The 218,823-nt window shown below is 45.9% G+C and carries 244 protein-coding genes, 3 tRNA genes, 3 pseudogenes and 2 CRISPR repeat arrays (2 of these 252 cut by a window edge); of the genes and pseudogenes, 121 read left to right on the forward strand and 129 right to left on the reverse strand.

Features of this window, described 5'->3' with window-relative positions:
* Positions 1-1,116 carry the 3' portion of a transglycosylase SLT domain-containing protein gene (locus tag BCF55_RS04480; RefSeq protein WP_245960397.1) on the forward strand. The gene continues 60 nt to the left of window position 1, outside the view, so the window shows 1,116 of its 1,176 coding nt (coding positions 61-1,176); its start codon lies beyond the left edge, outside the window; its stop codon occupies positions 1,114-1,116.
* A 16-nt stretch (positions 1,117-1,132) separates the two neighbouring features.
* Entirely contained in the window at positions 1,133-1,885 is a 753-nt protein-coding gene (locus tag BCF55_RS04485; protein ID WP_121010590.1) for a TIGR04219 family outer membrane beta-barrel protein, read from the forward strand.
* Here BCF55_RS04485 and hisH read toward each other — a convergent pair.
* The 5 genes from hisH to dapA are packed head-to-tail and all read right to left on the reverse strand — an operon-like array spanning position 1,882 to position 5,706.
* Complete coding sequence (hisH, locus tag BCF55_RS04490) at positions 1,882-2,502, reverse strand: imidazole glycerol phosphate synthase subunit HisH (protein WP_121010593.1); 621 nt, start codon at positions 2,500-2,502, stop codon at positions 1,882-1,884. The genes BCF55_RS04485 and hisH overlap by 4 nt on opposite strands.
* Positions 2,499-3,341, reverse strand: a complete 843-nt coding sequence (locus tag BCF55_RS04495) for a cytochrome c biogenesis CcdA family protein (RefSeq protein WP_121010596.1) — start codon at positions 3,339-3,341, stop codon at positions 2,499-2,501. Before BCF55_RS04495 ends, hisH begins: the two co-directional genes overlap by 4 nt.
* A 19-nt stretch (positions 3,342-3,360) precedes the next feature.
* Positions 3,361-3,993, reverse strand: coding sequence for a PP2C family protein-serine/threonine phosphatase (locus tag BCF55_RS04500; RefSeq protein ID WP_121010599.1), 633 nt, complete (start codon positions 3,991-3,993; stop codon positions 3,361-3,363).
* On the reverse strand, positions 3,990-4,817 hold the full coding sequence (locus BCF55_RS04505) for a serine/threonine protein kinase (RefSeq protein WP_121010602.1): 828 nt from the start codon (positions 4,815-4,817) through the stop codon (positions 3,990-3,992). The genes BCF55_RS04500 and BCF55_RS04505 overlap by 4 nt, the downstream gene beginning before the upstream one ends.
* A 4-nt stretch (positions 4,818-4,821) precedes the next feature.
* Positions 4,822-5,706: a 4-hydroxy-tetrahydrodipicolinate synthase gene (gene dapA, locus BCF55_RS04510; RefSeq protein WP_121010605.1), complete on the reverse strand. Its 885-nt coding sequence runs from the start codon at positions 5,704-5,706 to the stop codon at positions 4,822-4,824.
* Between the two features lie 40 nt (positions 5,707-5,746).
* Here dapA and hpt point away from each other — a divergent pair, with 40 nt between their 5' ends.
* Entirely contained in the window at positions 5,747-6,283 is a 537-nt protein-coding gene (hpt, locus tag BCF55_RS04515; RefSeq protein WP_121010608.1) for a hypoxanthine phosphoribosyltransferase, read from the forward strand.
* On the opposite strand, the gene BCF55_RS04520 is transcribed toward hpt, so the two are convergent.
* Positions 6,280-7,995 carry a sensor domain-containing diguanylate cyclase gene (locus BCF55_RS04520; RefSeq protein ID WP_121010611.1) on the reverse strand — a complete coding sequence of 572 codons (1,716 nt, stop codon included), beginning with the start codon at positions 7,993-7,995 and terminating at the stop codon, positions 6,280-6,282. The two genes, hpt and BCF55_RS04520, sit on opposite strands and share 4 nt — an antisense overlap.
* 28 nt (positions 7,996-8,023) lie before the next feature.
* On the opposite strand from BCF55_RS04520, the gene BCF55_RS04525 reads away from it, so the two are divergent.
* The gene (locus BCF55_RS04525) at positions 8,024-9,055 is read left to right on the forward strand and encodes a zinc-binding dehydrogenase (protein ID WP_121010614.1); all 1,032 of its coding nucleotides are present in this window, start codon (positions 8,024-8,026) and stop codon (positions 9,053-9,055) included.
* On the opposite strand, the gene BCF55_RS04530 is transcribed toward BCF55_RS04525, so the two are convergent.
* Together BCF55_RS04530 and rimI are read right to left on the reverse strand one after the other, a co-directional pair.
* The gene (locus BCF55_RS04530; RefSeq protein ID WP_121010617.1) at positions 9,052-9,384 is read right to left on the reverse strand and encodes a nicotinate phosphoribosyltransferase; all 333 of its coding nucleotides are present in this window, start codon (positions 9,382-9,384) and stop codon (positions 9,052-9,054) included. The two genes, BCF55_RS04525 and BCF55_RS04530, sit on opposite strands and share 4 nt — an antisense overlap.
* Positions 9,385-9,393: 9 nt before the next feature.
* A complete protein-coding gene (rimI, locus tag BCF55_RS04535; protein ID WP_121010620.1) occupies positions 9,394-9,831 on the reverse strand; it encodes a ribosomal protein S18-alanine N-acetyltransferase in 438 nt (145 codons plus the stop codon).
* A gap of 22 nt (positions 9,832-9,853) precedes the next feature.
* Here rimI and BCF55_RS04540 point away from each other — a divergent pair, with 22 nt between their 5' ends.
* On the forward strand, positions 9,854-11,182 hold the full coding sequence (locus BCF55_RS04540; protein ID WP_121010623.1) for an NfeD family protein: 1,329 nt from the start codon (positions 9,854-9,856) through the stop codon (positions 11,180-11,182).
* Here BCF55_RS04540 and BCF55_RS04545 read toward each other — a convergent pair.
* The 11 genes from BCF55_RS04545 to BCF55_RS04595 all read right to left on the reverse strand — a co-directional run bounded on the left by BCF55_RS04545 (position 11,130) and on the right by BCF55_RS04595 (position 18,140).
* On the reverse strand, positions 11,130-11,399 hold the full coding sequence (locus BCF55_RS04545) for an EscU/YscU/HrcU family type III secretion system export apparatus switch protein (RefSeq protein ID WP_121010626.1): 270 nt from the start codon (positions 11,397-11,399) through the stop codon (positions 11,130-11,132). The two genes, BCF55_RS04540 and BCF55_RS04545, sit on opposite strands and share 53 nt — an antisense overlap.
* A gap of 2 nt (positions 11,400-11,401) precedes the next feature.
* On the reverse strand, positions 11,402-12,958 hold the full coding sequence (locus BCF55_RS04550) for a hypothetical protein (RefSeq protein ID WP_121010629.1): 1,557 nt from the start codon (positions 12,956-12,958) through the stop codon (positions 11,402-11,404).
* Positions 12,958-13,833, reverse strand: coding sequence for an ROK family protein (locus tag BCF55_RS04555; RefSeq protein WP_121010632.1), 876 nt, complete (start codon positions 13,831-13,833; stop codon positions 12,958-12,960). The genes BCF55_RS04550 and BCF55_RS04555 overlap by 1 nt, the downstream gene beginning before the upstream one ends.
* Positions 13,817-14,269, reverse strand: a complete 453-nt coding sequence (locus tag BCF55_RS04560) for a hypothetical protein (protein WP_121010635.1) — start codon at positions 14,267-14,269, stop codon at positions 13,817-13,819. Before BCF55_RS04560 ends, BCF55_RS04555 begins: the two co-directional genes overlap by 17 nt.
* Positions 14,260-15,201 carry a magnesium/cobalt transporter CorA gene (gene corA, locus BCF55_RS04565; protein ID WP_121010638.1) on the reverse strand — a complete coding sequence of 314 codons (942 nt, stop codon included), beginning with the start codon at positions 15,199-15,201 and terminating at the stop codon, positions 14,260-14,262. Before corA ends, BCF55_RS04560 begins: the two co-directional genes overlap by 10 nt.
* Positions 15,202-15,228: 27 nt before the next feature.
* Entirely contained in the window at positions 15,229-15,657 is a 429-nt protein-coding gene (locus BCF55_RS04570; protein WP_121010641.1) for a DUF2267 domain-containing protein, read from the reverse strand.
* 21 nt (positions 15,658-15,678) lie between these two features.
* Positions 15,679-16,653 carry an endolytic transglycosylase MltG gene (mltG, locus tag BCF55_RS04575; RefSeq protein ID WP_121010644.1) on the reverse strand — a complete coding sequence of 325 codons (975 nt, stop codon included), beginning with the start codon at positions 16,651-16,653 and terminating at the stop codon, positions 15,679-15,681.
* Positions 16,650-17,048: a Holliday junction resolvase RuvX gene (gene ruvX / locus BCF55_RS04580; protein WP_121010647.1), complete on the reverse strand. Its 399-nt coding sequence runs from the start codon at positions 17,046-17,048 to the stop codon at positions 16,650-16,652. Before ruvX ends, mltG begins: the two co-directional genes overlap by 4 nt.
* Entirely contained in the window at positions 17,045-17,239 is a 195-nt protein-coding gene (locus tag BCF55_RS04585) for a YgaP family membrane protein (protein ID WP_121010650.1), read from the reverse strand. The genes ruvX and BCF55_RS04585 overlap by 4 nt, the downstream gene beginning before the upstream one ends.
* 59 nt (positions 17,240-17,298) lie before the next feature.
* Positions 17,299-17,390, reverse strand: a tRNA-Ser gene (locus BCF55_RS04590).
* Between the two features lie 36 nt (positions 17,391-17,426).
* Entirely contained in the window at positions 17,427-18,140 is a 714-nt protein-coding gene (locus tag BCF55_RS04595) for a ribonuclease H-like domain-containing protein (RefSeq protein WP_121010654.1), read from the reverse strand.
* A gap of 33 nt (positions 18,141-18,173) precedes the next feature.
* On the opposite strand from BCF55_RS04595, the gene BCF55_RS04600 reads away from it, so the two are divergent.
* A complete protein-coding gene (locus tag BCF55_RS04600; RefSeq protein WP_245960398.1) occupies positions 18,174-19,511 on the forward strand; it encodes a TrkH family potassium uptake protein in 1,338 nt (445 codons plus the stop codon).
* Positions 19,508-20,155 carry a potassium channel family protein gene (locus tag BCF55_RS04605; RefSeq protein ID WP_121010657.1) on the forward strand — a complete coding sequence of 216 codons (648 nt, stop codon included), beginning with the start codon at positions 19,508-19,510 and terminating at the stop codon, positions 20,153-20,155. Before BCF55_RS04600 ends, BCF55_RS04605 begins: the two co-directional genes overlap by 4 nt.
* A 12-nt stretch (positions 20,156-20,167) precedes the next feature.
* Here the strand turns inward: BCF55_RS04605 and BCF55_RS04610 are convergent, their stop codons facing one another.
* From BCF55_RS04610 to BCF55_RS04655, 11 genes are all read right to left on the reverse strand, one after another.
* Positions 20,168-20,488: a tetratricopeptide repeat protein gene (locus tag BCF55_RS04610; RefSeq protein WP_121010660.1), complete on the reverse strand. Its 321-nt coding sequence runs from the start codon at positions 20,486-20,488 to the stop codon at positions 20,168-20,170.
* Positions 20,466-21,209 carry a DUF3108 domain-containing protein gene (locus BCF55_RS04615; protein WP_121010663.1) on the reverse strand — a complete coding sequence of 248 codons (744 nt, stop codon included), beginning with the start codon at positions 21,207-21,209 and terminating at the stop codon, positions 20,466-20,468. Before BCF55_RS04615 ends, BCF55_RS04610 begins: the two co-directional genes overlap by 23 nt.
* Positions 21,206-22,429 (reverse strand): GspE/PulE family protein, encoded by a 1,224-nt coding sequence (locus BCF55_RS04620; RefSeq protein ID WP_484496818.1) that lies wholly within the window; start codon positions 22,427-22,429, stop codon positions 21,206-21,208. Before BCF55_RS04620 ends, BCF55_RS04615 begins: the two co-directional genes overlap by 4 nt.
* Positions 22,430-22,903, reverse strand: coding sequence for a GspE/PulE/PilB domain-containing protein (locus BCF55_RS09775; RefSeq protein ID WP_245960400.1), 474 nt, complete (start codon positions 22,901-22,903; stop codon positions 22,430-22,432).
* On the reverse strand, positions 22,893-23,696 hold the full coding sequence (gene panB / locus BCF55_RS04625) for a 3-methyl-2-oxobutanoate hydroxymethyltransferase (protein WP_121010666.1): 804 nt from the start codon (positions 23,694-23,696) through the stop codon (positions 22,893-22,895). Before panB ends, BCF55_RS09775 begins: the two co-directional genes overlap by 11 nt.
* Before the next feature lie 5 nt (positions 23,697-23,701).
* On the reverse strand, positions 23,702-23,938 hold the full coding sequence (locus BCF55_RS04630; protein WP_121010669.1) for a YbaN family protein: 237 nt from the start codon (positions 23,936-23,938) through the stop codon (positions 23,702-23,704).
* On the reverse strand, positions 23,935-24,354 hold the full coding sequence (locus BCF55_RS04635; protein ID WP_121010672.1) for an EamA family transporter: 420 nt from the start codon (positions 24,352-24,354) through the stop codon (positions 23,935-23,937). The genes BCF55_RS04630 and BCF55_RS04635 overlap by 4 nt, the downstream gene beginning before the upstream one ends.
* On the reverse strand, positions 24,351-25,127 hold the full coding sequence (gene xth, locus BCF55_RS04640) for an exodeoxyribonuclease III (protein ID WP_121010675.1): 777 nt from the start codon (positions 25,125-25,127) through the stop codon (positions 24,351-24,353). The genes BCF55_RS04635 and xth overlap by 4 nt, the downstream gene beginning before the upstream one ends.
* Before the next feature lie 9 nt (positions 25,128-25,136).
* Positions 25,137-25,227, reverse strand: a tRNA-Ser gene (locus BCF55_RS04645).
* Positions 25,228-25,239: 12 nt separating this feature from the next.
* Positions 25,240-25,545, reverse strand: coding sequence for a dephospho-CoA kinase (locus BCF55_RS04650; protein ID WP_121010678.1), 306 nt, complete (start codon positions 25,543-25,545; stop codon positions 25,240-25,242).
* 12 nt (positions 25,546-25,557) lie between these two features.
* On the reverse strand, positions 25,558-26,343 hold the full coding sequence (locus BCF55_RS04655; RefSeq protein WP_121010681.1) for an LpxI family protein: 786 nt from the start codon (positions 26,341-26,343) through the stop codon (positions 25,558-25,560).
* 28 nt (positions 26,344-26,371) lie between these two features.
* Here BCF55_RS04655 and BCF55_RS04660 point away from each other — a divergent pair, with 28 nt between their 5' ends.
* From BCF55_RS04660 to BCF55_RS04690, 7 genes are read left to right on the forward strand one after another with little or no spacing between them, the layout of a single operon-like run.
* The gene (locus tag BCF55_RS04660) at positions 26,372-27,769 is read left to right on the forward strand and encodes an Rne/Rng family ribonuclease (protein WP_121010686.1); all 1,398 of its coding nucleotides are present in this window, start codon (positions 26,372-26,374) and stop codon (positions 27,767-27,769) included.
* 5 nt (positions 27,770-27,774) lie between these two features.
* Positions 27,775-28,692: an outer membrane protein assembly factor BamD gene (gene bamD / locus BCF55_RS04665; RefSeq protein ID WP_170144745.1), complete on the forward strand. Its 918-nt coding sequence runs from the start codon at positions 27,775-27,777 to the stop codon at positions 28,690-28,692.
* Positions 28,680-29,009: a ribosome silencing factor gene (gene rsfS / locus BCF55_RS04670; RefSeq protein ID WP_121010692.1), complete on the forward strand. Its 330-nt coding sequence runs from the start codon at positions 28,680-28,682 to the stop codon at positions 29,007-29,009. Before bamD ends, rsfS begins: the two co-directional genes overlap by 13 nt.
* Entirely contained in the window at positions 28,979-30,103 is a 1,125-nt protein-coding gene (locus BCF55_RS04675; protein WP_170144746.1) for a lipopolysaccharide assembly protein LapA domain-containing protein, read from the forward strand. The genes rsfS and BCF55_RS04675 overlap by 31 nt, the downstream gene beginning before the upstream one ends.
* 2 nt (positions 30,104-30,105) lie before the next feature.
* Complete coding sequence (locus tag BCF55_RS04680) at positions 30,106-30,678, forward strand: GTP-binding protein (protein WP_121010698.1); 573 nt, start codon at positions 30,106-30,108, stop codon at positions 30,676-30,678.
* A gap of 9 nt (positions 30,679-30,687) precedes the next feature.
* Positions 30,688-32,112, forward strand: coding sequence for a hypothetical protein (locus BCF55_RS04685; protein WP_121010701.1), 1,425 nt, complete (start codon positions 30,688-30,690; stop codon positions 32,110-32,112).
* Positions 32,112-32,852, forward strand: coding sequence for a tRNA (adenine-N1)-methyltransferase (locus BCF55_RS04690; RefSeq protein WP_121010704.1), 741 nt, complete (start codon positions 32,112-32,114; stop codon positions 32,850-32,852). Before BCF55_RS04685 ends, BCF55_RS04690 begins: the two co-directional genes overlap by 1 nt.
* On the opposite strand, the gene BCF55_RS04695 is transcribed toward BCF55_RS04690, so the two are convergent.
* Entirely contained in the window at positions 32,842-33,282 is a 441-nt protein-coding gene (locus BCF55_RS04695) for a DUF501 domain-containing protein (RefSeq protein ID WP_121010707.1), read from the reverse strand. The two genes, BCF55_RS04690 and BCF55_RS04695, sit on opposite strands and share 11 nt — an antisense overlap.
* Before the next feature lie 11 nt (positions 33,283-33,293).
* Between BCF55_RS04695 and mnmH the strand changes: the two genes are divergently transcribed.
* The 7 genes from mnmH (at position 33,294) to BCF55_RS04730 (ending at position 37,338) form a co-directional block, all read left to right on the forward strand.
* Positions 33,294-34,355 (forward strand): tRNA 2-selenouridine(34) synthase MnmH, encoded by a 1,062-nt coding sequence (gene mnmH / locus BCF55_RS04700; protein ID WP_121010710.1) that lies wholly within the window; start codon positions 33,294-33,296, stop codon positions 34,353-34,355.
* A 40-nt stretch (positions 34,356-34,395) separates the two neighbouring features.
* On the forward strand, positions 34,396-34,752 hold the full coding sequence (locus tag BCF55_RS04705) for a hypothetical protein (RefSeq protein WP_121010713.1): 357 nt from the start codon (positions 34,396-34,398) through the stop codon (positions 34,750-34,752).
* Positions 34,753-34,808: 56 nt separating this feature from the next.
* Entirely contained in the window at positions 34,809-35,294 is a 486-nt protein-coding gene (gene rplS, locus BCF55_RS04710; protein ID WP_121010716.1) for a 50S ribosomal protein L19, read from the forward strand.
* Positions 35,291-35,863 carry a ribonuclease HII gene (locus tag BCF55_RS04715; protein ID WP_121010719.1) on the forward strand — a complete coding sequence of 191 codons (573 nt, stop codon included), beginning with the start codon at positions 35,291-35,293 and terminating at the stop codon, positions 35,861-35,863. Before rplS ends, BCF55_RS04715 begins: the two co-directional genes overlap by 4 nt.
* A complete protein-coding gene (locus BCF55_RS04720; protein WP_121010722.1) occupies positions 35,860-36,069 on the forward strand; it encodes a hypothetical protein in 210 nt (69 codons plus the stop codon). Before BCF55_RS04715 ends, BCF55_RS04720 begins: the two co-directional genes overlap by 4 nt.
* Before the next feature lie 109 nt (positions 36,070-36,178).
* Positions 36,179-37,048 carry a 16S rRNA (cytosine(1402)-N(4))-methyltransferase RsmH gene (gene rsmH / locus BCF55_RS04725; protein WP_121010725.1) on the forward strand — a complete coding sequence of 290 codons (870 nt, stop codon included), beginning with the start codon at positions 36,179-36,181 and terminating at the stop codon, positions 37,046-37,048.
* Positions 37,045-37,338, forward strand: a complete 294-nt coding sequence (locus BCF55_RS04730; RefSeq protein ID WP_121010728.1) for a hypothetical protein — start codon at positions 37,045-37,047, stop codon at positions 37,336-37,338. Before rsmH ends, BCF55_RS04730 begins: the two co-directional genes overlap by 4 nt.
* Here BCF55_RS04730 and nadC read toward each other — a convergent pair.
* Positions 37,292-38,116 carry a carboxylating nicotinate-nucleotide diphosphorylase gene (gene nadC, locus BCF55_RS04735; protein ID WP_121010731.1) on the reverse strand — a complete coding sequence of 275 codons (825 nt, stop codon included), beginning with the start codon at positions 38,114-38,116 and terminating at the stop codon, positions 37,292-37,294. The two genes, BCF55_RS04730 and nadC, sit on opposite strands and share 47 nt — an antisense overlap.
* Here nadC and BCF55_RS04740 point away from each other — a divergent pair.
* Positions 38,115-38,843, forward strand: coding sequence for a glycerophosphodiester phosphodiesterase (locus BCF55_RS04740; RefSeq protein ID WP_170144747.1), 729 nt, complete (start codon positions 38,115-38,117; stop codon positions 38,841-38,843). The genes nadC and BCF55_RS04740 overlap by 2 nt on opposite strands.
* An 8-nt stretch (positions 38,844-38,851) precedes the next feature.
* Here the strand turns inward: BCF55_RS04740 and BCF55_RS04745 are convergent, their stop codons facing one another.
* Positions 38,852-40,135 (reverse strand): bifunctional L-myo-inositol-1-phosphate cytidylyltransferase/CDP-L-myo-inositol myo-inositolphosphotransferase, encoded by a 1,284-nt coding sequence (locus BCF55_RS04745; RefSeq protein WP_121010737.1) that lies wholly within the window; start codon positions 40,133-40,135, stop codon positions 38,852-38,854.
* Complete coding sequence (locus tag BCF55_RS04750) at positions 40,136-40,825, reverse strand: uracil-DNA glycosylase (protein WP_121010740.1); 690 nt, start codon at positions 40,823-40,825, stop codon at positions 40,136-40,138. It abuts the gene before it with no gap.
* Positions 40,826-40,865: 40 nt separating this feature from the next.
* On the opposite strand from BCF55_RS04750, the gene BCF55_RS04755 reads away from it, so the two are divergent.
* The 15 genes from BCF55_RS04755 (at position 40,866) to BCF55_RS04835 (ending at position 57,178) form a co-directional block, all read left to right on the forward strand.
* Positions 40,866-41,084 carry a type II toxin-antitoxin system HicB family antitoxin gene (locus BCF55_RS04755; protein ID WP_121010743.1) on the forward strand — a complete coding sequence of 73 codons (219 nt, stop codon included), beginning with the start codon at positions 40,866-40,868 and terminating at the stop codon, positions 41,082-41,084.
* Positions 41,085-41,145: 61 nt separating this feature from the next.
* On the forward strand, positions 41,146-41,640 hold the full coding sequence (rimM, locus tag BCF55_RS04760; RefSeq protein ID WP_121010745.1) for a ribosome maturation factor RimM: 495 nt from the start codon (positions 41,146-41,148) through the stop codon (positions 41,638-41,640).
* Positions 41,641-42,254: 614 nt separating this feature from the next.
* Positions 42,255-43,630: a CRISPR direct-repeat array (repeat unit 29 nt; unit sequence GTTTCAACTCCACACGGATAATTAAGAAC).
* Positions 43,631-43,964: 334 nt separating this feature from the next.
* Positions 43,965-44,393, forward strand: a complete 429-nt coding sequence (locus BCF55_RS09780) for a hypothetical protein (RefSeq protein WP_245960401.1) — start codon at positions 43,965-43,967, stop codon at positions 44,391-44,393.
* Positions 44,390-45,058 (forward strand): hypothetical protein, encoded by a 669-nt coding sequence (locus tag BCF55_RS04780; RefSeq protein ID WP_121010754.1) that lies wholly within the window; start codon positions 44,390-44,392, stop codon positions 45,056-45,058. The genes BCF55_RS09780 and BCF55_RS04780 overlap by 4 nt, the downstream gene beginning before the upstream one ends.
* On the forward strand, positions 45,051-45,839 hold the full coding sequence (locus BCF55_RS09785) for a hypothetical protein (RefSeq protein WP_245960402.1): 789 nt from the start codon (positions 45,051-45,053) through the stop codon (positions 45,837-45,839). The genes BCF55_RS04780 and BCF55_RS09785 overlap by 8 nt, the downstream gene beginning before the upstream one ends.
* Positions 45,817-47,250 (forward strand): SAVED domain-containing protein, encoded by a 1,434-nt coding sequence (locus BCF55_RS04790; protein WP_121010757.1) that lies wholly within the window; start codon positions 45,817-45,819, stop codon positions 47,248-47,250. Before BCF55_RS09785 ends, BCF55_RS04790 begins: the two co-directional genes overlap by 23 nt.
* Entirely contained in the window at positions 47,247-47,981 is a 735-nt protein-coding gene (cas6, locus tag BCF55_RS04795; RefSeq protein WP_121010760.1) for a CRISPR-associated endoribonuclease Cas6, read from the forward strand. Before BCF55_RS04790 ends, cas6 (BCF55_RS04795) begins: the two co-directional genes overlap by 4 nt.
* Positions 47,956-49,077, forward strand: a complete 1,122-nt coding sequence (gene cmr1, locus BCF55_RS04800) for a type III-B CRISPR module RAMP protein Cmr1 (protein WP_170144748.1) — start codon at positions 47,956-47,958, stop codon at positions 49,075-49,077. The genes cas6 (BCF55_RS04795) and cmr1 overlap by 26 nt, the downstream gene beginning before the upstream one ends.
* Positions 49,074-50,876, forward strand: a complete 1,803-nt coding sequence (cas10, locus tag BCF55_RS04805; protein ID WP_121010766.1) for a type III-B CRISPR-associated protein Cas10/Cmr2 — start codon at positions 49,074-49,076, stop codon at positions 50,874-50,876. The genes cmr1 and cas10 overlap by 4 nt, the downstream gene beginning before the upstream one ends.
* A 3-nt stretch (positions 50,877-50,879) precedes the next feature.
* Positions 50,880-51,908, forward strand: coding sequence for a type III-B CRISPR module-associated protein Cmr3 (cmr3, locus tag BCF55_RS04810; RefSeq protein ID WP_170144749.1), 1,029 nt, complete (start codon positions 50,880-50,882; stop codon positions 51,906-51,908).
* A complete protein-coding gene (gene cmr4 / locus BCF55_RS04815) occupies positions 51,905-52,786 on the forward strand; it encodes a type III-B CRISPR module RAMP protein Cmr4 (protein WP_121010769.1) in 882 nt (293 codons plus the stop codon). The genes cmr3 and cmr4 overlap by 4 nt, the downstream gene beginning before the upstream one ends.
* On the forward strand, positions 52,776-53,153 hold the full coding sequence (cmr5, locus tag BCF55_RS04820) for a type III-B CRISPR module-associated protein Cmr5 (RefSeq protein WP_121010772.1): 378 nt from the start codon (positions 52,776-52,778) through the stop codon (positions 53,151-53,153). Before cmr4 ends, cmr5 begins: the two co-directional genes overlap by 11 nt.
* The gene (gene cmr6, locus BCF55_RS04825; RefSeq protein WP_121010775.1) at positions 53,150-54,049 is read left to right on the forward strand and encodes a type III-B CRISPR module RAMP protein Cmr6; all 900 of its coding nucleotides are present in this window, start codon (positions 53,150-53,152) and stop codon (positions 54,047-54,049) included. Before cmr5 ends, cmr6 begins: the two co-directional genes overlap by 4 nt.
* Before the next feature lie 17 nt (positions 54,050-54,066).
* Positions 54,067-55,065, forward strand: a complete 999-nt coding sequence (locus BCF55_RS04830) for a hypothetical protein (protein WP_147425004.1) — start codon at positions 54,067-54,069, stop codon at positions 55,063-55,065.
* Positions 55,066-55,155: 90 nt separating this feature from the next.
* A CRISPR array of direct repeats spans positions 55,156-56,645; the repeat unit is 29 nt; unit sequence GTTTCAACTCCACACGGATAATTAAGAAC.
* Between the two features lie 341 nt (positions 56,646-56,986).
* Positions 56,987-57,178 (forward strand): chromosome segregation protein SMC, encoded by a 192-nt coding sequence (locus tag BCF55_RS04835; RefSeq protein ID WP_121010782.1) that lies wholly within the window; start codon positions 56,987-56,989, stop codon positions 57,176-57,178.
* Here BCF55_RS04835 and cas2 read toward each other — a convergent pair.
* Genes cas2 through cas7i form a run of 7 tightly spaced genes read right to left on the reverse strand, consistent with a single transcriptional unit; the run spans position 57,175 to position 64,086 of the window.
* Positions 57,175-57,456, reverse strand: coding sequence for a CRISPR-associated endonuclease Cas2 (gene cas2, locus BCF55_RS04840; protein WP_121010785.1), 282 nt, complete (start codon positions 57,454-57,456; stop codon positions 57,175-57,177). The genes BCF55_RS04835 and cas2 overlap by 4 nt on opposite strands.
* Entirely contained in the window at positions 57,453-58,400 is a 948-nt protein-coding gene (cas1b, locus tag BCF55_RS04845; protein ID WP_121010788.1) for a type I-B CRISPR-associated endonuclease Cas1b, read from the reverse strand. The genes cas2 and cas1b overlap by 4 nt, the downstream gene beginning before the upstream one ends.
* Complete coding sequence (gene cas4 / locus BCF55_RS04850) at positions 58,393-58,914, reverse strand: CRISPR-associated protein Cas4 (RefSeq protein ID WP_121010791.1); 522 nt, start codon at positions 58,912-58,914, stop codon at positions 58,393-58,395. Before cas4 ends, cas1b begins: the two co-directional genes overlap by 8 nt.
* On the reverse strand, positions 58,895-61,036 hold the full coding sequence (gene cas3 / locus BCF55_RS04855) for a CRISPR-associated helicase Cas3' (RefSeq protein ID WP_121010794.1): 2,142 nt from the start codon (positions 61,034-61,036) through the stop codon (positions 58,895-58,897). The genes cas4 and cas3 overlap by 20 nt, the downstream gene beginning before the upstream one ends.
* On the reverse strand, positions 61,033-62,496 hold the full coding sequence (gene cas8a1 / locus BCF55_RS04860; RefSeq protein WP_121010797.1) for a type I-B CRISPR-associated protein Cas8b1/Cst1: 1,464 nt from the start codon (positions 62,494-62,496) through the stop codon (positions 61,033-61,035). Before cas8a1 ends, cas3 begins: the two co-directional genes overlap by 4 nt.
* Positions 62,487-63,128 carry a type I-B CRISPR-associated protein Cas5b gene (cas5b, locus tag BCF55_RS04865; RefSeq protein ID WP_121010800.1) on the reverse strand — a complete coding sequence of 214 codons (642 nt, stop codon included), beginning with the start codon at positions 63,126-63,128 and terminating at the stop codon, positions 62,487-62,489. Before cas5b ends, cas8a1 begins: the two co-directional genes overlap by 10 nt.
* Positions 63,109-64,086, reverse strand: a complete 978-nt coding sequence (gene cas7i, locus BCF55_RS04870) for a type I-B CRISPR-associated protein Cas7/Cst2/DevR (protein ID WP_121010803.1) — start codon at positions 64,084-64,086, stop codon at positions 63,109-63,111. The genes cas5b and cas7i overlap by 20 nt, the downstream gene beginning before the upstream one ends.
* 306 nt (positions 64,087-64,392) lie before the next feature.
* Here cas7i and BCF55_RS04875 point away from each other — a divergent pair, with 306 nt between their 5' ends.
* The 4 genes from BCF55_RS04875 (at position 64,393) to BCF55_RS04890 (ending at position 66,345) form a co-directional block, all read left to right on the forward strand.
* On the forward strand, positions 64,393-65,151 hold the full coding sequence (locus BCF55_RS04875; RefSeq protein ID WP_147425005.1) for a hypothetical protein: 759 nt from the start codon (positions 64,393-64,395) through the stop codon (positions 65,149-65,151).
* 43 nt (positions 65,152-65,194) lie between these two features.
* Positions 65,195-65,425: a hypothetical protein gene (locus BCF55_RS04880; protein ID WP_121010808.1), complete on the forward strand. Its 231-nt coding sequence runs from the start codon at positions 65,195-65,197 to the stop codon at positions 65,423-65,425.
* Between the two features lie 87 nt (positions 65,426-65,512).
* Entirely contained in the window at positions 65,513-65,779 is a 267-nt protein-coding gene (locus BCF55_RS04885; protein WP_121010811.1) for a hypothetical protein, read from the forward strand.
* Positions 65,780-65,796: 17 nt separating this feature from the next.
* A complete protein-coding gene (locus BCF55_RS04890; protein ID WP_121010814.1) occupies positions 65,797-66,345 on the forward strand; it encodes a hypothetical protein in 549 nt (182 codons plus the stop codon).
* Between the two features lie 429 nt (positions 66,346-66,774).
* Here the strand turns inward: BCF55_RS04890 and BCF55_RS04895 are convergent, their stop codons facing one another.
* On the reverse strand, positions 66,775-67,098 hold the full coding sequence (locus BCF55_RS04895; protein WP_121010818.1) for a hypothetical protein: 324 nt from the start codon (positions 67,096-67,098) through the stop codon (positions 66,775-66,777).
* A 52-nt stretch (positions 67,099-67,150) separates the two neighbouring features.
* Here BCF55_RS04895 and BCF55_RS04900 point away from each other — a divergent pair, with 52 nt between their 5' ends.
* A complete protein-coding gene (locus BCF55_RS04900) occupies positions 67,151-67,453 on the forward strand; it encodes a hypothetical protein (RefSeq protein WP_147425006.1) in 303 nt (100 codons plus the stop codon).
* A 176-nt stretch (positions 67,454-67,629) separates the two neighbouring features.
* Here the strand turns inward: BCF55_RS04900 and BCF55_RS09685 are convergent, their stop codons facing one another.
* The 4 genes from BCF55_RS09685 to BCF55_RS04915 form a co-directional block, all read right to left on the reverse strand.
* Complete coding sequence (locus BCF55_RS09685; RefSeq protein ID WP_170144750.1) at positions 67,630-67,800, reverse strand: hypothetical protein; 171 nt, start codon at positions 67,798-67,800, stop codon at positions 67,630-67,632.
* Positions 67,801-67,810: 10 nt separating this feature from the next.
* Positions 67,811-68,020, reverse strand: coding sequence for a DUF2283 domain-containing protein (locus BCF55_RS04905; protein WP_121010824.1), 210 nt, complete (start codon positions 68,018-68,020; stop codon positions 67,811-67,813).
* Positions 68,021-68,117: 97 nt separating this feature from the next.
* Positions 68,118-69,122 (reverse strand): Fic family protein, encoded by a 1,005-nt coding sequence (locus tag BCF55_RS04910; protein ID WP_245960403.1) that lies wholly within the window; start codon positions 69,120-69,122, stop codon positions 68,118-68,120.
* Between the two features lie 223 nt (positions 69,123-69,345).
* A complete protein-coding gene (locus BCF55_RS04915; RefSeq protein ID WP_121010830.1) occupies positions 69,346-69,684 on the reverse strand; it encodes a hypothetical protein in 339 nt (112 codons plus the stop codon).
* Positions 69,685-69,761: 77 nt separating this feature from the next.
* Here BCF55_RS04915 and BCF55_RS04920 point away from each other — a divergent pair, with 77 nt between their 5' ends.
* Positions 69,762-69,956: a helix-turn-helix domain-containing protein gene (locus BCF55_RS04920; RefSeq protein ID WP_121010833.1), complete on the forward strand. Its 195-nt coding sequence runs from the start codon at positions 69,762-69,764 to the stop codon at positions 69,954-69,956.
* Between the two features lie 4 nt (positions 69,957-69,960).
* Positions 69,961-71,028, forward strand: a complete 1,068-nt coding sequence (locus tag BCF55_RS04925; protein WP_121010836.1) for a tyrosine-type recombinase/integrase — start codon at positions 69,961-69,963, stop codon at positions 71,026-71,028.
* A gap of 18 nt (positions 71,029-71,046) precedes the next feature.
* On the opposite strand, the gene BCF55_RS04930 is transcribed toward BCF55_RS04925, so the two are convergent.
* The 5 genes from BCF55_RS04930 to BCF55_RS04950 form a co-directional block, all read right to left on the reverse strand.
* Positions 71,047-71,119 (reverse strand) — tRNA-Pro (locus BCF55_RS04930).
* Positions 71,120-71,162: 43 nt separating this feature from the next.
* The gene (locus BCF55_RS04935) at positions 71,163-74,177 is read right to left on the reverse strand and encodes an AAA family ATPase (RefSeq protein WP_121010839.1); all 3,015 of its coding nucleotides are present in this window, start codon (positions 74,175-74,177) and stop codon (positions 71,163-71,165) included.
* Positions 74,178-74,288: 111 nt separating this feature from the next.
* A complete protein-coding gene (locus BCF55_RS04940) occupies positions 74,289-76,139 on the reverse strand; it encodes a GGDEF domain-containing protein (protein ID WP_245960404.1) in 1,851 nt (616 codons plus the stop codon).
* Between the two features lie 29 nt (positions 76,140-76,168).
* On the reverse strand, positions 76,169-77,833 hold the full coding sequence (gene resB / locus BCF55_RS04945) for a cytochrome c biogenesis protein ResB (protein ID WP_245960405.1): 1,665 nt from the start codon (positions 77,831-77,833) through the stop codon (positions 76,169-76,171).
* Positions 77,830-78,102 (reverse strand): septation protein SpoVG family protein, encoded by a 273-nt coding sequence (locus BCF55_RS04950; protein WP_121010845.1) that lies wholly within the window; start codon positions 78,100-78,102, stop codon positions 77,830-77,832. Before BCF55_RS04950 ends, resB begins: the two co-directional genes overlap by 4 nt.
* 204 nt (positions 78,103-78,306) lie before the next feature.
* On the opposite strand from BCF55_RS04950, the pseudogene BCF55_RS09890 reads away from it, so the two are divergent.
* Together BCF55_RS09890 and ftsY are read left to right on the forward strand one after the other, a co-directional pair.
* Positions 78,307-78,516, forward strand: a pseudogene (locus tag BCF55_RS09890) (signal recognition particle-docking protein FtsY); the annotation flags it as partial.
* A gap of 207 nt (positions 78,517-78,723) precedes the next feature.
* Positions 78,724-79,509, forward strand: a complete 786-nt coding sequence (gene ftsY / locus BCF55_RS09895; protein ID WP_425480288.1) for a signal recognition particle-docking protein FtsY — start codon at positions 78,724-78,726, stop codon at positions 79,507-79,509.
* On the opposite strand, the gene BCF55_RS04960 is transcribed toward ftsY, so the two are convergent.
* Positions 79,498-80,481 carry a tetratricopeptide repeat protein gene (locus tag BCF55_RS04960; protein WP_121010851.1) on the reverse strand — a complete coding sequence of 328 codons (984 nt, stop codon included), beginning with the start codon at positions 80,479-80,481 and terminating at the stop codon, positions 79,498-79,500. The two genes, ftsY and BCF55_RS04960, sit on opposite strands and share 12 nt — an antisense overlap.
* 36 nt (positions 80,482-80,517) lie before the next feature.
* On the opposite strand from BCF55_RS04960, the gene BCF55_RS04965 reads away from it, so the two are divergent.
* Complete coding sequence (locus BCF55_RS04965) at positions 80,518-81,387, forward strand: SDH family Clp fold serine proteinase (protein WP_121010854.1); 870 nt, start codon at positions 80,518-80,520, stop codon at positions 81,385-81,387.
* Here BCF55_RS04965 and BCF55_RS04970 read toward each other — a convergent pair.
* Entirely contained in the window at positions 81,374-82,114 is a 741-nt protein-coding gene (locus tag BCF55_RS04970) for an ABC transporter permease (protein ID WP_121010857.1), read from the reverse strand. The genes BCF55_RS04965 and BCF55_RS04970 overlap by 14 nt on opposite strands.
* A gap of 48 nt (positions 82,115-82,162) precedes the next feature.
* Here BCF55_RS04970 and thrC point away from each other — a divergent pair, with 48 nt between their 5' ends.
* Genes thrC through gcvH form a run of 3 tightly spaced genes read left to right on the forward strand, consistent with a single transcriptional unit; the run spans position 82,163 to position 84,270 of the window.
* On the forward strand, positions 82,163-83,221 hold the full coding sequence (gene thrC / locus BCF55_RS04975) for a threonine synthase (RefSeq protein WP_121010860.1): 1,059 nt from the start codon (positions 82,163-82,165) through the stop codon (positions 83,219-83,221).
* Complete coding sequence (locus BCF55_RS04980) at positions 83,221-83,772, forward strand: class II aldolase/adducin family protein (RefSeq protein WP_121010863.1); 552 nt, start codon at positions 83,221-83,223, stop codon at positions 83,770-83,772. Before thrC ends, BCF55_RS04980 begins: the two co-directional genes overlap by 1 nt.
* Positions 83,773-83,787: 15 nt before the next feature.
* On the forward strand, positions 83,788-84,270 hold the full coding sequence (gcvH, locus tag BCF55_RS04985; RefSeq protein ID WP_121010866.1) for a glycine cleavage system protein H: 483 nt from the start codon (positions 83,788-83,790) through the stop codon (positions 84,268-84,270).
* 4 nt (positions 84,271-84,274) lie between these two features.
* Here the strand turns inward: gcvH and BCF55_RS04990 are convergent, their stop codons facing one another.
* Genes BCF55_RS04990 through lpxK form a run of 3 tightly spaced genes read right to left on the reverse strand, consistent with a single transcriptional unit; the run spans position 84,275 to position 89,903 of the window.
* Entirely contained in the window at positions 84,275-87,106 is a 2,832-nt protein-coding gene (locus BCF55_RS04990) for an EAL domain-containing protein (RefSeq protein ID WP_245960432.1), read from the reverse strand.
* A complete protein-coding gene (locus tag BCF55_RS04995; RefSeq protein WP_121010872.1) occupies positions 87,093-88,934 on the reverse strand; it encodes a PAS domain-containing sensor histidine kinase in 1,842 nt (613 codons plus the stop codon). The genes BCF55_RS04990 and BCF55_RS04995 overlap by 14 nt, the downstream gene beginning before the upstream one ends.
* Before the next feature lie 6 nt (positions 88,935-88,940).
* A complete protein-coding gene (gene lpxK, locus BCF55_RS05000; RefSeq protein ID WP_121010875.1) occupies positions 88,941-89,903 on the reverse strand; it encodes a tetraacyldisaccharide 4'-kinase in 963 nt (320 codons plus the stop codon).
* Between the two features lie 17 nt (positions 89,904-89,920).
* Between lpxK and pyrE the strand changes: the two genes are divergently transcribed.
* Positions 89,921-90,463, forward strand: a complete 543-nt coding sequence (gene pyrE, locus BCF55_RS05005) for an orotate phosphoribosyltransferase (RefSeq protein WP_170144751.1) — start codon at positions 89,921-89,923, stop codon at positions 90,461-90,463.
* A 1-nt stretch (position 90,464) separates the two neighbouring features.
* On the opposite strand, the gene BCF55_RS05010 is transcribed toward pyrE, so the two are convergent.
* Complete coding sequence (locus BCF55_RS05010) at positions 90,465-90,863, reverse strand: type II toxin-antitoxin system VapC family toxin (RefSeq protein WP_121010883.1); 399 nt, start codon at positions 90,861-90,863, stop codon at positions 90,465-90,467.
* Positions 90,848-91,102 carry a hypothetical protein gene (locus BCF55_RS05015; protein WP_147425007.1) on the reverse strand — a complete coding sequence of 85 codons (255 nt, stop codon included), beginning with the start codon at positions 91,100-91,102 and terminating at the stop codon, positions 90,848-90,850. The genes BCF55_RS05010 and BCF55_RS05015 overlap by 16 nt, the downstream gene beginning before the upstream one ends.
* Before the next feature lie 64 nt (positions 91,103-91,166).
* Here BCF55_RS05015 and BCF55_RS05020 point away from each other — a divergent pair, with 64 nt between their 5' ends.
* The gene (locus tag BCF55_RS05020; RefSeq protein WP_121010889.1) at positions 91,167-91,994 is read left to right on the forward strand and encodes a DMT family transporter; all 828 of its coding nucleotides are present in this window, start codon (positions 91,167-91,169) and stop codon (positions 91,992-91,994) included.
* Here BCF55_RS05020 and BCF55_RS05025 read toward each other — a convergent pair.
* The 5 genes from BCF55_RS05025 to BCF55_RS05045 all read right to left on the reverse strand — a co-directional run bounded on the left by BCF55_RS05025 (position 91,968) and on the right by BCF55_RS05045 (position 96,599).
* Positions 91,968-92,498: a gamma carbonic anhydrase family protein gene (locus BCF55_RS05025; protein ID WP_121010892.1), complete on the reverse strand. Its 531-nt coding sequence runs from the start codon at positions 92,496-92,498 to the stop codon at positions 91,968-91,970. The genes BCF55_RS05020 and BCF55_RS05025 overlap by 27 nt on opposite strands.
* A gap of 126 nt (positions 92,499-92,624) precedes the next feature.
* Positions 92,625-92,840 carry a hypothetical protein gene (locus tag BCF55_RS05030; protein ID WP_121010895.1) on the reverse strand — a complete coding sequence of 72 codons (216 nt, stop codon included), beginning with the start codon at positions 92,838-92,840 and terminating at the stop codon, positions 92,625-92,627.
* A gap of 58 nt (positions 92,841-92,898) precedes the next feature.
* A complete protein-coding gene (locus BCF55_RS05035; RefSeq protein ID WP_121010898.1) occupies positions 92,899-94,125 on the reverse strand; it encodes a cation:proton antiporter in 1,227 nt (408 codons plus the stop codon).
* A gap of 13 nt (positions 94,126-94,138) precedes the next feature.
* Entirely contained in the window at positions 94,139-96,013 is a 1,875-nt protein-coding gene (locus BCF55_RS05040) for a VWA domain-containing protein (protein ID WP_121010901.1), read from the reverse strand.
* Between the two features lie 37 nt (positions 96,014-96,050).
* A complete protein-coding gene (locus BCF55_RS05045) occupies positions 96,051-96,599 on the reverse strand; it encodes a phosphate-starvation-inducible PsiE family protein (RefSeq protein ID WP_121010904.1) in 549 nt (182 codons plus the stop codon).
* Positions 96,600-96,621: 22 nt separating this feature from the next.
* Between BCF55_RS05045 and BCF55_RS05050 the strand changes: the two genes are divergently transcribed.
* On the forward strand, positions 96,622-97,122 hold the full coding sequence (locus tag BCF55_RS05050) for a hypothetical protein (protein ID WP_121010907.1): 501 nt from the start codon (positions 96,622-96,624) through the stop codon (positions 97,120-97,122).
* Here the strand turns inward: BCF55_RS05050 and BCF55_RS05055 are convergent.
* The 6 genes from BCF55_RS05055 to BCF55_RS05080 all read right to left on the reverse strand — a co-directional run bounded on the left by BCF55_RS05055 (position 97,100) and on the right by BCF55_RS05080 (position 101,511).
* The gene (locus tag BCF55_RS05055; RefSeq protein WP_170144752.1) at positions 97,100-98,200 is read right to left on the reverse strand and encodes a glycoside hydrolase family 15 protein; all 1,101 of its coding nucleotides are present in this window, start codon (positions 98,198-98,200) and stop codon (positions 97,100-97,102) included. The genes BCF55_RS05050 and BCF55_RS05055 overlap by 23 nt on opposite strands.
* A 124-nt stretch (positions 98,201-98,324) precedes the next feature.
* A complete protein-coding gene (locus BCF55_RS05060) occupies positions 98,325-98,879 on the reverse strand; it encodes a trehalase-like domain-containing protein (RefSeq protein WP_121010913.1) in 555 nt (184 codons plus the stop codon).
* A 43-nt stretch (positions 98,880-98,922) separates the two neighbouring features.
* Entirely contained in the window at positions 98,923-100,554 is a 1,632-nt protein-coding gene (gene merA / locus BCF55_RS05065) for a mercury(II) reductase (protein ID WP_121010916.1), read from the reverse strand.
* A gap of 11 nt (positions 100,555-100,565) precedes the next feature.
* Positions 100,566-100,844 carry a heavy-metal-associated domain-containing protein gene (locus BCF55_RS05070; RefSeq protein WP_121010919.1) on the reverse strand — a complete coding sequence of 93 codons (279 nt, stop codon included), beginning with the start codon at positions 100,842-100,844 and terminating at the stop codon, positions 100,566-100,568.
* Between the two features lie 3 nt (positions 100,845-100,847).
* Positions 100,848-101,216 carry a mercuric transporter MerT family protein gene (locus tag BCF55_RS05075; RefSeq protein ID WP_121010922.1) on the reverse strand — a complete coding sequence of 123 codons (369 nt, stop codon included), beginning with the start codon at positions 101,214-101,216 and terminating at the stop codon, positions 100,848-100,850.
* Between the two features lies 1 nt (position 101,217).
* The gene (locus BCF55_RS05080; RefSeq protein WP_121010925.1) at positions 101,218-101,511 is read right to left on the reverse strand and encodes a metal-sensitive transcriptional regulator; all 294 of its coding nucleotides are present in this window, start codon (positions 101,509-101,511) and stop codon (positions 101,218-101,220) included.
* An 89-nt stretch (positions 101,512-101,600) separates the two neighbouring features.
* On the opposite strand from BCF55_RS05080, the gene lepA reads away from it, so the two are divergent.
* From lepA to BCF55_RS05095, 3 genes are read left to right on the forward strand one after another with little or no spacing between them, the layout of a single operon-like run.
* Positions 101,601-103,403: a translation elongation factor 4 gene (lepA, locus tag BCF55_RS05085; protein ID WP_121010928.1), complete on the forward strand. Its 1,803-nt coding sequence runs from the start codon at positions 101,601-101,603 to the stop codon at positions 103,401-103,403.
* A gap of 7 nt (positions 103,404-103,410) precedes the next feature.
* On the forward strand, positions 103,411-104,253 hold the full coding sequence (locus BCF55_RS05090; protein ID WP_121010931.1) for a M23 family metallopeptidase: 843 nt from the start codon (positions 103,411-103,413) through the stop codon (positions 104,251-104,253).
* A gap of 1 nt (position 104,254) precedes the next feature.
* Complete coding sequence (locus tag BCF55_RS05095) at positions 104,255-104,650, forward strand: bactofilin family protein (protein WP_121010934.1); 396 nt, start codon at positions 104,255-104,257, stop codon at positions 104,648-104,650.
* Here BCF55_RS05095 and BCF55_RS05100 read toward each other — a convergent pair.
* Genes BCF55_RS05100 through BCF55_RS05110 form a run of 3 tightly spaced genes read right to left on the reverse strand, consistent with a single transcriptional unit; the run spans position 104,634 to position 107,368 of the window.
* A complete protein-coding gene (locus BCF55_RS05100; RefSeq protein ID WP_121010937.1) occupies positions 104,634-105,560 on the reverse strand; it encodes a ketopantoate reductase family protein in 927 nt (308 codons plus the stop codon). The two genes, BCF55_RS05095 and BCF55_RS05100, sit on opposite strands and share 17 nt — an antisense overlap.
* A gap of 4 nt (positions 105,561-105,564) precedes the next feature.
* Complete coding sequence (locus BCF55_RS05105; protein WP_245960406.1) at positions 105,565-106,533, reverse strand: polysaccharide deacetylase family protein; 969 nt, start codon at positions 106,531-106,533, stop codon at positions 105,565-105,567.
* Positions 106,511-107,368 (reverse strand): glucosaminidase domain-containing protein, encoded by an 858-nt coding sequence (locus BCF55_RS05110; protein ID WP_121010939.1) that lies wholly within the window; start codon positions 107,366-107,368, stop codon positions 106,511-106,513. Before BCF55_RS05110 ends, BCF55_RS05105 begins: the two co-directional genes overlap by 23 nt.
* 22 nt (positions 107,369-107,390) lie before the next feature.
* Between BCF55_RS05110 and dcd the strand changes: the two genes are divergently transcribed.
* From dcd to BCF55_RS05140, 6 genes are read left to right on the forward strand one after another with little or no spacing between them, the layout of a single operon-like run.
* Positions 107,391-107,924: a dCTP deaminase gene (dcd, locus tag BCF55_RS05115; RefSeq protein WP_121010942.1), complete on the forward strand. Its 534-nt coding sequence runs from the start codon at positions 107,391-107,393 to the stop codon at positions 107,922-107,924.
* Positions 107,921-108,343: a murein hydrolase activator EnvC family protein gene (locus BCF55_RS05120; protein ID WP_121010945.1), complete on the forward strand. Its 423-nt coding sequence runs from the start codon at positions 107,921-107,923 to the stop codon at positions 108,341-108,343. The genes dcd and BCF55_RS05120 overlap by 4 nt, the downstream gene beginning before the upstream one ends.
* Positions 108,344-108,347: 4 nt before the next feature.
* Complete coding sequence (locus BCF55_RS05125) at positions 108,348-108,596, forward strand: hypothetical protein (RefSeq protein ID WP_121010948.1); 249 nt, start codon at positions 108,348-108,350, stop codon at positions 108,594-108,596.
* Positions 108,593-110,212 (forward strand): S8 family serine peptidase, encoded by a 1,620-nt coding sequence (locus tag BCF55_RS05130; RefSeq protein WP_170144753.1) that lies wholly within the window; start codon positions 108,593-108,595, stop codon positions 110,210-110,212. Before BCF55_RS05125 ends, BCF55_RS05130 begins: the two co-directional genes overlap by 4 nt.
* 32 nt (positions 110,213-110,244) lie before the next feature.
* Positions 110,245-111,813: a DNA repair protein RecN gene (gene recN / locus BCF55_RS05135; RefSeq protein WP_121010954.1), complete on the forward strand. Its 1,569-nt coding sequence runs from the start codon at positions 110,245-110,247 to the stop codon at positions 111,811-111,813.
* Positions 111,810-112,205, forward strand: a complete 396-nt coding sequence (locus tag BCF55_RS05140; protein ID WP_121010957.1) for an NUDIX hydrolase — start codon at positions 111,810-111,812, stop codon at positions 112,203-112,205. The genes recN and BCF55_RS05140 overlap by 4 nt, the downstream gene beginning before the upstream one ends.
* Here the strand turns inward: BCF55_RS05140 and tsaD are convergent.
* The 9 genes from tsaD to BCF55_RS05185 form a co-directional block, all read right to left on the reverse strand.
* Positions 112,194-113,201, reverse strand: a complete 1,008-nt coding sequence (gene tsaD, locus BCF55_RS05145) for a tRNA (adenosine(37)-N6)-threonylcarbamoyltransferase complex transferase subunit TsaD (RefSeq protein ID WP_121010960.1) — start codon at positions 113,199-113,201, stop codon at positions 112,194-112,196. The genes BCF55_RS05140 and tsaD overlap by 12 nt on opposite strands.
* Positions 113,198-114,421, reverse strand: a complete 1,224-nt coding sequence (locus BCF55_RS05150; protein ID WP_121010963.1) for a S41 family peptidase — start codon at positions 114,419-114,421, stop codon at positions 113,198-113,200. The genes tsaD and BCF55_RS05150 overlap by 4 nt, the downstream gene beginning before the upstream one ends.
* Positions 114,418-114,825: a hypothetical protein gene (locus BCF55_RS05155; RefSeq protein ID WP_121010966.1), complete on the reverse strand. Its 408-nt coding sequence runs from the start codon at positions 114,823-114,825 to the stop codon at positions 114,418-114,420. The genes BCF55_RS05150 and BCF55_RS05155 overlap by 4 nt, the downstream gene beginning before the upstream one ends.
* Before the next feature lie 12 nt (positions 114,826-114,837).
* On the reverse strand, positions 114,838-115,560 hold the full coding sequence (locus tag BCF55_RS05160; RefSeq protein WP_121010969.1) for a Crp/Fnr family transcriptional regulator: 723 nt from the start codon (positions 115,558-115,560) through the stop codon (positions 114,838-114,840).
* Complete coding sequence (locus BCF55_RS05165) at positions 115,515-116,597, reverse strand: aminopeptidase (protein ID WP_121010972.1); 1,083 nt, start codon at positions 116,595-116,597, stop codon at positions 115,515-115,517. Before BCF55_RS05165 ends, BCF55_RS05160 begins: the two co-directional genes overlap by 46 nt.
* Positions 116,598-116,626: 29 nt before the next feature.
* Positions 116,627-118,198 (reverse strand): MlaD family protein, encoded by a 1,572-nt coding sequence (locus BCF55_RS05170; protein ID WP_121010975.1) that lies wholly within the window; start codon positions 118,196-118,198, stop codon positions 116,627-116,629.
* Positions 118,199-118,270: 72 nt separating this feature from the next.
* On the reverse strand, positions 118,271-121,060 hold the full coding sequence (locus BCF55_RS05175) for a DUF7948 domain-containing protein (RefSeq protein WP_121010978.1): 2,790 nt from the start codon (positions 121,058-121,060) through the stop codon (positions 118,271-118,273).
* A gap of 221 nt (positions 121,061-121,281) precedes the next feature.
* Positions 121,282-121,728 (reverse strand): DUF488 domain-containing protein, encoded by a 447-nt coding sequence (locus BCF55_RS05180; protein WP_121010981.1) that lies wholly within the window; start codon positions 121,726-121,728, stop codon positions 121,282-121,284.
* Positions 121,725-122,435: an SIR2 family NAD-dependent protein deacylase gene (locus BCF55_RS05185; RefSeq protein WP_274542103.1), complete on the reverse strand. Its 711-nt coding sequence runs from the start codon at positions 122,433-122,435 to the stop codon at positions 121,725-121,727. Before BCF55_RS05185 ends, BCF55_RS05180 begins: the two co-directional genes overlap by 4 nt.
* 51 nt (positions 122,436-122,486) lie before the next feature.
* Here BCF55_RS05185 and BCF55_RS05190 point away from each other — a divergent pair, with 51 nt between their 5' ends.
* Positions 122,487-122,981 carry an FKBP-type peptidyl-prolyl cis-trans isomerase gene (locus tag BCF55_RS05190; protein ID WP_121010983.1) on the forward strand — a complete coding sequence of 165 codons (495 nt, stop codon included), beginning with the start codon at positions 122,487-122,489 and terminating at the stop codon, positions 122,979-122,981.
* Here BCF55_RS05190 and BCF55_RS05195 read toward each other — a convergent pair.
* From BCF55_RS05195 to BCF55_RS05210, 4 genes are read right to left on the reverse strand one after another with little or no spacing between them, the layout of a single operon-like run.
* Entirely contained in the window at positions 122,978-123,778 is an 801-nt protein-coding gene (locus BCF55_RS05195) for a metal ABC transporter permease (RefSeq protein ID WP_121010986.1), read from the reverse strand. The genes BCF55_RS05190 and BCF55_RS05195 overlap by 4 nt on opposite strands.
* A complete protein-coding gene (locus BCF55_RS05200; protein WP_121010989.1) occupies positions 123,765-124,463 on the reverse strand; it encodes a metal ABC transporter ATP-binding protein in 699 nt (232 codons plus the stop codon). The genes BCF55_RS05195 and BCF55_RS05200 overlap by 14 nt, the downstream gene beginning before the upstream one ends.
* The gene (locus BCF55_RS05205; RefSeq protein WP_121010992.1) at positions 124,454-125,299 is read right to left on the reverse strand and encodes a metal ABC transporter substrate-binding protein; all 846 of its coding nucleotides are present in this window, start codon (positions 125,297-125,299) and stop codon (positions 124,454-124,456) included. Before BCF55_RS05205 ends, BCF55_RS05200 begins: the two co-directional genes overlap by 10 nt.
* Positions 125,296-125,820 (reverse strand): type 1 glutamine amidotransferase domain-containing protein, encoded by a 525-nt coding sequence (locus BCF55_RS05210; protein ID WP_121010994.1) that lies wholly within the window; start codon positions 125,818-125,820, stop codon positions 125,296-125,298. The genes BCF55_RS05205 and BCF55_RS05210 overlap by 4 nt, the downstream gene beginning before the upstream one ends.
* Before the next feature lie 18 nt (positions 125,821-125,838).
* Here BCF55_RS05210 and BCF55_RS05215 point away from each other — a divergent pair, with 18 nt between their 5' ends.
* The 6 genes from BCF55_RS05215 to BCF55_RS05240 are packed head-to-tail and all read left to right on the forward strand — an operon-like array spanning position 125,839 to position 131,879.
* Positions 125,839-126,990 carry a coiled-coil domain-containing protein gene (locus tag BCF55_RS05215; protein WP_121010997.1) on the forward strand — a complete coding sequence of 384 codons (1,152 nt, stop codon included), beginning with the start codon at positions 125,839-125,841 and terminating at the stop codon, positions 126,988-126,990.
* 28 nt (positions 126,991-127,018) lie between these two features.
* On the forward strand, positions 127,019-128,242 hold the full coding sequence (locus BCF55_RS05220; protein WP_121011000.1) for a baeRF12 domain-containing protein: 1,224 nt from the start codon (positions 127,019-127,021) through the stop codon (positions 128,240-128,242).
* Positions 128,239-128,835: a LabA-like NYN domain-containing protein gene (locus BCF55_RS05225; protein ID WP_121011003.1), complete on the forward strand. Its 597-nt coding sequence runs from the start codon at positions 128,239-128,241 to the stop codon at positions 128,833-128,835. The genes BCF55_RS05220 and BCF55_RS05225 overlap by 4 nt, the downstream gene beginning before the upstream one ends.
* Positions 128,832-129,434: an RdgB/HAM1 family non-canonical purine NTP pyrophosphatase gene (gene rdgB, locus BCF55_RS05230; protein WP_121013152.1), complete on the forward strand. Its 603-nt coding sequence runs from the start codon at positions 128,832-128,834 to the stop codon at positions 129,432-129,434. Before BCF55_RS05225 ends, rdgB begins: the two co-directional genes overlap by 4 nt.
* Before the next feature lie 5 nt (positions 129,435-129,439).
* The gene (locus tag BCF55_RS05235; protein WP_170144754.1) at positions 129,440-130,648 is read left to right on the forward strand and encodes a F0F1 ATP synthase subunit gamma; all 1,209 of its coding nucleotides are present in this window, start codon (positions 129,440-129,442) and stop codon (positions 130,646-130,648) included.
* A 49-nt stretch (positions 130,649-130,697) separates the two neighbouring features.
* A complete protein-coding gene (locus BCF55_RS05240) occupies positions 130,698-131,879 on the forward strand; it encodes an MFS transporter (protein WP_170144755.1) in 1,182 nt (393 codons plus the stop codon).
* Between the two features lies 1 nt (position 131,880).
* Here BCF55_RS05240 and BCF55_RS05245 read toward each other — a convergent pair whose 3' ends face one another.
* The 14 genes from BCF55_RS05245 to hypA form a co-directional block, all read right to left on the reverse strand.
* Positions 131,881-132,135, reverse strand: coding sequence for a hypothetical protein (locus BCF55_RS05245; protein WP_121011012.1), 255 nt, complete (start codon positions 132,133-132,135; stop codon positions 131,881-131,883).
* Positions 132,136-132,239: 104 nt separating this feature from the next.
* Positions 132,240-132,521: a 2Fe-2S iron-sulfur cluster-binding protein gene (locus BCF55_RS05250; protein ID WP_121011018.1), complete on the reverse strand. Its 282-nt coding sequence runs from the start codon at positions 132,519-132,521 to the stop codon at positions 132,240-132,242.
* Positions 132,487-132,897 carry a hydrogenase expression/formation protein gene (locus tag BCF55_RS05255; RefSeq protein ID WP_121011021.1) on the reverse strand — a complete coding sequence of 137 codons (411 nt, stop codon included), beginning with the start codon at positions 132,895-132,897 and terminating at the stop codon, positions 132,487-132,489. Before BCF55_RS05255 ends, BCF55_RS05250 begins: the two co-directional genes overlap by 35 nt.
* The gene (locus tag BCF55_RS05260; RefSeq protein WP_121011024.1) at positions 132,891-133,229 is read right to left on the reverse strand and encodes a thioredoxin domain-containing protein; all 339 of its coding nucleotides are present in this window, start codon (positions 133,227-133,229) and stop codon (positions 132,891-132,893) included. Before BCF55_RS05260 ends, BCF55_RS05255 begins: the two co-directional genes overlap by 7 nt.
* Positions 133,219-133,710 (reverse strand): HyaD/HybD family hydrogenase maturation endopeptidase, encoded by a 492-nt coding sequence (locus BCF55_RS05265; RefSeq protein ID WP_121011027.1) that lies wholly within the window; start codon positions 133,708-133,710, stop codon positions 133,219-133,221. The genes BCF55_RS05260 and BCF55_RS05265 overlap by 11 nt, the downstream gene beginning before the upstream one ends.
* Positions 133,707-134,258, reverse strand: coding sequence for a HupE/UreJ family protein (locus BCF55_RS05270; protein ID WP_121011030.1), 552 nt, complete (start codon positions 134,256-134,258; stop codon positions 133,707-133,709). Before BCF55_RS05270 ends, BCF55_RS05265 begins: the two co-directional genes overlap by 4 nt.
* Positions 134,259-134,271: 13 nt before the next feature.
* A complete protein-coding gene (cybH, locus tag BCF55_RS05275) occupies positions 134,272-134,979 on the reverse strand; it encodes a Ni/Fe-hydrogenase, b-type cytochrome subunit (RefSeq protein ID WP_121011033.1) in 708 nt (235 codons plus the stop codon).
* A gap of 13 nt (positions 134,980-134,992) precedes the next feature.
* Complete coding sequence (locus tag BCF55_RS05280) at positions 134,993-136,894, reverse strand: nickel-dependent hydrogenase large subunit (RefSeq protein ID WP_121011036.1); 1,902 nt, start codon at positions 136,892-136,894, stop codon at positions 134,993-134,995.
* Between the two features lie 13 nt (positions 136,895-136,907).
* Positions 136,908-137,966, reverse strand: a complete 1,059-nt coding sequence (locus tag BCF55_RS05285; RefSeq protein ID WP_121011039.1) for a hydrogenase small subunit — start codon at positions 137,964-137,966, stop codon at positions 136,908-136,910.
* A 97-nt stretch (positions 137,967-138,063) separates the two neighbouring features.
* The gene (locus tag BCF55_RS05290; RefSeq protein WP_121011042.1) at positions 138,064-138,915 is read right to left on the reverse strand and encodes a GGDEF domain-containing protein; all 852 of its coding nucleotides are present in this window, start codon (positions 138,913-138,915) and stop codon (positions 138,064-138,066) included.
* An 82-nt stretch (positions 138,916-138,997) separates the two neighbouring features.
* A complete protein-coding gene (locus BCF55_RS05295; protein ID WP_121011045.1) occupies positions 138,998-139,576 on the reverse strand; it encodes a TetR/AcrR family transcriptional regulator in 579 nt (192 codons plus the stop codon).
* Positions 139,576-140,325 (reverse strand): hydrogenase nickel incorporation protein HypB, encoded by a 750-nt coding sequence (gene hypB, locus BCF55_RS05300; protein WP_121011048.1) that lies wholly within the window; start codon positions 140,323-140,325, stop codon positions 139,576-139,578. The genes BCF55_RS05295 and hypB overlap by 1 nt, the downstream gene beginning before the upstream one ends.
* A 41-nt stretch (positions 140,326-140,366) precedes the next feature.
* Positions 140,367-142,601 (reverse strand): carbamoyltransferase HypF, encoded by a 2,235-nt coding sequence (hypF, locus tag BCF55_RS05305; RefSeq protein WP_121011051.1) that lies wholly within the window; start codon positions 142,599-142,601, stop codon positions 140,367-140,369.
* The gene (gene hypA, locus BCF55_RS05310; protein WP_121011054.1) at positions 142,576-142,944 is read right to left on the reverse strand and encodes a hydrogenase maturation nickel metallochaperone HypA; all 369 of its coding nucleotides are present in this window, start codon (positions 142,942-142,944) and stop codon (positions 142,576-142,578) included. The genes hypF and hypA overlap by 26 nt, the downstream gene beginning before the upstream one ends.
* A gap of 72 nt (positions 142,945-143,016) precedes the next feature.
* Here hypA and BCF55_RS05315 point away from each other — a divergent pair, with 72 nt between their 5' ends.
* Positions 143,017-143,676, forward strand: coding sequence for a class I SAM-dependent methyltransferase (locus BCF55_RS05315; RefSeq protein ID WP_121011057.1), 660 nt, complete (start codon positions 143,017-143,019; stop codon positions 143,674-143,676).
* Here BCF55_RS05315 and pheS read toward each other — a convergent pair.
* Together pheS and rplT are read right to left on the reverse strand one after the other, a co-directional pair.
* Positions 143,663-144,676 (reverse strand): phenylalanine--tRNA ligase subunit alpha, encoded by a 1,014-nt coding sequence (gene pheS, locus BCF55_RS05320; protein ID WP_121011060.1) that lies wholly within the window; start codon positions 144,674-144,676, stop codon positions 143,663-143,665. The genes BCF55_RS05315 and pheS overlap by 14 nt on opposite strands.
* 2 nt (positions 144,677-144,678) lie before the next feature.
* Positions 144,679-145,029, reverse strand: coding sequence for a 50S ribosomal protein L20 (gene rplT / locus BCF55_RS05325; RefSeq protein ID WP_121011063.1), 351 nt, complete (start codon positions 145,027-145,029; stop codon positions 144,679-144,681).
* A gap of 74 nt (positions 145,030-145,103) precedes the next feature.
* On the opposite strand from rplT, the gene BCF55_RS05330 reads away from it, so the two are divergent.
* The 6 genes from BCF55_RS05330 to BCF55_RS05355 all read left to right on the forward strand — a co-directional run bounded on the left by BCF55_RS05330 (position 145,104) and on the right by BCF55_RS05355 (position 150,668).
* On the forward strand, positions 145,104-146,429 hold the full coding sequence (locus BCF55_RS05330) for a glutamate-5-semialdehyde dehydrogenase (RefSeq protein ID WP_121011066.1): 1,326 nt from the start codon (positions 145,104-145,106) through the stop codon (positions 146,427-146,429).
* Positions 146,426-147,625: an RNA polymerase factor sigma-54 gene (locus BCF55_RS05335; RefSeq protein ID WP_121011069.1), complete on the forward strand. Its 1,200-nt coding sequence runs from the start codon at positions 146,426-146,428 to the stop codon at positions 147,623-147,625. Before BCF55_RS05330 ends, BCF55_RS05335 begins: the two co-directional genes overlap by 4 nt.
* Positions 147,622-148,686: a M24 family metallopeptidase gene (locus BCF55_RS05340; RefSeq protein WP_121011072.1), complete on the forward strand. Its 1,065-nt coding sequence runs from the start codon at positions 147,622-147,624 to the stop codon at positions 148,684-148,686. The genes BCF55_RS05335 and BCF55_RS05340 overlap by 4 nt, the downstream gene beginning before the upstream one ends.
* A gap of 44 nt (positions 148,687-148,730) precedes the next feature.
* Complete coding sequence (locus BCF55_RS05345) at positions 148,731-149,333, forward strand: sulfite oxidase-like oxidoreductase (RefSeq protein WP_121011075.1); 603 nt, start codon at positions 148,731-148,733, stop codon at positions 149,331-149,333.
* A 12-nt stretch (positions 149,334-149,345) separates the two neighbouring features.
* Positions 149,346-149,936 carry a dTMP kinase gene (gene tmk / locus BCF55_RS05350; protein WP_121011078.1) on the forward strand — a complete coding sequence of 197 codons (591 nt, stop codon included), beginning with the start codon at positions 149,346-149,348 and terminating at the stop codon, positions 149,934-149,936.
* Between the two features lie 207 nt (positions 149,937-150,143).
* Complete coding sequence (locus BCF55_RS05355; RefSeq protein ID WP_121011081.1) at positions 150,144-150,668, forward strand: YbhB/YbcL family Raf kinase inhibitor-like protein; 525 nt, start codon at positions 150,144-150,146, stop codon at positions 150,666-150,668.
* Here BCF55_RS05355 and BCF55_RS05360 read toward each other — a convergent pair.
* The 4 genes from BCF55_RS05360 to BCF55_RS05375 are packed head-to-tail and all read right to left on the reverse strand — an operon-like array spanning position 150,639 to position 152,869.
* Entirely contained in the window at positions 150,639-151,085 is a 447-nt protein-coding gene (locus BCF55_RS05360) for a peroxiredoxin family protein (protein ID WP_121011084.1), read from the reverse strand. The two genes, BCF55_RS05355 and BCF55_RS05360, sit on opposite strands and share 30 nt — an antisense overlap.
* Positions 151,082-151,516, reverse strand: a complete 435-nt coding sequence (locus BCF55_RS05365) for a copper chaperone PCu(A)C (protein ID WP_121011087.1) — start codon at positions 151,514-151,516, stop codon at positions 151,082-151,084. The genes BCF55_RS05360 and BCF55_RS05365 overlap by 4 nt, the downstream gene beginning before the upstream one ends.
* A gap of 10 nt (positions 151,517-151,526) precedes the next feature.
* Positions 151,527-152,111: an SCO family protein gene (locus BCF55_RS05370; RefSeq protein ID WP_121011091.1), complete on the reverse strand. Its 585-nt coding sequence runs from the start codon at positions 152,109-152,111 to the stop codon at positions 151,527-151,529.
* Complete coding sequence (locus BCF55_RS05375) at positions 152,108-152,869, reverse strand: oxygen-binding di-iron domain-containing protein (RefSeq protein WP_121011094.1); 762 nt, start codon at positions 152,867-152,869, stop codon at positions 152,108-152,110. Before BCF55_RS05375 ends, BCF55_RS05370 begins: the two co-directional genes overlap by 4 nt.
* Before the next feature lie 81 nt (positions 152,870-152,950).
* Here BCF55_RS05375 and BCF55_RS05380 point away from each other — a divergent pair, with 81 nt between their 5' ends.
* Genes BCF55_RS05380 through BCF55_RS05390 form a run of 3 tightly spaced genes read left to right on the forward strand, consistent with a single transcriptional unit; the run spans position 152,951 to position 155,150 of the window.
* Complete coding sequence (locus tag BCF55_RS05380; RefSeq protein WP_121011097.1) at positions 152,951-154,111, forward strand: cell division protein FtsA; 1,161 nt, start codon at positions 152,951-152,953, stop codon at positions 154,109-154,111.
* On the forward strand, positions 154,108-154,506 hold the full coding sequence (locus BCF55_RS05385; protein WP_121011100.1) for a hypothetical protein: 399 nt from the start codon (positions 154,108-154,110) through the stop codon (positions 154,504-154,506). Before BCF55_RS05380 ends, BCF55_RS05385 begins: the two co-directional genes overlap by 4 nt.
* Positions 154,503-155,150: a class I SAM-dependent methyltransferase gene (locus BCF55_RS05390; protein WP_121011103.1), complete on the forward strand. Its 648-nt coding sequence runs from the start codon at positions 154,503-154,505 to the stop codon at positions 155,148-155,150. The genes BCF55_RS05385 and BCF55_RS05390 overlap by 4 nt, the downstream gene beginning before the upstream one ends.
* Here the strand turns inward: BCF55_RS05390 and BCF55_RS05395 are convergent.
* Complete coding sequence (locus tag BCF55_RS05395) at positions 155,131-155,997, reverse strand: alpha/beta hydrolase (RefSeq protein ID WP_121011106.1); 867 nt, start codon at positions 155,995-155,997, stop codon at positions 155,131-155,133. The genes BCF55_RS05390 and BCF55_RS05395 overlap by 20 nt on opposite strands.
* A 29-nt stretch (positions 155,998-156,026) precedes the next feature.
* Here BCF55_RS05395 and BCF55_RS05400 point away from each other — a divergent pair, with 29 nt between their 5' ends.
* The 3 genes from BCF55_RS05400 to BCF55_RS05410 are packed head-to-tail and all read left to right on the forward strand — an operon-like array spanning position 156,027 to position 158,427.
* Complete coding sequence (locus BCF55_RS05400) at positions 156,027-156,722, forward strand: YqiA/YcfP family alpha/beta fold hydrolase (RefSeq protein ID WP_121011109.1); 696 nt, start codon at positions 156,027-156,029, stop codon at positions 156,720-156,722.
* 36 nt (positions 156,723-156,758) lie between these two features.
* Complete coding sequence (locus tag BCF55_RS05405) at positions 156,759-157,658, forward strand: TIGR00269 family protein (RefSeq protein WP_121011112.1); 900 nt, start codon at positions 156,759-156,761, stop codon at positions 157,656-157,658.
* Positions 157,659-157,665: 7 nt separating this feature from the next.
* Positions 157,666-158,427, forward strand: coding sequence for a menaquinone biosynthesis protein (locus tag BCF55_RS05410; protein WP_245960407.1), 762 nt, complete (start codon positions 157,666-157,668; stop codon positions 158,425-158,427).
* On the opposite strand, the gene BCF55_RS05415 is transcribed toward BCF55_RS05410, so the two are convergent.
* On the reverse strand, positions 158,402-159,508 hold the full coding sequence (locus BCF55_RS05415; RefSeq protein ID WP_121011115.1) for an inositol-3-phosphate synthase: 1,107 nt from the start codon (positions 159,506-159,508) through the stop codon (positions 158,402-158,404). The genes BCF55_RS05410 and BCF55_RS05415 overlap by 26 nt on opposite strands.
* Before the next feature lie 134 nt (positions 159,509-159,642).
* On the opposite strand from BCF55_RS05415, the gene BCF55_RS05420 reads away from it, so the two are divergent.
* From BCF55_RS05420 to murJ, 3 genes are read left to right on the forward strand one after another with little or no spacing between them, the layout of a single operon-like run.
* Positions 159,643-160,083, forward strand: coding sequence for a pyridoxamine 5'-phosphate oxidase family protein (locus BCF55_RS05420; RefSeq protein WP_121011118.1), 441 nt, complete (start codon positions 159,643-159,645; stop codon positions 160,081-160,083).
* A gap of 2 nt (positions 160,084-160,085) precedes the next feature.
* On the forward strand, positions 160,086-162,140 hold the full coding sequence (locus BCF55_RS05425; RefSeq protein ID WP_147425009.1) for a primosomal protein N': 2,055 nt from the start codon (positions 160,086-160,088) through the stop codon (positions 162,138-162,140).
* 1 nt (position 162,141) lies between these two features.
* Positions 162,142-163,635: a murein biosynthesis integral membrane protein MurJ gene (gene murJ, locus BCF55_RS05430; protein WP_121011124.1), complete on the forward strand. Its 1,494-nt coding sequence runs from the start codon at positions 162,142-162,144 to the stop codon at positions 163,633-163,635.
* Here murJ and rpsT read toward each other — a convergent pair.
* A complete protein-coding gene (gene rpsT / locus BCF55_RS05435) occupies positions 163,585-163,863 on the reverse strand; it encodes a 30S ribosomal protein S20 (RefSeq protein ID WP_121011127.1) in 279 nt (92 codons plus the stop codon). The two genes, murJ and rpsT, sit on opposite strands and share 51 nt — an antisense overlap.
* Before the next feature lie 108 nt (positions 163,864-163,971).
* Here rpsT and BCF55_RS05440 point away from each other — a divergent pair, with 108 nt between their 5' ends.
* The 4 genes from BCF55_RS05440 to BCF55_RS05455 all read left to right on the forward strand — a co-directional run bounded on the left by BCF55_RS05440 (position 163,972) and on the right by BCF55_RS05455 (position 168,843).
* Complete coding sequence (locus tag BCF55_RS05440) at positions 163,972-165,273, forward strand: succinate--CoA ligase subunit beta (RefSeq protein ID WP_121011130.1); 1,302 nt, start codon at positions 163,972-163,974, stop codon at positions 165,271-165,273.
* A gap of 71 nt (positions 165,274-165,344) precedes the next feature.
* Positions 165,345-167,624, forward strand: coding sequence for a 5-methyltetrahydropteroyltriglutamate--homocysteine S-methyltransferase (gene metE, locus BCF55_RS05445; RefSeq protein ID WP_121011133.1), 2,280 nt, complete (start codon positions 165,345-165,347; stop codon positions 167,622-167,624).
* 15 nt (positions 167,625-167,639) lie between these two features.
* A complete protein-coding gene (gene cas6 / locus BCF55_RS05450; protein WP_121011136.1) occupies positions 167,640-168,338 on the forward strand; it encodes a CRISPR system precrRNA processing endoribonuclease RAMP protein Cas6 in 699 nt (232 codons plus the stop codon).
* Positions 168,325-168,843, forward strand: a complete 519-nt coding sequence (locus BCF55_RS05455; RefSeq protein ID WP_147425010.1) for a hypothetical protein — start codon at positions 168,325-168,327, stop codon at positions 168,841-168,843. The genes cas6 (BCF55_RS05450) and BCF55_RS05455 overlap by 14 nt, the downstream gene beginning before the upstream one ends.
* A gap of 60 nt (positions 168,844-168,903) precedes the next feature.
* Here the strand turns inward: BCF55_RS05455 and BCF55_RS05460 are convergent, their stop codons facing one another.
* From BCF55_RS05460 to napA, 9 genes are read right to left on the reverse strand one after another with little or no spacing between them, the layout of a single operon-like run.
* Positions 168,904-169,896: a hypothetical protein gene (locus tag BCF55_RS05460; RefSeq protein WP_121011141.1), complete on the reverse strand. Its 993-nt coding sequence runs from the start codon at positions 169,894-169,896 to the stop codon at positions 168,904-168,906.
* A gap of 56 nt (positions 169,897-169,952) precedes the next feature.
* Entirely contained in the window at positions 169,953-170,147 is a 195-nt protein-coding gene (locus tag BCF55_RS05465) for a hypothetical protein (RefSeq protein ID WP_121011144.1), read from the reverse strand.
* Positions 170,119-170,469, reverse strand: coding sequence for a chaperone NapD (locus BCF55_RS05470; protein WP_121011145.1), 351 nt, complete (start codon positions 170,467-170,469; stop codon positions 170,119-170,121). Before BCF55_RS05470 ends, BCF55_RS05465 begins: the two co-directional genes overlap by 29 nt.
* A gap of 1 nt (position 170,470) precedes the next feature.
* A complete protein-coding gene (locus BCF55_RS05475; RefSeq protein ID WP_121011148.1) occupies positions 170,471-171,424 on the reverse strand; it encodes a WD40 repeat domain-containing protein in 954 nt (317 codons plus the stop codon).
* A complete protein-coding gene (locus BCF55_RS05480) occupies positions 171,414-171,890 on the reverse strand; it encodes a 4Fe-4S binding protein (protein ID WP_121011151.1) in 477 nt (158 codons plus the stop codon). The genes BCF55_RS05475 and BCF55_RS05480 overlap by 11 nt, the downstream gene beginning before the upstream one ends.
* Positions 171,887-172,426 carry a nitrate reductase cytochrome c-type subunit gene (locus BCF55_RS05485; protein ID WP_121011154.1) on the reverse strand — a complete coding sequence of 180 codons (540 nt, stop codon included), beginning with the start codon at positions 172,424-172,426 and terminating at the stop codon, positions 171,887-171,889. Before BCF55_RS05485 ends, BCF55_RS05480 begins: the two co-directional genes overlap by 4 nt.
* Positions 172,413-173,264, reverse strand: coding sequence for a quinol dehydrogenase ferredoxin subunit NapH (gene napH, locus BCF55_RS05490; RefSeq protein ID WP_121011157.1), 852 nt, complete (start codon positions 173,262-173,264; stop codon positions 172,413-172,415). Before napH ends, BCF55_RS05485 begins: the two co-directional genes overlap by 14 nt.
* Entirely contained in the window at positions 173,257-174,096 is an 840-nt protein-coding gene (napG, locus tag BCF55_RS05495) for a ferredoxin-type protein NapG (RefSeq protein ID WP_121011160.1), read from the reverse strand. The genes napH and napG overlap by 8 nt, the downstream gene beginning before the upstream one ends.
* A gap of 11 nt (positions 174,097-174,107) precedes the next feature.
* Entirely contained in the window at positions 174,108-176,960 is a 2,853-nt protein-coding gene (gene napA / locus BCF55_RS05500; protein WP_121013154.1) for a nitrate reductase catalytic subunit NapA, read from the reverse strand.
* Between the two features lie 212 nt (positions 176,961-177,172).
* On the opposite strand from napA, the gene nrdD reads away from it, so the two are divergent.
* Together nrdD and BCF55_RS05510 are read left to right on the forward strand one after the other, a co-directional pair.
* On the forward strand, positions 177,173-179,179 hold the full coding sequence (gene nrdD / locus BCF55_RS05505) for an anaerobic ribonucleoside-triphosphate reductase (RefSeq protein ID WP_121011163.1): 2,007 nt from the start codon (positions 177,173-177,175) through the stop codon (positions 179,177-179,179).
* Positions 179,170-179,784, forward strand: a complete 615-nt coding sequence (locus BCF55_RS05510; RefSeq protein ID WP_121011166.1) for a radical SAM protein — start codon at positions 179,170-179,172, stop codon at positions 179,782-179,784. Before nrdD ends, BCF55_RS05510 begins: the two co-directional genes overlap by 10 nt.
* Here BCF55_RS05510 and mnmL read toward each other — a convergent pair.
* Entirely contained in the window at positions 179,740-180,699 is a 960-nt protein-coding gene (gene mnmL, locus BCF55_RS05515) for a tRNA modification radical SAM protein MnmL/YtqA (protein ID WP_121011169.1), read from the reverse strand. The genes BCF55_RS05510 and mnmL overlap by 45 nt on opposite strands.
* Before the next feature lie 147 nt (positions 180,700-180,846).
* Here mnmL and BCF55_RS09910 point away from each other — a divergent pair.
* Together BCF55_RS09910 and BCF55_RS05520 are read left to right on the forward strand one after the other, a co-directional pair.
* Positions 180,847-180,996 (forward strand): annotated as a pseudogene (locus BCF55_RS09910) (c-type cytochrome); the annotation flags it as partial.
* 35 nt (positions 180,997-181,031) lie between these two features.
* Positions 181,032-181,478, forward strand: coding sequence for an RrF2 family transcriptional regulator (locus tag BCF55_RS05520; protein WP_245960408.1), 447 nt, complete (start codon positions 181,032-181,034; stop codon positions 181,476-181,478).
* On the opposite strand, the gene BCF55_RS05525 is transcribed toward BCF55_RS05520, so the two are convergent.
* Together BCF55_RS05525 and BCF55_RS05530 are read right to left on the reverse strand one after the other, a co-directional pair.
* Positions 181,429-182,670 (reverse strand): hypothetical protein, encoded by a 1,242-nt coding sequence (locus BCF55_RS05525; RefSeq protein WP_121011172.1) that lies wholly within the window; start codon positions 182,668-182,670, stop codon positions 181,429-181,431. The genes BCF55_RS05520 and BCF55_RS05525 overlap by 50 nt on opposite strands.
* On the reverse strand, positions 182,667-183,101 hold the full coding sequence (locus BCF55_RS05530) for a hemerythrin domain-containing protein (RefSeq protein WP_121011175.1): 435 nt from the start codon (positions 183,099-183,101) through the stop codon (positions 182,667-182,669). The genes BCF55_RS05525 and BCF55_RS05530 overlap by 4 nt, the downstream gene beginning before the upstream one ends.
* A 45-nt stretch (positions 183,102-183,146) precedes the next feature.
* On the opposite strand from BCF55_RS05530, the gene BCF55_RS05535 reads away from it, so the two are divergent.
* Positions 183,147-183,509 carry a hypothetical protein gene (locus BCF55_RS05535; protein ID WP_121011177.1) on the forward strand — a complete coding sequence of 121 codons (363 nt, stop codon included), beginning with the start codon at positions 183,147-183,149 and terminating at the stop codon, positions 183,507-183,509.
* On the opposite strand, the gene BCF55_RS05540 is transcribed toward BCF55_RS05535, so the two are convergent.
* Positions 183,490-185,445 (reverse strand): cytochrome b N-terminal domain-containing protein, encoded by a 1,956-nt coding sequence (locus BCF55_RS05540; protein ID WP_211322882.1) that lies wholly within the window; start codon positions 185,443-185,445, stop codon positions 183,490-183,492. The two genes, BCF55_RS05535 and BCF55_RS05540, sit on opposite strands and share 20 nt — an antisense overlap.
* A 185-nt stretch (positions 185,446-185,630) precedes the next feature.
* On the opposite strand from BCF55_RS05540, the gene BCF55_RS09690 reads away from it, so the two are divergent.
* The 11 genes from BCF55_RS09690 (at position 185,631) to BCF55_RS05590 (ending at position 196,687) form a co-directional block, all read left to right on the forward strand.
* Positions 185,631-185,804: a hypothetical protein gene (locus BCF55_RS09690; protein WP_170144757.1), complete on the forward strand. Its 174-nt coding sequence runs from the start codon at positions 185,631-185,633 to the stop codon at positions 185,802-185,804.
* A gap of 5 nt (positions 185,805-185,809) precedes the next feature.
* A complete protein-coding gene (locus BCF55_RS05545; protein WP_121011180.1) occupies positions 185,810-186,340 on the forward strand; it encodes a cupredoxin domain-containing protein in 531 nt (176 codons plus the stop codon).
* 14 nt (positions 186,341-186,354) lie between these two features.
* Complete coding sequence (locus tag BCF55_RS05550) at positions 186,355-188,052, forward strand: cbb3-type cytochrome c oxidase subunit I (protein WP_121011183.1); 1,698 nt, start codon at positions 186,355-186,357, stop codon at positions 188,050-188,052.
* A 3-nt stretch (positions 188,053-188,055) separates the two neighbouring features.
* Complete coding sequence (locus tag BCF55_RS05555) at positions 188,056-188,808, forward strand: SCO family protein (protein WP_121011186.1); 753 nt, start codon at positions 188,056-188,058, stop codon at positions 188,806-188,808.
* Between the two features lie 114 nt (positions 188,809-188,922).
* The gene (locus tag BCF55_RS05560; RefSeq protein WP_121011189.1) at positions 188,923-190,572 is read left to right on the forward strand and encodes a nitrite reductase; all 1,650 of its coding nucleotides are present in this window, start codon (positions 188,923-188,925) and stop codon (positions 190,570-190,572) included.
* Positions 190,573-190,583: 11 nt separating this feature from the next.
* Positions 190,584-192,269 (forward strand): cytochrome D1 domain-containing protein, encoded by a 1,686-nt coding sequence (locus BCF55_RS05565; protein WP_121011192.1) that lies wholly within the window; start codon positions 190,584-190,586, stop codon positions 192,267-192,269.
* Positions 192,253-193,341, forward strand: coding sequence for a radical SAM/SPASM domain-containing protein (locus BCF55_RS05570; RefSeq protein WP_121013157.1), 1,089 nt, complete (start codon positions 192,253-192,255; stop codon positions 193,339-193,341). The genes BCF55_RS05565 and BCF55_RS05570 overlap by 17 nt, the downstream gene beginning before the upstream one ends.
* On the forward strand, positions 193,329-194,378 hold the full coding sequence (locus tag BCF55_RS05575; protein ID WP_121011195.1) for a cytochrome D1 domain-containing protein: 1,050 nt from the start codon (positions 193,329-193,331) through the stop codon (positions 194,376-194,378). The genes BCF55_RS05570 and BCF55_RS05575 overlap by 13 nt, the downstream gene beginning before the upstream one ends.
* 3 nt (positions 194,379-194,381) lie before the next feature.
* Positions 194,382-195,146 carry a uroporphyrinogen-III C-methyltransferase gene (gene cobA, locus BCF55_RS05580; protein WP_121011198.1) on the forward strand — a complete coding sequence of 255 codons (765 nt, stop codon included), beginning with the start codon at positions 194,382-194,384 and terminating at the stop codon, positions 195,144-195,146.
* Positions 195,139-196,149, forward strand: coding sequence for a siroheme decarboxylase subunit alpha (gene ahbA, locus BCF55_RS05585; protein WP_121011201.1), 1,011 nt, complete (start codon positions 195,139-195,141; stop codon positions 196,147-196,149). Before cobA ends, ahbA begins: the two co-directional genes overlap by 8 nt.
* Positions 196,109-196,687, forward strand: a complete 579-nt coding sequence (locus BCF55_RS05590) for a TetR/AcrR family transcriptional regulator (RefSeq protein WP_170144758.1) — start codon at positions 196,109-196,111, stop codon at positions 196,685-196,687. The genes ahbA and BCF55_RS05590 overlap by 41 nt, the downstream gene beginning before the upstream one ends.
* Here BCF55_RS05590 and BCF55_RS05595 read toward each other — a convergent pair.
* Genes BCF55_RS05595 through BCF55_RS05605 form a run of 3 tightly spaced genes read right to left on the reverse strand, consistent with a single transcriptional unit; the run spans position 196,676 to position 199,129 of the window.
* Entirely contained in the window at positions 196,676-196,969 is a 294-nt protein-coding gene (locus tag BCF55_RS05595; RefSeq protein WP_121011207.1) for a DUF503 domain-containing protein, read from the reverse strand. The two genes, BCF55_RS05590 and BCF55_RS05595, sit on opposite strands and share 12 nt — an antisense overlap.
* A complete protein-coding gene (locus BCF55_RS05600; RefSeq protein WP_245960409.1) occupies positions 196,963-197,391 on the reverse strand; it encodes a nucleoside deaminase in 429 nt (142 codons plus the stop codon). The genes BCF55_RS05595 and BCF55_RS05600 overlap by 7 nt, the downstream gene beginning before the upstream one ends.
* The gene (locus tag BCF55_RS05605; RefSeq protein WP_121011213.1) at positions 197,366-199,129 is read right to left on the reverse strand and encodes a mechanosensitive ion channel family protein; all 1,764 of its coding nucleotides are present in this window, start codon (positions 199,127-199,129) and stop codon (positions 197,366-197,368) included. The genes BCF55_RS05600 and BCF55_RS05605 overlap by 26 nt, the downstream gene beginning before the upstream one ends.
* A 40-nt stretch (positions 199,130-199,169) precedes the next feature.
* Between BCF55_RS05605 and BCF55_RS05610 the strand changes: the two genes are divergently transcribed.
* Together BCF55_RS05610 and BCF55_RS09900 are read left to right on the forward strand one after the other, a co-directional pair.
* Positions 199,170-199,844: a hypothetical protein gene (locus BCF55_RS05610; RefSeq protein ID WP_121011216.1), complete on the forward strand. Its 675-nt coding sequence runs from the start codon at positions 199,170-199,172 to the stop codon at positions 199,842-199,844.
* A gap of 1 nt (position 199,845) precedes the next feature.
* Positions 199,846-200,394, forward strand: a complete 549-nt coding sequence (locus BCF55_RS09900) for a septal ring lytic transglycosylase RlpA family protein (protein WP_274542104.1) — start codon at positions 199,846-199,848, stop codon at positions 200,392-200,394.
* A 1-nt stretch (position 200,395) separates the two neighbouring features.
* On the opposite strand, the gene BCF55_RS05620 is transcribed toward BCF55_RS09900, so the two are convergent.
* Complete coding sequence (locus tag BCF55_RS05620) at positions 200,396-200,902, reverse strand: hypothetical protein (RefSeq protein WP_121011219.1); 507 nt, start codon at positions 200,900-200,902, stop codon at positions 200,396-200,398.
* A gap of 41 nt (positions 200,903-200,943) precedes the next feature.
* On the opposite strand from BCF55_RS05620, the gene metG reads away from it, so the two are divergent.
* The 3 genes from metG to BCF55_RS05635 all read left to right on the forward strand — a co-directional run bounded on the left by metG (position 200,944) and on the right by BCF55_RS05635 (position 203,692).
* A complete protein-coding gene (gene metG, locus BCF55_RS05625; RefSeq protein WP_121011222.1) occupies positions 200,944-202,425 on the forward strand; it encodes a methionine--tRNA ligase in 1,482 nt (493 codons plus the stop codon).
* Positions 202,426-202,541: 116 nt separating this feature from the next.
* Complete coding sequence (locus BCF55_RS05630) at positions 202,542-203,129, forward strand: thermonuclease family protein (RefSeq protein WP_121011225.1); 588 nt, start codon at positions 202,542-202,544, stop codon at positions 203,127-203,129.
* Positions 203,129-203,692, forward strand: a complete 564-nt coding sequence (locus tag BCF55_RS05635; RefSeq protein ID WP_121011228.1) for a precorrin-2 dehydrogenase/sirohydrochlorin ferrochelatase family protein — start codon at positions 203,129-203,131, stop codon at positions 203,690-203,692. Before BCF55_RS05630 ends, BCF55_RS05635 begins: the two co-directional genes overlap by 1 nt.
* Before the next feature lie 7 nt (positions 203,693-203,699).
* On the opposite strand, the gene BCF55_RS05640 is transcribed toward BCF55_RS05635, so the two are convergent.
* A complete protein-coding gene (locus BCF55_RS05640) occupies positions 203,700-204,044 on the reverse strand; it encodes a hypothetical protein (RefSeq protein WP_121011231.1) in 345 nt (114 codons plus the stop codon).
* Positions 204,045-204,131: 87 nt separating this feature from the next.
* Between BCF55_RS05640 and BCF55_RS05645 the strand changes: the two genes are divergently transcribed.
* The gene (locus BCF55_RS05645; RefSeq protein ID WP_121011234.1) at positions 204,132-204,674 is read left to right on the forward strand and encodes a winged helix-turn-helix transcriptional regulator; all 543 of its coding nucleotides are present in this window, start codon (positions 204,132-204,134) and stop codon (positions 204,672-204,674) included.
* On the opposite strand, the gene BCF55_RS05650 is transcribed toward BCF55_RS05645, so the two are convergent.
* On the reverse strand, positions 204,675-205,166 hold the full coding sequence (locus tag BCF55_RS05650) for a cytochrome P460 family protein (RefSeq protein WP_121011237.1): 492 nt from the start codon (positions 205,164-205,166) through the stop codon (positions 204,675-204,677).
* 99 nt (positions 205,167-205,265) lie between these two features.
* On the opposite strand from BCF55_RS05650, the gene lipA reads away from it, so the two are divergent.
* Complete coding sequence (lipA, locus tag BCF55_RS05655; protein WP_121011240.1) at positions 205,266-206,102, forward strand: lipoyl synthase; 837 nt, start codon at positions 205,266-205,268, stop codon at positions 206,100-206,102.
* Here the strand turns inward: lipA and carB are convergent.
* Positions 206,090-207,694 carry a carbamoyl-phosphate synthase large subunit gene (carB, locus tag BCF55_RS05660; protein WP_121011243.1) on the reverse strand — a complete coding sequence of 535 codons (1,605 nt, stop codon included), beginning with the start codon at positions 207,692-207,694 and terminating at the stop codon, positions 206,090-206,092. The two genes, lipA and carB, sit on opposite strands and share 13 nt — an antisense overlap.
* 51 nt (positions 207,695-207,745) lie before the next feature.
* Here carB and BCF55_RS05665 point away from each other — a divergent pair, with 51 nt between their 5' ends.
* From BCF55_RS05665 to BCF55_RS05675, 4 genes are read left to right on the forward strand one after another with little or no spacing between them, the layout of a single operon-like run.
* Positions 207,746-208,369 (forward strand): ComF family protein, encoded by a 624-nt coding sequence (locus BCF55_RS05665; RefSeq protein WP_147425011.1) that lies wholly within the window; start codon positions 207,746-207,748, stop codon positions 208,367-208,369.
* A gap of 21 nt (positions 208,370-208,390) precedes the next feature.
* Positions 208,391-208,534: a hypothetical protein gene (locus tag BCF55_RS09695; RefSeq protein ID WP_170144759.1), complete on the forward strand. Its 144-nt coding sequence runs from the start codon at positions 208,391-208,393 to the stop codon at positions 208,532-208,534.
* Positions 208,531-210,189, forward strand: a complete 1,659-nt coding sequence (locus BCF55_RS05670) for an ABC1 kinase family protein (RefSeq protein ID WP_121011248.1) — start codon at positions 208,531-208,533, stop codon at positions 210,187-210,189. The genes BCF55_RS09695 and BCF55_RS05670 overlap by 4 nt, the downstream gene beginning before the upstream one ends.
* Before the next feature lie 4 nt (positions 210,190-210,193).
* Positions 210,194-212,521 carry a Lon protease family protein gene (locus BCF55_RS05675; protein WP_121011251.1) on the forward strand — a complete coding sequence of 776 codons (2,328 nt, stop codon included), beginning with the start codon at positions 210,194-210,196 and terminating at the stop codon, positions 212,519-212,521.
* Here BCF55_RS05675 and murC read toward each other — a convergent pair.
* Positions 212,505-213,878, reverse strand: a complete 1,374-nt coding sequence (gene murC / locus BCF55_RS05680) for a UDP-N-acetylmuramate--L-alanine ligase (protein ID WP_121011254.1) — start codon at positions 213,876-213,878, stop codon at positions 212,505-212,507. The genes BCF55_RS05675 and murC overlap by 17 nt on opposite strands.
* Before the next feature lie 39 nt (positions 213,879-213,917).
* Between murC and BCF55_RS05685 the strand changes: the two genes are divergently transcribed.
* The 5 genes and pseudogenes from BCF55_RS05685 to BCF55_RS05705 all read left to right on the forward strand — a co-directional run.
* Complete coding sequence (locus tag BCF55_RS05685) at positions 213,918-215,831, forward strand: TonB-dependent receptor plug domain-containing protein (protein WP_121011257.1); 1,914 nt, start codon at positions 213,918-213,920, stop codon at positions 215,829-215,831.
* Positions 215,828-216,325: a hypothetical protein gene (locus BCF55_RS05690; RefSeq protein ID WP_121011260.1), complete on the forward strand. Its 498-nt coding sequence runs from the start codon at positions 215,828-215,830 to the stop codon at positions 216,323-216,325. Before BCF55_RS05685 ends, BCF55_RS05690 begins: the two co-directional genes overlap by 4 nt.
* 596 nt (positions 216,326-216,921) lie before the next feature.
* Positions 216,922-217,400 (forward strand): annotated as a pseudogene (locus BCF55_RS09795) (GGDEF domain-containing protein); the annotation flags it as partial.
* A 102-nt stretch (positions 217,401-217,502) separates the two neighbouring features.
* Positions 217,503-218,198 (forward strand): EAL domain-containing protein, encoded by a 696-nt coding sequence (locus BCF55_RS05700; RefSeq protein WP_338033029.1) that lies wholly within the window; start codon positions 217,503-217,505, stop codon positions 218,196-218,198.
* A gap of 25 nt (positions 218,199-218,223) precedes the next feature.
* Positions 218,224-218,823 carry the start of a cation:proton antiporter gene (locus BCF55_RS05705; protein WP_121011269.1) on the forward strand. The gene runs 624 nt beyond the window's last position, so the window shows 600 of its 1,224 coding nt (coding positions 1-600); it begins with the start codon at positions 218,224-218,226; the stop codon falls past the right edge of the window.

A 218,823-nucleotide genomic window follows, 5' to 3' on the forward strand; every position in this document is an offset into this window, starting at 1 on the left:
TTCAAAGAATTCCTGAAAGAGGAGCTTGAAGGTTTTAGGGAGGAAAAGAGGGGGTTCAACAGATACCTTGAAGAGGTAAACAGAGAGTTTGAAGAGTACAAGAGTATAGTCCGTAAGGAGTTTGAGAGCTTTAAGAGAGAGATTTTGAGGCACTGGGACACCTTTGAAGGAACCGACAAGAAGAAACTGGTTCAGTATTCTCCGGACTTCAGGACTAAAAGGGTCTTTGACTTTGAAAAGGGTGAGTTAAGGGTAGAAGTCAGTGGTGAGGTGAAAAACCTGCGGGAATTTGTGAAGGGGGAAATTGAAGAATTCGTTAAACAGGACAAAAGGGAAGTCTTTGAGTCTGACCAGTTCTTGAGGAAAACCGAGGAAAGGGTCAGAAAGCTGAAGTATATAAGGACAGGAGTTATAGAGAGAGAACCGGTCCTTACCCCCGTTATTTTTGGTAAGGAAAGCGTTAACCCCTCAGAGCTGAAGGAAGGAGTCAGGAAACTGATAGAGGAGGGCAGCTTTGTAGAAAAACCAACCGGTATGGGAAAGGTGGGCACGTTCACCGTGAGCATACCCCCTGAAAAGGTTTTGAGGAAAGCCCGCCGGTATAAATCCATAGTGTCAAGAGAGTCTGAGAGATGGAAGCTTGAACCGTCCCTAGTATTCGCTATAATTCACACTGAAAGCTACTTTAACCCCCTTGCGACTTCACCAGTTCCGGCTTATGGTCTCATGCAGATAGTTCCCCACTCCGCGGGTAAAGACGTCACCGAGTTTCTCAACGGGCGACCGGTTATACTCTCTCCCTCCTACCTTTACAACGCTGAAAACAATATAAAAGTAGGAACCACTTACGTTTATATGCTCTACTACAGGTACTTCAGCGAAGTAAGGGACCCTGAAAGCAGACTATACTGTACCATAGCAGCCTACAACACAGGACCAGGAAACGTAGCGAGAACATTCACCGGAACAACGAACCTCGGCAAAGCCGTTAAAGTTATAAACTCATTGACACCAAAGGACACTTACGGTGTGCTCTTGAGAAACCTTCCCTATCAGGAGACGAAAGATTACTTACGTAAAGTTTCTAAAAGAATAGCCGTATATAAAAACCTGTAAGGTAAGGAGGTAAAAGATGAGAAAGGTTGTTTTTGGTGGAGCTTTGCTTTTTACAGGAAGTACCTTTGCCCTTCCACTGGTAAACATAGACCTTTCCATAGGAGCTATGAGCCACGACCCTTCGGGATACGTTCAGTATCAGGGAGATAAAGTAGACCTAAAAGATGACTTCGGACTAGATAAAAAAACAAAACCATTTGCAAGAGCGAAGATAGAAATTCCTATAGTTCCTAACCTTTACCTTCAGTATATTCCTATGGAGTTTAAAGGTAGAAAGAATAAAAGTTTTACTTATGGAGGTTATACCTTTACAGGAACAGTTGACACCAAAGTAAAGGTTGACCACTACGATGTGGGACTGTATTACAACCTTCCCTTTATAGGTGCTGCAACGGGCGGATTGTTCGATCCTGAGATAGGTATAAACGTAAGGATTTTAGACTTTGAAGGAACTGTCAAGGAATTAACAACATCACATACCGAATCTAAGTCCGCAACCATCCCCGTCCCTATGGGCTACGCCGGGCTTTCACTTAACCTGCCCTACGTTTCCCTGATAGGTGAGCTCAGAGGAATAACTTACGCTGGCAACAGGTATTACGACGTAACGGGAGAGGTGAGGCTAAAACCTATCTCTGTACCCGGTATGGCTTCGCTGTTTATCGGGGTTGGATACAGATATGAGCAGCTTAAGCTTGATGACGTGAGCGATATAAACGCTGATTTGAAGATAAAGAGTCTCTTTGCCAACGTGGGTGTTTCCTTCTAAAGGACCGCTTCGCAGTAGTTCTTGAAGTTTTCAAGGAGCCGGAGCCCTTTGCTCTGGCTCTTCTCCGGATGGAACTGGACAGCCCAGACGTTTTCTTTCTCAACGGCAGACACGAAATAAACCTCATAGTCTGTAGTTGAGGCGATTACGCTCTCATCCTTTGGAACTACATGGTAAGAGTGAACAAAGTAAAAGAAATCTCCGTCCTTTATACCCGAATATAATCCTCTCTCCTTCTTTATCCAGACCTGATTCCAGCCTATGTGGGGTATCTTAACCCTTGGCGGAAGAAGGATAACTTCCCCTTCAAAAACTCCAAGCCCTTCCGTTTCCCCGTGCTCGTAGCTCCTCTCAAAGAGGAGCTGGAGACCGAGACATATACCCAGGAAGGGTTTACCTCTATCTATGTGAGATAGGATAGGTGAGATCAAAGAAAGCTTCTTCAGGTTTTCCATAGCCTTTTTAAAGGCACCTTGCCCAGGAAACACCAATACCTCTGACCTTCTTACAGTTTCTGGGTCAGAAGTTACAGAGACCTCTTTAAAACCAACGTACTCAATGGCTTTTGCTACGCTCCTCAGATTACCCATACCGTAGTCAACAACGGCTACCTTCATATACCCACACCGAGAGAAGCAAACCAGCTGAGTTTGTCAAGGACTAAAAGGATGCCTAGGGTTATCAATAGGAGCCCACCTACGAACTCAACCACCCCAAAGAACCTTCCGAACCTCTTTACAAAGTTCAGAAACACTGAGAATAGCAAGCCGGCTATCAAAAAGGGGATTCCTAAACCGAAGGAGAAGACCATAAGCATAACTGCCCCTTCTCTGACAGTTTCCTGCTGAGAGGCTAAGAAGAGTATTGAACCAAGTATCGGACCTATACAGGGAGTCCATCCGAAAGCAAAGACGATACCTATTATAAAGGCTCCTATGTAAGAGGCTTTTGTCTTCGCTTCGGTCTTTAGCTGTCTGTATAGGTATTCGTGAACACCGAAGAGGTATAGGGTAAGTACCACAGCCATGGCACCGGTAAGGCTAAAGAATACCTCCTGGTTTATAACCTTGAAAAGGTAGAGAGCCGTTATGAAAGCTTGCACACCTATAAGCTCTTTGAGGAAGTTTTGTCTTAGAAAAGCCCCGGCAAAATGCAGACCAAAGAATATCACTATGCCTCCACCAACCTTTGCGATCTCAGTCTGATAAGCTCTTAGAAACTGACCGATAAAAGAGGCTCCTGCTCCGAGTAACGTAAACACAAGAGAGAAGCCTACAACAAAGAAGAGGGTTGCAAGAAATATCTTTGTATTGAAGAGCCTTCTGTCCTTTTGAACTTCCTCAATACCCACTCCGGATATGTAGGAAAGGTAAGCAGGTATTATAGGAAGAACACAGGGGGAGAGAAAGGCTAATACGCCGGCTACGAATGCTCCTAAGAATGTAACCTCAAACATGACTTTAAATTATATAGCCTTAATCTACCCTGACTATGATGAAGGATAAATCTTCCTGGGGAGAAACTTCCCTGTAAAGATTGAGCAGTTTCTGTGCACTCTCCTCTATATTATGACTCAATAGCTTCTCAAGCTCCTCCTCCTTTAGAACTTCCACCGCCCCGTCAGATATAATCAGGAAAAGGTCTCCTTTGGCAGCATTCCCTTCTACGAGAAAGGTTTCAGGTTTCCAGTCTATACCCAAAGCGGAAACATACTTCCTTCCCTCTTTAACCCTTATCTGGTCTTGGGTCAAAACTTCAAGGGTCCCTTCTCTCCACAGATATATCCTTGAATCACCTATATGCCCTATAAAGTACTTCTTCTCTTGAAAGGATATCAGGCTTAAGGTTGTACCGGCTACGTGTCTATCACCGAGCTTTGCCGTCTCCTCCATTATAGACAGATTGGCTCTCTGGAAGAAGTCTTCTATTTCCTTTAAAGAGGTAAAAGGTCTGTGCAGGCTCACCAGCTCTATCGCCTTTTCGGCTGCAACCCTTGCTCCGTAACCAATGCCCATACCATCCGCAATAGCAAAGGTGTCCTCAGAGTAGAAGGCTCTGTCGGCAAATGTTTCCCTGTCTCTATAAAACTCTCCTGTCACGTATTTCACACGAGCCCCTCCACAACCAGGTAATCTTTAAGCTCGGCAGCCGTTCTGAAACGCTTTTTGTAGTCCCTCTCAAGCATCCTTTCCAAGAGCCCCCTCACCTTATCGGAGACACCCTCCGGTGGCAGGTAAAGACCCTCTTTATTTCGCTTAAGCTTCTCCTTTCTGTCCTCGGAGTGGAAAGGGTCCCTTTGGAAGAGGGTGAAGTAAAGGAGACAACCTAAGGAGTATATGTCGCTGCTCCTGTGTATCTCGCCCCTGAAAACTTCAGGAGCTATGTACCCCAATGTCCCCTTTATATCCAGCACCGACACAGAGCCTCTTATCTTGAGAAGACCGAAGTCTCCCAGTTTCCAGACTATGCTCTTTAAAACCTTTTTGCCAAAAACGTTCTCTGGCTTTATATCGCTGTGGATATACCCCCTGCTGTGCAAAAAGGCAAGTCCGTTTGTTATGTTCCAGAGAACCTTTAGAGCCTCCTTCTCCGATAGTCCTCCTTTTGATAGAACGTATTCCTTCAAGTCCCCCACATCCATCAGCTCGTACAGGACGTACAACTCACCCCTGTCCTTTTTGTAAAGATAACTCTGCAGGGATATTATGTTAGGATGGTTAAAAAGTATCAGTGTCTGGGCTTCCTTCCAGAGATACTCAACCCCGTAAGGGTTGGAGGCAACCTTTAGGGCGAGTATTTTACCTCTGTACCTTCCCCTTACGCCTCTCACCCTGTAAACGATACCAAAATCACCCCTTCCAATCACACTCAGCACTTCATAGTAGCCAAGTATGATGTCTCCTTCTTTAAACTGGTGGGACAGGTCTTCCATACTATTAATTTACGAGGGGTAGGTTGTACTTCTTTAAGACCTCTCTAAGCTTCTCCTCGTTTTCGGGTTTCATTTCACACATAGGAAGTCTGAACTCCTTTTCACACATGCCAAGCATCCAGCAAGCAGTTTTTACCGGGATAGGGTTCGTTTCAATAAAAAGAGCCTTAAAGAGTTCGTGAAGTTGATAATGAAGCTCTTTAGCTTTACTAAACTTACCTTCTCTTGCGAAAGTTGTTAGTGCCTTTATCTCCCTCGGAACTATATTGTTAGCCACCGATATGACACCTTTAGCACCGAGAGCCATCATGGGCAGAGTGAGACTGTCATCTCCTGAAAGTATCGTGAAGTTCTCCCCAAGTCTCTTGTATATCTCGGATATCCTGTCCATATTTGGGGTTGATTCCTTAGAACCAACTATGTTCGGATAGTCCGATACAAGTCTGTACATTGTATCAACAGCTATCTCAACCCCTGTCCTTGAGGGAATGTTGTACAGGATTATAGGTATATCTACCTCCTCAGCGACGGCTGCAAAGTGTTTGTAAAGCCCTTCCTGTGTAGGCTTATTGTAGTAGGGAACCACAAGCAGGGCTGCATCGGCACCTACTTCTTTAGCATGGGCTGTAAGATGCACAGCCTCATGGGTTGCGTTGGCACCGGTCCCAGCTATTATCTTTATCCTCCCCGCCGCATGCTTCACCGCAAACTCAACTACCCTGTCATGCTCTTCAAAGGTAAGGGTTGGGGATTCACCGGTAGTTCCGCACACGAGAATAGCATCGGTGCCATTATCCACGTGAAAATCTATCAGCTTTCCTAAAGCCTCGTAATCAACCTCACCATCCTTGAAGGGAGTTATAAGAGCAACTATTGAACCTTCAAACATGAGAATAATTTTAACCTACTCCTTGATAAAATAGGGAACTATGGAGACCATAAGAGGGAAAAGGCTTTCATTGCTTATAAAGGAAGAGGATATAAAGAAAAGGGTTAAGGAGTTGGGCAGGGAGGTTGAGAGGGATTTTGCAACATCAAAGGAGTTGATAGTGGTTGGACTCCTGAAGGGTGCTTTCATATTTATGGCTGATCTTGTAAGGGAGATAAAGTTACCTCTGAAGATAGACTTCCTTTGGGTTTCAAGTTACGGGCAGAGTATGGAAAGTTCCGGAAACATAAAGATAGTTAAAGACATAGACGTTGATATTGAGGGGAGAGAGGTCCTTCTTGTGGACGACATACTGGACACGGGTCTGACCTTAAAAGAGATATACGAATTCCTGAGGATAAGGAATCCTTCAAAGCTCAAAACCTGTGTACTCTTGGACAAAAAAGAGAGGAGGAAAGTGGACTTTAACGCAGACTACGTAGGTTTTGAAGTTCCGAACTTATTCTTGGTTGGTTACGGGCTTGATTGGGGGGAGCTTGGAAGGAACCTACCTGGCGTATACGCTGTTGAAGATTAAGACACAACTACCAGGTTTTTACCCTTTTTCTTGGCTCTGTACATAGCTCTATCGGCTCTACTTAGGAGACCTTCTATACAATCTCCATCTCGGTAAGCTGTTAAGCCTACACTTACACTTATGTCCATACCGAGCTTTCTGTTAAAGAAGCCTCTAACTCCCACCCTTAACTTCTCAGCAACCGCCGTTCCCCCCTCAATTTCCGTCTCAGGCATAACAACTAGGAACTCTTCCCCGCCCCAACGTGAGTAAAGGTCTGTACTTCTCAGCAGCTCTCTTAAAGCCTGAGCCATACCTTTTAGCACCTCGTCCCCCTTCTGGTGCCCATAGGTGTCGTTTATAAGCTTAAAGTTATCAATGTCCACCATGAGAACGCAGAAAGATTTACCGTACCTTTCCGTTCTCCTTATCTGCTCTTCCAAGAGAGCTATCATCTTCCGTCTGTTGTACAAGCCCGTTAAAGGGTCCCTCTCTGCGAGTCTCTCCAGTTTATCGTTAGCGTCCTTTAATTCACCAGTTATAGTGTTTACCAGAGATACCAGTGCCCTGAACCTTATAAGGTCCCTACCAGGCTCTTCTTCCAGTTCCTGACCTTCAGAGTTCTGGGTAAATTCCCTTTCCGATAGGGAAACCGCCGTGAAGGTGTAGTTCATGAATCTATTTTTACCGTCAAGGTTATAGAACTCTCCGTAAGTCATAAACCCGGACGTAGGAGACACGCTCTGGAGATGCTTGCTTTCAACCTCAGCCTCCCCGCCAATAAGGTACTTCCTTGCAAGGCATGTATATACGAACACACTCTCTGACGGGTTGGACCTAAACTTCTTCAAGTTTTCAGCAGCGGAGTCTAACATAACCCCTGTATCCCATATGCTAAACCTTACCTTCTCACCCTCCTTTATAACACCTGTGTACAACATAGAGCCGTCCTCTGCGATACCCAAACAGGCTCTTGCCAGCATTACACCGTCTCTCTCCAGAACCAGAGGAAACTCAATTGCAACGTAAGGGAGTAGCTCTTCAGCTTCAGCCCCAAGATAACTCTTGTAAACCTCAACGACCGGTTTTCCCTCTATCTCATATATCCTGTTGCCTGCGGTCCTGGTCACTACCATCCCTTTACCGACGGGTACCCAAGCAAGGTTGTAGTGGGTGCTGATTTGGAGTTTATCTGTATTCACGGAAGCCCCAACAACACCTCTATCGGTTACATCCCTGGAGGTGAATACGTAGGTTCCTTTGAAGGTAAAGTTATCCCCTGCAAGACCACCAACTACTGGTACACTCTGCGCTTCTTCATTAATAGCATCTATAAGGTCGTCCCCGTTAGTGTTGAGTCCGTCCGCAAAGATTATCATGAGCTTTGTGTCCTCATCCAGAATCCTTCCTACCAGTTCCCTTCCAGTCCTTAAAGCATCTGCGCCTTCAACCAGAGCTGTTTTTACCCATGCCCGCTCAAAAACTGTGAAGGACAGCACTGTTGAGTTTTCGTATACCTCGCCGTTGAATATCTCACCTCCCGTAGAGGTTCCTATTACGCCAGCTTTGTTGAAGAGTTTTTCCAGCTCCCTCTGAAGGTTCTCAATGTACCGACGTTCGGGTACTCCTGTGAAAACCTGGACAAGAAGCCTAGGTGTATCTTCAATACCTTTTTCCTCAACAAATCTGGTTACATCTCCCTCCTGTTTATACAATAAGTTATATGTCTTCATTACTTAAATTTATCCTCCGGAGGAGAATATGAAAGCGGTAATATTGGAAGGTTTCGGTGGAATAGAGAACTTGAAACTTGTTGAAAACTTTCCAGAACCAGCGCTCAAGGAGGACCACGTTCTGGTTAGGGTAAGGGCTGTTGCTCTAAACCATCTTGATATATGGGTAAGGATGGGAGCCCTTGCCGTAAAGCCTGAACTTCCCCACATACTTGGTTCTGATGTTAGCGGTGTGGTTGAAAAAGTTGGGAGCCTTGTTAACAACGTAAAGGAAGGGGATGAGGTGATAATAGCTCCTGGATTATCATGCGGAGTTTGTTACGACTGCCAGAACGGACGTGACAATCTCTGTAAGAGCTACGACATACTGGGTCTGATGAGCAAGGGAGGCTACGCTGAGTACGTTTCCGTCCCTGCAAGAAATGTGATAAGGAAGCCGAGGAATCTAAGCTTTGAGGAGGCTGCAAGTTATCCACTCACCTTCCTTACCGTGTGGAACGCCCTGGTTGAAAAGGGGAGTCTGAAGCCTCATTCAAGGGTTCTAATATGGGGCGGTTCTTCAGGTGTTGGTGTTGCAGGCATACAGGTTGCAAAACTCTTCGGAGCATTCGTTATAGCTACCGCCGGGAATGAAGAGAAAGCAAGAAGGGTAAAAGAGCTTGGTGCGGACGTGGTTATAGACCACTACAAAGAGGATGTTGTTAAAAGGGTCCGGGGACTTTTTAAGGAGGGGGTGGATATAGTTATGGACCACGTAGGGAGCGCAACCTTTGAAAAGAGCATAGCCTGCCTTAGAAAGGGAGGTGTGCTAACCTTCTTTGGGACAACAACAGGTAGCCAGGCGAACATAGATATAAGGTACCTATTCGTCAGAGAGATATCCCTTAGGGGAACCTATATGGGTAGGCGGGCGTCCCTGTTCAAGATCACTGAGCTCTTTGAAAGGGGATTGCTTAAGCCTGCCGTTGACAAAACTTTTCCCCTTGAAGCGGCACAAGAAGCCCATAATTATCTTGAAGACTCAAAGCATTTTGGAAAGGTTGTACTTAAAGTAGATTAGGAGAGAGCATTCTTGAGGGCGTTCAGGGCGATCTTCGCCCTGTTTTCCATCTTCTCTTTCTCCTTCTCCTCCGGAAACTTAGAGAGTAACTCCTCAACGGTAGGTGGGTTCCCTGTTTCTTTCAAGAGCTCACACATATAGTCGGTTATAGCCAGGAGTTTCTTACACCTCTTGGTAGAATTAAACTTGCAGTCAACGACCTTTCCATCCTTAAACTTGACGAATACCGTTACCTTGTGGACACCCTCGGAATAGGCTCCCTGTTTGCCTTCCGCTTCACCCTCAACGAAGTTTTTAAGCCCTTCTTTTATATAATCGGACACCTTCATGGTGCTCTATTATAGCTCAAGCTCCATCACGAGGGCAGATTCCCCGTCTGAGTAAAACTTGGGTCTTTCCCTGACTATCTTGAAACCCAAGGACCTGTAAAGTTTTATAGCAGGAAGGTTTGATTTTCTCACATCAAGCTGGATAACCTTCGCACTTTCTCTGAGTCGGTCTATAAGTTCACTCAGAAACAGCTTACCTATCCCCTTTCCTCTGTACTTGGGAGCTATAGCAAAGGTCATTATAAAGGCTTCCTCCTTTATAAGCCACAGGATAGCGTAGCCTACTATCTCACCACCAACCTCAAGGACAAACTTCAACGAGTAGGAAAGGTTGAACTCCCTTTTCAGGGAGTCCAGACTCCATGCATCCGTTGTAAAGGAAAGCCTGTTTATCTCATAAACCCTTGGTAGGTCTTCCTGGGTCATGTACCTGACGTGAATATCCATCGCCTGAAATTATAATTAATGCATGGCGTTGAAAATTTTTCTCAGTCTTCTCTTGATACTCAGCTTTTCCTTTTCAAAAGTATTCGTTGCTAAGTGGGATGGAGCTATAACCCCTATAACAGCCGACTTCATAGATAGAGCCCTGACTAAAGCTGAAAAGGAAGGAGGTAGAGTGTTTGTTCTCCAACTGAACACGCCGGGAGGCTTAGCAGAATCCATGAGGAAGGTAGTCCAGAAGTTCCAGGGTAGCCACCTCCCGGTTGTGGTTTTTGTTTACCCCCCCGGTGGGAGGGCGGCTTCAGCAGGAGCTATTATAACGGTGGCAGCAGACATTGCGGCTATGGCACCGGGTACAAACATAGGTGCAGCCCATCCTGTCCAGATAGGAGGTCTGCCGAGCGAGGATAAAAAAGAGGGCAAGGGAGAGAAAGATAGGGACATTATGAAGGAAAAGATACTTCAGGACATGCTTGCTTTTGTCAGGAGTATAGCCAAGGAAAAGGGAAGAAATGTAAAGGTTGTGGAAAGAATGGTAAAGGAGAGCCTCTCCCTCTCGGCGGAAGAGGCTTTAAAGGAACGAGTTATTGACCTCATAGCAACAGATATGAACGACTTGCTTAACAAAATAGAAGGCAGGAAAGTCTATAAGTTCGGTAGGGAGATAGAAGTCAAAGTCAGAGGCGAGGAGGTTGTATACATAGAGGAGAGCTTCAAAGAGGAGCTTCTGAAGATCATAACCAACCCCACCGTAGCTTATATCCTGCTGATGCTGGGTTTTTACGGAATATTCTTTGAGCTCTACAATCCTGGAGCGGTCATACCGGGTGTGGTGGGAGCTATATGTCTCCTTCTGGGGCTCTACGGTCTCTCCCTCATATCCATGAACTGGCTTGGTCTGTTTATGATAATTTTAGGGATACTCCTCTTTGTTTTAGAGCTGATAACACCTACCTTTGGAGCTCTTGCGCTGGGAGGCGTGATAGCCTTGGCTTTGGGTTCCCTCTTTCTTATAGAGCCAGAATCCCCCTATGGGGAGCTTCCCAAATCTGTTATAACTGCCGTTGTTCTTGCCAGCGCTCTGTTCTTTCTGGTGGCCGGAAGGCTTGGACTAAAAGCTCAGAGGAGGAGAAAGCTTACCGGTGCAGAAGGTATGCTCGGGGAGGAAGGTGAGGCTGTAACGGACTTTGAGAGAGGAAAAGGGAAGGTGCTTGTCCATGGAGAAATATGGAATGCAGAAAGTAGCCATGACATCAAGAAGGGAGATGCTGTTAGGGTTGTCGCTGTAAAGGGGCTAAAGCTTATCGTTGAGAAGCCCTCCTCCGAGCCTCCTGAACAAAGACAAGAACTTTAGCCACAGCCTCGTAAAGCACGGGGGGTATCTCCTCAAAGACCTCTATCTTTAAAAGTGCTTCTATAAGGTATCTGTCTTCAAGCACAGGGACACCCTCTTTCTTAGCAAGCTCTATTATTCTCTCTGCAAGCTCTCCTACACCCTTTGCCACCACAACGGGAGCCCTGTCTTTACCTGCCGAGTATTTGAGCGCCGCTGCCTTCTTCTTTTTTTCCATTCTCATACCCTCAGGTCAAAAACGCTTCGTTCTCCAAGTTCTCCCCCAAGTTCTCTATCAAATTCCTCCTCTCCTTCTTTTAGGATTTCTATCCTCTTCGTTTTAAGTCCTATGTCGGTTAGCCCTTTTTCCAGCTCTGGTAGTGAGCTTTCAATAGACCTCCTGAGGCTCTCTATATCGGTCTTGAACACCACACTTACCGAATCAACCCTTCTCCTAGGGGCTTCCATGAGTATTCCTAGGAAACCCTCCTCAAAGTTAAGCTTTACAAATATTCTAAAAACGTCCCCCAGTGAGAAGGCGAGTACACCCTTTCCCTCCTCAGTTACAAAAGGAACAACAAACTTCTGTCCCCCCTGAGCCACCAAGAAGGCTTGCATCTGACTTATATACTCCAGCTTCATTAAATTCTCTTTCAGGTTATTGGGAAGTTCGGCTGTTAACCTTTCCGTAAATACACGAAGCCTCTCAGTCTCATCAACAAGTTCCCTTACCTGTCTGGCAATAAACTCAACATCCTCCGTATTTAGCTTTGAACCGAGAAAGGTGTTAGCACCTCTGACCAGGTCCCTCAGCGTGGATACAACTTTAGCCTTGTGGAATGGAAGTTCATCAGGATTTTCAACCTTCAGCCCAAGTAAGCTCAGCTTCTGAACAAACTCCACAAACTTATTGTTCTCCAGACTTTTCAGGGCTTCATTAAGTATACCGATTGCTTTAGGGTTTGATTCCATGCTTCTAAAGGTCTTCTCGTTCAAGGTAAGCCTCAGACCTAGGTTTTTAGCCGTTTCTGTAAGGCTTCTTACCATTGAGTGTATGAGTTGCTTAACGGTATCCCTTATGAAGTGAAGTCTTTGCTCGTTAGATAGTATCCTTTCTCGCAATTCCTTTTCAATGGTAGAAAGCCCGTGGAAGAATTCCAGCCTCTCCCCTCTCTTAGCCAAGTCAAGTAAGCGGGCTACCTCCTCCTTTGGTATGCCAGGTAAGCTTACATCCTTAAGAAGACGCTCTACACTGCCGGTATCCGCTGCCCTTAAAAAGCTCAAGACCTGGTACTTCAAGTCGCTCACGAGGTTGTCTTCATTCAGGGCACCTCTCAAGAAATCCCAAACTTTTCTTTCATAAATCAATCCAGAGTTTTCCACTGCACCCTTGACATCCTGCCCTTTTAGGAGCTGTACACCAAGACCTGAAAGGGACTTTATAAGCTCTTGAACCCCTCTCATACCGGAGAAGGAGCGTACCACCCTCAAAGTTATAGGCTCTTTTGACTCAAGGACAAGAGTGAGCTCATCCCCAACCTTTATAGGCATTGAAAGTTTGTTCTCAGCTTCAACTTCGTACCCGTTTTCAAGCAGAAGGAGAACCCTTCCTTGCTCAAAGGCTTTCACAGTCGCCTGGAAACGAGAACCAGGGTTTCCCAGAGAGGCGAGAAGGGCTTCAGGAACCCTGGAGAGCAAACGTAGCTCATAGACCCTTGCCGTTTCATAAGCTTCATAAGCCTTGTTACGCAGTACAGCTGTGTCTAAAAATACACCTTCTATCCTTCTCCCTTCCATCAGCTATCTATATCGGACTGATGTTGCTTTATAAAAGCGAGAGCACCTCTGGCACCGAGAAACTCGCCTGCATCTGAGAACCTTATAGACAGGCAGGAAGAAGGAAGATCCTCGGAGAGCTCTTTTACCTTCTCCTCAATATCTTCAAGCAGCTCCCTCATACCGTCTATAAGCCCTCCACCCAGAATTATCCTGTCTGGATTGAATATGTGTACCATATTCATGAGACCAAGAGCCAGGTACTCCTTGAATTTCTCAACAGTTTTTAGGGCTATAGCTTCCCCGCTTTTAGCCTTCTCCACTATAACGTAGTCCCCTAAGGTTTCCCCTCCATACTCCCTGTATATCCTCTGTAAGCCATAGGATGAGCAGTAAGCTTCCCAGCATCCGTGCCTTCCACAACTACAGGGATAGCCACCACTATGTATTATGTGGTGTCCGATCTCAAGGGCCGAACCGCAAACACCAAAGAATACCTCCCCACCCACAACAAGACCACCTCCCAGACCTGTTCCAACCGCAACCAGGAGTAAAACCTCGCTGTCTCTGTTATCAAAGAACCATTCTCCGAAGGCAGCCACACTCACATCGTTTCCCACAACTATCCTTACATCGCTGTCCTTGAAAAGCTCATGAAGTTCAACACCATCAAGGACGGGTATATTTGGGGATTTGAATACCTTTCCCGTCTTTGAGGTAAAGCCCGCAACAGCGATCCCCACACCGGTTGGGTTCTTATCCAGGACGATATCCCTTAACTTTTCCAGAAACCTCTCCCTGTTACCCTTAATGTCTTTTATAAAGTGCTTCTCTCTGCTTCCATCTTCCCAGAGCACCTTTATGAAGGTGCCTCCTATGTCAACTCCCTTCAGCATAATTTAACCTGGTAATTTTAAATCCGTTTATATCCTTACTACCAGTTATCTCAAATCTGAGCTCCTTTCCCTTACCTTTCATCTTTGCTTTAAGCGTAACAGAGCTATCTTTGTACTCTATTCTTTCCTCAATGAGTGTACCCTCCAGAAAACTTAACCTGTTCCTGTTGCATAACTCTATAAGCCCGTCAATACCTCCCATCTCTTTCAGTAGCTGTGTATCCATATACCCTCCTATCCGTGCTGCTGCTTCTGGCGGGCATCCTTCAAATCCTGCCAGGAATATATAAGCGGTTCTGAGTACATAGATTTCCTCCGTTTGCCCCTCCTTCTGGGAGTATATAAAGAAGGTTATGAGAAGAGGGTAAAAAAGGGCAAGAACCACAAAGGTTCCTACAATCAGGTCTTCAAATTTAAGCCTATGTTTCAGAGCCACCCTTTCCTCCTCACCCAGAGAAGAAGAGCCAGGGTTACCAGAACCATCAGCGTTAGGGAGTACGGATATCCGTACTTCCAGCCCAGCTCTGGCATATACTCAAAGTTCATACCGAAGATGCTTGCTATAAGGGTTGCGGGCAGGAATATGGTCGCCAGAACGGTAAAAACCTTCACAGCTTCATTCTGTCTTATCGTTATAAGACCAAGCAGCGAATTCTGTATGCTGTCTATTTTTTCCATGTAAAAGGAAGTGTAATCAAGCAAGGTGCTCAGGTCGTCAAGGAGTATCTTTAGCTCCCGCTTAGTCTGGGCGTTTATGAGGGGGCTTTTCAGGAAGCGGGAGAGGATCCTCACCTTCTCATTTATAGACTCCCTGAGGGTTATGTTAAGTTCATCGTAGTAGGCTATGTCTTTAATCAACTCTTCGGACTGCTCAACGAATATGTGTTTCCATATGTTCCTGATCCTCCTGCCAAGGATTTCAAGTCTGTCACCGATTCTGTCTACCTCTATGCTCAATATCTCTCCAAACAGGGATTCAGCGAACTGTATGTAAGCCCTGTTTGTTTTAAGCCGGTTCAGGAATATCAACACGGCAGGTATATCTTTATACCTCAGCGTCACGAAGTATCTCTCCCTTATGAAGAAAAAAACCGGTTCAACGATTATCTCCTCCTTCTGCTGGATAACAAAAGACATGTTTATGTTTATCGCATCTCCAACCTCCGTATACTTGGAGCTTATCTCTATGTCCCCCATAACCTCCTTTGAGGGCATCTCAAAACCTATACTCTCCTCAAGCCAAGCTATCTCCTTCTCGTCGGGGTCTAAAACATCAATCCAAATTATCCCCTTCCGGCGAGCCTTTTCAAATTCAGAGAATTCCCACTCAGAAATCTCCCTTCCCGAGATAGAGTAGAGCTTTATCACGTTAATAATTTTAACCCACGGGAAAGCTTATTCCCAAAGCTCCCTTATCTCCTCTGGAAGCTGACGAATTGCATCCTCAACCTCTCCCCAAGTCACATGTTTCTTTAACACATTCAAAACCCCTCTAACAATCCTCTCAGCCTCTTCTTCGGGGATATCCATACCCCTTACAAGACCTGGGTCATTCATAACTTTCTGAATGAATTCCCTCTTCCTTTTGATGCTCTTATCCGGACCCCTGGTCGGGTCCCAGCCGTCACACCAAACAGCTTTCAGAACCATGGGAAGTTGAGCCACAAAGTCTTTTCCTTCTCTGGGGTCAAGACGATCCCTCAAAGCGTGCAGGACAGCTTTAGTTACCCTGAAAGCCCTATGCTCATCCTCAATATTAAGCTCCTTCATAACGTCGTGTAGAAAGTCGTGTCCTTTCTGAACCCATTCATCAAAGAGTCCCATCCTCCACCTCCTTCTTATATTCTATTTCCTTCTACGCATACGGGCTACGTTTTTCCTGTGCTGGGAGTACGTTGAGCTAAATATATGGCGTCTCTTCTTTGGGTCTACAACGAAGTACAGATATTCCACATCAGCAGGCTCTATGGCAGCTTTTAGGGAAGATACACCCGGATTGCATATGGGCGTTGGAGGAAGCCCAAAATAAAGGTAGGTGTTGTAAGGGTCTTCTATCTGCAAGTCTATTTTCTTCAGGTTCCCGTTCCATGCACCTCTCCTTTTTAAGGCGTATATAACGGTTGGGTCTATCTGAAGCTTCATACCCTTCTTTAGTCTGTTGTATATAACAGCTGCTATCAGGGGCTTTTCCTCTTCCCAAAAAGTTTCTTTCTCCACCATGGAGGCTATAGTCACCCATTTCTCAAGGGACAGCCCTCTTTCGGCAACGCTTGGTCTGAGGTCAACGGTTTTCTCTAAGAAGTTCCTGTACATGGTGTCTATAACCTTGAGGGGGTGGGTATTCTTTGAAAAGAAGTAGGTATCTGGAAAGAGAAATCCCTCCATTGTTGGAGTTGAAAGACCGTAACTCTTTGCAGTTGTTTCCGATGTAGCGTAACGTAGGAAGTCTTCTTTTTTACACACACTCTCAGCCTCTAAAATCTCTGCTATGTCATAGAGATCACTACCTTCAACAACAACTATCCTGTGAAGTTTATGAAGTCCTTTAGATAGTTTTTCATAAACATCAAAGGGTGATACATACCCGCTAAACTCGTACTCTCCAGCCTCCAGCTTATCCTTCCTGAAAGCATGGATTACTATGAGGGAAAGCCTGCTCCTTATTAAACCTTCGCTGTAGAGGGTGTCTATTATACTCAGCGTCGGTGTTCCATATGGAATGTCAATGGTTTTAGTGTTGACGTACACAGGCAGGAAGGCATAGGTCAGGTATCCCAAGGTCAATATGAAGAGGGTTGAAATTAAAATGAGCTTTCTCATCGGGATTGAAGGTAATCTTCCAAGATAATCTGCGCGGAAAGAGCGTCAAGTATCTCTTTTCTTTTCTTCGGAGGAAGGTTCTTTAAACGCCTCTCAGCCTCCATACTTGTATACCTTTCATCTAAAAGCTCTATCTTCACATCCTGGAGCTTATCTCTCAGTTTATCTACAAACTCCCTGACAAGTTTAGCCCTCTCTCCTTCCTTTCCGGAGGGCGTCAGCGGTAAACCCACCACAACCCTCTCCACCTTCGCAGAGTGGATAATTTCCAGCAGCTTATCTATCAGGTACTGGTCATTCTTCAAAACTCCTTTGGGGACAGCTATTCCCAGCTCAGTGTCCCCTACCGCTATCCCTACCCTTTTAGTTCCAAAATCTATAGCAAGAATTTTCAAGCCTCTTTTGCAGTTTTAAATCCAACCACTTTATAGAGCGGGCAGAAGCCAACTACGGAGGTAATTAGGAAGACTATGCCTATTATGCCAAGAACCCACCAGGCTCCACCTTTATCATAGGCAAGGTAGAGGAATACAACTGCGAGTATTATCCTTACTATCCTGTCCCAGGAAGCCATATTCTTTTCCATGGCTCTCACCCTCCTTTAATTAAATAGGTTTATGTCTTTATTATAAACCTGGAGTTTAGTGGCGGAAGGGGAGGGATTTGAACCCTCGGTACCCGAAGCCGGGTACACGGCGTTTCCAGCGCCGCGCCTTCGGCCGCTCGGCCACCCTTCCTTAGAGTTTATTATTTTAGCTCAGAGGCAAGGAAGGCTAAAGCCCAAATACATCCCCCAAAGTCTCGTAGAACCTCTGGTATATCTTTGCCGTAACTATTGTATCCTGCAGGTTGTATAGGGCTATATCCCTGTATCTACCCTGGGAAAAGTACTCCTTTACCTGATGTCCGTCCATGAGCTCTTTAGGTGATTCAATACCAAGCCTTCTGCACACGAAATCAAGGGAATACTTTCTTCCCTGTCCATGAAAGGTGAGAGCATCAAGGAGGTCAAGGTGATTTTCGTAGCTGTAACGGCTGCCAAGTAAATTCCTGGTTGCCTTTACACCCAGGATAAAAGACCTCAGCATAAGGAACACCGAATCAAATCTCCTGCCATTGAAAGATACTAACCTTTGATCCCTTCTCTCTCCCACCTTCTTCCAGAAGTGCCGGAGTATTTTCCTCTCCGCATCTTCAATACCTTCTCCTATGGAGAAGGACCTCATAAAGACTTTAAAACTATCCTTTTCTATCTCCTCTGTATTTTCGTCGTTAGATAGGTACATAACAAGGGCTTTCTTGCCAGACAGGTCTAAGAGGGTAACGCTTACAAGGTGGGCGGTAAAAGCCCAGAAACTGAGCCTTTCCTTTTGTTTCTCTTCATCTTCCTCAGTTTCAGCGTACTTGAGTATATACTCCCAGTCCTTATCGTCAAAGCTATCCTCCCCCACAGATACCGTCTCAATATCAAATACAACAACCTCCATAAGACTCCCCGAGAAAGATTATAATTCCTAAAGGTGAGGTTTACAAAACCCGGTCCACCGCAGGCTGTGTTGCTCTCCTACGTAGCTCTTATAGCGGTGGGGGTCTTGTTATTTATGCTATTACCCACAACAAAGGCAAAGGTGTCTCCGATTGATGCACTCTTTACTGTTACCTCAGCGGTAACGGTTACAGGATTGACAGTTATAAACACAGAAACCCAGCTCACGGATACAGGCAAGTGGCTTATCCTCTCCCTTATACAGATAGGTGGTCTTGGGTATATGACTCTCACCACTTTCCTCCTCATAACCTTTCGGAGGAAGATAGGGGTTAAGGAGCGGCTCATACTATCAGAGTCCTTGAACTATCCCGGAGTTTACGGTCTTGTCCGCTTCCTTAAAAGAGTCGTTCTATTTGTCTTTATTATAGAAGCTGCCGGCTGCCTTCTCCTTTATATTCACTGGGTACCGAGTATGGGGATAACAGGAGCTGCGTTTCCTGCTTTCTTCCACTCTGTATCCGCCTTTAACAACGCCGGGTTTTCCCTTTTTACTGATAATCTTATCCCCTTCAGGGGAGACCTTTACGTCAATCTGGTTATTTCAGCCCTCATATTCCTTGGGGGCATAGGTTTCTTTGTGATACACGACATCTACCTCCTGTTCACCAAAAGGACGGAAAGGCTATCAACCCACACAAAGCTTGTACTATCCCTGAGCATAATGCTTGTGGTTTTTGGATGGCTGGGGCTTATCCTTACCGAATTTGCCCATTACAACGGTATATGGTCTCTCAACTGGAAGGAGAGGCTACTTTCAACCCTGTTCCTGAGCGTATCTTCAAGAACTGCCGGCTTTAATACTGTTGATATCGGCTCCCTTTCCGAGTCTTCCCTTTTCCTCCTAACGATTCTTATGTTTATAGGGGCTTCTCCAGGGAGTACCGGAGGGGGCATAAAGACAACAACCTTCTCGGTCATACTTCTCTCGGTCTTATCTTACGTAAGGGGAAGGAGTGAAGTGGTCGTGTTTAACAGGAGTATACCCCAGGATTTGATACATCGTGCCATGGTTGTTATGGCTCTTGCTTTCACTTATATAGCTTTTGTTAATCTGCTCATAGATCGTATTGAGGAAAAAGATTTCCTGAGCACGCTGTTTGAAGTTGTTTCTGCTTTTGCGACTGTAGGGTTGTCTGTAGGAGGTGGTGAGGGATTGAGTTTCAGTGCCCAGTTCTCTTCCTTTAGTAAGATATTGATAGTTCTGAGCATGATAGTAGGTAGGGTTGGTATAGTAAGTTTTGCATTGGCTCTCGTAGGCAGAGAAGAGGAGAGCAGGATAAAACACCCTGAGGCGAGGTTGCTCCTGTGAAGAAGATATTTGGAGTTATAGGGCTTGGAAAGTTTGGGTTCCATGTGGTTAAAACTCTTGCAGAAGCCAAGGTTGACGTGATCGCTATAGATAAAGACCCGGACAGGGTCAGACAAGTAGAGGAGTTTGTCACTCACGCATACGTGGCAGACGCCCTTGATGAGAAAGCCCTTGAAGAGTCTGGTATATTTACAGCTGACACGGTCATAGTTAGCATAGGTCAGAACATAGAGGCGAGTATCCTTGTTACGGTTCTTCTGCTTAACAGAGGGGTAAAGGATATCATAGCTAAGGCGATAAACCCTCTACACGGAGAGGTTCTCAACAGGCTCGGTGTTAAAAGGGTAGTGTATCCAGAGATGGAAACCGCCGTTAAGCTTGCCCGCTCGCTCATCATAACAGGTATGGTTGCAGAGATACCTTTCGCACCCGGTTACAGCATCTTTGAGATAAGAGCTCCCGAAAGGTTAACGGGCAAGTCTTTAGCGGAACTTGACCTCAGGAAGAAGCACGGCATAACAGTGCTGGCGATTAAGAGGGGGGATAAGGTCCTCGTAAACCCTTCAGCTAAGGACGTTATAGAGGATAAAGACCTTCTCCTCGTACTCGGTAGTGAAGAGAGCGTACATAGTATAGTGGAATAGAGCTTTAAGCTATCAAAAGCTCATGCCTCTTAACTCTTCAATCCACTGCCTGTACTCTTCAGCCATTGACGGGTGGTTATACTTAAGAGCCTGCTTTATGCCCTCTTCAAGAACGTCCATGGCTTTGTTGAATTCACCGAGCTCTTCATAACATTTGGCAAGGAGGCGGTAAACAGCTCCCTCATCTTCCTGAAGCCTCAGATAGCTCTCTATATGCTTTATGGCATTCTCGTAATCCCTCACCTTGTAGTACTCTTGGGCTAGGGAGTAATGAACCATAGGATTGTCCGGCGCCTTATTCAGCAACTCCTTAAAATAACTCAGCCTGTCCATTCTTTACCTCCACAAAAAGGTCTCTGTTTCCCTTTACCCTTTCAAGGAAAACCTGTGCGCTCCCTATAGTAAATTTAACACTCAACTTTACAGGTATGTTCGTTTCCTTATCTATCCATACAAACCACTCTCCCTTGGGTTTCAATATACCTTTAGTATCAACCTCAGGTACCAGAAGAACCTTCCAGGTAGGATAGGTTTTATCAAAGACCTCAACAACCTCCTCGCCCACCGTTTTGTAATAGACACTCTGAACCTTTTCATCGTAGAACACGTAAATCCTATCGCCTCTGTAGTTAGGTGTATCCAGGTATACCAGGAGCGAGGTTGAAAAGGGGTCAAAAAGGTACACAGAGCTCTCATAGAACCCCTCTTTTACATCTACCCCTTCTTCTTTATATCTGACGATTCTATACGCTATACCTCTTTTCATGAACGAATAGGTGTGGTCCCTTATAAAACTCCCTTCCCTTTGATATAGGGAAAAGCTCTTAGGTTTAAGGGAGAGTAGCTCGGCTTCCCCCCAGTTGTTGACTCTCTTGACCAGCTTACCCACGACGATGGTTTTAGCCCAGGAACGTATCCTTAGTTCTTCACCCTTTAAGGAATACTCAACACAGCTTTGGGCAACGGGAAGGAACCAGAAGTAGATTCTGTAGCAAGTCTCCAGCTCCTTTGCCAGCAAAAGGAAAGGAAACAGAAGTACAAAGAGAAATCTCATTGCATGAGCACTCTGTTTACCTCTTCAATGGAGGTTATTCCCTTCCTTACCTTCAGTATACCTGCCTGATAAAGGGTTCTCATACCCTTTTCCTTTGCAAGCTCCCTTATGTCATCTGCTGTACCACCCTTTATTATGAGCTTCCTGAGCTCTTCATCTATCTCCATAATCTCATGAACCGCCGTTCTTCCCTTGTAGCCGGTATTATTACAGGTGGCACAACCCTTCTCACTTGCTTTGTATATGGTTATATCCTCATCGGGAGACTTAATTACACCCAACCTCACAAGGGCTTCCTTTGGCACATCATGGGGAACCTTGCAATCCGGGCATAGCTTCCTTATAAGCCTCTGGGCGACAACCAGAACAAGAGAAGAACCTACAAGGAAAGGCTCTATACCCATATCTGTCAACCTTGTAATAGTTGTGGGGGCATCGTTTGTGTGAAGGGTGGAGAACACGAGGTGTCCGGTCAGGGAGGCTCTTATTGCGATATCTCCAGTTTCCAGGTCCCTTATCTCACCCACCAGTATTATGTCCGGGTCCTGTCTAAGGAAGGCTCTCAAAACGCTTGAGAAGGTTAGACCGATCCTTTCGTTCACCTGTACCTGGTTTATACCAGGTATAGAGACTTCAACGGGGTCTTCAGCTGTCATTATGTTCACATCGGGGTGGTTTCTCTCCATCAGGGCTGAGTAGAGGGTCGTCGTCTTACCGGAACCGGTCGGACCTGTAACGAGTATCATTCCCCAGGGCTTCCATATAGCGTTCCTGAACTTCTCCAGATCATCGGGTTCAAAGCCTAGGTCCTCAAGCTTAACATTAAGGTACTTTTCAGCCTCCTGAATCCTCATGACAACCTTTTCACCGTAAACTGTCGGGACAGTTGAAACCCTGAGGTCTATCTTCTTCCTCTCAATTTTTATCCTTATCCTTCCATCCTGGGGTTTCCTCTTCTCCGCTATATCAAGACTTGACATTATCTTGTACCTGGCTACCAGGCTGTCCCTTATATTTACAGGCAGCTGGTGGTATATCCTTAAAACGCCGTCAACCCTGTACCTAACTATAACCTTCTTCTCCTGAGGCTCTATGTGTATGTCTGAAGCTCCCATCTTCACAGCTTCAAATATGAGCCCGTTTGCAAGCTTCACTATCGGTGCTTCTTCCGTAGCATGGATAAGCTGCTCTATCGGTGTGTCAACCTCTTCCTTCTCCAGCTACACTTCGGTTTCCTCTATCTGGCTCAGTACGTCACCGAGCTGAGGAAACTGTTTATCCAGAATCTTCTCAATGGTTGACAGGGGTGCAACGTAGGGTATTATGCTTTGAGCCTTGGTATAAAATCTCAACTCGTTTATGAGGTTCTGGTTGAGTGGGTTTAGCATTATCACATGGAGCTTGCCTTTATCGTACATTACGGGCACAACCTTAAACTTCCTCATGAACTCCTGAGGTATTGAGTTAAGAATATGGGAAGGAACCTGAAGCTCCTGAACCTCTTCCTTCCACACTTTCTGCGGGAGTATAGTCTGGAAGAACTTAGTTATGTCCTTCTCAGAGAGTAACCCCAGTCTTAGAAGGGTCTGGAATATGTCCTCATCTTCCTTGCGCTCTGAAAGTATCTTCTTTATATCACCTTCCTTTACGTATCCGGCTCTGAGAAGCAAGTTCAAAATCTTCTCATGTTCCATAACTTTCCTCTTCGGAAGGGAACTCCCCCTTCTCAACTTCTATTTTAAATTTTGTGAGGGCTTCTCTGAAAATTTTTGCACCTTCCGCATACCTCCTGACAAATTTAGGTTTCGCTTCCTCATAGAGCCCCACCAGGTCGTGAAATACAAGCACCTGTCCATCACAAAATTTTCCCGCTCCTATCCCTATAGTTATTACTTCGGAACTTTCTGTCAACTCCTTAGCGAGTCTCCAAGGGACACTTTCAAGAACTATCATATCAACACCCGCTTCTACAAGGGCTTTGAAGTCTATCCTCAATCTCTCTGCTTCCTTCTCCTCTTTACCCACAACCCTTGGAACTCCGAAGAGGTTTATTGACTGGGGAGTGAAACCCAAATGCCCCACAACAGGGATACCCACACCGGTAAGCCTGTAAACGAGCTCTGCAACACTCTCACCACCCTCTATCTTTACCGCCTGAGCTCCCGTCTCTTTTATTACCCTACCACAATTCTTTATCCCCTCCTCAATAGAAACCTGGTAGCTCATAAAAGGCATATCAACAACCAAAAAAAGTTCAGGGGCACCTCTCCTCACAGCCCTGGCATGGTAGATGACCTCCTCAAGGGTAACAGGTAGCGTTGAGTCCAGACCTTGGAAAACCATTCCCAGGGAATCTCCTACCAGAACAGAATCAATGCCAGCCTCTTGACAAAGCTTGGCGGATAGGAAATCGTAAGTAGATATCATCGTTATCTTTTCTCCCCTCCACTTCTTTTTCCTTAAGCTCCAAAGGGTTACTCTTCCCATCAACTTTATTTTAAGTTAAGCCTCCTATGGTAAACCACATATATGAGTATGCAACTCGTAACCTTTCTCTGAAAGGAATTCCTCTCACCCTGGTATCTTTTGAGCATCCTTAGGAATCTCTCCTTTTTAAGGAATCCCACAACATAAAGAAACGCGAGCAGAAAGGGTATCCCTGGCAGGACGGGGAGAATTATCCCTACTATTCCTATAGCCAGCAGGGCAAAGGCTAAAACAAACCTCATCTTGATAAGGTTATCAGAACAACACCTGTTACCACAAGAATGGTGCCTACAAGTTTCATAGGAGTGAAGTGTTCTCCAAGGAGCACAAAGGCAAACAGGCTAGCCCAGAGAGGAGAGCTCGCCACAATAGGAGCAACAACCGACACGTCACCAAGTTTTATAGCCTTGTAGTAGAGCAGGAGTCCAAGGAAGCCAGAAACGAAACCGCCGAAGGATATTATCGTAATATCTCTGAGAGGGTAGCTAAAACCCTCTTTTAAAATCAGCATTGACACCAGGGCAAATATAGAAGCTGTTAAATTATGAAAGAATATCCCTACAAGAGGAGGCACATCACCTCTAAGACCCAGCTTGAATATTAGGGGTGCTGTTCCCCACACCAGAGCAGAAAGAAGGGCAAAGATAACAGCTTTCACAGCTCAAAGACTCCAATTACAGGTGCATGGTCTGAGGGTTTAGGTGTTCTCCTTATCCTGGGCCACAGGTCAACGTAAACATCTTTTAGATACTTCAGAAGAGGGGTTGTCACAAGTATGTAATCTATTCTCATACCCTTGTCTTTCCATATCATACCCCCTATGTAATCCCACCATGTGAACTGAACTTTTTCGGGATACAGATACCTGAAGGCATCTATAAAACCCCACTCAAGGATTCTGGTAAAAGCTTCCCTTTCTTCCCTCATGGTTCCGATGGTATCCCTCAGGAGTTCAGGGTCAAAGACGTCTATGTCCTCCCTCGCTACGTTGAAATCCCCAACCATGCATACAGGCTCTTCAGGAGAAAAGTTCTCGGACAGATAAGAGAGAAGCTTTTCGTAGAACGAAAGCTTGTAGTAAAACTTGTCTGTACCTCTTAAATCTCCATGGGGGGCGTAAACGTTCACAATCCAGATACCCTTAACCTTTGCCTTTATTATCCTCTTTTGCCGGTCAAAATAAGGCTCACCAAAACCCTTCCTGACATCTTCCATAGGCAGCTTTGAGCATATGCATACCCCGTTGTAAGCTTTCTGGGAGAACACCTCACATTTATAACCTCTCTCTTCAAACTCTCTAAAGGGAAAGTTCTCCTCTTCCTGTTTTAACTCCTGTAGGCAGAGCACATCCACGGGTTCCCTTTCAAGCCAGCTAAAGAGTAGCTCTTTCCTTGCCTTTATGGAGTTGATGTTGTAGGATGCGACCTTCATACTTCTATCTGGCGGAGGGGGTGGGATTCGAACCCACGGAGGGCTGCGAACCCTCAAGGGATTTCAAATCCCCCGCCTTAGTCCGCTCGGCCACCCCTCCAGTCTTTTAAACTTAACCTCCTCCATACTCGCTCTGGTCAATTTCCATTTCAAATTCTTGTATAAAATGCTCTATAAGATTTACGAGGTCGTCAAGTTCCTTCTTAAGATGGTACTCGTACAATTCTATCTTCCTCTCATGGTAATGGTCGTTAACGTAATACCTTACCCTCACGTAAGGAACCCCCACTTCGGAATCGTATCCCTCGTCCTCGGGTAAAAGCACCTCCACTTCTACCTCTGTTCCCTCATTCTTGTTCTTAAAAATCTGCTTAAGCTCAAGGACTTTTTCCCTGTAGTTTTCCCAGTTGTGTTTCATAGTGAGTTCATTTTAGCATAACCCAACGACAGATATACCGAACCTGTCCGCTTTCTGGAGAAACTTGTCTTTGTCCAGTATGTAAACTTTACCAGCTTCCAAGAAAAGGGCATCAGCTCTAATCTCCTTCAATACATCAAGGGTTTCAAGCCCCACCGTTGGGACGTCTATCCTGAAGTCCTGGTTTTTACGGGCGACCTTCACCACCCTTGTACCCTTTCCCCCTATCTTTCCCCCTCTCCTTATGGCTTCCTGCGTCCCCTCCATAGCTTCAACTGCCACCACTGCCTTGTTTTTAACAACCACAGTCTGCCCCACGTCAAGCTCAGCTATCTCCTTAGCTATAAGAAAGCCGAAGAGTCCGTCCTCCATAGCCTCTTCTGAAGGCACCCTCCTACCCATAATTCCTTCCTGAGCGAGGAGACTTTCAAGGTATGGTCTGGGGTCTATAAACTCAAAGCCTTCCTCTTCAAGGGAAGACATAAAAGCCTTTATAAGGCTGGCTGGCCTTTTATCCTCAGCCCTCCTGAGTACACTGAAGGCTTTCATGTCAAAGTGAAGTATGCTTGTGTATATGAGCCTGTGCTCAAACTTCCCTAACATAACAACTTTATCTACTCCTTTCTTCTTAAACAGCTTGACAAGCCTGCCAACCTTACCAACAGGCAGGATTTCGTCCGCTTCCATTTCGGTTATACCCTTCACACCTACGACAACCAGTTCCTCCCCCCTTTCAATAACTTTTTCGCGAAATACCTCCGGAAGACGTCCTTTTCCAGCTATAAGACCTATAGGCATCCTTAAAATACTTTAAAATATCTACTCAATGGACGTTAGGCTTATCATTTCTGCTAGCAGAAACCTTGTCCTCACTTTCCTTCTGAAGGACAAAGACATATCCGAGATAAAGGTTGAGAAGAGGGGAGAAAAGAGGCTGTCGGGGAGCATATTTAAAGGGAGGGTGAAACGCTTTGCCAGAAGCCTTGACGGAGTTTTCGTTGATATAGGGATTGATAAAGAAGCTTACCTACCCCTCAAGTCTTATGAAGGGTTTTCCGAAGAGGAGGAAAACTGCCCTGCACCTGACGAGGGTTCAGAGATCCTCGTTCAGATGAAGAGAGAACCTATGGAGAACAAGGGAGCTAAGCTTACATGCAGGATAAGTCTTCCTGGGAAGTTCCTCGTGTATTTGCCCACAACCAACAGGATATTCATCTCCTCAAAAATAGAGGATGATAGTAAGAGAAACTACTTCAAAGAGCTCTTTGAAAAACATCTGGACAAGGATGGCGTTATAGTGAGAACTTCCGCTGAATTCGCAACGGAAGAAAAGCTCTTACAAGAATTGCAAAGGCTAAGAAAAGTCTGGGAGGATATAAAGAGGAAAGCAGCGAGCATAAAACAGGGTATGGTTTATGAAGAGTTACCCGCCTATATGCAGCTTGTGAGGGATTACTGGAGTGATATATCGGAGATAGTAGTTGACGACAGGGAACTGTGGTCTGAGCTATTGGTCCAACTTGAGGAACACTCCCCAGAGCTCATAAGTAAGGTCAGGTACGTAAAGAACATCAGCGTATTTTTCAAGAAATACGGGCTTGATAAGGCGCTTACAAAACTGTTTGCCCGTTACGTATGGCTCAAAAGCGGAGGGTACATAATAATTGAAGAAACGGAAGCCATGACAGTTATAGACGTGAACAGCGGTGCCGGTTGCGGGGAAACCTTGGAAGAAAATGCTCTAAAGACGAACATAGAGGCAGCCCATGAGATAGTTAGACAGATAAAGTTAAGGGGAATAGGAGGGATAGTGATAATTGACTTTATAGACATGAAAGATAAGAGAAATAAGAACCTGCTTGTAGATAAGGTTAAGGAACTCTTCGCCGATGAAGGCTCCAACGTTCACGTTTACGGAATAACCCAACTGGGGCTTTTAGAGCTCACACGGAAAAAAGAGACACCGAGCGTAACCAGACTGCTATCCATAGACTGCCCCTTCTGTAAGGGTAAAGGGTACATAAAGAGCCCAGAAGTGGTCCTATACGAAATTGAAAAGGAGATCAACTACTTTAAGGGAAGGTACTTAGAGATAAAGGTAAACCCAGCTCTGAAAGATAAGGTTGAGAGCCTCCTTGAAAAGAGCAATATGAAACAGTGGGTATCTGTGAAAGAGGAGTGTGATGCTCCTCTTGATTACTACGAAATGTTTCTGACAGGATGATGGGTATGAAAAAAGGTTTAAGCTTCCTTCTCCTTGTGTTTGTTTTTATAGCGGGTTGCGCAAAGATGACCGAGGAGAAGAGAGCCCGAAATGCTCAGGAATACTACAGGGAGGCGGTTAACGCCTATGCTAATAAAGACTATGGAGACGCCGCATGGAGTTTCAATGAGGCTCTTAAGTATATGGACTATCTGACGCCTGAACAGATAGAGAATGCAAAATTCCTGCTCGGAAAGAGCTATTACTACGACGGTAATTACGTAAATGCAGTTGTTGCCCTTGAGGATTACATATTCTATTACCCTAAACTGAGCAGGACGGAAGAGGCGTACTACTTACTGATAGACAGCTACATAAAGGTTTCCCCTGACCCGTACAGAGATCAGGAGTATACCTGGAAGGCTATAGACAAGGCGAAAGAGTTCCTGAGCAAGTTCCCTAAAAGCTCCTTTGCTCAAAAAGTCCAGGGACTTATAGACACAGCCTACAGAAAAATTGCCCAGTACGAGCTCAACATAGCAGAGTTTTACGAAAATTATGGCTACACCTATTCAGCAGCTTTAAGGTACAGGGAAGTTCTTATCAACTTTCCAGGACAGGTAAACGAGCCAGAGGTTGCCTACAGGTACATAATGTGTCTGCTGACAACGGACAGGCAGGTAAACATTGAGAAGGAGAAGATGGAAAGTCTGATAAGGGAGGCAAAGGATAAGCTTGAGGAGGCGAGAAGTGAAGAAGAAAAGAAGGCGGCTCAGAAGAGGCTCTCATTTTTAGAGAGCGAAGTCAAACGCTGGGAGGAGATAGGAAAAAAAGCTCTAGAAGAAGCCAAGGAAGCTCTTGCCAAATACAGAGAGGTTTACGGTGAAACCCTATACTATAGGAAGCTGAAGGAACTGGCAAAAGAGAAAGGATGGAAAAGTTAAAACTTATTAAAAAACTACTGGAGGACAAGAAGGCCGAGGATATAGTTGTGCTTGACGTTTCAAACCTAACAAATATAGCTGACTACTTTCTGATAGCCTCAGCAAACTCAACCGTTCATGCAAGAGCACTTGCAGAGTATCTGGTTGAAGAGCTTAAGAAGGCTGGCTATACCATTGATCATATTGAAGGAATGGAGTTTGGGAACTGGATACTTATAGACCTGCTTGATGTTATAGTGCACATATTTACTCCTGAATGGCGGGAGCACTACGGTATAGAATGGATATGGGCAGAGGCGAGGAGATTAGAGGTATGATGCTTGTAAAAGTAGTGCTCTTGATAGTCCTCCTTATACTCGCCCTTATATTTGCCTACTTTAACCTTCAGAGTGTAAAGGTATCCTTTTTTCGCTTTTCTTACGAAGTTCCTCTATTTCTAACTGTATTTGCAAGTTTCATAATGGGTTTTCTGATAGCCTACATTGTGTCTGAGATCAAAGGTCTAAAGTGGAAGAGATACAGTGAGAAGCTTAGTAAAGCTCTTGAAAGCCTCTGGACAGGCTATCCTGAAAAAGCTCGTGGGGAGCTTGCAAAGCTCATTGACAGGGAAGAGGTAACCCCGCTTTACGCTAAGGCTATGAAGGAGCTAGAAAGGGAAGCCTCGGTTTATCTGCAAAGATACTCCCTTGGAATAGTTGAGACTACTATAGCGGAAGACGTGTTCAGAAGAGATATAGATAGAGCTCAGGACTTACTTGAAAAGGCTCTTGGGAAGAACTGGAAGAACTTAAAGGCACTGAGAATGCTCAGAAGTGTGTACTACATGAGGGGAGAACAGGAAAAGGCCATTGACCTACAAAGAAAGCTCATTCAGGAGAGTGAAAAGCCCCTCAAGGAGCTGGAAAAGAAGGTACTTGCCTCAATGCTCGCCCAAAGCAAGGGTGTTGACGCTCTGAAAGAGATAGAGGCACTTCCCCTAACCCCTTCTTCGCTTGCGATTCTGTGTTCCCATCCGGAAGGTAAGGAAAGGAGAAAGGCTGCTGCTCTTATGTTTCAGGAAGGCATGCAGAACGAAGCCCTATTAGTGATAATAAGCAAGAATCTGCTTACGCCAGAAGTCATTGAAAAGGTGGAGGAGAACAGGGATAAAGTTGATGTATCGGTACTTGCCTTACTGTATCTTAGCGTTGGCATGTATGAGAAGTTTAACGAGCTAAAGGATTACCTCCCCGCTCCGATAAAAAACTTAACAAGTAAAGGGTACGGAGAGGACAGAGAATGTTACAGAGAGCTCCTATCCCTTGTAAGGCTTTTAGAATGCGAGGAGTGCGGGAAAGAGTATTCCCATTATTCTCCTCTGTGTGTAAACTGTTTGAACTGGAATAAATTAAAAACAAAAGGAGGGAGTTAGGCATGCTTATTGACTCTTCTAAAGGGATTGTAAGGTTTAAGGTCGTTTATCACGGAATAGCTATGTCTGGGAAAACCACAAATATAGAGCAATTAGCTCAGCAAAGCGGTCTTGATGTATTGAGCTTTGATACAAAGGAGGAGAGAACCCTCGTTTTTGACTTCATAACTAAGAAGATAAAGGTAGACGGTTTCACATTGACCTTCTCCATATACACTATACCTGGCCAGGATATATACAGAGATATAAGGAAGATGGTTATGAGAGGAGTTGATGCGGTCGTGTTTGTGGTTGATTCCTCAGAGAGAAGACTTTCAGAGAACAAAGAGTTCGTTAGGACTCTGGAGGGTGACTTAAAACTTTACGGTAAAGATATAGAAAGCACACCTATAGTTGTCCAGTACAACAAAAGGGACTTACCTGACGCTCTTCCCCTTGATGTACTCCAAAGGGAAGTCTCCATACCGGGGAAGAAAACCACTGAAGCGGTTGCCCTCCAAGGCAAAGGCGTTCAGGAAACCTTTGACCTTATAGTTGAAGAACTCATGGAGAAGTTCCGGAAGATGGTAGGATAAACTAAAAGTATGTTCTATGGCTATATCGGTGATACCCGGGGGCTGAGTGACGTAATAACAGGGTTGCTCCAGGGAAGGTCAGGAACTTTAGAGCTCTTCGTCAACAGATACTTCCTGTCCCTCAAAGTTGAAGAGGGGCTCATCACAGGGTTTAAATGTGACATAGGTTCCTTTAATAAGAAAAAGGTTAACTACTATAACCTTTTGGTTTATTGTCTTGCTGAGATGCTTGCAAACCCAGAGGGTTTCTTTGCCTTTTATGAAGAGTCTAGATCAGCCACTACTCCTCTGGAAAACCCTATAGGCAGTGACGAACTCATGATACAGGCAACCATAGTGAGGAGAGAGCTTGATGAGATAGTTGACAAGATAATATCTCCCTATGCCATATTCAAGGCTACAACCACGGACAAGGAACTCTCCTTCTTTGAGGGTAAAAATGTTATAGATGCCGTCGCCCTTACCAACGACTCCATAGTATCCATCGTAAGAAAGATGAAAGACTCGTTGGTGGAAGGCAAACTTGACATATACGAGTTTCGTGAAAGCGAGGTCACAGAGGAGCATGATGTTGATTACATGATGGAAAGTGTCCCTCTTAAAAGGGTCAACGTGGTTGCCATACTTGAAAGCTTGAAGACGGGTAGCTTTTCAGGTATTGCCAAGATTTCATCACCAACATACACCATAAACCTCTTCTACGAGAACGGTGAAATGTTCGCCGTATACCCGGTTGACTTTGACATATTTGAGTTCTTCTTATCCCCCGATAAGAATGCAGAGTTAAGCCTTGTAGCTCTTGACAGCAATATAGTCAAGTTTATAGCCATGAGATTTCTTGCAAAACCTGAGATAGACACGGTAAGCAGTCACTTCATGGAGATAAGTAAGCTCTTTTTGGGCTTGAGTAAACACAGGAAGGACGCCTTACTCCTGATTTCCGAAAAGAAAGGAGACAGGTTCATAGTGTTTCGGGAGGGCAAGCTGCTCATATCCCTGATTGAAACTGAAGGGAAGTTCAAACCCTCTTCTTCCCTAAGATTTGAAGAGCCTTATTTTGTAAGCCTTTTCTTTTACAAGAACGTTGCCAACATAGCACCGATAGTTTATCTCTTCATGATAAACGAGGTAATAAGCGTATTCATAAAACACGCTCCTACAAAGATGAACACTATGGTTCTTAGAGAGGCTGTTAGATACCCTTTCCTTGTATTCTCGGAAGGGAAATTTCATCTCACTAAGAATCCCGGTGAGGAAGAGGAGCAACGGCTCCTAAATCTGCTTAGCTTTATGCTTGAGCTTGGAGCTCAGGAATTTGGTGAAAAGAAGCAAGAGGAGGAGCTTGAGTTCCAGCTAAGACCTTTTAAGGACATATTCAAAGTCCTTGATGTAGAAAAATACCTTAAGGTGAGGCATTACGGAAGTAAGGACTGATGTTCCAAGAGGGAGACTGGATACTCGTAAGATACCTTGACAAGAAGTACCTTAAACGGCTTGAACTGAAACAATCTCTGAACGTGAAGAAGAATACCCTGAAATTCTCAGAGGTTATAGGCAAACCTGATGGAATAAAGATTGGCAAGTTTGAAGTTTTTAAACCAACCCTTGAAGAGATAATAGTCTTAGGGTTTGAGAGGAAAACCCAGATTATATACCCAAAGGACGCCTTTTACATAGCCTTTAAACTTGGGCTATCTAAAGAGAAAAGGGTGCTTGAGTTTGGGACAGGCAGTGGGGCTCTGTGTGCTGTCCTCTCACAGCTTGCAGGAGAGGTTTATACCTATGAAGCAGTTGAAAGGTTCTATAACACTGCCAGAAAGAATTTAGAAAGGTTCAACCTCGGTAAAAATGTAAAGTTTCATAACCTTGATTTTTCGGAAGTTGAGGTTGAAAAGGGCTTCTTTGACGCAGCCTTTGTAGACGTTAGAGAACCCACACCCTACCTAAGAAAGCTTCATACCTCTTTAAAAGAAGGTGCACCCGTTGGGTTTCTGCTTCCAACTTCAAATCAGGTCGTTGAGCTTCTTAAGAATACGGAGGGACTGTTCGGAAATGTAGAGGTCCTTGAAATATTGACGAGGTACTATAAAACGGTTCCAGAAAGGTTCAGACCTGAAGATACTATGGTAGGACATACCGCGTATCTGCTCTTTTGTAGAAAAGTTATATCTTAGAAAGAACAAACTCACCTATGGGATTCATAAACTCTTTCTCTCCCAGATGATAGGCTGTCCATAGATGAAGGCATCTGACCTTGAAAGGTTTACTCCTGTAATTCCTTATTCCTCCTATACCCACGTTAGGGTCAAGGAGAACCTTCTTACAAGCTATATCCCACTTACCTTCTCCCTCGTAAACCTGCGGGAAACTTGTTTTAAGTAACTCCTTTCTCCTCTTAACCTCCCTTTCGTGGAGTCCTATAAAGAAATTGAAAAGCTCCTCATCCTGGCTAATCTCTTCGGAAAGCTTCTTTATATACCCCTCCGATTCCAGCCTTGATATGGCTCCTCTAAAACTCTTATCCAGTATCCAGAACCTGGTAGGCTCTGGTCTGTATATGTCTCTTTCAAAAACCACGATGGGATTCTCCACAACCTTGAGCATATTATTTAAATATGGCCTATAAGGATATAGAAGTTCATGAACTTTTTCAGCTTGAGGATATGGTTATCGTTGACATAAGGAGTCCACAGGAGTTTGAGGAATTTCACATACCTGGGGCGATAAACGTGCCTCTTTTTGAGAACGACGAGAAAAAACTTATAGGCTTCATATACAGAGAAGAAGGGCTTGAGAGGGCTAAGGAATTAGGACAAGAGCTCGCACGGAAGAAGTTGGAAGAGTTCTATGCACGTTTCAGAGGGCTGAAGGATAAGCATAAGAACGTTGTTGTTTACTGCTGGCGGGGTGGTATGAGAAGTCAGGGAATGTGTAAAGCCATGTCCGAGATGGGAATTGATCTCCTTCGTCTCAAAGGCGGATACAGGGCATACAGGCAGTTTATTCTGAAAGATATGGAGAGGTTGCTTGAAAATGTGAATTTTCTGGTTATTACGGGAAAGACGGGGGTGGGAAAAACCAAAGTCATAAGAGCGTTGAAACAAGAAGGTTTGCCAGCAATAGACCTGGAAGACCTGGCTAAAGACAGAGGGTCCGTGTTCGGGAGCGTGGGAATTGAGGAAAGGGTATCCCAAAAACAGTTTGATTCTCTGCTTTATGAAGAGTTAAGGCGTATAAATGGAAACAATGTATTCATAGAAGATGAGAGCAGAAGAATCGGCAACGTATACATACCTGAAGCTTTCTGGAGCAAGAAGGATAAAGGTTTGTACATAGAGCTCACCGCAAGCATAGATACGCGTATAAGGAACATAATCTCAGACTACACTCAGAAAGAGAACTGGGAGGAGGAAGCCTTTACAGCAGTTCAGAAGATAAGGAAGTATTTAGGACCTCAGAAGTTTGAGTTGGTAAAGGAGCTCTTTGAGCAAAAAAACTATGAAGAAGTCGTGAGATTCCTGATAGAGGAATACTATGACAAGAGATACAGGCAGTTTGGAGAACCCCTCTTAGAGGTCAGTTGTGATAACCTTAAAGATTGTGTGGAGCAGTTGAAGGAATTCTACTCGCAGGTTGAGTCCGGCATATTAAAAAGAGATGAGGTTGCAAAGCCTTAATGGCTATCATGTTTAACGTTATCGTATACTTCATTTACCTATGAGGGTGAAGTTCAGAATATCTTTGTACCTTGAGGGTAAAAAACTGAAGAAGACCGACCTAAAGAATAGGAAAGACCCTTTAAGTATAGGCATGAGGTACATAACAGAGTTCAAGTACCTTGAAGCTACCAAATGGTTACTTCTTGCACCGGACTCCTATGAAAAATACGCGCTGCTTGGACTTATAAATCTTGCTCTTGGTCAAGTAGAACAGGCGAGGGAGTTTTTTTCAGCCCTTGAGGACGCTGAGAGGGAAACCCCCCTAAAGGTTGTGATTGAAATACCGGAAAAAGATAAAAGGATAGAGGTGCAGAACATTTCGGATATAGCAGGAGTTTTAGGGTTTACTCCTTGAAAAAAAGTCCCTTTTGTAGGATAATTCTTTATTCCATACTCTCAGGAGGAGAAGATATGAACAGCATTCTGGAAAAGGTTCAGAAAAGGTACATACAGGAGAAGGAATACCCAGATTTCAAGGTAGGAGATACTATAAAGGTTTATTACAGGATAAAGGAAGGAGACAGAGAGAGAATACAACCTTTTGAAGGAGTCGTTATAAGAATAAGGGGTGGTGGAGCTGACAAGACCTTCACGGTGAGGAAGGAATCTTACGGTGTAGGTATTGAGAGGATATTTCCTTTTTATAGCCCCAATATAGAGAAAATAGAGATAGTTAAAATAGGTAGGGTCAGAAGGGCTAAACTCTACTTCCTGAGGGAGCTCAAAGGAAAGGTAGCCCAGAGGAAGATTAAGGAGATAAAGAGGTGGGAATACGAGGCTATGCAGAGGAAGAAGGAGGAAGCTCGGAGGCAGAGGGAGGAAGAGGCTAAGGCTGAAGAAGTTCAAGAGCAAACAACGGAGGAAATCAAAGCTGAAGAAGCTCCGCAGGAAGAATGATTGAGTATGAAGAAAAGTTCTGGAGGGAAGGTCTTACCGTAGCTGGTGTGGATGAAGCCGGGAGGGGTCCCCTCGCGGGTCCAGTGGTTGCCGCTGCGGTCATACTTCCACCCTTTACAGAACCTTTCTTGAAGGGAGATTCCAAAAAGCTAACTAAGAAGGAGAGGGAGGAACTCTACGAATTTATAAGAGAGACCGCCGTGGCGGTGGGGACCGCGGTGGTAGACAGTTCCGTCATAGACAGGATAAACATATATCAGGCTACCAAGCTCGCCATGAAGAGGGCTCTTAGAGACTTGAAACATACCTTTGACGTGGTTATAAGCGACTATGTGAAGCTGGAAGAATTTAACTGTCTGCCTCTCGTGAAGGGAGATGAAAGGAGTCTGAGCTGCGCCTGTGCAAGTGTAATAGCAAAGGTTCTGAGGGATAGAATAATGGAGAGATTCCATGAGGTTTACCCCGAATACGAGTTTGTAAAACATAAGGGGTATCCGACCAGGAAACACAGGGAGCTTATAAGGAAGTTCGGCATAACGGAGATACACAGGAAGAGCTTCAGGCTATGAAGAGGGAGGAGTTTTACGCATTAGTCGTTAAAGGGCTGGGAATACTCTTTATGTTCGTCCTTGGATACTTAGCGGAGATAGGAAGGCACTATCCAAAGTGGACGGAGGGAGAAAGGATAGTATTTTTACTTGGTGTATCTCTTGAAACTGTGGTTGCTATAACAATGGCTGCGTTTATATTCAAACTCTGGAGGATGACCAGATGAGCTGGGAGTGGTACTTTTTCATGATACCTATATTTATATTTATAGTTTCTTTGCTCTTTCTAACTTACGAGGTTCTGAAAACTCCCGACAAGGAAGAGAAAACCACCTGATGCACGTTCCAGTTTTGCTTGAAGAGTCAACAGACCTTTTACTTGGAAACGGAGGTAAGCTCTACGTTGACTGCACCCTCGGTCTCGGAGGGCACACGAAGAGAATATTGGAGAAGAATCCTGAAGCTTTCGTTATAGGTATAGACAGGGATGAGGAAGCCATAGAGCTCGCCAAGGAGACCCTGAGGGAATTTGAAGGGAGGTTTGCTATATACAAAGCGGACTTTGCCGACCTTGATGCCGTCCTTGAAGCCGAGGGTATAGATAAGGTTGATGGTTTCCTATTTGACCTCGGTGTCTCCATGTTCCAGCTGAAGAGTGAAAGGGGCTTTTCCTTTCAGATAGAGGCTCCCCTTGACATGAGGATGGACAGAGAGCAGAGGCTTACCGCCTACAGGGTGGTGAACGAGTATTCTGAGAAGGAGCTTGCGAGGATAATCTGGGAATACGGGGAGGAGAAGCTGAGCAGGAAGATAGCCAGAGCGATGGTTGAGTACAGGAAGAAGAAACCAATAGAAACCACGAAGGAGCTTGCCGACATAATCCTTTCCGTTTACCCAGAAAGACTCAAACACGGGAGGATACACCCGGCAACTAAGACCTTTCAGGCTATAAGGATAGAGGTAAACAGGGAGCTTGAAAACCTTAAGGAAGCTCTGGAAAAGACTGTGGATAGGCTGAACAAGGGAGGAAGACTCGTGGTTATAAGCTTCCACTCCTTAGAGGACAGGATAGTTAAGAACTTCTTCAGAGAGCACTCTCAGGAGTTTAGGATTCTGACGAAGAAACCAATAACACCCTCCGAGGAGGAGGTAAAGATGAATCCGGCTGCCAGAAGTGCTAAATTAAGAGCAGGGGAGAGGATATGAACCCGTTTCTGATTGTCGGCTTAGGGCTCCTGATATTCCTTGCCAACATGCTTTACTCGGCATACTCCATAAAAGTACTCAGGGAACACTCCCAAAAGCTCAGCACCTACAAAAGTTTGAAGGAAGAGAATCTTAAACTAAGGGCTGAGATAGAGAATATCTTAAATATAAGAGAGCTTGAAAGATACGCCCTCAAGCAGGGCTTTAAACCCTTCAACTGGGAGGATTTTGCCTTAATTCTCTTTAAAGAACCTTCAGAGAAAGGTCGCACCAAGAAGCGCCGTAGATGATGGAGCCGGAGGAGATATAGTTTACCCCCTCTACAGCATATTCTTTTACGTTTTCCAGGGTTATGTTGCCCGAAACTTCCACCTCCGCCCTCTCCTTCACGAGCTTCACCGCCTCCTTCACCTCTTCGGGAGAGAAGTTGTCTAACATAACTATATCAACGCCCAGAGTGAGAACCTTATCAAGCTCCTCCAAACTTTCCACCTCCACCTCTATTTTGTATGCAGGGCTGACCTTTTCTTTTATCCTCCTTATCACCTCCTCCACTTCTCCCGCTACCCTCTTGTGGTTATCCTTTATAAGAACCATATCGTAGAGGGCGAACCTGTGGTTCTTTCCGCCTCCGACCCTAACTGCATACTTTTCAAAGAACCTGTAACCCGGCGTGGTCTTTCGGGTATCTAAAATCTTTACCCCCGTTCCCTCCAGTGCCTTTACGAACTCCCTTGTGCGCGTGGCTATACCGGAGAGACTTTGAAGGATGTTCAGAGCAAGCCTTTCTCCCATGAGTATCTGATCCGCTCTCCCTTCAAGTTCTATCAGAGTATCTCCTCTCTTGAACTCCGAACCTTCGCTCACGCAAGGTCTTACATAAACACCTCCCAGCATTAGAAATAGCTCCTGAACAAAGGGAAGACCGGCAAGGATACCATCAGACTTCGCCTTTATCACGGCTCTGACGGTTTCCTCGGAACAGACCAGCTCCGTGGTTATATCACCCGTCCCTAAATCTTCCTCTAAGAAACGCTGGAGCTGGGAGCGAATGAAGAGTCTGTTCATGGGTTATATGTTATCATCTGCCAGTATGAGGAAACCTAAGATAATAGCCCACAGGGGATACAGCTCCAAATTCAGGGAAAATACCTGGGAAGCCTTTGAGGGAGCTTATCAAGTTAGAGCCGATATGATAGAGCTTGACCTCGTCCTTACAAAGGACAGAAAGATATTCGTAAACCATGACCTTAATATAAATGGGAAGCTCATAAGGGATATGAACCTTGAAGAAGCCAAGAAGATGATACCGGGCTCTATGGAGGTTTCGGAGGTTTTGAAATGGACTGAGGACAGAGGCATCGGGCTTTACTTAGACATAAAGGACAGGGACATGATAGAGGAGCTTACCCACATACTGAAGGACTTCGGATATAAAACCGATATCGTCGTCTCCTCCTCCGACGACTTTCCTTTCATGAGGAGGTTTAAAGAGCTTAACGACCACATACTCACGGCGTTACTCTTCAGGAACGTCCTTCCGCCGGAGGACATGGTGAGCCTTGCCCGTAAGTATCAGGGGGACATAATTCATCCCTGCTGGGAAGACAAGCATCCGTTCCCTCACACGTTAATAAGTTCTGAGGATATAGAGCACATGAAAGGTGAGGGTTTTGAGGTCGTCTGCTGGCACGAGGAGAGAGAGTCTGAGCTAAGAGAGCTTGTCAAAAAGGGCTTCTGGGGCATTACCACTAACGACCCGGAGAAGTTGAGGGATATAGTTGATAAGCTATAAAATGTTTTTTAAACACTTCCCCTATGCTTCCACACGAGCCACAGGGTTAATATAACCCTCACGTTTGTGACCAGAGCAAGCAGGATAAAAAGCGCCTTTATCCAACCAAAGAGACAGAAGAGCATTATGAAGAAAATCCTCTCGTCCCTTTTTCCAGGAAGCCACCTGAGTTCTTTTACCACGCCGTAGGCGTCCTCACAGTAAGCTCCCCTGAACCTCTCCGTTGAGTAGCTCACCATTAAAGAGCCGAAAATCGCAAGAAGAACCCATGGAAGGAACTCCTGAGAAGGCTTGAGCCACAGAGCAAGAGATGACAGAAAGAGAAAGTCGGTGTATCTGTCAAGGACGGAGTCAAGGTATCCCCCGAACCTTGTCGTTCTCATGCTCGCCCTCGCTATCTCCCCATCTATCCCGTCTAACATTGAGCTGAGTTGATACAGAAGTCCTCCCAGAGCGGGACTGAGTAGTGCCACCAGGGCAGAAAACACCCCTATGAAGAAGGTGAGCCAAGTAGCCCGATTGGGTGTGAGCTTGTCTACAAGTCTTTCGGAGAACCACAGGGATACCTTCCTGTTGAGGTGCCTTGAGATAAAACCGTCTCCCGTTCCCTTTACCGAAGCCCTTACCAGAGCCTTCTTCGCCCGCTCTATATCTTCCGGTGTATCAACGTCCGTCCAGAACTTACCTGAAACTGGAGTGCACTTTATATGGGCTTCCTTTACTATCTCGCTCAGGGTTACCTTTTCCCTTTCCTTAACAAGCCTCTCGGCAGTTTCAAACACGCTTTCGTCAAGAATGAAGAAACCCGTATCATACCCGTTAAAGTTCTTCAAGTCTTTGCCTATCTTCTCAATCTTCCCTTCTTTACAGAGAACCTTTGTCGCTTCCTTCCTGTCGGTGTATAGGGCGAGCTCGTCCACGATAAGACCTTCCCCTTTTAGTGCTTCTTCAATAAATTCCTCCGAATAGAGGTGGTCTCCCATAGTAAGGACGAACCTCCCGTTGACGTGATTTCTTGCCAAGTACAGGGAGTAGCCGTTTTCCTTCTCGGGATGTTCGTTGAGAACTATCTCGTAGCTTATGCCGAGTCTTCTGACGAAGTTCTCTATAGGTTCCCTGTTGTGTTCGTTCACCACCAAGACGAACTTGCTTATCCCTTTACTATCAAGGAGTTTAATCGTTCTATAGAGTATTTCCCTTCCCGCCACCCTTATCAGAGGCTTTGGCAAGTACTGGGTGTATCCCTGCATCCTCTTAGCCAGACCTGCACAGAGGATAACCGCTGTATCCATCTACCTACCCTCCAGCAGGCTCTTTATCTCCTCAAAAACCCTAATCCAGTCCTCCCACTTAAGCCTCCCCGTCTGGGTGTTCTGTTTGCTCGGGTGATAGGAGGTAATAAGAGTGTAGGGAATCCCTTCGGGCTTATACTTGAGTCCGCGTCCGGACTTTATGCCTTTGAGCTTAGCTTCAGGGTAAAGGTCTTTCAGAGCCATTAAAGTTCCCTTTAAGGCTATACTTCCTAGGCAGAGGATAACCTTAACGTTTTTCAGAAGTTTTAACTCTTCAACCAGATACCCGTTGCAGTTCTCCATCTCCTCCTTTGTGGGTTTATTCTCCGGAGGGGCGCACCTGACCACTGCTGTTATGTAAGCATCTTTAAGCTCAAGCCCGTCGTCTCTGCTCTCGGATGTAGGTTTGTTGGCGAAACCGGTTTCGTAGAGAGCCTTGGCGAGCCAGTCCCCTGAGCTGTCCCCTGTAAACATCCTCCCCGTCCTGTTCCCTCCGTGAGCCGCAGGCGCGAGCCCAACGATCAATAACTTTGCCTCTGGGTCTCCGAAGCCGGGAAGGGGTTTACCCCAGTATTCCCAGTCGGCGTATCTTCTGACTTTCTTACGTGCCACCTCCCTTATGTAGGTAGAAAGTCTTTCACACTTTTGACACTCAACAATTTTCCTGTTGAGTCCTTCTAAGGAATGCATGGGTTAATAATTATAAGGGTTTAGGCTATATTGTTATTTTATGGAAAGAAACGAGCTGGTTTTTATAGTTGAAGAAGAGCCAGAAGGTGGTTATACCGCTAAAGCGGTAGGACATGCTATATTCACGCAGGGGGAAACCCTTGAAGAACTCAAAGAAAACATAAAGGATGCTGTAAGGTGTCATTTTGAAAGGGAAGAAGAACTCCCTTCCCAGATCAAGCTACATATAATAAGGGAAGAGGTTATACCTTATGCCTAAACTCCCACGAGATATATTTGGAAATGAATAAAGATACTCTGATTTCAGACTTATTCGGGTGATGGAATACATAGTTATCGGTAAGGTCATAGACACCTTCGGTGTTAAGGGAGAGCTTAAAGTCCTTCCCATGGCTCCCGAGGAGGTCTTTGAGAAGCTCAAAAGAGTCTATCTCAAGAGAGTCGGAGGCGAGTATGTACCCTTTAAAGTTGAGGGTGTGAGGAGACACGAGAACTTCTTACTGATTAAGTTCAAGGGCTACAACGACCTCGGTTCTGTTGAGCAGTTCAAAGGTGCCCACCTCTTTCTTCCCGAAAAGGAACTACCCAAGAGGGACGAGGAGGAGTTCTATGCCTACGAGCTTATAGGGATGGAGGTTGTTACGAACAAAGGAAAGAGGCTTGGAAAGGTGAAGAGGGTGGAGGACTTCGGAGTTTACGACATGCTCGTTCTGGAAAATGAGAAGATAATGATTCCCTTTGTGAGCGATATAGTCCTGAATGTTGATAGGAGGGAAAGAAGAATAGAGGTTAAGGAGGAACTGGTGTTGTTTTAATAGAGCGTACCTTGTGGTTTTTCCTTGATAGAAGCTTCTAAACCCTTTGTTGGAAATATTGCCTGAAGTAAAAAGTTACAGGTTTCACCCTTTTATAACTTGTGTGAAACTCCTTCCTCTTACAATTTAATCTTTTGAGGACAATATGAGTTTTAGGTTGCCTGATATTCTGAGTTGCGGTAATTTTTTCAACAGGCTCGTAACTCTCTGGTGCCCGCAAATCCATAAAATACAGAATTTTTGCACCGTACCCCTTATAGTCTGCAAGCTTTGAGAAACCTAACTTAGAAGCCATCTGCCCTTCCCTCTCAGTCGCAATTTATGGTGTGCCAGTCGCATTTTTTAGTGTCCAGTCTCACTTTATGCTGTGTTTTACAGAAATCCTCGGGGCGACAGGACTTGAACCTGCGACCTCTGGCTCCCGAAGCCATATTTCTCTTCAGAGGACTACCTCCTGAAAATCCTTGTTTTCCTTGTCTTTCAACGAGAAGAGCCGTTTTCGGCGTTCCTTTGAAGGAGCCTTTCCGAACCTCTGAGAAACCCATTTTTACCTTTCTATTTCGGCAGTTTTTCGGCAAAACCTTCCAAACTCCATGTTTTGGTTTGGGTTATTTGTTTCAACTCCACACGGATGATTAAGAACAGACAGAACTGAGAAATGTGGTGAACGCTGTTACAACGTCGTTTCAACTCCACACGGATAATTAAGAACTCATGCAAATAATCCCAATATGTCAAATATTTCTATAGTTTCAACTCCATACGGATGATTAAGAACTGATTTTCACAGAATTCGCAAAATGCTTGAAGCCGCATGTTTCAACTCCACACGGATAATTAAGAACAGCTACTCATTTCAGAGTGAGGAATGGGAAGTGGAAGAGTTTCAACTCCACACGGATAATTAAGAACTGCCTTGCGCCCCGTTTTCTCGCAAGCTATAAGCGGTTTCAACTCCACACGGATAATTAAGAACCAAATAATATGGCGGTTTTTTCTAAAACCGCTAATAGTTTCAACTCCACACGGATAATTAAGAACAAGAGTCTATCACTAGCAGCGAGGAAATCAAAACCCTGGTTTCAACTCCACACGGATAATTAAGAACAAAATAAAAGAGCCAACGGCGGGCGGGCTTGCGAGCCGTAGTTTCAACTCCACACGGATAATTAAGAACCTCTTAAAGCGAATGTCGTCTAAGCCTTCCACTCCCGAGTTTCAACTCCACACGGATAATTAAGAACGATATAACCTTAGAAACCAAAGAAATAGCCGATGCAATTAGTTTCAACTCCACACGGATAATTAAGAACATACAGTTAGCTTGTTATTTCATAGGCTATTCATATAGTTTCAACTCCACACGGATAATTAAGAACTGCCTTGCGCCCCGTTTTCTCGCAAGCTATAAGCGGTTTCAACTCCACACGGATAATTAAGAACCAAATAATATGGCGGTTTTTTCTAAAACCGCTAATAGTTTCAACTCCACACGGATAATTAAGAACAAGAGTCTATCACTAGCAGCGAGGAAATCAAAACCCTGGTTTCAACTCCACACGGATAATTAAGAACAAAATAAAAGAGCCAACGGCGGGCGGGCTTGCGAGCCGTAGTTTCAACTCCACACGGATAATTAAGAACCTCTTAAAGCGAATGTCGTCTAAGCCTTCCACTCCCGAGTTTCAACTCCACACGGATAATTAAGAACGACATTTAGGACTTGATATATTTCTCATTACTCAGGATGTTTCAACTCCACACGGATAATTAAGAACTATAACGTTTATGATTTGTATAAGTTATATAATTCCAACTCCGTGAAAGGGTTTCAACTCCACACGGATAATTAAGAACCCTCTTTATGTTTACCTTCCCCTATCAAGGCTAAGGTGTTTCAACTCCACACGGATAATTAAGAACCGGTGGCGAACAAGCAGGTCAATTTATAAATCCGAGCGGTTTCAACTCCACACGGATAATTAAGAACCCTCAAACGGGGTGTTACAAAATTAAACTATTATCAATAACTTACGCAAAGGAGAGTGCTCTAAAATGAAGTTAATTTCCGGAAATCTTCAGTGAAGTAAATTGCTCAAAAATTTACCACCTTTAAACCTTTGAAAAACAATCACTTTAGAAACCCATCATCAAAACATCAAAACATTTAGGCATTTTGATGATTCAATTAAAACCGCACTCCCCTTACTTTTGAGAGCCTCATACTCCCTATTCACTTGTCAAGGAGCCGGAGGGCTACTTAAAGCCCTCTCCAAGATTATATTCCTTTCTATCCTGCTATGCAAGGGGTATAATTTATCTCCGTGAGGGGGTTTGAGGAGTTATACAAAGAACTTATAACTAAGGAGGGACATAAATTTCTGGGGTTTTTCAGGTCGGACGAGCTTCGCTTTCTGGAGGAACTTTTGAGTACCGACCTCGGGGTATCGGTAAGGGAGGTAAAGGGAAGACAGCCTAGAAGCGCGCGACCTTTTATAGGCTGGTTTGATGGGGAAATTCTGAACCTGTGTTTTTTAACCAGAAATAAAAGGAATTTGAGTGTAGATATAAAAAACTGCAAGAGAGTGGATAAAAAGTGTAATTGGATAAGGGTGTTCGGATATGTTCTCTTTGACCATCTTAAGAAGGGATACTTCCGATATACGTTGAAAGCCGTTAAACCTGAATACGTTTTATGTGGGAGGTGTGATGACCTTGAATTCCTGGAGAAACTGAAGGTTTTTGAGATATGAAAGAGCTTATCTTATCTTTCTTACAGGGCAGGGAAGATTTAAAGACGAGAAACTTCTTTATAAAGGAAATAAGACAGCTTGCGGTCAGGTCGGGGCTTGAGGAAATATTAAGAAGGCGTATAGGTGATGATTACGCTGAGGAGATTCTTTCGGTTCTCAGATTCAAGTTACTCAAGATGTCGGGCAGTATTGCAAAGAAGGGTTTTATAAGCACAGCTTATCTGAGAAAAGTTATCTACTCCTGCATAATAGATACTCTAAACGGTGAGTTTAGCGCCCAGATGTTAAGTATGGAGGAGCTGAATTACGAAAATCAGGAAGGTGATGTGGTAAGTTTTGAGGAAAACATTGAAGTTGAAGAGGATAAAGACCTGAAGATAAACGCCCAGGACCTGTTCGGTGCGATTATGAATATCCTTAAAGAGGAAGACATTAAAGTCATGTGCTACTACTTCTGCAAAGAACTTTACTCAGAGGAGATAGAGTTAGAGGGGCTTACAAAGACGAATCTTTACAAGAGATGGGAGAGGCTAAAGAAGAGACTTGCGCAGAAATTACCCTATGTGCCCACCAAGGAAGAGTTCCGGGAGTTTGCCGAGAGATTCCTGTCAGAGGTATGTGAAAGTAAGGGTTATATTACAGAAAGAGGAAAAGACCATGAGTGAACTACAGGAGAATCTCTACAGGGTTTACGAAAAGAGCCTCGGAAAAGATTTACTTGAGGTAAAGGAAGAGGAGAAAGTGCCGCCGGAGGAGGGACAGGTCAGGCTCTTTTTTATGACTCCCCCTGAGTTCATACTTGTCTTGAAAAAAGAAGGAGACCTCAATGTCATAGTTCCGCTTACAAGTTATATCCAACTCGCAATTACCAATATATATCCCCCGCTCATAAAGTGGAAAGGTTTCCGTTTAGTCCCCCTTCCCTTCTGGGTTTACGCAAATGAAAAGATTATTCAAAAGTACTCTGTTCCGGTTTTTAAACTCAGTAACCTTGAAAAAATCCGTGAGTATGTAAAAAGTGCACGCACTAAAGGGATAGGAAAATGGCGTGAAAAGTTCATAAAAAAAGTTGCAGAAAGGTATAAAGATTTAAATCTTTCAAGTCTTATCTACGAAGTTATGAAAGCGGAAGAGGAGAGAAAAGCTTTAGTAATTGAATTTCCTGCAGCCCTTAAGGAGAGGTTTGAGTCAAGGGAGGAGATCCTGCTCGCCGCTCAGCCTCAGAACTATCTGAAGGGAAGGGACTGGCTCGGTGTTGTAGAAAACGGGGTTCTTTTCCTTTACCTACCTGAGGAGTATTCAGGAAAGAGAATCAGAATCTCTTTAGGGGAGGAGGTAATTTATGAAGGGGAAGCTACCGCCTTAATAAAGATAGAAAATCTTCCGGAATTACCTTCTTATGGTTTCTTGGAGGAGGAGTTAAATGTTCAGGTTCTCGGAGATTGAAGAAGAGCATCTGAAGGGTCTTCTGAGCGCGGGGAAGTTAGATGAGTTTCTTGATGACCTCTTTCTTCAGTTCTGGGAGCTCAGACCTTCGGTGCAGTACGAGCTTATCAATTACATAAAATCCAGAAAGAAGTATCCGAGCCTTAAAGCCTTGCAGGAAACCTTCCGCATCACTCAGGAAGAGGCACGGGCGTTTTTAAAGAATCCATACATGGAGTTCTACGTTCCCGTCGTTGGGAAAGAAAGCAAGATGGTGAGGGGGCTTGCGGTGAAGGGGTTAAAGGAAGTAATAACCAATCAGGATCACCTGAAAAGTTCAATGGACACTATAAGGAAGTTTATCGGAGAAGGTCTTGCCCTTTTCTTTGATGATTTCTTTACCGGTGAGAGTTATATGCTCCCGGCGGCTGTCAGCCTGCTGGTTGAAAACCTCCCTTTGGATGTGGTCTTTACCGGTAAGATAGATGAAGAGGGGAACGTTTACGAGGTTAACGGTATCCCCAAAAAGAGAGAGCTTGCGGAGAGCCTTGGGCTGAGACTCATAGAACCCGGTTTTATAGATAACGTGAGAACCCTAAAGGAATGGTACGATGCGGAAAACTACGATGTTCCTCTGTTTATCACAAAGACAACGGAAAACTACGAAGGCGAGCTTAAAAACTTCTACTCAAGCCTGACGTTTTTGGATGTGGAGAAGAAGATAGAGATGTTAGAGCTTCTCAGCGGAGTGCCCAAGGAAAAGCTCGTCCTAATCACAGGTCAAATCCCGCCGGAAGAAACAGCATGGTTCAGTGTTATCCACCGCTTCTTTACCACAATAAAAGAAATAGAAAAAGCTCTGGGGGGTAATGAAACTCTACACATGGGAATTAATGGACCTACCGCTTTAGCCTTCTCGCTGGGTGTGATCTTCGGCAGTCAGAAGCCCTTTGTGTTCTATCACTTTCAGGATGATAAATACCATCCGATAAAAGTCTCTAAGGTTAGAGAGCTCAAAGAGAGGGTTAGCGAGTACAGAACTATAAACTACAGCATAGAAGGGGAGGGAAAGGAGCTTGCGGTTATTCTTGCCTCTGCCCATCACGAACCTGTGGCGAGCGTAAAGAAGTTTATGAAAGATAAAGATGCTACGCTCCTCATAGTAAGACACAGCAAATCGGGGAACATTCCCGTAGATGAGATGAAAGAGGTAGCCAAAGAGACAGCAAGCCTGATACAGGACCTGAGAGCTACGAAGGATTACACCAGATTTCATTTCTTCTTTGCCTGTCCGGTGCCAGTTGCCTTTATGCTCGGTGTGGCTTTCGGATACTACAGTTCAGGATGTGTCTATCAGCATGCAGAAACGCAGGGCTACATAAAGGTGGTAGAATTTGATAGAATCAGAAAAATAAGGGAGGAGGGAACTTGAGGTTCCTCATCAGCCTTTCCAACCTCAACCCAGAACCCGCACACATAAGGCTTGACTACAGGGGAAGGTTCATATCCCTTATGAAGAGAGTGTTCGGCACGGGAGAGTTCTCACAGGAAAAACCGAGACCTTACACCTTTGCAGTTTACTTGGGAAAGGATGCAAAGATTATAGACGGACACTTTACGGGAATAAAGAACATAAAGCTGAGGTTTTCTACCGGGGATTCGGTGGTAGGTGTTAAGTTTTACAACGGCATACTGAGATTGAAAAAGGAGGACTACATACATAACATAGGCACGGGAAGGTTCAGGATAGAGCTTATAAAGCCCGAAAAGGAAAAGCCTATCACGGGCATATTTAAAACCCTATCTCCCGTGGTTGTAGAGCGTATAGGGTTCAACGACTCAAAGAATCCGAAGGAGAGGTATACAATTCCCTCAGAACCAAACTTTGAAGAATCCCTGCTGGAGAACTTAATAAGAAGATACAGGACAATTAAAGGCAGGGAACCGAGTATTAACTCCTTCAGATTTGAGTCTGTAAAGATAAGGGAAGAAGTTATAAGGCACTACGGGGGAGTGGTCAGGGGGTTTATCGGAAGTTTCAGGATTGTGTCAGATTCGGAGGAACTCCTCCGTTTTATATATCTCTATGGACTTGGACTCAGAACCGGTCAGGGCTTCGGCTATCTGGAGGTGGAGGATGGAAAAACTAACCTTCGAGCTTGAGTTTATAACTCCCGCTTTTATAGGAGGAGCTTTTCCAAAAGAAGCAGAGTTGAAACCAGCCAGCTTTATAGGACTCTTAAGATGGTGGTGGAGAGCGTTAAGGTGTGAAGAAGATACTGAAAAACTCTACACGGAAGAAGCAAAAATCTTCGGAGGACATTTTGAGGACGGAGCTATTGCCAGTAGAGTAACACTTAGAATAATAAAAGACAATGACAATTTAAAGATAATAGAGAATAAAACCTTGAAAGATTACGCAGGACTGAATTACTTTTACGACAAGCATAAGAGAACGCTTTCCGGAAAAGATTCGGGCATTGGTTATCTTCTGTATTCCACCATGTTACCTAATAGGGAAAGGAGTTTTATAACCGAGGGTTCCAAGTTCAAGCTGATATTACTGGGAGATAGTGAAGCTATTAAACACTATGTAGCAAGTCTTTGGTGCTTGGTTTTTCTTGGCGGAATAGGGACAAGAGCAAGAAGAGGCGGGGGAAATATGAACTGTTTAAGTGTTGAACCTGAATTTAGAGAACTGAGTTTTCAACCAGAACCCCAAGACCCAGTAGGCTGGATGGAAGGAAATTTAATACAAGCCAAGAAAATAGTAAATGGGGGATTCTCAGAGAAAGAACTGGAGTATTCCAATCTGTGCCCATCTATAAAAATTGCGATAAGTAAAACATCTTTTAAGGATTACAAAGAAGCTCTCAACGAAATAGGGATATTGTTCAAGCAATACAGAGAAAAGAATAAACATCGTATATTTGATATGGGATATTTTGGGCTACCAATAAGACATTCAAATAACAAATTTTTGACTGCGGACGCAGATAAGTATTTTAGACGTTCTTCTCCATTAATCCTAAAGGTTCTAAAGATTGGAAGAAGTTATAAATGGATGGTTGTAAAACTAAACGGGAAATTTCTTCCTGATGGAACTGAGCTAACCCTTATAACTCCACCGAAAAGGAAAGGAGAAAAACCAATAATACATAAGGGAAAATCAATAAATCAAAAAGTAGCCGGTAGAATGCTGGAAGAATTCTTCGATAGTATAAGACACCAAGCCCAAATCAAGGAGGTCTCCCTATGAAACTCCTAATCTTCACTTTCTCACCCGTTCAGGGATTTATAGAAAAATCAAGGAAGCTGAGGGATTTCTTTAACTCCAGCTACATACTCTCTTACCTTACCGAGAAACTCGTTGAAGAGATGGAGAAAGATTCCCGCTTTGAGGTTATATATCCCCAGAAACCGAAAAATCAGTTTCAAAAGCTAATCGCTAACTACCCTAACAGGATAGTGGCTAAGATTAAAGGGGAGGTAGGCGAAAACCTCTGTGAAGACTTAAAGAAAAAGTTTTCAGAAATATGGAAGGATATATACACATCCGTTGCAGACAAGTATCTTAACCTTGATGACAATGTCAAAGAAACCTTTGAGATTCATAACAAATATTACTTTCAGTGTTTTTGCCACATTCAGGAGCAAGTGAACGAACAAAAGTGGTTGGAAGTGCTAAAGCTTACTTCCAATAATACGGGACAGAAGGATGATTACGGCTTTACCTACGATCTTGCGGAAAGGATGCTGGGGGCAAAAAAGACCTTCAGACCCTATTATGGAAGATATCAGAACGAGCAGGTAGATGGATGCATCCTGTGTGGTGAAAGACCGGCACTTAATTTAAAGTTGGAAAAACTTAAGGAAAATATAGGAGAAAAAAACTGGAAGTATCATCTGGACGACAGCGAAAGGTTGTGTGGAGTTTGTCTTACAAAGAGGTTTTTCCACTTATACCTGAAGGAAGAGAAAGAGAAAGAAAAAGAAAAAATAAGAGAACTCCTGCACTTTAATAGCACAAGGCACTTTGCTTGGGCTCCGCTGTTAGATTACCTAGAAAATGAAAAATACGAAAACAAGGAGTACAGCCGAGAGCTAAAAGAGGTTCTTAAAGAGATACTAAAAACCGATGAAAGCCTGAAACTGAAAAACATAGACGAGATAGATCCACAGGAGGTGGAAAGAGTCAGTAGCGAAAAATGTAGAGAAAAGGGGAAAGAAAGTCTGTGCAACGAACTAAAAGAACTGACTAAAGCAATTAAAAACCCTTACTTTGCGATACTTATGGCGGACGGGGATGAGATGGGAAAGTGGCTGGGTATAGGGCAGGAAAAAAGGGGTAAAGAGCTTACGGAAGACTTTCATAAAACTTTTTCTCTGGCTCTTACTGGGTTTGCTCAAAAGGTGGCAGAACTTGAAGATGGAATCTGGATAAAGTTCGTTTATCTCGGGGGGGATGACGTTCTGGCGGTTATGCATCCCTCAAAGGCTCTCCAGCTTGCGGAACTTTTGAATAATAACTTCAGATGCACTCTCAATGAGAAGCTTACAGATATAAAAGGAGAACCCACAATAAGCGCGGGAGTTGTTATAGCTCATGAGAAGGAAAACCTAACCTTCGTTCTTGAAAATCTCAGGCGTGCGGAAAAGAGGGCAAAGAAGGAAGGGAGGGACAGACTGTGCGTTAGCGTAATACCTCACAACGGCTCTCCGGTGGAGCTGGTTTTAAGGTGGGGTGAGGTGTATAAACTCAAAAGGCTTATAAACCACTTTAAGAGCGGGAAGCTCTCCTCAAGGGTCCCCTACTCTCTCGGAAAAGAGGTGGAAATGCTTACTGAGATGGAGTATGCGGATAATTTGAAGGAAATCGCCTTCAGCTTAATAAAGAGGGTTTTAAGAAGGCAGAGCAACCTGAAAGATAGCGAGCTGGAGGAGCTTGAAAACGATGTAAAGAGCACTCTTTGCTCCGCAGGAGATTTAAAAATCGGAATACAAACCCTTCTAAATATGTTTTACATAGCAAGATTTTTAGCCGGGCTGGAGGTATAGAGAGTGGAGAGGGAAGAGATGAAGGTATACATACTTAAACCTTACGACGTTTTAAGTTTTGGAAGTTTAAAAAACTTTTCCGCAGGAGAGGTTCGCCTCCAGAAGAGCGTTTTTCCTCCTCCAATTATTAGGTTCTTCCACATATTTGAAAGAGTTTTGGGCGTTTTCCTTTACAGAGAGAAGGGCGAAGAAAAAGAGCTCTTCCTGCCCCTGCCTGCGGACTGCCTTACAAAACGAAAGGGAGACGGAGCACAGAGGGTAAAAATCGCCCCTCCGGAAAGTCCCCCTCTGATAACCGGAGACATAGAAGCTTACGAAACTGCAAGTGGTTTTATATCGCTTATGGACTTTCTCCAGAATTACGAAAAAGGCTCCGGAGATTTTACGACCTACCCGCCGGAGGAGTTCTTTGGAACCGAGAGAAGGATAGGCATATGGCTGGAGAAATCCTTCAGAAATGTAAAGAATGTTAAGAGGGAAGGCGAAGAAGAAAAGGAGGGTCTTCTTTACTCCAGGGATTTCATAAGGCTAAAGGAAGGGGTAAGAATAGCGGTATTAGGAAAGGTGCATAAAGACGTTTCCGACAGAGAAATTTTCGGACTGGGCGGAGAGAAAAAGATGGGTCTTCTTGAGAAAACCTTAGATGCTGACACAGCTTTAGAGAAGGAAATAGAGATAGAGAAGGATACAATATACAAGTTTTACTGTCTTACCCACCTTTATGTAAAGGATGGCATACAAAGAAGTAAGACCTTAACTATAGATGGTCTGAACTTTGAAGTTGTGTGGCTCTTTAATGCAGGCGTGGAATATGTGTCCGGCTATAAAAAATCTTCTCAGGAAATATCAGGGCAAAAACCCTTTCTGGAGATGCTAAAGCCCGGTAGTGTGATAGTGCTAAAACCAAAAAGTGAAGGAAAACTTAAGAAACTGTGTCAGATTTTTACGGAAATACCCGTTAATGGTAATGTTGGAGAAAAATTTTTAAGCAGGGGATGGAATTCTGGAATTTTAACGGAGGTGAAGGGATGAGAAGAGAAACTTACCTTATCAAAGTGCTAACACCCCTCCATGTGGGAGCAGGTCAGGGACTTTCCCATATTGACCTTCCGATAGTGAGAGAGGTGCACACGGGCTTTCCCTTTGTCCCCGGAAGTGCCATAAAAGGATGCCTTAGAGAATATCAAATTAAAAAGCTTGCGGAAAAAATTAGTCCTCCAGAGCTTGATAAGGCATTACAGGAGGGTAAGAAGCCTCAGAATATAACAGAGGAAGAGTTTGAGCGTCTCGTAAAAATCTTCGGAACCGCAGGGGAAGCGGTAGAAAACGGAACAGGGGGAGCGGGTAAGGTCTTTTTCACAGACGCTAAAATACTCTTTTTCCCAGTAAAAAGTCTAAAAGGCATCTTTCAGCTGATTACCTGCCCTTATGTCATAAACAGGTATCTGGAAGACATTGGGGAAAACTTACGCTTTGATAGGAATCTGTCAGAAAGTGAAGCACTGGTGTATTCAATAAAGGATTCTTCAGTAGAGGGCAAGATACTCCTTGAGGAGTTTGTTTTTGAAGCAAAAGAATATGAAGAGTTCAAGAGAGTTATAAATTTACTCCCCTTAGAGGACTATCAGAAAAATAGGGTTGTGTGCATAAACGACAGTATCTTTTCCGATATGGTTCAAACCTACACCGAGGTACAGACCCATATAAAGATAGACCCGAAAACCGGGACGGCAAGTGGAGGTGCCCTATGGATAGAAGAATACCTGCCTGCGGAGAGCGTGCTTTACTTTAGCCTGTTCTTTGAAGAAAAAGTAGATTTTGAAGTCCATGAAGATGTTCTTCACCTCGGAGGGGACGTAACCACTGGCAAGGGTTACGTAAAAATCAGGAGGGTTGAAAATGAGAAGTAAGGTTCAGGAAATAGCGGGTTTTGCCTACAGGTGTATCAGCGAGGTGAAGGGAAAGGAGATGGAGAGTCAGTACTCCTCTTATGTGCGCAAGCTACCCTCCATGATTACCCACAACGGTATTTTGACTACTGTAACCTTTGTAAATGCAAAAGCCCGTGAAAACAAGGCATGGGCAATAATTAAGAAACACGTAGAAGATTATTTAAAAGAGATGGAAAAGGAATCTACAAACGTGGAACTTGTTAAGTTCTTTGCGGAGCTGGAACTTTCCCAGTACAGGCTCTACACTAAGAAACTCCTTTTCTTTACCCAGTGGCTTAAAAGAATAGCGGAAGGCGAATTAAAATACGAGGAGAAACAAGAATGAGCGGAAAAACTTCTGCAACCATAAAGGAATTGCTTGCCAAGGCGAAGGGTTCTAACCCTGCCCTTCTCTTTAACAAATTACTTGCTCACAAACTTTCGCACAACGGAGAAGAGATAAAGAAGGTTGAGTTTCTGAAAGAATTTACAGCACTCATCGCCGAAAACTTCTCAGAGCACTTAAACCTTTTAAAGAAGATAGTTGACTCACTTCCCTGCTCAAAAACCTTTAAAGTCAGGACAGGTTACAGGCTTGCCATAGGGCTGGGCAATCCTTCCTTAATAGAAAACGGCTTTCTCTTCCATCATACCTACGGCATTCCTTACATACCGGGGGAAACCCTTAAAGGACTTGCAAGGAGCGTTTTTCTTATTTCCGCATACGAAAGCATTAAGGACAATTTAAATTCCCTTTCTATTTCTGATTTTGAAAAAAACTTGGTCTCGGAAGGAGAGAACGATGTAAAGAAAACGCTTAACTCCCATCCTGTGAAGGTTGTGCTTGAAGGAACGCAAATAGAAAAACCTTATGATTTCTTTGTAAAGGTCTTCGGGACTCAAAGGAAGAGGGGAGAGGTTGTATTCTTTGATGCTTATCCTGAAGACTTCAATAAAAATTGCTTTGAAATAGACATAATGAACCCCCACTACCAGAAGTATTACACGGAAAAAGGGAAGGAGCCTCCCGCAGACTGGTATAATCCCGTGCCTATACATTTTCTTACTTTAAAGGAGGGGCTTGTTTTCGTGGTGTGTTTAGGTGAAGCGTCTCTTGACGAAGGACTGGAGGATAAGGAGTGGAAACTGATAGAAACGCTCTTGAAGGTAGGACTTGAGAACTTCGGAGTGGGAGCCAAGAAGAGGAAGGGTTATGGGTGGTTTGAAATACAGAGCAAATGATTTTTAGAAGCACGGGTATGAAAGGGTTTAAGTTTAATTTGCAAAATACAGTATTACCATTCTATGGAATTCTTGCAACGTTTTATATCCTGCTGATAGATAGTAGCTTAGTAAAATTGTCTCAGAATAATATATTGATTCATGTCATTCTATTTGTCGCAATTCCCTTGTTAATACTTTCAAACTTGTTCCTTTTTAAGATTTTCTACAGACCAGAATTTGACCTTAAATACCTTATACGCTCAGCTCTTGCAGGTTCTTTTCCGAGCGTTCTTACCTTCTTCTTTGTTTTATTTTTCGCAATCTTCACTTCCTGGATTGCTGACTTTCTTAAAGAAAATAATTATTACCAAGCTATTGGAACTTCTGTTTTCACATTCGGTTTAATATTTGCCTTTGCCCTTAGCATACCGCATGGAAGGCTCGGTAAAACAGGAGAAAGACAGCCCAAGAAAGTCTTGATATGTGCTCTTTCAAAACCAGGGTTAATAGGAAGAAACGCACAACAAAAAAGTGAAGATGAGGTTTTTGAAGAGATGAAAAGACTTCTTGCTAATGGAGATAAAGAAAGGATTTTAGGACTGGATCATACATGGGCTCCTTTCCTTGAGTTATATCTTTTTCACAAAGAGAAACTTGAGAAATGGTATATTTTGATTAGTAAAGAGGTTTATAAGTCAAAAGATAAGTTTATAGAAATACTCGGAGAAGAAGCAAAAGAAATCGTTCATTTTAAACCTGAATCGGAAGGAATAGATTTTAATAATTACGAGGAGATAGTAGGGGTTCTTACGGAGATACTAAAGGAGATAAAGCGTTCCGGTTATGATGACGAGGATATTTCAGTTTACATAAGCGGTGGAACTTCTGCAATTACGCTTGCCTTAACACTCTTTGCAGTAAAAGACGGAAGGCAGGTGGAATATCTAACACAAAGTGAAAACGATAAAAAGATTATATCCATAAACATTAGTTTTGAAGACCTGTATTCTTTTAGCCCAGAAGCGAGAGGTTAATTAATTTCAATTTTTTATTTCAACTCCACTACTCCACACGGATGATTAAGAACGCTCATATACGGTCTCTCGGTATCAACAACCTCAAGGGTTTCAACTCCATACGGATGATTAGGAACTAATAGAGGTATTCTAAAACTTTTAAAGGAGGTGTTAGCAAGTTTCAACTCCATACGGATGATTAAGAACATTAAAAGACGCCCAGCTTTTGTCCCCGTTCTTGATGCGTTTCAACTCCATACGGATAATTAAGAACCCGGTCAGAGAAAGATATAAAAGGACCGGCAACGTGTGTTTCAACTCCACACGGATAATTAAGAACCCGAACTTTAGCAAGACGGCAAAGCCATTTCAGGTTGTTTCAACTCCACACGGATAATTAAGAACAAAACCCTTTGATATGCTTCTTCTCTTTGTAATTCTAAGTTTCAACTCCACACGGATAATTAAGAACTAGAAGAAGAGGAGGAGGGAACCTTGAAGGAATTCGAGTTTCAACTCCACACGGATAATTAAGAACATATTACCTCGTAAATACAGGGTTTTAATAAGTGCGTTTCAACTCCACACGGATAATTAAGAACTTTCTACTAACCGAGTTTGCGGTGGCGGGTTCCTTCTGTTTCAACTCCACACGGATAATTAAGAACTATCTCTCTATCATCAGTCTTGAATATCTCATTAATGTTTCAACTCCACACGGATAATTAAGAACCTTTTATGGGTTCAGGAATGTTCTTAGCAAATTTTGAAAGTTTCAACTCCACACGGATAATTAAGAACTATTTCAAAGGCTTTAAACAGCGTGATGAGGTTCTACGTTTCAACTCCACACGGATAATTAAGAACAGAGATAGTCAAGGCAATAAAATTCCTATAATACTTGGTTTCAACTCCACACGGATAATTAAGAACACTCCTTTACTTTCCCGTATCACTTGCTAAGTTAGGTAGTTTCAACTCCACACGGATAATTAAGAACGGTCTGAATACACCCCCTATCCCAGCCTATTATAATAGGTTTCAACTCCACACGGATAATTAAGAACAAAAGACTACGACACGGTTCGGGTCATAGAAGAAGAGTTTCAACTCCACACGGATAATTAAGAACCACTCCTTCCAGTCTTCCTTTAAGTTTCTGCTGAATGCCTTGTTTCAACTCCACACGGATAATTAAGAACCCTCTATACGGTTGATATGAACTACTGGATAATCGCTAAGTTTCAACTCCACACGGATAATTAAGAACCCCCTTATCCTCAATTAACCCCTGCTCCTTGAGGTAGGTTTCAACTCCACACGGATAATTAAGAACACTTAAACTTTTTCATAGCTTCACCTCCCATTTAAGTTTCAACTCCACACGGATAATTAAGAACCACCTGCTCCCGTCTTCGCTTCTCAAGGAATATCAGTTTCAACTCCACACGGATAATTAAGAACCAGGAAAACAATTTTAGAAACCTTAACACTTCAATTCTGTTTCAACTCCACACGGATAATTAAGAACCAAGCCTAAACCTGAGCCTAAACCTGCTGTTAAAACTGGTTTCAACTCCACACGGATAATTAAGAACCCTCAAACGGGGTGTTACAAAATTAAACTATTATCAATAACTTACGCAAAGGAGAGTGCTCTAAAATGAAGTTAATTTCCGGAAATCTTCAGTGTCCGAAAGTGGTCAAAATTTTACCACCTTTAAACCTTTGAAAGCCAACCACTTCCGAAACCCTTCATCAAAACATCAAAACATTTAGGCATTTTGATGATTCAATTAAAACCGCACTCCCCTTACTTTTGAGAGCCTCATACTCCCTATTCACTTGTCAAGGAGCCGGAGGGCTATCTAAAACCCTCTCTTGCTTTTTTAATAATTATACAACTCTGTAAAGTCATATGCAACGGTACAATTTTTATATGGCTAAGAAGGCGGGTAAGAAGGAGAAAAAGTTTGTTAGAACCACCGTGTCCCTGCCGGAGAATGTGTGGAAGGAGCTCCGGATGGAGAGCATCAAGGAAAAGCTTCCTATGGGTGAGCTTATAGCAAGGAAGTTAAAGGAACTCAAGGAGCTCAAGAGAAGGAAAAGCATAATCTCTCCTGAAGATTAGATTACGTTTTTCGTAGGGTCATCGGAGTTGGTTATTATCCGGCGCTCGTAGGAAGTTCCGCTTTCAAAGACGTAAATTATTACAAAGTCCCTGTCTCTGTCCACAACGCTGAGAACCTCGTGCTCAAGCCTCTCAAGTTTTGACGGGCTTATATCCCCTTCAAACACGGATTTCTGGACGTGGTTTATGTATTTCCTTACCACCTTCCTGACCCTGTTTAGCCTGCTCTGGTCTGCTGGTTCACTGACCGCTATGTCGTAAACGAGTATGACCCTCATACTACACTCCTGTATATGAAGGGAGTGTAAACCTCATCCCCTATCAGGTGTTTCACAAGCTTGTATAACTCAATCCTTATCAGACCTCTGAAGGATATGTTCCTCTTCAGCTTCCTGTATCTCACGGTTTTTTCTAGGAGGTCGTTGAACTCGCTTACGAATATTCTCTTTCCCTCCTCGTTGAGATACACAAGTCCCGACCTGTTTTCAAAGTGCTTTTCTGTTATGGTTTTGCCTGCAAGTTTGATTATCAGAGCGTCGGAAAGCAGAGGTTTGAATACCTCGGATATGTCCAGAGACAGGGAAAACCTTTTCGTGGAGGGTTCGTGAAGGTAGCTTACCGCAGGATTAAGAGGAGTGTAGTATATCTCTCCGAGAACCTTGGCGTATACAAGGGAGTTCCCGAAGGATATGAGTGCGTTCAGAGGGTTTCGCGGGGGTCTCTTTGTCCTTGTCCCGAACTCAAAGCCCGTAAGTTCCTCAAGCCTTTCGTAGCACCTCCTTCTGAAGTCCCCTTCAACGCTCATAACTTCCTCCACACTTTTAGCCTCGGAAAGTCTATTCAGGTGTTCCTTCCCGTCTATACCGTAAACGTAAGAGAGATTCTCTATGGCTCCGTAGATGAAGGCTTTTGCCAGGTAAAGCCTCTTCTCTCCGTCTATGTAGTGCTCAGCCTGTTTTACGATAAGATACCCGGAGGGTCTTCTCTCCCTCGGATAGAAACTTCCGACGTAAAAGCCGAACCTGTCAAAGAGGTGCATGGGAGCCTCTCTCTCCGCAAGGAGCTTGAGGAGTTTTGAAGTCAGAGATACATCGGAAATCACGAAGAGCTCGTCCACGTCCTCTATCGGTATGGTTTTTCTGAGGTCCTCACTCTCAAAGAGTATGGTGTTTTCCTTTCTTGAGAGCCTGCCGTCCTTTATTAAGAAGTAAGGCTTACCCATAGCACAGCTCGTAGTAGGCACACTTTTTACAGTAGGGAGCATTTATTACAGGTGGAGGTTCGGGAAGTTCCAGCGTCTTCTCAAGCCTTGCCAGTATTTCCTCTATTTTTGCCTCGTCCTCCTTTCCGAACTCAACCCTTTTGATTTTTCTGAGCCTGGGATAGTGAAGCAGTCCGTATGAGACCCTTGCTCCCTTCAGCCTCAGATAGTAAATGTAGTACTTTATCTGAACCTCGTGGGCTTCCTCCAGGGAGCTTGAAAGTTTTATCTCGTGAACTACGAGCTCATCATCTATGGTTATAAAGTCTATGCTCACGTTCTCATCGCTGAACCCCTCCTTACCTCTGAAGGATACTTCATCAACGAACTTACCGAGGGCTACCCTGTCGGAGGAGTGTTCAAGGGCTATGCCTCTGGAAAAGAGCCAGAGCTTCCTCGGACACACAACCGCATAAGCTACCTGAGTCCCTTTAAACTTTATCTCTTTAAGCTCTTCAGATGATATTACTGTCAAGCTCTTCCTCCGGTTCAAAGCCGAACTCGGAAGAGTACTCTCCCCTCATCCAGTAAACTTCTTTAAGTCCTTTTACCGGCTCCCTCCGGGATTTTACGTGAGCAGGGACGCTGAGGATGTAGCCCGTAATCTCCGAGAATTTAAGGAGTTTTTCGGCGTGATCTCCTGCGCTTCTGTACTCTTCTATTAAAGGCTCAACCTCTTCTCTGAAAGCCTCGGGAATAACACTGACCGAGAGTATGTCCCTGAACATCTGCTGAGCCTTCTTCTTACTGAACTGTTCTTCTATATTCCAGAGGGAATCTATATAACTTTTTGCCTTTTCATACTCGTTCATATACTCCCCGTCCTGCCTTTCTACCTCTTCGTACACCTTTTCTATAATCCTCAGCTTTTCTTCCTCCGATAGTATTCCTTCGGGCAGGTACCGTTTTGTTATCTCGTGTATGCTCTTTCTGTAAACGGGTCCTATCCCTGAACAGTCCTCTGTGAATACAAACACGTTCGGCTCTTCAATCTCCTTCCTTCCCCTACGGTTTGCTCTTCCCATTCTCTGTATGAGGGAGTCAATGGTTGAGAGCTCCGTTATAAGAAAGTCAGCGTCAAGGTCCAGAGAGACCTCCGCTATCTGGGTGGTTATCCAGAGTCCTTTTTCAGAGCCTTTGAAAAACTCATCTATATGTTTCTCCTTTTCCTTCCTGTCCCTGTAGATAAACTGGGAGTGAAGGAGGTTCCCACCGCCGAGCCTTTCTCTGAGCTCTAAAGCTCTGGCTCTTGTGTTGGTGATTATGAGCACCTTACCTTCCTGAGAGAGCCTCTTTATTAGACTGAGTCCCTCTTGGCTGAGGATGGAGTCTCTGATTAGTCTGATATGGTGTCTGGGCTGGCTTGTGAGGAAGGTCCCTTGAGTAAAGTCTATACTCTCAAGGTCCTTCCTGACATAGGAGGGCAGTGTTGCGGTCATGACCATCACCCTTCCGCCTACTTCGTTTATCTTCCCTAAAGCCTTCACTATGAAACCAAGGGTGTGAGGTTCAAAGAGCTGAACTTCATCAAGAACAAGCCTCGCGTAGGAGAACATGGAGTAGTACTTCTCAAAACCTTTGGGTCTTAAGATAAAGGGCATGAGCTGGTCCGGTGTGGAGACTATCAGAGGCTTTCCGAAGTTCCTCGTCAGGTAAAGGTCTGCAACCACATAATCGGTTGTGAAGTTTCTGTCCTCCGAGTAGCTCTCCACGAGGTAGAGAAAGGCTGTGGAGTGAAGCAGACCCACGCTCTCCATTCCGAAAACTTCTTTTGCCCTTTCGTATATGGCGTTTGCAGATGTTCTTATCGGTACGGTAAAAAATCCCTTATCCTTCAAAAAGATAAAGCCCGCTTCCGTTTTACCGTACCCCGTTGAAGCGGTGATAAGGAGGTTTTTATCTACGTTCTGGCAGACAAACTCCTGAAGGTCGTTAAGCCGGCTGTTTTTGATAGTTTTCAGATAGTCCTCTACCTTTACCTCATTCCCCTCAAGCCTTGAGGTCTCAACCGAATCCGCAAAGTGGGAACTGCTCGCGTGGTCTATGCGCAGGAGAAAACCCTTAAGAAGGGTGTAGAAGGTTTTAAGATTCCTCCCCTCCCTCTCCTCAAGCCTGTTGATAAGGTCCGATTCTCCCACTTTCAGCACCTTCAGGTGTGTCCGGCTCATCTCCTTTCCGAACTCATCCTTGAGGATATTTTTGACCTTTTCCACCACCTCATCGGAGGGTTCGTAATCGTGGTGATGGACTATGGCAAGGGTTACGAGGGTTTTCAGAGGTTCAGGCAGTTCCTCGGGTAAAAAGGCGGGGGAGATGAGGTTATGTCTTACCTCTGCTTCGTTCTTTACTTTCTTAAATTCGGGATTGCCTACCTTCTTTTGAAATCCCTTATAAACCTTACCGTAGTCATGATATTCGCAGGCAAGCCTGAGCGCTTCCCAGAACTCCTCAGCGTGTGGACCAAGGAGATGCCTTATTTTGTCTCCGAAGAGTTCTTTTAGGACCCTGAGGTTCTCCAGCAGTTTATCCGTATGCTCCCTTATAGTGGTTCCATCCGACTTTGCCCAGAGCTTGGAGAGAAGCTCTTTTATATTCATTCTGATTCTTTCACTTCTGACAGCTCTCTATCCTTTCCGTTGAGTCCTATAAGGAAAGCGTAGGCTATACGGTTGAAGCCCCCGTCTTTAAGAGCCTCCACAAACACGTAGGGGATTTCCCTCTCCACTTCCAGATAAGCCCTTATAAGGTTCTGCTCAAAGGCGTCGGTGTCCCTCCTTCTCACCGCTTCGAGGATTCGGTAAGATATGGACTCTATCTTCTTCCTTGCCTTATCATTTCCAAGCTCGTCAAAGTAGGCTTTTCTCAGGCTGAGTCCCTCTCCGTAAGCCCAGTTTACCTGCCTGCTTATCTTTTCCTTATCCTCCATGTTCAGCACCTCCTGAAATTTAATAAAGAAGGTCAAATTTTTAGGTAAGTAGTCCAGACCTTTGCCCTTTCTTATAAGCATAGATTTCCTTCCGCTAAGGTTTTTATAACGCTCGCTGTAAAAGAAACCTGACAGTATGCTAAAGAGAAATTCGTAAAGGCTTCTGCCAGAATAGACGTACTCTATGAACGAATCAAAGATGTCGTCAAAAAGCGGAGGGTATTCGTTTATCATCTCCTTTATAGCCCTTGCCAGCTTTGCAGAGATGTTTAGGGTGTAAATGTTCGCCTGAGCATCCCCCACCTTTTCTATCTCCACTATGTAGATGTTTTCTAAAATCCACTCAGCCTTTCTTCCTTCAACCATCTTGGAGGCTTCAACTATCGTCCTGCTTATTACTGACTTTGTTCCTTCCTGTGCTAATATATTGTTGAGGTTGTAGGCGGTTCCGAGATCCGGTGCGTATACGAAAAGGTAAGTTCTTCTCGGAGTTCTTGTAAAACCGAAGGCGGAGAAGTAAAGGAATATCTCGCACTCCGGGCACAGGTACATGTTGCTCCTTCCGTTCCAAAATAAGTTTTCAAGGGTTTCTGGACTTGCTCCCAGAGGTGTGAAGTTCGTGGCATCAAAGGTCTTAACCTTATCCTTTTTTATATAAGCCTTCCTTTCCTGGCAGAAGAAGCAGAGTTTATTACTTCTCTTGCTTTTAAGGAGTTCGTCTAGCTGTTCCCTGACAAAGTCTCTCACTACTGTCTTGGTAAAGTCGTATAGTCTCCTGCTATCCTTCTCTTTTTCATAAAACTCCTCAAACCTCTTATTCGCCCTTTTAGTAGATGATGGATTTGTTAACGGGCTGTTAGAGTAGAAGTCTCCTATTTTCTGAAGAACTATGTTGTTGTATACGTTTATTTTTCCTTTCTCAAGCATGTTTTCCAGATTTTCAAGGGTAAAATCGGCAAGTATATATTCCGTATAGTGCTCAGCTATACCCTGGAAGGTATCCTCAGGAATCTCAATTACATTTCCGTTCACGAAAGGCTTCCAGTTAACTCCTATCTTTTCAAGAACTCTCAAAAGACCTACACCAGCTGAGGCGGTCAGCCAGTTATCAGCGTAAAACCTCACACCCATACAGTATCCCCCTCTTCATCTGATAAGAGCTTCCCCTCAAGAAGCGTTCCCTTAGGAAAGTAATACACCGTCTCCCAGTTCCACATGCGCTCGTTGTTTTCAATCCGGTAAAAGGAAGGTATTCGGAAAACTATCCCTTCTCCATAAAGTGCTTTCCTCAGTCTATCGGGGACATAGGCTGAATATTTCAGCTCACTTTCCAGAAACCGCTCTTCAAGCTTCAGTATTCTCGGATTTTTCACCAGAACAGGATATTCACCACCACCAAAGGAAAGAAACACGGAAGGCTTCTCAAGAGCTTCTTTAAAGGTCTTTAAGAGTTGCTCTTCTCCCAATATATGGACTATACTGCGGAGTCGGAAGAGTCGAGGGACTTCAAGGGGCAGGGTCTCAAATTTCTTATCTTTCTTGTTATACTTCCTGAACCTTATGTAGTCTCTGAAGAGAGTTTCGTAATCGCCCTGAACCGAGATGGAAAACTTTTCTCCTCCGTACTTTCTCCCGAGGGCTGTATAAAGAAGCCCGATTATGGTGGAGTAGGTTGGGAGCGGGTAGGTCTCTATACCTTTGAGAGAGAAGGGAGTCTTAAAGGTGGCAGAGGGAGAAAAAACTTCAAACTTGAGACACTCCATAGTATTCCCTCACCTGCTTTTTTAGCTCTTCAAAGGCTTCCTTTATGGTTTTCACGCTGAAAGCGTTTCTCAGCTCGCTTTCGTTTATAAAAGTTCCCGAAAGCACTCCCACAACCACCTTATTCTGCTCCGGCACAAGCTCCGCGCACTCCCTGAGCCTTGCAACGTTGAGCCTGAGCTTTCCCTTCTCTTCCTGTGCCTCGACTCCTTCCATGAAGAAGGGATGCTTTGAGGAAAATACCCCTCCTACCACAAACACAGGAGAGAGGCTCTCCCACCTTCCCTTTATCTGCCTGCTGAGAGTCATCACGATGTCCAGGAGGTCCAAAACTCTCTTTGCCTTTTCCTCTTTGCTCAAAACATCTTCATAAGAGCCATCCTCCTTTTCCCATCCTCCAGCTCTATTAAGGTCCACTGCGAGTGTGTAGATATAGTGAGATTGATGCTCTTCGCTGTTTGCTATAGCCTGTTCTGGCTTGTCCTCCACGTGTTTTATGTATCTGTTATAGGCGTCTATATTGTTCAGGAAGTTTAAGTCTCCTGAAAACTCGGACACAGAGAAGGCATAGGTAACTTTAACAGGACAGGTTCTTTTGACACTGTCTCCGTAACTGAGTTTTACCTTCTTATCTGTTTTCAGGTTCGTAAACAATCCTCCGAAAAGGTCAAATTCGTGGTAGTCTTTGACCAGAGCTTTTCCAAAGGCATCCACATCAAGCTCTGAGCCTTTAAGATTCCCCTCTATGTATTCCTTTAGCTTCTCATCCAGCAGTTTCCAGCCTTTTTCTTCCTTTCCCTTTCTTCTTATCTCGTACTTCAGGGCTTTGTCGGAGACAAAGGTTAACTGAGAGCCATCCCCGCGTGAGAGCTTCTTAAGAACCGACACATTTCCTATGGTCTCTCCGTAATTTAAGCTTGACGCCTTTGAAGTTATCACAGTAATGGTTAGTCCTCCCATTTTGTTACCTCCTAACTTTCCTTAGTGTTTATATTAACTTCCACTTTCTGGAATTTCTGACACTTTTTCCCTCACCTTCTCAGCTAATAGAATGGTAATTCTACATACATTCTGGGTCTCGTTGAAGTTAGCTTCGCTTGCGGTTGTGAGCTGGCAGTCAAAACAAAGTGGTCTGAAGACTGGACCTCAGGAGAGGAGATAGAGGAACAGGAAATTGAAGAATTTTCTCCCTGCGAAAAACACGAGGGCATAGAATTAAGCGACAAGGCTCTTACACAGGTAGATGAATCAAAAACTCTGGAAGTGTTGGACAACCTTCCCGAGAGCTATTTCCCCGAGACAACAGACAAGCCACTAATTGCACCCTTTTATAAAGAGGCAAGGGAGTTCTTCTTTTCTTGCCTTCCTCCTTTTTACCGCAAGATCTATGAAAGCAAAAAAGAGCTCATTTATGAACTGGTTGACTATCGGAGCGACCTGTTTTCCTATAAAGACATAAGGATGCTTTTCCACAAAGACATTATGAGGAGGCTGGTTGTCCTGCTACATATATTAGGTTGCCTCGGAATGGAGGAAAAGATGCGGGATATAAGATCGAAAGCGATTGAGTACTCGGGAGTCCGCGACATATACCATTACATGGATATGGACATAGAGTGCGTGCTTGAACAACTTGTAAGTTCCGGGATGGATATTCCCGATGTCCCCAAGATGGAAGAAACGTATTTCCTGGACGAATTCGCCAGCACACCCATAGGAGAAAGAATCCTTGCAAGATATATGCTTATGGAAGATCAGGTGGTGCCTTCAGAGGTTGTTGTCGTAGACGTAAGTAACGATCGCCTTGCTTTTATGGGAGAAAAACGGGGGATGAAAGCCTCCAAAGTAGCCAGGATGATAAAGTCCGGAGAAGGAAAGGTAAAGGTGTTCAACTCTACCAGAAAAGTTGATTATGTCACAATTAGTGGCAAGTACCTTGTCTTCTTATTGGTCACTAGCGCCCTGGGAGTTGCCGTTCCCTTATACACGGATGACGATGACATTAACTTTGTAACATCTGTATAAAAGGCTCAGACAAAAGATGAAATCCAGAACAGGAGGTATTGCTATGAAAGTCACCCTGGACAAAATAGCATCCCAGCCGAGCGACTATAAGATCTGCAAAGAGTGCGGGTACATCAACTTCTATGAAAATGAAGTATGCGTGATGTGCCAGGGAGATGAGTTTGACGAATCAGAGGAAAGCGTAATAAGGTGGGTGGATAACGAATACCAGTACCGGATAGAAACCGAAGGCTATACGGAAAGAGAAGCGGACAATGTTGTCGTGGAGGTCTGACGGAGAAGAGAGGTTAACCATCACAACGGGAGACCAGGAACTTGAGCGGTCTCCCGAAGTTCCGTCCCTTACAAAAGGAGGCTTAATATGAGACTCCTTGCTCTATTGCTTCTGGGAGCCCTTCTGCTTACTTCCTGTAAGGCTCCGGACTCTGCAAAGGTAAAAAGAAGGTCAAAAGCAAGGGTTACGGTACAACTGGTCAGGGGAGCAATAAAGCTATACCGTTACTATTCCGTCCGAAAGAAAGCTCAGACAGGAGCCATACCTTTTTCTCCTGTTGTCCTGAGTAACGGAAAGGGACTTGAGATCAGGGAGCAGTATTGCGAGGCTTCTTTCAAGGGTTCAGGCATATAGCGAAGAGGTGAGAGGAAATGAGAATCCACATCTTTACTAAAGAAAGGCTCGGTGCAGATCAACACTTTTTTGAGCTCCTGAAAAGGCACGGAGTCAAGCTCAGCCTCTCATTCTATGAAGAAAATGAAAACGGGAGAGAAGAGGACTATAAGGTTCTTCTAAACGGTGAGCGTGTCGGGTACCTGCACTGTGTAGATGATGCTGTCAACGGAGAGAGCCACGCTCACCTTGTGGTAAATACATATGACATTGAGCTATCTCCTGAAGACCTCTTAGAGCTCATCGAAAACCCTGACATCTCCAGAGCAGTCATAGAAGTAGATTGGCACGAGAGGAGCACAGACAAGGATATAGAGATAATCTTCAAGGTACTGGAGGAGCTAAGTAAAGACATAAGGAAGGAGGATATGGTCATCGAGGAGCTTGATCCCGTAGAAGCAGATGTGGACGATCTCTCCTATGAGATAAGGATACGGGAAGACAGGGTGATAAGAATACCCGTCTTCTACATCGGAAAGGGTCAACTTATCCGCATCAAAAAGGGAGACCTCACTCCCTCTTCTTAATGTCCCATAAATGTCCCATTTCTATGCCCTCTTCTCCTTCTCTCCTCCCTCCTCTCCCTATCAGACTATGAAGGAGACCCAGAGAAATTTTTTTACAGACCACAAGCAAACCCTTGTCCTTCAATAACTTCCCGAGGGGTCAAATATATAGTGCTATATATTTTCTATATTCCTTGAGCCACAAGGACTGGAGAGGCTACCTTTTGCTATATACCTCAAACCGTTGCCTATCAAGGCTTAGTCAAATGTCCCATAAATGTCCCATAAATGGGACATAAATGGTCCATAAATGTCCCATTTCTATTTCACCTCCGGAGGTGCTGTCTGGGGGCAAAAAAGAAATGTCCCATAAATGGTCCAAAAATGGTCCATAAATAGGACATTTCCTTGGAAGGGAGGAATGAGCCGGAAGGTTTGGCGGGCAAGATGCTATTTGCTGTATTGCTCCCGATCGCACACGGGGACTTCTATGACGAGATCAGGATTGGGTAACCTGATAAGTGCTTCGTCGGGATAGTGGATGCGGTTGTGGACAACCTCTCCGTTTTTAAAGGCTATTATCCTCACCGGGAACCTGACGCCTTTCATAGTGAACCGGGGAGAAGGGTCAGGAAAGATCAGGTACTTCGGAGCCTGCTCGCACCTTTCATAAGCTTTCATACCTATCCTTTTTTCTTTACCTTCAAGAACCTTAATATTCGTCTCGTCTGAGCAGGAGACGAGCAGTAAGGCAAGGACGATGGCTTTCTTCATACTTAGTCCCCAATTATTGTTTTACAAGAAACCTCTATTAGAATCTATACTTATGGAGAGGTTTCTTTTTGAGGGTTTGAGGAGAAAAGGAGAGTCTGTTCACTCTGAGGATCTCCTGGTTCTCGTTAAGCGTGCAAGGACTCTGGAGTTCGGAGCTTTCGGAGTAGACATCTTTGACAGGAGAGGGAGATACCTTGACACATTCATTCCTCAAGATACTTGCCCTTTCTGGTATGAGGAGCTTGCAGAAGAATTCGTGAGGAAATACAGGGACTGCTACTTTTCATTCTCGTTCGTTCCCGTGAAGGATTATGAGGATCTTATACAAGCAACTGCCGAAGAGTGGGAAGAATAATAGGGACTACATTCTGCATAAGTCATTCTTCTATCAATCTTATTGATGTGCTTAATTATACTCCACGGTGTTACACCGGCAAGTATAATACCCGGTTCTCTTAGAGGTTATAGCGTAAAAGGAGCCTCTATGGACTTGTCACTAAACCTTCCCGTGAAATGTTCCGTTTTCATCAGTCAACGCTCCTTCTTCTGGTTTTGGGCTTTCTTTTTGAGGTAGGCTTCAGCCGCCTCTTTCAACTCCTCTTTTATCTTCTCAGCGTCCTTGGCTTCTACCCACTCTCCTCTTTCAAGCTCTTCCTCTATCTGCCTCTCAAAGTCGTCAAGTTTTATCTTGTCTATGTCCATAACAGGTAATTTAGGCGAGGAAGTTGGTAAAGGTAAGTGGGATTTCCGCAGGCTTACCGCTAAACCTTTCCGTGAAATGTTCTATCTCTATGCCTACCACTTTTCCCTTTTCATCGTAGTCAAAAACAACACCTTCCATAACCTCTGCCGACTCTACGCTCGGCACGTTAATAAGCTCTATGTAGAGCGTGTCAGTGTCAGGAAAATACCACACCTTCATTTATAATTGTTAAATATATGTTTTGAGGCTTATGTGCATATATATACACATAAACTGGGCAAAGTGCGAGGGCAAGAATGACTCGGGAGCTTCGGCTTTACCTTTCCGGTGTAAACCACTCTCCGCTCTCGTGGTCTTCTTCTGTTGGATTTTCAAGGTTTTCAAGTCCTAGTCGGGGAAACTTGCTTTCCCTGACATCAAGAGAAGGGTGAGTGAACCAGCTCTTGCCCCTCTTGATAGCTATAAAGTAGCCTCTCCTTATAAGCTCACGGATACTGTCGGGAGAATAGCCGAGCTCGGAAGCTACCTCAGAAGAAGGCATAAGGGTTATGCTCCGTTTCTTCTCCAGTAAAGGGGCAAGTATCGTATCCATACTCCTGATAAGAGCCTCTTCAATAAGCTCTTTCATCAACTCTGCGTTCATCTCGTTCATAGCTTTCTCAAGTTCTCTCCTGTCAGGCTCCTTCTGGAATAGCTCCACAAGAGGTTCTTCCGCAACCTCAAGAGCCCTGATATACCTCTTTCTGTTTTCCTCGTCTCCCTTTATGACTACCGGCGGGTAGCCTCTGGAGATAAGAAGGTAGTTGAGTATAACCCTGCCCGTCCGTCCGTTCCCATCTGGGAACGGGTGTATGCTCTCAAAGAGGACGTGCTCCTTTGCAAGGAAGTCCGTGAAGTCTCCGGAACCTGCGTTCTCCTTTACCCAGTCCACGTAGAGCTTCATCCACTTCTCCAGATGAAATGGAGATGGCGGTCTTAACCTCGCTCCCGCTATTCTGATTTCTCCCTTGCGGTATTCTCCTCTTTCCCCGAGAACTCCCTTATTGATCTGCCTTATAAGGGACTCCGAGAAGATGAACTCCCCCGTTTTGTAGTTCTCATAGGCAAGCCCGTAAACGAACAGGGCGATTTTGAAGTAGTGCAGAGCTACCTCTTCGTCCCTTGTTATTGCTCCTTTCCCTGACAGGACGGCTTCCATCTCCTCTTCCGATACGAAATGTCCCTCAATCATAATGGAGTTCCTCGTCTCTTCTTTGAGGAGATAGAGCCACTCTTCAAGCGGAGGAAGACCGCCGAGTTCTTCTATCAGTCTCTTCCTCAAACTAATCAGCTCATAAGTGTTTCGCATACAAAGAGGATAAATCTCAATAGCTTGGTTTTCAAGGACAAGAGAGTGTTTCGGTAAGTGGGGGAATCCCCAACCGTAACACTACAAATCTCTCAATCCGTAACCCAAGCTCCAAGGTTTATGTGGATACCTGCACATAAAAGATTTCTTCCGGTCAGACGTTTATGTGTATATGCACACATAAAAACTGTTGTGCTCAGAAAGCCGTCTCTATCAAGGCTCTCAGGTATTCAAAAGTGTCCGAGTCGTCATACACATGTATGCGTAGAGGTTTCTTTCTACCGTCCCACACACTCAGGATTTCCACGGCTCCTACCAGCACCTTCACCAGTATCTGTCTGTCGTAAATACGGATACTCACCAGGATGCTGTTCTGATTCCAGGCAAGGACTACCAGTTCAGGAGAGTGGTCAATGTAGTCTCTTAGAATATCCAGAACAAAGCAGAGCGTATGAACCGCAGGAACGTCTTTATAGTAGCTGAGGAAAGACTTTACGACGGGATTGAGATACTCTTTTTCTACTTTAACCCTCATATGAGAAATAGCGCAAAAATTGTTTATGTGCATCTACCCACATAAAACCGGCTCAGAATTTTGCGCTATACAGATGGATGAGCGGGGTTTTGACCGTCAAAGACGTCGCTCAGATGCTCGGAGTGACAGAACAGCAGGTAAGGAGACTGACGTATAAGGGAAAACTGCCGGGAAGAAAGTGGGGAAAGAAGATCATCTTCCTCAAGGAAGAACTGGATGAATACTTCAGGAGTTTGCCTTTTGTAAATCCTATGGTAGACAAGCTAAAATAGGAGTATGCCGAGGGGAGAGGGCTATCTCAGGAAGAGAGGAAAGAACTGGTATTTCGAGTTCATGTATCAGGGTAAACGATACTATGTCAAGATAGGGAATGTCGCTAAGACCGTTGCACGAGAAATCGCTAACGAGATAAGAGCTCAGGTAATCCGGGGAGAGTGGATACCACCGAAAGAGAAAAACACTACCTTCAAGGAGGTAGCGAGAAAATACCTCGAATGGTATGAAACCCGCTCACACGCAAGGAAAAAGGCAAAGGACATACACAGATACAGAGTAGAGAAGCTCGTGGAGTACTTCGGGGACTATCAGCTCCAGAGGATTTCATATTTCACGGTAGAGCACTACAAGAAGAAGAGACTACAGAATGGAGTAGGTAAAGACACGATAAACAAAGAACTGACCGTTCTCAAAAGTATCTTCAACAGAGCCAAAGAGCTGGGCTTGTTTTCCGGAGACCTGCCGAAGATAGAGAAGTTCAGGGATGTTGAGAATGAAAGGCTCAGGTATCTCACTCCCGAAGAGGCTAAGAAGCTGATAGATACCTGCCCCGAATGGCTCAAACCAGCAGTAATATTTGCTCTTAATACGGGACTGAGAGCGGGAGAGATATTCTCCCTCAAGTGGGATCAGGTAGACTTCAAGAACAGGAAGATCTACATAGAGCCAACAAACACAAAGACAAAGAAGATCTACAAGATACCGATGAACAAAACTGTGTATGAATTACTGATGAAGCTAAAGGAAGAGCAAAAGGAAGGAGGGATAGACCACGGGTATGTTTTCATCAACTCGAAGGGGGAGCCGTATAGTGCAGAATGGAACGGATACAGGAGAGCCTTTCAAACAGCTTGCCGAAAGGCAGGTATAAAGAACTTCCGATTTCATGACCTCAGGCACACTTTTGCTTCTTGGGTAGCGATGAAATCAAAGGACATATATGCAGTTCAGAAACTCCTCCACCACTCAGACCTTTCCATGACAAAGAGATATGCCCATCTGACAGATGAATACCTTCAAGAAGTAGTGGACAGTATCGACTTCGGCAGTATTTCGTCAACGGGATAGGGGAGAAGCGGGAAATCCTCGGGGCGAGCGGACTTGAACCGCCGACCTCTGGCTCCCGAAGCCAGCGCTCTACCACCTGAGCTACGCCCCGTCAGTTAATTAATTATACGAGGAGGAAACAGGGGAAGAGAGGTTTAAGAATCCTCTCCCCCTTTGCTGTCACCGCTTGGGGCTGTAGCCGGCTGATAAGCTTCTTTGGGTATGAATTGGAAGTCTCCGTCTTTAAAGTCAACCACTATCTTCATTCCATCCTTAACTTCACCCCTGATTATCTTGTCAGCTAAAGGTGTTTCAATGTACCTCTGTATAGTTCTCTTTAGAGGTCTTGCACCAAAGGCAGGGTCATAACCCCGTGCAACGAGCTCGTTTTTAGCCTCATGGGTCAGCTCAATCTCTATATCTCTTTCTCTGAGTCTGCGGTTTACGTTGGCAACCAAGAGGTCAATAATCTGAGATAGCTCCCTCATCGTGAGAGGTTTGAAGACTATCACCTCATCAACCCTGTTAAGGAATTCAGGTCTGAAGAAGACCTTGAGCTCTTCAAGAACTTTATCCTTAGCCTTTTCAAACTCCCTTTGAACTACATCTTCGTTGGCGTCAACGGGTATGTTAAGTAGGTACTGGCTACCTATATTTGAAGTCATTATGATAACCGTGTTTCTGAAGTCAACGGTCCTTCCATGGGAATCTGTGAGCCTTCCGTCATCAAGAACTTGAAGGAATAGGTCAAATACCCTTGGGTGAGCTTTCTCAATCTCATCAAGAAGTATGACCGAGTAAGGTTTTCTTCTAACCGCCTCGGTAAGCTTTCCACCCTCTTCATATCCCACGTATCCTGGAGGTGCGCCTATTAACTTAGCAACGGAATGCTCTTCCTTAAATTCGGACATATCCAGCCTTATAAGGGCATCCTCTTCACCAAAGAGGAGTTCTGCTAGTGCCTTTGAAAGCTCTGTTTTACCTACACCGGTTGGTCCAAGGAAGAGAAAGCTGGCTATCGGTCTTTTGGGGTCTTTCAGACCAGCCCTGGCTCTCCTCACCGCCTCGGCTACTGCCTTTACAGCATGCTCTTGATCAACAACCCTCCTGTGCAGCTCTTCTTCAAGTTTAAGGAGTTTTTCCATCTCCTCCTCTTTCAGTCTTGTAACTGGTATCCCTGTCCATTCGGAGACAACCTGTGCCACATCATCCCATGTGACAACGAGCTCCTCAGCTTTCTGGGATTCAAGGGCTTTCAGCTCCTTTTCAAGGTTTACCTTCTCTATCTTAAGCTGGGCTTCCCTCTCATAATCTCCCTTTTCAGAGGCTTTAATGATTTCTTTATCAAGCTCGTCTATCCTCCTTTTTAGCTCTTTAGCCTTAACGTCTACACTACCGAGCTTTTCCATGAGGAGCTGTCTTTCCTTCTCAAGCTGAACCTTCTGAACTTTGAGCTGGGCTTCCCTCTCGTAGTTACCTTCAAGGTTTGCCTTCACTATCTCCTCTTCTAGAGCTTTTAGCTTCCTCTCAATTTCTTGTATCTCAGGAGGTACGGATATAACCGAAAGTTTCTTTCGTGCGGAAGCCTGGTCCAGCGCGTCTATAGCCTTGTCGGGAAGCTTCCTGAAGGTCACATATCTCCTTGTGAGTTTTACCGCAGCCTCTATAGCCTCGTCAGATATTTTCACCTTATGGTGCTGCTCAAGTTTTGGTCTCAACCCCTTGAGTATCTCTAAGGTCTCCTCCTCCGAAGGCTCGTCAACGTATATGGGTTGAAACCTCCTCTCAAGGGCAGGATCTTTCTCTATGTATTTTCTATATTCATCAACGGTTGTAGCACCTATAACCCTTATCTCACCCCTCGCGAGAGCCGGTTTCATTATATTACCGGCATCAACGGCACCTTCAGCCTTTCCCGCACCAACTATAGTGTGTATTTCATCTATAAAGAGTATTACGTTACCCTTTTCCTTCACTTCATCAAGGAGGGCTTTCATCCTTTCCTCAAATTCACCTCTGTACTTGGAACCGGCAAGTAGTGTCGCCATATCAACTGCCCATATCTCCTTGTCCTGAAGCTCCGTTGGAACTTCCTTGTTTACGATTCTCTGAGCTAAGCCTTCAACTATCGCTGTCTTACCAACTCCTGGGTCTCCCACCAAGACAGGGTTATTCTTTGTTCTCCTCAGAAGTACCTCAATCAGCTGGTTTATCTCCCTCTCCCTTCCTATCACAGGGTCAAGCTTACCTTCCTTTGCAAGCTGGGTCAGATTCACGCCGAACCTCTCAAGGGGAGATTTCTCCTCTTCTTTCAGCTCCTGTCCTACATCTTTCATCTCTTTTTCACCTCCTAATACCTGATTTATTAATCTACCTCCGATTGTATCCTTTGCCTCAACCAGAGAGGCACCTATATGGGAGGGTTGCACCTGGGTTTCTCCCTCACTGACAGCCCTGTTCTGGGCGTCCTCAAGAACTCTTATCAAGTAGGTGCTGTAATCAAAGCTTGGTTTCTTCCCAAATACTCTTTCCGCTATCCTGTCAATAACCCTGTCGGGCGATATCCCTATCTCCTTTACCTGTTGAATTAGGGAAGAATCCTCTATAGCCTTTCTTATGAGTCCGTCTATTGAAAGCCTGTTGTCAAGGAAAGCTCTCACGTCCTCTGACTTGAATACCGAGGTTAAACTCCTTTCAACACCCTCCAGCTGTCTGCGGTAATTTTGCTCCAGAGAGTTGAGTCTTCTGAGTTCAAGCTCAAGACTTTCCAATGTCCAGTAATCCCTGTACCTGCGTGCCTGTTCCAGCTCCCTCTGAAGCCTGTCCTTTGCCTGTCTTATCCGCTGAAGTTCCGTCTGAACCCCACCTATGTCTGACTTTACCTGCATTATCTGGGAGCGGAGGTTTATGAGGTGTTTCGCTTCCTGTTCAACTGCCTTTTCAATCTGTTCCCACAGGTTGCCAAGGTGTTCCCTTATCCTTTTAAGAAACTCCTTCCTTTCAACCCCTCTCTTTTCAAGGAACTTGGCAAGGGGAGAACTCTCATCTGACAATAGGGCTATCAGGAGGTGGTCTGTATCCACTTTCGTGTCACCCTGCTGACGGGCTATCTCCTTTGCCGTTTCCAGATACTCAAGGGAACGTGCCGAGAACAGATTTTCGCTTATCATTCCTCTTCCTCCTATTTAATTGCTATTATAATATTTCTTGAGTATATTATTGTCAAGTTTTTCTGAGGCGGTTTCCACCATTCATAAATAGTCTTTTCCAATAGAAGGGTATTAATACTCCTCCCCGCTCCACATATCGTGTGTGAACCTGACCACCCTGTTCCTCCCGCCTTCCTTTGCCTTGTAAAGGGCTACATCTGCGAACTTAACACACTGCCAGAACTTTCCTTCACAGTCCTTGGGAAACTCCGAAACTCCTATACTCACTGTCTTCTTTAAAACTCCCCCAGATACCTCTATAGGTCTGTTCTCAACCGCCTGTCTTATCTTCTCCGCTACCCGCTCAGCAGCTCCTTCTTGAGAATCCACAAGGAGGACCATTATCTCTTCCCCGCCAAACCTTATCACATAGTCCGCTTCCCTGACGTTATTTTTTATAGTCTGGGCTATCTCTTTTAGAACCCTGTCACCTACATCGTGTCCGTACTTGTCGTTGACCTGTTTAAAGTAGTCTATATCTACCATGAGGATTCCAAGGATAGTCCCCCTCCTCTTTATCTGGGCGGATAGTTTATCCACGATCTCCTCAAGGAATCTACGGTTGTATAGCCCTGTAAGCTGGTCCACGTAGGACTGTTGCTGGAGCAGCTCCATAAGGCTCTTAGACTCTAAAACGGGGGAAGCTTCCTGGAGATACCCTTTAATGTAGGGTATAAGCATCCTTACGAACATGTCCATGTCTTTCTCGTAAACTATCTGGACTACGCTACCTACCTTTCCACCTATGTTTACGGGTATGCAGTAGTACTGGATTCCATGAGTTGAACACAGCTCGTTATGGGCGAATCTCGGACATATACACGGGAACTCCTGGGAGTCCACATCGTGTCCTGTTCTCTTAGCCCTGCACTCGTTAGCATTTTCCAGAATCACCTCAGAGCACCACATACTCTCACCCTGAACCGCAATCGGGCGCATCGCATTCCTGCGTTCGTCAACTTCGTAAATTGAAAATTTGTCCAGGCTCATGTAGTCTCCGAGTATCGTCTCAAGCCTTTCGTATATCTCAGCCTTCCTTATATCCTGCTCTATAGTCCTCTTGAAATGGGATATCTTTACCAACTCTTCAACTATCTTCTCCGTGTCCTTGAGGGCGTTCTCCGTTTCCATAACGTTGTAGCCTATGAGCATTGAAACTTTCTCCCTGATGTTCGTGAGTATGAAGTTCAGCTGCTCACCGACCATGTTTATAAACTGGGCAAGTTCCCCAGCCTCGTCCCTCAGGTCCGTTTCAAGCCTGCTTTTAAAGTTTCCCTCTTTGAAATTGCCCAGAACCTTCTTCATATCCTCAAAGAGCCTTCTGTAGGGGTCAAAGTGCTTTACTATGACCAGGAAGAGGAATACGAATATGCCTCCGGCGGTTACCGTGTAAAGTCCCAGCATAGTGAAGGCTTCATTCTTCTTCCCAGTTAAGTCCACGGCAAGGCTGATAGCGCCGAGAACTTCCCCCTCTTTTACCCTATGACACTGAAGACAGTTCACCTGCCCCGATGAGGAGGCTACGTAAGGTATCACCAGCCTGTATATGACCTTGTCCTTATCCTCAAGCAGGACCTTCTTAACCTTACCGGTATTAATAACCTCCCTTTCAATAGGGTCCGCAGGATTTTCCTTCTCCATACCGTTACCGAACTGCCTCTTGACCGCCTCACCTCTCAGTATCCTTATATACTCAAGACCTCTGGTATCCTTTATCTGTTCAAGGAGCAGGTCTTTCCTGTCTATAACGTTAAGAACCATATAGGAGGTTAAAGTGTCTCTCACAAGCTCCGCTATAGTCATGGCTTCCTCTTCAGAGCCTTCTATTACGCTCTTTCTGAAGAAGAAAGCCACTATACCTACCGTGAGTATAAAGAGAGCTAAAAGCAAAGCCCCCGTCTTCAGTACCAGACGTCCCCTCATTCCCCGTAACATACTAATCACCTATTGTTTTAATCGGCACTACCGCCGGCGGTTTGACCATGGGCGTGAACCTCTTCAAGCTCCCTTAAGAAGCTCTTTCTAAATTCCTCCCTGAATTTGTGGGAGTAAAAAGCTATCTTAGCTGTGTCCCCTTCAATTCTTACCCATACCTTTCTGTGAACCGTATAGAAGGCAACCATCATACCAAGCACCAGCACTATTGAGCCAAGCCATATTACGTTGGTTCCAGGATGGAAGGAGACCTGGAACCCGGAGTAGAATTGAGGAGAAAAACCATCCATGAAGAAAACGTAGGGGAAATCCTCAAGCTCCTTTATCTCTGAGTAAACCATGACGGTTATCTGTGGGTCGTAAACCACAGGTATATTGTAAGCCTTCCTCTTCCAGAGGACTTTGAGAACCACTGCCGGCGCTAACTGCCCCTGCATACCTGCCTGGGGATTGTTTATGTTCAGAACCACCTTCTCAACTGATATAAGCATGTCTTTAAACTCGGTCACCTTACCGCTTCCAACGGTAAACCTCCCAACTATGGCTTCCCTCACATCCTTCTGAGCTTTATCCTTATCAACAACTACCACTCCCATCTCCCTAACACCGCCTGTAAGCCCGTAGGAAGCTTGAAAAATTCTATAGCTTCTGAATACGAAAGGCTCGTTCACCTCCACGGTGCCCTCTGCGACCTTCTCTCCCGAATTTATTATCTCTACCTTACTCCTGTAAGAGGCTATGGCATCTTTAAAAGCTTCGGCTACCCTTATCCCCTTCTCCTGAGCCTCATCTCCGTAAGTTATTATCTTGAACTCCTTCAAATGAATTGCAAAGGGTAGCTTGACCCTCTTATCGTCCGCACCCACCAGCATTATGTTTGATGTTTCTCCTTCAGGTACAGGAAGGAAACCCCTCACACCAAAAATGGCGTCTATCAAGGCACCAGCCATTATCACCAGAAGGGCTATGTGAACTATGTATACTCCGAGTCTTGAATACTTCCCCTTCTCCGCAAAGAGATACACCCTGTTCCCTTCTTCCTCCTTAAAAACCCTGAAGCCCTTACTTACCAGAAGGTTGATAATATCCTTAGGGTCCTTTATCCTGACCGATATGGGTTTAAGGTGCTTTTCCGCTCTCTCGTCAAGCTTGATGACTCTTTCGCTGCCGAAGGTCTGCCTCCAGATTCTTGGTAGCCTCTTTATTGAGCACACTATTAGATTGACGGCGAGCAGGACTATGAGGGTTATGTAATACCATGAGTGGAAAACATCGTTCAACCACAGCTTCCAAAACCAAACGGCTTTTGTGGGTCCGAACTTGTCAAGGTAAGCTTCAAAGGGCTGGAGCTGCTGAATATATGTGGAGCCAAGCATTGAAAGTATACCGAGCAGAAGCATTATGAATATGGCGAGTTTCAAAGAGGCAAAGAGGTCATATACAAACCCAAACAGGTTTCCATGCTTCCTGTAATCCTTTATGAGGTCCTTAAAACCTCTGAACAGGGTGACTCCAAGTCCTGTTACAAACAAGAGGGCTGACGCACCAAAGATGCTCCAGTATACAAGGTTTGGCTCCTCAAGGTGAAAGAGCCCGTATATGACCACTCCTGCAAACAGTATGAGGGTGGCAACGAAAAAGCCGAAGGATTGAATAAATGAAACCATGACGCTGAGTTTCATATTTTAAACCTTTCCTCGTAAATTTCCCTGACTTTTCTCCTTATCTCCTCAAGGAGTTCTTTGGAGATGACCTCTACAACTTCGTAGCTTCTATCTCCCAGCTGAACGCTGGGCATCTGGACGTAATAACCCCCGTAGCGGTTCTTCATCAGTTTGACGGTCTTAATGACTATAAGCTCTCCTATCTTCACGTCTGCGTAGCCCACAAGACCGCCTCTCTTTCCGGGAAGTTCAAAGGGGTAGAACTTGATAACTTCAACCTTAACCACGGCATTTTTAGGATAATACTTATCATGTTATTCTTCAAAAAATCTGATATAGAGAAGAGGGCTGAGAAAGGTGATAAGAGCGCAATCCTTGAGCTTCTGAGAAAGGGTAAAAGAGAGAAGGCAAAGAAACTCCTTGAAAAGTATGAAAGCGACCCAGACCTAAGGAAGGTTCTCTTTGACCTTTACTTGGAGGAAGAAAACTTTATGCAGGCTTACAGGCTCCTTGAAAGATACGGGAAGGAGCTTGGGACCGCAAAGGAGAGGGGGCTTGTATATGAGAAGGTTGGAAACTATGCAGGAGCTGTTGAGGAATACCTCAAGGTAGGGGACTTTGACAGTCTGCTGAAAGTGGGGAACATACTCAAGGCAACAGGCAAGAGGGAGAAAGCCCTTGAAGTACTTGAGAGGGCTCTGAAGATAGCTCCACCCTCAAAAAGGGAGGAGGTTGAAGAGAAGATATATGCGGTGAAGAGGGAGCTTGGGCTTGTTGAAGAGAAGAAGGAGAACCTCTTAGAGAAGCTGAAGAGGGGACTTAGGAAGACAAAAGAGAGCGTTGAGTTCGGTATCGTGTTCAGAGGCAGGAAGGTAGATGAGGAGCTCTTTGAGGAGCTGGAGGAGCTCCTGGTTAAGGCTGATATAGGTGTTAAAACGGCTGTCGCTCTCGTTGAAGACCTGAGGAGGATAGCTTTAAGGAAGAATATAAAAACTTCTGAGGAGCTCAAAGAGGTTACCAAGGAGAAAGTCAAGGAACTCCTTAAAGGGTGCGAAGGAACTCTGAATATCCCGGAGGATAAGAAACCCGCTGTAATTCTGTTCTTAGGTGTAAACGGTTCTGGGAAAACCACAACCATAGGGAAGCTTGCCTACAAGTTTACAAGCGAGGGGAAGAAGGTAATGCTTGTTGCCGCTGATACTTTCAGGGCTGCCGCCATAGAGCAGTTAGAGGTTTGGGCTAAAAGGTCTGGAGCGGACATAACTAAGAAACATGAGGGGGCTGACCCTGCTGCGGTGGTCTATGAAGGGGTGGAAAGAGCCATCAAGGAAGGACACGACATAACTCTTATAGATACAGCCGGCAGACTCCACACCAAGGAGCCCCTTATAAACGAGCTCAGAAAGGTGAAGAAGGTTATTCAGAAACTCCTTCCTGAAGAGCCGACGGAAACCTTGCTGGTCTTAGACGCCACCATAGGGCAGAACTCTATCCAGCAGGCTAAGGTGTTTAAGGAGGCTGTGGACATAAGCGGTATAGTTGTAACCAAACTTGACGGTTCAGCCAAAGGTGGTGCGGTCATAGCCATATGCAGGGAGCTGAAAATTCCTATAAAACTTATAGGCGTCGGAGAGAGTATAGAGGACCTTCAGCAGTTCAGCACCGAAGAGTACGTTGAAGCTCTATTTGACTAAAGACTCCAACTTTTCCCTCTTTAACCTCCTAAGAGTAACCCTGTTGAGGGCTCTCCTTATCCTTTCGTCTTCCCTGATGAGAAGGGCTTTTCTGTAAAGCTCCTCCGCACTTTCAAGCTTGCCCTCAAGTTCCGCACACAACCCCTTGTTGTAAAAGAGAGCGTAGGCGTCCCCTTTAATAGCTCTGAATAAACTGCAGGCTTCTTCAACCCTTCCATCTTCGGCAAGTTCTATGGCTTTCTCAAAGGAGTTTCTGTCCTTCACTCCCTCATCGTCGTCTATAAATTCAGCCACAACAGTCACCGGATGAGGTGCTATATCCTCTATGAGTTCCCTTATAGCCTCTCCCTTTGCCCTGTCAAGCATACGACTAAAGCTCGGAGGCGGGTACCCATAGTCATCACAGTGTTTCTCTGTATAGTGCCTGGTTATACGTCTTGAGTAAAGTATCTTCCCCCTTTCAACGCTTATCAACTTTGGCACCATTGAAAATTCCAGCTCGTAGGTCCTGCACCTGACGGGATACTCAACAGCATCAACACACTCCTTTATAAGCCCGGAGCCTTTTGTTTTCGTGCACCTGAACCTCTTCTCATAGTACGTGCCTGTGCCACTTGCATACTCAACCACACCGGTAAGAAGTCCTTCAGCCTTAAGAAGTCTTCCAAGCTCTGAGCTCTCTCCGGTAAACCCGCTGGAGGAGAACTTCAACTCATTTACAACCTTGTCAATCTCGTTTCTGCTCACAAGGCTGAAGTAGGGCTTGCCTTCTACATTTACCTGTAGAAGTTCTGCCTCAAGCTCTGAAGCAAAAGCCTTACCATCCATACTCGTGCTTTCAAAGGGCAGAACCGCAAGCTTTTTAAGCCCACCCTCATACCTTCTCGGAGGTTCCAGGTAGCTTATATTTACCCTGGGCTTTGCACACGAAAAAAGCAGAACCGCAGTAATCAGAAGGCAAAATATCCTCATCAGCAGTGTATTATAATGCCCAGAGGAGGTGTAAAGATGCCCGCTTACGACCCATTCTCATACATGTTCAACTTACTGTGGTTCATATTTATATTCTTCCTAATACTAAGTCCATGGTTTCGCAGGGTTTCCCTCCAGAGGGCAAGAGAGGCAGCTATAAGAGCCATAGAGGATAAAAGGAAGAGCAGGGTGATAACCATGATACACAGGCAGGAAGCTATGGGTTTCCTAGGGATACCCATATTCAGGTTCATAAACATAGAGGACTCGGAGAGGGTTCTGAGAGCCATAAGGATGACACCCGATGATATGCCCATAGACTTCATAATCCACACTCCGGGGGGTCTTGCCCTTGCTGCAACTCAGATTGCCAATGCCCTTGTAAAACACAAGGCACCGGTTAGAGTCATAGTTCCCCACTACGCCATGTCTGGGGGTACACTCATAGCCCTTGCCGCGGATGAGATAGTAATGGACCCAAACGCAGTCCTTGGTCCCGTTGATCCTCAGATAGGGCAGATGCCGGCAACCTCCATACTCAAAGTTCTGGAAAAGAAGGAGCCAAAGGATATAGACGACCAGACCATCATACTTGCAGACGTTTCCGAGAAGGCTATAAAGCAGATGAAGGATTACCTGCTCTGGCTTTTGAGCACAAACGGTATGGATAGAGAAAAGGCTGAGAAAATAGCACAGGAGCTTGCGATTGGAAAGTTCACCCACGACTACCCCCTTACGGTAGATTACCTGAAGGAGCTTGGTCTTCCTGTGAATACAGAAGTCCCGGAAGAGGTTTACGCCCTGATGGAGCTTTATGAGCAACCTATGGGTGCACAACCTCCTTCGGTTCAGTACATACCGGTACCCTACAAGCAGGCGCAGAACTCGGGTGCTAAGAACTCCTGACGGCAAGCTTCAAAGCCCACCTGTAGCTCGTGTAGAGTATGAGAACACTCCCGAGGAGTCCTGCAAAAACCAAGGCATAGAGTATAACTATCTGATATAGTATGGCGCTCATCGGGTCTGCACCTGCCATCAGCATACCCACAGCGACCCCCGGGATATGAACCAACCCGGCAGCCTTCATAAAGTTTATCTTTGGTATGAGAGAAGCCCTTAAGCTGTCAATGAAAGCCTCCTTCATGGCAACCCTCAGGCTTGCTCCAAGAGCCACCTTGGCTTCAATCTCATGTCTGCGATTCTTTACCTCTCCGAGAAACCTATCAAAAGCCAGGGTTATTGAATTTAGTGTGTTTCCAACTATTATCCCTCCAAAGGGGATAAGCTGGTGAGCCTGAGGCTTGAGGATACCAACAACCAGGAGGGGAATTAAGGTCAAAAAGGTTGTGGTAGTTATTGAAAGAAAGCCCGTGAAGAGAACGGTTACACTTTTGACTCTCTCATAGGCTATGAAGGCGGAGATAAAAGACATACCGAGTATCACAAGGAGAAGCCCCGGTAAGGAGTTAAGCTGCAGTAGATACTTCAATACGTATCCGAGGAGAACAAGCTGCACCGCTGTTCTTATAGAGGACAGGAATATCTCCTTCCCGTTGCCTAACCCCTCCTTCCAGGCGAGCAGCATAGAAAAAACGATAAGGAAGTAAGATAGGAGAAAAGCACTCTCTTCCATGGAGTTTAATATTTTCTAACATTTCGGAGTTATAATTAAGAGCGTGTTATGAGTTGTTGGCAGGGAATAATAAACCAGTACAGAGAGTTTTTGCCCGTCACCGACAAAACCCCTGTTGTGACACTCCTTGAGGGAAACACTCCCCTCATTGAAGCCCCCAATCTGGCTGAGGCTATAGGCTTCAAAGGAAAGATATTCCTGAAATACGAGGGATTAAACCCGACCGGCTCCTTTAAGGACAGGGGAATGACAGTTGCGATCTCTAAAGCCGTGGAAAATGGTAAGGAAGCCGTCATATGCGCCTCAACGGGAAACACCTCCGCCTCCGCAGCCGCTTACGCTGCAAGGGCAGGTCTCAGAGCTTACGTCCTGCTCCCAAAGGGAGCCGTAGCCATAGGTAAACTCTCCCAGGCTATGATTTACGGTGCAAAAGTTCTCGCTGTCAGGGGAACTTTTGATGACGCCCTGCACATAGTCAGAAAGATAGGTGAAAAGTATCCTGTGGAGATCGTTAACTCGGTAAACCCCTTCAGGATAGAAGGGCAGAAAACGGCAGCCTATGAAGTATGTGATGCCTTGGGAGACGCCCCTGACTATCACTTCATTCCTGTTGGAAACGCTGGCAACATAACCGCCTACTGGAAAGGTTACAAAGATTACAAGAAAGCCGGAAAGATAAATAAACTCCCCAGAATGATGGGCTGGCAGGCAGAGGGTGCCGCACCCATAGTCAAAGGCTACCCAATAAAGAACCCACAGACCATAGCAACCGCTATAAAGATAGGTAACCCCTATAGCTGGAAGAACGCCCTCAAAGCGGCTGAAGAATCCGGCGGGAAGATAGACATGGTGAGCGACGGTGAGATACTCAACGCTTATAAAACTATAGCTTCAACCGAGGGTGTGTTCTGCGAACCAGCCTCAGCGGCGAGCGTTGCAGGACTCATAAAACTCACCAGGGAAAGGTTCTTTAAAGGCGGGGAGGTGGTGGTTTGCACGCTCACGGGTAACGGACTCAAAGACCCCGATACGGCGATAAAGGTGTGTGAAGAGCCCGTGACAGTTCCCCCCGAGATAAACGCTGTAGTCAGAGAACTCGGTTTCTGATGGAGTGGATTTATAAAGAGATTATAAAGGTAGGTAAACTCCTGTTCTCAGAAGGTCTTGTGAGTGCCCGTTCTGGCAACATAAGCCGGGCTTTCATGGAGAGGCTGTATATAACGAGGACGGGTTCAAGCCTTGGAGCTTTGAGAAAAGAGGACATAATTGAGCTACCCCTCAAAGAGACACACATCCTTGATAAAAGAGCTTCTGTGGAGCTGTCAGTTCATAAAAAGATAATAATTGAGACAGAAAGGCGTGCAGTTGTACACGCTCACCCCGTATACACCCTCCTTGTGTCTTACGAAAAGGAAGAGGTGGTTCCTGTAGATTCAGAGGGTAGAGAGATACTGGGAAGTGTGCCGGTCCTTGAGCTTGAAAAACCCTCAGCTTCCGATGAGCTCGCTGAGAGAGCCTCTTCCTCCCTTAAGTATCTCCCTGTGGTCATCGTGAGGGGACATGGTGTCTTCGCAGCTGCAGATGAACTTTACAAGGCTTACAGCTTCATATCAACCCTGGAACAATCCTGTAAAATACTCTTCTTGAGAGGTTCTTAGCTCAGGAGGTAAGGAATGGCAGAGGAAATCGTTTATAGAGGATGTAAGCTTCCCCCTGACCTGTACTACGATATAGAAAACCAGGTGTGGTTCAGGGTTAATGAAGACGGAACCGTGACTGTTGGAGCTACAGATATTGGTCAGGCAAGGGCTGGAAAGATAATAAATATCAGGATAAAAAACCCCGGTAGAAAGGTTCCCAAGGGAAAACCTTACGCGTCCCTGGAGAGCGGTAAGTGGACCGGTCCCATACCTGCTGTTATAGAGGGTGAGGTTATAGAGAGGAATGAAAGACTCTTTGATGAGCCGGAGCTTATAAACGACGACCCCTACGGAGAAGGGTGGATAGTGAGGGTAAAGCCGGTAGACCTTGAGAGGGACTTAAAAGACCTGGTTACGGGTGAGGAAGCCATACAGAAACAGAAGGAGTACATAGAGAGAGAAAATGTCAACTGTGGAGAGGAGCTCGCCCAGATAAGCAAGAAGTTCTACTCATAAACCTTTACAGAGAAAGCATAGCTCTGAGTTCCTCAAGTTTTGCAGGCGGCGAGAAGTAGTATCCCTGAACGAAGTCGCATCTCAGGAGTCTGAGGGTTTGAAACTCCTTCTCTGTTTCCACTCCCTCCGCAATCACGTCCATGCCAAGGGTGTGAGCCATCTCAATTATGGCGGCAACGAGGTCCACGTTTCTCAGGTTTTCTTCCATGCTCCTTATTATCTCCATGTCTATCTTTAAAGTATCTATGGGGAACTTGGTAAGATAGGAGAGGGAGGAGTAACCGGTTCCGAAGTCATCTATGGCTATGCTGAAACCTTTATCCTTGAGCTTTACCAGGATATTGATGTTCTCCGCCGTTGCCTCTACCAGTTCCCTCTCGGTTATCTCAAACTGAATCCTCCCGGTAGGGATTCCATATTCGGATACAACGGCTTCAATAATTTCAAGAAACTCATCTTCTTTCAGCTGCTTTGCCGACAGGTTTATGCTGATACCAACGGGGTTTCTCTTAATAAGCTCGCTGCACTCCCTCACAGCTTTGCGGAGTATCCACTCCCCAAGTCTAACTATGTCTCCGGTTCTTTCGGCAACGGATATGAAGAGGGAGGGAGGTATGTTTCCAAGCTCGGGATGGTTCCATCTAACGAGAGCCTCCAGTTCCCTTACCCTTACATCTCTTGTGCTGACTATGGGCTGGTAGAGGAGGTAAAGCTGTCCCTTCTCAATCGCTGAGGGAAGCTGCTCCCTCACAATCAATCCAACCTCAAACTGCTTAGCAACTTCCTTTGAGTAAAGGTAAAACTCCCTCTCCTTCTCCTTAGCAAGGTTGAGGGCTATGTCCGCCTTCTTAACCAGTTCGTCCATCTCCTCCGCATCGTCAGGGAACAGAGCTATCCCAACGTTGAGTCTCGGGGTAAGGTTCACACCCTTTATGTTTATCGGACGGGAGCACGTGGTAAGTATCCTCCCTATGACCTGCTCTATATCCCCAAGGGTTTTGAAACCTGTAAGCACTATACCAAACTCATCGGCTCCCAGGCGTGCCAGAACATCACCCGTTCTTAAAACATCCCTCAACCTGTCCGCAAGTTCCACAAGAACCCTGTCTCCGAAGGTGTGACCGTGGGACTCGTTTATGTACCTGAGCTGTGCAACGTCCGCTATCAGAAGGGCGACCGATAGGTTCTCCCTTTTGGCTTTCTCAAGGGTGTCCCTAAGGACTTCCATGAAAGCCGTTCTGTTCAGGAGTCCCGTTAACTGGTCGTGGTAAGTGAGGTAATGGAGTCTCTCCTCCTTCCTGAGGCTCTCAAGGGCATATCCAGCACTCTTTCTTAGCTCCTCAAGAAGTTCAAGCTCCTCCCCTCTGAAGAACTCAAGCATGTCGGAAAAGAGGACAAGGAGTGCAAAGACTTCACCCTCAACCTCAAGGGGCAAGAAGCTGCAGGATAGGAAGCCTTCCTTCACAAGGATGTCCCTTAGCTCGCCGCTAAAGTCTTCATATACGTTGTTAAAAGCACGGATACTTCGGGAGCGGACGGTTTCCTTAAGGAGGTTCGGAGCTACCCTGGAGAGAATAGGGGGGTCTAAGCTCAGTTCTCTGTCTGAGTGAGCCACCTCCAGTCTGAACTCCCCATCTTCCACTCTGCAAACCATAGCGAGTCTGAAGCCTCCCTCCTCAACAAGAATTCTTGTCATCTCCATAAACATCTCCTCTTCAGACCTAACGTAAAGGAGACTCCTGTTGAAGCTACTTAGGGTTCTGTACATCCTGTTGAGGCTGACTTCCTGAGTAACGTTCCTGGAGAAGATTATGACCTCTCCGTCGGAGAAAGGCAGGATAACAGCCTGGTAAAACAGGACTCCCTTTTTGGGATGGTGAACCGTGTAGCTGTAATCCACCCTTGAACCCGTGTCAAGAGCCTCGTTTATAAGCTCCCTCCACCTTATGGCTACACCCGGTGGTACCACCCTCTCTATGCTCTTACTCACGAGCTTATCAGGTTCTGTAAGGAGGTCATCCTCGCTCCCCTTGACGTAGGTGAACTTTCCATCCTTTATGAGGAACACGAGGTCCGGGTAGGCGCCCAGGACCTTATTTATCTTCTCCTCTGCCAGCTTCTGCTTAGTTATGTCCTCTACGGAGCCTTCGTAAAAGACCTTCCCGTTCTCTTCAATCTTCCTTACGTTTATCTTTACCCACAGGACATCTCCCTTCAGTGTTCTCAGCCTGGTTTCATACCCCTTAATCAGACCTTTCTGGTACAGTTTCCTGAGGAAGCGGAAGAGCTCCTTTCTGTCAAGGAAAAGCTCACCTATGCTCACCTTCTGTCCAAGCTTAACTCCAAAGAGTTCTCTTGCTATAGGATTCAGGTCAAGTATCTCTCCGTCCCTGCTCAACCTGAACAGCCCTATGGGGACGTTATTGAAGAGGTCTCTGTAAGTTGCCTCTATCCTTTCAAGCTCTTCCCTCTGCTGAGCCTTTTCCAGGACAGCCTTGGCGGCTACGGCGAGCCTCTTGAAGTGCTTCGGGGATTTAAGAACGTAGTCGTCAAGTCCTGACTTCATAGCCTCAACAGCTACCTCTTCGTTCCCCGTTCCCGTAAACATGATTACGGGTTTTAAAGGGTATTTCTCCTTCACCTTCCTCAGGACGGAGAGCCCGTCGGTCCATCGGAGCTGGTAGTCAGTTATCAGAAGGTCAAAATCGCCCCTCTCCAGGACATCTCTTAGCTCTTTACTCTCCTTTACGTGGACAACCTCAATATCCTCAAAGGTTTTCCTGAGCTCCCTCTCCACCAGGAAGCGGTCGTCGGGGTTATCGTCAACCAGAACCACCCTCAATGTTACCTTCTCCCCTTCTTAATTTAATCCAGAAGCTGCTGCCCTTTCCAGGCTCGGAAGCTACCCCTATGCTTCCTCCCATCCTTTCAGCAGCTCTCTTGGCTATGGCAAGACCCGCACCGGTCCCTGGGTAGCTCTCCTCTCCGTGGAGCCTCTCAAACATACGGAATATCCTCTCCTGAAACTCTCCGTCTATACCGATGCCGTTGTCTTTAATCCAGAAGGTTACCCAGTCGTTGCTCTCAGCTTTCACCTCTATCTCCGGTCTCCTTTCCGGGTGCCTGTACTTAAGGGCGTTGGATATAAGGTTGAGAAGGACTAACCTGAGCAGGGTTTCATCGGCAAGAACCGGCGGCAACGGCTCCTTTACCTCAACCTTAGCCCCACTGCTTCTTATCTCCTCCCCGAAGTAGGAGAGAATCTCGGAAAGGACCTCTTTCAGTTCAATCCTTTTAAGCTCAGGTTTACTGCCGGTAATTCTGGTATAGGTCAGTATGTCCTCTATGAGTTTTGCCATCTTCTGAGCTGTTCCGGATATCCTCTGGACGAGCTCCAGGGCACCTTCGGGGAGGTCTTCTCCGTAGTCCTCAAGGACAGCTTCCGCATAGGACTGGAGGGCTCTCAGGGGAGCTTTCAGGTCATGGGAGATGCTGTGGGAGAAACTCCTGAGGTCCTCAAGGAGTTCAAGAACTCTCCTTTCCGCAACCTTCTTCTCCGTTATATCAACGACCACACCGAGGTAGCCTTTTATGTTGCCCTCAGCATCCCTATATTCCGCTGCAGCAGTGAGAGCCCAGAACCTCGTTCCGTCCTTTTTCAGGAGCTCCGCCTCAACCACGTCCGGTCCCAGTCTGCCCGCTTTCCTCTCCATGAGCCTGCGGGCAAGCCATTCACGGTACTCGGGAGCTATAACCTCAAGCATGGTCTTCTTACCTATGACCTCTTCAGGCTCGTAGCCGCTCATCTCCGAGAGTCTCCGATTAATGAATAGGAAGACTCCTCTCTCATCGGCGAGGTAAACGCCCACAAGGGGGTTCTCCACCATCTGTCTGTACCTTGACTCCGACTCCGCGAGCTCCCTCGTCCTCTCCTCAACGAGCCTGAGAAGTTCCTTCTGAAAGAGCTTCCTCTGGGTTATATCCTCAACCGTTGTTATGATAAGCTCTTCATCACCAATCTTCTCAAGGGTCGCGTTTACAGACACCCATCTCTCCCCTTCGTCCTTCAGCCTGAGCTCAAAGTTCCTTACCTCTCCTTTCTCAAGGAGCTCTTTCGTAAACCTCTTCCTGTCCTTCTTAGAACCGTATAACTGGGTAACCCTCAGGTTTTCTAACCTCTTTATATCTCCACCTAAGAGTTCAGCGAGGAAGGGATTGGCGTACAAAACCTTTCCGTCCTTTGCGGTTATCAGGACTCCCACCGGCAGGTCTTCAAGTATCCTGCGGAGTTTTTCCTCCGCCTTCTTCTGCTGTGTTATATCCCGTGCGACAGTGATTATGAGACGTTTATCGCCCACGCTAACCAGTCTTGAGTCAAGGAGTGCCCAGAAGGGTCTTCCGTCCTTACTGAGAAACTCAGCCTCAAAGTCCCTTACCATACCTTTTTCCAACAACCCCCTTAAGAAGAGCTCCCTGTCCGCAGGGTTTTTGTAGAGTTTGGTTACGTTGAGCCCCTTTATCTCCTCCTCCGTGTATCCTGTAAACTCAAGGACTATCCTGTTCGCCTTGAGTATATCTCCCTCCAAGGTCACTATGAGGACACCTACCGGAAAGTTTTCTATAAGTTCCTCAAAAACCGGAGAGAGAACCTCAACCCAATCCAAAATTTTTTACCTCTTCTTAAATCTATCTGCCATCCCGAGCTTTTCCATAAGGAAGGTCAGCAATCCATCAACCCTCACCTCAAAGTCAAGGGCGTAGAGGTTTTCCGAAGGGGGGAGCTTTACCATATCCTTGGGGGTTGTTATGTAGAGTTTATCTTTCTCCAGCCTGAAGTCTCTGTAATCGTGGTGGTCGGGAAAGCTTAGTTTATCCTTGACCTTAAAGTTAAGCCTTTCAAGGGTTTTAAAGAACTGCTCGTTGTCCCCGAGACCTGCAAAGGCTACTACCTCTTCCCCCCTTAACTCTTCAAGGGGAACCCTTTCAAAACTGCTGTTTAAAAGATACCTGAACTCCCTGAAGAGCTTAAAAACGGGCTTTCCCTCAATGGAGAACTCAAAGGGCTCTACGTCCTGATAGGAGAGGACTATTGCGTCTGCCCTCTTTAGGTTTTTAAGAGGTTCTCTCAAAAGTCCTGCGGGAAGGAGTCTGTCGCTTAAGTCTCTCCTTTTAATCAGGACTACGTCCAAATCCCTGTAGAGTTTTCTGTGCTGGAAGCCGTCATCAAGGATTACGAGCTCCGCCCCGAGCTCTTCCACCGCAAGAAGTCCGCCCCTGTACCTGTCCTCCGAGACGACGACCGAGACCTCAGGAAGAAGCCTGGCGAGAAGGTAAGCCTCATCTCCCGCAGACCAGGCATCGGTCTTCAGCTCCCCCCATTCAGAGACCACGAGGGTTCCCTTGCTCTTCCTCCTGTATCCTCTCAGGAGAATCGCCACCCGCAGGGTCCTTCCAAGCTCTTGGGCTAAAAATCTGACTAGAGAGGTCTTCCCGGAACCGCCGGCGGATATGTTTCCTACCGAAATTACGGGGACAGGAAGCTTTTTCGTTTTAAGAATTCCTCTGTCATACAGAAGGTTTCTTATAGAGACGGCTCCGCCGTAAATAAGAGAGAAAAGGTAAAGGAGAAACACACTAAAATATTAGCACCATGGAAAGGGAAAGACTAAAGGCTCTGATAAGGGAACGCTCTCTGAAGGTTGCTGATGAACCTGTCTTCAAACTCTCTTCCGGAAAGCTCAGCAGGTACTACGTGGACCTCAAGCAGATCACCTTTGACCCGGAGGGGGCGTACCTTGTGGGGAAGCTGATGTATGAGCTCGTGAGTGAGTTCAATCCCGACGGGGTGGGAGGTCTCACCCTCGGTGCCGACCCGATAGCTTACGCTGTTTCCTTTGTTTCTTACATGGACGGAAATCCCATAAAGCCCTTTGTTGTCAGGAAGGAGCCCAAGGGACACGGAATGGGGAGACAGATAGAGGGGCTCGTTAAGGAGGGAGAGAGGGTTGCGGTTGTGGAGGATGTGGTAACGACCGCAGGGTCTTCTTTAAAAGCTGTTAGAGCCTGCAGGGAAGCGGGTCTTGAGGTTATAGGCGTCTTTACCATAGTGGACAGAGAAGAAGGTGGAAAGGAGAACATAGAGGCTGAGGGTTTAGCCCTCTACTCGCTGTTCAAGCTATCGGAACTGTTATGAGTCATTTAATTAAGTTCAGGGAAAACTCGGAGAGAAGGGCTTTCTCCGGATAGTGTTTTACATTCCTCGTAACAATCTTCAGCTCATGCACTTTCGCAGTTGCCATTATGAGGCAATCTATGTCTGCAAGGGTTACGCCTTTCTTCCTGTATTTCCTGTAAAATTCGGCTGCAACATTAACTATATCCCTGTTGAGGAAGAAGGTTTCAAAGGAGTTGAGGAAATCCTCAACGGCACTCATATGCTTCTTTGTAAAAGCTCCTTTGAGGAGCTCATATCTGGTCAGAATACTTACGTACACCTCCTCATTATCAAACAGCTTGAGAATAAGGTCTCTTGCGTAATCAGCGCCTCTGAGAAAATCAACGCACACGTCGGTATCTATCAGGTATCCTGCCAACGCTCTCTATCCTCCTGTGCTTTGAGCTGTTCGCTTCTCAACTCATTAACAAATTCCGTCCCCTCCTTTATCCCCAAATCCTTCAGGGTCCCCCACAGAGATTTGAGTCTCTCCTTCCTTTTACTCTTTAAATACTCCCTCAGAGCCTCACCCACTACTTTGCTGAAGCTCTTTCCCTCCCTGACAGCTTCCCTGTAAAGCTCTTCCGGAATGGATACAGTTTTCTTAACTACCGCCATAAGAGTAATATAGTCCGGTATTACTTTACTGGAAGGTGTCATAATCTTACTCTATACTACTCCCATGCTCGGCATACTCCTTGCCTTTATGTCCGCCTTCTTCTGGGCTACCAACGACATATTTAACAAGAAGAGTATCCTCAGGGGTTACAACGAGAACTTCGTTCTATGGATACGCTTTCCCGTTGGTGCTCTCCTTCTGCTTCCTGTGGGTATTTACTTCTGGGACATGAACTTCACCGTTTTCTGGACGACCTTTCTCTGGCTCCCTTCCGAGGTGGTGGCTTCTGTTCTCTTTATAAAGGGTATAAAGCACGCTCCCCTCTCCCTCGGAATGCCTTTCTTCGCCTTCATGCCCCTCTTCTCCGCCCTTTTCGGTTTTTTGATTTTAGGGGAGAGGATAAGCACTTTGGGTCTCCTAGGGATTCTTCTCATACTCAGTGGTTCCTTTGTTATAACGGGAGGTTCGCTCCTTAGCTTTCTCCGTGTGAACAGGGGTAGTCTTTACATGCTCGGTTCTGCCCTGTTATTCGGCTTTAACGTCGTTATCGGGAAGTTTGCTATAACCCACAGCAATCCCTACTTCTTCGCCTGGTATTACTGCCTCATAATGAGCCTCGGTCTCGTGCCCTTCGTGGGTTTCAGGGAAGTTCTCTCCTTGAAGAATTACAGAAATCCTCTGAACATCCCGATGGGCATTCTCTTCACCCTCGGAATGGTGACCTACACAGCCGCCCTCACCTTCACCTACACCTCTTACGTAGCGTCGGTAGAGAGGCTCGCCATAATCCTTGACGTTATTTACGGAAAGCTCTTCTTCGGAGAGGAAATAAAGAGGAGCTTCTGGGGAGCACTTTTGATGGTATTAGGAGCCGTGCTCTTGGGTTTTTAAATACTCGTTCTTATACCTCACGTAGTTCTCAGCCGACTCCTCTATGAGCTTTATCTCCTCCTCCTTCAGATCCCTGATGACCTTTGCCGGGACGCCTGCAACGAGAACGCCCGAAGGTATCTTCTTGTTAGGAGTTATCAAAGCTCCTGCTCCAACGAGGACGTAGTCCTCTATCTCAACCCCGTCCATTATTACCGCTCCCATGCCTACGAGTATGTTGTTTCCGAGAGTGCATCCGTGAAGTATCACCCTGTGTCCAACGGTGACGTTATCTCCGATTATCGTCGGGTGGGTGTCGTGGGTAACGTGAACCACCGAGTTGTCCTGAATGTTCGTCCTCCTCCCTATCCTTATGTAGTTCACATCTCCCCTTACAACGCTCCCGAACCAGACGCTTGAGTCCTCACCTATCTCCACGTCGCCTATAATGTAAACGTTGTCCGACAGGTAAACGGATGGATGGATTTTGGGAAACTTACCCTTGTAAGGCTTTATGACTGCCATCGGATTAAATTATAACCATGCCTGCGGTTGAATGCCCATGGCTTGAAGCTATCTTTGACCACCGAAGGGCTGAGAAAGCACAGGGAAGCCCTTTACTATGAGGTAAATATACGAAAGGCTCGTTAATTAAGAAACGGATGGAGAAGTTCCTCTCAGATGCTTTCTGATCCAGAAGATGGCACTTATACCCATAGCTATCAGGGTGAGGAATGCGGCTAAGGGAAGGGCTAATTTCTCGTTCACTCTTATAAGGGTGTCCCAGAAGAAGAGAAACAGGAGATAAAACCCGTAGAGAACGAAGATAAATGATATAACCTGCCAGAGCTTTCTGAGAAACTGCATAGGAGTATTCTAATACATTCCTCCTTTCCATATCAGCGAGCCGTAAGCCCTTCAAAACTCATAGTTTTGTCACCTCTCCCGCTTTCGTCAGGGCGAGCTTGGAGGATATTGGTCCAAGGAGCTCATGGATAACGGTAGCACCTATCACCACGTTCACTAAGATAGCACCTACCTCTTTAAAGTTTGGGTTCTGGTAGGCAAGGAGGGCGAGACCTATAACTATCCCTCCCTGAGGGAAGAGGGCAAAGGCTAGGTATCTCTTTACTTTTTCTTGTGCTCCAGATATATGCCCTCCTATGTAAACACCTGTGAACTTGCCGGCAAACCTGCTCAGTATGTATATAATGACCACAGGGAAGAATGTAAGGAGCACTTCCAGGTCAAGAAAAGCTGAGCCCACCACGAAGAAGGCTGTAAATATGAAGTCCTCTATGTAGTTCTCAAGGGGTTTCTCAAACTTTTCCCAGGCGTTGCCCACGTTTGCAATGGTTATCCCAACGCTCATCGTAGAGAGAAGCTCGTCAACTCCTAAAACTCTCGCCAAGGCGAAGGTGAGCAGGAGTGTCCCTATGGTCAGGGTAACTACTTCCTTCCTCTCTCTGGCAAACCGCCCCAAAAGGAACATAAAACTTCCCATAACCGTTCCAAGTATGAGGGCACCGATTATATGAATGGCTATCTCTCCTAAGACGGAGCTTAGACTGAGAGATGTTCCCGAGGCGAGGGCTATCGCCACTGAGAAGCTGAGAACGAAGTTTATTATTCCTGTCGCATCATCAAGGGCTGCAACCCCAAGGACAGTTGTGGTGAGAACTCCCTTAGCTCTATATTCATGGATAACGGCGAGTGTGGCTGTAGGGTCTGTTGGAGATGCCAGAGCGCCGAATAGGAGAGCTAAAGCAACGACCGTTGTTAGGTTCTCTCCCTGAGTTAAGTAGAGGTAGAGCGCCATGGTGAGTGTGACGAAAAGGTAAGCCAGCTCAGCCTCGCCAAATGTTATAAGAGCTATGCTCTTCCCAAGCTTTCTAACCTTACTCCAGCTGAGGCTCGCACCTATAAGGAAGGTTATTATGGAGAGGCTCGCGTGGGTAACTATATCGGAACGTTCAAGAAAGCTCTTATCTATAACCCCCAGCAGTGAGGGGCTCATCACTATCCCTGCCAGTATGTATCCGCTCACCCGTGGAAGCTTGATAAGGTTTGCGAGGTTACCGAAGAGGTACCCTGCTATGAGGATTATACCTATCTCTAAGAGGGCTCCTCCCCTATGGATTATCTCCTCCACTCAAGAGATTATATCAGCTCACCGAAAGCAGTCTTCTAAGCTGGTTCTCCACCACAAAGGAGAAGGCTGAAGGGAGTTTGGATACATCCTCAACGCTTATACCAGTCCTGTCAAAGTAATCTTTAACCATCCTCGTAGCTTCACCAACTCCCACGCCTACTATTGGGAACTTCTGTTTCATCTGGAGGATAAAGGACTTCAGCTCTTCATTCCTCATCCCTTTAGTTGGCTCTCCATCGGTGAAGAGTATAAGTATCCCCTTTCTGTGGGTACTCTTTATATAGAGCTCCAGGCTCTCAAGTCCTATGTTTATGGCTTTTCCGAGGTCAGTTCCCCCGCCCACATTCGTAACGAGCTCCATTATCTTGGCTTTTGCTATTCTGTAATCCTCTTCAAAATCCTTGAGCTCATAAACATTCTCATTAAAAACTTTTATGGAAAAGGGCATCTTCAGTTTGTTTAAAACCTCGGAAACCAGCAGAAGAGACCTTACTGCGTTTATTATCTTTTCCTCCTTCTTCATAGACGCAGATATATCTATAAGTAGCTCAAAAGCCAGCTCTTTTCTTTCGGGAATCTCCCTTCTCGTATATATCTTCCCCCTTCTTATAGGAACCTCTGTGGGAAGCCTCTTAAAGTTCAGCCTCTTGCCGGACATGTAGCTCCCTCCCCAGTGCTCCTCCTCTTCGGGGAGAAGGTTATCAAACTTCCTCTTAAAGTGCTCTACGTAGGGAAGAATACTCTTCATTAAGAGCTGATACCTTTTAAACTCCTCCTCTGTGAGTCCGTGTTCCCTCCTGTATTTCCTGTCCATTTCAGAGAGTTCTTGGTCGTGTATCTCTTGGAGCTTCATACTGTTTGATAGGGAGCTCTCCTCATCCCAGCCCTTGAAAAGGAAGCTCAGGAATCCCCTGTGTTCTACATCAACCTCAAGGGTTTTTGGCAGGAAGTGTTTCAGAAAGGCTATATCCTTTTCAAGGAGGTCTAAGTAGCTCATCTGTTTTACATAGTCCTTCATCCAGTCCTGTATTGAGTTTAGAACCTTTAAAAGTTCCCTTCTCTCCACCTCCGGTATGTCTATGGAGGTTTTTTCCTTATACTCCTGAATGAGTGACTGGTATTTATCGGGCAACTTACGGAGTATGTCCGTCATTATCCTTCCCCTGTGACCGTCTTCCCTCTTCCTACCTTTAGCTTCCTCTATCAAGAGGTCTATGTGGTTGAGTTCCTTTGCTTCATCTACCAGAACCCTGTACTTACTCCACAACTCCTCCATAACTATGTCGTATGCGGTCTGGGGGTCCTTCTCTCTGATGTACTCATAGAAGCTTTTTTCCATACTGTCAGTGTAATGCTTAATCTCTTGGGAGAAAGGCACCTCTTCCCCTAACCATCTGTACGCAAGAGATAAAGCCAGCTGATGGTGCGGGTAAGTTGTCTCTATCTTTTCCAGGACTTCACGAAGTATAGCCTTCAGACCGAATACCGCCGACGGAACTTCCTCTGTTATCCTTTCGTTAGCCTTTATGCTCTCCAAAACGGCATAGAGAGTCAGGAAAGAAGTTGGTACGTACCCAGCCCTGAATACCTCCCTCTGTCCAAACCTCCAGCTGGGAAAGTGGGTGCTCAATAGGTAACTGATTTCATGCCTTACCGAATTTATCGTGTAGTCGTCGGTTTTTCTCAAAAATTCAACTATATTAAACACCACACCTCTCGGTGTTTTTGCTGCGTGAGGAATATCCTCTACCTCACCCCTTGCCCACATCTCAATAACCGGGAGGAACTTCGGGTCATACCCGGCACCCCAACCCTCATAGGAGGGTTGAACCTCTATATCAAACTCATCCTCCAAGAGGTTTGCTATTACCTTCCACCTTTCCTTCATTGGATTTAAAGTATTATCTCGTGAGCTCTTTTCAATGCTACTCCTCAGCTTTTTTAATTTTAAGTTTCCTGTAGACTCTCCTCATTCCCTTCTCAAATTCACTATCCAAGGGTTTTCTTTTTGTAAGTTTAACAAACTCAAACCAGCTTCTTTCCATTAAAACGTACGTAATTCCGAGAGCCACAAGAAGGACAGCGTACCCTATGAGGTCTGTGTAAGTGAAACGGTGCTCAAACATCGCGATAACTATCTCTCTTACCACGAAGACTATGCCAGCTTCAAGCATCTGGCGTTTCCTGATTCTTTTAAACTCAATCACGTCAAGGAAGACCCTGAATAGTTCTATAAGAACAAAAAAGTTGAGAATATTTTTTATTAGCAGCTTAAAGGCTTCTTCATGCTCCAGTCTCAGTTCTCCGCCCACAACGTGTGCCGTAAAGAGTCTGAGGTCATAAAGGATTATTACTATTGCCGTAATGAGCGTCAGAATTATTATGGGTACTGTGAGTATAACGAGGACGTTAACGAACTTGTTGTAAAAGTTTAAAGCTTTCCTGGAGAAGTTCTCCGTAAACAGAAACTTCATGTAAAAATTTTAAATTGATTTTATGGAGCAGGGCTTCTCCAAACTTTTCAAAAACTCGGTAGTGGTTTATGTAAACTCAAGGGTGGAGTTCCTTTACAGGGTTGGACTTTCATTGAGAGTGGACTACACTCGCTCCATACTGGAAGTCTACAGGGAGGAAGGGAAAATCCTTGCAGGCAGGAGCCTTTCAAGGGGAAAGAGAAGCAAAGTTCCCTTCAGAGGTAAACCTACAATTGAGGGCATAGGAAAACTTTTATCTCTTATGCTTGATAACTCACAGCTGACCTTCTTCTCTATTTCGGAAGTTTTCCTCAACGAGACCTTTACCGAGAAGGTCAGTCTAACAGAGTTTATCCTCTGCTTTGATACAGGCAAGGTATTTAAAGTTAACAATCTCTCCGGAGATAGGGAGCTTCTATCTCAACTTGAGCCCGTTGAGGAGCTGGACTCCCTGTTGAGGCTCACGGGAAGGCTGTGGAAAATCGTTGACCAAGCGGGCTTCAGCCGACCGGATGCCTTCTAATTCCAACAGCAAGGGCTGCATTTATAAGACCAACGTGGCTGAGGGCTAACGGGTAGTTTCCCAAGTACCGCTTACCGTCCACCGATAGCTCTTCGGGAAGTAACCCGAGGGGGTTTACGAAGTCTATAAGACCTGTTAGGAGCTCTTCAGCCCGGTTTACGTCTTCCATATGAGATAGGGCTTCAACCATCCAGAAACTTCCCAGAAGGAACGGGTTATCCTCTCCCTTCAGACCGTCATGTACGTTATACCTCAGGTAAAGTCCATTTCCTAGACCGAGTTCCCTCTCAATCCTTTCCACGGTTCCCTTTATTCTCAAGTCATTCCCTGGCAAGAGGTTTAAAATTGGGATTAAGAGTAGACTTACATCAACCGCCTTAGAACCGGGGAACTGGACAAAGCTGTTTAGCTCTTGACTATAACAGTGCTCAAGTATAAATCTTTCAATATCCTTAATACAATTCCTCCACTCGGAAACCTTCGGATTATTTGGGAGAAGCTCCGATATCCTCTTCAACGCCAGCCAGCTCATCAACTTTGAATGAGTGTAGTGTTTCGGTTTTGTCCTGAATTCCCATATACCGCTGTCTGGTAACCTCCAGGCAGAACTTATAAAGTTGGCTATCGTCTCCAGCAGTTCTGCATCTCTTAGGTCCAGTTCCAAACCTTCACCTCTTGCCCTGTAAAAGGTTTCAACCAGTTCCCCGTACACATCAAGCTGGAACTGTTTCCCTGCTTCATTTCCTATCCTAACAGGTCTGGAGTTCATGTAACCGCTTAAGTGAGGAAGCTCCCTCTCTTCAGGGACAAGCTCTCCCTTAATAGTGAAGGCTATCTTCAATTTTTCCACGGGCATATGATCTTCACAGACCCTACAGAGATTTCTCAGCCAGTTAAAGTACCTATTGGCTTCCGATATGTGACCCAAAGAAGAAAGTGCCTGAAAGGTAAAGGCAGAATCTCTTATCCAAACATACCTGTAATCCCAGTTTCTCTCCCCGCCTATGGACTCTGGAAGGGATGTGGTGGGAGATGCTACAACAGCCCCATTATCGGTTGAGAGAAGCTTCAGAACCAAACCCGACCTTACGGCGAGATCATGCCATGGTCCTGCAAAGACACACCCTCCTGGTTCGCACCTGTGTACCCAGTTATTCCAGAAGTTTATCTCCTCAGAGAGTAGTTCTTCACATCCATAGTAGTTAAGGTCTGGGGGGTTTACCGTAAGATAGGAGCGTCCAAAAGCTCTGCCCGTTTCTGAGCTTGATTGTTAGCTCTACGCCTCCATCGTCAAACTTTACATGTTCCGGCTCCCAAAGGATTTTAAGGTGTAGTGCTTCATTTCCGCTATAGAAAGTAAAGTTTTCCTCTCTGAAGTCTACCGTAGGCCTATCCCTTCCATAGTTAAACTTCGGGTAACATCTTATTCTCACATTACAGCTACCACGCCTGCACTTCACCCTTCTAAGGAGCAAGTCTTTACCCCTCGGCATAAAACTGGTAACAAGGATATCGTGGTCATAGGCAGAGAAAACATTTTCAAGGATGTTGGTTTTCTCAACGTAACCCAAGCTCAGGTTCTGGTGTTCTTCGGAAGATATTGAGTAGTAACCCGCAGACGGGTCAAGGACTGCAGAGAATACGGACGGAGAATCAAAGAAAGGGAGGCAGAGCCAATCCACAGAGCCATCGGAGTTTATGAGAGCACAGGTACTTCCATTTCCGATAACTCCGTAACTCTCTATAGACTTCCACATACCAGGAACTTAACCTCTATGAATACTATTTCTGTAAACCAGTTCACTGAGCACAGCAGGAGAGTTTAGAAACGTCCTTCTTGAAGGTCTGGGCACAGAGTTTGATGGATTCAGAAAGGGTTGGGTAAACGTCTACCGTTTGTATAACCTCATCAACAGTGAGACCGTATCTGACCAGCAAGACAGCCTTATGTATAAGTTCGGCTCCATGGGGTGCAAGGATGTGAACTCCAAGTATCTTCTCGCTATCCTTCTCCACTATCATCTTTATCAGCCCATCCGTCCTAAAGCTGAGAGCTGCTCTGGGAACTTTGGAGAACTCCAAGACCCTCACGTCAACCTTTATCCCCTTCTCCTCAGCCTCCTTCTCCTTTAAGCCTACACCGGCAAGCTCTGGGTCGGTGAATATGGCATGAGGGACAGAGAGATAATCCATACTCCTCCTGTTACCGAGGAGTGCGTTCTCCGCCGCTATACCCCCTTCCATGGCTGCGACGGTAACCAACATGACCTTCCCAACGCAGTCACCAGCAGCATATATGTTTGGATTGGAAGTCTGCATGAACTCGTTTGTCTCTATAAAGCCTCTTGAGTTGGTCTTGACGCTGACCACCTCCAAACCTATGTCCCTTGTATTCGGGGCTCTGCCGGTAGCCACCAGGAGATCTGTGCCTCTTATTATCCTCCTCTCTCCCCTGTGCTCTACCTCAAGAACTATCTCCTCTCCTTCCTCTCTGACCTCGGAAACGGTCGCGCCGATGAGGATATTCATACCTTCCCTTTTAAGAAGTTCTCTGAGCTTAGCCCTCAGCTCTGGCTCTTCTCCCATAGCTATATCAGGAAGAGCCTCCACTATCGTCACATCGCTCCCCATCCTGAGGAAAGCCTGTCCCAGCTCAAGACCTATAGCGCCTCCCCCGATAACTATCAGGTGCTCCGGAAGATGGTCTATGTTGAATATGTCGTCACTCGTGTAGTATCTTACCCTGTGTAGGTTTTTAATGGGAGGTATTCCAGGTCTGGAGCCGGTGGTTATCACAGCTTTTCCAAAGCTTATCTCCTCCTTGCCCACCAGAGCCTTCCCCTCTCCCAGAAACTTGCCTCTGCAGTCCCTGTAATCTATCTGTGGGTAGGCTTCCAGAACATTCCAGTACTTCTCCTTCCTAAGTCCTTCTAAGAGCCCCTCCTTCGCCTCTATTACCTCCTTTATATCTATACTTCCCTCCTCAAGCTCTATTCCTGGAAAAGGGTTCCTCAGTGGAGTATAAAAGGTATTTGCACCCTCTATCAGATACTTGGAAGGCACGCAACCTCTGTTCAGACACGTTCCCCCAATGATATTATCCTCAGCTATCAGAACTTTAGCTCCAAGGTCTGAAGCCTTTATAGCCGCCGCAAAGCCGGCAGAACCTCCTCCGAGGATAAAAAGGTCGTATACGCCCTCCTTGGGTATGTAAACCTCTGGAGATTCCTTTATCTCCTCCGCTCCGTAACCTGACCTTCTGACAGCTTCTGTAAGATCGTTGACGGGTACCTCTTTCTCTATCTCCACCTCCGCGTAACCCTGAGGAAAGTAAACCTTCGCCTCCCTCACACCTTCAACGCTCTCAAGAGCTTTCTTGACCGTCTGAGCACAGTGCTCGCAGGTCATACCAGTTATCTTCAACCTTATCATGATTTGACCTCCTAAAACTTAGCCTTTCCTATGACCTTGCCTTTGTAGTTTCCTGCTTTGGAGATCGCCCTCAGCACGCTATCCTCCTTCACGTTGTCCTCAGTTACCACTACCGCTATGCGATTCTGCAGCGAAGTCTTGACCCACTTGACACCTTCCACTTCGGAGACAGCCTTCTTGACCGCTAGGGGGCACATCTCACAGGTCATTCCCTCAACGTCAATAACGAGTACATTTTCCGCAAAGGTAAAGCCTACAAGAACGAGCAGAGATAGAAGCAGCTTCCTCATCTTTCAACCTCCGTAAATTTTCGTGAGAACGTAAGGGTAGAAGGTGGCAAAGACCAGAAGTATTAAAGCGGTCCACGTTATACCCCTGCTCAGCTTCCTTGTCCAATTGGGCTCCTCACAGGCACACTCAACAGCCGGTCTTTTGAAGATCTTTTCCTTCACCCAGCTCTTGAGATACAGGTTGTAAAGGGAGTAGCCCACTGCAAGGTATCCCACCGCCAAGAAGTACCACCTGTAAGGCTCTAAGAACTGGAGTGAGCTCAACCCTCCGGCAGATACACCGAAGACCACGAAGAGGGTAGGAGCTATGCAGCAGGAAGCTGCAAAGAGCGAAGCGAGTGTTCCGATGAGGCTTCCGATAGCTTCCCTCATATCAGCACCCTCCCTTTATCAGCTTCTTAACCGCCTCTAAGAAATCTTCCAGAGCCTTTAAATCTCCAGCCTCAACGCTTGGTTTTACGCAGGATTGAACGTGGTCTTCCAGGAGTTTAGTGGCAACACCATTCAGAGCCGATTTCACCGCAGATATCTGTATGAGTATCTCATCGCAACTCCTTTTCTCTTGAATCATCCTTTGAATACCTCTGATCTGACCTTCTATCTTGGAGAGCCTGCTGGTAAGTTCCTTTACACTTTCCTCAGAAAGATACACATCACATCCCTTCATACCTATACCCCCTACGGGTATATATTAGGGAAATACAGAGTTTTGTCAAGGCTTGTTTAAAAGGAGGTTGTGGGATAATTTAAACTCTCATGAGCCTTGATAAAGTAAGGAACTTCTCAATAATAGCTCACGTTGACCATGGCAAGTCTACTCTTGCAGACCGCCTTCTGGAGTTTACTGGGGCTGTAACTGAAAGGGAGAGAAAGGAACAGCTATTGGACACTCTGGACATAGAAAGGGAGAGGGGTATCACGATAAAGATGCAGGCAGTTAGAATGCTCTACAAAGCGAAGGATGGTGAAACTTATAAACTTCATCTTATAGATACACCAGGGCATGTAGATTTCTCCTATGAAGTGTCAAGAGCTCTCGCCGCTTGTGAAGGTGCGCTTCTGCTTGTAGATGCAACTCAAGGGATAGAAGCTCAAACGGTCGCAAACTTCTGGAAGGCTGTTGAGCAAGACTTGGTGATAATTCCAATAATAAACAAGATAGACCTTCCCGCAGCGGAGCCTGAAAGGGTTATAAAGCAGATAGAGGATATCCTCGGTCTTCCCAGGGAAGAAGTTATACTGGCTTCAGCAAAGGAAGGTATAGGTATTGAGGAGATACTTGAGTCTATAGTTCAAAGGATACCGCCACCCAAGGGAAAGGTAGATGCACCTTTAAAGGCTCTCATATTTGACTCTTACTATGACCCATACAGGGGAGCGGTTGCCTTTGTCAGGTTATTTGACGGAGAGCTTAAAGCTGGAGACAGGATAAAGCTCTTCTCCACCGGGAAGGAGTATGAAGTCACCGAAGTGGGCGCTCAAACTCCAAAGATGACAAAGTTTGATAAGCTTGAAGCCGGAGACGTAGGATACATAGCTGCCTCAATAAAGGATGTCAGGGATATAAGGATAGGGGACACCGTAACCCTTGCAAAGAACCCAACCAAGGAGCCTGTTCCTGGTTTTAGACCTGCAAAGCCCATGGTTTTCGCGGGAATTTACCCTACCGAAGACACAACCTTTGAGGAGCTTAGAGATGCTCTTGAGAAGTATGCAATAAACGATGCTGCCATAGTTTACGAGCCCGAAAGCTCTCCGGCTCTGGGTATGGGTTTCAGGGTCGGCTTTCTGGGACTCCTACACATGGAGATAGTTCAGGAGAGGCTTGAGAGGGAGTACGGGGTAAAAATTATTACCACAGCGCCGAATGTAATATACAGGGTGAAGAGGAAGCACTCCGGAGAGATTTTGGAGGTCAGAAATCCCTCAGAGTTTCCGGATAATCTTGGCTTAGTTGAGAGGGTAGAAGAACCTTATGTTCTTGTAACTGTTATAACTCCTAAGGAGTATGTTGGCAACATAATGCAACTGTGTCAGGAAAAGAGAGGCGAGCAAAAGAAGTTCTCCTACCTTGATGAAAACACAACAATGCTGGAATACGAAATACCCCTTTCAGAGGTTATTCTTGACTTTCACGATAAAGTGAAGACCCTCTCCAGAGGTTTTGCTTCCTACGACTACGAGTTTATAGGCTATAAACCTTCGGACCTCGTTAAGCTCCACATTCTGATAAACAAAAAGCCGGTTGATGCCCTTTCCTTCATAGTACATAGAGACAAGGCTTACAGAAGAGCAAGGCTGATAGTTGAAAAGCTCAAGGAGACTATACCCAGACAGCTCTTTGAAATACACATTCAAGCAGCCATAGGAGGAAAGGTTATAGCATCGGAAAGAATAAAGCCTCTAAGGGCAAATGTTACAGCTAAGTGTTACGGGGGAGATATAACCAGAAAGAAAAAGCTTCTTGAGAAACAGAAAGAGGGAAAGAAAAGGATGAAGCAGTTTGGTAACGTTTCATTACCACAGGAGGCATTCCTAAGCGTTCTTAGTGTAGAATAGGAGCATTATGAGGGAGAAGGACAGGTACGTCAACATCTTAATAGTTGGATACGGAGGGAGAAAGGCAAAGAGCCTAAAGTTAAACGTAACCTTTCTAAAGAGAACGTTAGTTCTATCGGGGATACTCTTTGCCGGAGTGCTAACCTTTTCCTTGCTGTCCTTTTACGAGAACCTCAGCCTGAAAAGGGAAGTGGCACAGCTAAAGGCAGAAAGAGAAAAATTGAAAGTTTTACTTGCAAAAGAGCAGGAAAGGAACTCATACCTTCAGGAATTCAAGGATAAGGTAAAACTCCTTGAGGGAAAGCTGGTTACCATAGATAAGTTTCTCAGAGAAAAGGGGATAAGGCGAGTTCCAAGCGGTGTTGGTGGAGCTAAAACCAAGCTTGATATCCTTGACATTGAGTATGTGAGCTTCCTTCATGAAGAGGCAGACAAGTTTCAGAAGTACCTCAGCAGGGTACCCCTTGGACCCCCCGTTTGGGGAAAGATCACATCCCGGTATGGATACAGAACCGACCCTTTTACAGGAAATTATGAGTTCCATGAAGGGGTGGATATAAAGGCTCCCTGGGGAACAAGGGTTAGAGCCACAGCCGATGGAAAGGTCATATACGCAGGCTGGAAGGGTGGTTACGGAAAGGTTGTCATACTTCAACATGCTTACGGGTTCAGGACTATGTATGCTCACCTTTCAAAGATAAGCGTTAATCCGGGTCAATGGGTCAAGTCTGGGGATGTGGTTGGTTACGTAGGTTCAACAGGAAGGTCCACAGGTCCTCATGTCCACTACGAAGTGTGGAGATACTCAAAACGTGAGAATCCAATAAAATACATGTATGTGAGGTGGTGAAATGTTCGGTGGAAAAAAGGAGTCCTTTAAGGCTATAGAGGCTGCAGATGTCAACACTTTGATAGGTGAAGGGTGCACCTTTGAGGGAAATCTTAACCTGTCAACCTCTACCAGGATAGACGGGAGAGTTAAAGGGAATATAAAGAGTGAAGGTACACTTGTAATAGGAGAGACAGGAAGAGTTGAGGGTGACATTCAGTGCACAGAGATACTCATATACGGAACTGTGAACGGAAACGTTGATGCCCAGAGGATAGAGCTTAAAAAAGGTGCAGCACTGAGCGGTGACGTCCGTGCCGAAGTGTTCGTCATTGAGGAAGGGGCTACCTACAACGGGCACTGCTCAATGGGAAGGGTAACTCTACCGGAGACGTCCGAGATTAAAATTCCCGATTGAGGAGTTCCTTTGCCTTAACCAGCTCTGTAATTACCATATTTACAGGCGTAGCTACATTATGCTTTTCGCCTAACTTACATATGGCTCCGTTGAGGGCATCTATCTCTGTTTTTCCTCTCTTTATATCCGCAAGCATGGAGGGAAAGTGGGCTGCGGTTGGCGGAATTAACTTCTCATAGAATACCCTTTTGTAGTCTTCAGCACTCTTCCAAAAGGTTTCTATGCCCGCAGACCGTGTTACTTCAAAGATTTCATAGATGATTCTATCCATTAAACTCCTGGTGTGGGGATTTTCAGAAAGGGTACCGTAGTTCACCTCAAGGAGGGCTCCAAGAGGGTTCAAGGCACAGTTGTATATTATCTTATCCCACAGGTATCTGTATACCTCTCTCTCGTATCTTGTTGGTATTCCCGCCCTGGTGAAGATGTCGGCAAGCTCTGTGAGAAACTTTTCACTCAGTATTCCAGAAGGGTCACCTATGACTACGTCGTCTGCAGATACAGTTATCTCTATAGCTCCCGGCTCTATAATCCGTGAACCGAATATTACGCGTGCAAGGATCACTCTTCCCTTTCCGTACCTTTCTACAGCTGCCTCGTAGTTACCGTAGCCGTTCTGGGCTATCATTAACAAAGTGTCTTTCCCAAACACAGGTCTTATCAATTCCAGGGCACTGACCGTGTCATAGGACTTCACGGACAGTATTATCAGGTCGGGTACAGACCCCAGTAAAGATATATCCTCTACGGTTTTCACAGGGGTATCAAACTCCCCCCATATGCCCCTTACCGAAATCCTGTTAAGTTTTCTCCCCCTTTTAACCAACCCAATGGCATCATGACCCGCTTTCGTTAAAAAAGCCAGGTAAGCACTCCCTATAGCTCCTACACCCACTATAAGAAACTTCATGCCCTCACTTTATTATGAGCCAGAAGCTTTCAGCCCATTTGCTTGTGTTGTTGTTCCTGCACTTTACTCCGACCCTGTCCCACCTCCTCTTTAGTTCCGGTAGACCGTCTCTGAATATAAGACTGTCTTCTCTCTTGGCTATCTTCCAACCCAACTCCGTTATGTAAATCCTGCAGTGCGAATAAACTCCCGAATTCTTTATAACCGCACCTATTTTTTCGGGCGGATTTTTCTCCAAAAACCCCCAGCCTGGAACAAATGTTTCAATGGGAAGAACCTCACGGTTTAATTTCTTCTTGAAATTGTTCATTTCACTCCAGCTACCCACTATAGCTTGCCTCGGTATCCTGTATAAGTCGGTAGTGTGGTCAACGTTTCCTGGGTCTTGGGTAAAAACCGCCTCGTACCCTCTTTCTCTAAGAATTTCCAATATCTCTTTATTGTAATACCCAAAAGGTAGGGCGTAAAACCTTGGCTTTACCCCAAAAAGCTCTTGGAACCTCTTCTCGCTTTTATGCAAGTCTTTTAAAAACTCCCCCGTGCTTTTGATAAGACCAAAAGGCTTGTGAGAGTAAGAATGGTTTTCAAACTCAACCAGCCCTGAGTTCTTAAGCTCCTCCAGTTCCTCCATGGTCAGAAAGTCAGGATACCTTCCTACGGCTTCCATATAAAGGAATACGGTGAAAGGGAAGTTGAACTTCCTGAGAACTCTGTACGCTCTGTAGGTTGAGCGGTAGCCATCATCTATAGTTATAACCACTGTCTTTTCTGGGATTTTCTCCCCTTTTTTAAGAAGTTCAACCAGCTCGCTGAGTCTTATAACCCTGTACCCTTCCTCCTTTAAGTACTTCATCTGAGATTCAAACTTCTCCATGCTCACAGAGGTAGTCGGATATCTATCGTCACCGAACCTGTGGTAGAGAAGTATAGTTGCAGTCCCTGCAAACAGCTCACCTGAGATAAGAAGGGTCAAGAACACAGTAATCAAGCTCGGTAAGATTGTTCTCCTTAATAATTCTCCTAAGCTTCCTAACATATCTACCTCTCTCTATGGAATAAAACTCTAAAAATTTTAATAGCTTGACAGAGCCAAATCCCTTTAATCGGTACTTTCTGAACTTTTCGTAAGCCCATCCTGCGTTCACGTTGTACATGTAATCCCTCACCGCATCAAGTATTGAGCTGTAAGCCCTCAAATGGACATTATTTTCCTGAGCTTCAATAGCGTTGCTTTTATCCTTAAATGCCCATATACCAAAGAGGTTGTTTCCCTCTAGGAAGAATCTGGATGTACCCCAACCACTCTCAATAGCAGCCTGGGCTATAACCAGACTTGGGGGAACGGGATGAGCTTTTAAAAGGGCGTCCTCTATTGACTCCGACTTACACCTGCCAAGAACACTCTCCACAAATTCTCTTTCAGCTCTGCTGAGCTTGTATCCCAAATCCAGTTTTTCAAGAATCTTTGACAGGTTTTTCCTTGTTTGGGCAACCTCATAATTTGCTATGAGGACAGAGGGTAAAACCATGTCTATGAACTTTCTTTTCTTTTCCTCTGGTTGAAGCTCAGCAAGAGAAACCGCATTCGTATAGGTAACGGGGATTACAGCTTCACACCTAACATTTATTATGTCTTCCGGGGAGTTCAAGCTTCTGTAAATCACCTTTATGTTAGGAGGTTTTATGAGGGTTACCTGTCCAGTCAGGATGGAGGCTATCCTCTTCCTATCTGGAAAGGAATTGAGTGACACAAACAAGACACCCAGGAACAGCAGCAAAGGGGTAAAAAGGGAGATGGCTCTCCTCATGGCTTTATAATTTTATAAAGTTATGATTCTGAGTGACAGAAGTATAAGGGAGCTTATAGAAAAGGGGGTTCTGTCTGTAGAGCCCTTTGAGGAAGCTCAGGTACAGTGCTCCTCCCTTGACCTCAGGTTAGGGAGAGAGTTTGCAAGTTACAAGGAAACCGACGTTATAGATATAAAAAGGGGAACTTACAGGGTTGAGAAGATTGAGGTGGACGAGTACATAGAGATAAAGCCTAAGGAGTTCCTTCTGGCTACTACAGTTGAGTATATAAAACTACCTTCCCACATAACCGCCTTTGTAGAAGGACGCTCCTCTCTGGGGAGACTTGGTCTTTTCATTGAGAACGCCGGGTGGGTTGATGCAGGCTTTGAAGGACAGATAACTCTTGAACTCTACAATGCAAACAACGTTCCTATAAGACTTTACGTAGGTATGAGGATATGTCAACTTGTTTTCGCAGAGCTTGATAGAATACCCGACAGAGTTTACTCGGGAAAGTACAAGGGACAGAGGGGTGTAACGCCTTCCAGGATTGAGATGGACACGGACCTATGAAGTTTTTACTTACGGCTGTAATTATGCTTATCGTGTCCTGCGCCCAGAGACCTGTAAAGGTGGAAAAACCTGAAATTAAGGTGCCCGAATACTTTACCCCCGTGAAGGGAAACTTCCATAAAGGTGAAAGAGGATTCTTCATAGAGACTAAATGCTCCGATTTCGTGAGAGCGGTAGAGTCCGGAAAGGTCATATACGCAGGCAGAGACCTTGAGAACTACGGCTGGGTGGTCATAGTGGAGCAAAGCGATGGCTTTGTCTCAGTGTACGGCAAGCTTAAAGACCCATGGGTAAAGACAGGAGAGGGTATAAAGAGCAGGCAGGTTATAGGAAAGGTGGGAGAAGATAAGGGAACCTGTGGTATATATTACGAACTGAGGGATGCTTACGGGAAGCCCATATTTCCCGCGCTGAGGTGATACCATGGTGTTAATTCTCCTCTTTGCTTTGCTCACGGCAGCTCACGGTATTGAGCTTGGGGATAGATGCGATATTCAGTACGGCAGGTGTATCTTTGACTGTGTGCAGGAGTTCCCCCTTGACAAAAAGAAAAGGAGCGGTTGCGAGACAAGGTGTAAGATAAACAAGGGGTGGTGTAAAACCAACAAGGCTATGAAGGATATAGCCAACGATATAAGCAAATTCTTTCAGGGGTTTTCAAAGGAAAAGTGAGTAGTTACCTCGGACTTTTCCTGTATCTGTTGCTGTTTACTGCCACGAATACCTTTGGTGAGGAATACATCGTAAGAGCTAAAGACCTGGCAGATGTCCCAGGTACTATACTCAAAAAGATTGATAGGAACACTTACCTTGTTGAGCTTGAGAGTTTGCCCGTTGGACTTAAAAGTCTCTCTACGGGAACGCTAATTGAAAAGAACTACAAGCTCTGGGCTTTAAATGCCCCGAATGACCCATGTTTACAGGCAAGGTGGGACTTGAATTTTATAAGGGCTTATCAAGCCTGGGATATAAGTACCGGCTCCAGGACAATTTACGTTGCCGTCCTTGACACGGGAGTTGACTACAGTAACCCAGACCTTAAAGACAACGTATGGAAGAACCCAGATGAGGTCTGTGGCAACAATATTGACGATGACGGTAACGGATACGTTGATGACTGCTACGGCATAGATGTGGCAAATGGCGACTCGGACCCGATGGACGACAACGGGCATGGAACGGCCATAGCGAGTGTTATAGGTGCTGTAGGAAACAACGAAACCCTCATAGCGGGTGTTAACTGGAGCGTAATAATAATACCCTGCAAGTTCTTAGACTCATCCGGAGGTGGAACCATCGCGGGAGAGATAGAGTGCCTTAATTACATATTGAACCTTAAAAGGAACAAGGGATTGAACATAGTTGCGGTAAACGCGAGTTATGGAAATGTTTACCCGGACAGCGAGATACAGAGGGAAAAGATAAGGGAACTGGCTAACGAAGGGATAATGTACGTAACCGCTGCCGGGAACGAAGGGGCTAACAACGACCTCATATCTATGAACCCCTGTAACTACGACCTTGATAATATGCTCTGCGTTGGGTCCGTGAACTCAACGGGGGACAGATCCGGCTTTTCAAACTATGGGTTTAACAAGGTCAAGTTATCGGCTCCAGGAGAGAATATACTTACCCTTGAAAACAACAATTCCGGCAGCAGCTGCTCGGACCTTACTTCCCTTTCTGGAACCTCATTCTCAACCCCTTTTGTTACGGGTGCGGTTGCACTTTTCAAAAGCACCTATCCCCTGAGCAGTTACACTGAGGTTAAAAAGCACCTACTGACCACGGGCAGGAACAATCTGTCCCTTTCCGGGCAGACTTACACCTGCAATATACTTGACCTTTATTCTCTCATGAACGGGGCTGTTTCCCCAAAGGTTTGTGCCTCAACGCTATCCTTGGATTGGGGCGATGTCCAGGAGTGTACAACCGTTGAAAAGGAGCTTATTATTAGGAACACTGGGAATCAAAGGGTTCAGGTGGCAAACCTTTACCTAGAGGGTGGGGGTTTCCTCCTTACAAAGGACGGGTGTTCCGGGAGGTTGCTTGATACCTTTGAGGAATGCAGTGTCTTCCTTGCCTTTTCTCCTGGAGGCTCAGGCGACTATACCGGTAGCATGTACATACACTTCTCTGATTCAGGACTGGATTTCAGCGTAAGCCTCCACGCTGCAAGCTCCTCAAGCTGTGGCAAATCCGGAGGGTGTACTACGGGAAACCCTTGGGTAGCGTTTATACCTGTCCTTGTATTCTTAAGGCTGCTTACAAGGTTAAGAAGACGTTGAACAGGAGGTGTTAAGTTCCGATATTATTACCTATGCTCAGGCGTGTGTCTATAGAAAACTTCCTGCTTATCAAAGACTTAGAGATTGAGTTCTCTGAGGGATTGAACATAATCTCCGGGGAGACGGGTACCGGTAAGTCTATGACTATATCAGCCCTTGAATTTGTTATGGGGAAACAGGGGGATTATCCGGAAGGAACCGCTGTTGAGGTTGAGGTTGAAACAGGGAACGAGGCGGTTATCCTAAGAAGGGAGATAAGGGCTGGAAGAAGCAGATACTTCTTGGACGGAAGGGGTACCTCTGCAAAGACCGTGAAGGAACTCCTTGACGGTACGGTATCAATACAAGGGCAGAACGAGTTTATAAAACTGTTGAAGCCCGATTTTCATCTCCAAGTTCTTGACAGGTTTGGTTCATTAGAAAGTTTAGTGGGAAAGGTAGAAGAGCTCTATGCAGACTACCTCTCAAAGAATAGGTTTTTAAAGGAGCTCTTTAGCCAGAAGCAGGAGATGCTCCAGAAGAGAGACTTCCTGGAGTTCAAGCTCAGAGAGATAGAAGAGGTGGGGCTCAAACCTGAGGAAGTTCTGGAGCTCAGAGAGAGGTCCCAGACCCTCAAAAGCTTGGAGAAGATAAAGAAGCTTGTGAGAGAATCCCTTCAGTATATATACGACTCGGAAGGCTCTGCCTATTCGGATTTAGGTAACGCTTTGAAGCTCTTGTGGAAAGCGAGGGAGATTGATCCGAGTGTTGAAAAGGAGCTTGAAGCCCTGTCCACGATTAAAGACAAACTCCTTGAAATATCTGATTCTCTGAGGAGTAAAGATTTTGACCTCTCTCAAGAGGAGATAGACAGGATAAACGAGCTGCTCTTCAAGGTTCAAAGGCTTGAAAAGAAATATGGAAAACCTTATGGAGAGATAGTTAAGGAGGCTGAAGAGATAAAGGAGCAGCTTTCTAAATCATACAGCTACGATGACCAGATTGAAGAACTCAGAGAGGAAGTCTTCCGTTTGGAGCGTGAGTTGTTAGAGCTCAGTGGGGAACTTAGCAGGATGAGAAAATCTGTAGCCAAAAAGCTTGAGGAAGAGATAGAAGGCGTACTTAAAGAGCTTAATCTTGAAAGGGCAAAGCTCAAAGTCCAAATAGAGAAGAGAGACCTAAGCAGGTACGGTATAGACAAAATCAACTTCCTCTTTTCCTCCTACGGTGGAGACCTGAAGCCCATTGAAGAGGTTGCCTCAGGCGGTGAGCTTACGAGGTTATTCCTCGCACTCGCATTGATCAAGCCCCCAGCAAGTACCTACGTATTTGATGAGGTAGATGTGGGTGTTAGTGGCGAGACTTCCGTTAAACTGGCAAAACTCCTTAGAAAAATCTCAAGGAACATGCAGGTAATAGCTATAACCCATTCCGCCCCTATGTGCGCTGCGGGGGACGTTAACTTTCTTACTGAGAAAAAATATCTGGGAGACATACCTTACATTCAGGTAAGGAAACTTTCCAGGGAGGAGAAGCTCAAGGAAGTAGCAAGGTTAATGGGAACCCAGACAGAGAACACAATAAGGGGAGCTGAAGAGCTTATGGAGCTTGTAAATCTGTGAAGAGGGAGTTCTCTGCAGGAGGGGTTCTGTTTAAAGATGGGAGTGTACTTCTCATAAAGACACCTTCTGGTGTATGGAGTTTTCCCAAGGGAAATGTGGAAAAGGGCGAGAAACCAGAAGAAGCGGCAGTTAGAGAGGTTATTGAGGAAACAGGGGTTAAGGGCAAGGTGGTAGATTATATCGGGGAGATAAGCTACTGGTACCAGCTGAAGGGGGAGAAAATATTTAAGAGGGTGAAGTACTTTCTCATGGAATATCTTGAGGGAGAGCCACAACCCTCATGGGAGGTACTTGATGCAAAGTTTTTCCCTGTTGAAGAGGCTAATAAACTTTTGAAATACAAGGGTGATAAGGAAATTTTCAAAAAAGCTCTTGAAAGGTTAAGTCCATAACCTTCCAAACTTATCAAGGGGGACGTTAGGCTCGGCGTTTATATCAACAGGTGCGGTTATACCCCTCTTGAAACGCTCAATCCCTGCGTAGGCAATCATAAGGGCGTTGTCTGTTGAAAGTTTCGGAGGTGGTATGTACAGCTCAAAGCCGAGCTCTTCAGACTTTTCTCTGAAAACCTCCCTTAGCCTGCTGTTGGCGGATACACCTCCCACAACCACCAGCCTGTTAATCTGCGTAGTATCCATAGCCTTCAAGCTTTTACTGACAAGAATATCAACTACAGCCTCTTGGAAGGAGGCAGCTACATCTTCTGGCCTGAATTTACTCTCCTTCCTTATGAGGTTCATCACGGCTGTCTTAAGTCCGCTGAAAGAGAAGTTCAAATCCTCACTCTCCATAAGAGGTCTTGGCAGTTTATAGATAGGCTCTCCCTCCTTAGAGAGTTTATCTATTATGGGACCTCCAGGATAACCAAGTCCGAGCATCTTGGCAACCTTATCGTAGCTTTCACCAGCCGCATCATCAAGGGTCCCTCCCAAAAACCTGTAACTCCCAAAATCCCGAACAAGGAAAAGATCTGTGTGTCCGCCTGAGACTATAAGTGCCAGGAAAGGATACTCTACCGCTTTCTCAAGGAATACGGAATATATATGCCCTTCCAGGTGATGAACCGGAACAAGGGGCTTACCCAAGGTGTAGGCTATAGCCTTTGCAAAGGAGACCCCCACGACAAGAGAAAGTATCAACCCAGGGGTGAGGGTAAAGGATACAAAATCTATCTTCTGGAGGTTAAAGTTTGTTTCCTTCAAGAGAAGGTCAAGAAGGGGGAGAAGGTTCCTCGTATGCTCCCTTGCAGAAAGCTCAGGAACCACACCACCGAACGGGGAGTGAACCTTTGCTTGGGAAAGTATAACATCCCCTATTGCCCCTTCTTCGGAGCTAAACAGAGCCATGGCAGTCTCATCACAGGAGGTCTCAACAGCGAGGGTTATCATGCAGCCTCTTTGTGTTGTATCTTAGCTTTTAACACCTCTATAGCCTTCTTTAACTGAACGTCTATATCTGGGAGGAGTATGACCTGACTGCCGTTCCCTTCTATCCTCATCTTTCTTATAGTTTGAGCGAGCTTTTCCCAGGTTTTTTCGTCCATGGCAACGCTTATATCGGGATTGATACCTTTCTTGTGTATAAGTCTTCCCTTCGGCGTGTAGTAGTGGGCTACGGTAAGCTTCAAGGCAGAACCATCTTCAAGGGGAATTATGTTTTGAACTGAGGCTTTACCAAAGCTCTTTTCCCCTACTATGATAGCCCTATTATGGTCCTGGAGAGCTCCCGTCACTATTTCAGAGGCACTTGCAGAGCCTTTATTTATCAAGACAACCACAGGTAGGTCTGGAGGCACAGTAGGTGCCTCTTTAGCGTAGTATTTTTCCTCATCCCTCCTACCTTTCGTATAAACTATAAGGCTCCCTTCAGGCAGAAACATGTCAGAAACCTTAACTGCCTCCGACAGCAGTCCTCCCGGATTGTTTCTTAGGTCTACTATGAGCCCGTGAACGTTTTGGGAGAGGAGGTCCTTCAGGGCTTTCTTCAGGTCCCTTGATGTGTAATGCTGGAACTGGGTTAGTTTTATATATCCTATATCCTCGTACTTTGTGTACTTGACGCTCTCTATCTTTATTATGTCTCTTGTAACCTCAACGGTGAAGAGTTTATCCTCGCCCTGCCTCATTATGGTGAGCTTTACCTTCGTACCTGGTTTACCTCTTATCTGTTTCACTATATCAATGAGTGTCTTACCAAAGGTATCTTCTCCGTCTACCGCTATTATTATGTCTCCAGCTCTAAGACCAGCCTTATAAGCCGGGGTTCCTTCAATAGGGGCGACCACTATCGGTCTCCCCTTCTCCATACTTATCTCAATACCTATCCCTCCAAACTCCCCTTCCGTTTCTTCCATGAACTCCTTGTACTTGTCTGGGGAAAAGAAGGAGGAGAAGGGGTCCAGGGAAGAGACCATGCCGTTCAAGGCACCGTATATCATATCCTTCATACTTGGCTCTTCAACGTAGTTTTCCTTTACTATCTTGAGTACATCGGTAAATAGCTTCAGATAGGAATACTCATCCTCCGAGGACACGGTCTTAGAGATTCCTACAAAAAACCCAGCCAAGAAAAAGGTACCGGCTATTACAGGTAAAAAGAACCTTCTCATTTAGCCTCTCCTTGATACAGTTCTATATTCTTTACATCGGTTATATAAAACTCTACATTTCCCACTTCCGTCTGAGCACTGCACCTGGTGGAAGAGGGTAAATGAAATCCCTCAACCTTACCATCCTTCAGATGCACCATAACTCTCACAGAACCATCCTCAACACCCAGAACTCTTATACTTTTTATAGATACCAGTGAAAGGGTGTAATCAAGGCTGCCCCGTTTGAACTTCAGGGTTGCTCCCTCGTTACACCTAAAAGCTTTAAGTTCATGAACAACACCCTTAGTATCCTCCACCTTTGCTTTGAGGTTCCTGAGTTCTGGAGGTATCTGGGCGGGCTCCGACATGCCATATACAGAAGTAACTGATAAGATTAACACAAGGACGTAGAGGATACCCATGCTTTCCCTATTTTATACCAAAAGTTTTTCCAATTCCCTGCGGTTGATTATCTCTATGTATCCCCTTTCCGTATTTATTATCCCCTGTTTTTTCCATCTGCTCATAACCCTTATGGCGGTTTCAACCGTTGTTCCAGTCATCTCCGCTATGTCCTGCCTGGTAAGAGGAAGCTTGATTATTATCTTCCCATCCTTTTCAACACCTATTCTGTCCGCAAGCTCCAGTAAAACCTTCGCGATTCTCTCCTCAACCCTTCCAGAGGCTATGCTCTTAAGTATTTCATAGGTTTGGAGTAAGTTCGCCGTTGCATCACAGGTCATCTTTATTGCAACCGCAGGATACTTTATGGCAAGCGTTATAAAATCTTTGTTGGATATATACAGAACCTTTGACTTAAGTATAGCCATAGCTGTGTAGGTACTTTTAGGAGTGTTCCTGCCCCACTCTATCCATCCAAAGACATCTCCAGGGAAAACAAGCCTGACTATGATGGTTTTGCCATCTTGGGTTTCCTTTATTAGCTTGACAAGACCATCAATAAGTATAAAAATGCCCGGTTCTGCATCCTCTTCAAAGAAGAGATAGTCATTCTTATCGTATTCCTTTATGTTCATATATCTTACAGCTTCCCTGAGCTCATCAGGGTTAAGGTCCTCAAAGAGATGAACCTTCTGTATGAATTCAAGCTTTATATCTTCTGGAGTTCGCCCTTTAGCAGTAGCTTTTTTTCCCATCCTTTTCCTCCTATTAAAACTGTGGGTTTGAACACCACGTAATCTGTGTGAAATCCAACCTTATTCAGTCCTCCAAAGGTATGGTTGTCGCCTATAGCTACGTGTACAGTTCCCAATATTTTCTCTGCCTCAAGTAGATTATCAGGTCTGGAAGCCTTTGGGTTTGTCCCTACTCCAAACTCCGCTATAAACCTAGCCTCAGGCATCTTCTTAAATATATCCTCAATAAAGTATCTGTAATCTTCAAACCCCTCTATGCTTTCAACACCTCCATCTATGAACTTCATAGTGATAGGCCTTTCAAGCTCTCTGTCAGGAGCGTAAAGGATAACAAGCCTACCGTATGCCTCCGTTTCAATGGGAGCGGTGAAAGCTTCCCCTGCAGGCAGGTTTCCAAACTCACCGGGATTATGAAAAAGCCCCGTATCCGCTATGCCCTTTCTGCCTTTAACTGAAAACTCCAGGTCCGTTCCGTACTCGGATTTAACATGAACCCATTCGGCTTCTGTAAGCATATCCGCTATATCTGTGCTTAGCTTGGCAACAAAGCCCCAGTCTACATTCATTGAGGTGAGAAACATGGTTGGGTCAAAGAGAGGCATTGAAACATACCGAGCACCAAAAACCTCTGTAAGAGCCTTTCTGTAAAAGGTATGTGTCGTTGAGAAGTAGGGAAACGCAACTACGGCAGTGGGTACATCCTGGGCTTTCTCTTTGAGTATCTGTGATACCTCCTCCTGGGAGTAATTTTCCTTCATAAGAACTTTCTCAAGAAGACCTTTCTCTTTCAATTCACTTATAGCTTCCTTTCCAAAGGTGATTTCCCAAAGCTCCTCCGGAGGCTCGGCTCCATGGGTTTTTGTAGAGCTGTAAATCGTAAACTTGATGTTCTGAGTAAACTCCCTGCCCACTTTTGCAAAATCTTCTATGAGCTCCTGAAGATAGTCTTTCTCATCGTCGGTAAAGAGGAGAAGTCTATCCTTTACATTAAGGTTGAGGTTCGTCTTATAAAGGTTTCTTATCTGGTCACTATACATGGCTCTCCTCATATAAATTAAAATACCACCTAAGGAAAGGGAAGCCCCATTCCACCCAAGAGATACTTAAGATACTCCTCAGAGAACTCAAGACCTACTCCAACAAAGGCTCCTCTCAACTTATCGTTCAGCAGGTCATCTCCACCGAAGCGGGTGTAAAGAGGTCCCTTAAGTCTGAGCTGGATACCGACCTGCAGGTTGGGTTTGAGGTCTTCTTCTTCGGGTCTATCTTTTCTTCCCGTATCCCATATGTCCGAATAAAGTTTTATCCTTTCAGAGGGAGAAAAATCAAAACCCACCCCACCTGTTGACTCCTTTAGACCGGCTCTCACAGAGAGGTAACTCTCCTCACCCACATAGAACTTCTTTGCTATCTGAAGGGTAAACTCAGGCTTGAACTCCTTCTTGACAACCTCCCCGTTTCCCACTATCTCCTCGGTGTAAACCCTTCCTCTTGAATCACCAACCACCTCGGCGAGGTAGTATGTGTTTCTGTCAGGCTCTATTCTTAAGGACATATAACCTTTTGTGTCTCCTCCAGAGTACAGCTCTCCCCCAAAACCTACGAAGACCTTTGTCCTTGTTATTACGTCTCCAGCCTCTCCAAAAAGCTTTGCTCCTTTTGAGACGCTCCTGTATAGCTCTTCATCGGTAACCAGCTTTCCAAGGGTCCCTTCTCCGCTCTCAACCTTTGCAAGGATGTTGTCCAACCTACCAGAGGTTGTTTTTAACCTCTGGGTTATCTCCGATAGATTCCTTATAGAAGTCTTGAGGTCTACCCTGTTCTCCTTAACAACCTCATTCAGGTTACTGGAAAGGGAATTCAGATTTTCCACAAGACGAGGAAGCTCTCCTTTAAGTTCGCTGGATACGCTTCTTAGGTTAGATACGAGGATTCTTATATCCTCCCTATTCTCCGAGGCTATACCGCTCAGCTCATCAGCAAGCCTATCTATGGAGGCGATAGCTTCAGGGAGCGTCCTGTTGAGACTTTCAGTAAGCTGAGCCATCTGGGCAAGAGCTACCTTCAGGTTTTCCTGATTCTCTTCGGCGATCCTTCTCAACGTCGCGGTCAGCGCGTTTAAGTTCTCAAGGGTATCTTTCAAGTTTCTTCTGTTCTCTTCAAGCATTCTGTTCAGGTTTTCGGCAACCAGCTTAAAGCTCTCCGCAGTTCTCGTTAGCTCCCTTATCAACCTGTCCGTATCTGCCACCCCCTCGGCTGTCTTTACAGCGCCGCCCTCCGGGAGCTCTCCGCTTTCAGGCGTCCCAGGATTTATAGCCAGGTATTTATCCCCCATCAGTCCAAGGGTTCCTATAGTCGCAGATGTATCTCTGAAAAGCTTTATCCTTTTATCCACATTGAAAACAACCTTCACCCTGCTGTCTTCAAGGGTTATATCTTCAACTTTTCCAGCTCTTATACCCGAAACCCTGACCTCCGCACCTATAGACAAACCCCCAACGTCTTTGAAGTAAACCACATAGCTCTTTGTGGAGGGCTTAAAAAGGGGTATCTCGCCAAAAGTGAGTATCAGGAATGCAAAAGCTAAGGATGTGGCAAGAACGAAAGCCCCCAGTTTGACCTCTGTTGTTATCCTCATCGGTATATAGTATAAACAGAAGGCTTATTTAAGTCCCCGGTGGGGAAAGGAAGCCCCACCGCAGGGATAAAACTAAACCTTGTACCTTCTTAAAAGGTGAACTACTGTGAGGGTAAGCAGTATAAGTAGGTAAGTGGGTGAAGAAGAGCCTCCAAGTGAACATCCACCATCGTCTCCACCACCACTATCAGGAACGAGCATGACAAGAGGGTCCGTTATCTCACCGCTGTTAGTGTTGCTGTCATAGATTCCGTTGTCATTAACAGTTAAGCTCACCGTGTTGCCGTTCACACTGACCACCGAGTTTACATCGTGATAGTTGCCGTTAACGAGCTTGTAAAAGAGTGCGTTGGGAGGGATGTTGGGGAACGTAACGCTGACGGTTATACTCCCAGTTACACTGTGAACTGTAAAGTTAACAGCTCCGCAAGGTGCTGTGGCATTTATGGGGAATTGGGGCAGGTTTTTCATAACTGAAGCTCCCTCCTTGAACAGTCCGCCCTGAATGTTTACGGTTATGTTTCCACACTCCGCATCGGGGATTGATGAAGAGGAGCTATCAAAGTTTGCCGTGCAGGTCTTATCAGAATACATAACTATCTGACAAGACACGTTCGTATCACAGCTCGCACAGTCTCCTCCCCACCCCGTAAAGGTTGAACCTGTGTCCGGAGTGGCGTTTAGCGTAACACTGCTCTCTACGTTAAACTGAGCTGTGCAGTTTACTCCGCAGTTGATACCCGCAGGGTTGCTCGTCACGGTTCCTGAGCCTGTTCCGGTTTTGTTGACGGTAAGGGTGTGGGTAGGATTTGGTTCGGAGAACTTCGCCACGAAGGCGTCTTGCAAACCTTTTCTTTCAGATTGGTTCTCGTTCTTCAGAGGGAAGTCTGTTGATTGAGTATGTCCTGTTATGTAGATACTATTGGAATTGTCTACAGCTATACCCCAACCTTCTTCATTACCGCTACCGCCAAAGTAGGTCAGGTAGATTATGGAACTTCCCGTAGAGTTGATTTTGACTAAGAAAACATCCAGAAAAATTCCATTGAGAGAATCTTGGTAAGCATCGTCAGTGACAGGGAGGTCAGTGGAAGTTGTGAAACCTACTATGTAAATGTTCTTGGAGCTATCTAGGGCTATGTCCCTTCCTGCATCAGTGCCGTTACCTCCTAAATAACTTGAATAGACCAAGCTGTCCTGTTCCGACTTAGTGGTATCTATCTTTGTAATAAAGGCGTCTTGTGAAAAAGGGTCGGAGTCCAAAGCATCTGGTGTTGTCGGAAAAGTGGATGACCTTGTCTCTCCTGTGATGTATGCAACTCCGGAATCATCGGCGGCAATCCCGTAGCCTATATCGTCGCCATTTCCACCTAAATAGGTGGCGTAAAGGGTATTTCCGTTAGGGTCTAGCTTCACAACAAAGGCGTCGTATTTGTTCGAATCACAGCTGCTGTTATCGCCACAGGTTGAGTCGTAAGCGTTCATGGTAGGAAAGCTTGGTGATACGGTATGCCCGGTCACATAGGCGTTCCCGGAGCCATCAATAGCTATATCATACCCAGTGCTATCGTTTCCTATGTTCCTTAAGTAGATTAGACTGTTCTGTCCCTGCTGGTTGGTGTCTATCTTTGCCACAAAGGCGTAGGAGACACCCGATTCCCAGGTGTTGCCCGTTATGTAAGCGTTCCCAGAGTCATCAACAGCTAACCCGAAAGCAGCCGTGTTATATATATTTTGAGTCAGGTTTGCAAGATAATTCCAATATAGAACCTGGTCGCCGCTAGGATTGAGCTTTATTATGAAACCATTATTGCCGGTTATGTAAATATTCCCAGAGCCGTCTACGGCTATGTCCCACGCTATCTGGTCGTCCGTTACGTCTATATAGGTAGAGTAAAGTAGATTTCCAGAAGGGTCAAACTTTGTTATAAATGGGTCACCATCACAGGTGTTCGGATCGTTATCGGTACCGCAATCGTTATCGTATTCATTCATTAGAGGAAAGTCTGTTGAGTTGGTGCTTCCGGTCACATAGGCATTTCCAAAGTTGTCCACCGTGATAGCTCTCCCGAGCTCACCGCTACTCCCACCCAGGTAAGTAGAGTAAGAGAGCACAGGGTCTATAAAGAGGGCATACCTCTCATCGTAAGGACCCAGCCTGAAGGTGTAAACAAAGGAGTCTCCCTCCCTGTTTACCACATACTCGCCCTCTATTACCTTCTTCTTCCCTCCTATCTCCTGATAAACGTAGGGTTTTTTCTGAATTACCTCCCTACCGGAGAGAAGAACTGCCAAGAGCTCTCCCCTATCGTTTACCTTCAGCTCCTTAACACCTTCATAGCTGAACCTCACCACACCAGGGTCAACCCCAGGCTTCACCACCACATCGTATTCAAGTCTCCTCTGGTTCCCGTAAAAGACGAGGTCTATACCCTCATATACCTCTCTGTATCTGACCTTCCCGTAGGTCGGTATGTTGGTTCTCCAGTTCTTCGGGTCTTTACCCTTGAAGTAGTTGACCTTTCCTGAGAGTTTATCCTCCGCCTCTATATTTGTTTTTGGGTTTGCTCCGAGGGGTGTTATCTTCACCACTTCTGGTTTGGAGTTTTTCTTGCTGAGGGTTATATATATGCCTTCTTTGGTGAAGTAGGTGCTGTGTCCTGTGCCTTTCTCGTAGAACTTTACCTTGCTGTCAACCTGTCCCCTGTTCTCTATGAAGAAGAGGGGAAGCTCTCTATAAATGTTTGTTAATCCCGTCTTCTGCTGTTGTGTGTGAGGTCTAACACTCTCTTCCTGTATCAAGAAGAGTAGTGATAACGTAATTAAAGCAAGAGAGAAAGTTAATATGTAAACTCTCCTCATAATCCACCTCCTTAATTTTTGCTTGCAAGAAGTGTGCCAGGAGGGCTTAAAGAGTTGAAGCGGTAGGGGGAAGGGCTTTATTCAGTTCTTTGGTATATGTCCTTTTTGTGTTAAAAAGTTTTACACTTCTATTGAGTTACAGAACCGCTGAATGGTGCAGCCCAAGATTGAGATATATATATGTAAAATTTGTTTACATAGTGTAAAAAATTCTTACAGTTCTATTCGGTTTGCGTCATAAATAGACTCTTAGGATGTTCCTCCAGCCTTTTGTTATCAATTATATGGAGTACCTCAAATCCTTCTTTGACGAGTGCCTCTGCAATGAACCTCCTATGACATTCCCTCCAGTTTTTCTCAGCACACATAAAGGCAGTTTTTCCGCCCCCTGAGAGTTCCATGAGCCGCTCCAGACCCCTTTTAAAGCCTTCCTTATTCATATAACCCAGGTAGCCCTCTTTCCTCATTCCTCCAAGCTCAGGCAAATGAAAGTAAGTTATGCCTGCCTCTTCAAGGGCTTTCTCTAAATTCTCTCTGCTAAAGTGGGGGAAACGGGAACTTTTGGGGTAACTTCTCACATCAACAAGAGTTTTTATACCATACGTTTTAAGTAAGGAGATAAACTCCACTATCTCCCTTGAGCTGTGCCCAACTGAAAATATTCTCATAACATTTCCGTAACCTTTCTCAGTCCCTCCCCTGCCTTCTCACGAAGAGAATAATCCGCATAGGGTGTTATGGGTGTCTCCTCTGGATTAACCTCTATGAGTTTTGCTCCTTCCCTTTTGGCTATTAGAGGGAGTTCTGCAGCAGGATACACAAGCGCTGAGGTTCCCACGACTATGAACACATCAGCATTCTGGGATAACTCGTATGCCTTGCTAAGGGCATCTACAGGTAAAGACTCCCCGAACCAAACCACGCCAGGACGAAGTAATCCTGAGCATTCCCTACACTTAGGTGGAATCTCAGGCAGGGGGGTAGTGTATTCGTAATATTCCGCTCCGCAGTTTAAACACCTCACCTTCCATATGTTTCCGTGGAGTTCAATCACCTTCTTTGAGCCTGCCCTCTGGTGAAGCCCGTCTACGTTCTGAGTTATAAGCCAGAAGTCTGAAAAAAGCTCCTCCATCTTTGCTACTATCCTATGCCCTTCATTGGGCTGCGCTTTAGCTATAAGCTGCCTTCTCCAATCGTACCACTCCCATACCAGCTTTGGGTTTTGCTCAAAGGCTTCCGGTGTTGCAAGTTCTGCAGGGTCGTACTTGTTCCATAGTCCATCTTTTCCCCTAAAGGTGGGTATGCCGCTCTCGGCAGATATACCAGCTCCTGTAAGTACCCTTATCTTCATAACTTCCAATTTAAACCTTGACATAATTTCTTAAAACCTTAAATTGAACAAATCAAACTATAAAGGAGTTGTATCATGTCACAATCAGTTGAGAAGAACGCAGTTGTCTCCTTCCACTATACCCTTAAGGATAAGGAGACCGGAAGTGTAATTGAGTCCAGCAAAGAAGGTGGACAGCCTGTATCCTTCCTTGTAGGAGCCGGCGAGATAATCCCTGGTCTTGAAAGCAGAATGCTGGGAATGACCGTTGGTGAGAGCAGGGATATTGAGGTTCCCGCAGAAGAAGCATACGGACCCAGAAACCCGGAGCTTATACAGAAAGCTCCTCGTGAGTACTTCCAGAATGTACCCCTTGAAAAAGGGCTTCCTCTGCAAGCTCAAACCCCAGAGGGAAAAGTTATAAACATGGTCGTGGTTGATTTTGATGAGCAAACAGTTACAGTTGATATGAACCATCCGTTGGCTGGTAGAGACTTGGTTTTTGAAATTGAAATCCTTGATGTGAGGGAAGCCTCACCGGATGAGATACTTCACAGACACGCTCACGGACCGGGCGGGGCTCATCACTAAGAGCTGAAAGCTCTTCTGAGAAAGGCTAAGCCGAATAGGAAAATCATAGCCCCCACTATCGTGCCGCTTGGGGGCAAATCGTAATAGAAGGCCAACGCTATACCCGCGACCACAGATACAAGCGATACACCCGTAGATACAATTACAGCGCTGAGAAAGGAGCTTCCCATGAGTAAAGCTGTCAAAGCGGGTATAACTATCATTGAAGAGGCTAATATTATTCCAACAGCCTTTATTGCCATAACTATAACCAGTGAAGAAACGGATACTAGCAGATGGTTCATAAGGGTAAGATTTACGCCTTTCAGCTTGGCAAGCTCCTCGCTAAAGGATAGAAGGACAAGTTTCTTATAAAAGACTATGAAGAATAGGAGAACCAATGCAGAGGATACCAAAGAAAAGTAGAGTTCTTCCCTTGTGACTATGAGTATGTTTCCAAATAGGTAACTGAATATGTATTCTCCAAATCCCTTAACTATACCCAGGATAAGCACCGCAAGGGCAACACCTCCTGAGAACACAAGGGCTATTGCAGCATCACCAGGCACACGTCTGTGGTAAATTAGCACCTGAACCAGGTTGCCAACAAGTATCGTAAAAATAGAGGTAAACAGAAAAGGTTCAACACCCAAAAGCATACTCAGTGCTATACCGCCGAAGGCAGCATGGGATAAACCCGCTCCGAGAAAGGACATTCTCCTCAATATCAGGAAGACGCCTGCGATAGCAGAAACTATGCCCACCGTTACGCCTGTTAATATTCCTCTCTGAACAAAGTCATAACTAAGGAGTTCCATTTTTGATACCTCTTCTTATACCAAATAACTCCTCTATGGTGTCCAAAGCCTCATCGGGTTCCCCATAGTAATGTACACTCCTGTTTATACACAGAACCTTATCCACGTTTTTCAGAACCAAACCCAAATCGTGGGATATCATAAGTACGGTTTTTCCTTCGTTTGTAGACAGCTCTCTTAGTATTTGGGTTATGTGCATCTGAGCGTGTATATCCAATCCCGCGGTTGGCTCGTCAAGGAGTAACAACTCAGGTTCCGATGCGATAGCCATACCCAAGAGAACAAGCTGCTGCTGTCCTCCAGAGAGCTTCAGGAACTGTCTGTCTATATAAAAGTCTATATGTAAGAAGTCTGCGATATCCTTGATCCTTTCCCTTCCAGCTACCAATGAGAGGAGTTCTCTTACTGTTGCTGGGAAGTTCTGTTCAACGTTTAGCTTTTGGGGAACGTAGCCTATCCTGTTCCATTCCTTGAAGTGCTTTATATCCGTCCCGAAGAGCTTCACCTTCCCCCCAGTTGGTTTCAAAAAACCAAGAATTATCCTAAACAGAGTTGTTTTTCCTGCACCGTTTGGTCCTACGATACCGATAAACTCTCCCTTCTTTACCTTGAAGTTTACGTTTTCAAGGGTATTGACCTTTCCGTCATAGGAAAAAGATAGGTTTTCCGCTTCTACTACATACATTCCAGTGCTTCCCTGAGGACCTTCAGATTGTATCTCATTATGGAGAAGTAATCCTTACCGTGCTCTGAGGGGATAATTTTGACGTTCAGTCTGTAAATCCTTAGATTGTATTCTTTAGTGAACACGTCAGCATACTTTGACCTTGCCCCGTATATTTCAAACATAAAGTTTATACCTTTCTCCTTTACCTCAGAAATGAATCGGGAGAGCTCTATCGGTGATATATCCCCGTGAACATCGCCACTGCCTATGGAAAGCTGGCTCAATCCGTAATCTTGTGCAAGGTAACCAAGGGCAGGGTGGGGTATAGGTATCACCCTGTGCTTGCAGCTCTTGAGGTTTTCTCTGTAATCCCTGTCCAGCTCCTTGAGTTTATCCAGAACTTTACGCAGGTTCTCTCTGTAAATGTCTTCCTTATCTGGTTCAAGTTTTACAAAGGCTTTGTAAGCGTTCTCTGCTACAAGCATCATCCTTTTGGGTGAGAGCCATATGTGGGGGTCAGTTTTAACACCTCCATGCTCGCCGGAACTTTTAAGCTCTATACCCTCAGCCAGTTTAAAGGCTCTGTTTCCGGATATCTCTTCAACCTTTCTCTCCCAACCCCCTAACGGTATCCCGCTAACGAATACAAGCCTTGCCTGAGATATCTTCTTGATTTCCTTTGATGAAAGTTCGTAAAGATGGTAATCAGCCTTCGGTGGTATCAGAACCTCAACCCTGAATCTATCCCCCGATAACTCTTTCAGCACGTCGTAGAAGGGGTACACGCTCACGAGAACAAACTCTTTAGCCGTAGTAATGAGAGGTATAAGTATAAGGACTAAGAGGAATCTCACGTTTTAGCCTCTTCCACCTTGTTCAGCTTCCTAATTACTACACGAATCATATCCAGCATTGAGTTTGGGTCTGTGGCGGTTATAAGGTTTTTGTCCGCCTCCACTGGTTCTCCTGTGTAGTTGGCTCCAGCGTTTATCAGGTCGTCCTTTATGGCTGGAAAGCCGGTAACCCTTTTCCCCTCAACGAGTTTTGCGGATATCAAGACCCATGGACCGTGGCATACCGCACACACTAACTTACCCTCTTCATAACTCCTCTTGACAAGACTCAATACCTCTGTATACCTTCTGAGTCTGTCAGGAGCGTAGCCGCCTGGAATAAAGACACAATCAAAGCTCTCGTGGATAATGTCTTTCAAAACCACGTCTGGTTTAAAGCTCATGCCCTTTTTCCCTTTATACTCTTTCATAACGGGTCCTGCAGATACAACTTCGTATCCCTCCTCCTTAAAGCGCATGTAAGGGTAAAGGAACTCTACATCTTCAACAAGTTCTTCCAAAAAGATTAAAACCTTCTTCATGGGTTTAAATTTTACTTCATGAGGGAAGCTTTAACCTTACTTTTCCTTATAGTCTCCTATAACTTCCTCCTATGGTACATAACAGCCTCTGGGCTTTCTCCAATACCGTTGTTTCCGGAGGATGTTCACAACGTGATACTTGTGCTCGCTTACACTTCCGTTCTCTATATAAGCTGGTTGTTCGGGGAAAGACATGGAACCGTCCAGTGGATAGGTTACCTTTTCTTCTTCCAAATAGTAGCTCTCAGTGTATACTTTGGTAACTTAGAGATAATTGTTAGAGACTTACCGCCTGTTATCTTTACCTTTGCACTGGTGGCGCTCTTTGAATCTCCAACGGAGAGGAACCTAAAACAGATACAAAGGGAGAGGGAGGAGCTCTTAAGAGAGATTGATAGGGTCGTTAAGGAGAGGGAAAGGATAGAAGTACACCTCCGTCTTTTGAAGCAGGAAATAGAGAAGGTTGAAAAGGAAAGGGGCGAGGAAGTTTCGGAAGAGAGGGAGCGGGAACTTGAGGAAAGGCTTGAGGAGCTTCAGAGAGAGCTTAAGGAATATAAGGAAAAGGAAGAGAAACTTGTTGAAGCAAATAGGAAACTCTTTCGGCTCCTGGAGGCTATGAGAGAGGAAGAGGGGCATACGGGGAGTAGAGATGAGCTTGTGAATCTCAGGAAAGAAAGAAAGAGACTTATAAAAGAGCTTCTTCAACTTCAAGAGCTCGTTGACCTTTATTCAGATGAAAACGAAAAACTCAAAGAAGAGGTTGAAGGACTAAAAAGAGAGGTTGAAAACCTCAGCGTAAAGGTTAGTGCCCTTGAAATAGAGCTTGAACAATGTGGGAAGACTGAGGGCAGAGGGCTGCTTAAAGAGGTGTTCAGCTCAATTCCCGGTGTAAAGTTCGGTGATAGAGCCCTTGAGGAGCTTATAAAACTGCCCCCGGAAAAGAGGAAGGTTGTTATAAAAGAGGTTCTCCGCCTATCCCAAAGACAGGGTAATGAGAATGTAGAGCCTTTAACCACATTACCTGACATTTACAAGTTAAGGTTCTCCGGAGGGAGAATTTACCTCAGGAAAGCCAACAACTCTTGGGAAATCGTGGGTGTGCTTGGTTCAGAGGACAATAAGGAGAAGGAGCGTTACATAAAGAACGTTTTAAGTAAAATATATAAATAAAACAACGCAGAAAAAAGGAGGAAAATATATGGCAAGTTTAAGAGAAACTCTTGAGAAGCTCGCCTCTTTAAGGTCCGAGAGCGCTCTGGTAACGTCTCTTTATCTTCACCTGAGACCAGAGGAGAGGCAGGACAACAAGTACCTGAGAATTTACAAAGATATGGTAAAGGAGAAAAAGGAAGAACTCTCAAAGAGGAACCTCTCTAAAGGGCTTTTTGACTCCCTTGAGAGGGATTTTGAGACGATAGGTGAATTTCTATCTGAACCGAAGAACTTAGATGGGTGCAGGGGCATAGCTATCTTCTCCTGTTCGGCAGAGAATATCTTTGAGGTGGTAAAGCTACCTTACGTATATAGGAACAGACTTATGGTAGCTCCCGACCCTCTTATAAGAGAGATAGCCGCCATAGACGAGGAGTTCGGAAAGGTGGCTGTCCTCCTGTTGGACAGAAAGCATGTTAGGTACTTCCTCATGGATATAGAGGAAACGACAGAGAAGGTAGATTTCCTTGAGCCGCTTGCTACCAGGGCACACAGATTCCATAGCGGGGGTGCTGCCTTAAAAGGTGCACAGGGAACATTTCAGCTCAGGATGCCATCCAGAGGAGCAGCTCCAAATATGGTTCAACACTCTTACGGCGAGTGGCGTTTTCACATGAGGATAAGGGAGGAGTGGCACAGGGTTCTCAAGCTTGCTGCAGATGCAGCCTTTGAAGACTGGAAAGAGAGCAAGTTTGACAGGCTTGTCATCGGAGGCTTCCTTGAAAATGGTATCAGGGAGATAGAAAACCACCTTCACAGGTACCTTAAGGAGAGACTGTTGGGGTACATAGAGGTGAACACCTCCGAGGCTAAACCTACGGAGGTCAGAGAGAAGGTTCTCAATCTGCTATGGGAAAAGGACAGAGAAGAGGAAAGGAAGCTGATATCTGAGCTTGAGGAACTTATTGGGAAGGGTCTCGCCGTAAACGGCACCTCTAAAGTTCTTGATATGCTCGCCGTTGGCAATGTAAGGACCATCCTGGTTCCTGAGAACTTTGAAAAACCCGGGTATCTATGTCCGGAAACCCACCTAGTATCTCTGAAACCGGAGTGCCCCCTTGAAGGGGAAAAACCTGTTGAGATAGGGGACATAGTTGATGAGGTTATAGAAGAGGCACTTGACCAGAAGGCAACCGTTGAGATAGTCGTAAACGAGGAGTTACAGAGGAAGATTGATGGGCTCGCTGCCTTTCTGAGATTTAGCCTATGAACGAAGAGAGGTTAATGATTTTCATTGATGGCTCTAACCTCTTTCACGGTATAAGGTATCTCAACATCAAGATTGACTACGGAAGGCTTATTGAGTTTTTGAGGGAAAGCAGAAGGCTTGTGAGGACGTACTTTTATACTGCAGTTCCTCAGGACAGGGACGTTAGAAAGGGGACTCCCGAGTGGGAAAGTCTCGTTCGTCAGAAAAGATTTCTGGATGAGCTTGCCCTCTCAGGTATAAAGGTTAAGCTTGCAAAGTTGAGAAAACTACCCTCAGGTGAGTTTGTAGAAAAGGAAGTTGACATAATGCTCGCCACGGACATGCTCTCCTTGGCTTATCAGGATGCTTATGACACTGCCATACTTGTGAGCGGAGACAGCGACTTCATATATACAGTTGAAGATATACAGAGAATAGGGAAAAGGGTTGAGAACGCAACCTTTAAAAAGACGAGCTCCTATAACCTCAGAAAAGCCTGTGACAGGTTCATACTCCTTGACGATTTCCTTGATAGGTTCACTTATGAGGAGAAACCTGCACTGTACGAAGAGGTTGGTTTCTGGGCAAAGATAAAGAGCCTTTGGAAGAGATGAAGCTTCTTGTTGCAACTACAAACCCAGGTAAACTCAAGGAAATAAAGAGGATACTGGAACCCATAGGTCTTGAAGTGGTTGAGCCTACGGAGAATATAGAGGTGGAGGAAACAGGAACTACGTTCCTTGAGAACGCCTACCTTAAGGCAAATGCTTACTATGATAAGTTCAAGCTTCCCACCCTTGCCGATGACTCTGGTCTCGTTGTTGACGCTCTTGGAGGTTATCCAGGGGTTTACTCAAGCAGATTCCATGAAATAGAGTTTGGGGGTAAAGAACCAATCATAGGAAGCAGGGACGAGACAAATATAAGGAAACTCCTCAGACTTATGAAGGGAAGAGAAGACAGAAGTGCAAGATTCGTTGCCTTTGTGGTTCTTTACTTCAACGGCAAGGGATTCTTTGCAGAGGGCGAATGTAAGGGAACGATAACCGAAAGTCCAAGGGGGCAGGGTGGTTTTGGGTATGACCCCATCTTTAAACCGGAAGGTTTCAAGAAAACGATGGCTGAGCTCTCCCCCGCAGAGAAAGATGCAGTTTCCCACCGAGGGAAGGCTTTGAGGAATATGTCAGAGCTCCTGTCCAAGTGTAAGCTGTAGTGAGTGTGAAAAGAAAGATAAAAACTCTGGAAGCTTTAAGAAGCACTTTAAATGTCTGGGAGGTGATAGCTGTCAACAGGTATAAGAAGTACAGCTCTGTTGTTGGCGCTCAACTTCCTTACTTTCTGAGACTCCAGGAAGTTCTTGAACATCTTTACTCTCTTTACTCAGGAGTAAGGATAGACCTGCTGGAGTTAAGGGAGGAGAAGAATGTTGATGTACTTGTCCTTACTTCAGACAGGGGTTATATAGGAGATTTTGTTACAAGAACGCTTAAGACCCTGAAAAGCTTCATTGAATCTAAGAAAGACAAGAATATAAATCTCTTTCTTGCCGGCAAGAAGGGAGCCACCAGCAGGTTACTTGATACAGGGGCTGTTGTTTTTGAAGGTGTTCTCACAAAGGATATAGATTGGGATGCAGTCGGAAATATAAAGAGTGTCTTGGTAGAAAGGTTCAGGAAAGGTTTCAGCGATGCCTGCTATGTAATATTCCAGAGACCCGAGGTTGAGCTGGGGGAGTTGATAGAAATTGAGGAAAGAGAGAGGAGGGAAGCACTGCTTGAGGAAAGCCCTTTCTTTTATCCAAAGTTTGAGGAGGTTTTCAAAGTGAAACCCATGCTTGCTGCGGAGAGAGGGAGATACAGGCCTGTAATCACCAGGTTTCTTCCCGCAGACGTAAGGAAGAGGTACTCCAAAGAGATCATTTTAAACATTGAAGCTCCTGAAGAAGCGTTCATAGATGGACTCCTAAGGCTTTATATCAGTTTTTTTATAAAGGAGGTATTCCTTGAGCATTTCACATCCATAAACTTTGCAAGGTACAGAACTATATCAAGGATACTTGAGAATATAGATAGGAAATTAAACACTTACAGGTTTGTGCTGAATAAACTCAGGCAGGAGAAGATAACAAAAGAGATAGAAGATATAGTATTTGCCTTCTTGGCTACCGAAGAGAAAAAGCTGAAAAGCCTCTTTGAGAGGGGGTATATCTTGGAGATAGACGTAAAGGCTGAGGACACGAGAGGGAGAGAACTCAAGGAAAGGTTGGAAAAGCTTGGCTTCCCGATAAGGGAGGTCCGTAAGAGGGTCCTTATAGGTGGTTTTAGGCTTTTAAGAGAGGGGGAAGCTATAGATTTATCCGTTGAAGGGGTGTTCAATTTACTGAGAGGCAGCATCAAACGCCGTATATTGAGAGGCAAGGACTGGTAGCCGGCAGTCAGAGGTTCAAATCTCACCAGCCCACAGTAAACTAATTTATGTGTTAAAACTTCTAACTTTACTCTTCCTCATAAGCTCTGTTTCCTATATAGACAGGATAAACATAGCCGTTGCGGGTAAGGGACTCATGGAGGAGTACGGGATAGACCCGGTAAGGATGGGGGTTCTCTTCTCCTCCTTCGTCCTGGGATACGCCCTCTTTCAACTGCCCGGCGGAGCTTTCGCCGACAGGTTCGGAGGTAAACTCACCCTCTTTGTAGCCCTAATATGGTGGTCGGTTTTTACCGCCCTTACGGGTGTGGCAGGTGATATAGCCCTTTCCCTCGGATTTTCCGTCCTGCCCTTTCTCGTTCTCGTCAGGTTTCTCGTAGGTGCTGGTGAAGCGGCAGCCTTCCCCTCCTACAACAGGATAGTAGCCTCGGAGCTTCCGGAGGACAAGAAAGGCTTGGGAATGGGTATCTCAATAGGCGGTATAGGTGTGGGCGCCGCTCTGACACCTCCCTTTGTGGTCCTGGTAATGGAGAGCCTCGGCTGGAGGTGGGCTTTCTACCTCTCCGCTCTCCTCGGAATTCTGCTCGCTTTCCTGTGGTGGGTTTCGGTGAGTGAGAAAGGAAGTAAGAAGATTGAAGAGAGAGGCAACTTCCTGCAGGTTTTGAAAAGGAAGGAGGTCTGGTTCCTCACACTGAGTTACTCCACCTTCGGGTACATCGTTTACGTTTACTACTCCTGGTTCTTCCTCTACCTTAACGAGGTGAGGGGTATAAACCTGAAGGAAAGTGCACTCCTGAGCATGCTTCCCTTCGTATCTCTAACGGCAGGGTCTTTTATCGGTGGATATATGAGCGACAGGTTGAGGGAGAGGTTCGGGCTAAACGTCGGAAGAGTTCTCGTGGTGGTGTCAGGTATGAGCCTTGCAGGGTTTTTCATTCTTCTCGGAGGGGCTTCTGAGGGTAACCTGACTGCCGTTTTCAACCTTTCCGCCGGAGCCTTCTTCCTCTTCCTATCCCTCGGAGCCTACTGGGCTCTTCCCATAGAGTTTTCCAATCCCAACGCAGGGAAGATATCGGGGATAATGAACACAGGGGCGAACCTGGGCGGGACCATATCTCCCACCCTTACACCCCTGATAGCTCAGTCCTTCGGCTGGCAGAACGCCATAAACTTCTCAGCCTTAATGGCTTTCCTTGGAGCCCTTCTCATATTAGGATGCTGGAAGAGATAGCTCAGAGGGGAAGCCAGAAAGCGCCTTCCCCGGAGTATCTTTTACCCTTTACCTCAAAGTCGGTATCTTCCCTTTCTTTCTCTCCTGGAAGCCAGAAGGCTCCTTCACCTTTATATTCGTAGGCAGGAATATCTTTCACGCATTCCCTCTTTATATCTCCAGGAAGCCAGAAGGCACCCTCTCCGTGATAGGGGTCCCTCTCAACGGCAAGAACCACACCAGCTCCAGCAAGCAATGCAAATACAAAACCTTTCATCTTTCTAACCTCCATAATAATTTTTAACTGATAATAATTTTCAACCAAGAAGGGGTATTATTTCTATGAGGACTGTCACAAAACTTGAAAAACTTGACAACAGGTTAAGGAAGGTAGATAACTACGTCCCCCTTCCCGTTCAGCTTAGCCTGACATGCGAGCCTTTCGTTTTCCTCAAGTCCTTTCTCCTCTATGGTTTCAGCCTCTTCAAACTCCGGCGGATAGAGGTTCTCCATACCCTCAAGGACTATGACCTTACAGGAGGTGCACTGCCCGTGCCCGCCACAGGCACTATCAAGTTCGTAGCCGTGCCTGTACAGCACATCCATGATGCTCTGGTTTTCTATACCCTCAAATTCCTGACTGCCGAGGTTCAGAACCCTCACCTTGGGCAAGCCTCTTTACCTCCTTCAGCCTTTCCTCCAGAACCCTCACCGCTTCCTCAATGTCCTCCCTCTGAGAGGCTGCGAGCCTCGGAAAGTCGGTTATCTCTATCGTTTCAAGAACAGGTTTCTTATCCCTGTCGTAAATTATCCCTATCCACACCCCGTATATCCCCGTCTCCTTCCACTCGGCGGGCTGGGTTTTAGACTCGTAATATATCCTGACCTGACCCTCTCCGAGGGTGTCAAGTATTGCTTCCCTATCTTCAGGAGTTATGGGAACCTTGTTTATGTAAATAGTATGGGTCTCTCCCTTCTCAAGGAAGTCTTTCAGAGCCTGTAAAATTTCCGTTAGTATGGGGACGGCATTCATCAGCATAGGAGCTCTCCCACGGCGGAGGTGTATTCAGCCCAGCTCTTTATACCTTCCAGCTTTTTCACCGGTTTTCCTTCCCTGATAACAAGCACCACCGGAGCAAAGAGGACGCCGAGCTCCTTCAAAAGTTCTTTAGCATCACCGATATCAACGACGTAAAACTCAAGGTCTGGAAAACTCCGGGCAAGCTCCGGGAAGACCACATCAACGTCAAATATCTCCTTTATCTTCTCCCTGTCCTTCTCCGAGCGGACGTAGAGAACAAAGTTCCTTTTCTCCGTTATAAGCTTTCCGAGCTCATCCGCCGATAGCCTTTTCAACTCCTCAAGCCTCACCGAGGACCTCCTTCTCCTTCACCTCAACACCCCACTCCTTCAACTGTTCTAAGGCTCTCTCTATCAGTTCCGGTATCTTCTCCTCCACCTCCGGTGTTAGCTCCGTGCTGAGTTCAAAACTCTTGGGCTCTATTCCCATAACAACTATCTCGGGAATTGGCTTTCCCATCACCTCCATCAGTGCGAGAACCTCCTGAAATCCTATCTCGTGCATGGAGACCTTCCTTCTGAAGTAGCTCTTCACCTCTTCTCCTTTAATGACGTAAAGGGTCCCGGGGGGCTTCCCTCCGGATACGGCGTCAAGAACTAAGAGCTTGCTTACTCCTTCAAGGTGGTAAAGGAGGTCTATCCCGAGGGTCCCCCCGTCCATGAGCCGAACCTCCTCGGGGAACTCATACAGCTCTCCCAACCTCTCTAAAGCCCTTACCCCGAGACCCTCATCGCTCAGGAGTATGTTCCCGATGCCGAGAACGGTAATCATATCAGGGCAACCGCGAGGGCAAGAAGTGCCGCACCGGCGAGTTTCACATACCTTTCCCTCATGAGGCTTCCGACAGCCATACCAGAGAGGTGTAGCATCGTTGTTGAGAGAAGTAACCCGAGCACGTAGAGGGCAGGGCTATGCAGAGCCGGTGCCTCAAGTCCGTGGAGATTTCCGTGGACAATTCCAGAAAGGGCTATCAGGGGTAAGGCTACACTAAGACCGATTCTCTTTGTAAGGAGGAGCAGTCCCATAGCCACGATGGAAAGGAGGGCTCCTACCTCTCCGCCAGGAACGGGGACTCCCCCGAGACCTAAGAGCGTTCCTCCGAGCATAGAAGCTAAAAAGATGGAAACGGGGATTAAGGCTCTTATCCCAAGCAGGTAAGCCCCCCACAGACCGACGGCGACGGCAACGCTCAGGTGGTCAACACCGCTCAGAGGGTGAAGGAATCCCGAAGAGAAGGAGCCGCTTCCGTAGTGAACGTGTCCAGGGTGAGCCAGCGCCATCCCCGTGCTCACGAACAGTGCAAATACAAACTTTCTCATGACAGGACCTCCTTTACTTTATATCCTCAATATCCACTGGCTCTTTCTCAAAGACCTTGTAGCCGTTAAACATTGAAGAGAGCTCCCCGTTCTTCTTTATAGCCTCCTCCCTCACGACGAAGTAAACGTGAAGCACCGCAAATATTATTATGAGCCAGGCGACCCAGTGATGCCACATGTGGGTGGGAAACTCTCCCCCGAGGAGCCATATTATCCATCCGAAGAGACCAGCCCAGAAGCCATTCGGATTGGACATACCGTACATGGCAAAACCCGTAACTATCATGAAGAGTATGGCGAGGTAAACGAGGGGGTAAACCGTCCTTGCGCAGGCGTTCCTTATATACTCGTGCCCTTCGTCGTCCCTCATGAAGAGGAGGTATTTCAGGGTTATCTCCTTAATCCCTATCCAGTAATCTTTCCTCCAGACCGTAGGGAGGACGAGCCTGTCTCTCTTGCTGAAGATGGCTATTATCAGGCGGAAGATAAAGCTCGCGAGGAGGACGTAGCCCGCTATGAAGTGAACTTTCCTGATTAGCCCCATCGTCAGCCCTTCCTCGTAAGCGTAGGTAGCCTCAACACCTGTCGGTCCGAGGAAGAAGGCTCTCCCTATGTAGAGCCCCGTTACGAAGAGAGTTATTATCGTGAGGAAGTTCACCCAGTGCCATATCCTGAGTCCGGGACTGAAGATGTATATCTTCTTAGCTTCCCTTACGTCCATAGCTCACCTCCCATCAGCAGGCGGGAATTCCGCCCTGAACCTTGACCTCAACTATCTCGTTCCCCTCAGTGTCGTAAAGGTGGGTTGAGCAAGCGAGACAGGGGTCAAAGGAGTGAATGCCCTTCAGAACCTCCACGGGCTTCTCCGGAACCTTGACAACCGTGTCCTTCATGCACTCCTCAAAGGCTCCCTGACCGCCCATGGGGTCTCTCGGAGAGCCGTTCCAAGTGGTAGGGACAACGCACTGGTAGTTCTCTATCTTCCCGTCTTTGATTATCACCCAGTGTCCGAGGGCTCCCCTTGGGGCTTCCGTTATGCCCACACCCTTAGCCTCCTTGGGCCACTTTTCGGGCTCCCACTTCTCCATGTTGGCAACCGCCGTATCTCCGGCTTTAATGTTGTCTATAAGCTTCTTGAAGAAGTAGAGGTTTGCCGCAACACCGACCTGAGCCTCAAGACCTCTCGCTGCCGTCCTTCCCACCGTGGTGGGGAGCCACACGTGGGGAGGCACTCCGAGAACCTTGGAAACCGTGTCTATCTGGTTGACTATGAGTTCGTCCATCCAGCTCGGCTTTATGTGCCCCTGCTTTACGGCGGTGTAGGTGATTATGTATCTCGCTAAAGGTCCAACCTCACAGGGCTTTCCTCTCCATCTTGGTGACTTGAGCCATGAGTACTTACCCTGCTCGTCCAGATACTTCCAGTGGGTCTTGGTTCCCTCCTTGGGTCCAGTGTAGTTGGGTTCGGTTATCCCTTCCCAGGGGTGGAGTCCCTTGCTCTCGTCGGGATACTTGTACCAGGAGTGGGCAACGAACTCTTGAATTACTTCAGGGTCGGTGAAGTCCTTACCTACCATCGGATAGTACTTGGCTTTATCAACTCCGAGGGCGAAGTCTTCAACTACTCCGTTGGAGTGGTAGAGAATCTTGTTGTGGTAATCTCCCCCCTTTATGTCGTCGTAGGGCTCGTCGGGGAACTCTCCGTATCCGAGAACCCTCTTCTTGGCGAGACCCCCACCGTAGGTCCATCCCTTCTGAACGTATATGTGCCCTATTGCAAGGAGGTCTACGAGGTAGAAGAGGTTCACAGCCTCAGCCTGAGTGTATATGGCGTCCTCAACCACAGCGAGCTTCTCGGCGTTTATGGGTGCGTTCATGTCGTCCATTGATATGGAGCACATCATACCTCCAACTATATAGTGGGGATGAGGGTTCTTACCTCCAAAGACCACCTGTGGAATGAAGAGCTCCCTCTGAACGTCCAGCATGTTCAGGTAGTGGGCTACTGCCATCAGGTGAACCTCAGGAGGTAGGAGCTTGTAGTCGGGATGGTCCCACCAGTGGGCGGCGAATATACCGAGCTGTCCGCTCTCAACGAGCTTTTTAATCTTCTCCTGAAATGCTCTGAAGTAACCGGGTGTAGCCTTCGGGAATTTCCTCGGATAGGCTCTGTGCCCGAGAGGGTCGGGCATCAGCTCCGCTATCCCTCCGTACTTCTCAAGGAGCTTGTTCTGGAGTGCAGCGGTGGCAACGGGGTCAGCCTTTAGGGCTTCCACCGGAGAAACCCAGTCTAAGGCGTGGAGGTGGTAGAAGTGGACGGTGTGGTCGTGAGCCTGAAGAGTTCCGTACATTATGTTCCTTATGTAGTTGGCGTTCTTGGGTATCCTTATCCCAAGGGCATCCTCAACGCATCTGACCGAGGCGTAGGCGTGGATAGAGGTGCACACACCGCATATCCTCTGGGCGAAAGCCCAGGCGTCTCTGGGGTCCCTACCTCTGAGTATAAGCTCTATTCCCCTCCACATCGTCCCTGCCGAGACGGCGTCCTTGACCTTTCCAGTCTTCTCATCAACGATAAGCTCAATCCTTAAATGTCCCTCGATCCTCGTTACCGGGTCAACAACCACCCTCTTCATAACTCAAACCTCCTTACTCTTTCTTACCAGAGTTTCTTATCTTGGAAGCTACACCGTGGATAATCGCACCACCGACGGCGGCAGCGGCGACGGCAGCTCCAACCTTATCGGCGTCAGCCTCCTGCTTGGGAACAGGTATGCTGGTTAACCTCTGATAGAAGGGTCCGTTGTCCCAGAAGTCCTTCTCCGCACAGCCTATGCATCCGTGACCTGCCTGTATGGGATAGGAGAGTCCGTTGTACCACCTTATGCTTCCACACTGGTTGTAGGTCGTGGGTCCCCTGCACCCGACCTTGTACAGGCACCATCCCTTCTTTGCGTTCTCATCGTCAAACCTCTCAACGAACTGCCCTGCGTTGAAGAATGCTCTCCTGTAACAGGTGTCGTGTATCCTGTTGCCGTAGAACATCTTGGGTCTTCCCTGAGAGTCTAAGGGTGGAATCCTGTCAAAGAGGACAAGGTACATTACGACGCCCGTCATCACCTCCGCTATCGGGGGACAGCCGGGAACCTTTATAATGGGCTTGTTGGTTATGACCTTATCAACGGGAACGGCGGTTGTGGGATTGGGCTTTGCAGCCTGAACGCATCCCCAGGAGGCACAGGAACCCCAGGCTATTATCGCCTTTGCCCCCTCGGCGGACTCCTTAAGGTGCTCAAGGAAGGGCTTTCCGGCAACTATGCAGTACATACCGTCCTCACCGAGGGGTGGGTTTCCCTCAACGGCGAGTATGTAGTTACCCCAATACTCCTTCATTATCTTCTTCCTGTGCTCCTCAAGAGGTTCTCCCGCAGCGGCGGAGAGGGTATCATCGTATTCAAGGGAAATCATTGATAGAACCACGTCCGAGGCTAAAGGGGTTGCGGACCTTATGAAGGACTCGGAGCAGCAGGTGCACTCAAGTCCGTGTATCCATATGACGGGAACCCTCGGCTTAGTCTCCATCGCTCGGACAACCTCCGGTATCATCGTGGGAGCGAGACCCATCATCCCCGTTATAGTGGTCGCAAACTTTAGAAAGTCCCTCCGACTAACCCCGTGCCTTTTAAAGGTATCCCAGAAGGTTTCCATACCTCACCTCCTTTAAATGAACAATCATTCAATATTATGATTTTACTCAAAACCTCCCTGTCAAGAAAGAAGTTTTTAGGAAATGTATAAGAACTTCTTATAAAACTTCCGTCCTGTTCTTCCCCTTTTCCTTTGCAAGATACATAGCTCTGTCAACCCTGTTCATCAGGGTCTCCACAGTATCCCCCTTCTTCAAACCCGTAACGCCCGCACTAACGGTTATCTTTCCAACCCTGAGGTCAAGGTTCTCTATGTCTTTGCGTATCCTCTCCGCAACAAGCTTTGCCCTCTCTGGAGTTGTTTCGGGAAGGATTACCAAGAACTCTTCACCTCCTAACCTGCCCAGATAGTCGGTCTTCCTCAAGCTCTCCCTTATAACACTCACTATCTCTTTTAAAACCATGTCACCTGTTTGATGTCCGTAAGTGTCGTTGAGCTGTTTGAAGTTGTCTATATCTATAAGTATCACGGAGAGAGGATTTCCGTATCTCTTTGACCTTTCTATTTCACCCTCTAAGATTTCCTCTATCTTTCTTCTGTTGTAAACACCCGTAAGGGTGTCTATCTCGGCTAAAAACTTGAGCTCTTTTATAAGGCTCTCTATGTACCCGTCAATATGGAGTTCTATGAAAAGGTCTTCGTCAAGCTTGCCTGCCACGAGCAGGTGTAGTTTGGAGTTTTTGTGTTCGTGATAGGCGTAGGGTTCCTCTCTAAACTGGAGTTTCTTGACCGGGCAGGCGTCCTCTCCGAAAACCTCCCAGCAGGGGCGGTCTATACCATGGGTAAGCTCGTAACACTTTTTACTAAATAGATTTGCTCTGAACCTATCAAGAGCACTTTCGTTCAATAAAACTACTTCGTAGTTGGAATCCACCACCAAAGCAGGAAAGGGAAGGCTGTTTACGTACCTTATAACCCCCTCCTTCTTTGCCTTTTCAAGCAAACTCATGGCTCCCCTCCTTTCATCAGAAAGGGTAAATTATCACTCCGCGCAACGCAATTAATCACCTTTATAGCTAAATAAAAAGACTTTATACTTTTAGGGCGTTCCATATGTTCTCTGCTATAGGCTCGGCGTAATCCATCAGAGGTTTTTCCAGAACCCCCTCTCCGTGAAGGAAAACTATCCCTCCCATCGGACCCATCACCGTCACGAAGGCGGAGAAGAAGTCCTGATTCCTGAGCTCCCCTCTCTCCACTCCATTTGAGAGAAGTATCATCACCTCCGTCACAACCTCTCCCACACAGGCGAAACCTTCGCACCCTTCTTTAAAGACCTCCCTGTTGGATAAAAAGACCCTCAGAAAGTAGTCTATCAGCTCAGGCTCTTGAAGGGATATCTCAAAGAAATTTCTTACCAGCTCTCTTATCTTCTCTTCAGTGGGAATGTCCTTCTCGTTTATACTCCTGAGCCTTTCAGCAACCCAGCGGGATACTGTCAGCATAACCTCCTTGGCGAGCTCCTCTTTGGATTCAAAGTAGTTGTATAGATTCCCGACGCTCATGCCGAGTTCGGCGGCTATGTCGGGCATAGTGGTGTTGTAATAGCCCCTTTCGGCAAAGAGCCTGCAGGCTGTCCTTATTATCTGAAGCCTCTTCTTCGCTGCCATCACCCGACCCTCAGCCTCCTCTTTGACCTTATAAAGTCAAGCCACAGGTCAAAGCCTTCTCCCGTCTTGGAGGAAACCTTGATTATATCAAGCTTAGGGTTTACTCTCCTGGCTGAGGCTACGGCTCTCTCCACGTCAAAGTCCATGTAAGGCAGGAGGTCTATCTTCGTTATGAGCATAAGCTCCGCACTCCTGAACATGACCGGATACTTCTCCGGCTTGTCGTCCCCTTCGGTGGTGGATAGCAAAACAACGTTTACGTGCGCTCCAACATCGTAGGATGCCGGACAGACGAGGTTACCCACGTTCTCTATGAACACCACGTCCAGTTCCTCAAGGGGAAGGTGGTGAATCCCCTCATGAACCATGAAGGCATCAAGATGACAGGCTTGACCGGTGGTTATCTGATAGGCAGGAACTCCCTTCGCCCTTATCCTCTCAGCGTCCCTGTTGGTCTCAAGGTCTCCCTCTATCACACCTATCCTCAGCTCATCCTTTAAAAGCTCTATCGTCCTCTCAAGGAGCGTTGTCTTCCCCGCTCCCGGGGAGCTCATGAGGTTTATTGCTAAGATGCCATGCTCCTCAAAGTGTTCCCTGTTTGACTGAGCCTGTCTGTCGTTGGCGTCAAGGATTTTGATCAGAACCTCAATGGTCTTTTTGTCACCGAGCTCTGGGTTGTGGTGATGGTGGTGTCCGTGCTCATGCTCATGATTATGCTCCGTTATAGAACATCCGCAATCCCTGCACATATCCCGACCTCCTGAATATCCGTTCACCAATAATATAAACCCTACTTCTCTGAGGAGCAAACCACCTGCCCTAAACTTATACCCCCGTCGTTGGGAGGAACCCTCTGGTGGGTATATACCTTAAAACCGTTCTCCTCCAGAAGTTCCCTTATCTTGGAGACGAGGGGGTCGTTCTGCATAACACCTCCGGAGAGACATACCCTTTCTTCCCCCACCCTCCGAGCCACGTCCAGGGCTATACGGACTAAGGTGTTTATAAACTTGGAGGCGGCAACCTTTGGGTTTTCCTCCTCCAGAAGGGAGAGGAAGATGGGAGCCCAGTTAATCTGACTCCCTTCAATCTCATAGGGAAAGCTATCCTTAATCCCTGAATCGTAAAGGTCTTCTATCATCATCGCAGCCTGACCTTCGTAGCTGAGAACCTGCCTTATACCGAGTAAGGAAGCAACCCCGTCAAAGAGCCTCCCCACTGAAGAGGAGTAGGGAGAGTTTATCCCCCTTTCCCAGCTTCTGTAAAGGTTGATTATCTCCCTCTCCGAGAACTCACCCAGCCTTTCCAGTACTATATTTATCCCTTCCTCTCCGAAGAGTTCAAAGAGTATTGAGAGTGCTACCCTCCTGGGCTCCTTGACCACCTTCTCCCCGCCTATAAGTCTGAAGGGTTTGAAGTAAAAAGCTCTCTCGTAACTTCTATAATCGCAGAGCAGAAACTCTCCTCCCCAGAGCGTCCCGTCCTCTCCGTATCCAGTCCCGTCCCAGGCTATACCGAGAACCTTACCCTCTATACTGTTCTCAGCCATACAGGAGAGCACATGGGCGTAGTGGTGCTGAACCTTTAGAAGAGGTATTCCCTTTTCCTGGGAAAACTCCTCAGCCCATCTCGTCGTTTCATACCTCGGGTGGAGGTCGCAGACGATAACTTCAGGCTCAAACTCGTAAAGCTCCATAAGGTCAAAGACCGCCTCCTCAAAAGCCTCTAAGGTCGTTAAGTTCTCCACATCCCCTATGTGCTGGCTCAGGATCGCCCTGTCTCCCATTCCGAGGGCGAAGGTGTTCTTGAGCATTCCTCCAACCGCCAAAACCTTCTTAGGTAGTTTGAAAGGAAGTCTGACGGGTAGGGGAGCGTATCCCCTTGACCTCCTTATTGGAGTCGGGATACCGCCTATAACCTTTACAACCGAGTCGTCGCACCTTCTCCTTATCTCCCTGTTGTGAAGGAGTATGATGTCTGCAAACTGGGAGAGCTTCTCAAGGGCTTCATCGTTGTCCTTGACTATGGGTTCGTCCGAGAGGTTCCCCGAGGTCGCCACAACGGGAAAGCCGAGCCTTCTGAGGATTATGTGGTGGAGGGGAGAGTAAGGTAGAAAAGCACCTACCCTGCTCAGACCGGGGGCAACGGAGGGGGCAAGTTCCCTCCTTTTCTTAACGAGAACTATCGGTCTCTCAGGGGAGATAAGGAGACCCTTTTCAAGCTCTGTCGGTTCTGCGTGCTCCTCCACCTGCTTAAGGTCTCTGAACATAACGGCGAAGGGCTTTTCCTGTCTTCTCTTTCTCTCCCTCAGCGTTCTTACACTTTCTTCCTTTCGGGCATCGCATATGAGGTGAAACCCGCCTACACCTTTCACGGCAACTATCTTTCCCTCCATTATGGCTTCCAGCAGCAGCTCTATAGCTTCCTCCCTCTCCGCTATCAGATTACCTTCTCTGTCGTAGAGGCTCACCCAGGGACCGCAGACAGGGCAGGCGTTGGGCTGGGCGTGGAACCTCCTGTTTAGAGGGTCTTCATACTCCCTCCTGCAATTGGGACACATATCAAAGACCTTCATGGTGGTGTTGGGTCTGTCGTAAGGGAGTTTCTCTATAATTGTGAACCTCGGTCCGCAGTTGGTGCAGTTTATGAAGGGGTAAAGGTAGCGTCTGTCCTTAGGATCAAAAAGTTCTCTCAGGCAGTCCTCACAGGTGGCTATGTCGGGGAGGATAAGAACCTCCTTCTTTCCCTCTTCTTTGCTCTCCCTTATCTCAAAATCCGTATAGCCGAGGGGTTCAAGAAACTCAATCTCCTGGGAGTAAATCCTTGCCAGAGGTGGCTTCTCCTCGTTAAGTCTCTTTAGAAAAGTATCAAGGAGTTCCTTCTTTCCCTCCGCCTCTATCTCAACACCGAAGGAGTCGTTCAGGACGTAACCTTTAAGCCCGAGCTCCTTGGCTATCCTGTAGACGAAGGGTCTGAAGCCGACCCCCTGAACTGTGCCGTTAAGCCTTATCCTGAGCCTCTTCATCGCATTCCATCTCCATACTTTTGAGAAAGAGGTCTTCCCCGCCGGTAACCTTTGTGTTCAGTGAGTTACAGTTTGGGCAGACAGCGCTTAACTCTTCCTTTGTAAACTCCCCATTGCAATCCAAGCAAAGAATTCTGAGGGGTTCAACCTCTATAACAAGCTCAGCGCCGCTGGCTATAGTTCCTTCTTTAAAGGTATTGAAAGCTATATCCAATAGATGAGGTTCAACACCGGATAACACCCCCACTTGAATGACCACCTTCGTTACAGAGCTGGCTCTGTTTTCCCTTGCATGCTTTTCAATTAGTCCCAAAAGACTTTGAACTATGGAAAACTCGTGCATAAATCAGAAGATAAGTTCCGGTGAATGACCTTTCAATAACTATACATCCTCACTGAAGTAAAATCTAAACCTGTGAAGTACAGTGTTGTTGCTGATATATTCTCCCAGATAAGCAGGGTATACGACAGGTTTCTCACCATAGCCACAATGGGCAGGATTCACAGGTGGCAGAGGGAGTTGATTTCCAGAATGCACTCTGAAGGAAACTGGCTTGACGTTGGAACCGGAACAGGTGAGGTTCTTATAAAGCTTGGAGAGTCTTATCAGGGTTCCCGTGTTGGCATAGACCCCGCCTTTGGTATGCTTTTGGTAGCTAAAAATAAATGTCGGAGTTGTTACTTTGTTCAGTCCCTCGGAGAGAGCCTTCCCTTCAAGGAAGGGAGTTTTAAAAATATATCCCTCTCCCTGGTTTTCAGGCACCTTGAGGATAAGCGCTCTTTTATTCAGGAAGCGAACAGGGTCCTGGAGAGCGGTGGGAGGGTAGGGATAATAGACATAGGGAGGTTCAGAGGCACACCCGCAGTGCTCTTTTTGATGAAAACTTTACTGAAACCTATAGGACTCTTGATATTTGGAAGGGACAAGTGGAGCTTCTTCATACACTCCGTGGAGGAGAGTTACAGCATAGACGAGGTCAAGCAGATGTTTGATTCTGCTGGATTCAAGAATGAGTACGTAGGTAAAAGACTCTTCGGAATCATACAGATTCTCGTATTTGCTAAAACTGCCTGATGAACCTTATATCGTTCTCGTAGAAGAGTTTTATGTTGTCTATGCCGTATAAGAGCATGGCAAGTCTCTCTACGCCCATACCAAAGGCAAAACCCTGGTAGAGCTCTGTGTCTATTCCGCAGGCTTCAAGTACATTCGGATGAACCATCCCACAGCCCATAACCTCAAGCCATCCCGTTTCCTTACACACCCTGCACCCTTCCTGAGAACATATAACGCAACCTATATCAACCTCTGCTGACGGCTCGGTGAAGGGAAAGTACGAAGTTCTGAATCTCACCGGCAGGTTTGTCTGGAAGAACTCTCTCAGGAACTCCTCTATAACGTACTTCATATGTCTGAAGTTTGCATACTCGTTGACAACCAGACCTTCAACCTGGTGAAACATGGGAGAGTGAGTGGGATCGTCGTCCCTTCTGTAAACTTTTCCCGGAGCTATCATCTGTATCGGGGGTTTTCGCTTAAGCATCGTCCTTATCTGTACAGGGGAAGTGTGGGTTCTCAGGAGGTAGCCGGGCTTGTTCACGTAGAAGGTGTCTTGCATCTCCCTTGCAGGATGGTCAGTGGGTATGTTGAGCATGTCAAAGTTGTACTTCTCAAGTTCAATTTCCGGTCCCTCCTCAACGGTAAAGCCCATTCCACGGAATATGTTTACGATCCTTTCAAGGGTTACGGTTATAGGATGTAGGCTGCCAACAGTTCCCTTTATTGGGATTGTGAGGTCTAACCATTCTCTGGAGAGTTTATCCTCAAGCTCCCTGTTTTTTAACTCCTTTTCCCTTTCCTTGAGCTTTTCCTCAACCAGTTCCTTAAGTTCGTTGACTTTCTTTCCGTAGTCCTTTCTCTGCTCAGGTGGTATTTCCTTTATAGCTTTAAGGGCAATACTTATAAGACCCTTCTTTCCAAGATACTTTGAACGAACACCCTGAAGCTCCTGAAGGTTAGAAGCTGAGGCTATATCCCTTAAAGCGGATTCCTTTATGTCTTCTAAATCGTTCATACTCAGGCAAGGGCAGCCTTTGCCTTTTCCACAATCTTGGTGAAACCTTCAGGGTCTCTGACAGCCATATCTGCAAGGATTTTCCTGTCCAACTCTATCCCTGCCTTCTTTAGTCCGTTTATAAACTTGCTGTAGCTGAGTCCGTATGGTCTAACCGCTGCATTTATCCTAGCTATCCAGAGCCTTCTGAATTCCCTTTTCCTCTGTCTCCTGTCCCTGTACTCGTAGTAGAGGGCTCTCATTACAGCTTCTTTAGCCCTTCTGTAAGAGGTATGCCTCATTCCCCTGTAGCCCTTGGCAAGCTTGAGTATCTTCTTCTTTCTCTTTCTTGAAGAGGGTCCCTTAACTCTCATATCCTTTCCTCCTTGGACTGAAGGAAGTATTTTAGCACAAGTGGTTATAATTTAGAAGGTACGGAGGTATGTAAATGGAAGTTGGTACCGAAAAGCTAAAAGCCTATGCCGAGGAGAAGGTAGAGAGGGCAAGGAGCGTTTTAAGGACGTTGATGTCTCTGAAAACAGACGTAAAGAACAGGACGCTCCTGAGAGCTGCAGAGCTCCTTGACGAAAAGAGGGATTACATAAAGGAGGAGAATAAAAAGGACATAGAGTATGCAAAGGAGATAGGTCTAAAGCCTGCCGTTATAGACAGGCTCGTTCTCAACGACAAGAGGATAGACGGGATGATAAAGGTCCTGAAGGACGTTGCAAGCCTTCCCGACCCCGTGGGTGAGGTCATAAAAGCCTGGAATCTGCCGAACGGTCTCAAGGTGGGGAGGATGAGGGTCCCCTTAGGAGTGATATTTATCGTCTATGAATCAAGACCCAACGTTACTGTAGAGGCAGCATCCCTATGCATGAAGTCCTCCAATGCTGTTGTCCTGCGGGGAGGTAAAGAGGCTATAAACTCAAACAGCGCTCTCGTGGAGATACTCAAGGAAGCCTGCAGGGAAACGGGATTTCCTGAGGAAGCGGTGCAGTTTATAGACAGAGCCGAGAGGGAGATAGTCTGGGAAATTCTGAAGATGGAAGGAAAGGTGGACGTAGCGATACCGAGGGGAGGGGAGAGCCTTATCAGAGCGGTTGCGGAGCATGCGAGAGTTCCAGTCATAAAGCACTACAAAGGTGTGTGTAACATATACGTGGACGATAAGGCTGACCTTGAGAAGGCTTACGATATAGTTTACAACGCCAAAGTTCAGAGACCCTCAGTCTGCAACGCTGTAGAGAATCTCGTGATAAACAGGGGCATACTCAAGGAGTTTCTGCCCAAAATGGCTTACTACCTTGGAAAGGCTGGTGTGGAACTCAGGTGCGATGAGGAGAGCCTTCAGGTAATAAAGTCAGACCCAAAACTCTCCTTCGTGAAAGCCGTCCCTGCTACTGAAGATGACTATTACGAGGAGTTCCTTGACTTAATAATCGCTATTAAGGTTGTAGGTGATGTGAATGAAGCTATAGCCTTTATTGAGAAATACGGTTCCAGGCACTCAGATGCAATAATTACTGAAGACTACACTAGAGCGATGAAGTTCCTGAGGGAGGTGGACTCGGCAGCGGTTTACGTGAACGCTTCCACGAGGTTCACCGACGGGAACGAGTTCGGTTTGGGGGCGGAGATGGGTATATCCACCGACAAGATCCACGCGAGGGGACCTATGGCTTTAGAGGAGCTAACAATCCCCAAGTTCATAATCTTGGGTGAGGGACAGATCAGGGACAACTTCGGTGTTCCGGAAGAGTTTAAGAGATGATGCTAAAAAACGAGCTTCAGCTTAAGCTTAAAGCAAACCTAAACCTTTTGCTCAGAAACCAGGTGGAGATACTCCTCCATCCAGTTCAGGAACTTGAGCAACTTCTTAAAGAGGAGAAGGAATCTAATCCGTTTATAGAAGAGGTTTGCGTGTGCGGAAGGGGGTATGAGCTTTTTGAGGAAAGGAAGTCTCCTGAACCCATCGTGAAGGCTCACCCACTGGAAACCTTGCAGAGGAACGTGAGAGCTGAGCTGGAAGGTATTGACATTGAAATAGCGAACGAACTGATATCTCAAACTGACGAGAGGGGCTTTTTTAAAGGAGACATATCAAAAATAGCGAGAAAGTATGGCGTAGATGAGAGTTACGTAGAGGATATAAGAGAATTTATCATGAAACTTGAGCCGCTTGGGATTTGCTCAAAGAACTTGCTTGAGTTTGTTAAACTCCAGGTTGAAGAGCTTTACCCTGACGAGCCTGAACTTTTAAGTGCCTTTGAGGAAGCTCTTGCAGGCAAACCTTTGCCTAAGGAGGCAAAGCTTAAGCTAAGTCATGTGAGGCTATCACCCATAGAGGAAGATGTATCCGTACCCCGCGTAGGGAAAGTGGACGCAGTTATAGAGCTGGACGATGGGGAGCTGGTAGGATACGTGTATGAAGAGCTGATAGAGATAAAGCCTAACCGTTACTATATGGAAGTGCTACCAAAGGTTAAGGGTGAGGCAAGGGAGTTCCTGAAAGAGTATATGGAGAGGTATGAGAACTTTAAAAAGATACTCTCAATAAGGAAGGAAAACCTGAAGGGTATTCTTAACGAGATAATTACCGTTCAGGAAGCCTTCCTAAAGGGTGAGGGAAACCTGAAGAGTTTACTGGTCAAGGATGTTGCCCAAAAACTGGATATAAGCGAATCTACAGTTAGCAGGTTGATAAGCTCAAAGTACGTCAAGACGCCTCAAGGGACTTATCCTTTCAAGTTTTTCTTCGTAAGGGAAACGGTAGGAGGAGTATCCCAGGAGGAACTTATGCGAGAGATAAAGGAGGTTATATCCAAGGAAGACCGGAGAAAACCTCTGAGTGATGATGACATAGCAAGGATACTCAAAGGTAAGGGTTACGATGTGGCGAGGAGAACGGTTGCCAAGTACAGGGAAGTTTTAGGAATACCGTCCTCCAGAGAGAGGAGAGAGAGATGAAGCTGAAAGAGGTGAAAGACCTTATAAAACGGGAAGGGCTTGACGCGTTTCTCTTCTCATCTCAGGCTAACGTTTTTTATCTTTCTGGCTTCAGGTCAACCCACGCTTACGCTGTGATAACTCCAGACTCCCAGTACCTTTTAACCGATAGCAGATACTGGGATAGGGCTAAGGAAGAGCTCAAAGGTTGGGATGTGGTTCTGATTAAGGGAAAAGCTGTAAGCTTTATAAAGGGTTTTCTCCGGGAGAGAGGACTGACCAGAGTTGGATATGAAAGTGATAGGGTCAGCTGTGATTTGAGAAAGTCTCTAAGAAGTACAAGGATAAAGTGGAAGGGTTATTCCGGTTTTCTTAAAGAGATACGTGCCGTAAAAACCAGGGAAGAGATAGAGCTTATGAGGGAAGGTGTTAAGAGAAGTGACAAGATATATATGGAACTGCTTAACTACATTTCGCCGGGCATGAGGGAACTAGAGGTCAGGGGTTTCATAGTGGGTAAGATATTTGAGTACGGTGGGACTGGTGAGAGCTTCCCGGCTATAGTTGCCAGCGCTGAAGGGTCAGCCGTACCTCACTGGGAAAGCTCCCACAAGAAGCTTAAAGCGAGCGCGCCTGTGTTGATAGATATGGGTCTAATATGGAAAGGCTACTGTACAGACTTCACCAGGACTTTCTATCTGGGTTCTCCGGACGAGGAATTTTTAAAGGTTTATAACATAGTGAAGGATGCCCACCTGTTTGCCCTTGATAAGGCTCGGGTGGGTAGTAAGCTCGGCGATGTGGACAGAGCGGCAAGGGAGTATATAGAGGAAAAGAATTACGGGAAGTACTTTACCCACACTACGGGGCATGGCATCGGTGTTGAAATCCACGAGTATCCGAGAGTTTACTATAAGGGTGAAGATGCCAATAGGTATATAGAGGAGGGTATGGTTTTTACCATAGAGCCGGGCATTTACCTTCCTGGGAAGTTCGGGGTCAGGCTGGAGAACATAGTTGCTATAGTTAACGGAAGGGGTGAGCCCTTATCGGGTATAGACTTAGAGCTCGTAAAAGTTTAACCTTCGTCATAGAAAGTGCCCTCTGCATAACCTAAACTTCTGGCATGGAGAGGAAAAAAATTGTAAGCCCCATAAATCTCAGAGAGGATAGGCTTCCCCCGGGGCAACACTGGATTAACTATCCGATCGTTTACGATATAGTTGAGCGCCTGCCAAAATTTGATATTGAGAGATACAGGTTTGAGGTGTGGGGAGAGGTTGAAAACCCCATAGAGCTTTCCTATGAAGAGGTCCTCAATCTTCCATCTGTGGAACTGGTTGCCGACTTCCACTGCGTTACCAGGTGGAGCGTAAGAGATGTCCAGTGGGAAGGAGTCCCAACTTCCGAGATAATCAAGCTTGTAAAACCGAAACCCGAAGCTGGGTACGTTTTCGTATACTGTCTGGAAGGGTACACAACGAACATGCCTATTGAATACTTTTCCAAGGAAGACTCAATACTCGCCTACAAGATGTTCGGTGAGACTATACCCCAAGAACACGGCTACCCGCTCAGACTCGTCGTACCACAGCTCTATGCTTGGAAGAGCGCAAAGTACGTATGGGGAATTGAGTTTCGGAGAGAGGATAAACCCGGATACTGGGAAGAGAGAGGTTATCACATGGTCGGTGAACCTTGGAGAGAGCAGAGATACTGGGGAGATTGATATAATCCCTTTATGCTTATAACCTTTGAGGGTATAGACGGTAGCGGTAAAACCACTATCTCTTTGATGCTCTATGAATTTCTGAGAGAGAGGGGCATAAGGTGCGTCCTCTACAGGGAACCAGGTGGTACCGAGCTTGGTGAGGTGCTGAGAAACATAGTATTGAAAAAGGACTTGAACGAAAGGGTAGAGCTCCTCTTGTTTGAAGCTTCACGGGTTCAGCTAATGATTGAAAAGGTAAAACCGGCTCTTGAGGAGGGTAAGGTTGTTATCCTGGACAGGTTCATTGATTCAACCTTAGCTTACCAAGGTTACGGAAGAGGTTTGGATCTGAGCTTTGTAAAGCAGCTAAATGAGTTTGCCTCCTTCGGAAGAAAGCCGGACTTAACGTTCTTGCTTGATATAAGTCCAGATGTTGCTCTTAGAAGAGTCAGTGAAAAGAGTAGGTTTGACGACATACCCTTTCTGAAAAGGGTAAGGGAAGGCTTTATTAGAATAGCCCGAGAGGAGCCCCGGAGAATAGTGGTCCTGAATTCAGAAAAGGATAAAGAGGAAGTGTTTAAAGAGGTAATCTCTGCGCTTTCGGAAAAGCTTGATTTTTAGAAAGGCTCGCCCGGGCGGGCGAGCAAAAACTCTTGGGGAGGGAGGGGGAGGGAGTTTATCACTCCCGGCCTCTTTCTCACCTATTGAGCTATGATTTAATATACCAAACCCAAAACATTTTGTCAAGTGGTTTGAAAACTGTTGAGAATATAAGCTGCGAATGGACCTGTTCTTTATTATATTAATATACTACCAGGTAGGGAGGTTATGCTGGGTTTTATTCTCCCCACCTTTCTTATAGCGGCAGCAACAGTTCTGGGAGGAGAGAATATGAAACTGGAGAGCACAGCTTTTAAGGAGGGAGAGGTTATCCCTGTGAAGTACACCTGTGAGGGTATTGACGTTTCACCACCCATTACATGGTCCGGAGCGCCTGCAGGTACGAGGAGTTTTGTGTTAATAATGGACGACCCAGACGCACCGATAGGGACCTTTACCCACTGGGTGGTTTACGATATACCATCTGATGTGGGTGGCTTCGCTGAAGATTTACCCAAGGTGAAGGAGATAGAGGGGATAAAGCAAGGTCTGAACGATTTTGGTTATATAGGCTACGGCGGACCCTGTCCACCGAAAGGTCATGGTTACCACCGTTACTTTTTTAAACTGTTCGCTCTTGACATTGACAATGTTGGACTACCTCCAGGAGCTTCAAGACAACAGGTAGAGGAAAGGATGAAGGGACATATCCTTGGGGAAGCCTCATTTATGGGTAGATATAAGAGAGACTAATTCCGGAGGTAGTTGGGGAAAGTTTTTAAGTACCTCACCCCTTTCATTAAAAATTATCGTGGCCGGTAGGAAAAGGAGCGTAACCTTGTTGGCGAATTCACCCTTGGGGTCTGCCAAAACAGGGTAGTTAGGTTTTATGTTGTTCTTTTGAAGTACCTCCTTTACGTCTTGAACGTCCATCATCACAGCTATGGACACAAGGGGGACTTCAAGCTCAGGATAAACCACCGTCAGGCGCTTCAGGTCTTCAACGTGTCCCACACAGGTTCCAGACCATACGTACACTATAAACTTTTTACCCCTAAACTGTGAGAGTTTTATCTCCTTACCATCTATACTTCTAAGAGAAAGGTTATAAAGGTGGTCGCTACTGCAAGATAAAAGAAGTACTGTAAAAAGAAGTAGCAGTACCTTCATCGGTGATGCATCTTCATGCCCATACTTTTTACAGGGGCACTTACATTTACCTTTCCACTCTTCCTGAATATAAGTACTATATCCACCTTATCCCCAGCTTTAAGAGGTTTCTTTAAGTTTATAAGCATTACGTGGTTGCCCATAGGCTTGAATTCAACAGAGCCACCTGCCGGGACTTTCACCTCTTTGAGCGGTCTCATCTTCATCATACCATCTTCCATAACGGTCGTATGTATCTCCGCAGTTTCTGATACGGTGCTTTCAACACCAACAAGGTAATCATCCTCATTTCCCACATTCTTCAGGGTAAAGAAGGCGGCACTCATAGTTGAAACTGGGGGAACTTCCCTAACCCACGGGTTTTCAATAATGAGCCTTGGCTGGGAGAATACGAGCCCGACAATCAGAAGCAGCATAGCAAATACCTGCATATTAGCCTCCTTAAAGCAGTTTATCTATATCTTGAGCCATAAGTTCGGGTTTCTGTCTCGTAGACGGGTATATGAGTTTTAGATTGCCTTCAGGGTCTATAAGGTATATGTAAGCCGTGTGGTCAACGAGATAACCCGTCTTTGACTCTGTCTCCACCTTTTTGTAGAAAGCCATATAGTTCTTAGCAACCTTTTCTATTTCGCTGGGAGAACCTGTCAGTCCTATAAAGCTTGGATAAAAGTACTCAGCATATTTCTGGGCTATCTCCGGTGTGTCCCTTTCCGGGTCAACGCTTATAAATATCACCTGAACCTTCTCCCTAGCTCTTTCGGGTATTGAGTTCATAGTTTTTGAGAGAACCTGAAGGGCAGCAGGACACACGTCCGGGCAGTGAGTGTATCCAAAAAACATAAGGACTACCTTCCCTTTAAAGTCCGAAAGGCATACCTTTTTCTCTTTACCTTCTTTCCATCCTGTAAGGCAGAACTCCTTTGCAGGTTTATCGTACAGGGTGCCATTAAACTCCTGCTTCTTTTCGCAGGAAAGAACGAGGAGAGCTAAGAAGATAGTAAACACTAACCACGGTTTTCTCATACTGGTAAAGTATAATCCTTTTCAGAGAGCAAATCAACACCGCATTCAAGCTGGGAAACCCAATCTATGAACCTGTTAACCAGATCTCTGCCTCTGAACACCGCCCCGTGTTGGGGAGCTATTATTTCAATGTCAAGATTTCTGACCATGTTAGCCCACAACTTCAGCACCTTCCCGGAAGCCATGTATCTCCTGTGAAAACCCTCCATGTATCTTATGTGGCTATCAAAGTCCTCAACGAATACGTAATCCTGTCCCAGAGAAGCTCCCAAGTCTCCTGAGAAGAGTATCTTAGAGCAGGGGTCGTAAACTTGAAAGTTGCCGGGAGAGTGGATAAAGTGAGCTGGTATTATGAGTAGTTCGCAGTCATCACCCAGCTTTAACTTTCTCCCCCCATCTTCAATGGGTACTACCCTACCTTCAAGTTTGGAGTCCAGACCAAAGTGAGGCAGGAAACGTATCCAGAGTTTTGATATGAGAGCCTGGGCTTGAGTTGTCATAAGCCAGTAGTTTATGCTCGCCACTATATCAGGGTCCTGGTGGGACAGAAAGACATACTTGACCTGTTTGGGGGGTATAAGAACGGACATATCTGCAAACAGCTTGGACTGAACCTTATGCCCTCCAGGGTCAAGGAGCATAGCCTCGTTGTTGTGTATGAGGAGAAACTGGTTTGCCTGAACGGCACTTGCAGGGGTAAGCTCCTCAAAGAGGAAGACCTTGTGGTTACCCGAATCAAACAGTTTTGTTCCGCTCATCTCGCCACCTCTTTATGATTTATCTCATAATTCTCTATGATAGCATATACACTATAGAAGCTCTACAATATCTCTAAACAGATGATATACACAGGCGTTGATGGAGCTAAAAGCGTAAGTGTTGACTTCTCCTTTCTTAAAAGGGATTGGAAAATCTCGGACAGAAAGGGCAGAAGGATATACGTGGTTCCTTCCCATCTGAGTTTTGTGAAATTGGAAGACACAGAGGTTAGTAACCTGTACGACCTGAGAAGAGCCTTAGCCCTTGAGATAGAGGAAAGGTTTGGAGAGGTTCTTTGGGACGTTAAACTCAAAGGTAAGAGGTACTATCTGGGAGTTGTGAGAGACTTTCCCGTTCCGGAAGATGCTTTCTCCATAGAGCCGGAAATTTTCTCCCTGGCGAGGGTGCCCAGGGCTCTTTCCCTTGACGATTGTTACGTCCTTGACCTCGGAAGGAAAAAGACAACCCTGGTAAGGGTGTCCGAGGGTCAACTTCAGTCCTACAGGGTTATCCTGAAAGGTGGCGATTACATAACCCAATACCTTGCCCAGAGGGAAGGTGTCTCCTTTGAAGAGGCTGAGAGGATAAAGCTTTCAGAAGGCTTGAAAAACTCCAACGTCAGGGACGCTTTGGAGAAGATAATAGCCTCTCTGGGCAGGGATATAAAGGGAACTATCCTTATGAGCGGAGGGGGTAGCAGGATGCTCGGGTTGAGGGAGCTCTTTGATAAGACTATAAAGAACGAGTATGTTTCTCCGGAGCTTAACTCTGCCTTTGGAGCCTCCCTTAAGTTTGTTTACAGGGACTGTTCCCCAGACTTCATAGGGGAAGAACTCTCAGAAAAAGAGCTTAAAAGGGTTATGCTCGCCTTTGGGTCTTCCCTTTTAATCTTCCTTATCTCTGTTTCATCTATGAACTTTTTGGGCGACCGCTTTGTAAGAGAAATTAGGGAAGCGGAGAGAAAAGCTTTCAAAGAGGGGTTTCCCGAGCTTCCAACGATAGCCGTTAGAGACCAGGTTAAGAGTATGGTCACCTCTGGAGGTTATGAGCTCACGAAAGACCTGTTAAAACTGTCTGAAAAACTCAAAGAGGGTGTAGAGATTTACAAGTTGGAGTTTAAGGACGGAAAACTCAGTGTTGTGGGTAGCACGAGAGAGGAGAAGATTGCCACAGAACTCGGCGCTAAATCTTTAAAGAAGACTCCAGAAGGAGCTTACGAGTTTGAGGTGGAGATAGAATGAGCAGGTATTTAAGTCGCAGAGTGGTTTACCTCTTCTCCGTGGGTTTACTGGTCCTTATACTTGGGTACTCATTCACCAGTTTAAGTGAGCTAAGGGACAGGGTGACTCACGAGTACTTTAAGCACAAAGAGTTCCTCTTAGACCTGAAGTTGGCGAAGGAGGTGAAAAAATCAACCCCGACGGAGAGCTCTTTGAGGGAGCTACTGGGCAGTATGAGGGTCAATATAGAGTCTGTGTATGCCTCCGAAGGCGGTATTGAGGTTAGGTTTGAGACTGACTGGAGAAGACTTCCCCAACTTATAAAAGAGCTTGAAAGCAGGTACAGGATTGTGAATTTTTCCGCCGTTGATAATACTGGCAAGGGTTTCTTTAAGGCACGGGTGGTTGTGCGGTGAGCCTGTTTGAAGGTGTATCACTGAGATACGACCAGTGGTACGAGAAACCTTTCGGCAGGTCTGCCTTTGAACTTGAGTTAAGCTGCCTTAAAAGGCTGGTGGGTAACTTCAGAAGGGGGCTTGAAGTTGGGGTTGGGACAGGTAGGTTTGCCTCTGCCCTGGGTGTGGAGTTTGGACTGGACCCATCCTTTGATATGCTGAAGCTTGCCAGGAAAAGGGGAATTAAATGTGTCCAAGGTGTTGGGGAAGAGCTACCTTTCCGGGACAGGAGCTTTGACCTTGTTCTTATCGTGGTTTCCATATGTTTCGTGGAGGAACCCTTGAGGGTCCTAAAGGAGAGCAAGCGTGTCTTGAATGAAGGCGGTAAGCTCATACTCGGTTTGATTCCAAAGGAGAGCCTGTGGGCTGAGTTCTACACAAAGAAGGGCATAGAAGGTCATCCCATTTACAGACACGCAAAGTTTTACTCTCTGAAAGACATTGAGGTCATGCTCTCGGAAAGCGGTTTCGCAATAGGCTCCGTTACAAGCACGCTCCTGGAAGAACCTCAGGACGAGAGACCTATCTCTAACAAGGCTATCGTGAAAGGTTTTGCAAGGAATGCGGGTTTCAGCTGCATAAGCGCTACTTTAACACCTCTGTGAAAAACTCAACCGCGATAGCACTCAGGTCTTCAGCGGCAAGGTCTCTGAAGAAGTGGTCTGCGTAGTCTATAACCTCAAGCCTTACGTTCTTCTTGTTTTCTATGTAGGGGTTCAAAAAGTCGGGCAGGTCTTTAACCCTGTCATCCATTCCTCCAGCCACAACCAGTACGGGGATACCAAGCCTCTGGAGGGAAACTCCTATGTTCCTGTCAAGCCCGTAATAGGTGTACAAGGTTCTTGCACTAACCTTCACCTTCTGACAATAGAAGAAGCTCGTTTCCAGAAAGGTCTTCCCCTTACCCGTTTTCACCAGCTTCTCAGCCTCCTTCAGCAGGGGGTGTTCCCTTGGAATGCCCTTAGCTGGGGCTACCGCAAGCAGAGCAACTATGCTTTTATCCCCCTTCATCTCCTCGGCGGTATGTATAACCTGCTGCCCACCTATGGAGTGCCCGGCAAGAACTATCTTTTTAACCCCCTGAGCTTTGAGCCACTTTATCCACTCCTTTATTTCCCTTATGTTCAGCTCGTAAGGATTATCAATTGGGTAGGAGCAGTCATAGGGCTCCTTCCTGTCACTCCTTCCAAGGGTAAGGGTGGGAGATAGGACCGGGAAACCTGCAGACACCCAAAGCTCTCTCTGCTGGGCTATGGGTTCTCTCATACTATAAGTCTGGAAAAGTCCATGGAGCCACAAAACCGCTCCCTTCTCCTTCGGGTCAACCCCCTCTGGAACAACCCATTCGGCGTTAGCCTTTAACTTCCTACCTTCAAAGTCTATGTCTATGGAGACAGGCTTCCCAAAGGAAAAGACGTACAGAAAAACTATTAAAAAGAGCAACCCCCTCATACTTACTACCTCCTGGATATAATTAAACCATGTTCTTTTACGATGAGAACAATCCAGAGAAGCTCTGGATACACCTTCACGGCTTTGCAACTAACGTTCTTGGTTCAAAGATAGAGTTTGCGCGGAACTACTTTAGGAGAACAAAGGCGTACTCATTCTTTGCCATGGATATGGATTACGAGAAACACACAACAACGGAGGTTCTTATCGTTCTTGAGGCTATCGTTCTTGGTTTTTCGGAAAGATACAAGCACATAACACTGTGCGGAAGTTCCCACGGAGCGTATATCGCAACCAACTACATAAGGTTCAGGAAACTCGGTAACATCAAAGGTCTCCTGCTGCTTGCACCGTCCTTTGAGACCTTAAGTCTGATAGTAAAGGAGCTCGGTGAGGAGAAGGTTAAGAGGTGGCTTGAGGGTAAAGAGACTCTGAGGTTTAAAGAGCAGGACCTAGAGATAGAGGTCAGACAAGACTTCGCAACAGACATAATAAGAAACGGGTATGAGATTCTCCAGGGGAACGAGGTCAGGTTCCCTGAAGAGCCTCCCGTTGACATAGTGATAGTTCATGGAGAAGAAGATGAGGTAGTTCCCATAGAGAGAACGAGGCTCTTCGTTGAGCATGTGAGGGTGAATAGGTTTCTGGAAGTTGAAGACGACCACCAGCTCAGTAAAAGTTTCGGAAAAGTTCTTACAGAACTTGTTGAGAGAGGCGAGCTTTGATTTGAAGAGAACTCCAGTAGGACTTAAATTTCCCCTATGAAGTGTAGAATCTGTGGAAAGAAACCAGTTATATACATGCCCCATCACAGGCTCGCCCTCTGTAAGGAGGACTTCATAAGCTGGTTTGAAAGGTACACGGATAGGACTATAAAAGAGTTTTCCATGTTTTCGCCTGAAGACAGAATACTCGTTGCGGTCTCCGGAGGTAAAGACAGCCTTGCTCTCTGGCATGTCCTTAGAAAACTTGGATACGAGGCAGACGGCTTTTACCTTCATCTGGGTATAGGTGGATACTCTGAGCGTTCAAGGAATAAGGTTGAAAGTTTCGCCAAAAACCTTGGAGCAAAGGTTATAGTTGTTGACCTGAGGGAAGAGATCGCAGACATACCTCAACTGGAAAGGCTCACCTCAAGGGAAGCCTGTTCGGTATGCGGTCTTGTTAAGAGATACAACTTCAACAGGGTTGCTAAGGAGCATGGATATAACGTGGTTGTGACAGGGCACAACCTTGATGATGAGGCGAGCTCACTGCTGGCAAACGTTATAAATTGGAACATCAAATACCTGGGCAGGAAGTTTCCAGTCCTTGAGGAAGAGGAAGGATTCGTTAAAAAGGCAAAGCCGTTCTGTAAGTTCTCCGAGAAGGAAACAGCCCTTTATGCCCTTTTGAACGGTATAGACTTCATAGAGGAAGAATGCCCCTTTTCCGAAGATGCAAGCTCCATCTTCTACAAGGAAATCCTAAACAGTATAGAGGAGAAGTTTCCAGGAACAAAGATGAGGTTTTACTTGGAATACCTCAGGAAGATGTATCCCAGGTTCAGGGAAGAGGAAGAGAGAACGCTTCAACCCTGCAAGGTATGCGGTGAACCCAGTCCTTCGGAGATATGTCCAGTATGCAGACTCAAGGAAAGGATTGCAGCGAAGAGAACCTGAACCTATCATGTTCCTTCAGATGCTCAGAGTAGGAAAGGTAGCTTACCTTAACACACTTCCGATGTTTTACTCCTTTGGTGGCTTTAAACTCGTTGAGGGGCACCCAACAGAACTTGTTAAGAAGCTCAGGGCTGGGGAGATTGATGCGGGTATAGTATCCTCTGCCGAATACTTTTTCAATCCACAGGACTACTATATACTCCCTGATATATCCATATCCTCCAAGGGGAAGGTATGTTCCGTTCTTCTCCTTTCTAACAAACCTCTTGAAGAGGTAGAAAAGGTACGCATAACACCGAACTCTCTGACTTCTCGCTACCTTCTGACCTTTGTCCTAAAAGAGGTACATGGTATAGCACCAAAGGAAGTTACAGAGGGTGAGGACGCCCTTCTGCTTATAGGGGATGAAGCTTTAAATCTTAGGGAGCTGTACAGGTTCACCTATGACCTGGGCGAGGAATGGTTTAATGCTACGGGGCTACCCTTCGTGTTCGCTCTATTTCTGATAAGGAAAGACGTGCCAGAGGAGGGAATCCGGGCTCTACACAGGGAACTTAAAACCTCTATACAGACTTTCTTCGCCGACCTTAAAAAGGACAGGGTTCAACTTCCAGGGAACAAAGATTTCCTTAAGCATTACTTCTCTAACTGTATAGATTACGAGTTGGGGGCTGAACACCTGAAGTCCCTGAGAAGGTTCTTCACCTTCTTAGAGAGGGAAACGGGAAAATCCGCTCCTGAGTTTATCTCTCTCTTTCCCCTCTTATAAACTCCTCTACATACTTCTTAGCCTGCCAGTCCGGATACTGAATGGGTGGGTGCTTCATAGTGTAAGCGCTTATAGAGTAAAGGGGTCCACCGATTCCCCTGTCCCTGGCAAGCTTTGCACATCTAACCGCATCCATCATTGACCCGGCACTGTTAGGTGAGTCTTCAACATCAAGCTTAAGCTCCACATACATAGGAACATCACCAAACAGCTTCCCCTCAAGCCTTATGTAGGCTATCTTCCTATCCTTGAGCCAGGGCACCCAATCGGAAGGTCCTATATGGACGTTCTCCCAGCTTATTCCTCCGGGTATAATTGAGGTTACCGCCTCCGTCTTTGAGACCTTCTTGGTTTTTAACCTCTCCCTTGCAAGCATGTTCAGAAAGTCCGTATTTCCACCGAAGTTGAGCTGATAGGTTCTCTCCAACTTTACACCCCTATCAAGGAAAAGTTGGGAGAGTGTTCTGTGAACTATGGTAGCCCCCACCTGGGACTTTATATCATCTCCTACCACAGGGATTCCCCTCTCCTCAAACTTCTTTGCCCATTCAGGGTCTGAGACTATAAAGGTGGGCATAGCGTTTATAAAAGAAACTCCAGCCTCTAAACAGGCTTGGGCATAAAACCTTGCAGCTTCCTCCGAGCCTACAGGGACGTAGTTTATCAATACATCAGCTTGAGACTCCTTTAGAACACTCACAACGTCCTCAAGTTCATCTTCTTTTTCGTTGGCTAAAACGAAAGTTCTGTCCTCGGGATAGTCCTTCATGTGAGGAGCATAACCGTCAAGAACCTTCCCCATCCTGACCTTAACTCCCAAATTTGGAACTTCAGGCTCAAATACAGCGGTGCAGTTAGGAGGCGCGAATATGGCTTCAGAGACGTCTTTACCGACCTTCCTGGCGTCTATGTCCCAGGCTGCCACTATCTCAAGGTTCCATGGCTTATACCCGCCTATGTCCTCAGTCATTATGCCTTCAAGATTTGTATTCTGTCTCTTCTTGTAGTAATAGATACCCTGTATTAACGAGCTTGCGCAGTTGCCAACCCCCGCAATGGCAACCCTGACCTTTCCTGCCATACTCTCTACCTCCTAAGTCTATCCTTCAGCTGCTCTCCTGTTCTGGTTTTTAATGCAAAGTTATATATTAGCACTACCCCTTGCGTCCTGACCCTGTTATCATAACATTTAATGACTCAATCAGGAGGTATAAGATGCTTCCCAGAGAACTCATAGATCTGATGAGAGACCTTGGGGTGTTCCCCGTGGTGGTGGGCACGGTGGATTCGGAAGGAAACCAGCATATGACTTTCATAACCTGGATATACCCTGCAGACGAGAGAACACTTAGGTTTGCCGTGAGCTCCAAAGCCAAGACCTCGGAAAATATAAGAGCCACAGGAAAGGTGGCTGTCCAGATATTTGCGCCCGACAAATCTCTTACCTGCTACGGCACGGCTAAGGAAGTTGTCAGCAAAATTGAGGGGGTTCCCTTTGAGGTTTCCGTATTTGAGCTTACAATAGACAACGTTGAGAACTCCCTATTCCCTGGTTCAACCATAACAGGTGTAATTCCCTTTGCCCACACAGGAAAGGTTTTGAAGATGGTAGAGTTAGACGAGAAGGTCATGTCGGCTGTAAGAAATAAGACTTGATGTTGTTCAGGATTTTGCTCCCAAATGGGAGGGTTTCCCTTTACTCGGGCAGATGGGATAAGGAGGATAGCCCTTTAGGGTGGAGGGCTCTCGTTCCGAGTGGCTCAGGAGGAACTACAGGTATAGTTGTAGGTGTGTCTGAGGGGGAGACTGAAAGAGAAGTTATTGAGTTTCCTGATGAGGCTCCTCTACTTAACCAGTGGGGGCTCTCCCTTGTGGAAGAGCTTTCCCTTGATTATCTGATGCACAAAGGGGTTCTCCTCTTTAAACTTCTCCCGTCAGCCTTTCTCTGGAAGGAAGAGGAGCTTTTAACCATTGCGGATATCAAGCCCGTGGGTCTTGACAGAAAGAGCCTTGAAATAATTGAGTACGTTAGGAAGAGGAGAGGTGTAAAGCCAGAGAACTTAAAAAAGAAGTACAATCCCGATCTGATAAAGCTGCTTTTAAAGAAGGGCTTCTTAGCTATCAAGAGAAGCTGGAGAGCTCCAGACGTAGAGGAGAAATTTTACAGGCTGAACCTACCCTTAAAAGAAGCTCTAAAGAAAGTTCGTTCAAAGGAAAAGAAGAGACTCCTTGTATTTCTTGCAGGTAAGGAACTGGTGAGTGAAGAGGAGCTCATTGAGTGGGGGTTCAAAAGGAGACTTCTGAATGAACTCCTCAGGGAAGGTTTAATCTCCCTGGAGAGGGAGCACCTATCAAGGCAAAGGGATAAAGGCAAACCCTCGGTGGAGCTTGTAAAAAGGGTCTTTGGAGGAAGGGTGCTCATTTGGAGTACCTTTGAGAAGGCTCTTCAGGAGATCGCATTTATTGCAGAACAGAACCTCAACCGTGGACACTCTACCCTTATACTGTTCCCCGATTATGGCGAGCTTGAGCGTTCAATAAGTGTTTTGAATTACAGCTTTGGAGATAAACTCATTGAAATTCATTCCAGGCTCCAGGCAAGGAGGGTTTACGAAAACTGGTTCAGAGCTTACAGAGAACCTGTGGTAGTCGCAGGAACTTACATCTCCATGCTCTGTCCTGCTCACTCCCTTTCCACAGTCGTGCTTTTTGATGAAAGCTCTGCTGGTGTGAAACTAAGGCATGTGGGCAACCTTGATATCAGGAGGGCGAGTCTTATACTCACAAAAAAGTTAGGAGCAAGCCTGGTTTTTACAACACCCGCACCTTCTCTAAGCTCTTACTACATGGTGAAGAAGGGAAGGATGAACCTTGAAGGAGAACCCCCTTCTCCGGAGACCACGGTAATAAAAAGGGACCCAACGGAGGTGCTTACAGAGGAGCTATACAAACAGCTGAAAATATACAAAGATAAGGACATTCTTTTTCTCGTTCCAAAACACGGCTACAGCTATGTTTACTGCCCAAGATGCGAAACGCTTTCAGAATGCCCGGAATGTGGTACTTTCCTTACCTACTCTTTGAAAAGAGAGGAGCTGTACTGCACCAGGTGTCGCTACCAGCGTGAGGAGCTTACATGCCCGGAGTGTGAAGGTGAGCTTGAGGAAGTCGGCTTCGGGCTTGAGAAAGCGGTGGAAGTGATAGAGGATAATCTCGGCTTAGAGGATAACTTCCACTTCTCTACTCATCCCCACTGGGAGAGTAAACATGAGCTCGTTGTGATTCTGTCTGCGGATAGCCTTCTCTCGGTTCCCTCCTACAGAGCAAAGGAAGAGCTTCTTTTGTACCTTCTGAAAGCAAAAAATGTGGCTGGAGAAAAGCTATTCGTTCAGACCCTCTTTCCAGATGAAGAGGTCTTTAAAGCCCTCAATGAGGGTGCAACCGAGACCATTTACTCTAAGGAGCTTGAAGAGAGGGAGAGAGATATGTTGCCTCCCTTCTGGAGGCTACTTCTTATAAAAACCACCAACAGAGAGTTGGAGAATTACGTATTCAAGGTGGTTTCTCCCAACGTAAAGAGTACTTACAATGTGAGGGAAAACTCTTACGAGCTTCTTGTTCGCTTCAGGGAGAGAAAAACTCTATGGAAGGTAAAACAGCTGTTGAAACGCTTTTCAAGGGATATAATTGAGGTCAAGGTAGACCCGTTCTAATATGAGACTGGTTCGTTTTGCCTTTAACTTCGCCCTTGGAACACTCTTGAGTAGGGTTCTGGGTTTTTTAAGGGACGCAAGCATAGCCTATTACTTTGGAGCGACCCATATTGCGGATGCGTTCTTTGTAGCTTTCAGGATACCCAACAGTTTCCGAAGGCTCCTCGGGGAAGGTGGGTTCAACGCTGTGTTTGTTCCTCTATACACCAAATCAATAGAGGAGGGGAGGGACAGAGACTTCCTCTCAAAGGTCTTTACCTTTTACCTCCTCGTAAACTCCCTTATTACCCTTGTTGGGGTTTTACTCACCGAGTATATAGTTTCCCTGATAGCACCGGGAATAAGGGGCAGTGAAACTTTTTCTCTTGCGGTGTTTATGGCGCGGTTTTTATTCCTCTACCTGCTCCTTGTTGGTCTTGGAGCTTTATTCATGGGCATACTTAACGTAAGGGGGAGCTTCTTTATACCGGCTGTGTCCCAAGGGGTTTTCAATTTTGCGTTTCTGGTGGTGTTACTCCTGTCAGCTGACAGGTACGGGCATATAGCGCTCATCCTTGGAGTTCTCATCGGCGGGGTTCTTCAGGTTCTTATAAACGTACCGGTGCTTGTAAAAAAAGGGGTATCCTTTTCCCTTTCCTTCAGGTTTGACGAGGACGTTAAACTCCTGTTAAGAAGGCTCATACCCGCCTTGGGCGGGTTCGGTGTAAACCAGCTGTCCCTTTTCATAGACACTTTCCTTGCCTCTTTCCTCCGCACCGGTGCGATAGCTTACCTGTACTATGCCAACAGGCTTTACCAGTTACCTTTCGGTGTCGTTTCTGTCGGAATTGCCAATTCACTTCTATCCATACTCTCAAGGAAAGACAGTAACAGAGAGGACGAACTGATAACAGCCCTCAGACTTATCCTCCTCCTTATGATACCTGCCTCTGCAGGGCTCTTTATACTCTCAGAGGATATAATCAGGGTTGTTTACCACAGAGGGAGCTTTAACGAGAAGGATGTTTACACCAGCGCCAGAATCCTCTCCATCTACAGTCTTGGACTGGTGTTCTTCTCCCTTCAGAAGAGTCTTTCTGCCCTCTTCTTCTCAACAGGAGACACAAAAACGCCCGTAAAGGCTTCCCTACTCACCGTTTTGAGTGAAGGAGCTTTTGCCGCAACCTTTGCCTTCTTGTTAGGATTAGGGGTTTTTGGTCTTCCTATGGGAACAGCCCTCTCCTCCCTGACGGGTCTTTCTTACCTCTGGGTAAAAACCCCACAGAAGCCGCCCCTTGCACCCCTATTTAAGACTTTACTAAAGTCAACACTGGCAGCCTGTGTAATGGGAGCTACAACCCTTTACATAAAGGGAACGGGGCTAACTCCTCTGACATTAATTCTGTCTTCTATTCCCCTTGCAATATTTATTTACTTTGTTATGCTCCTTTTTTTGAGGGAGGAGTTAACCCTGCGCCTCTCTAAGGGCTTTGTTAAAAAGCTCATAAATCCTTGAGACCCTTCTTGCAGCCTCATTCTTGTGGATAACGCCCTTGCTTGCGGTGTGCTGTATTGTGCTTACAACCTCTGGCAGGAAAGCCTTTGCTTCTTCTATCCTGCCCTCCTGCAACATCGTCCTGAACTTCTTTATATAGGTTCTCATCTTTGATAGATGGTATCTGTTCCTCTCTCTCCTTGCGGCGTCTCTTCTCGCCCTCTTTGCCGCCTGCCTTGTATTCGCCATCCCTGAAATACCTCCTGCTCACTTATGGGGGTAGTATTTTATCACTTTTAAACTCCTCGTGTAGGGTATAATTCTCTGAGAAAGAAATCAAGACCTGGAGGACGGAAGATGGACCTTTACGAGTACGAAGCCTACGATAAGCTCTTTAAAAGATACGGCATACCTACTCCAAAGTATATGTTCGTTGAACACATAACCGAAGAGGTTGAGAACTTCGTTTCTCAGCTTGGTGAGTGCGTAGTTAAGTCCCAGGTTCTGGTTGGTAAAAGGGGAAAGGCTGGAGCCGTTAGGGTGTGCTCCTCTCCAGAAGAAGCCCTTGAAGAGATAAAGACCCTTCTTGAATACCCCGTTTACGGTGAACTTCCGGTTGGTGTACTTGTGGTTGAAAAGGCAAATATAGTAAAGGAGATATACGCCTCTATAACCTATTCAACGGAGACCCGAACCCCCGTCCTGACACTCTCCTTTGAAGGCGGAATGGACATAGAAGAGGTTGACCCCGCCAAAATAGGGATTTTTCCTATAGACCCTCTTAAAGGACTCTATCCCCATATGGTAAGGAACTACCTGCTTGAACTTGGCATGCCCCACGAGTACCTCTCTGTGATGAGGGAGTTATCCGAGGTTATAGCAAATATGTACGATGCCTTCTGGAATGCGGAGGCGAGGCTCCTTGAAATAAATCCTCTTGCGATAGTTGACGCAGGCGGTAAGCTCAGGGTAAGAGCTCTTGACGCCGTTGTTAAAATTGACGATGATGCCTCCGTTCCCCCTGCGAAGATTTACGGCGTAAGAACCGCCATGAGGAGACCTCCTACCGAGAGGGAGATTGCAGCGGCTGAAATAGACAAGGACGACCACAGAGGTAAGGCAGGCTCCTACGTTGAAGTTGACGGGGACATAGCCATGATGACCTTTGGTGGTGGTGGTTCTACTGTGACCATAGAAACGACTTACGCCATAGGCATGAAGCCTGCCAACTTTACCGACATAGGTGGAAACCCGCCTGCGGAGAAGATGTACAAGATAACCAAGATAATACTCTCCAAGCCTGGTATAAGGGGCGTTTTGGTTTGTGGAGGTACTGCCAACAACACGAGGATAGACGTTACCCTGGGTGAAGGTGTGGCAAACGCCATAAGAGACCTAAAGAAGGAAGGCAAGCTTGACCCTAACTGGATATGGGTTGTCAGAAGGAACGGACCTGAGGCTGAAAAAGGTCTTAGAATGCTCTACGAAGCCTTTAAAGAATGCGGTGTTAAAGGGGAGATATATGATTCCTCATTGCCCCTTACCGAGGCTCCGGTAAGACTCAAAGAGCTCTTAGACAGGTGCGAGTCCAAAGCTGAAGAGGTGAAAGACCAGGGAAGGGTTTTAACCGACGAGCAGGCGAGCGATATGGGGATGTGATATCCAGCTTATAAACCCTTCCCTTTTGCCGCATATAATTAAACTTTGAGTGCATATACTGGAGGTTAGATATGAGAGCTGTTGCTTTTGGTTTCCCCAAACTTGGAGAGAAGAGAGAGTTCAAAAGTCTTTTGGAAAACTACTGGAAGGGAAGAATAAATGAGGGAGAGCTTCACGCAGGTATGAGAGACCTTGCCCTGTGGAGGGCTAACCTATACAGGGAAAACGTTGACGTTATACCTTCAAATGAGCTTTCCTACTATGACTTTATGCTTGACACAGCCCTTATGGTGGGAGCTATTCCCCAGAGGTTCGGAGAGTATAAGGGACTGGAGACTTACTTTGAAATGGCAAGGGGTAAAAACGCCCTTGAGATGACCAAGTGGTTCAATACCAATTATCACTACCTTGTCCCTGAGATAGAAGGAGAGGATTTCAGGCTCTTCATAAATAAACCCCTTAACGATTACGAGTTCTATAAACAAAAGGGCTACGAGACCACACCTCACCTCATAGGTCCCTATACGTTCCTCAGGATGTCAAAGGCTCTGAGAAGGAAAGGAGGGGAACTTCCGATTTATGAGATGGAGAAAATTGAGGACAGGGAACAGTTTGAAAGACTTGCTGATAAGCTTACATCAGTTTATAGAGAGGTTCTTGCAAGCTTGAAAGAGGCAGGATGTCAGGGAGTTCATATAGAGGAGCCTGCCTTCGTCTTTGATACGCAGCAGTGGCAGTGGGATGTGGCAGAGAGAATATACGGAGAGCTCTCAAAGGTCGGCGTGCACATAGCTCTGTTCACTTACTACGATAGCGTTTCTGACTACGGTAGGTATGTGTCTCTTCCTGTACAGGCTCTTCACCTTGACCTTGTGTCCAACAGGGAGAACCTGTCCCGCATAAAGGAAGAGGGTTTTCCGGAAGATAAAGAGCTCATAGCGGGTGTGATAAACGGCAGGCAGCCATGGAAAGCTAATCTCAGCGATAAGCTGAAACTTCTTGAGGAACTCTCCAAATACGCAAAAAGTCTCTCGGTTTCCAACTCCTGCCCCCTTTATCACCTTCCTGTTACAGTTGAACCAGAAGAGGAGCTTCCGGAGGGTCTCAAGGAGAGGCTTTCCTTTGCAAAGGAAAAACTTGGAGAGTTAAGAACTTTAAAGGAAGCCTTCAACGGCAATGAAGATGCTATAAAAGAGGTAAAAAAGAGCAAAGAACTGCTTGAAACTGCTTTCGGTGAGAATTCTGAAGTCAGGAGGAGAATTACCTCACTGAAGGACGAGGATTTCCGGAGAGCGGTCCCTTATAAGGAAAGGGAGAAGGTCCAGAAAGACATACTCAAACTGCCCTTATTCCCCACCACCACTATAGGTTCCTATCCCCAGACAGAAGAAGTTCGTAAGATGAGGACTGCATACAGGACGGGTAAGATAAGCGAACAGGAGTACAAAGAGTTTATAAAGAAACAGATAGAGCACGTTATTGCGTTCCAAGAAGAGGTTGGTCTTGACGTCCTCGTTCATGGGGAGTTTGAAAGGACTGATATGGTTGAGTTCTTTGCCTTCAAACTTGATGGTGTTGCCACAACAAATCACGGTTGGGTTCTTTCTTACGGTTCCCGCGTTTACAGACCGCCTATAATCTACGGAGACGTTTCAAGACCTAAACCCATGACCCTTGAGGAGATAACCTACGCCCAGTCCCTGACCCAGAAGCCTGTGAAAGGTATGCTTACGGGACCGGTAACTATACTCAACTGGAGCTATTACAGAGAAGACGTTCCCAAGAGCGAGATAGCTTACCAGATAGCCCTGGCTTTACTTGACGAGGTAAAAGACCTTGAAAATGCGGGAATAAAGATAATCCAGATAGACGAGCCAGCCTTCAGAGAAGGAGTTCCCCTTAAAAAGAAAGATTGGCAGGAGTACTTCAGTTGGGCTGTCAAAGCTTTTAGACTATGTTCCAGGGCAAAGTCCGAGACCCAGATACACACCCACATGTGCTACTCTGAATTCAACGAGATAATTGAGTACATATACCAAATGGACTTTGACGTCATATCCATAGAAGCTTCAAGGAGCAAAGGAGAGATAATAGAAGCCTTTGAAAGGTTCAGGGGTTGGGACAGACAGATAGGTATAGGCGTTTATGACATACACTCCCCCGCCGTGCCTACTAAAGAGGAGATGAAGCTGGTTATGGAGAGAGCCATGAGGGTTCTACCTAAGGAACTCCTTTGGGTAAATCCTGACTGTGGACTCAAGACGAGAAGATGGGAAGAGGTAGAGCCTGCCCTCAAGAACATGGTTGAGATGGCTCAGGAGCTAAGGCAGGAGGTAATGGCGGGGGTTTAAGAGGTTTTTGATATAATGCCCGTGAGATTAAGCGTGCCCCTTATTCCAGAAAAGCCTGTCTCCTCCTCTCTTCTGACTCCCGACAGGGCTCACGGCTTGTTCTTTTCACTCCTTGACGAGAAGACCGCCGAAGAACTCCACAAGCCTGCAAAGATAAAGCCCTTCTGCCTCTGGTTTCCTCAGTTTTTCGGAGAAGAAAAAGAACTTGACAGGATAAACCTTCACATTTCCTTCCTGAAGGAAAGCCTCTTCCCTGCCTTTCTCTCTTCTCTGATCCTTGAGAAGAACGACGGGCTCTTTATAGAAAACGTAAAGCTCCGGAAATTAAGAAAACCCTATATAAGAGAAGATTTAGTCCTTTCTTACGAAGACCTGTATAAAAAGTCTGTTCCGGAAAACACGATAGTCCTTGACTTCCTGACACCAACGAGTTTCAAGAGGGGGGAGCATGATTATCCGCTTCCCGATCCTGCTCCTCTTTTTAAGGGACTAATAAGAAAGTGGGTGCGTTTTTCAGGAGTCAGGATAGAAAAGGATTTAAGGGAGATGATACAGGAAAGGATTGCGGTTGCGGGGGCTTGGATAAAGACAAAGAAGGTTGAACTCTCAAAGCTGGACATTAAGGAGCTCCTCGGACACTCGAGGCTCGACACCACGACGATATACACCCACACGGACTATGAGAAGCTGAAGAGGATAGTTGAGGGGTTGTGATGGATGCATATTTAAAATATATGGATATGGAGTTGTAGAGATGAGGAGGGAAGAAGAGCCCCAAAAATCAAACATTGATAAACCTATACCGGACAAAAAGCTTTTGATAGAAGCTTTCAACCAAAACTGGTTACATATTCGACATTTGGAAAATGAAAGGCTTCACTTCACTCACATTTATGCTGTATTAGTGGGCGGCATATTAGTTTTTGGGGGTAGATATGGTTTTGATAATTATATTTTTTTAGTTATATTTATGCTTGCATACACATTTCTTGGACTAATTGTATCTATAAAAATTTTGATTGAATTTTATTTACATATGAAGAAGATTGCGAAGGTCATTGAAGTATTAAATCTAGAGGATTATATGCATCTATCAATAAGCTATAAAGGGATTTTAACAAAAATACCTATGGTAGGAAATGCATTTATCTTATTTTATGTGACGATGTTTCTATTGTGGTTATATTTGTTGGTAGCACCGTTGATGGATAAGAGATAAATAGGAATTTATCTTTAAAGACCAAGACTTGGAAACTCAGGGATTTATAAAATATTAACTTTATCCTTCATGTTCTTTCGGAGGGTTTTCTCTCGTGGGTTTAATAGTTTCTTCTATTAGCATATGTTTTTCTGTTTCCAATAAGGTTCTGATTATTGGTTTCAAAATTAGGGATAAGATTTCTTCTGAGCTCAGATTAAACCTCTCTCTAAAAAGAGGTTCTCCTTCTATCATAGTTCTCATAAGTGCTGCTTTATGTGTGTATGTTAAGGCTTCCTTTTTTAGTTTGATATAATCTTCCCACAATAAGAACGCGATTAAACCAATTATGAATAAAATAGGAAGTTTGAGCAAGAAAAGGTGTATTATGGCAGACAAACCCTTTTCGCTATTTATATATGATGGGGGGCAATATGAAAGGAAGAAGAAGCCAATCACTCCAAAAATTACGAGTGCTGATAACCATTTAAGCCTTTTGGAAGCGGCATCATCTAATTTTTTTGCTTCGGTGAGTAAATGTTCTGCTTGTTTCCAAGACCAAGTTTTATCGTGAAGTGTTTTAGTATTCTCAAGAAGATGTTTAATCCTGTTAAATTCTTCTTCAGCCTTTTCACGGAAATTTTTTATCTCAGAAATATATTTAGGACTCTCATCTATATCTCTGTAAATTTGCGATAAAAGGGGATAATGAGCTATGGGAAGGTTTAAATAAGTGTTAATGTTATTCAAGTGTGAAATAAATGTCTGAAAATTATTAACGTTGTTAGTACTTTTGTATGAGCTATAATTACTTATAGCTTGGGAAAGGTTATTATCCAAATGCATAAGATATGAAAGCGGTAATTGATCAAGCACTTCTCTAAGACTTTCTTCGCTCAAATTCAACCACAGCCTGACAGAGTCATCTATAATTTCCGAAAAAGGAACGGGAATATTATTAATAGTAATATTACCACTAGGAATTCCATCTTCAGATAATTCGGCTATTATCTCTTTGAGCTGATTTAGTCTTTGAATAATCTGACTTATTCGCTGCGTCCTCCATGCTGCCATTATGTCTTAAATATACTTCAAAATTTTACACAAATGCCCATTTTTATTTTACAAGCCTACCCCGATATCCCCTCCTTCTCAGCAAGCAGTTTCAAGGCTTCGTGGATGACGGTTGAGAACTTTCCTCTCTTCCTGCCCTTGGTCCACTTACGTCTTATCTCCTCTATCAGCTCGTCGTCCTCCGGCGGGAGGTGGATAGGTTTTCTGAAAAAAGTTCTCGCCCTATTCGTAATCCTTGTAGATGTGTCCATAATACTTTATTCTCTCGGCAGGGACGTCCTCCTCAACAATCTTAGGAAGCTCTCCTCTTTCCATATGAAGCTCTTCTTTTGCCTTTTCTAACTCTTCTTCGCTGTATGCGTAAACAAGGTCCGCAGAAAGCACGTGTTCCAAGCCCTGAAGAGCTTTCAATTTAAAAACCTCTTCTTCGGTAGTCTCAGCCTCAATGGTTACTATTATTCTTCCCTTATCATCATGGAAGTGAACATCGCACAGACCCGACTCCTCAAGGCTGTTTATAACCTCCTCAATCCGTTCTGGTAAAGTCCTAACTACTACTCCAGAAATATTCATATTACAACCTCCATAGATATATTTTCCCATCATCACAACCTGTGATCACAAGCCCATCAAGAAAAAGAATCTTGCTAACGGGGTACTCGTGCCCCCTGAGCATATCCACCTCTTTTCCCGTATCAAGCTCAACTATGCGTACATCGTTCTGCTCATTGTATAGGTAGGCTCCGAGTTTTCCCTCCCTATCCATAGCAACTGAAAACACAAGGAACTTGGCATCAAACCTCCTGAATTTACCAGTGTCCGTATAGTATAGAGCTACTCTCCTGTCTCTTCCTCCCACAAGCACTTTACTATCTTTGTAATCAAGTTCGTAGAGTTTATCTACGTTGACGCCTTTGAACTTCTTCAGTATCTTCCCGTCCCTAACGGACACCAGAGTCACAACGCCACCTTCATCGGAAACGGCAACCGTTTCTCTATCCTCCTTAACAGCTATATCAGAGAGAGATGAACGCCCGACCTGAATTTTGTAAATGAAATTTTTCTCCCCAGTATCAAAGAGAGCTATCTCGTCACCGAGGAATCCGAGAATAACCTTCTCCTCACCGTAAAACTTGCCCTGCTTTATTAAGAGATTGCTTCCCAGGTCTATCAACTTTTCAAGTCCCTTTGACTCGGAGTAAAGGTAAAGCTCAGAGAAACCTCCAGGCGCTTCACTCACTATGAGAAGCCTTTTTCCTGAAGGAGACAGGTCTATTGAATAAACCTTAGGGGGTATGGGATTCCCCATAAAGTCGTTTATGTCCGGGAGGTTTACACTTTTTATAAACTTACGAGTTTTTAGCTCAATAAACTTCACCTCTCCCTGCTCCGTAGATACGTAAAGGATTCCATCCCTATAGACCATATCTGTGACGGCATGCCCCACATCTATCTTTCCAAGAAGCTCGGCAGAGTTAACACTGAAAGCAATCATGAAAAGCAGCACAAGAACGTATTTAAGCCTCATAGCTCCTCACCCATATCGCCTCCGTTGGACAGACGGACAGACAGAACCCACAGGATGTGCATCGCTCAGGTAGGATAACAGGTCTGTAGAGCCCTTCAAACTTTATAGCGTTATCAAGGCAGGGCTCCTTGCAGGAGAAACATAAGACTCCTTTCCAGGCGCTGCACCTTTTCGGGTTTATCCGCACCTCAGCTCTTATCCTCTCAGGTTTTGAGCGTGATAGCACACCCTTTGGACATACCTCTGCACACCTGCCACAGTAGGTACAGCCACTCCTGGAAAAGGAGATGGAAGGGTAGCCCTCCTCATCCCTGAGGATCATACCGGTTTCACACTCCTTTATACAGGGGGCTTCGCACTCCTTGCAGGCTCTGTAATCGGTATTTTCATCCGTATAAGGCGGCCTTAAAACTCCGGTTCTCTTTGAGGAGGGCAAGAAAGCTGTTAAGAATTCCCTTCTGTTCAAGGTAGTCCCTCTTTCCAACGGTTAAATAGCGTTGACCTTTCCTTAGCCTGTGGGTCCCTGAATTCTGGTTTGAAAACGTTCTTTACCAAAGGTTTAGCGTTTGCCTGTGGTGCATGACACATAACACACTGATACCTTGCCGGGTCTATCTTGAGCTCATCTTTCTTCCCACCTTTTGTGAACAGGTCAAGCTTGTAATGGGTTGGGGACATGGGTGTAGCTCCCACGGACTTTGCAACGTCTGGCATGTGACATCCGAGGCAGGCGTTCTGCCCTGGTTTTATGGGGACTAAACCTTCCACAGAATGAGGTATTTGAGGTGGAGCATTCTCGTATGCTCTGGAAAACTTCTTTCCCGTTCCCGGTGGCTCAGTTGGATACTGGACTTCCGGGGGAGCAGCTTCCTCAGTATATAAGGGAGCATTCCTATACCCGAGCTCTTCCTCGGACAAAACCTCCTTAACAGCCTGAGCAACGCTCAGAAACACAAGGGAAGCACCTACCGATGCAAAGACAAGTCCTTTACTTAGTTTCATGGCTGACTTCCTCCTTTTTAAATCTCAAAGTAAAGTAGATTGCATCGTCATTGCACACTTCTACGCACCTTCCGCAGTTTATGCATTCTCCAGAGTTAACGATGGAGCTGTGCTTGCCCACCATATGAAGAACCTGGCTCTCAGGGCATATCTTCACGCATTCCATACACTCAGTACACCTGTCCTTGTTGTAATTAACCCTGATGAGGCTTGGTTTGGTAACGAGTGAATAAAATCCCCCGAGGGGACAAACATGTCCACACCACCCGTTCTTTATGACGAAGAGGTCAAAGAGGAATATGGCGAGAACCATCGTCCAGCCTAAGCCCATTCCAAATATGAGACCTCTATGGAGTATGGATATAGGGCTAACGTACTCAAAGGCAGGCATGGCGAGTATGAAGGAGAGAACGAGAGCCAGGGTGAGGGCGAGATATCTCGTTTTTCTTGTTATCCTGAGCTGCCACTCTTCCCTATGTATATTTGTCTTCACCCTTAACCAGTTGGCAAAATCTGTAACCACGTTCATGGGGCATACCCAGCTGCAGAAGGCACGTCCACCTACGAAAGCGTAAAAAGCCAGAATTATAAGCGCCCCCACAAGAGCATCTACCCCGACTATGGCTCCTGCAAAAAACATCTGCAGAACGGCAAAGGGGTCTGCCAACGGCACGAGGTCAAGAAACCTTGAGGAGCTCAGGTTCCCCTGAAGTATCTTCCAACCGTATATATTCCCTCCTATGTAAAGGACCATTATGGTGAGCTGAGAGATTCTCCTTAATATTAAGAATCTGTGCTTATATAGATAACGAAGCGGTCCTACCCTTTCCTCACTCATTGAGAAGGTCCTCCGTATTCAGGTAGTTCTCCACACTTTCATGTCCCAAACCCCTTATCCTTTCCGGAGCTTCCTGGGGTTGTTGCTCTTCCCAGCCCTTCATGTAATGCTTTCCAGCTCTTCCTAGAGCTATATCTCTGGGTAGCACAAATATGGCGGCTTTCTCTGTGACACAAGCATGCTCACAGAGACCACAGCCGGTGCAGTGGTCGGGGTCCACCTTGGGAACCATGAAAGCGTGTTTCCCCGTTCTAGGATTCCTGTAAACCTCTATGTATATAGCTTTGTCAAGCAACGGACAGACTCTGTAGCAGGCATCACACCTGAGCCCCCAGTAGGCTATGCAGTTCTTCTGGTCTATGACCGCAACACCCATTCTCGCTTTGGTTATATCAAGTTTCTTCTGTCCATCCTTCAGAGTGGATACCAGGTCTGGCTCAAGGGCACCAGTGGGACACGCGGGAACGCAGGGTATATCCTCACACATGTAGCAGGGAACATCCCGGGGTATAAAGTACGGTGTCCCAAGGGGTTTGTTGTCTCCCGGTGTTGCGAGCCTGAGGGTAACCTTTTTCTTGCCTCCCTCGTAAGGGACAGAAGGTCTGTTGGCACAAGCTTCAACACATAACCCGCACTTAATGCACTTCTTTAGAAATTCATCCCCGGGCAGGGCACCCGGGGGTCTTATAACGAGAGGGTCGTAGGTATTTTCCTTAACAAAGGCTCCCCAAACAACACCTCCTACGATGGAAATACCTATAGCCTGCATAGTCCTAACGAGGAACTTTCTTCTCGTTTCTCCTCTTGGTGTAGGAGGCTTATCCTTTGCCATGTCCTGTCACCTCATGCTGGGTAAATCTTCACGGCACACTTCTTGTAGTCAGTCTGCTTGGATATGGGACATCTCTGGTCAAGGGTGACTTTGTTTATGTAAACCCTCTCGTCAAACCATGGGACGAAAACTAATCCTCTTGGAGGTCTGTTTCTTCCCCTTGTCTTTACCCTTGCCTTGATCCTTCCTCTCCTGCTCTCTATCCATACAAGCTCTCCTTCCTTGACACCTATCTTTTCAGCATCCTTAGGATTCATGTAGCAGTAAGCTTCCGGAACAGACCTGTAAAGCTCTGGTACCCTCATGGTCATAGTTCCTGAATGCCAGTGCTCAAGAACTCTCCCTGTTGCAAGCCAGAAGGGATACTCTTCATCAGGAACCTCTGGCGGTTCCATATAGGGTCTGAAGAATATCTTCGCCCTGTTGGTCAGGTCAACCTTTGTTCCTTCCTTGGGTCCAAGGAGCGTTCCCTCCGGTATCTGCTTCAGAGCGGGACCATAGAAGGCAAAGTCCTTACCTTTTGCATACTTTCTTGCGTAAGGGTCATACTTGGCATTAAACCTCCATAGGGTTTCCTTTCCATCAACAACAGGCCACCTGAGTCCTCTAACCTTGTGATAGGTATCAAAGTCCGCGAGGTCGTGGGCATGACCCAGACCGAAGAGCCTGTATTCCTCCCATAGCGCCTTCTGTATGAAAAAGCCGTAACCTTTCCAAGGTTGTCCGTCCGTACCCAGAACACCTCTCCTGTCCCCCTCCGCTGAGGTATTCAGATGCTTTTCTTTGGTTACAGGGTGGTAGGCAACGGGCTGAGGCCACCTTATATCTACGTTGGGTATGGTTCTCTTGAAAGCTTCCTCCGAGAACAGAACATCGTAAAGGGTCATTTCAGGGTCGTAGCCCATCTTCTTGGCTTCCTCAAGAACGTCAGGTAGAACCGTCCCATCGCTGAGCTTCCATTCCTTCCAACACTCTTTGAGTTTAAAGAACTTGGAGAACTCTATAAGATGCCATTCATCAGGCATAGCCTCACCGGGAGGTGTTACCTGCTGTTTCCAGTGCTGAGTTCTCCTTTCGGAGTTTCCGTAAGCTCCCCATTTCTCATAAATCATCGCTGCTGGCAGTATCAGGTCGGCTACCTTCGCTGATATTCCTGGATAGGAGTCGGACACAACTATAAAGTTGTCCATCTCTCTTGCAGCTTTTATCCAGTGGTTGGCGTTCGCAGTATCCTGCCATGGATTACAGACCATAACCCAAGCCCACTTTATCTTTCCGTCCTCCAGGTCCCTCATTATCTGGACTATGTTCGCCCCAACTTTGGGATTTATAGTTCCATGGGGAACCCTCCATATCTTTTCTGCTACCTCTCTGTGTTTCGGGTTGGTAACCACCATATCGGCAGGGAGCCTGTGGGCAAAAGTTCCAACCTCCCTGGCAGTTCCGCAGGCTGAAGGTTGTCCCGTAAGCGAGAAGGCTCCGCTTCCAGGCTTTGCATGCTTTCCAAGAAGGAGGTGAATAGCATAGTTCTGCTCGTTAACCCACGTTCCCCTTGTGTGCTGGTTAAAACCCATAGTCCAGAAAGAGACGACTTTTCTTCCTTTCTCTATGTAAAGCTCTGCCAGAGCCTTCAGCTTCTTTTTGAACTCCTCTAAAGGCTCGTCTGGGTCTCCCTTGGCAACCTTTGCTACATAATCAAGGGTATAAGGTTCAAGAGCCTTCTTGAACTCTTCAAAGCTTATAACCCAATGCTTGCCAGCCTGCTTTCTGTGCTTCATCTCAAGCTTGTCACCGGGTTTCAGGTTAAGGTATTTCAAGGCTACCGCCTCATCAGGGGATATCTCCTTGACAAGCTCCTTCCTCATGGTCTCCTTCTCTTTTTCTGTGTAGTTGGGGTGCTCCGGATTTCCTCTCATGCCGTAACCTATATCCACATAGCCGGTTGCAAAGGCGCAGTGGTTCTTAACGAACTCCCAATCTATAGCCTCAGGGTGGTTGTAAACTATCTCATGGAGTATATAGTTCTGTATAGCAAGGTCTGTATTGGGCTTAAAGATTATAGGTATATCTGCAAGGTCTATAGACCTGTGAGTAAAGGTTGAAAGGACAACCAGTTTTACCCTGTCTGGATTTGAAAGCTTTCTATCTATAACCCTAGCCCAGAGGACAGGGTGCATCTCCGCCATGTTTGAGCCCCAGAGGACAAAGGTATCAGTCAGCTCTATGTCGTCATAGCAACCCGCAGGCTCGTCAATACCAAAGGTTTGTATGAAAGCTGCAACTGCAGAAGCCATACAGTGTCTTGCGTTCGGGTCTATGTTGTTAGACCTGAAACCTGCCTTCATCAGCTTTGCAGCAGCGTAACCTTCCATTATGGTGTACTGCCCTGAGGAGAATATCGCTACACCTTCGGGACCAAGTTCGCTGTATGCCTCCTTAAACTTCTGAGCCATAACCTCGTAAGCTTTCTGCCAACTGACAGGTTTGAACTTCCCCTTTTTGTCAAACTCCCCTTTCTCGTTAACTCTAAGGAGTGGTTTGGTCAGCCTGTCAGCTCCATACTGAATCTTCGCGAGAAAGTAACCTTTAATACAGTTAAGACCTCTGTTAACGGGTGCTTTGGGGTCTCCCTTAACCGCAACTATCCTGTCATCCTTGACGGCAACCATAACACCACAACCGGTTCCGCAGAACCTGCAGACGGCTTTGTCCCAGCGCCAACCCGCCTCCGCCTTCGTGGCTTTAGCAAGGGCTTCCTTAGGAACGCTCATACCTACCGCAGTTGCGGCAGAAACAGCGGCTGCCACCTTCAGGAAGTCCCTACGTGAGACTCCCTGACCCTCTTTAACCACTACCTCAGCCATCTCAGTACCCTCCTGTTTGATTAAGGTCATATGATATACCTCATATAAGTAAGTATAAATTTTTCTGATAAAAAAATCAAATTTTCTTATAAAGAATTTTAGCCCTTACAACAAAGAGTTAAGGTCCCTTGAAGAAAAACACTGATAAGGCTGATAATTTTAGTTATTGAAAAAATGACCGATTAATCTAAAATAGGCGGAGGAGGTGAAAGATGATAAGAGAGGGAAACCTGAACCTGATAGACCAGTATCTTGAAGCAGCTGACCTTGCCAAACATAACGCAAACTTGGTTTACTCCTTACCGGCTATGGCTAACATCCTCTCCGGAGAAGTCATGAAAGAGTACATGTTAAGGAACATACTCTCTCAAGAGGAGAGGCTCATGCATGAGGAGGGATGGTGGTACCAGCATCAGCTTTCCCTATTGGGTCCTTACTGCGTAGGGTTCTCAGCAAGGGATATAGCTACGAACGGTTTGACCGCAAACACAAAGGTGATGCCCCGTTCAAGACCCCCTAAAAGGTTGAGGAACCTTCTTGATCAGTGTGCAAACTTTATATGCCTTATATCCCAGGAAGTTGCCGGAGCTGTAGCCCTCAATGACCTGATAACAGTTGCCTCCTCTTACGTCTGGTATGAGCACAGGTACCATGGGAGGAGATACTCCCTTGATGAAATATCGCACGCCTTTCAGAGTTTCCTCTACAACATAAACTTACCCTTCAGGAGTGGCAACAGTCCCTTTACAAACGTTACCCTTGAGTTTGGAAAACCAGCCCCCTCCCTTGAAGAGGAGTACATAGTGGTTGGCGGTAGAATTTTAGATACAAAGTACAGCGAAATACCCTCAGAGGTTTATGACAGAGTAGCCCTGGGCTTTCTGCAGGCTATGTGGGAAGGAGACGCAGATGGCAGGCCCTGGACCTTTCCCCTCATAACTGTCCAGGTCACAGACAACTTTAACTTTGAAGACCCCGTTTTCTTGGAGTTCTTGAAAAACATGGATAGACATGGGGGAGCATACTTTGAGAACTTCCTGAGTAAGCCCTTCTTAGAGAGAGGTCTTGAGCCGAGAAATCCGTATCTTCAGAGGAGTTTCTGTTGTCGTTTCCAGGTTGACCTGGGAGAGGTTCTCCGAGTATCCAACACAGGCTCCGTTTTTGGGAACGCCTCCGGCGTAGGTTCTATTGGCGTTATCTCCATAAACTTCAACAGGTTAGGTTGGATACACGCCGGCAACAGGGATAGCCTCTTTGAACACCTTGAAGACATACTATATAAAGCGAGAAGCGTATTGAATAAGAAGAGGGAGTTCATAGATAGTCATAGAGAGCTTTATCCCACCTTCTTTTATTACATGAAAGACCTTTCAACCCTTTTCAACACGATATCCTTACAGGGTGGTCACGAGGGTCTGATAAACTTCGGTTTTGTTACCAGAGACGATAGGGGCAGAATCGTTGAAGCAGAATCGGGACTTTTCCATCCGGAAGGGCTTAAGTTTGCCAAAGAGGTTGCGGACTTTATACTTTCCAAGCTTGAAGAGTTCATGAGGGAGGACAGGATACCATGGAACTTTGAGTATGCACCCGGTGAAACCGCAGGACCAAAGCTCGCTCAAAAAGACCTTGAGTTTTACAGGGATATAGGCGACGGGAGGTTTGATAGATACAAGCTTTACAGGAAATACTGGCTTGGGAAAGTGAACGGTAGGCCTCCCTTCATTAAGGGAAGCCCTGAAGGTTCTGGAGTGTTTTTAACCGCTGGGTTCCAGCCACCTTACGACGCTCCTCTGGGCAAACAGCTTGAAGTCTCCTCCCACACACAAAGGTTCGCGACAGGAGGAAGCATACAGCACATATTCCTGAATGAAAAACCCGATGAACACTCCTCCAAGGAGTTCGTTAAGAAGCTCTTTGAGAGGTTACCCATTATCTATATAACTCTCACACCAACCATGAGCGTGTGTAACTCCTGCGAGGCTAAGATAGTCGGTGAAAGGCATGAGTGTCCTTACTGCGGGTCTGATGACACGGTGATTTACTCCAGGGTCATAGGCTATTACAGACCTATCGCCAGAAAGGTAAAAAAGGTTGACAGGGAAAACTTTATATACGAAGGGGAAGAAAACTACTGGCAGGGAGGAAGGAGAGCCGACTGGGTAACAAGAAAGAAAGCCAACGTTGTGGAGCTAATGGAGGCTTCAAGATGGGATTGAGGTTTGTTTCCTACACCCTCTCCTCAAAGGACGTCCCAAGAAAGTGGAGTCTAGTAGCTTTCCTCCCAGGATGCAATCTTCGCTGCAAGCACTGTCACAACTGGAGACTCGTTGTAGGGGAGAAAGGGTACATCTTTGAGAGGGAAGTGATCCAGGAAGCCTCCCAGAACCCAATTATAGACACCGTGGTTCTGTCTGGAGGAGAACCCACAGTTCACAGCCCCGACAGGTTAAGAGCCTTCATAGAGAGAATTAAAAACAGGAACCCTGATGTAAAGGTGAGGATTGATACAAACGGCTACAATCCAGAGGTGATGAAGAAACTTGTGGACATTGTAGATGGCTTTGCCGTTGATATTAAAGCACCAATATCAAACGTGGAACTGTATGAATTTACAACGGGGACGAGCAAGATAGATATGGGCAGGATAAGGGAGAGCATAGGTGTAGCGGACCAGCTGCCCCTTACCATATACAGGACTCCGAGGTATCCCTGGCTGTTGCAGGAAGATATAGAAGAGATAAGGGAGTTTACCGACGACCTTAGTTCTCCCTGGTTCCTAAACGAGTTTTTTGAAGTCCCTTCCTGTCCCTTCAATACCTAAATGGCTCCTCGCCCCCTGCTTTCTCCCCCTTCTTTTAAGCTCTTCCTCAATAGCCCTAATGACCTCAAGCTTCCTTTCGTAAACGCAGTAGTCCGGTGAAAGTAACTTGTCCCTTTCTGCTTCCGCTGTGAGTCTGTGAACTACCGTGCTTTCTGGTATAAGTTCAAGCATATCTGCAGCATACCTGGCATACTCTTCAAGGTTTAAGGTCTTGAATCTCCCCTTTTCAAGCAGGCGGGCAAGGGCTGTATTCCTCATAACGTATATGGGATGTATCTTTATCCCATCAGCTCCCAAAGCTGAGACGAGCTTCGCAGTTTCCAAGAAGTCATCCCGGCTCTCTCCAGGAAGACCAACTATAGTGTGGATACACACTTTAAGTCCATAAGCCTTCGCTCTCAGTGTCGCATCTACGAGGTCCGATACACCGTGAGCTCTATTTATCCTTTTAAGGGTTTCAAAGTTAGCAGACTGGAGACCGTACTCTATCCAGACCTCAAGTCCCCTCTCCTTATAGGAAGCCATCAGCCCCAAAACCCAATCCGGTGCACAGTCAGGTCTCGTCCCAACATCAAGCCCCACCACTTCTTCATAATCCAATACAGTGTTGTAAAGTCTCTCAAGATACTCTTTATCCCCGTAGGTGTTGGTGTAAGACTGGAAGTAAACAAAGAAGCGTGTTCTTTTACCGTACCTCTCTATTCCCCTTCTTATCCCAGCCTCTATCTGTTCTCTAAGAGACACACCAGTGGACAGGTGAGCAGGTCTTGAGCCTCTATAACAGTAAATACACCCGCCTCTACTCTTTGTCCCATCTATGTTAGGACAGGTAAAAGGCAAAGCGACGGGTATCTTCTGAACCCTCCTTCCAAACCTCTCTTTGGCATAAAGACGGAAGAAGTTTATCCTCTCCATTTCTGTTAATTATGACTAACTCATCATCTATTAACAATATATGATTTTTCCTAATGGAAATGAATTTAAGTAGTACCACGGTCACATTTATACAGTATGTACTAAAATCTTTTTAAAAGGAAAGGATGGCTCTCGCACCGCAATGCAGTAAAGGACAGAGAGAAACTTATTGAAAGTCTTCTGAAGGGAAGCAAAGGTAAATGGGGAGATAGCGCTATGCCGCCCCAGAAGCTCACCGATGAAGAGGCCAGGATAATTGTTGAGTGGATTTTGCAGCTGAAATATGAGCTTAAATAGTTGCTAAAACAGCGTTTTGGTTTATAATTTAATTCATGATGATCTACTCAGATACGGTTCGCTACGCCCTTATGGCGTTGGCTTACTTAGCTCTCCATAAAGATAGGTTAGTAAAAGCTGAGGAGATAGCAAAGGCACAGAACATTCCCAGGCCTTTCCTCTCCAAAATACTTCACGAGCTTGCAAAGAGGGAGGTTCTCCTATCTGTCAAGGGACCTAAAGGAGGCTTCGCCCTTAAGGTTGACCCTAAGGAGCTCTCCATGTGGGATGTGGTTGTCCTTATGGGTGAGGAGAACAAGTTTCAGACCTGCGTACTTATGCCCGAGAAGTGCGACGTCTACGAGACTAACCCTTGCATAGTCCACCATAGATGGGAGAAGTTAAAGAGGAAGATAATAGACTTCCTCAAGGAAACCACCATTGCGGACCTAATCAGTGTTGAGGAAAGGCACCTTGCTGAGCTCCTCTCCTCAGGTAAGTAAGGATACCGGAGAGTAGGTTTAAGAAGAGCGTAGCGAAGGAAACGAGGTAAGACAGAGCTGTGATGAGCCATAGTACTCTGACCTCAGAAAAAAAGGAAACAAGGAATATAAATATGCTCATTAGGTGCATGTAATAGCTCCACCAAACCCTTTTGGGTCTTATAACCTCGTGCATTGTTGGGGCGTTGGGGATACCCTTATTGGAAAGGTGTATCCATACCAGAAAGGGTATTATCCTGTACATCATAGCCATTATCACGCTCTGGGCAAAAGTTCCAAAGGTAAAGAGGAAGAGAAGGAAAACCCTAAACTCCCTTTCTATGAAAGGGTAGAGGAGGCAAGATAAGAAAAGAAAAAACATCCCCGTATACCATAAGCTTATAAGCGGGTCACTTATCTTTCTTCTTCTTCTTAAAAGCCTTGTGACTGTGAGAACCACAAAGGAAATATACAGGAGGGAAAGGAGAAGTTTTGTAGACCAATGGAAGCCCGTGAGGAGGTTGAAAAAAAACAGTAGGGTCAACGCATAGGGGAGGTTGTACGAGAAAAATCTCAGATAGGGAGGTGTTACAAAGAACATTTCTATAACCTGAAAAGCCACAGAGGCTATGAGAAGAGCAACCCAACCCCAGAGCATCAGGCTCACATGTAGCTGGAGTAGGTAAGTGTAGCTTACGAGAAAAACTCCTTTCAGCCCAAACAGTAAGAGTAAACCTGTAAGAAAGGCTCCCAAGAAGAAAGCAAGGGCAAACTTCATACCGAGGGAGGTAGGGCTGTAGCTTTTGAGCTTAAGAAGTTTAAAAAGCATCATAGGGGCTACGAATAGAAAGCTTATAGAGAGTATGAATAAGCCTGTATAAAGAACGGTGTCGTGGGAAAGCAGGAAACCGGTGACAAACAGAAGTGTTCCAAGGGTGAGCGTTACATGGGTGAAGGCGGCTTTGGGCAAAGGGTTTTCAATTGTAGCTCCCGCAACCACAGGAAGCATCTGAAATAGAGCTCCGAACATAGTCATAGCCATAAAACCAACGGTGTATGTATGAACGAGTGCCTGAAGACTGAAGGTTCCTGTAAACAGCATGTAAAGGGAAATAAGAACCCCAAAGAGGCAAAACAAGGAAGCCGTAAGGAAGAACCTCGCAACTATACTAAAGGGCGGAAGATACAGCAGGTTAAGTCCTGCAGGTATCATACTTCTCCAAGCTCCGCCATCTTCTCAACCATCTCCTCTGACTCTAAGTGCTGGTCGGACATAGGGTAAAGGATCTGTTCCTCCTTCATGTTGTGTTGCTGTATAAGAATCATCAGGGATTCTCCGATAGAGAGGAACTCATCCTTATTCTGGGTTTCAAGGGCTTTCTCAAGCCTCTCCAAAAGCTCCCTCGCCTGAGCATGTTCGTGTCTCATAACCTGCGTGGGTCCCATGACTATTCCCGTTCTTTCCTCAAACTCCGGAAAGAGAACTTCCTCCTCCTTTTGGAAGTGAAGGAGAGTCTTTTCTTTAAACTCTCTAAAGGCTTCTTTAGCCTTTTCCCAGTTACCTTCCGTGACAGCCTTTTCGGCTTCAGCATAGTAGCTATCACACTTCCTGTGTTCTTCCGTCATGTACTGAGCTATCATCATCCTGCTCACCTCCTGTGAGTAAACATTAGTTTATATAATATTCCTGTGGAGTACCTTTTCAATTTTCTCCTCGCCCTCCATGTTTTATCAAATTCAGTCCTTTTAGGCTCTATGTTCATGTTCCTGCTTGTCTGCAAAGCAGATTGTCGGGCTGTACCTGTACACTCCTTCACCCTGAGCTTTTCCCTTCTTTACTTCGTTTCCTTTACGACAGGTTTGTGGCTAGTCATTGAAGTGGGCTTCAGTAAGAGGGAAGTCATCATGTTAACCGGCTTCCTCCTCTCCTTCGGCTCTTTCACCACCATGGTTTCGGTTCGCAAACCTAAAAGCATCTTCTACTCACGTCTATGTGCCCTTAGCTTCCTCTCTTACCTTACCACCTTTCTCCTCACATACCTCCTAAGGTAAAGAAACCCTTTTCCTCATGGTAAGTGATAGCAAGGCTTGTTGCCGGTTTGACCTCTCTCTCAAGCCTGAAAGTGTATGTCTTATCCGGATTCTCAGTTTCTATAACTTTTAACTCAAAGGTGTGTTCGCCTGGCTGGAGTAAAAACTCTTCATAAACGTATATAGACGCATCCTTCCTAAGCCCTCTGGGGTCGTACTTTTTCTTCAGCAGAGGTTTCCCATCAACTAAGAAGGTTACCTCAATGGGAGAGCGTTCCACAGCTATATTCTGCATAGCCTGCATGTGTTTGAGTTTGCTATACGCCTTTCCCCCTTTCCTTACGGGTGATGAACGGTACTTAAAGGTTATAACCGAAAGAGCTTTATCCGCAGGATAAAAGTCTATTCTGTGGGTAGTGAGGGGATAAAAGCTCAGGAAGGGTATGAACAGGATAACGGGAGCGAGGATGTGGTTCAGCTTGCCCCGGGATATTATAGTCACATCCTCTGGAATCCTGTTCTCCCTAAGCTCCTGGAGGAATTTGTCTATATCGGAGCTCACATCTACGACGTTGGGGGCTTCTATCACCCTTACCCTGCCCCTCTCTACGTTCTTGAGTAACCTGGGTCTCCTTTTGCCAGTGAACCTCTCTTCTGTCCACTCAACACCCTCCCTGAAGTAACAGTCTGGTCCATCACAGGACACAAGAAGTACACCGTTGGTGTGTTTTAAGTAGTCCTTTATCCAAACTGCGTTAAGAGCCCCTGCACAGGGGAGTGTGTAAACCTTTATACCTTCCCTCTCCTTGACTTCGGCACCAAAGGGACACCTGAACACAAGGAGTTCAGGTTTGAGACTTTCAACCTCTTTGAGAATTACATCGTAAGGAACCGTAGGAATCACACTTGCACTGTAGTTGCACGAGGCAACGCATATACCGCAACCTGCACACTTGTCCTCTATTACAACAGCCTTCTCCTCTTTTTCACTAACCCTTTTCATGTATATGGCTTCATAGGGGCAGTCTTCAAAACACTGCTTACACCCCTCACACTTGTCTTCTATAACTGCAGCAGCAGGGTTTCTTCTCCCCCTTATGAGCCATGGGAAGACAGCCAGGAGTCCAAAAAAGCCCACAAAAACCACCCAGTTCAAAGATAAAGGAAGCACCTTAAAGAGGGGAAGACCCGTAAGGTAAAACCAGTCAAGACTCATACTAAAAGGGACCTTACCAAGGTCTGCAGGTGGGTCGCTCTTTGCCGGAAAAATCACCGCTATCACAACGGTGTACAGGGTGAGAAGAATCATAAGGTACCTTGGTGGAAAGAGTCTGGGTCTTGATATCCTCATAACGTGAACCCAGAGGGTAAAGATGAGAAGTATTGTTATAGCTATGTGACCAAACAGGAGAATCCTGAATAGACCCCCGAGGTTCTTTACATCTGTTCCAAGAAAGGCACTCATAAGTGCGTGTCCGAATATCGGTATAACGCTGAAGAACTTTGCCGTAAGAAGACCTGTGAGCTGAGCCCTTTCATCCCAGACGAGGAGATAGCCTGATAAACCTATGACTATAAATATCAAAAGCGTTCCAACACCTGAAACCCATGCCACCCACCTGAACATCCTGAACCTGTCGGTGAGTATCATATGGAGCATGTGGAGGACGGCAAAAAGTATAAGTCCGTCCGAGGAGTACCTGTGCACACCTCTCATTAAGCTACCAATGGGCGAAGAGGATATGGCTTCAACAGATTGGTAAGCGCTCTTGGGGTCAACTTTGTAGAATAGGAACAGGTATATACCCGATATAACATCAATGATAAGCAGGAATACGGTTATAGCCCCAAGGTAATAGATGGGATTCAGCTTTGAAGAATATACAGCGCTCAGGGCGTAAGATAGGCGCTGCATGAACCTGTAAGTAGGGCTTATAGTAACTATCTCCGTTGCCACTTTTACAACCTCCTCCTGAAAGTAATTACATACTCACATCTCCTTCTATACATAATAAGAAAAAGAGACCTAATAATCATAAAAAATTCTTATAGGTAAGGTAAGAAGAATTTATAGAAATGTGAGTAAAAGGTCGTAAACTAAGTTATAGGGTGAGTGAATAAACATTTACGGAGGTGTCAGGGATGAGTACGGAGAGGAAAACGCCTTTCTTGCAACTGGTATTTGACGACTTTATTCTCCTGCTGTTCTTGGGGGTTGCAGTTTATGCGATCTCCTACCTGATATGGGGGCTTATAGAATTGGCATGGCTCCCGCCTATACCAAGTGAGATAAAAGAAGCTCTTTTAGGGAGGTAAGTGTCATGGCTATTCTTCCTCCATCAGAAGGCTGGTTTCATCAGAAGGTAGCAAAGGACGAAAAGATATGGATGGTCCTGGCGTTTCTAATGTCCTTATTCCTGTTCTTCTGGATGATAATTTGGCACGTCTACGCAAAGCAAAACCCTTCCTTTGTAACCTACAAGACAACACCTGAGGAGTTTTATGCTTTAACGGAAGCGTTTGTAAACAAGTACAAAGTAGGTGAGGAAAACGGGATACCGGTGGTAAAACCCCCGCCCGGGAGTGACGTCTTTCTCCTGGCTCAGCAGTTCAGGTGGTACCCTGCCCTAGTTCTTAAGAAAGGGGAAGAGTACAGGCTTCATATATCTTCCCTGGATGTCCTTCACGGTTTCTCCCTTCAGCCGGTTAACATGAACTTCATGGTTTATCCCAAGTACGACTACGTTTTGACCTTCAAGCCCACATCGGCTGGAGAATACGCGATAGTTTGCAATGAGTTCTGCGGCATAGGGCATCACATGATGATAGGAAAGATAGTTGTTGAAGAATAAGGGAGGTGAAAGCTATGGCTGTTGCTGTTGAAGGTGGTGAGAAGTGGTTTAGGACCTGTGATGTCACGGGTTTCAAGGTAGATGTCAGGGCTGAGAAGATAGCCAAGGTGAACGCTGTTATGGCGGTTGTCTCCTTTCTTATAGCGGTTATCGCTGCACTCCTTCTGGTCTTCACAAGATGGCAGTTGTTTCATATTCTTCCCGTTGACTGGTATTACAGGGTTTTAACTCTACACGGCCTTGACGCTCTGGTCTTTTGGATAATCTTTTTTGAGCTTGCAGCTCTTACCTTCGCATCAACCGCATTTTTAAACACCAGGATGTCCTCTCCTGCAGCGGGATGGCTCGGAACTTTACTGGCAATAGTAGGTTGGCTCCTTGTAAACTACACGATACTCGCAGGTCAGGCGGACGTTCTGATGACCTCTTACGCACCCCTAAAGGCTCACCCCCTCTTTTACTTAGGGATGATACTCTTTGCGGTCGGAGCACTCGTTATAGTAACTACCTTCTTCGCCAACCTTATGATATGGAGAAGGGAGAACCCAGGACAGTCTTTACCACTCTTCGTCTATGGTCTCATGGCAGCTGCTATAATCGCAGTTATAACCATAGTCTCCGGTGCCATAATCTACATACCGACCTTCTTATGGTCCCTGGGAATCATAAAAGATATAGACCCGGCTGTTTATAAATTGGTATGGTGGGGTCTTGGACACCCCTCCCAGCAGATAAACGTTGCAGCCCATGTTTCCGTATGGTATCTCCTTGCCTTTTTGACAGTTGGCGGTACATCTATAAACGAAAAGGTAAGCAGATTTGCCTTCGTACTTTACATCGTTGCTATAAACGTTGCCTCTGCCCACCATCTCCTCGTTGACCCCGCAGTGAGCCCTGTCTGGAAGGTATGGAATACCAGCTACGTTATGTACCTTGCAGTATTCGCATCTATGATCCACGCCTTCGCCGTTCCCTCCGCCATAGAGGTTGCACAGAGGAGAAAGGGATTCACCAAAGGTCTCTTTGAGTGGTTAAAGGCCGCCCCGTGGGGTAACCCAGGATTCTCAGGGCTTATGCTCTCTCTGATAATCTTCGGCTTCATAGGCGGTATAACAGGCGTTGTGAACGGGATGGAGCAGACAAACATAATTGTCCACAACACCATCTCGGTAACCGGTCACTTTAAGGGAGCAGTTGTTGGTGGAACAGCTTTAGCCTTCATGTCAGTTACTTACTACCTCATACCTCTCCTCTTCAGAAAGAAGATAGCCTTCTACGGAGTGGCGAAGTACGTTCCCTGGCTCTTCGGAATAGGTATAGCTATACTTGGGGTCTCCATGTACATACTCGGAGCCTTTGGGGTTCCAAGGAGACACTGGGACATAACCTTCTCCGGAGGACCGTTCACTTATACATTCAACCCTGTAACGGATTTCTTCTGGGCTCTCTTTGGACTGGGCGGAGCACTTGCAGTTATAGGAGCGTTGATATGGATACTTCAGGTGGTTGTCTCCGTCTTCTTTGGACAACCTTTCAACGGACCCAAAGACCTGCAGATTCCCATAGCGGAGCCTCCTCCTCCGGCTAAGGGAGAACACGAAGGCTTTGCGGCTCCGGGGACATTCGTTCTGGTTCTGCTGTTCATGGTCACCTTCATCATATTCGTTGCCCTTAACTACGGTTGGCTTTCCGCCATGTGGGAGGTCAAGTAACCCATGGCTCCCCTCCTTGCCTCCCTTCTTTTTCTTCTTTCCTTTTTATCCTTCTCTCAGGACATAACGCCCAACGCAGAAGTAGTTCTCGGCAGGGAGGTTCCTAACGTAATCCTCACAGATTCAAAGGGAAAGAGGTTGAGCCTTAGGGAACTTTCTGAAGGGAAACCTGTTCTTTTAAGCTTCATATATACGAGATGTACCTCCTCCTGCCCCCTGATAGTTCAAAGGCTCAGGGAAGCCCTCTCCCGAATTGACTCAGAGGACTACAAGGTGGTTCTCGTGGACTTTGACGATAGAGATACCATCTCGGAGCTGGGAAAGTTTGTGAAGCAGAGGCAAATATACGAGCCAGGTTGGAGTGTAGTCCTCGTGGAAAGCAAGCAGCTTATGTCTCTCACAAGAACCCTTGACTTTAAGTTTTTCTACGACAAGGAGACCGACATGTTTGCCCATCCCAACGTGCTGATCGTCCTCTCTCCCAAGTTAAAGGTTACGGGATACATACTGGGTATATCTTACGACCCCCAGAGGCTATCTGCCCTTTTGAAAGAAGCCCGTGAGGAAAGGGTTTCAATAAACCCCATAAAAGGTTTGTTACTCAAGTGCTTTAGGTTTGACCCTGTAACTGGCACCTACAGTATTGACTGGTCTTTCGTGGCTATGGTCTTGGGCGGGCTTATCCCCATAACGGTGATGTTTTACTACGTGGTTTTGAAGAATATCCTACTTGGGTTCAGGAGGGCAACCGGATGAGTTCTTTTGTTGGTTCTAATATTTACGAGTTAATGGTCATTAACTTATTGACAAAGACGTCCTGTGAATGTATGCTTACTTATATGACATATATCAGGAATAGGAGGTGTTGTCATGAAGTCGTTTAAGCTCGGTCTGGCAGCAGGAGTGCTAACGTTGGGTGCCAGCCTGGTAGCAGGTGCCGCGGAGGTCCCAAAACTCACGCCGGAAGAGATGAAGAAAGCCTCTCAGATATTCTTTGACCGGTGTGCAGGATGTCACGGGATGCTCAGGAAGGGTGCAACGGGACCGGCCCTCACGCCGGATATAACGAGGCAGAGGGGACTTCAGTACCTTGAGACGATAATCACCAACGGAACACCGGGAGGAATGCCCGACTGGGGAAGACAAGGCATACTCACGAAGGACGAGATCAAGCTACTTGCGAAGTTCCTTATGCACGAGCCCCCTGAACCTCCACTGATGTCTCTTGCAGAGATGAAGAAGTGGTGGAAGGTTTACGTCCCACCCGAAGCCAGACCTACAAAACCTGAGCACAACCTCAACTGGAAGAACTTCATGGGAATCATACTCAGGGATGTAGGTAAGGTAGCTATAGTTGATGGAGATACGAAGAAGCTTGTCAGCATAGTGGATACTGGATTTGCTGTCCACATATTCAGATCTTCAGGGACGGGAAGGTACTTCCTCACCATAGGAAGGGACGGAAAGGCAACCCTCATAGACCTCTGGCTCAAGAAACCCGACAAGGTCGCGGAGGTGAAGGTCTGTTACGACGCGAGGTCCATAGATACGAGCAAGTATAAAGGACCCAGAGGTGACTTCATGGACAAGCTTGCCATAGTGGGATGCTACTGGCCTCCAAGCTTCGTTCTCCTTGACGGGCAGACATTAGAGCCTATTAAGATAGTGGACACAAGTGACTACACTTGGGATACCAACGAGTACGTGAGAGAGGCAAGGGTAGCCTCCATAGTCGCCTCCCACCACGACCCAGAGTGGATAGTCAGCAACAAAGAACCAGGAAAGGTTCTCATAGTCAATTACGAAGACCCCACAAACTTAAAGATGCATTACATTGACGCGGAGAGGTTCCTCCACGACGGTGGTTGGGACATGTCTAAGAGATACTTCCTGGTTGCTGCCAACATGAGGAACAAGGTGATAGTTATAGATTCCGTTGAGAAGAAGTATGTTGCAGAGATAGAGACTGGTGTAAAACCACACCCTGGAAGGGGAGCTAACTTCGTCCACGCAAGGTACGGACCCGTATGGTGTACGGGACACCTTGGTTCCAACAACGTAGCTTGCATAGGAACAGACCCGATCAACAGGTCAAGGTACGCCTGGAAGCTCGTTGCCAACATTGAACTCCCCGGACCCGGTGGAGGAACGCTCTTCATCAAGACACATCCCGAATCCCCCCACATATGGGTTGACAGACCCCTCAGCGCCGAGCCGAAACTCCAGAGAGAGCTCTACGTTATAGACAAGGACAGCCTCAAGGTTATAAAGACGATAAACGTTATAGAGGAGCTTAAGAAGAAGGGCTACAAGAACATAGACGGAAGGGTCGTTCATCCAGAGTTTGATATGTACGGCAAAGAGGTATGGGTCTCCGTGTGGGGTAGAAAGGATAAGCCCACCGCACTGGTTGTCTTTGACGACAGGACGATGGAGATAAAGGAGGTAATAACCGGGGACTGGGTAAGGACTCCGACGGGCATATTCAACGTATACACAACGACCAACGATATCTATTGAGGTGAAATGACATGGCCTCTCTCATCTCACTACGCTCCCTCGCCCCCTCCCTTCCCCTTTTCTTTTTTCTTTTTTCCTTTGCAGACGATGGGAGAGGTATATACCTAAAACACTGTGCTTCCTGTCACCATGAGGACAGGATAGGAAGAACAGCTCCTCCTCTCCTACCAGAGTTCCTCGGGAAGAAAAACGACGATTATCTTGTAAGGGTTATAAAGGAAGGAATTCCCGCATCCAGCATGCCTTCTTTCGGGTTCCTCTCCGAAAAGGACGTCAAGAAATTGATAGATTTCATTAGGAAACCCTCTCCTCACTTGATCTATACACTGAAGGATATAGAGAACAGTTATACAAAGTTAGAAGGTAATACTAAGAAACTTGGTATAAAGGACGTTAAGAACCTCATCGTTGCGGTTGATAGAGGCTCCAGAAAAGTATCCCTGATTGAAGAAAGCCGTGTTCTTGATAGCTTCCCTTTTGGGAACGTCCATGGAGGTGTAAAGTTCTCCCCTGGGGGTAGGGACTTTTACGTACCCGCAAGGGACGGATGGATAGCCCATTACAGTGTTGAAGAGGGAAGACTGAAGGAGAAGATAAGAGCCTGTATTTACCTGAGAAATATAGCCCTTTCACCATCAGGTAACAGACTTCTGGCAAGCTGTGTCTTACCCAAATCGCTCCTCTTGATGGACAAAAACCTCAAACCCTTAAAGAAGATAGAGCTGGAGGGAAGACCGGGGGCAGTTTACGAGCTGAACAAGAGCGGACACTTTATACTGACCTTCAGGGATAAGCCATACGTGGCTTTAGTAAATCAGGAAGGGGATATCCTTTATAAGCGCATAGATAGCCCTTTAGAGGACTTCTTCATAGACCCCCTTGAAAGGTTCATAGTGGGCAGCTCAAGAAAAGAGGGGAAGCTGTTAGTTTACGAGCTTGAATCCCTAAAAAAGGTATTTGAAAGAGAGGTACCAGGGCTTCCTCATCTCTTCTCTGCAAGCTTCTGGTACACAGGAGGAAGCTTTTACTTCGCCACCCGTCACATAGGTTCAACAAAGGTAAGTATATGGAGAATGTACGATTGGGAGTTAGTCAAAGAGATAGACACGGGAGGGAAAGGCTTTTTTGTCAGAACGAACTCCAAGGTTCCTGACCTGTGGATAGATAACGGTGGCGGTGAGTTTATCCTCATTGATAAGAAGAGCCTTGAGGTAAAGAGGTTTAAAGCTTCAGAGGGTGGACAGGCAACCCATGTGGAGTTTTCCGCTGACGGGAGGTTCGCGTATGTGAGCGTGGTGGGGGGTAAAAGGGGGCTTTACCTTTACGACCCTTTAAGCCTTGAACCCTTAGGCAAGATTCCGGCGGAATACCCTGTTGGGAAGTACAACTTTGTAAATAAAAGCAGGAGTTTTGATACCGTCCAGCTTGGTTATCAGGTTTTTATGGAAAAGTGCTGGGGCTGCCACCATACGACAAAGGAAGCCTTTGGACCTCCGTTCAAATGGATCGCCAAACATAGGAACAAAGCTCAAATAGTTTCTCAGATGCTTAACCCTGAAGAAACGGCAAAACTACTGGGATACGATAGGAACGCGATGCCAAAGATAGCCCTGTCTCCGGAGGAGGTAGAGGTCCTGCTTTCTCTGATAGAGAGTCTTAAGGGGGATGAGGAGGATAAACATGCTAAGACTGAGTGAGTTTATCAGGAAGGCTCTGGGGGAAGATAGGTACAGGCCGTTTCCAGGAGTTATACTCATATGGAACTTAACCAACCGATGCAATCTCTACTGCAAGCACTGTTACTCTTCTGCCAATCAGGAAACCAAAGGAGAGCTTTCCCTCACGGATATAGAGAGAGTTGCTGGGGAACTGGTAGAAGAGAATGTAAGGTTTGCAATTCTGTCTGGCGGAGAACCCCTTCTGAGAGGAGACATATACGATATAGCAGAGGTTTTGAAGGGAAAAGGAATTAAAACTTACCTGTCTACCAACGGACTCCTTATAAACCAAGATAACGTTTACAGGATAAGAGATAGCTTTGATTACGTCGGCATAAGCATAGACGGAACCCCCGAAATCCATGACTCCTTCAGGGGAAAGAGACACTCCTTTGAAGAAGCTCTAAACGCCTTAAGATTGTGTCAGAGAATCGGTATAAAGGCAGGTCTTAGGTTCACACTAACAGAGCAGACAGCTGGCTCCCTGCCCTTCATCTTTGAGCTCGTTGAGGAGATAGGTGTTCCTAAAGTCTATATATCCCACCTCGTTTACTCAGGAAGGGGGCAAAAACTTAAAGACGTTGATAAGAAAAGGTACAGGGAACTCGTGGAGTATATAGTCAGTAAAGCCTTTGAGTTTGTTGAGGAAGGCAAGGAAGTAGATATAGTTACAGGTAACAACGAGGCGGATGCGGTAGTACTTCTCAAGGAGTTTGAAAAGAGATACCCTGACAAGAAGGAAAAGCTGCTGGAGATATTGAGAAGCTGGGGAGGCAACCAGGCAGGTGTCAGATTGGTAAACATAGATTACAGAGGGAATGTAAAGCCAGACCCCTTCTTCTTCCACAGTCTTGGAAGCTTGAGAGAAAGAAGCTTCTCGGAGATATGGAACTCTAATGGTTTACTCTCTAAGCTAAGAGAAAAACCCAGGACTATAAAGGGTAGATGTTCAAACTGTCCTTACCTGGACATATGTAACGGAAACTCAAGAGCTAGAGCCTACTTCTCCTATGGAGATTACTTTGCGGAGGACCCGGCATGCTATATCTGATAGCCCTTCTTCTATCTGCCTTTGCATACGCTGAAAAGGTTTACGTTGTGGAAAGAGAACGGGGAGCGGTTGCCGTGGTTGAAAACGATAAACTCAAGGGTGAGGTAAAGAACTTAGGAAACCTCAACCACGCAACACTCAAGTTTTTAGGGAGTAAGGCTTTTGTGGTCAGCAGGGACGGCTTTCTATCAAGCGTAGATACAGACAAAGATAGTCTCATGGGAAAAGTAAAGGTGGGAGACAGCACCATCGGGTTCACCTTCTGTGAGGGAAAGATTGTTGTAGCCAATTACTCTCCCCACACGGTTGTATTTCTCAGTCCGGAGCTGGAAATCCTGAGGGAGATAGACACAGGTTCAAGGAACGTGGGTATAAAGAGCTATAAGAACCTTTTGACCTTTGCCCTTATGGATAGAGACCAAGTATGGGTACTTGACTGCAAAGATTACAGGAAAGTCAAAGTCTTTGAAAACGTGGGAAACATGCCCTTTGATGCCCTTTTATCCGGAGAAAGCTACCTTGTAGGCTTCTTCAAAGAGAGTTCTGTTGGCGTAGCGAACCTCAAGGACCTGACTTACAGAAAGGTAAGTTTCAGAGCTGAAAAGGGTGAGGTAGTTTTCAAGATCCCCCACTTTGGTCTGTGGGGTGTGTACGGGAAGAAAGCTTACATACCTGCAGTTGGTGAAAGAAGAGTTCACATAGTGAACCTGGAAAGCTTTGAGTATGAAGGAAGCATAGAGCTTCCAGGGCTACCTGTTTTCGTTTCCGTATCACCGGACGGGAAGTATGTGGCGGTCAATTACAGCGGGGACATGGAAGACTACCTGACGCTTATAAACCGGGGGGAAGGGAAAGTAATCAGGACAGAGAAACTTGGGAAGAGGATTCTCCACTTCCGATTCACATCTGATGGGAAGTTCATTTATCTGTCCTCGTATTACGAGAACAGGTTGAAGAAGGTCAGCGTTCCTGAGTTGAAGGTGTTAGGGGAGGTAAATGTTCCAACGCCTTCGGGTGTCTTCATCAAGGGAGGTTGAGCTATGGGAAAGGTTTACCTTGTAGGTGCAGGTCCGGGAGATCCAGAGCTTCTTACTCTGAAAGCCGTCAGGGTCATATCTGAAGCCGATGTGATACTCTATGATAGGCTTATCGGAGAGGAGGTATTAAACTTCGCAAAGCCTGACTGCAAGCTAATCTATGTTGGAAAGGAAGACGGCAAGCATACGATACCTCAGGAGGAAATAAACAAACTCCTCGTTTACTACGCCAGTACCCATAGGAACATTGTCAGGCTGAAAGGCGGAGACCCCTTTGTATTTGGAAGAGGAGGAGAGGAAGCTCTTTACCTGAAAGAGCACGGAATACCTTACGAGGTTGTACCTGGCGTGAGCTCCGCATACTCCGTTCCGGCTTATGCTGGAATACCCCTGACATTTCGGGGAATAGCCTCCTCCTTCGCTGTTATCACTGGTCATGAATGTACGGGCAAAGAGAAGAGAGTAAACTGGAGGGCATTCGGAAGCATAGATACCCTTGTGATACTTATGGGCGTGAAGAACAGGCAGAGGATAGCCAAAGAGCTTATTGAAGCGGGAAGAGTTCCTGATGAGCCCGTTGCTTTCATTGAGAGGGGAACTACCAATGAGCAAAGGACTGTAATCTCAACCCTGAGAGAGGTGGCAAGTAATCCACCTGAGGTTAAACCGCCTGCAATTATGGTCGTGGGAGAAGTCGTACGACTTCAAAGTGATATAAGCCAGCTTTTAGAAAACGTAAAAAATTATGAGGGGGCATACCATGCTTAGGGAAGAGCTTTTAAAGGAAATACAGTCCAACATCCCTATAGTAAGCAGACCCTTTAAGTACCTAGGTGAGAGACTGGGCGTGGACGAGGGTGAAGTTATAAAGGCTGTTAAAAGTTTGAAGGAGGAGGGCATAATTCGGCAGGTATCTCCCATCTATGATACAAAGGCGGCAGGATATGACAGCTCCCTGGTAGCCTTCAAAGTTCCCAGAGACAGGATACTGGAGGTAGCCAAGCTTGTTAACACCCATCCCGGAGTGAGCCATAACTACGAGAGGGAGCATGACTTCAACCTCTGGTTCACCCTTGCGGTACCCCCCGACGGAGAGATGAGCCTGGAGGAAACTGTATCCCTGCTGGCAAAGCTTGGAAAGGTAGAAGGCTATGTGGTACTTAGAACCCTAAAAACTTACAAGATTGGAGTAAAACTGGACTACAAAGAACTCACGGAGAGAGAGGAAGTAAAGATACAAGACAGAAAAAAAACACAGCTAACCGAGCTTGAAAAGGAGGTAATAAGGGTATCCCAGAAGGATATTCCCCTCGTAGAAGCACCCTTTGCAGAGCTTGCAAAAACGCTGGGTGTAACTGAAGAGGAGTTCCTGCAAACGCTAAGGGTCCTCCAAAACAAAGGAGTTATGAGAAGATTCTCGGCGATCCTCTTTCACAGGAGGGCAGGCTTTAGGGCAAACGGCATGGCAGTTTGGAGAGTCCCCGAAGATAGGATTGACCAGATAGGAATCCACCTCGCTTCTTATAAGAGTGTGTCTCACTGCTACTGGAGAACCACAAACCAACACTGGAGCTACAACCTGTTCTCAATGATACATGGAAAAACCAAGGAGGAAGTTCTCTCCTTTGTAGAGAAAGTAGGAGAGGAGGTGGGAATATATGACAGGGAGACTCTCTTCTCAACGAGGGAATTCAAAAAGAGGAGGGTTGAACTCTTCTCGGAGGAGTTCTATGAGTGGGAGAGAGAGAAACTCAGTTTACATACCTACTAAGGAAAGGATAATGTCCGCTGCACTGAGGCTCTTTTCTCTAAAGGGCTTCAAGGGGACAACCGTAAAGGACATAGCTAAGGAGGTAGATATAACCGAGGGAGCCATATACAGACACTTCAGCAGCAAGGAAGAGATAATAGAGAGCCTTTTTGAGAGGATCACCGAAGAAATAAGGAAACTTGTGAAAGAGAGGGTCCTTACAAAAGAAGATATTGCCTCTCAAGGGGAAGCCCTTGCAGAAACTCTTCTTAGCTATGCCTTTGACAACCCCGACTCCTTCAGATTTCTGACCGTGTACCACATACTCCATGAGAACGGTCAGAAGGAGAAACTCCCTGGAAGCAGGCTCTTGGAGGCTTTCAGAGAAGCGTATAGAAGGAAGAAGCTCAGGACACTTCCTGAGGTCGCCTTCAGCATAGTAATAGGTTCAGTTGAGAGGCTCTTCATACTCTGGGAACTGGGCATAGTTAAAGTCCAGAGAGAGGTTCTCCTGGAAGAGCTGAGGTCCGCAGTAAGGAAGGTTCTATCAGACCCCTAAATTCATCAGTTCCCTCCTCGTCTCCAGAAGCAGGTGTGCCCAATTCCTTTCCACAAAGCTTTCAATTTTATCTATGGTTTCCTTCACCTGGGAGACATCACTTCCCGCAACGGCAACACCTATACTGCTCCTCTGCCAGAGCTCCTGATTATCTACCTCAGATACGGAAACGTTAAAGTTACTCCTAAGCCTGTCCTTTATGGACTTTATCTCCTTCCTCTTTCCCTTCAGAGACCCCGAATCGGGTATATACAGCTCAAGTATCAGAACTCCGACTACCATCTCTTCTCTCTGAAGAATTCCCTAAGTAATCTACCACAGTCCTCACAAGGTTCGTAAACCCACCTCACCCTGTGGTTCAATCTTTCATCGTCAAGCAGGTTATAGAGGCTCATAACCCCTCCGTGCTTTACATCCGGAGCTCCAAAAACTACCTTGTCCACTCTGAAGAGGACAAGGGCGTAAGCACACATTATGCAAGGCTCTAACGTGACGTAGAGCTCACACCCTGTTAATCTCCAGTCTCCGAGCCTGCTTGAAGCTTCTCTGAGCGCCAGAAGCTCTGCATGGGCTGAGGCATCCTTCAAACTTTCCGTGAGGTTATGGGCACGGGCTATAATCCTGTTCTCCTTTACAACCACACAGCCCACCGGCACCTCTCCCAGGGCGATAGCCTTCTCAGCCTCCCTGAGAGCTTCCCTCATGTAATCCTCTTTCATTTATCTCTACCCTTAAGGGGTTTTTGAACCAGAGGTCTCTCTGAGGGAACGGCACTTCTATGCCTTCCTTCTTTAGCTCTTCCCAAGCTTTAAAGTATATCTCGCTCCTCAGAGCTTTCATCCTCCAGAACTTTCTGATATCCACCCAAACGAGCAGGTAGAATATGAGGGCGCTGTCTCCCATCTCATAAAACCAAACGTTAGGGGGTGGCTCTTTAAGAACAAGCTCACTTTCCTGGGCTACTTTAAGAAGGACCTCCCTAACCTTCTGGGGGTCGGAGGAGTAGGAGACGCCAAAGGGAATTCTCACCCTTATGTAGGGGTCCGAGAGGGAGTAGTTCACTATCCTCCCGGATACGAATTCGGAATTGGGAATGGCTATTTCCACGTTGTCTGTAGTCCTGACAACTGTAGTGAGTATATTTATGTTCACCACCTGCCCAAAGATAGTACTCCCACTCCTGCCTATAGCGGAGCCGGCGTTGCCTTCAATCTCAACCAGGTCTCCCACCTTTATGTTCTTACTAAGAAGAAGTATAAACCCGCTGATATAGTTGTTAAATATGGTTTGAAGACCAAAACCCAAACCTATGCCCAGGGCTCCGGCGAAGGGGATGAGAACCTTCCAGGTCAGACCGAGATGGGTAAGAGCTATAACCACCGACAGGAGTATTCCCAGGTTTGATATCAAAGCTCTGAGAGAGCCTGCCTCCACTTCTTTATCCTTTCTTATGAAATACAGGTAGACTAAGTTTTTAAGAAGAGAAACGGAAGTAAAGAGAAGAACCAGTATATAAGTACTTTCTAACAGGGAGAGGAGAGATATCTTCACAAGCTCGGTGTTTACAATAAACAGCTTGCCCAGTACACCCCTGACAGGGTCAAGCCCAAAGATAACATCAAGACCCTTATAAAGGATAAAGAGAGAAAAGGTGTTTAAAAACCTTCTGAGGTCTTTCCTTAGCAGTTGGAAGTTTGTTCCCAGTTTCCTTTCAAGGTTTATAAGAAGGTAAGCCTGTATGAAGAAGTAACCGAAAAGCACCCCGGCAAGCAGAAACAGCTTAAGTAAGAAAGACTGAGAAAGCCTAAAAGTGCCCAGAACCCACCCAATAGAAAGGGCTAAGTAAAGGACAAGAAATGCGAGTTTTCCCCTCCGGAGAGTCCTTCTGAGAACCTCGCTTCCTATGATCACGGCAAGGTGAGAGTACACCTTTATTACGAATAGGGAAACCAAACTGGCAAAAGACACCTTGAAACCCAAAGAGTACAGGTCCTGAAGCTTCCCAAGATGGTAGGATATGTTCTGAAGGAAAAGCAGGAGTGAGTTAACCACCAGAAGGGCGTAGAAAAGAAGAACAGAAATCCTGCCAAAGGGAAGGTGCGCTCGCAAGTATGAGAACAACCCTCTTACAACCTCAAAGTACAGGAAAGCAAAAAGAAACAGAAAGAGGTCAACATCAGAAAACTTCTGGTACAACAAGAACGAAGCTCCGTAAAGTATAAGGAGGGAAAAAATATCGGCTGGTACATTCAAACCCTTTTCTCTAAGGGGTCTTGTAAAGTTCACAGTCAAGAGCTTAAGGAATAGGTAAGCTCCAGAGAAAGCCAAAAAGAGCACAAGCTCCTGTAGAGGGTTTTGAGCTATATCCGTTAGATAGGATGCGAGCAATGCCAGCGTATCAGATAGAATTTTATAAATGTTGTTAACCGTTTCCTGTATCATAATGTTTTCGTAAGTAATATTTTAATTCCAGGAGGAAGATATGAAACTTCAAACCGCCGTCAGGTCAGAATCCCATATAGAGGATGTCAAACAGTTTCTTAAGAAGCATTATCCGGAAAAGTACTCTCCCATAGAGAACTGGCAAGAGTTGAGCATAAAGCTCCACGCTGAGCCTATAGGGGAAGGCAATTATATCGTTCTCATGGAGGTTCCCGAGGAAGATTTTGCAAAGTTAACCGATATATTTCCCTCAGAGGAAGAGGCGCTGGGTGCTTTTATGACTACCGCTCAGGAAGCAGGCTGGGAAATCGTCCCCCAGTCTTACGTTGTATACCACGCTGAATTTGAAGGAGACCTCTTGATAGCGGCTGTGAAAACCGAAGAGGGCATATCCAAACACGACCAGCTGCACCTTGAGGAGATGATTCAAAAGATGCTAAGGTATCCGAGGGTTATCGTGTACTCAAGTGATGTTCTCACCTATATAAAAGACCTATACCCTGAGGTGGACAGCAAGGCTTATATAGTATCCAGGGAGATAGCCAGGGCAGTTGGTAGAGCACCGGAACTGGAAGATATAGCAAAGCTGTACGGAAAGGATGTTTCTACTTTAGAGGGTAAGCTTGAGCTTATAGAAGAGCTGCTCAGAAACCCTGTAAAGTTACCGGGCGGAGAGGTTAACATAAAGCCATACTACTATCCTGTGGAGGTGTGAGTTGAGGTTCACAGCCCTGTTGTTGTTTATACTCTGTTCAGCTATGGCGAGCGAGGGGCTATCAGACCTTAGCCTCAAAAAAAGCAAGAGGAGCACGCTGGTAGAAGTTAAAGAGTTTAGGGAAACCGTTTCGGAGCTTTTAAGAGAGGAGTATAGGGAGATAGCACCGGGCATAAAGGTGAAGAAGGAATGTAAGGTGGAGAAGGGTATAGCCTCCTGGTACGGAGGGAGGTTTCACGGAAGAAAAACCGCAAATGGGGAGATATACGACCTGTTCAAATTTACTGCTGCTTCAAGGACTTTACCCTTAGGGACTTATGTCCTTGTGAGAAACGAGGAAAACGGTAAGGTTGTAACTGTGAGAGTGAATGACAGGGGACCCTATGTGGACGGTAGGATAATAGACCTTTCCCAGGCGGCAGCCTATAAGCTCGGTATGATGCTTGATGGAGTGGCTATGGTTCAAGTTATACCCCTCAGGTGCTTATCGTCCGAATCTTTAACGAAATACTATGACAGCATAATACTTGACATAGCTAACACTTACTGAATTACGTAGAGCTCATGAATTTATAGTTTAGGTTCCTTATTCTGTTCAAATTCTCCAAGAGCATATCCTCAATGTAAGGATTAAAGGATATTACAACCACATCCCTTCCAAACCCTGTACTTTCAAGAATCTCCCTGGCATTGTTTAGAAATTCTCTCAAAACATCGTCCATCTCTATCTCAAAGGGCGCTCCCAAAAAGTGGTGGCTCATACCCAGATAGCTTCCAGGCTTCATCCTAACCATCAACCTTACGGGATTAAGGGACTCTATAAGCCTCTGGGTTTCATAAGCATACTGCAATCCAAACATAAGCATTGCATCTGTGACTATATGGTTGGAGGACAGAGAAATAAACTGTCTGAAGCCCGTCTCCTTGAAATCCAGTTTCAGGTTATCCCTGGTGGTCTCTACCCAGTGGGGGTGAGGTTTTGAAATAAGCCAAAAAACCTTTTCAGGGGTAAAGCTGTCTCCTTCCATCTCCCCCCATAACATGATTATGTCAGCCATAGAAATAAATATAAGGGCAATTGCTCTATAATACTTCTCCCATGAGTAAGTTTTACGTGACAACACCTATTTACTACGTCAACGATGTCCCCCATATAGGACACGCCTATACTACTATCGCCGCCGATACCTTGGCAAGGTTTCACAGGCTGAGAGGTTATGAGGTTTTCTTCCTTACAGGCACGGACGAGCACGGATTAAAGATACAGAAGTCTGCTGAAGAGAAGGGTATAAGTCCCAAGGAACTTGCAGATATAAACTCAGAAAACTTTAAAAAGCTCTGGACGTTCTTAAACATTGAATACACAAAGTTCATAAGAACTACAGACCCAGAACATGTTGAGCTTGTCAAAGAGGTTTTCCAGAAAAGCTACGAAAGGGGAGATATATACCTGGGTGAGTACGAGGGTTGGTACTGCGTGGGGTGTGAAGAGTTCAAGTCCGAGATGGAGCTTGCCGAGGGTAACACCTGTCCGATACATCTTAAACCTTGCGAGTACATAAAGGAACCTTCCTACTTCTTTAGGCTGAGCAAGTATCAAGAAAAGCTCTTAGCTCTTTATGAAAGCTATCCCGATTTCATAAAACCCGATTACAGAAGAAACGAAATAGTCTCCTTTGTAAAACAGGGATTGAAGGACCTTTCGGTAACAAGACCGAGAAGCAGGGTGAAGTGGGGTATCCCAGTACCCTTTGACGAAGAGCACACCATATACGTGTGGTTTGACGCCCTCTTCAACTATATATCCGCTCTGGGTACAGAAGTTCACAAATACTGGCCTGCAGACCTGCACATAGTTGGTAAGGACATACTCCGCTTTCATACGGTTTACTGGCCCTCATTCCTTCTCTCCGTTGGCTATGAGATACCGAAGACAGTTTTCGCTCACGGCTGGTGGACTGTTGAGGGAAAGAAGATGTCAAAGTCTTTAGGGAATGTGGTTAATCCCTATGAAGTGGTTGAAGAGTACGGACTGGATGAAGTCAGGTATTTTCTGCTGCGGGAGGTACCTTTTGGGCAGGACGGAGACTTTTCAAAGGAGGCTATACTCAACAGGATAAACGGAGAGCTTGCAAACGAGATAGGAAACCTATTTAGCAGGGTGGTATCAATGAGCATTAAGTATCTGGGAGGTAGAGTTTCCGGTAAGGCTGACCAGGCTTACGTGGAGTTCGCCCAGGAGGTTATCGGAAGTTACGAAGAGAACATGAGGGACGTAAATTTTTACAGAGCTATTGAAGAGGTATTGAAGCTGAGCTCCTTCCTGAACAAGTATGTGGATGAAAAGGCTCCATGGGAGCTTGCTAAGAGAGGAGATGAGAAGCTTAAGGACGTCCTGTACACACTTGTTGACGGACTTTTCATACTTCACTACCTGCTGACACCTATTATGCCTGGTAAGATGGAGCTTGCCAGAAGGATGCTCGGCGTGGAGGAGGTGCCTCAGGAGATAAAGCCTTCCAGCTTCCCTACCTATAGGCTCGGAGAAAGACAAATACTCTTTCCCAGAAGGGAAGCTTGACTTTCCCTCTGAGGATAAGCCACAGGGTCGTTGAATCCAGCTCGTAAGCCCTCATGGTTTTAATTTTCGCCCTAAAAGACGTTAAGTTTAGTGAATTTTCCCCTTAAAATAGTCTTATGCCGAGAAAAAAGATACCTCTTCGCTGGAGGGGTTTTTCTTACCTTTTAGTTCTACTCATACTATATGCCTTCTACCAATTGATAGGTGAACAGTTCAAGGAAATCGGGGGAGGAGAGGAAAAAACATTTCAGGAGAAGGTTTCCTGTGAGGTAACTAAGGTTTACGACGGTGATACCTTTGAGTGTAAGCTTGAGAACGGGGAAAGGGTAAAAGTAAGATTGATAGGCATAGATACGCCCGAAAGCAAGAGGAATAAAAAAGCCTACAGAGATGCCCAGAGGAGTGGCAAATCTGTTGAGGAGATAGTGCGCCTTGGACGGAAGGCTGCCGAATACACGGAGAGGCTTATTCCCCCAGGGACGGTCGTATATCTGGAGACAGATGTTCAGGTTCACGATAAGTATGGCAGGCTCCTGGCTTACGTTTACCTGCCCGATGGCAGAATGCTTAATGAGGTTCTTGTGGAAGAAGGTTACGCAACTGTTTACACGTTCCCTCCAAATGTAAAGTATGCCCAACGCTTCGTTGAGCTTCAGAGGAAAGCTGTCAAGGAAGGGAAAGGTCTCTGGGCGGAGGGTATGTGATGCCTCTGTTCCCTGTTTTCGTTGACCTCTCAGAGAAAAACGTGCTTGTGGTTGGTGGTGGTAAGGTTGCAACCCGAAAAGTTCAAAACCTTCTGGTTTTTACGAAGAAGATAACCATCGTTGCACCTTCAATAAGGAAGGAGCTAAGAGCGTTGATAAAGGAGAACAGACTTTCTCTCAGGAGGAGAAAATTCCTTGCATCAGACCTCAGAAACAAAGATGTTGTTATAGTAGCGGTTGATGACCTTAAACTCCAGGAGAGGATATTCACGCTGTGTGAAAAGAGGAAAATTCTATGTAACTCCGTAGACTCACCTAAATTCTGTAACTTCATATTTCCCTCTCTAATAGTAAGGGATGAGCTCGTAGTGGGCATAAGCACCGGTGGGAGGGCTCCAGCTTTATCAAAGAGAATCAGAGAATTTATAGAAGGTTGCCTTCCGGAGAATGTTGAAGCTGTGCTTAAAAAACTGGCACAGGAGAGGGAGAAATTACCTAAAGGAGAGAAGAGGCAGAAGTACATATCAGAGCTCACTGAGAAGCTCCTTCCCATGAAGCGGTAGCAGAACCTTAATAACCCTGCATTATGTATCTGTAAAACCTGTCAGCTATCCTTATAACTTCCTCTTCTTCGGTGACACCCTTTGACAGGGCAAGGTTGACCGCATTGGTAAGAGCGTTCATCCTGGCTATCCTGCTCTCCCTACCGTCGGGAGTGGAACCCTCTCCTTCAGCTTCATAAACTCCCGACACCAGCCATCTACCCCCGTTGTCCTTCAAAAACTTAACCTCATACTCCCTTCCGGCTTCAATCTCCTCGTGGGGTAAACCTTCATAAGTTTCAGCAAAGTCAACCCACTGCCCCTTAATCTTGAGTCCTCTTCTGTTTACGCCCTCAATTAACCTTTTAGGCATAAAAAACCTCCTAATACATAAGTTATTATCAAACCTGTAAAAATTCAACATAAGGCTGTTTCGTGAAGCCAAGTCTATATTTAAACCATGGAGGGAAGGAGCCTTCTGTACTGCAAGTGGGCTATACAGATAGTGTTAAATCTGATAGAGGGACAGAAAAGGCCCTCAGAGTTACAGAGAGCTATAGAGGGTATAAGGGAAAGGGTACTTTACGATAGGCTCTCAAAGCTGCTTAAGGGAGGACTTCTGGGAAAGTGGACAAACAACGGTTACCCAAAGGAATCTTACTATTACCTCAAGAATCCTGAAGAGTTCAGGGTTCTTGCCAACTGGCTGTCTTCGGTGGAACTCTCTGTTGAAGGCCTGGTAAAGCTCTTCTCCTGTAAGTGGACTCTCAGGTTAATGGAGAACCTATCTGAGTTCAAGAGCCCTTCGGAGCTTAAGAGAACCCTCACAGGCATATCGGACAAGGTGCTTCAGGAAAGGCTGAAAAAACTTGAGCAGATGAACCTAATCCACAGAGAAGTGCTACCTTCAAAACCCCCAAGGGTAGTTTACTCTTTGAATGAAAGGGGAAGGGGTGTGCTCCCTGTACTGCTCAAAATGGAAACCTTCCTTCTGAAAGATTGATCACTCCGTCCATACGGAGAAAACAAAGTCCTTATCTCTCACCTGTGTATGGCAGGAATGGCAGTCAGCAGCCATATTTTTTACCAGAGAGGCGCCCTTTCCGTCGTAGGCGAAGTAACCCCACCCGTCTGTATCCTTGTACTTCCTGCCGTCTTTTACCATAAAGGCGACTATCCTCTTAGCACCTTCAACGTAAGCGGTATTGTTGTCAACAGGTTTGTGCTCATAGAAGGTTATAGCTATAACAGTTCCATCTGGAAACTTTCTTTTGTTTGTCTTCTTTATGGTGCTTAGACCTTTATCGTTCACGTATACGTGGTGTATTCCCGAAAAGGGGTTGTACAGGGGATGCCTTTCATCAAAAATGACCATGCTCTTAACATGGTTCCAGCTCCTGTACTGCTCAGGAGAAACTTTAAAGGTCTTTTCTCCAGCAAGTAGGAAAGAGAGAGCTCCGAGCGCTGCGATTCCAAGAATTGTGTACCTCTTCATGACCCACCTCCTGGGCTTTAATTTCTTAAGTTGTTGATAAATGTCAATTTCTGATATTCAGGTTCGTTACTTACCACTTTTTCAGTATATTCTTTACCTATGAAACCTGTTATAGAGCTTTCAAAGGTGAACGAGGTTAAAAAGCTACTTAGACGAACCAAGCTCAACACTGTATGCGAAGAGTCCAGGTGTCCAAACATATCCGAATGCTTTTGGAACAGGACCGCAACCTTTATGATTCTTGGAGACAGGTGTACTAGAGGTTGTACCTTCTGCAACGTAAAGAGGAAATACCCACAACCTGTTGATCCTGAAGAACCTTACAGACTCCTTGATGCGGTCAGGAAACTTGACCTTAAGTACGTCGTGATAACCTCAGTTACCAGGGATGACTTACCTGATGGGGGAGCTTCCCACTTCGCAGAGTGCATAAGAGTTCTGAAGGAAAACGTACCTGACGTGAAAGTAGAGGTTCTGGTGCCCGACTTCAGAGGAAGGAGGGAGGCTCTTGAAAGGGTTCTCCGTGAGGGTCCTGATGTGCTCAACCATAACATAGAAACAGTAAAGAGGCTTTACCCAAAGGTGAGGATAGGCTCAAGCTATGAACGGAGCTTGAACCTTTTAAAGGTAAGCAAGGAGGTAGCTCCCCATATACCTACCAAATCTGCCCTGATAGTTGGCTTTGGGGAGACGATGGAGGAGGTATTGGAAGCGATGGCCGACTTGAGGAGTGTAAATTGCGATTTCCTTACAGTCGGTCAGTACTTTGCCCCTTCCCTAAAACACTATCCCGTTATAAAGTTTTACTCCCGCGAGGAATTTTCCCTCTTGGAGAGGGAAGCTTACTCTTTAGGTTTCAAGTTCGTTGCCTGCGGTCCTGAAGTCAGGAGTTCTTACAGAGCCTTTGAAGGTTGGCTTGCCTCTCAGAGGTCTTGAAGGGCGTATATCCTTAAACTTTCACCTTTCTCCTTTAATCTCCTATAACTTCTTATCCCCGCAAGTATGGCGTATCCACCTCTGACAGTGGTTGTGTAGGGAATTCCGTACTGAATAGCTGCCCGTCTTATAAAGTAGGCATCACTTACCTCACGCCTCCCTGAAGGCGTGTTTATAACAAGGTGTATCTGTCCGTTGGTCATGAGGTCAACTACGTGAGGTCTCCCTTCCGACAACTTCAATACGTGCTCCGAATCCACACCTCTCTCTTTGAAGAACCTGTGGGTCCCCGTGGTTGCATATACCTTGAACCCCAGCTCAATAAAACCCTGCGCCAATTCAAGAACTTTGTCTTTATCCCTGTCGGCAACGCTTATGAATACGTTGCCATTCTCCGGAAGTCTGCTACCCGCAGCGAGCTGGGCTTTGTAAAAGGCAAGACCAAAGTCTTCGTCTATACCCATAACTTCTCCGGTGCTTTTCATCTCTGGACCGAGGAGCGGGTCTACCTCAGGAAACCTGTTCCATGGAAAAACAACTTCCTTTACGGTGTAAAGCTTTCTATCTCTTTCCACAAAGTCTGATGCCACGTGGGTTCTCTCATTCTCAATCAACTCAAAAACCTGAGGGACAAGCTCCCTTAACTTCTTACCTAGGGAGACCTTTGCCGCAATTTTCGCAAGGGGGTAGCCTATAGTTTTGCTAACAAAGGGGACCGTCCGGGAAGCCCTCGGATTAACTTCCAGAACGTAAATATCCTTACCATAAACCGCAAACTGCAGGTTTATAAGTCCTCTGACTTCCAGAGCTTTAGCTATCTCCTTTGATTGCCTCTTGACTTCCTCAATTATGTCCTCTTCCAGGGTATATGGGGGTATTGAAGCGGCGCTGTCCCCTGAGTGAACTCCGGCCTCCTCTATGTGTTCCATCACGGCTCCTATGAGGACATCTCTCCCGTCTGCCACCGCATCCACATCAAGCTCAACACTATCGCTCAAATACTTATCTATGAGTATGGGTCTTTCATAACTCACACTTACGGCCTCTTCCAGATAATCAAGTAAATCCTCATCTCCATAGACTATCCTCATCGCTCTACCACCAAGCACATAGGACGGTCTAACAAGGACAGGATAGCCTATCCTGTTTGCTACCTCCAAAGCCTCCTCTTTACTCTTTGCTGTTCCGCTCTCGGGTTGTTTCAAGCCAAGGTCAATTATCAATCTTCTGAAAAGCTCTCTGTCCTCAGCCCTATCTATACTCTCGGGAGAAGTTCCCAGTATACTTATCCCTTCTTTCTGTAAAGGGAGAGCGAGCTTTAAGGGTGTCTGACCTCCAAACTGGAGGATAACTCCGTCAGGCTTTTCCCTTTCTATTATCGCAAGGACGTGTTCAAGGACTATCGGTTCAAAGTAGAGCTTATCTGCGGTGTCGTAGTCGGTAGAAACGGTCTCTGGGTTACAGTTTACCATTATGGCTTCATAACCTTCCTCTTGGACCGCAAAGACGGCATGGACGCAAGCGTAATCAAATTCTATTCCCTGTCCTATTCTGTTGGGACCGCTTCCGAGGATGAGAACCTTTCCTCTCATTAAAGAACTTATTTTAAACTGAAAAGGGTGTTGGGGAGATTATTCTCTCTTTTGGGTCTTAGCGAAGATAGCTGTCTTATATGCGGTGGGGAAATCGCCCACTTAGAGCAAGGCTACGTATGTGAAGGATGTCTCATGGAGATAAAACCATACCACCCCTTTAATTATGAGAAGCTTGGGCTAATATCCCGGTACAGGGTGTACGGGAGGTATGAAAGCACTCTGGCTGAGGTTATAAGGCTTATAAAGTTCAGAAGTGTTAAGCCCCTTGCCTACACCCTCGGAGAAAGGATATCGGGACACCTGGGAGATTTCTTGGAAGAAGCTAAACCAGATATACTTACTTACGTTCCCGTTCACAGCTGGAGACTCTGGAGCAGAGGATTTGACCACAACAGGGTACTCCTTGAGGGTGCTGGTGTTAAGTATGATAGTCTCTTGCTTAGGAGGAAGCATTCAAAACCCTTAGCCTACTACGAAAGGGAGAAACGTTTTGTTACCGTCAAGGATGCTTTCGGTGTAAGGAAGGAGTTGGCAGACAGGGTTGAGGGAAAGAAGATACTGGTTTTTGATGATGTGCTCACCACCGGTGCGACAAGCACAACTATTTGTGAGCTACTGCTCTCTCTCGGCGCGGAAGATGTGTTCTTCTATTTCCTGGCTAAGGAGGGGTAAATTAAAGTAAGGAGGTAAATTATGGGTCTCATGGACAGGGATTATTACAGAGAAAAGAAGAAAAACTCAGACGGGGGAAATCTAATTGAAAAGCTGAAGAGTAACCCCCTGATTGTTATAGCGCTTATAGCAGTCCTATTAATATTGCTTAGTGTTTTACTATGATACCTGGTACAAGAAACGTAAAGAGAAAGGCTCAGATAGCTAAGGTTCTCGCAAAACACGGATTCGGTTTTTTAGTTGAAAAGCTAGGGTTGGGAAGGTTCGTCCCCTTCCACTGGGGCATACTCGGACATCCGAAGAGGAAGGAGAGATACTCTGCCCCGGAGCACCTAAGGATGGCTTTTGAGGAGCTCGGACCCACCTTCATAAAACTCGGCCAGATACTCAGCACCAGACCAGACCTCGTCCCTGCCGAATACATTGAGGAACTCTCAAAACTCCAAGACAGAATCCCTCCCTGTGACCCGGACAAGATAGTCTCCGTCATAGAAGAGGAGTTAGGTAAACCCGTGGGAGAACTGTTCCTTGAATTTGATAGGGAGCCTATAGCTTCAGCCTCAATAGGACAGGTACACAGAGCCGTTTTGAGAAGTGGTGACAGGGTGGTGATAAAGGTCCAAAAGCCCGGTGTAGAAAAGCAGATAAAGCAAGACCTTGAGATACTTGAGGAGTTACTGAATACGCTGGTTCAACACTGGGAGTTGGCAAGGCAGTGGGATATAGAGGGCTTCTTTGAGGAATTCGCTTATATCCTTAAGAACGAGTTGGACTACGAGAGAGAGGGCAGGAACGCGGAGACCTTCCGTAAGAACTTCCTCAAGGACAGAAATGTCTACATACCGAAGGTTTACTGGGAGTATACGACAGCTAAGGTACTTGTCCTAGAAGAGCTTGAGGGTGCAAAGTTTACAGAGCTGGAAAAGATAAGGAATCTTGGGTACGACCCGAAAAAACTTGCCTATGAAGGCGCCCAAGTTTACATGAATATGTTCCTTCGTGACGGTTTTTTCCATGGTGACCCCCACCCCGGAAACTTCTTCATACTGAAGGATGGGAGGATAGGACTTGTTGACTTTGGTATGGTGGGAACTCTTGATGACAGAATGAGGGTAAATCTAATACAGCTTATTTATGGCATAACTAAGGGAGACATGGTTCTTGTTATGGATGCCCTCTACGACCTTGGGGTCAGGGGTGAGACCAAGAAGGAAGTGCTTTTAAGGAGAGAGCTTGAGGTTCTGTTCTCCTATTACTTCCTTAAACCGATAGGGGAAATCAAGCTTTCCAAGGTAGTTAACGAGCTATTCAGATTGACTTACCGTTACAGGATAAATCTGCCTTCAGACCTGTTTCTTCTCCTCAAAACCATAGGAATGGGAGAGGGATTACTGATGAGGCTTGACCCTGATTTCAGAATGATAAATGCTATAGGTCCATACGTTTCCAGGAGCAGAAGGCTTCTGTTCTCACCAAAATTCCTCGCCCGTCAAACGGAAAGGAACCTTACTGTTGTGTCCAAGATGCTTATGGAGTCTCCAGAGAGGCTCAAGAGGTTGACCTCCATGCTTGAGAGTGGAAAGCTGGAGTTCTCTATAAAGTATGAAGGGGAAAAAAGGCTGGTTGGAGACCTCAGGAAGGATATTAACAGGCTAACCCTTAGCATGTTAACCCTCGGTTTCATGGTATCAATGGCTCTCATAATATCCGCCTACAAGCCGGGTTTTTTTAAAGTAGAGCATTTCCTGCTGATGAGCGGTGCAATAGTAGTTGCCTTTTTTGGTGGACTTATGTTCAAAATATTCAGGGAAGGAACATAACGTAATGAGTATAAGAGAGATAAAGGCGGCCGAAGTTAGACTGAGCTTTGATGTAAAGGTTGGGACTGCAGGACTAAAACCTCTGGCTGTGTTTCCATCTCAACCCAGGGTAGATAACTCCTTTGAGCTGGCTTTGAGAACGGAGAAGGAAGGCTACAACGTCTACGTTTCAGGTCCCGAGAGTATAGGCAGGACAACTTACACTCTCAGAAAGTTAAAGGAGAGGGCTAAAGAAAAACCTACCCCAGAAGATATATGTTATTTCCACGATTTTGAGGAGCCTCTAAAACCCAAGTATCTGCTCCTTCCCAGTGGACTGGGTAAAGAGCTCAGAAGGGATATTGACTGGGTGATAGAAAACCTAAAGGAAGAATCCCACAAGATGTTTGAGAGCAAAGAATTTGAAGAGGAAAGGGAAAGAAGGATAAAGGAGATAGAGGAAGAAAAGGAGAAGATAATCTCAGAGATGAGCGAAGAAGCAAGAAAGCACAATCTCACCGTTTTTCTCACTCCAACGGGGATAAGCCTGCTTCCACTTGTCCACGGCAGGGTTGTATCGGAAGCAGAACTTGTCCAGAACCCCCTCTTAAAAAGCAGGTATGAAAAGAGTCTGGAAGAATTCGGTGAGAAATTCAGGGATTACATCAGAAGCTTGAGAGAGCTTGACTATAGGCTTGCCTATGAGATCAAAGATTTGAGAGAGAAGACAGCAGAATTTCTTGTGGATAGCCTACTGTACAGGCTTGAGGAAAAGTATAGGGGAAACGAGAACGTTCTTAATTTCTTGAAGAATCTCAGGAAAAACCTGATTAAGAATATTCAGTTCTTCGTTGAGTGGAAGTTTGTGGAAGATAACGTCCCCCTAAGAAGACTCACCGAGAGCAACATAAACCTCTTCAGGCTGAACGTTATAGCCGATAACTCTTCACTGGAGGGGGCTCCCGTTGTTCATGAGGAGATGCCCTCCTTCAAAAGCCTCTTTGGATACATATCCTACAGAGCCGAAATGGGTATACTTTACGCAGACCATAGCAGTATTGTGGCTGGCAGCCTTCACAGAGCAAGGGGAGGGTACCTCGTACTCAGAGCACGGGACGTTTTGGAAAACCCTTTACTATGGGAGAGCCTCAAAAGGGTTCTCCTCCACAAGAGGATATACCTGGGTGGTATTCCTGTGAGCGACCTGTTTCCCCTTTCAGTGGGAATAGACCCGCAACCTGTCCCCTTTGAAGGGAAAGTATTCCTGATAGGAGATTACCTGACTTTCCACATCCTCTCCCTCTTTGACCCAGAATTCAATAGGCTGTTTAAGGTAAAGGCTGAGTTTGACCCTACGGTCAATCTCACAGAGGGAATTGTAAAAGACTTTCCCAGAATTCTTAAGAAGATAGTGGAGGAAGAGGGACTAAAAGATTTAACTCCCGAAGCGGTTGAAGAGGTTCTAAGGTACGCGGTGATTAGGGCAGGGAGCAGGAAGAAGATAAACGTGGTCTTTGGTTACATAACCGATTTACTCCGGGAAGCCGATACCTATTCCAAGGAAAAGGAAATCACGAGGCAGGATGTTAAAAGAGCTGTGAAGGACAAAATTTTCAGGTCAAACCTGATAGAGGAAAAGGTAAAGGAGATGATACTTGAAGGAAAGATAATAATTGACATAACTGGTAGTAAAGTGGCTCAGGTGAACGGTATAAGCGTATATGACCTGGGGGATTTGAGCTTCGGAAAGCCAACGAGGATAACAGCTTCCGCCTACGCAGGGGAGAAGGGGATAATTGACATTGAGCGGGAAGCAGACCTAAGCGGACCTATACATAACAAGGGTGTTATGATACTTACGGGTTATCTTGGAAACAGGTATGGGAAAAGGGTTCCGCTGTCTCTCTCCTGCAGTATAGCTTTTGAACAGTCTTACGATGAAGTAGAAGGGGATAGTGCCTCCGTTGCCGAATTACTTGTAGTCCTGTCCGCTATATCGGAAATACCTTTAAAACAGGGGCTTGCCGTTACAGGCTCCTTAGACCAGCTGGGGAACGTCCAACCCGTTGGAGGTATAAAGGAAAAAGTGGAGGGTTTCTGGAAAGTGTGCAAGCTTGAGGGTCTATCTGGAGAACAAGGTGTTGTTATACCGTCAAGAAACGTAGACAACCTAACCCTTGATGACGAGCTGATAGAGGACCTTGAAAAGGGAAGGTTTCACATATATGCCGTTGATACTGTTGATGATGCTATAGAACTATTGACCGGAGTGAAGGCTGTTAGGTTTCATCAGATGGTTCTTTCAAAGTTAAGGAAGTTTGCCAGAATGGCAGAACTCAGGAAGAGGAGGTAAGAGCCCTCTCTTTGACAAAATCCTCACAGAGCTTTGTTATGTCTCCCGCTCCCATAAAGAGGAGTACGTCCTTTTCTCTGAGCTCCTTTGAAAGGAGGTCAAACAGCTCTCCCTTATCCCTTACAAAAACTGCTCCACTCCTCCTGGCAAGCTCCTCACCGCTGACACCGTATATATTCCTCTCGCTTGCCGGGTATATATCTAGCATAAAAAGCAAGTCCGGAAGGCTTAAAACTTCAACGAAACGCTCAAAGAGAAAGTGAGTTCTTGAGTACCTATGAGGTTGAAATATCATAACCAGTCTTCTATCCGGATACATCTCCCGCAGGGCGTCTATAACAGCTCTTATCTCAGTGGGATGGTGCCCGTAATCGTCGTATATGGGGACGCTTCCAAAGTAACCTTTCAGTTCCATCCTTCTCTCTGCATTGCTGAAATTCTTCAGAGCGCTTTTTATACTGTCAAAGGGAACACCCAGTTCAAGGGAGACCGCTATAGCTGCAAGAGCGTTGTAAACATTGTGTCTTCCACCTATACCCAGGTGAATCCTACCCAGGAACTCTCCCCTGCTCACAACGCTAAAAGCGTATCTTCCCTCTTCTATGCTTAACTCAACCCCTCTCACGTCAGCCTCTTCTTCTATGCCAAAAGTTACAAGCTTCTTGGTTACAGATGAGGTTGCCTTCCTTACGTTGGGGTCATCAGAGTTTGCCACGCAGAAACCGTAGAAAGGTACCGAACCTGCAAACTTGGAGAAGGCTGATACTATGTCTTCAATGTCTCTGTAGTAGTCCATATGTTCAAGGTCTATGTTCGTTATCACACCTACCGCAGGCAACAGCTTTAAAAAAGAACCGTCGCTCTCATCAGCTTCCGAAACGAGGAGGTCACCTTTGCCGAGTTTGGCGTTGCTACCCAGCCTTTGAAGTATCCCACCTATTATTACCGTTGGGTCAAAACCGGCTTCCTCAAGGATATGGGCTATCATAGATGTGGTCGTCGTCTTACCGTGAGAACCGCTTACGGCTATGCCTTCTTTCAGCTTGAATAGCTCTGCGAGCATCTCACCCCTCGGAATGACAGGTATTCCAAGCTCCCTGGCTCTCACAAGTTCAGGGTTGTCCTCTCTAACGGCTGAGGAGTAAACCACAACCTGCACTTTATCCTTTATGTTGTCGGCGCTGTGACCGATGTATATATCGGCACCCTTCCTTCTGAGCAACTCGGTATTCTTACTTTCCTTTATGTCAGAGCCGGAGACTCTGTAATTCATCTCAAGAAGTATCTGGGCTATACCGCTCATACCTATACCGCCGATGCCTACAAAGTGGAAATACTTTATTTTTTCCCTCAACATGCGATTTAAATTGTATAACTTATTTGAATGAGTATGGCTATGAAGATGATATATAAAGCCGGGGCTCTACTCTTGCTGATAACTCTGTCTTTTTCTCAGGATATTACGGAACTCCTTAAGGAGTATAAGGAAGCCTCTGAGCTTTACAATCAGACAAGGAGGGACAGCCTCGGACACCTTATCCTCTTTACAAGAGAAGACATAGAGAGGATGCAGGCTCACAGACTCGCAGACCTTCTCAAATCTATACATTTTTTCACCACTGCCGACAACAGGTTCGGTATACTCACCCTTAACGAGTACGGAGGGTACTCGTTCATTCCAAAGCACATAAGGCTTTATATAAATGACCATGAGGTCTCTTCTCTCCACACAGGTTCTCCCTTCCTCGTCTGGGAAAACCTGCCTTTGGACTCGGTGGATCACGTGGAAGTCTATCTAGGTGTTGGAGCTATAGAGCTGGGAAACGACCCTGCGACTCTTATAATAAAGGTTTACACGAAAGAACCTTCTAAGGAAAACGCCAACAGTCTAAGGACAACGCTGACCTCAAGGAAAGGATACGCCGGAGTCATATACTCTGCCAGGGAGCTCAACGAGAACTTTTCCTACCTCTTCCTTATTTCAGAAGGATTTGATAACAGGAAAGATAACTGGCTCGGTGGACAGGAGCTTTCAAGGGACGCCAGGTACAGGTACGCATACTTTGGCATTTACTCCGAGAATACGAGCGTTGAATTCGGTTACGGGTACATAAGGAAAGACCCCTTTATGGGTTTTGCGCTTGACAACGTTGCAGAGAAGGGTTATACAGAGGCGGAAGACCTTTACCTCACACTCACAGCGCACCCTTCGGGGGACAAAAGCACAAAGTTCGTATTTTCACTGGACAACCATAAACGTAAGCATTTTGAAAGTAGTTCCTCCGGTCTATACATACCTATATTCATGGACCCCTTCAACCCGGTAAACAACCCAAGGGACTTTTATGAAAACGCCTTCTTCAGCAAGGTGACCCTGTATCTATCCAAGGAGTTCTCCTCTCAGGAGAATAAACTTCTGACAGCGGTTTCTTACAAGCTTTATAACTCGGACATAGACTCCCGCTATTACATAACACTGGGCAACGTGAAGCAGAATGTGGGTGCAACCGTACCCTTTAATAGACAGGAGATATACTCTCTGATAGTTGAGGACAAGTTTTCTTTAAGTCCCAGCAACCTGATAATAGGAGGTGTAAAGTTTGATAAGTACTTCAGAAACGGCGGGTTTAAAGACTTTTCAGAATTTATAGCCCGTGTAGGATACATATCTGTAATAAACGACAACCTGTCCCTTAAGGGTTTTGTAAGCCGCAGTTATATACCTCCCTTTTTCTACGACACAGAGATATCAGGAAGGGACCTGGACACGGTTAAAATACCCTTTGCCTTCTCAGCTGAAGGTTTACTGAAGCTCTGGAACGTTAAATTCGGATTTGGATTAGGGTACGTTCGTATAAAGGATGCCATTGTCCCGGACAATACGGGGCGACTGACCAACATGGAAGAAACAATTACTGAAAAACCAATTTTCATAAACGTTGAAAATCAATTATCTGAAAATCATAAGCTTCAAGCGGGGTACAGCATATTTCTTGACCCGGACAGGAAAACCTCATCAACCTCAGGAGGCTATGTAAGACTGCTTTCAACCATAGGGAAGTTTGATGCTTTTGGTGAGCTAATTTACCGTAGAGGATTTGAGTTCTCGGGAAGGAATGTTGAAGACGGATATGAACTTAACTCAGGTATAACCTACCATGTAAGCGATGACCTGGCAATAAAGTTAAAGGGGGAAAACCTTCTCGGGAAAGCCATTGAAACGCCTTATCTTGTCCCCCAAACGGGAGAGGTTGTTACTTACCCGGTGAGGGAGAGAACCTTATACCTGAGCGTGGAGTGGGTATTTTGAAAGGTCTGGCAAGTGTCTTCCTCCTCTTAGTCTTTGGTGTGTGTCCAGTTTTTGCAGATGTGGGTTTAAGGTCTGCTAATCCTGAAGAGCTTGAGGTCAAGATACTTGAAAAGCTCTTTAAAGACATGCTCCAGAGGAAAGAGGTTAACGTGCTTGTCCTTGGAGACAGAAAGGAATCCTATGAGAGAAATATCAGGGAATACTCCGATAAGCTAAGGACTGTAGAGAGCTGTAAAGAGGCAAATATACTCCTGATAGCTGGGGATACTAAGAGTATCCCAGAAGAATGTTTAAATAAACCCATATTTTCCACTAAGAAGGAGAATATAAACTTATTCAAAAACTGTCTTGGAGCCTTTTACTGGAAAAAGGGGAGACCAAATATAATCCTTATAAAGGAAAGACTTGAGGAAAGGGGCATAAGACTTCCCTCCGAGTATGAAAGGTTCATAGAACCGGAAGATAGGGTAGTCGGGGTAGAAAGGATAAAGTAGGCATGAACAGAGACAGGATAAATCTAATAGCCCTGGCGCTCATCCTTTTACTGGTAGGTATGTCCGTACCTATTTACTTCGGTTCATCGCTTGTGGAAAAGCATGTCCAGAAGAGGTTGGTCTCAGATGTGGTTTCAATAGTGGGTCACGTGTTTGACAACATCGCTATGGACCTTCTAAATATGGTAGGAGATCAGGACATAGTCGTGGCTCTTTATCATGATGAGGAGCTGCGGAAACGCATTGAAGATAGGTTGTCTCTGCTGGTAACAGATGAGGTTAAATACGTTTACATCGTTTACAGGGACGATGAGGGCAAGTTCCGATTCCTCGTTGATGGCTCAAAGGAGGATAAGGGAGAGCTTGGTGAGAAGCTTGACGTTTTTAACGAGGAGAAATGGATTGAGGCTATCAGCACCGGCAAAGATGTGGTTATAATACAGGAAAACCTTTATACATTAGGGGCTACGTATCTTAAACCCATTGGAAAAGAAGGAAATACAAGGGCTCTGCTTGTAGCTGACTTCTCTATAAACAAGATAAGGGAGATACAGGGAGCTCTTGACCTCATAAAGAACGCCACCCTCTTTTCAGTGATGTCTGCGCTGGCATTCTTGGGATTTGGCATATACCAGTATCTAAAGACCAGAGCGGTTGAAAAGACCCTTTACATTGACAAGCTGACAGGACTTTATACTAAAAATTACATAGATGACAAGGGAGGAAGGATAGACCACGGTAAGTACTACGTTACGCTCCTGGACCTGGACGATTTTAGGAAGATAAACGCAACCTACGGAGAAGAAGCAGGTGATAATGTTCTTAAAAATTTTGCAAAAGGCTTAAGGAGATTCTTAAGGATAGTCTTATTGTCAGATACTCCGGAGAGGAGTTCCTGGTGCTTCTGCCAAAAGATAAGTTCAAGGACAAGGTTGAGCTCCTTAACTACCTTGATGAACTTCGCACCCACGTAAAGTCTTGGGTCTTCTCCTACAAGGGGAACGAGATCAATATAAGGGTCTCAATGGGTGTAAACGTATCCCCGGAGAGAAACAGATCACTGGAGGATGCAATAAAGGGGGCGGACAGAGCCCTTTACAGGGCAAAGAGAAGCGGGAAGGACAGGGTTGAGGCTTACGATGAGTACCTGGAAGAACTCAAACAGAGCCTCTCTGTTATAGATGTAAGGGAAGCTATAGAGATGGGGAGGGTTCTGTGCTACTATCAGCCCGTAATAAACCTAAGAACGAGAGAGATTTCCCATTATGAGGCTCTTGCCAGGATACGTAATCACAAGGGTGATATAGTGTCTCCCGCCTACTTCCTTGAGGACATAAAAGGTACATTCATATATACCAGGTTCGTTAAGGAGATAATCAGGATAAACGTTGAACTCCTCAGCAAGAATAAGGATATAGAGGTAAGCATAAACCTCATACCTACCGATATTACCGATGAAACCGTGCTCAGCGAGCTGGAGGCGATTGATAGGAAGCTTAGAAAGAGAATGCTCCTTGAAATAACGGAGGTTGAAGGTATACCATCCTTTGAGCATATGAAAAACTCAGTTTCCAGGCTCAGGAAGTTGGGTTACAGGATATGCATAGATGACTTCGGCGCGGGTTACTCAAACCTCATAAATATAACCCAGATGCGTGTTGATTACCTGAAGATAGATGGAAGCATAATAAAGGACATCACAAAGAACATGACGTCAAGGTTACTTACTAAAACGATCACATCCTTCTGCAAAGAGGTCGGGATAAAGGTTGTTGCTGAATACGTTGAAAATGAAGCTATCCTGAAAACTCTTATAGAGCTTGGTGTTGACTACGGACAGGGATATTACTTCAGCGAGCCCAAACCCATGTGAATCTTTCTGGTAGAATATGAGCACCATGGCAGCGGGGGGAACAGAAGGGTCAGCTGCGGTAGTTGACGTCCACACCCTCTTTCTCCACATAGCGGTAATCCTCCTCGCCGGAAAGCTCTTCGGAACCCTCTTCAGGCGCTTCGGTATGCCGCCGGTTCTCGGGGAGGTTCTCGCCGGTGTCGTGATAGGTCAGAGTATTTTGGGGATAATACCCCTGAGTGAGGCGATAAAGGTCCTTGCAGAGCTCGGTGTTATCCTCCTCCTCTTTGAGGTCGGTCTTGAAGCTGATATCCACATGCTCGTAAGGGTCGGTCTTGCCTCTGCACTCGTAGCCTTCCTCGGTGCCGCCCTCCCCTTTGCAGGTGGTTTTCTTCTCTCTTACTACGTATTTGATATGACCCTCCTGAGTTCCCTCTTTATAGGAGGTGCCCTAACCGCTACGAGCATAGGCATAACCGTTAAGGTTCTCTCGGACCTGGGTAAGGGTAAAGAAAAGTTCGCCCAGATAGTTCTCGGTGCCGCCGTTCTTGATGACATCCTCGGGGTCGTCATACTTGCGGCTCTTTACGAGTTCTCCAAGAGCGGTGAGGTAAACTGGAACGCGACTGCCGGGCTTGTAAGGGAT

This window comes from Hydrogenivirga caldilitoris (assembly GCF_003664005.1).
Classification (GTDB): domain Bacteria; phylum Aquificota; class Aquificia; order Aquificales; family Aquificaceae; genus Hydrogenivirga; species Hydrogenivirga caldilitoris.

What these genes read in the sequence shown, in the direction of transcription:
- BCF55_RS04485 (WP_121010590.1), top strand. Translation starts at nt 1,133, where the DNA reads ATGAGAAAGGTTGTTTTTGGTGGAGCTTTGCTTTTTACAGGAAGTACC.
- hisH (WP_121010593.1), bottom strand. Translation starts at nt 2,502, where the DNA reads ATGAAGGTAGCCGTTGTTGACTACGGTATGGGTAATCTGAGGAGCGTA.
- BCF55_RS04495 (WP_121010596.1), bottom strand. Translation starts at nt 3,341, where the DNA reads ATGTTTGAGGTTACATTCTTAGGAGCATTCGTAGCCGGCGTATTAGCC.
- BCF55_RS04505 (WP_121010602.1), bottom strand. Translation starts at nt 4,817, where the DNA reads ATGGAAGACCTGTCCCACCAGTTTAAAGAAGGAGACATCATACTTGGC.
- dapA (WP_121010605.1), bottom strand. Translation starts at nt 5,706, where the DNA reads ATGTTTGAAGGTTCAATAGTTGCTCTTATAACTCCCTTCAAGGATGGT.
- hpt (WP_121010608.1), top strand. Translation starts at nt 5,747, where the DNA reads ATGGAGACCATAAGAGGGAAAAGGCTTTCATTGCTTATAAAGGAAGAG.
- BCF55_RS04520 (WP_121010611.1), bottom strand. Translation starts at nt 7,995, where the DNA reads ATGAAGACATATAACTTATTGTATAAACAGGAGGGAGATGTAACCAGA.
- BCF55_RS04525 (WP_121010614.1), top strand. Translation starts at nt 8,024, where the DNA reads ATGAAAGCGGTAATATTGGAAGGTTTCGGTGGAATAGAGAACTTGAAA.
- BCF55_RS04530 (WP_121010617.1), bottom strand. Translation starts at nt 9,384, where the DNA reads ATGAAGGTGTCCGATTATATAAAAGAAGGGCTTAAAAACTTCGTTGAG.
- rimI (WP_121010620.1), bottom strand. Translation starts at nt 9,831, where the DNA reads ATGGATATTCACGTCAGGTACATGACCCAGGAAGACCTACCAAGGGTT.
- BCF55_RS04540 (WP_121010623.1), top strand. Translation starts at nt 9,854, where the DNA reads ATGGCGTTGAAAATTTTTCTCAGTCTTCTCTTGATACTCAGCTTTTCC.
- BCF55_RS04545 (WP_121010626.1), bottom strand. Translation starts at nt 11,399, where the DNA reads ATGGAAAAAAAGAAGAAGGCAGCGGCGCTCAAATACTCGGCAGGTAAA.
- BCF55_RS04550 (WP_121010629.1), bottom strand. Translation starts at nt 12,958, where the DNA reads ATGGAAGGGAGAAGGATAGAAGGTGTATTTTTAGACACAGCTGTACTG.
- BCF55_RS04555 (WP_121010632.1), bottom strand. Translation starts at nt 13,833, where the DNA reads ATGCTGAAGGGAGTTGACATAGGAGGCACCTTCATAAAGGTGCTCTGG.
- BCF55_RS04570 (WP_121010641.1), bottom strand. Translation starts at nt 15,657, where the DNA reads ATGGGACTCTTTGATGAATGGGTTCAGAAAGGACACGACTTTCTACAC.
- mltG (WP_121010644.1), bottom strand. Translation starts at nt 16,653, where the DNA reads ATGAGAAAGCTCATTTTAATTTCAACCCTCTTCATATTGACCTTGGGA.
- BCF55_RS04585 (WP_121010650.1), bottom strand. Translation starts at nt 17,239, where the DNA reads ATGGAAAAGAATATGGCTTCCTGGGACAGGATAGTAAGGATAATACTC.
- BCF55_RS04595 (WP_121010654.1), bottom strand. Translation starts at nt 18,140, where the DNA reads ATGGAGGTTGTTGTATTTGATATTGAGACGGTATCTGTGGGGGAGGAT.
- BCF55_RS04610 (WP_121010660.1), bottom strand. Translation starts at nt 20,488, where the DNA reads ATGGACAGGCTGAGTTATTTTAAGGAGTTGCTGAATAAGGCGCCGGAC.
- BCF55_RS04615 (WP_121010663.1), bottom strand. Translation starts at nt 21,209, where the DNA reads ATGAGATTTCTCTTTGTACTTCTGTTTCCTTTCCTTTTGCTGGCAAAG.
- BCF55_RS09775 (WP_245960400.1), bottom strand. Translation starts at nt 22,903, where the DNA reads ATGGAACATGAGAAGATTTTGAACTTGCTTCTCAGAGCCGGATACGTA.
- panB (WP_121010666.1), bottom strand. Translation starts at nt 23,696, where the DNA reads ATGGGAAGAGTAACCCTTTGGAGCTTAAGGAAAAAGAAGTGGAGGGGA.
- BCF55_RS04630 (WP_121010669.1), bottom strand. Translation starts at nt 23,938, where the DNA reads ATGAGGTTTGTTTTAGCCTTTGCCCTGCTGGCTATAGGAATAGTAGGG.
- xth (WP_121010675.1), bottom strand. Translation starts at nt 25,127, where the DNA reads ATGAAGGTCGCATCCTACAACATCAACTCCATAAAGGCAAGGAAAGAG.
- BCF55_RS04650 (WP_121010678.1), bottom strand. Translation starts at nt 25,545, where the DNA reads ATGAAACACAACTGGGAAAACTACAGGGAAAAAGTCCTTGAGCTTAAG.
- BCF55_RS04655 (WP_121010681.1), bottom strand. Translation starts at nt 26,343, where the DNA reads ATGCCTATAGGTCTTATAGCTGGAAAAGGACGTCTTCCGGAGGTATTT.
- BCF55_RS04660 (WP_121010686.1), top strand. Translation starts at nt 26,372, where the DNA reads ATGGACGTTAGGCTTATCATTTCTGCTAGCAGAAACCTTGTCCTCACT.
- bamD (WP_170144745.1), top strand. Translation starts at nt 27,775, where the DNA reads ATGAAAAAAGGTTTAAGCTTCCTTCTCCTTGTGTTTGTTTTTATAGCG.
- rsfS (WP_121010692.1), top strand. Translation starts at nt 28,680, where the DNA reads ATGGAAAAGTTAAAACTTATTAAAAAACTACTGGAGGACAAGAAGGCC.
- BCF55_RS04675 (WP_170144746.1), top strand. Translation starts at nt 28,979, where the DNA reads ATGGGCAGAGGCGAGGAGATTAGAGGTATGATGCTTGTAAAAGTAGTG.
- BCF55_RS04680 (WP_121010698.1), top strand. Translation starts at nt 30,106, where the DNA reads ATGCTTATTGACTCTTCTAAAGGGATTGTAAGGTTTAAGGTCGTTTAT.
- BCF55_RS04685 (WP_121010701.1), top strand. Translation starts at nt 30,688, where the DNA reads ATGTTCTATGGCTATATCGGTGATACCCGGGGGCTGAGTGACGTAATA.
- BCF55_RS04690 (WP_121010704.1), top strand. Translation starts at nt 32,112, where the DNA reads ATGTTCCAAGAGGGAGACTGGATACTCGTAAGATACCTTGACAAGAAG.
- BCF55_RS04695 (WP_121010707.1), bottom strand. Translation starts at nt 33,282, where the DNA reads ATGCTCAAGGTTGTGGAGAATCCCATCGTGGTTTTTGAAAGAGACATA.
- mnmH (WP_121010710.1), top strand. Translation starts at nt 33,294, where the DNA reads ATGGCCTATAAGGATATAGAAGTTCATGAACTTTTTCAGCTTGAGGAT.
- BCF55_RS04705 (WP_121010713.1), top strand. Translation starts at nt 34,396, where the DNA reads ATGAGGGTGAAGTTCAGAATATCTTTGTACCTTGAGGGTAAAAAACTG.
- rplS (WP_121010716.1), top strand. Translation starts at nt 34,809, where the DNA reads ATGAACAGCATTCTGGAAAAGGTTCAGAAAAGGTACATACAGGAGAAG.
- BCF55_RS04715 (WP_121010719.1), top strand. Translation starts at nt 35,291, where the DNA reads ATGATTGAGTATGAAGAAAAGTTCTGGAGGGAAGGTCTTACCGTAGCT.
- BCF55_RS04720 (WP_121010722.1), top strand. Translation starts at nt 35,860, where the DNA reads ATGAAGAGGGAGGAGTTTTACGCATTAGTCGTTAAAGGGCTGGGAATA.
- rsmH (WP_121010725.1), top strand. Translation starts at nt 36,179, where the DNA reads ATGCACGTTCCAGTTTTGCTTGAAGAGTCAACAGACCTTTTACTTGGA.
- BCF55_RS04730 (WP_121010728.1), top strand. Translation starts at nt 37,045, where the DNA reads ATGAACCCGTTTCTGATTGTCGGCTTAGGGCTCCTGATATTCCTTGCC.
- BCF55_RS04740 (WP_170144747.1), top strand. Translation starts at nt 38,115, where the DNA reads ATGGGTTATATGTTATCATCTGCCAGTATGAGGAAACCTAAGATAATA.
- nadC (WP_121010731.1), bottom strand. Translation starts at nt 38,116, where the DNA reads ATGAACAGACTCTTCATTCGCTCCCAGCTCCAGCGTTTCTTAGAGGAA.
- BCF55_RS04745 (WP_121010737.1), bottom strand. Translation starts at nt 40,135, where the DNA reads ATGGATACAGCGGTTATCCTCTGTGCAGGTCTGGCTAAGAGGATGCAG.
- BCF55_RS04750 (WP_121010740.1), bottom strand. Translation starts at nt 40,825, where the DNA reads ATGCATTCCTTAGAAGGACTCAACAGGAAAATTGTTGAGTGTCAAAAG.
- BCF55_RS04755 (WP_121010743.1), top strand. Translation starts at nt 40,866, where the DNA reads ATGGAAAGAAACGAGCTGGTTTTTATAGTTGAAGAAGAGCCAGAAGGT.
- rimM (WP_121010745.1), top strand. Translation starts at nt 41,146, where the DNA reads ATGGAATACATAGTTATCGGTAAGGTCATAGACACCTTCGGTGTTAAG.
- BCF55_RS04780 (WP_121010754.1), top strand. Translation starts at nt 44,390, where the DNA reads ATGAAAGAGCTTATCTTATCTTTCTTACAGGGCAGGGAAGATTTAAAG.
- BCF55_RS09785 (WP_245960402.1), top strand. Translation starts at nt 45,051, where the DNA reads ATGAGTGAACTACAGGAGAATCTCTACAGGGTTTACGAAAAGAGCCTC.
- BCF55_RS04790 (WP_121010757.1), top strand. Translation starts at nt 45,817, where the DNA reads ATGTTCAGGTTCTCGGAGATTGAAGAAGAGCATCTGAAGGGTCTTCTG.
- cmr1 (WP_170144748.1), top strand. Translation starts at nt 47,956, where the DNA reads ATGGAAAAACTAACCTTCGAGCTTGAGTTTATAACTCCCGCTTTTATA.
- cas10 (WP_121010766.1), top strand. Translation starts at nt 49,074, where the DNA reads ATGAAACTCCTAATCTTCACTTTCTCACCCGTTCAGGGATTTATAGAA.
- cmr4 (WP_121010769.1), top strand. Translation starts at nt 51,905, where the DNA reads ATGAGAAGAGAAACTTACCTTATCAAAGTGCTAACACCCCTCCATGTG.
- cmr5 (WP_121010772.1), top strand. Translation starts at nt 52,776, where the DNA reads ATGAGAAGTAAGGTTCAGGAAATAGCGGGTTTTGCCTACAGGTGTATC.
- cmr6 (WP_121010775.1), top strand. Translation starts at nt 53,150, where the DNA reads ATGAGCGGAAAAACTTCTGCAACCATAAAGGAATTGCTTGCCAAGGCG.
- BCF55_RS04830 (WP_147425004.1), top strand. Translation starts at nt 54,067, where the DNA reads ATGAAAGGGTTTAAGTTTAATTTGCAAAATACAGTATTACCATTCTAT.
- BCF55_RS04835 (WP_121010782.1), top strand. Translation starts at nt 56,987, where the DNA reads ATGGCTAAGAAGGCGGGTAAGAAGGAGAAAAAGTTTGTTAGAACCACC.
- cas2 (WP_121010785.1), bottom strand. Translation starts at nt 57,456, where the DNA reads ATGAGGGTCATACTCGTTTACGACATAGCGGTCAGTGAACCAGCAGAC.
- cas1b (WP_121010788.1), bottom strand. Translation starts at nt 58,400, where the DNA reads ATGGGTAAGCCTTACTTCTTAATAAAGGACGGCAGGCTCTCAAGAAAG.
- cas3 (WP_121010794.1), bottom strand. Translation starts at nt 61,036, where the DNA reads ATGAATATAAAAGAGCTTCTCTCCAAGCTCTGGGCAAAGTCGGATGGA.
- cas8a1 (WP_121010797.1), bottom strand. Translation starts at nt 62,496, where the DNA reads ATGGGTGTGAGGTTTTACGCTGATAACTGGCTGACCGCCTCAGCTGGT.
- cas5b (WP_121010800.1), bottom strand. Translation starts at nt 63,128, where the DNA reads ATGGAGTGTCTCAAGTTTGAAGTTTTTTCTCCCTCTGCCACCTTTAAG.
- cas7i (WP_121010803.1), bottom strand. Translation starts at nt 64,086, where the DNA reads ATGGGAGGACTAACCATTACTGTGATAACTTCAAAGGCGTCAAGCTTA.
- BCF55_RS04880 (WP_121010808.1), top strand. Translation starts at nt 65,195, where the DNA reads ATGAAAGTCACCCTGGACAAAATAGCATCCCAGCCGAGCGACTATAAG.
- BCF55_RS04885 (WP_121010811.1), top strand. Translation starts at nt 65,513, where the DNA reads ATGAGACTCCTTGCTCTATTGCTTCTGGGAGCCCTTCTGCTTACTTCC.
- BCF55_RS04890 (WP_121010814.1), top strand. Translation starts at nt 65,797, where the DNA reads ATGAGAATCCACATCTTTACTAAAGAAAGGCTCGGTGCAGATCAACAC.
- BCF55_RS04895 (WP_121010818.1), bottom strand. Translation starts at nt 67,098, where the DNA reads ATGAAGAAAGCCATCGTCCTTGCCTTACTGCTCGTCTCCTGCTCAGAC.
- BCF55_RS04900 (WP_147425006.1), top strand. Translation starts at nt 67,151, where the DNA reads ATGGAGAGGTTTCTTTTTGAGGGTTTGAGGAGAAAAGGAGAGTCTGTT.
- BCF55_RS09685 (WP_170144750.1), bottom strand. Translation starts at nt 67,800, where the DNA reads ATGGACATAGACAAGATAAAACTTGACGACTTTGAGAGGCAGATAGAG.
- BCF55_RS04905 (WP_121010824.1), bottom strand. Translation starts at nt 68,020, where the DNA reads ATGAAGGTGTGGTATTTTCCTGACACTGACACGCTCTACATAGAGCTT.
- BCF55_RS04915 (WP_121010830.1), bottom strand. Translation starts at nt 69,684, where the DNA reads ATGAGGGTTAAAGTAGAAAAAGAGTATCTCAATCCCGTCGTAAAGTCT.
- BCF55_RS04920 (WP_121010833.1), top strand. Translation starts at nt 69,762, where the DNA reads ATGAGCGGGGTTTTGACCGTCAAAGACGTCGCTCAGATGCTCGGAGTG.
- BCF55_RS04925 (WP_121010836.1), top strand. Translation starts at nt 69,961, where the DNA reads ATGCCGAGGGGAGAGGGCTATCTCAGGAAGAGAGGAAAGAACTGGTAT.
- BCF55_RS04935 (WP_121010839.1), bottom strand. Translation starts at nt 74,177, where the DNA reads ATGATAAGCGAAAATCTGTTCTCGGCACGTTCCCTTGAGTATCTGGAA.
- BCF55_RS04940 (WP_245960404.1), bottom strand. Translation starts at nt 76,139, where the DNA reads ATGAGGGGACGTCTGGTACTGAAGACGGGGGCTTTGCTTTTAGCTCTC.
- resB (WP_245960405.1), bottom strand. Translation starts at nt 77,833, where the DNA reads ATGAAACTCAGCGTCATGGTTTCATTTATTCAATCCTTCGGCTTTTTC.
- BCF55_RS04960 (WP_121010851.1), bottom strand. Translation starts at nt 80,481, where the DNA reads ATGAGGATATTTTGCCTTCTGATTACTGCGGTTCTGCTTTTTTCGTGT.
- BCF55_RS04965 (WP_121010854.1), top strand. Translation starts at nt 80,518, where the DNA reads ATGCCCGCTTACGACCCATTCTCATACATGTTCAACTTACTGTGGTTC.
- BCF55_RS04970 (WP_121010857.1), bottom strand. Translation starts at nt 82,114, where the DNA reads ATGGAAGAGAGTGCTTTTCTCCTATCTTACTTCCTTATCGTTTTTTCT.
- thrC (WP_121010860.1), top strand. Translation starts at nt 82,163, where the DNA reads ATGAGTTGTTGGCAGGGAATAATAAACCAGTACAGAGAGTTTTTGCCC.
- BCF55_RS04980 (WP_121010863.1), top strand. Translation starts at nt 83,221, where the DNA reads ATGGAGTGGATTTATAAAGAGATTATAAAGGTAGGTAAACTCCTGTTC.
- gcvH (WP_121010866.1), top strand. Translation starts at nt 83,788, where the DNA reads ATGGCAGAGGAAATCGTTTATAGAGGATGTAAGCTTCCCCCTGACCTG.
- pyrE (WP_170144751.1), top strand. Translation starts at nt 89,921, where the DNA reads ATGGAAAGGGAAAGACTAAAGGCTCTGATAAGGGAACGCTCTCTGAAG.
- BCF55_RS05015 (WP_147425007.1), bottom strand. Translation starts at nt 91,102, where the DNA reads ATGGCGGTAGTTAAGAAAACTGTATCCATTCCGGAAGAGCTTTACAGG.
- BCF55_RS05020 (WP_121010889.1), top strand. Translation starts at nt 91,167, where the DNA reads ATGCTCGGCATACTCCTTGCCTTTATGTCCGCCTTCTTCTGGGCTACC.
- BCF55_RS05025 (WP_121010892.1), bottom strand. Translation starts at nt 92,498, where the DNA reads ATGGCAGTCATAAAGCCTTACAAGGGTAAGTTTCCCAAAATCCATCCA.
- BCF55_RS05030 (WP_121010895.1), bottom strand. Translation starts at nt 92,840, where the DNA reads ATGCAGTTTCTCAGAAAGCTCTGGCAGGTTATATCATTTATCTTCGTT.
- BCF55_RS05040 (WP_121010901.1), bottom strand. Translation starts at nt 96,013, where the DNA reads ATGAAGGAAAGGTGGAAGGTAATAGCAAACCTCTTGGAGGATGAGTTT.
- BCF55_RS05045 (WP_121010904.1), bottom strand. Translation starts at nt 96,599, where the DNA reads ATGAAGTTTCTGTTTACGGAGAACTTCTCCAGGAAAGCTTTAAACTTT.
- BCF55_RS05050 (WP_121010907.1), top strand. Translation starts at nt 96,622, where the DNA reads ATGGAGCAGGGCTTCTCCAAACTTTTCAAAAACTCGGTAGTGGTTTAT.
- BCF55_RS05060 (WP_121010913.1), bottom strand. Translation starts at nt 98,879, where the DNA reads ATGTGGAAGTCTATAGAGAGTTACGGAGTTATCGGAAATGGAAGTACC.
- merA (WP_121010916.1), bottom strand. Translation starts at nt 100,554, where the DNA reads ATGATAAGGTTGAAGATAACTGGTATGACCTGCGAGCACTGTGCTCAG.
- BCF55_RS05070 (WP_121010919.1), bottom strand. Translation starts at nt 100,844, where the DNA reads ATGAGGAAGCTGCTTCTATCTCTGCTCGTTCTTGTAGGCTTTACCTTT.
- BCF55_RS05075 (WP_121010922.1), bottom strand. Translation starts at nt 101,216, where the DNA reads ATGAGGGAAGCTATCGGAAGCCTCATCGGAACACTCGCTTCGCTCTTT.
- BCF55_RS05080 (WP_121010925.1), bottom strand. Translation starts at nt 101,511, where the DNA reads ATGAAGGGATGTGATGTGTATCTTTCTGAGGAAAGTGTAAAGGAACTT.
- lepA (WP_121010928.1), top strand. Translation starts at nt 101,601, where the DNA reads ATGAGCCTTGATAAAGTAAGGAACTTCTCAATAATAGCTCACGTTGAC.
- BCF55_RS05090 (WP_121010931.1), top strand. Translation starts at nt 103,411, where the DNA reads ATGAGGGAGAAGGACAGGTACGTCAACATCTTAATAGTTGGATACGGA.
- BCF55_RS05095 (WP_121010934.1), top strand. Translation starts at nt 104,255, where the DNA reads ATGTTCGGTGGAAAAAAGGAGTCCTTTAAGGCTATAGAGGCTGCAGAT.
- BCF55_RS05100 (WP_121010937.1), bottom strand. Translation starts at nt 105,560, where the DNA reads ATGAAGTTTCTTATAGTGGGTGTAGGAGCTATAGGGAGTGCTTACCTG.
- BCF55_RS05110 (WP_121010939.1), bottom strand. Translation starts at nt 107,368, where the DNA reads ATGAGGAGAGCCATCTCCCTTTTTACCCCTTTGCTGCTGTTCCTGGGT.
- dcd (WP_121010942.1), top strand. Translation starts at nt 107,391, where the DNA reads ATGATTCTGAGTGACAGAAGTATAAGGGAGCTTATAGAAAAGGGGGTT.
- BCF55_RS05120 (WP_121010945.1), top strand. Translation starts at nt 107,921, where the DNA reads ATGAAGTTTTTACTTACGGCTGTAATTATGCTTATCGTGTCCTGCGCC.
- BCF55_RS05125 (WP_121010948.1), top strand. Translation starts at nt 108,348, where the DNA reads ATGGTGTTAATTCTCCTCTTTGCTTTGCTCACGGCAGCTCACGGTATT.
- recN (WP_121010954.1), top strand. Translation starts at nt 110,245, where the DNA reads ATGCTCAGGCGTGTGTCTATAGAAAACTTCCTGCTTATCAAAGACTTA.
- tsaD (WP_121010960.1), bottom strand. Translation starts at nt 113,201, where the DNA reads ATGATAACCCTCGCTGTTGAGACCTCCTGTGATGAGACTGCCATGGCT.
- BCF55_RS05150 (WP_121010963.1), bottom strand. Translation starts at nt 114,421, where the DNA reads ATGAGAAGGTTCTTTTTACCTGTAATAGCCGGTACCTTTTTCTTGGCT.
- BCF55_RS05155 (WP_121010966.1), bottom strand. Translation starts at nt 114,825, where the DNA reads ATGGGTATCCTCTACGTCCTTGTGTTAATCTTATCAGTTACTTCTGTA.
- BCF55_RS05160 (WP_121010969.1), bottom strand. Translation starts at nt 115,560, where the DNA reads ATGGGAAAAAAAGCTACTGCTAAAGGGCGAACTCCAGAAGATATAAAG.
- BCF55_RS05165 (WP_121010972.1), bottom strand. Translation starts at nt 116,597, where the DNA reads ATGTATAGTGACCAGATAAGAAACCTTTATAAGACGAACCTCAACCTT.
- BCF55_RS05170 (WP_121010975.1), bottom strand. Translation starts at nt 118,198, where the DNA reads ATGAGGATAACAACAGAGGTCAAACTGGGGGCTTTCGTTCTTGCCACA.
- BCF55_RS05175 (WP_121010978.1), bottom strand. Translation starts at nt 121,060, where the DNA reads ATGAGGAGAGTTTACATATTAACTTTCTCTCTTGCTTTAATTACGTTA.
- BCF55_RS05180 (WP_121010981.1), bottom strand. Translation starts at nt 121,728, where the DNA reads ATGAGAATATTTTCAGTTGGGCACAGCTCAAGGGAGATAGTGGAGTTT.
- BCF55_RS05185 (WP_274542103.1), bottom strand. Translation starts at nt 122,435, where the DNA reads ATGTCAAGGTTTAAATTGGAAGTTATGAAGATAAGGGTACTTACAGGA.
- BCF55_RS05190 (WP_121010983.1), top strand. Translation starts at nt 122,487, where the DNA reads ATGTCACAATCAGTTGAGAAGAACGCAGTTGTCTCCTTCCACTATACC.
- BCF55_RS05195 (WP_121010986.1), bottom strand. Translation starts at nt 123,778, where the DNA reads ATGGAACTCCTTAGTTATGACTTTGTTCAGAGAGGAATATTAACAGGC.
- BCF55_RS05200 (WP_121010989.1), bottom strand. Translation starts at nt 124,463, where the DNA reads ATGTATGTAGTAGAAGCGGAAAACCTATCTTTTTCCTATGACGGAAAG.
- BCF55_RS05210 (WP_121010994.1), bottom strand. Translation starts at nt 125,820, where the DNA reads ATGAAGAAGGTTTTAATCTTTTTGGAAGAACTTGTTGAAGATGTAGAG.
- BCF55_RS05215 (WP_121010997.1), top strand. Translation starts at nt 125,839, where the DNA reads ATGAGGGAAGCTTTAACCTTACTTTTCCTTATAGTCTCCTATAACTTC.
- BCF55_RS05220 (WP_121011000.1), top strand. Translation starts at nt 127,019, where the DNA reads ATGGCAAGTTTAAGAGAAACTCTTGAGAAGCTCGCCTCTTTAAGGTCC.
- BCF55_RS05225 (WP_121011003.1), top strand. Translation starts at nt 128,239, where the DNA reads ATGAACGAAGAGAGGTTAATGATTTTCATTGATGGCTCTAACCTCTTT.
- rdgB (WP_121013152.1), top strand. Translation starts at nt 128,832, where the DNA reads ATGAAGCTTCTTGTTGCAACTACAAACCCAGGTAAACTCAAGGAAATA.
- BCF55_RS05245 (WP_121011012.1), bottom strand. Translation starts at nt 132,135, where the DNA reads ATGAAAGGTTTTGTATTTGCATTGCTTGCTGGAGCTGGTGTGGTTCTT.
- BCF55_RS05255 (WP_121011021.1), bottom strand. Translation starts at nt 132,897, where the DNA reads ATGCTGATGAATGCCGTCCCCATACTAACGGAAATTTTACAGGCTCTG.
- BCF55_RS05265 (WP_121011027.1), bottom strand. Translation starts at nt 133,710, where the DNA reads ATGATTACCGTTCTCGGCATCGGGAACATACTCCTGAGCGATGAGGGT.
- BCF55_RS05270 (WP_121011030.1), bottom strand. Translation starts at nt 134,258, where the DNA reads ATGAGAAAGTTTGTATTTGCACTGTTCGTGAGCACGGGGATGGCGCTG.
- cybH (WP_121011033.1), bottom strand. Translation starts at nt 134,979, where the DNA reads ATGGACGTAAGGGAAGCTAAGAAGATATACATCTTCAGTCCCGGACTC.
- BCF55_RS05280 (WP_121011036.1), bottom strand. Translation starts at nt 136,894, where the DNA reads ATGAAGAGGGTGGTTGTTGACCCGGTAACGAGGATCGAGGGACATTTA.
- BCF55_RS05285 (WP_121011039.1), bottom strand. Translation starts at nt 137,966, where the DNA reads ATGGAAACCTTCTGGGATACCTTTAAAAGGCACGGGGTTAGTCGGAGG.
- BCF55_RS05290 (WP_121011042.1), bottom strand. Translation starts at nt 138,915, where the DNA reads ATGAGTTTGCTTGAAAAGGCAAAGAAGGAGGGGGTTATAAGGTACGTA.
- BCF55_RS05295 (WP_121011045.1), bottom strand. Translation starts at nt 139,576, where the DNA reads ATGGCAGCGAAGAAGAGGCTTCAGATAATAAGGACAGCCTGCAGGCTC.
- hypB (WP_121011048.1), bottom strand. Translation starts at nt 140,325, where the DNA reads ATGTGCAGGGATTGCGGATGTTCTATAACGGAGCATAATCATGAGCAT.
- hypF (WP_121011051.1), bottom strand. Translation starts at nt 142,601, where the DNA reads ATGAAGAGGCTCAGGATAAGGCTTAACGGCACAGTTCAGGGGGTCGGC.
- hypA (WP_121011054.1), bottom strand. Translation starts at nt 142,944, where the DNA reads ATGCACGAGTTTTCCATAGTTCAAAGTCTTTTGGGACTAATTGAAAAG.
- pheS (WP_121011060.1), bottom strand. Translation starts at nt 144,676, where the DNA reads ATGAACGATTTAGAAGACATAAAGGAATCCGCTTTAAGGGATATAGCC.
- rplT (WP_121011063.1), bottom strand. Translation starts at nt 145,029, where the DNA reads ATGAGAGTTAAGGGACCCTCTTCAAGAAAGAGAAAGAAGAAGATACTC.
- BCF55_RS05330 (WP_121011066.1), top strand. Translation starts at nt 145,104, where the DNA reads ATGGAAGTTGGTACCGAAAAGCTAAAAGCCTATGCCGAGGAGAAGGTA.
- BCF55_RS05335 (WP_121011069.1), top strand. Translation starts at nt 146,426, where the DNA reads ATGATGCTAAAAAACGAGCTTCAGCTTAAGCTTAAAGCAAACCTAAAC.
- BCF55_RS05340 (WP_121011072.1), top strand. Translation starts at nt 147,622, where the DNA reads ATGAAGCTGAAAGAGGTGAAAGACCTTATAAAACGGGAAGGGCTTGAC.
- BCF55_RS05345 (WP_121011075.1), top strand. Translation starts at nt 148,731, where the DNA reads ATGGAGAGGAAAAAAATTGTAAGCCCCATAAATCTCAGAGAGGATAGG.
- tmk (WP_121011078.1), top strand. Translation starts at nt 149,346, where the DNA reads ATGCTTATAACCTTTGAGGGTATAGACGGTAGCGGTAAAACCACTATC.
- BCF55_RS05355 (WP_121011081.1), top strand. Translation starts at nt 150,144, where the DNA reads ATGCTGGGTTTTATTCTCCCCACCTTTCTTATAGCGGCAGCAACAGTT.
- BCF55_RS05360 (WP_121011084.1), bottom strand. Translation starts at nt 151,085, where the DNA reads ATGAAGGTACTGCTACTTCTTTTTACAGTACTTCTTTTATCTTGCAGT.
- BCF55_RS05365 (WP_121011087.1), bottom strand. Translation starts at nt 151,516, where the DNA reads ATGCAGGTATTTGCTATGCTGCTTCTGATTGTCGGGCTCGTATTCTCC.
- BCF55_RS05370 (WP_121011091.1), bottom strand. Translation starts at nt 152,111, where the DNA reads ATGAGAAAACCGTGGTTAGTGTTTACTATCTTCTTAGCTCTCCTCGTT.
- BCF55_RS05375 (WP_121011094.1), bottom strand. Translation starts at nt 152,869, where the DNA reads ATGAGCGGAACAAAACTGTTTGATTCGGGTAACCACAAGGTCTTCCTC.
- BCF55_RS05380 (WP_121011097.1), top strand. Translation starts at nt 152,951, where the DNA reads ATGATATACACAGGCGTTGATGGAGCTAAAAGCGTAAGTGTTGACTTC.
- BCF55_RS05385 (WP_121011100.1), top strand. Translation starts at nt 154,108, where the DNA reads ATGAGCAGGTATTTAAGTCGCAGAGTGGTTTACCTCTTCTCCGTGGGT.
- BCF55_RS05395 (WP_121011106.1), bottom strand. Translation starts at nt 155,997, where the DNA reads ATGAGGGGGTTGCTCTTTTTAATAGTTTTTCTGTACGTCTTTTCCTTT.
- BCF55_RS05400 (WP_121011109.1), top strand. Translation starts at nt 156,027, where the DNA reads ATGTTCTTTTACGATGAGAACAATCCAGAGAAGCTCTGGATACACCTT.
- BCF55_RS05405 (WP_121011112.1), top strand. Translation starts at nt 156,759, where the DNA reads ATGAAGTGTAGAATCTGTGGAAAGAAACCAGTTATATACATGCCCCAT.
- BCF55_RS05410 (WP_245960407.1), top strand. Translation starts at nt 157,666, where the DNA reads ATGTTCCTTCAGATGCTCAGAGTAGGAAAGGTAGCTTACCTTAACACA.
- BCF55_RS05415 (WP_121011115.1), bottom strand. Translation starts at nt 159,508, where the DNA reads ATGGCAGGAAAGGTCAGGGTTGCCATTGCGGGGGTTGGCAACTGCGCA.
- BCF55_RS05420 (WP_121011118.1), top strand. Translation starts at nt 159,643, where the DNA reads ATGCTTCCCAGAGAACTCATAGATCTGATGAGAGACCTTGGGGTGTTC.
- murJ (WP_121011124.1), top strand. Translation starts at nt 162,142, where the DNA reads ATGAGACTGGTTCGTTTTGCCTTTAACTTCGCCCTTGGAACACTCTTG.
- rpsT (WP_121011127.1), bottom strand. Translation starts at nt 163,863, where the DNA reads ATGGCGAATACAAGGCAGGCGGCAAAGAGGGCGAGAAGAGACGCCGCA.
- BCF55_RS05440 (WP_121011130.1), top strand. Translation starts at nt 163,972, where the DNA reads ATGGACCTTTACGAGTACGAAGCCTACGATAAGCTCTTTAAAAGATAC.
- metE (WP_121011133.1), top strand. Translation starts at nt 165,345, where the DNA reads ATGAGAGCTGTTGCTTTTGGTTTCCCCAAACTTGGAGAGAAGAGAGAG.
- cas6 (WP_121011136.1), top strand. Translation starts at nt 167,640, where the DNA reads ATGCCCGTGAGATTAAGCGTGCCCCTTATTCCAGAAAAGCCTGTCTCC.
- BCF55_RS05460 (WP_121011141.1), bottom strand. Translation starts at nt 169,896, where the DNA reads ATGGCAGCATGGAGGACGCAGCGAATAAGTCAGATTATTCAAAGACTA.
- BCF55_RS05465 (WP_121011144.1), bottom strand. Translation starts at nt 170,147, where the DNA reads ATGGACACATCTACAAGGATTACGAATAGGGCGAGAACTTTTTTCAGA.
- BCF55_RS05470 (WP_121011145.1), bottom strand. Translation starts at nt 170,469, where the DNA reads ATGAATATTTCTGGAGTAGTAGTTAGGACTTTACCAGAACGGATTGAG.
- BCF55_RS05475 (WP_121011148.1), bottom strand. Translation starts at nt 171,424, where the DNA reads ATGAGGCTTAAATACGTTCTTGTGCTGCTTTTCATGATTGCTTTCAGT.
- BCF55_RS05485 (WP_121011154.1), bottom strand. Translation starts at nt 172,426, where the DNA reads ATGAAACTAAGTAAAGGACTTGTCTTTGCATCGGTAGGTGCTTCCCTT.
- napH (WP_121011157.1), bottom strand. Translation starts at nt 173,264, where the DNA reads ATGAGTGAGGAAAGGGTAGGACCGCTTCGTTATCTATATAAGCACAGA.
- napG (WP_121011160.1), bottom strand. Translation starts at nt 174,096, where the DNA reads ATGGCAAAGGATAAGCCTCCTACACCAAGAGGAGAAACGAGAAGAAAG.
- napA (WP_121013154.1), bottom strand. Translation starts at nt 176,960, where the DNA reads ATGGCTGAGGTAGTGGTTAAAGAGGGTCAGGGAGTCTCACGTAGGGAC.
- nrdD (WP_121011163.1), top strand. Translation starts at nt 177,173, where the DNA reads ATGATAAGAGAGGGAAACCTGAACCTGATAGACCAGTATCTTGAAGCA.
- BCF55_RS05510 (WP_121011166.1), top strand. Translation starts at nt 179,170, where the DNA reads ATGGGATTGAGGTTTGTTTCCTACACCCTCTCCTCAAAGGACGTCCCA.
- mnmL (WP_121011169.1), bottom strand. Translation starts at nt 180,699, where the DNA reads ATGGAGAGGATAAACTTCTTCCGTCTTTATGCCAAAGAGAGGTTTGGA.
- BCF55_RS05520 (WP_245960408.1), top strand. Translation starts at nt 181,032, where the DNA reads ATGATGATCTACTCAGATACGGTTCGCTACGCCCTTATGGCGTTGGCT.
- BCF55_RS05525 (WP_121011172.1), bottom strand. Translation starts at nt 182,670, where the DNA reads ATGATACCTGCAGGACTTAACCTGCTGTATCTTCCGCCCTTTAGTATA.
- BCF55_RS05530 (WP_121011175.1), bottom strand. Translation starts at nt 183,101, where the DNA reads ATGATGATAGCTCAGTACATGACGGAAGAACACAGGAAGTGTGATAGC.
- BCF55_RS09690 (WP_170144757.1), top strand. Translation starts at nt 185,631, where the DNA reads ATGAGTACGGAGAGGAAAACGCCTTTCTTGCAACTGGTATTTGACGAC.
- BCF55_RS05545 (WP_121011180.1), top strand. Translation starts at nt 185,810, where the DNA reads ATGGCTATTCTTCCTCCATCAGAAGGCTGGTTTCATCAGAAGGTAGCA.
- BCF55_RS05550 (WP_121011183.1), top strand. Translation starts at nt 186,355, where the DNA reads ATGGCTGTTGCTGTTGAAGGTGGTGAGAAGTGGTTTAGGACCTGTGAT.
- BCF55_RS05555 (WP_121011186.1), top strand. Translation starts at nt 188,056, where the DNA reads ATGGCTCCCCTCCTTGCCTCCCTTCTTTTTCTTCTTTCCTTTTTATCC.
- BCF55_RS05560 (WP_121011189.1), top strand. Translation starts at nt 188,923, where the DNA reads ATGAAGTCGTTTAAGCTCGGTCTGGCAGCAGGAGTGCTAACGTTGGGT.
- BCF55_RS05565 (WP_121011192.1), top strand. Translation starts at nt 190,584, where the DNA reads ATGGCCTCTCTCATCTCACTACGCTCCCTCGCCCCCTCCCTTCCCCTT.
- BCF55_RS05570 (WP_121013157.1), top strand. Translation starts at nt 192,253, where the DNA reads ATGCTAAGACTGAGTGAGTTTATCAGGAAGGCTCTGGGGGAAGATAGG.
- BCF55_RS05575 (WP_121011195.1), top strand. Translation starts at nt 193,329, where the DNA reads ATGCTATATCTGATAGCCCTTCTTCTATCTGCCTTTGCATACGCTGAA.
- cobA (WP_121011198.1), top strand. Translation starts at nt 194,382, where the DNA reads ATGGGAAAGGTTTACCTTGTAGGTGCAGGTCCGGGAGATCCAGAGCTT.
- ahbA (WP_121011201.1), top strand. Translation starts at nt 195,139, where the DNA reads ATGCTTAGGGAAGAGCTTTTAAAGGAAATACAGTCCAACATCCCTATA.
- BCF55_RS05590 (WP_170144758.1), top strand. Translation starts at nt 196,109, where the DNA reads ATGAGTGGGAGAGAGAGAAACTCAGTTTACATACCTACTAAGGAAAGG.
- BCF55_RS05595 (WP_121011207.1), bottom strand. Translation starts at nt 196,969, where the DNA reads ATGGTAGTCGGAGTTCTGATACTTGAGCTGTATATACCCGATTCGGGG.
- BCF55_RS05600 (WP_245960409.1), bottom strand. Translation starts at nt 197,391, where the DNA reads ATGAGGGAAGCTCTCAGGGAGGCTGAGAAGGCTATCGCCCTGGGAGAG.
- BCF55_RS05605 (WP_121011213.1), bottom strand. Translation starts at nt 199,129, where the DNA reads ATGATACAGGAAACGGTTAACAACATTTATAAAATTCTATCTGATACG.
- BCF55_RS05610 (WP_121011216.1), top strand. Translation starts at nt 199,170, where the DNA reads ATGAAACTTCAAACCGCCGTCAGGTCAGAATCCCATATAGAGGATGTC.
- BCF55_RS05620 (WP_121011219.1), bottom strand. Translation starts at nt 200,902, where the DNA reads ATGGCTGACATAATCATGTTATGGGGGGAGATGGAAGGAGACAGCTTT.
- metG (WP_121011222.1), top strand. Translation starts at nt 200,944, where the DNA reads ATGAGTAAGTTTTACGTGACAACACCTATTTACTACGTCAACGATGTC.
- BCF55_RS05630 (WP_121011225.1), top strand. Translation starts at nt 202,542, where the DNA reads ATGCCGAGAAAAAAGATACCTCTTCGCTGGAGGGGTTTTTCTTACCTT.
- BCF55_RS05635 (WP_121011228.1), top strand. Translation starts at nt 203,129, where the DNA reads ATGCCTCTGTTCCCTGTTTTCGTTGACCTCTCAGAGAAAAACGTGCTT.
- BCF55_RS05640 (WP_121011231.1), bottom strand. Translation starts at nt 204,044, where the DNA reads ATGCCTAAAAGGTTAATTGAGGGCGTAAACAGAAGAGGACTCAAGATT.
- BCF55_RS05645 (WP_121011234.1), top strand. Translation starts at nt 204,132, where the DNA reads ATGGAGGGAAGGAGCCTTCTGTACTGCAAGTGGGCTATACAGATAGTG.
- BCF55_RS05650 (WP_121011237.1), bottom strand. Translation starts at nt 205,166, where the DNA reads ATGAAGAGGTACACAATTCTTGGAATCGCAGCGCTCGGAGCTCTCTCT.
- lipA (WP_121011240.1), top strand. Translation starts at nt 205,266, where the DNA reads ATGAAACCTGTTATAGAGCTTTCAAAGGTGAACGAGGTTAAAAAGCTA.
- carB (WP_121011243.1), bottom strand. Translation starts at nt 207,694, where the DNA reads ATGAGAGGAAAGGTTCTCATCCTCGGAAGCGGTCCCAACAGAATAGGA.
- BCF55_RS09695 (WP_170144759.1), top strand. Translation starts at nt 208,391, where the DNA reads ATGGGTCTCATGGACAGGGATTATTACAGAGAAAAGAAGAAAAACTCA.
- BCF55_RS05670 (WP_121011248.1), top strand. Translation starts at nt 208,531, where the DNA reads ATGATACCTGGTACAAGAAACGTAAAGAGAAAGGCTCAGATAGCTAAG.
- BCF55_RS05675 (WP_121011251.1), top strand. Translation starts at nt 210,194, where the DNA reads ATGAGTATAAGAGAGATAAAGGCGGCCGAAGTTAGACTGAGCTTTGAT.
- murC (WP_121011254.1), bottom strand. Translation starts at nt 213,878, where the DNA reads ATGTTGAGGGAAAAAATAAAGTATTTCCACTTTGTAGGCATCGGCGGT.
- BCF55_RS05685 (WP_121011257.1), top strand. Translation starts at nt 213,918, where the DNA reads ATGAAGATGATATATAAAGCCGGGGCTCTACTCTTGCTGATAACTCTG.